We start from the raw sequence: 163,634 nt of genomic DNA, 5'->3' as shown, positions 1-163,634 counted from the left end.
CTCCCGGCTCCCGGCTCCCGGCTCCCGGCTCCCGGCTCCCGGCTCCCGGCTCCCGGCTCCCGGCTCCCGGCTCCCGGCTCCCGGCTCCCGGCTCCCGGCTCCCGGCTCCCGGCTCCCGGCTCCCGGCTCCCGGCCTTAGCATATTTCGTCCTTAATGGTCAACTACGGGCTGCTCCGCTGCGGGCTGCGCCTTCCTACGGTACGGCCGGCGCTTGGCAGCTCTGGGCCGAGGCGGCCCCTCTCGAGGGAATTCATCGAGTGCCGCCCGGTGTGCCGGTGAGGATGCGACTGCTGGCCGGGAGGAGCGATCTACCCGAGTAGCTGCTCATGGTGATCTTGGTGTGACGTTCTGTCGATAATTTTGTCGCTCGGGCTGGACACTTCCGGCTCACCGGACGGCATTACCCGATGAGAGCGTCGACGCTCTTCCGGGACCCCGCTGAGGGGGGCGGGACCCGGCGGCTTTTGGAAAGGACTTTAGACACATGTCCGAAGGTGCGGCGTCCTCCGTGATGCCACCTTGCCTCCGCGTGGGGGGAACCACCACCCGCTCCGGGAACGCCTCGCGAGTAACCCGGTGAGAACACGGGCCATGCACGGCATGGCAGACGATGAGCTGTACGAGTCGTTCGTCCTCGGTAAGCGTGACTCCTTCATCAGGTGGGCCCAGGCCAAGCTCGGGTCGCTGGACGACGCCAGGGATGTGGTCAACGAGGCGTTCTTCAAGCTCTTCCTGCGCTGGGACGACGCACTATCGAGCGCGAACATCGACGCCTTCGCCTTCACCATCCTCAAGGGCGCCATAGCCGACGCCCTGCGCAAGCGCGACCGCAGCCCCTGCACCCTGGCGGGCCTGGAGGTCCCGCCCTCCCACCAGGCGCTCACCGGCATCCCGGACGACGAGATCGAACAGATCACCACGCGGATGGAAGTCCACCAGGCCATTGCCGGCCTCCCCGCCCGCCAGCAGGTCTGCGCCACCCTGCGCTACCTGCTCGACATGACCACCGGCGAGATCGCCAGCGTCACCGGCATGTCTCCCTCCACCGTGCGCTCCCATCTCTCCGCAGCCCGCCCCCGCCTCGCCGAGGCATTCGCCGTTCCCCCGACCACCACGCCCGCAAACGAGAAAGGCAGCCAGAGTTGATCGAGGACATCCTGCGCCGGGCACAGGTCCGGCTCACTCCCTACACCACGGCGCAGGCCATGGGCGACCACGCCCGCCTGATGCGCCGTATCCGTGAGGTCAAGGAACGCCGCGCCGCGGCCCACCGCTCCGGCATTGGGGACTGGCTGGCCCCCACGTCTCCGGAACTGGCCGCGCTCATCCTCCAGGCTGCCGATGACTCGGCCATGCAGGAGGAACTCACCGAACGCATCGAACGGGACCTCATGTCCCTCTCCCGCGCGGTGATCACCGCTCCGGGCAACGCCACCAGGCTGGTGGAGTTCCTCGACGCCGACCGCCCGACCGACCCCGTCGGCGCCCGGGTCCTCGCCTGCCTCCTTTACCGCAGGGTCGACCTGGACAGCGCCCGCTTCTGGTGGCGGTTCGCCGCCGGTGCCGGCGACGCTACCGCCGCCTACTGCCTCTTCCTCGAAGCACTCCTGCGCGAGGAACTGGAGGAGGCCGTCCACTGCTACCGCAAGTACGGCGCCGACGCCTTCCTCGCCGACGACGACCCGCCCACCCGGACCCTTGCCCCACGCGCCTCGGAGGCCACGCTCCCCGACGTCGGCACCACCATCAGCGAGCTGGATACGGGCACCCACGATGGCCCCATCGCGATCCCTGCTTCCCACCCCGACCTCACTGAGACCGAACGCGCCCAGTTTCTGTGCCACCGTTGACGCCGAGGACAAGGCTGCCTGCGTCCCGCGCCTCCCGCACGAGGTGCAGGCGCCCGGGAGTCAGCGCGAGCCGTGGCTCTGCCCCTCCGGCGCCCCGAACCGCCGCGGCTGACGTTCTTCATCTGCTCCCGGTGTCCCGGGTGGGTGGGCCATCCGGCTGGCCGATGGCGTACCGCCCGTGCTGACCTCGTCCACCAACGCCCCGAGGCCGGCGCCGCCGTAGCCGATCCACCCGCCGCCCTGTTCGGCAGCGCCGATGCGCCTTCGCGCCGGGATTCGCCTGGCCCGGGAACAACCGCGTCACGCTGTGGCGTCACTGAGCCGACCGGAGTGTTGGCGTTGGTCGCGCCCGACCGGCGAGACTCCGGGCCGCTTACTGATACCGGGCTCTAGACGGGGTCCTGTTCGCCGCCAGCGGCTCGTCGTAGCGGCCGTCTTGGGGCAGGGAAGCCGAGGGCGCTTCGGGGCAGGGGGGCGGGCCGAGGATCGCTTCGGCGCCGGGGATCAGCCACAGCCCCGGATGCTGTGAGGTTGAGGCGCGGTCACTGCGGGTGGGGACAGCCCGCTGAGTCGCCGTCGCCTTTGCGCGGGGGGACACTGGCGTCCACGGCGCTGGGTGCGTTTTCGGGGAAGGCACCGGGACGCTCGCGGGTGCTGTGGCTGCCACGCGGCGCTGAGAGGGCCCTGAGGACCGGGGAGTCCGGGCGGTGGCGATGTCGGGGGAGGCGGTGGGCTTCTGCTCCGCTTGCTGGGCAGCGAGCCGTTTCCAGTAAGTAGGGCCCGGGCGGGTGCGATACCAGCGATTGCTGTCGACGAGCAGCCAGCCGGACTCGCCGAGCGCTGCCACGGCTCGGAGGATGTCGGCCTCGGGCCAAAAATTCTGAGGATCCTCGGCCTGGTGGGCGGTGATGAGGTCGCGGTTGGGCGGGCCGTGTCGGTGGCGCGCGACGTACGCGTCGACCCATGCGGCGATCTCCATTTCGCGAGCCCGCAAGTTGATAGGAACGGCCCGGGTGGGTGTGCCCGTTGCGACCCGGCCCTGGGGCTGGGCGCCGGGGATGAACGCGCGTGCGGCGGGCGCCAGGGTGAATGTGACCGGACGGTCGGGAGTGGTCCCGGATTCCACTTTTTCCAGCCAGCCGACCCTGGCGAGCGTATCCAGTACCGGCAGCACAGTGTAGCTGCAGGAGTAGCAGCACAGCCGTGCCATTGCTCGTGGCCCGACTACTCCGCGGCCGGTGGGCAGGCAGCGCGCGGTGACGTAGAGGGCGCCGAGACGCACTCCTGCTGGTTGCCCGGCCAGGAGGTGATGGCCGGCCAGGCGCTGGATCCATCCGTTGAACTGTTTGCGGGAGTCCTTGGAGAAGTTGAAGGGCTTCTGGTCGGTCGCCAGGTGCGGCATACGGCACACAGCGGGTGGCTTCCCGGGGACAGCGGCACGTACCTCAGTGAGGGAGGCTTCCAACCAGCCGATGGCAACCAGCTCCTCGAACGCGGCATCGCCAAGCCCCATCCAATCGGGATGGAGGTGTTCGCTGGTCGCGAGAAAGAAGTCGTCGCGGCGACGGCCCAGCGCACACAGCAGCGCGAGGAGGCGAGCTTCGGGAGTACGGCCGGCCTGCTGATCCGCCAGGTAGGCAAGTGCCGCTCCAGTACGGTCTCCGAAGTCTGTCGGGACCTGCCATTTCTGCGGTTCCAGCAAGGACGCCCCGGGGTTCGTGCTGGTTTCCTCAGTTTCGGTGATCCGGGCTTGGCGGATCGCTTCGGCCTCGGCGGCGCAGACTGGGCAAGAGCGAGCCCGGATCGCGTCGGGCAGCGTCGAGGTCCCCCTGCGCGAAGCGGGCGGCGCGATGGCCGGGGCAGGCCGGGGCACCCGGGGCTGGGGCCGGCCTCCAGCGAGGATCTTCGCCCGCGGAATGGCCGCGGCGCACGCTGCGCACATTTCGGCGAGCACCCACAGGCGCCCGACCAGATCGGGCACCAGGGTCAGCGCCGGTGGGCCGGCGCAACGCCGGAGACGCGGATGGCGCGTGCAATTGTCGCCCGCACAACGGCATGAGGCGTCGCAGTTCGGAGCGCCGGCATGCAGGATGTGCTCGCGGACGTGAGCGAGAGCGGCCATCCGCGCCAGCAGGGGGTCGCGGAACCGCCGGGGATCGGGGGCACAACGTGGGGAACTGCACACGATCTTCGAGATGCCCAGGGCGGGGCGGCCGTGCGGGTCGAGCCGTACCGTCCATTGCCGCCCCGGCCTGCGGATGGTGATTGCCGACTCCACGATGTTCCTGCTCCCGAAAGTCATGCCGCGCTGGAAGGAACACCATGGTCCTGGCAGGTGCCCAGCCCGGCTGTGACCGCGCCGCGCGTCGGGCACTTCCTCGCCCGGCTGGGGGAACCCCGTCTGCGCCAGGCCGTAGCGCGGGTATGGCGACAGCCGACGAATCCGAAGGCGGCCCAGACTGCCGAGCGCCGGGACGCGGGGGACCCTTTTCCGGCCTGCTTTTCCCGGAGACTACTGTAATCGCCGGATGACGGCCCAACTAGCTCCAGCAAATTTTTGATCATGCGACTTCCGCGGTCGGAGTCGTCGACCGGGCGCGCAGGCAGCCAGACATGCTCTTCGCCGACCGCAGCTACGACCACGAAAAGTACTGCCGACTCCTGCGACAGAGCGGAATCCGGCCTGCGATTCCCGAGCGTGGCCAGCCGCACGGCACTGGCTTGGCGCCTTCCGCTAGATCGTCAAGCAGACGATCGCCTGGGCGCCCGGCAAGCCTCGTAGGAGTTCCCGGCCAGGACGTCACGTGCATGCAGTTCGATGCGAGCATGAGTACCTGCACCGCACCCCGGCAGCAACTCCCCGTGACGAAAACGCCTTTCCCCGGTCAGTGCCTTCTGGCAGGCTGTGCCGCGTGACAGGCGAGGGCGATGCCAGCAAGCATGACGATGCGTGGGCGATGGAAATGCTCCATCGAATACAACGAGGCGCACAGGAGGCGCATGAGCGTCGCGACGCGCTCGCGGCAGCGGTCGACGCAATAGCTGACGGATTCAGACAGTTGGGCCTCAAGCCTTGGGTAACGGAGCGAAGGAGCCAAGCGCGAGAGGACGTGAATGCGCCCGATGTCCTGCTCGGCGACCGCGCCGAACCGGTCGCGAAGATTCTCAGATATGAATCAGCGGTCAACATCCTTAGCGCCGCCGATCAGCTTCGAGGTTTCGCCGTCCTGCTTCGCGCGGAGGCATCGTTGATGGGCGGGGTCTCGGTCGCGCGCGGCATCTTCGAGGCATGCCTATGGGCCACAGCAGTGATCGACCCGACTATCACCACTGACGAGCGTCTCCAACGCGCCCTAACGCGTCGTCTCGCACGGCTCTCGGCAGGTATCCGTCTAAAGGGCATGCTCGGTGATAACGTCACTGACGCCGAGCAGGTCATCGACAACGACGGCCACATCGATGACGCGCACGGGACCAACCGGGATCCTGCGAAGGACATCACCGACATCGTGAACTACGCCGAGGGCCGGGGCTGGCGCGTAAAGAAGGGCCGCCGCGCCTTCGAGATCACGCCCCTTTCGATTGACTGGCTCAGCGAAAACCTTGAGCGCCGAATCGGCATCGAGGAGTACGCCTGGACAAGCGGGTCGTCGATGGCGCACGGCGAGCATGCCGCCGACACGGCATCGTGGGTTGAACTGTCGCAAGACCTTGGCACGGCTCCGGCGTGGTTGATCCAATTGTGGTCGACCGGCGCTTGGGCGGGGCCACGTCTCTTCCTTGCAACGCTCGCTGGCTACACAGGGAGGCTGAGCCTAGGCCGCGAGTATCAGCGGTTCGAGAAGCTGTTCCGGAACGAGGAGGGCAAGAGCTAAAGTGAGCACTTGGTTCCGGCTTTCTGTTCATGGGGATTCCAAGGAGTCACCGATCGCGCAATGAAGCGATTCGCTGGGAACATCACTTCTGCGGAATTTGATAGAGGCATCGCGGGTCCGCCTCGAATTGGTTCCCTTGTGGCGCCGCTCGAACGGCAGGCGAGTTCCGCCGGTGGACACGCCGAGACCTTGCGGCTGTCGGCATCACGGCGCTGATGGGGTGGGTGGCGCGGAAGTTCCGAAGCCGCCGGGCCATTTACAGTAGCTGGCCACGGATTCTTCTGCGTGGTCGGCACGCTCATGCGGGCTGGTTCGGTGTCGGCGGCGGTGGTCGGGCCGCCTGGCGCGCATTATGGCGATGACCAGACAGGGGCGGCTATGAGAACCGATTTCATTGACCGGGCTGCGACGGTCCTGGGCCACAGCGCGGGTAGGGTCCGCTGGCCGTGCGGAGCAGCCTTGCCAGACCGCGCCGGGGGGTACCGGGATAACCCCCGGGCTTTCGACGAGGCGGTCAGCCAGGCGCGGGACCGGCAGGTGGAGCTGGTGTCCTGGGCTGAGCGGCACGGGCTGAAGCTGAGCGATGCTGGCTGCTGTCCGCGGTGGCTGCAACGGAACATCAGCCTACAGTGCCGTGCCACTGGTTCCTCGACCCCGTGTACGCACTATGGGCCGTTCGACCAGGCACCGGATCGCGCCTGGCTGGACCACACGACGAGCTGGCTGCGGAACGGCAGGCCCGCCGTCCTGGCATCGGCTCCCTACAGTGTCTCGGAGTGGGCCGAAGAGCGGCTCGTGTTCTGGACGAAGCGGGACTCCAGGCTGCGCTTCACCCGGGGCGGCGAGGGCTGGTACGGGTTGGGCACTACACAGCTGATCATGTGGCGCTGCGACCGGGTCGCGCACGTCAGCGCCGTCTGAGCCGCCCCGGGGCCCGGCGGCGCCGGGCGCGGACCCAGCCGTTCTCAGGTGCCGGGTTGCTGCCACCGGCGATGGGTGGCAGCCCGTTTCCTGCGGCGGCGGTCGCATTGCCAGCACGTCCAGTCCGGAGCCTGTGGGATCGCGGTGCCGTTGTAGCAGCCGGAGGTGGCGCATCGCTGCCGCGCCTTGCCGGCCGCGCTGGGGAAGAGGAGACGAGGATCCTCCCCGGGGTCGGGGCGTTCCGCCCATTCGGGCAGGACCCGGCGGATGTGGTCGGAGTGACGCAGGACGTTGAAGGCCTCCCACTCGGCGCCGACAGCGCTGGGCGCTGTGCTGTGGTCGGAGTGCGTGGGGCAGCGCTGCTGCTGCCAGCGGCCCGCTGTGGTGAGGTCGTGGAACACGTTGACTTGGTAGATCCACATGGTGTCGCCTGCGGCGAGCACGAGTTGCCCGGCGCGCCCGGGGGCGGTGGGCACACGCTCCTCGACCCAGCTGCCGTCTGCGTTGTCCGGATCAAGGACCGGGTTGGCGCAGCGGGAGCCTTTGCGGGTGAGGGCGACGCACTGCACCTCGTTCAGCTGGCCGCGCGCGAGCCACCCGATCGTGCTGGTGCACTTGATGATGTCGCGAATCGGGGCTGCATCCTGGGCCAGCTCGCACGGCAGCACGGGTTCGGTCTGGTCCGGGCCCGGGTCGTGGGGGACGAAGCGGCCTCTGTGCTGCCAAGTGCGAGTCTTGATCTTCATCGCTCGGCGGAGCTGCTCCAGCATCGGCGACCGTGCGGTAGAGGGCTCCTCGCCGCTGGCAGGGAAAGGGCACACCGCCGGGTGGGCAATCCAGCACCACTTTTCGCGGTCCTCGGGGTGCATGAGCCGGGCCACACCGTTCTCCACCGTCCACCGGAAGGATAGCGGGATGCCCTTGACCGGATATTCCCGCGGGACCAGGGGAACCCGCGGTTCCTGGAACCGGTCGAACCATTCGATCAGGTGGCCGCAGTAGCGGCATCGGCCCACCGAGGCGCGGCGCGGCGTCTTCGACGCGCTGGAGGGCTGGATCGACAGCGTCCGGCCCCATGGGTTGCCTCTTGTCACGGTTCCGTTCATAGCCGCCGCCAGCGGAATTCACGGTGACCGGCAGCTCTATGACGTGTGACGCGTCGCCGAAATTGACCCGGACTGCGCAATGCGGCGAGACGCTGTAAAGAGAATTTACACTCCGTCCGGGCTGTCAGGAGCTATTCTGCGTGGTGGTGGTATTCGGCCCTTTCATGACCCGTGGCAGTGCAGTTCCGGGCCTCCGGAGTTCCGCAAAGCCGATCTGCTCCCGCGGATCTTCCCAGGGCGTTGCTCCGTTCCTCTTCCGGGGAAATCGGCGGCTTCCATGGAACTCGTGTGTTCAGCGAGTGCTGCCCCTCAGCGGGGCCCCGGGCAGCGGGAACGGGCCGGAGTCGAAGACGGAGCCAGCCATCCCCGCACAGCTGAAGTACCTGGCCACCTTGGTGAGGAAGGCCGGCAGGGAGCGGTCCGACACCGAGCAGGCCAGGGTGGCCAAGCGCACCGGCATCGAGCCGCGCCGCCCCCCGGGGAGTCGGCCTCGCCGCCGCTGACGACATCGCCGCGCACAAGCTGATCACCGCCCTGGTCGGCTCCTAGCGCTGGGTGCGGGCCGCACGGAGGTCAGCCCGTGCTGCCAGCGACATGCGCGATGGCGCGATCGGCAGCGGTCGGCGGCGCGCTCTGCGGGGCGGCGGGCAGGCTGGTGGCGTCCTTGAGGTGGTCGCGGAACCGCGCGCGCAACCGGGCAAGAGGGGCGGTGGCGCCCAGGCGCCTGAGGAAGTCCTCGACGCCCCAGGTGACCAGCCCGCCCTGCCGGGAGAGGTAGAGCCCCACGCGGTCGATCCCGAGGACGTTGTCGTAGTCGAGCAGGAGGTAGCCGGCGAGCTGGTAGATCTCCTCCCGGCCCAGCCTTCGCGGCTCCCGGGCCGCCTTGCAGACCAGCAGGAGGCCGCCGAGGATGAAGTCGGCATCGGCGCCGCCCAGGTCGGCCGAGCCGGAGAACTCCGGTCCGCAGATCCGCGCTGCGGGCGGCAGTGCACGGAACGCGGCGAACGGTTCCTCGGCCAGCTGCATCTGCTGGGAGATGTCCTCGACCGCGTAGGCCGGGACGCGGGCGCTCAGATCGGCCAGCGTGGTTTCTTCCGAGGCGTCGGCCAGCATGCTGTGGCGGCGGAACGTGCCCGTACGGTAGACGTCCTCGAAGTAGGCGGCGACGAAGGCGAGCCGGATAAGGGTTTCCTCGCCCAGCGAGCCGGGCGTGGCCAGCCAGGAGTCGAAGGCCTTCAGCAGCTCGGCACCCGCGGCGCGCAGCGCGGCGCGGCCCTCGGGCGCCGGGGCCCCGCGCGGCGGCTCGCTGCTGCCCGCCAGCGCAATACCGGAGGTCAGCGCGTTCCCGGGCCCAGAGCCGAGAGAGAGCCGGAGCCGGTAGTCGATGGCGTGGCCCAGCGCCCACCACTGGGGGTACTGCACGTCGCTCGGCTGCACAGGGCGGGGCAGGGCACGGATGCGCTGCTGGAGGTCCTGGACCAGGGGGACGGTGCTGGGGAGATGCTCGGCCATGAAGTGACAGACCGGCGAAGCGGGGTGCTTCAGCTGGGCGGTCAAGGGCAGCTCGACCAGGCGAGGGTCAGCATCGTCGCCGCGCGCATCGCCGACGATGCTCTTCTCGTAGTCCTCGATCCAGGCCAGCTTCTCCACGTCCAGCAACTGCCGCGCGCGGGTGACGGCGACGTAGATGAGCCGGGCCTCGGCCGGGTCCAGGAGTCGCGGGCGGCCGTCCTCATCGACACCGGGAGCGACGAATCCGGCGCCGATCCGCACACTGGACCACTCGCGGCCCTTGGCCTTGTGCGCGGTGGAGACGGTGACCTGGGCCCGGTCCTCGGAGGACAGCCGGTTGACCGCGTCGATGATCTGGTGAGGGCCGTACTTGTCGACCAGGCTGACGATGGCCTTCAGGTCCTGCCCGGACTTGTCGCGCTCGACGTACTCCTGGACCTCTCCCCAACTGGCGAAGAGGAACAGCTCCGGGTGGCTGGTGCGCTTGCCCTCCTTGAGTTCCAGCGCCGCATTGGCAATGCGGTTCAGCGCTTCCCCGCCGCCCGTCAGCGCGACCGGCACCCCCAGGTCGAGGAACTTCAGGACCTCTGCCATGGCGTCGGCGTTGCTCCGGCACAGCACCGCGTCGGGCTGCGCCGCCGTCCCGACCCGGGAGCCTTCCGGACCGCAGCCGCTGAGCTGCATGTTGGAGTCGGCGTGCCGCAGCCAGCGGTTGGCCACCGCGGCGATCTGCGGACCGAAGCGGAAGGACTGCGTCAGCGGCAGCTGCTCGGCGGGGAAGCCGGTCATCACATCGCGTGCGCTGCGCCAGGCGTAGATCTGCTGGGCCGGGTCTCCCACGCAGACCCGCTGGGCGGGCTGGTTGAGGAAGATCTCCTCCAGCACGGGGTTGGTGTCCTGCGCCTCGTCCAGCAGGACGAAGTCGGCCGGCAGTACCGGGTTGCCCATCGCCCAGAGCTTCATGTAGTGATCGTGCTCGAAACGCAGCTGACCTTTCGGGGAGCTGATGTCCTCCCACGCCCGGACCGCGAAGGGCAGCAGTACACGGGCGACGAACTCCTGCTCCTCGTCCTCCAGGCCGTTGACGTACTCCATGTGCCGCGCCAGCACCTGCCGGTCAGCGGAATAGCAGAAACGGCGGATCATGCCCGTCACCAGACGCGCCTGGTGATTTACCGTCACCTTCCGGGCCCCGATGTCCAGTTGCCGGTTGATCCCCAGGATGCTGGCCGTCACCCAGGCGGGGACGCGGGCCGACGCATCCAGCCGGCCCTTGAACCTCCAGCCAACAGCCCGGAACGCCACGGCGTGCGCGGTGCGGCAGTCGACATTGCTGCCGAAGCGGCGGCGAGCGTCATCCGCGATGGCCCGGTTGAACGCGACGTACAGGCCCCGCTTCGGGGTGCCGGCTGCCATCAGCATGAGAGTGGAGGTCTTGCCGGTCCCGGCTCCCGCGATGAGAGCCAGATCCTGGTCGGCCCCGAAGACCTCGCAGGCAGCCTGCTGTTCCTGTGTCGGTTCGAGGGCCATCAGTTTCCTCTCGGGAGGCGCGGGTCCATCCGCCGCAGGGCAGAAGAATGCCCGCTTATCACTCTTGGTCAATTAGGCTCATCAGTGAGTGATTCACCTGGGAGTAACGGAGGGGTCGGCCGGTGTCGGCGCCGCATCAACCGCGCAACCACCAGGGCCACGGACATCCGGCATGCGACTAGCACGCTGCCCGGCCAGCCTGCGTCTCCGGGCTGGCGCGCAGAGCGCCACGCGGCTCCCCGAGCGCGCCGTCAGTCAGTCGTCGTCATCCTCCGGGGTCTGCGCGTCGTCCGAGCCGGAAACCGGCGTCTCGTGGACATCGAAGGGCCCCCCGCGCACCGACAGCAGGGTCGGCCGCCCTGTCGTGGCCAGGACCTGTGCGCGATAACGCGGCCCGGTGCCGAACTGGTGCGCCTGGACACCTTCCGGGTTGGATTGCCACTCATCCAGGTGCTGGGCGATCGCGTCCAGGAGCTGGAGCTCGACATCGGGAGCTGCTGTCGCTCCCGCGGGTGCGAGCGTGCAGTGCAGGACGGAGACGATGGTCGCGGCGGTGGGAGCGGCCAACCATGTCTCGGCCTTGTGCTCCATGACGCTGGTCGCCAGCCGGGCGAGCGTCGCATCGAGGGGGTCCCGCCGCCACGGTTCCGAAGCGGCAAACGCCGGGTCCTCCTCCAGCCATGGCAGGAGAACCCGGCACTCGTAGGCGTTGAGGTCGACCGCGCTGCCGGCGAAGAGGCGGTGGAACACACGTAGCAGCACGTCGCGGCGGCGCGGCCTTGCCCGCCGCTCGTACAGGCAGTGATGGCACAGCCAGCCCATCGCTGCATATGGCCAATCCGCGGCGGGCATCCGGCCGATGAGATCCCCCGCCTTGACCGGGTCAGCGCATAGCCCGCAGCCGATCTCCGCCGCGGCCGGCTTGACCACGCGAGGGCGGGGAAGGCGGCCGCTCCCCTCCGGCCGCCGCACCCGCGGCCGGACGGGCGGCCCGAAGGACCCGGGAGCCTCCCGCCACCCTCTCAGCACCCGCACACACTCCCGCAGGTCGTGGTCGTCCGCGGCCCGAAGATTCCTGAGTCCCACCGCCTTCAGCAGCCGCGGGCCCACCCATTCCGGCCGGCGCACCGCCACGCCGACAGCCTCGATGCCCGCCTCGACCAGAGCCCGCAACGAATCGCCTGCGCACCTCTCAAGATTAGGTACATCGAGAACAGCCGAATCGAGGGGCACCATGACGAACGCCACGTCGCAACACTCCCGCCTAGTGGAGATATCACCCTCACGATGACGCCAACCGCCCACGATGCCAGGCACCGGCAGCCTCGCACTCCCCGTGTTGGAGTAGCAGATCCCCACCCAGGAGGGGTAGCGCCGCCCGGGTTGACGGGGGATCCCGTCTGCACAAGCGCGCTGCGGACGCGTCCCTTTCCCATCCTCCGGGAAACCGGCGAGGGGTGGGCGCCGTCCATGCCTTTCCCGTCGCCGTCCTCGCTGAATCTCGTGAGCTGCGATCTCCCCGACCACCGGGGGGTCACGACCTACCTGGTCTCAAGCCTCGAACCCGCGCTGCGCGTGATGGTTCAGTCCGTCGGCGGCATGGGGCTTGAACTGGTCACGCTGCTGCGCCGCCTCGTCGGTCATGGTCGGCCGCCCACGCCCGAACCCGGCGGCGGACACACGGTGCACTGCTACGACCTGGCCCTGCGCGATGTGACGTTCCGCTACGGCCCGCACTCGGAACCCGTGCTCGACAGCGCGAACGTGCGTATCGACCACGGCGAGCACCTAGCCCTCGTCGGCACCAGCGGCATCGGTAAATCCACCCTGGCCGATGTCCTCTCCGGCCGCGAGGCCCCGGATCGCGGCACCGTCCTACTCAGCGGAGCCGCCCTATCGACCCTGCGCGCCGACTGGCTGCGCCGCACCGTCGTTCTGGCGCGCTGGCCCAGGCGCAGATCAGTGGTCGCCATCCCGGTCACCAACCCGGTGTGTTTTCCGTAGTATTGGCCCGTGACGAGCCCCGACGGAGTGTTGCCAGAGCCCGGCGGTAGTCGGCCGAAAATGGCAGGCATGTCCAACGTGATCAGAGATGCGACCATCGGCGGGCCGACGGTACAGGCAGGAAGCGTCAATGACATACATATCTGGGCGCGCACGCTTCTCTCTGAGCGGTACCAGGCGTATGAAGCATTCTGCACTGCTTGGGAAGAGCTGGAGTCCGAGATTCGCCCAAGCCGAATCCCGTTCGGAATCCCCACTGATTCACTCCCATCCGCGTTCGAGGTAGAAAATTCACAGCGGCTGTTGGAGAATCTGAAGCGGCGGCAGGTGAGGATTTCACTCCTTGACGGAGAGGAGTCCCCGTCGGCCGACGTGCTAGACGCAGCAACACGCGCCGTTGCGACCCTCGGCCACGCAGTCCTCCAGTTTCACGATCGCGGAGATCTGGACAAAGTAATCGCAGCGGGAGACGCGATGGCCGAGGCAGGGGATCTCCTCGACGTAGCCGCAGAGTCCTTCCAAACATTCCTCCGGCACGCGAGGACAATCTTGAGCTCGCCAGATAGCGATCCCCACCCGATAGCCACGGAAGCGAATAAGAGCATCGATATACGGCGCCACGAGTGAGCCGTTGTAGCGGCGGGGGTTCGCCGATGCGGTACCGGGGCCGGCCCGCTCGACGCGTACCCAGGGGCCGAAGGCGCGTCGCGGGCGATGATGCGGTAAGTGGTGTCGGGCGGCCTGGCTGGCGACGGGTTGGACCCGGCAGCGCACACGGACGGGAGTGCACGAGGGGCGCCAGCCGACGTTGCTGCGGTCGTCGGTGGTCCGCTCCTGGGGGTAGAGGAGGACGGTCTTGTTCCCGAAGTCGAGGAGGCTCACGGTTGCCATCACTCGTCATCGAGTGGCCGGTGGGGCAGGTCCCGCCCGGGTAGCGCAGCAGGTGCCACGGGCGTGAGTGACCGGGGGAGGTAGGGCACTGCGGTGAAGGCGCCGTGGGGGGCGTCGAGGAGTGCCCACTTCTCGTCGAGGATGGTCAGGAAGCTGGTGGCTGCGCGGGTGTCGATGGTGTACGAGTAGTTCCCATCCGTCTCGCAGCAGTATCCGCCCGGGTTGCGCAGAACGCGAACGGCGGCGGCAGCTTCGACGGAGACGACCCGGGCGCGGTAGTGCGCGTGATTGCGGCGGCCCGCTCGTCAAGGTCGGCGATGCGGGCGCGCAGGCGGTGCTCCACGTCTTTCAGGAGCACGGCGGCGAGGCGCTGCGCGCCGTCGTCCAGTTCGCGGCCGAGGCGGGCGGCGACATCATCGACGGTCGCGTAGGCCACGGCCCTCCCCATTCGGTCGTTCGACCGCGGCGTCAGGCGGCGAGTTCGGGGCGGGTCGAGTTCGGTGACCCGTTCCTGGGCGGCGGCGGAGGCCGGGAGCCAGCGGTCGGGAAGGCGAAGGCTGCGGATGGCCGACACCCGGCCGACGGTGGCATCGCCGGGGACGAACGCGCCCGCCGCCCAGGAGAGCGATTCGAGGAGCCCGAGCGTCGGGGCGGCGATCACCGGGATGCCGCCAAGGTCCGGTAAGCGGCGTGGTTGAGGCCGATCACATCGCGCACCTCCGCGCGGCCGGAGCGCTCGTGGCCCGTCAGCGGGTGACGAGCATCTCGACCAACGGCTGGCCGAGCCGGTGCACATCTTCCTCCGTGACCGTCCACCGTCCGCTGCGGCTGGCCCGTTCGAGGGCGACCGCACGGGCGGGCAGCGCGAACCAGCGCGGCCTGCCGGGCGCGGAGTTCGTCCGAGAGCGCGCAGGGCGGCGGTCACGCGGCGGGGGTAGGGGCGAAGTCGGCCGCAATGTACTGGGCGGGGCCCATCCGGATCACCGGCGGCGCCTCGCCGTCCCGGACCGAGATGACTATGGTGACGAACCCCCGGCCGTAGATCAGGGCGTCCAGATGGGCGAGCTGGGACTTCTCGTCCAGGTCGTTGGCCTGCCACCACTGCCACCGCCGGGTGTCGGCGACCGCCGCATCGCTAGCCGGAAGGCTTCGACGCCGAGCCTCTTCGAGTGCGTCGATGTACAGCGCTGGCTAGTTCACCACGGTGGACCGACGGCGCATCCCCGGCGGCAAGGACAGTCCGATCGAGGCGAGGGCCATCGGGAAGGTCTGGATGCGCTGGTCAAGCGGCCCGCTGGTGGACCTGGCAGGCGGGGACGGGAATGGGCTGACACCGGGGTGGTGCCAGCCCAGGCCGCGTGGGGGAGCTGCAAGACACCCCCAGCGCTTTGCGTGTTATATCCCCGTGATTCAGGTTGGAGCCCAAAAGTCCCGGGTTGGGTACGTCGTTCTTGCACCCGCACGTGCAAAGCCGTGCACTACGAGAGTCCCAGGTGCTGTCATTTGCAGCAACCGGAGAGGGACACGGCTGCATCAACGCCTGCGGAAGCCTGGCCCCGGCAGGGCCCTACCGCCACGAAATCGCGAGGTCGTTCCCCGCATAGCGGTCCTGTAAACCGTGTCAAGCTCACCCCTTTTTTGTAATCGGTAGCAGGGACAGAGCCGCATCAACCCGCCGGTTCGGATTACCCGCTGAACAGATCTGCTGCCAGCATGAAGCCAGCCGCACAGGTGTCTGCAAGCACCCGCGGCGTGGAGCCCAACAGTCTTCTGCCTGGCGGCGGTTAAGGCCGCCAGGCCCCTACAAGATGGGTTGAGTACTCGTGATTGAGCAGCCCGCCGGCGGCGCACCCGCCGGCAAGCCGCCCGGGCCGCGGCCCGCCAAGTACCGCACCGTGAAGGTCCTGCTGGTCGTCATCGTCTTCGTGGCCGTCCAGGAGATCTCCCGGATACCGCTCGTCCCCGCAGGACACCTCCTGCTCGCCCTGCTCCCCGCGGGGCTGGTGCTCGGGCGCCGCCCGGCCGCCCGGCCGCACACGGGGAGGTGGCGGCATGGGGCGGCCTGAGAAGCCGCTGCCCTCCACGGGCAGGGCCCTGCGCGAACTCGCCGCCTGGCTGCGGGCCCACCGCCGGGAAGCCGAGCTGACCTACGCCAAGCTGAGCAGGGTCGTCGGCTACCACCCCACCACTCTGCAGCGCGCGGCCTCGGGCACGTCCGTGCCCCGCATCGAGGTTGTGGAGGCGTACGCCCGCGCGTGCGGCGGCAACGTCGACCAGGCCCGCCGGCTGTGGCGGATGGCCCGCTACGAAGCCACCGCCGGCCGCCTGGGAACGAAGGAGGACGCCTACTACCGCCCCTCCCGGCCCGAGCTGATCCGCGACATGGCCGACCTGCTGCCCGCGATGGTCGACCTCTACGAACGGGCCGGGGCACCTCCGCTGCGCGCGATGGAGCAGCGCGCCGGCGGCCACGGCGAGTTGCCCCACAGCACCGTCCATCGCATCCTCCACGGCAAGGCCGTGCCCACCCGGCAGCAGTTCATCGCCTTCATCGAGGCGTGCGGCATCATCGCCGGCAAGGACCGCGTCGCCTGGCTGCGCGCCTGGGGACGCATCCAGGAAGCCACCCTGCACAAGAGCACCCGCCATCGCGCCTGGCACACCGCCACCTTCACCACCGGCCCCTCCGGCCACCGGCCCGACACCGGCACCGTCGCCAAGGCCGGGTAGCCCGCACCCCCGCGGCTCAGGCGCGAGCGGCGGCGATCGGGGCGGAGAAATGGCGTGGGGCCTTCGTTGGACAGCTAATCGAACATGTGGTCGAATTTGGGTATGAGGCTGCCTGACTTCCCTCACGATCTGATCCGCGACCAGCACGCCTGGAACGTCACGTACGCGGAGCTCGCTGTCGCGGGGCCGTCCACCTATGCGGCGTTGCGCCGGAGGCTGATCTGGCTGTCCTGCCGGATCGCCGTCCATCCGTTCTGGGCTGCAGACCAGAGCAGGGCGGCCTGGGGGGAACTGCGCCGCCGCGTTCGGGAAGCTGAGCGGCGCGAAGCCAGGCGGGCGGGTGAGGGCAGCGACTGAACGGCGGGAGCAGATCGTGCGGGCGATCCGGGCGAGCATCGCCGATCGCGGCGTTGCACCGACCATCCGGGAACTGGGGCAGGCTGTCGGGCTGTCCAGCCCGTCATCCGTGCTGTATCAGCTCCGGCGGCTGGAGGAGCAGGGGATCGTGCGCCGGACAGGTCGGCGGTGGCGTTCCTACGGCCTCTCTGCGTGAAGGGTCGATGGGATCGGGCGGCATCTCCTCCCGGGGGGAGCAAGTCGCGGCCCCCGGCGCCTTCTGTGTCCGCACAGCCGAGTGCGATCCATTCCCGCCATCATCTCCGTTGCGGTTGCTCTGTTGTGGCCGGTCGGGGGCGTCGGCCTTCGTTGATGTCTCGATGCGTGCGCTGGACAGCGGTACCGTCACGCGGCCATCTCCCTCCGCAGCCGGTCCAGGGCGTGCTCTGCGACCGCGTGGACATCGGGCAGTTGTCCGGCGGACGCCCGCAGGACGCGCTGCAGCTGGTGGGGCAGGCGCAGGCGGGAGGCTTCGCCGATGGCGAAGGTCAGCCTCTCGGCGGCGTCGGCGCGGTCCTGGGCCAGGAGCCGGACGCGGCCCGTTGTCACTGCGGCGATGACCCGCCACTGAGGGGCGGCGGTAGCGGCCGGCGGGGGGCCTGCTTCGGCCAGGCGGATGGCGGCGCCGAGGCGGTCAGTGGCGACCAGGCCGCGCAACTGGATCTCGTGCAGGGCGTAGGGGTTGAACAGCGAGGTGTGCTCCACCTCCGGCAGCAGGGCCTGGCTCTCGCGCATCACCGCGTCGAACAGCGAGGTCTGGCCGGCTTGGCCGGCCGCGCGGGCCAGGAGCGGCAGGGCGGCGGCGCGGTCGGTGCGGTCGGGTGCCAGCGCCGCTGCGCGGCGCAGCCGTTCGACGGCCGCGCCGCGCAGGCCGGCCTTGCGCAGTTCGTTGCCGTGCATCCGCAGCGCGTAGGAGGTGAAGCGGGGGTCGTCGAGGTGGGGGGCGATCCGCAGGGAGCCGGCGGTCCAGCGTGCGGCCGTGGCGAGGCGTTCTTCGGGCAGGACGTTGCCCAGGGCGACGCCGAGACCGACGCGGGCCCGGGCGAGCAGGCGCAGGGCGGAAGCTTCGGTGTGGCCGTCGTGGACGCGCGCTTCCAGGCGGGCGGCCAGTGGCCACAGTTCGGCGACGGCCTCGGCGGCGTGCCCGGACTGGCGGGCGATCTCGGCGAGGCGGACGGTGGAGTCGCCGAACTGGAGCATGGCGCGGTGGTCGGCGTCGGCTGGGTCGGTGACCCCGAGAACGTGGGCGGGCAGACGTAGCAGGGTGGCGATGCGGCGTCGGGAGGCGATGTCATTCACGGTGCGTTTGCCCAGTTCCAGGGCGGAGATGGTGGTCTTGTCGTAGCCGAGGAGATCGCCGAGCGCGGTCTGGTTGATGCGGTGGACAGCGCGGTAGAAGCGCAGGATCGCCCCGAGGCTGCCGCCGGCCAGCACCGCCTGCGCCGCGGGGGTGGCCCAGTGCCACTGAGCGAGCGGGATCAATGGCGGCGGCTCCAGCGGGCGTTGCTGCTCGGCCACAACCGGCCTACCCGGGCTTCGAGGCGAGGTGGGCGTACCAGAGGTGGATGGAGCGTTTGTACCCCTGGGGCATGTTGAGCGCGTCGATCTGGTCGGCGGAGAAGAGGCCGATCTGCTTGTGCTCGTGGCTCAGGACCGGCTCGGCCTCGGGGGTCAGTACGGTGCAGCCGTAGGTGACGATGAGCACCCGCCGCCCGGGGAGGGGTTCGTAGATCCACACCCCGCCGTCGATGAGCGGTCCGGCTTTGACCTCCCAGCCGGTCTCTTCGGCCAGCTCGCGTTCCACCGCCTGCTCGGGGCTGTCATCCCGGACGCCGCCGGGCCCTGCGTCTTTCTCCAGCCTGCCGCCGGGCAGTTCCCATTCCTGCCGTTCGTTCTTCAGCAGCAGCACCCGCTGGCGGGCCCCGATGGCGACGCCTTTGACGGATACGGGCCAGGTGGGCGGCGTGTACGTCATCGCGGTCCTCATGGGCAGCAGGCGGGCGGGGGCACAGCGCCGGAACGCGCAACCTCGGGTCGCAAGGGCCCGCTTTGTCCGAGTCGCCAATCCGTCGCTTTCCCAGGCTAGCCGCCTCTCCCGATAGTGAAAGCACCCCCACCTCCCGGAGGAGACGATGAGCCAGAGATCTCCGCGCGAGACGTTCGCGCGGCACTACGTGAATCCGGCGGCCGATGACGCTGCGGACGCTATCGCTGCGCGGATGCGCGAAACCGGCCTGGTCACGGTGGACGGCCTGACCAGCCGCCGGGCCGTTCTCGACCTGGCCGCGAAGTGCATGCAGCTCATCCCGCACCGCGACAGCGAGCCGCACGGGCTGACCGTCATCCAGGACTCCGGCCACCCGAGCCAGCCGTCAGGATTCGCCGGCTTCAGCAACCAGGCCCTGCCCGTCCACACCGAGCGCTCCGGAACTCCCGAACCGCCGCGCCTGATGCTGTTCGTCTGCGCCCGGCCCGCCGAGGTCGGCGGGGCCATCCGGTTGGCCGACGGCCGCGCAGTCCACACCGACCTCGCCCACCAGCGCCCCGATGCCGCCACTGCCCTGGCCGATCCCCGCGCCCGTCAGCATATGACGCGACGCCACAGACGGGCCCTCCGAGTAGTTGATCCGGAAGTCTGCCCGATGCACGCAACAGGCACTACTCGCTTGCGGCACCACCACCGTCGCCTGCTCCCACCGGATGCCAAGCCCGTGCAACGCCTCGCTCGCGCCGACATCTGGCTAGCGCGCTGCTGTCGCTAGTCGGCGCAGCGCGGTGGCGCTGTGCGTGGTGGATCGGTCGGCGCCGCCGGGTCGTGGCCGACCAGTTCCCGCGCGGCCCCAGCTGCGGGGCTAGCACAGCCGAGGTGGGGCTGCTCGCAGTGTGGGTACAGACCCGGCGCTGACCAGTACGCGGCCCAGAGAACGCAGCAGACCTGTGACGCCACCGTGTGAGCCGGATCCGGGCGGACCGCCGGTTTGCGCCGCCCGTCCGGATGCCGGCACGCGCACACCACCACGCTCCAGATGGATTCGCCTGCGAGATCATCCCGCAGGCGCCGGACCCCTGCCTACCCCGTCCTGTCGGAGACCCGAATTCCCCGGCAGGGCAGGCAGGGCGCCGCCAACCGCGAACGATGTTGGCCGGTGCTGGGCGCGCGCACCCTGCGAAGTACAACCCACGCGGAGTGTCGGTGCCGGGCAGGACAATGGGGCAGGGCCGAAGGTCGTGGGAGGCAGGATGGCCATTGAGTGGGATCACCTCGACCAGCCGAGGTTCGACCGTATCGTCGAGGCGCTGGTGCACCGGATGTACGACGGCAACGCAACGGTCGAGACTGTCAACGGGCGCGGCGGGGACGACGGGATAGACATCAAGGTCACCGTCGGCAGACGAGTGCGGATCTTCCAGCTGAAGTACTACCCGGACGGCTTCCCGAGCTCCTCGTTCAAGGGCCGCCAGAGGTCGATCAAGAAATCCTTCGAGCGGGCCATGCAGCACAGCCCGTACGAATGGATCCTGGCCGTGCCATGCACTCTGAGCCGTCAGGAGAGGGAGTTCGTGAACGCCCTTTCGGGCGGGCGAAGCGTCCGCGTGAGGGTGATGGACCGGGCGGAGCTGGACAGCCGACTGGCATTTCACTCCGACCTGGAGGCTTTTTTCAAGCGTGACCAGCTGTTCGAGGCCGCGAAGGTCTACAACCAGGAGAGGGCCGTTCTGGCCGACGGTATGCAGGATCTGGCGCAACGGGTATCCGCGCTGGGTGGCCAGGTCGACAACCTGGACCCGCACTGGACGGTGGACTTCGCCCGCCAGGGCGACCGGGTGGTCCATACGCTTCGGGGCAAGCATCCCCGCGCCCATGAGGTCAGCCCAGTCAGCATCACCGTGACCGGGCGTGCTGGCTCGGATGCCGAGCTGGATGAGACGGTGACGCGCGCCTTCGGGTTCGGCACATACGAGGAGGTGGTCCTTCCCCCCGAAGCTGTCGAAGCGCTCTCCATCACCGGGCCCGAATGGCTTGCGAAGACCCTCAGGAACGTGGAGGTCCAGTTGCGACCCAACGGCCCCGCACCACACGCCGGACTGGCAGCCGAGCTGCTGCTCCTCGGCCCAGACGAGAAGGTGACCGCCTCCTACAGCGGACAGGTCCACAGCCTGGGCCAAGGAGGCTTGGGCCGATCCGTCGACGTCGAACTGCCCGGCGGAGCGCTGCGGTTGCTCATACCGCATGACGGCGCCGTGCCCGCGACGATTCAGTTCACCGCATCGCTGAAAAACATCGAGCCCGCCGCCGCTGCGCGCATCTTCCGCCTGCCCCAGCAGCTCCTGGCCAGTGAGACCTTCGAAGTCAAGGTCGACGGCAAGACCGTCAGCGGCGGGAATATCCCGGACGTGCCGGGGGACGAGATGCAGCGCTGGGAGCAGATGAGGCTGTATGTCGAGGACCTCGCCATCCTTCAGCAGCACACCATGCAGTACTTCCCCATCCCCCTCGACATCACCGCCGAGGACCGCGTCTCGCTCCGGGTCGCACGGCTCCTCATCGACGGCCACACCGTCGCCTCGCCCCGACACCGCCTTCTGACCTGCACCCTCAACGGCAACGACTCCCCCAGCCTGCGCTCCGCGCTCACACCACAGACTCCTAGAGGACTCCGGGCCACAGTCGAGCAGCTGACGCTCACGCTGGCCGGACGAACCTTCGACCTCGGCCCCGCGCACTTCTCCCACCCCAGGGCGGCAGCAGTAAACAGCCGGCAGGCCCTCGCAGCCCTCGACACCGGCAACGCTGAAGGCCTCGGCGTCAAGTTCCGCCCCGTCGACGGCGAACACTTCCGCCTGCGTCTCGGCACCAGCCTCGAAGATCAGCCTCCCACCACGCTGGATCTGCCCGGCTACCCCGAACCCCGCTGAGTACGTCCTTCACGGTCCTACCCAGAGGCAGGGATGCCCTAATGGCACCCACAAGACACAGTGGCCCGCTCGGGGACACTCCCGCCTCATTGAGTATGCCCGGACCGGGGCGCAGACCCTGCTGCGCACCTACCTGCCCGCCGGCCTGATGGCCAACGCCACGCCTGGCGGCGGACGAGTGCGGCTGACGGCCGTCCGCGCCTCCCGCTCGCCGAGTGGCCTCGCGCCCGACGCGGCCTCCCGCGGGGGGCGTACCGCGCTGATGACCATCGGCGGACGCCTCCCTGCGCGTGGTGGGTCAGTCGGTGCGCGGGCTGACGTCGAAGCGCCGGAAGAGTTCGGTGAAGAACTGCTGGAGCAGAGAGCGGGCATCGTCCCGGCCGATGAGTTCGGTGGCGCCAAAGCGGAACACCTCGTAGCCGCTGAGCTTGAGGTCACGGTCAGCGCGCACGGTTGCCGCGTACTCGGCCGTGTTGGCCCGGCCATCGGGGGTGCTGTAGTGCTGGGCGCCGTCCACCTCCAGGACGATGCGCTGGCCGTGGGGAAGCAGCAGCAGGAAATCCATGCGCTGGTTGAACAGAGCGTCACGGCCGCGGGATCGGACCGTTTTCGGGTCCCAGTGCAGCCACACTTCGGGCAGGAGCGCGGGCAGGTCGGGAACGGCAGGGCCGTGGATGGCGTGGTAGAGCTCCCACAGGTTCCGCTGCGGGGGCGAACTCCTCGGCAGGCACTCGCCGAGCCGGTTATAGAGCGTGGCCTTCGCCTCGACGTCCGAGGGCAGCTGGTGGGTCTCGCGCCACCACGCCTGAAGGTCCCGCCACCGGATGCCATCCGCGCTGATGGGACGGTCGTAGACCAAGACCTTGTCCGCGTTGCCGACGATCTCGACGTCGTTGTCCACCGCGCTGCGGAACCGAAGGTCGGGCTTGGCCAGCGACGCGAAGATCAGGTTCTTCGGCCGTCGCGCGTGTGCGAGACCGCTGGCGACCACCCGGAACACCGGATAGCCATCCTCAGTCCCGGTCTCGCGCAGCTCGGCCGCCACCACCCGCAGGCACTCGTTGATGGTCTCCACGATCCGTCGCTGCGCCGGCTCGTCGGGCATCACCTCCGGCGAGACGAGTCCTTCGAGGAACCGAATGAACCGTGCGTCACCGGCCTCGATCGCCCCCAGCTGCTCGAAGAGGTACTCGGTTTCCCAGTCCCCCGGGTTGCGAAACACGTGCTGGTCGATACGCGCGCCCAGGCCCGCCGGCCTGCCGGTGAGCACAGAGGCGAAGGGGTCGTTGTCCAGGACCCACAGGCGGTCCAGGAGGGCGCGGAACCGGTCGGCACCGTGCACGAGATCCTGCAGGCCGAGGGACCGGGCGATCTCACGCCTGGTCCTCTTAGGAATCTCCCGACTCCCGCCCGCCCACAGCAGGTCCTGGATGACGTTGCGCGTCGCCGGGTCCGGTCGCAGGGCAAGGAGCACCCGCTCAGCCACAGCGGGCAGCTCGTCGTCCACCACAGCCGCGAAGCTCTCCCGCACCCGCTCGCGTTTCGTGCCCCCGGCGGCCGGTTGCGGCAGCCCCAGCCGCATGCAGGCATCCCCCAGAGCGTCGTGCGTGTGTTCTTCCACCAGGCCCTCGACAACACCGCCGACCAGCTGCCGAAGCGTCACCATGTCCCTGCCACCGGTCACCGCGCGATTCTGACAGACGCCACCGACACCGCACCGCGCCGAAAGGACCACGCACGCGAAACGGCACCCTGAAGCAGCGGCTCCGCTGCTTGGGCTCGCTGCAGGACTCGAACCTGCGGCCAAGTGCTTAGATGGCGCTTGGTCGATGCTGGGCCGGTGAGGCGCTGACCTGCGGCGACTCCGGCCCTCAGCCCCGCTTGTTGGGGAACCTCGACGCATATTTGTCGAACGGCTAGGAAACGGCTCGGCACTCACGCAGGAAGACCGCCGGATCCCGAGGCGGAGAGAGCCGCGGAACAGCACCGCGCAGGTGGGGAGGGCGCGAGCATGTCCGACGTCAGGCGGTGCGGTGGTCAGCGAGCACAGTGGTTAGGTGGCGTTGGATGTTCACGCAGCGCGGGAGCAGCGGCGTTACCGCCCGGGCCCCTCATCAATGGGAAGGAGAAGTCCCGCGAGGGGGGAAGTCCGCGATCCGGCGGTGAACCTGCTCCGCTTCCTCGGCACGCCCCAGCCCCTCCAGGATCGCTGCAAGCAGTCCCAGCCCGTCACGCAGCAGGCCGGAGAAGGCCGCCGGTCGCGTTTCCGTCAGCTGGTCCAACCGCTCTACCGCCTCCTCCGCTGCCGCCAAAGCTCCAGGGAGGACGCGCCCATTTTCCACATCGACCTTCAGCCAAGCTGAACGCAGAAGCGTACGAACCAATTCGGGCTCGCGACCGGATTCAGTGTTTGCGGCCAAGCCACGGTAGATCTTCACTGCTTGTTCCACCACAGCAACTGCATCACCACGCCGTCCCGCCTTAGCCAGGGCGAGAGCGAGGTTGTTCAGCGCTTGGCCTTCACGGTGGTGGTCATCGAGCTCGCGGAAGATGCCGACCGCACGGGTGTGGGCTTCGATCGCCTCCTCGAACCGTCGCACCTCCGCCAGCACGAGACCGAGATCGCTCAGCGCTTGGCCTTCACGGTGGTGGTCATCGAGCTCGCGGAAGATGCCGACCGCACGGGTGTGGGCTTCGATCGCCTCCTCGCACCGCCGGGCCTCCGCCAGGGCGAGAGCGAGGTTGTTCAGCGCTTGCCCTTCGCCGTGGCGGTCACCGAGCTCGCGGCAGATGGCCAGGTCCCGGGTGTGGGCTTCGATCGCTTCCTCGAACCGTCGCACCTCCGCCAGGGCGAGACCGAGATTGCTCAGCGCCCCTCCTTCACGGTGGTGGTCATCGAGCTCGCGGAAGATGCCGACCGCACGGGTGAGGGTCTCGATCGCTTCCTCGAACCGTCGCACCTCCGCCAGGGCGAGACCGAGATTGCTCAGCGCCCCTCCTTCACGGTGGCGGTCACCGAGCTCGCGGCAGATGGCCAGGGCGGTGGTGGTGAGAGTGATCCAGTCGTCGAAGTAGCGGCGGTGGTCGAGGTAGCCGGTGAGGCCAAAGGCGAGGGCGATGGTGGTGGCGGGGTGTCCGAGGCGGGGGGCGGCTGTGGCGGTGGCGATGAGGTTGGCGAGTTCTGCGTCCAGCCATTGGAGGGCCCGGCTCCGGTCGTGAAAGCCCGATGAGCGGGGGCCGGGCCAGAGCTCCAGATGGGTGGCGGCGTCGGCGGCAGTGTCCTGGTAGTGGGTGAACAGACGGGCCCGAGCCGTCTCACGCTGGTCTGCGGCGGCCTGGGACGGCTCACGGCCGCATGCGTAGGCGTACAGACGGACCAGGTCGTGCATGCCCCATCGCCGGCCATGCCTGCGTTCGACCAGGTGTGCGCGGGCCAGGCTTTCCAGGATCTCCTCGGCGCCCAGTTCTTCGACGGCGGCGAGGCGGGCGGCGGCTTCGGTGGACAGGTCCGGGCCCGGGTTGAGGGGAAGGAGCCGGAAGAGTCGGGCCTGCTGCTGATCGAGGCGTGCGTAGGACAGGTCGAAGGCAGCGCGAACCGCAAGTTCATCCCGGCGTAGCCGTCTGAGCCGTGTATGTTCGGCTTCCAGCGCGGTGGCCAGGTCGGCCGCGGTGCGTTGCTGGGTGTGGTCATCGGCCAGGAGGGCGGCGGCGATGTTCAGGGCCAGTGGCAGGCACGCGCACAGCTGGGCGATCTTCGCGGCTGCCTCGGGCTCGTCGCGGACGCGGGTGTCCCCGTCGCCCCGCAACATGCGCAGTTCTTCGCGCAGCATCTCGACGGCGTTGCGTTCGTCCAGGACGTCCAGGTCGTGCAGGCGGGCGTTGATGGCCAGAGTGTGGCGGGAGGTGACCAGGGCGGCGTTGACGCCGTCGGCGGGCAGTAGGGGACGGACCTGGTCGGCAGAGGAGGCGTCGTCGACCAAGACGAGGACGCGCTGTCCCTGCTCGGCATAGGCGGCCAGGATGCTGTGGTAGAGCCGTTGCCGATCCTGGAGGGTGCGCGGGAGGTGGTCGCCGGGTACAGCAAGCGCCCGCAGCAGCCCCTCCAGCGCCTGCTCGGGCGGGACGAGGCGCTCCGCGTCGTAGCCGTGCAGTTCCGTGAACAGCACACCACCGGGAAACCAGCCCCACACCTTCCACGCGAGGTTGCCGACCTTCACCGCGAGCTCGGTCTTGCCGACACCAGCCAATCCGGAGACCGCGCTGACCAGCACCGTCCGCGGCCCGCCCGCATCACTCCCGCCGGGGGCCAGAACCTTTTTGACCTCCTCGATGTCCTTCTCACGGCCGGTGAAGGCGGGCGAAGCCCCCGGCAGGCCGCCCAGGGCTGGGGTAATCTGCGGCGGCAACTGGACGGTGATGTCCCGGCCCTGGATGACCGGGCCGATGAAGACGCCGCTGCCGCTGATGGAGTTCACGACCCGGAAGTCAGACCCGCCCCTGTCCGCCATCCGCCCTTCCTCCCTTCTTCCTGTTCAGCTCTGTGCCGACGGGGTGCCGTCGCTGCCCGCGCCCGTCGGCGGCTGCCGTGGGGGCGCGGCCTGCTCATGGGGTGGGGTACCGAAGGAGAAGTCCCGCCCCTGATAGACCGGACCCGCCTGGATGCCGCCGCTGATGGTGTTGTGCAACTCACCTCCCACGCCGCCGGCCCGAGCCGGAGGCCGAGCAGTAACGGGACTGCCGGAGGAGCGCACGAGCGCTAGAACCGCGACGACGGTGGAGAACAGGGAGGCCGCCGTGCCGACGATCCCTCCGGCCAGTGCCGCCGTATCGAGATTGGCCACAACCACCAGTACCGCCAACCCGACGGTCAACGCCCCGCAGACCACTGCGGTCAGCCACACCACCACCCGGGATCGCCCGGACATCCCCTCCGTCACCGTCCCCTCCCCTCAAAGCAAACACCTGAGATGACGGCCTGTCAGCCAGCCCTGACAGTAACGGAATCGTCTGGCTGACCGCCCTTGTTTCTCCAAGTCCGAGACTTCAACCCTGGCGGAGCGGTCGGCATCTCGGGCCCGAAGCCGGGCAGGGCGAGTTGGAACTGTCCGCTCACAGGGCCTCCCTAGCGGGTTGGGGGCCGGGAATCCGGCCGCTGACGGGTCGTGGTTGCGGCTGTGGCCGCTTCGTTGCTGCCGCTTGGGGGTTGGTGAACTGGGGGGAGTGCGCGGCCTAGACGGCCGTGTGGGGCCGCGCCCGGGGTGGATTGCGGCCCCACACGGGGCGCTGCGGTCAGCCGGTGGGCAAGTCCATAGCGAACAGATCGGCCCGGCGGTCCACCAGCTTCCAGCCGTGGTCGGCGAAGACTGCTTCGTCCCGGCCCAAGGCAAGGACGTCGGTCAGATAGCACTGGACGCCGTGGGCGAACTCATCGAACGCGTCGCCGCTGGCTCGGCCCAGATGACGTTGCCGCCTTGGTGGACGGCGGTCAGGGCGACGTCGTCGGTCCGGATCGAGATGCCCTGGCCGAGGAGCACGCCCACCGGACCGAGGCCCCGATCATGGCCAGCCCGGCGCGAATGATGGGCTCCGCGCTGCTTGCGCGTTCTGGTAGGCGTGGTCGGAGATTCGGTGACCCGGCGGCGTGCTCTTGGTCCTCGTCCACCGGCGGGGTCGCGGTAGTCGTGGCGCATGGCCGCCAGGCCACCGCAGTCCGCCAGGCGTGGTCGATGGCGACGGGCTCGGGCGTCTTCGTCTGTACCCGGGGAGGCGGCGGGCACTTGAACGGCGGCCGGACCGGCCACCTCGGCCACGTGCCGCTACGTCGCCGAGTGGACCGTCGTGAAGACCCGGTGGCAACTGACGGCCGACGAAGCCGAGTCCGCTGCGCTCCGCCAGGCCGCCGCCGGCTGCGAGGACGTCGTCCTCGACGTCGAGGTCGCGCCGTAGCAGGCGCAGGGCCGGGCGTTCGGCGACGGTATCGGCGGCGCGCCCGGACTGGCGGGCGATCTCGGCGAGGCAGAGGGTGGAGTCGCCGAACTGGAGCATGGCGCGGTGGTTCGTCGCGGGCGGTGTCGAGGGTGAGGACGGGGGCGTAGGCGCCGACAGTCTGGAAGCCCCGGTGGTAGGCGGTGCGCTGAGCGACCTGGGCGACGCTGCGGTCGGACTCGATGGGAGAAGGACCTTGCGGCGGAACTCAGGTGGATGGCTGCAGGGCATGGGCTCGTCCTGCGGCCCAGATAGCTGAATGTCCGGCAACTCGTCTCACCGATCTCCAGGCTCATCACTGTCTGAGTTGTCAGAGCTGGGGTGTGGCTGGGTGCAGGAGGTGGCGGACGCGTTCGTCGAGTTGGGTGGTGTGGTGCAGGCGGCGGCTGCGGTAGGGGGTGAGGTGGCGGCGGATGTCGGCGAGGGCGGAGCGGGTGCGGGTGGAGGCGACGCCGTCCATGTGGTCGATCGCGCGGTGCCAGGTGGCGCAGGCTTGTTCGAGGTGGCCTTGGCGGAGGGCGGATTCGGCCTGGGCGGTCAGGTCGAGGGCGATGATGCGGGCGTAGGTGCCGGTGGGGCGTGAGGCGGCTGCGCGGGCGTAGTGCTGGGCGGCGCGGGGGTGGTCGCCGAGGGTTTCCAGGACCTTGGCGGTGCGGGAGAGGACGGTGGCTTGGGGTGGTCCCCAGGCCAGGGCCCAGAAGGGCACGTCGTCGCAGTAGCCGGTGTCCAGGGCGGCGCGGGCGCGCTCGATGCCGGTGACGGCGGCGGGCCGTTGGCCGGTCTTGGCCAGGGCGTGGGCGTGGGTGATGTGGAAGAGGGCCTCGACGGGGGCGGCGACCTGTCCGCGGGCGCGGGTGAGAGCGGTGTCGGCCAGGTCCAGGCAGTGCTGGGGCCGGTGGAGTTTCATGCCGTGCTGGGACATGGTGCGCAGGACGAAGGGGGCCTGCCCAGGTTCGCCTGATTCGGCGGCCAGGGCGTAGGACTGGAGGAAGTAGCGCTGCGCGAGGCCCTGTTCGCCGGAGTCGTAGGCTTTCCAGCCGGCGAGGTGGGCGGCGGCGGAGGCGACGGAGAGCATCCGGCGGCGGGTGGTGTCGGTACGGAAGCGTGCCCGGCACAGGGCGGCGATGTCGGTGATGAGGTACTGGGCGAAGGCTGAGCGGCCGTGTTGCCCGCCGTGGCGTTCGTCCATGTCGGCGAACAGGCGCACCATGTCGCGCACGGCGTTCACCTCGGCCGTGCCGGCGACGGCTCCGCCCCGGGCCGCGGCGGTGCGGCGGGCGGTCTCCTGGACGGTCTGCAGGGGGAGGGTGGCGGCGGCCATGGAGTAGGCGGAGGTGGTCAGGAACCGGCGTCGATGCACGTCTGCCTCTCCGATCATCTGCAGGACCTCGACCGGGTCGGGGCCGAGGGACAGTCCGATGCTGTCATCTTCTGCGGCAGAGGCGGCGGTTGGCAGGCCCAGGTCCGCGCGTGTGATGGGCCGGCCCAGGCGACGGGAGAGCGCTTCGGCGAGGCAGCGGGCGGTGGTCTCTTCCGGGACGGCCCCGCGGACCCAGTGATGGACGGCCGACTTGTTGGTGCGCAGGCCGTGGAGGCCGTTCTCGGCCGCGACGGCGCGGACGTGCTGGGCGGCGGCCTGATAGGTCAGGCGGGCCTCGGCGAGTAACTCCCGGAGCTGGGCGTTGAGTTGATGGGGCATGGGGTTCCCGCCTCGCCTCGTATACCGGATATACCGCTGCGCTGCCCGCACACCGTACCGCCCGCACGGCCCGGGCGGTTCACTGCTTGCTGAAGCTGAGTGACGCAGCGTGGCTGGAGATGGTGGTGGGCGGAGGAGTGGTGGCGATGTCGTTCCCCGAGGAGATCCGGGTCCTGGCGCCGGCGGCCAGAGCGGTCGACCGCGTCGCGGCCGAGCGGGACGCGGATGTGAAGCTGGGCCTGGAGCTGGCCGGTCAGGAGCTGGAGGGGCCGGTGGTCGACGTACTGAGGGTCCGCCTGCTCGGGCACATCGCCGATGTGCTGCCGGCGGCCCGGCGGTACGCCGCGGTGCAGTCGGCCGGACCGGCCCGCGAGGAGGCCGAGCGGGTGCTCGCCGGGGCCCAGGCCCTGCTCGGGGACACCGCCCTTGCTCGGGGAGCGGCTGGCCTGCGGAAGCTGGCCGGAACGGCTGGCTGGCTGGTGCAGGCCGCGGCCCTCGCGCCACCGCCCGCCGCCGGACAGCGCGCGGCGTAGCCGCCCTCGGCGCCCCGGCCCGTAGGCCCGGGCCGCGGTGGATCGCTCACGCACGCCGGAAGTCCCGCGAAGGAAGCCACCTCTGGCTTCGTCAGCATCCCCCTTTCCCTCCGCGCAGCCCTGGACCAGCGCGGATCCACGGAAGAAGGTCTCTCTCATGCTCATGCCCGACTCCACAGGTGCCCGCGCGCTGGAAGCTCTTCGCCTCGCCGGGGCCCACGGACTCGACCGGGCCGCACTCGCGCCCGCCTGGAGCGAACTGTCGGCGCTCCCTGACGAATTAGGCGCCGCCGTGGCCGAACGCGCTCCCGGGCGGGTGCTCGTACGCGGCACGCTGGAACGGCGACTGATGCTTCTCGAACGCCGCGACAGCCGTTGGGCGGCGGCGGACCTCTCGGGTCGGCCGCACGCAACCCGGCGCTGGCCCGGGTGGCTAAAGGGGCATCTGCGGCTGGACGCGCCGGAGGGCTGGCTGTCGCTCGCCTCGCTGGATGCGTTCGCCGCGGACCGGCTCAGCCGTCCCCGGGTGCTGCTGGCCGCGCTGTATCACCCCGAGTACTTCCCGCTGCCCCGGTTTCCCTTGGGGATCAGCGACGTGGCCCGAGCCGCCCGCTCCACGCTGAGGGGCTCGGTGGAGCTGGCCGATATGCAGCTGGGTGTGACGCTGGAGGACTTGATCAGGCGGGTGGCCGCGGACCGGCCCGACATCCTGGGGGTGTCGGCGACCTTCGGCCAGCACGACCTGCTCACCAGCCTGCTGGACGCGGCGTTCGCGTTGCCGGACCCGCCGATGGTCGTGGCCGGCGGGTCGCTGACGGCGCGGACCGAGGGCCTGCTGCTGGAACGCTACCCGCGGCTGCTCGTGGCCCGTGCCGCGGGCGAGGCCACGATGGAGGCGCTGTTGGCGCACTGGCACGGCGATCTGGGCCGTGACCAGGTCCCCGGCCTGGGCTACAACGGGGCCGCCCGGGGCGGCGGGCTGGCGATCGGCCGGCGCCGCACGGCCAAACCGGCCTCCCGGGACGCGGCGGGCGACATCCTGCCCGAGCTGGACCTGCTGCCGGCCACCTTCGAGTATCACGGCGTGGCCCAGCTGGAGACCAGCCGCGGGTGCACCAACTTCTGTTCCTTCTGCCCACGCGGCCACAAGGGCCTCTGGTCCGGCGCCGAGCCGGAGGGACTGCCCTGGCTCCTGGCGGAGTTACGCCGGATCTTCGACCGCTACCCCGGCGTCGCACGCACGCTGTACCTGGTGGACGAGGAATTCATCGGCCGCGGCCCCGGCGCGGCCGAACGGGCCCTGGAGGTTGCCCGGCTCGTGCACGGGGCCGGGTTCGCGTGGGAGTCGTCCTGCCGGATGGACCAGGTGGTCGATCCCGCCCGGGACGAGGCGTGGCACGCGGAGCGGGCCGTCATGTGGCGGGAACTGGTCGGCCGGGGGCTGCGGCGGATGCTGTTCGGGGTCGAATCCGGCGTGGACTCCATTCTCCGGCGCTTCAACAAGGAGACCACCGGCGAGCAGAACGCCCTGGCCATCCGCACCCTCTCCGCCCTGGGCGTGCCCACCCGCTTCACCTACATCACCTTCGACCCCCTCATGACGCTGGAGGAACTCAAGGCCAGCTACGCCTTCCAGGGACGGACGGACCTGCTGCTGCACCCGCAGCCGCGGATGCCGGCACAGGAGATCGTGCGCGGCGTGCGGGATGAAGCGTTCGTCGCCGAGCACGCCACCGGGCGGGCGCTGCACACCGGCATCTCCTACATGCTGGTGTCGATGGAGTGCCTGACCGGCGCCGCCTACACCCGCACCGTGCAGCAGGCCGGGCTCGCCGGTGCGCAGCGCCCGTCGATGGGCCGGGTGGACGCCACCTACGCGGACTGGCGCATCGGCGTGGCCAGCGACTGGGCCCAGCGCTGGGTGGACCGGAACTTCGCGCTGGACTACACGCTCAAGTCGCTGGAGAAGGTCCTGGACGGCCCCCCTCGGCGGGCGGTGCGCCAGACGCGGGTGGTGATGAAGGACGCGTCTTTCAGCGTCCTCGGCCAGATGATCACCGCGATCGACGCACACCCGGCCGCCGCCGGGCGGGTGGGCGGGGAGGAGGCGCTGTCGCAGCGGGTCCGCGCCGTGCTGGAGACGCAGATCGACCGGCTGCGTGAGCGCATGGCCGCCGCCCTGCCGCAGGTCGCCGGTGTCCTGGGGGCGGAGCACGCCCGGACACTGCGGCGCGAGCACCGACGGTGGGAGACCGCCACCGGGTGGCGGCTGATCAATGCGGCGGACCCCTGTGGCACCTGAACCGGCCCGGCCTGCGGCGGCCCGCCACCCCCGCGGGGGCGGCGGGCCGCCGCGCGGGCGATCAGGTCCCGGTCTTCTCCGGGATGGGAACCCAGTTGAACTCCGGGCAGAACCGGCGGTAGGTCACCAGCTTCCACGCCGCGTACTCCTCCAGCCGCCCGGAGATCCTCAGCAGATGCTTGACCCAGGTATGGCAGACCCGCTCCTCGAACGTCATGGACGCCGCGATCTGGTCGAGCATCCGGCCGGCCACCACGAAGTCCTCCACCGTCAGCGCGCTCAGATCGACCTCCACACCCTCCACACGGAAGGAGAACACCAGGCGCGTGGTGGAAAACCGGGTCGCGCGCTCGCCGAGGAACCGGGCGTGCCCCTCAAGGGCCTTCAGCAGGACCTCCCGCTCCGCCACCGGGTAGCCGATGCCCAGATCCAGGTCCGAGGTCTCCAGGTTCAGCCCGGTGCCGAAAGATCCGACATCGCGCGGCCGGTGCCCGGTCCACCCCTCGATCAGCGAGGAGGCGTCGGCGCGGACACGGGCGAGCCGCTCGTCATGGACACGCATAGCAGCGTAGAAGCGCTCCGCCCGCTCGAACTCGGCAGCGGTGAAGTCGCCGCGACCGGCCCAGCCCGTCGCCGTGATCGCGTCCAGATCCAGATCCGTAGTGAGGTGTGGGTTCGTCACGCCGCACGACCCTAGCCTCACCCGCCCCACCCTCGCGGAGTCTCTGACAGGAAAAGAGAAGAAAAGGAGGAAGTGTGTGAGTGGCATCCCCACCGGCACGCTGCCGCACCGCACCCTGACCGGCGGCCTGTCCGTGCACCCCATCGGCGTCGGCTGCTGGGCCATCGGCGGCCCCGACACGAATCTCGGCCTGCCCATGGGCTGGTCAACAGCCGATGACGCCGCTTCCCTGCGCGGCCTGGAGACCGCCTACCGCCTCGGCGCCAACCTCTTCGACACCGCCGACGTATACGGCCACGGCCACTCCGAACGCCTCCTCGGCCGCCTGGTGGCCGCCGTGCCCCGCGACAGCCTCGTGCTGTCCTCCAAGGTCGGCTACTTCGCCGGCACCGCCGCCCACCCCTACCTTCCCTCCCACATGCGCCGCCAGCTCGCCACCACGCTGGAGAACCTGAACACCGACCACCTGGACATCTACTTCCTGCACAACGCCAACTTCGGCCCCGACGACCGCTACCTCGACGGCGCGATCGAGCAGATGCGCGCCTTCCAGCGCGAAGGACTCATCCGCGCCGTCGGCATGCGCGGCCCGCACCGCTTCGCCACCGAACGCCTGAGAGTGCCCGCCGGACAGCGCGGAGACAAACACACCCGCTTCCGCCACCTCTTCGGAAAGGTACGGCCGGACTACCTCGCCGTACGCCACAACGCCCTCACCCCGCCCCCACCCCCCGGCCAGCAGGACATCTTCGCCTTCGCCGCCCAGCACAACGCCTCCGTCCTGATCAACAAACCCCTCGCCCAGGGCCTGCTCACCGGCAAATACACCCCCGGCAACCCCCCGGCCTTCACGCCCGGAGACCACCGCCTGCGCAAACGCTGGTTCACCCCCCAGACGCTGGCCACCATCCACGACGGCCTGGCACCCCTACGGGACCGATTCGGCCCCTCCACCGGCGACCTGGCCCGCGCCGCACTCCAGTACTGTCTCCACCACACCGACAACGCAGCCGTCCTCGTCGGGTTCACCACCCCCGAGCAGGTCACCCAGAACCTGACTGCCACCGGCACCCCGCTCACCCCGGAAGACCTCGCCTTCCTGCGCACCACCGCCCTGCGCCTCCAGCAGCGCCTCGACGCCACCGGCGAGGTCTTCCTCGACGAGAAAGAACCCCCCCACCGATGACCGCCGGCCAGCTCTCCCTCCTCACCCCCGAACCACCCCGGTACACCCCCTCCACCACCACCGCGCGGCTGATGGTCTTCAACGTCCAGCACGCCGCCCCCGAGCGAGCCCGCCGGCAAGCAGCCTGGCTCGCCGGCCAGGAGATGGCCGACCTGCTGATCCTCACCGAAGTGGGCACCAGCCCCGGCGCAGACGCCCTCATCACCGCCCTGGGCGACCACGGGTACGCCTCCGTCCTCGCCCCCCAGCCCGCCGACCGCGACTACCGCACCGTGCTCGCCTCCCGCTCCGCCGAACTGGAACCCCTCCCCAGCGGCATCACCGTCCTGCCCCACCGCGCCCCCTGCGCCACCGTCCGCATCGGCGACACCCCCTTCACCCTGCTCGGCCTGTACGTCCCCTCCCGCGGCCCCAAAGACCGCCGCAACGAGAACAAGCGCGCCTTCCAGCAGGCCGTCACCGCCGCCCTGCCCGCCCTGGCCGCCCGCAGCGACGGTCCGCTCATCGCCGCCGGCGACCTCAACGTCCTCGAACCCGGCCACACCCCCCACTACAGCGTCTTCGGCCCCTGGGAATACGACTTCTACCGCTCCTTCACCACTGCCGGCCTCACCGACGCCTTCCGCCACCTCCACCCCGACACCACCGAGCACTCCTGGCACGGCCGCAGCGGCAACGGCTACCGCTTTGACCACGCCTTCCTCACCACCCCCCACCGCACACAACTCCTCGCCTGCCACTACCTCCACCAGCCGCGCCAACTCGGCCTCACCGACCACTCCGCCCTCCTCCTCCACGTCAGCGGAGCAGAATCAGCCCCCTAGAACGACGCCACCGCCGCCCACGGGGTCCGTGTGCGCATCTCGTCCTACACGCGAGACGTCTATCCGCTCGGCCGAGAATCTCGGCCCGGCTGGAGAGTTTCGATCGCCTAGTGCGCGCCGCCTCCTCCCTGGATAGCGGGGATGCAGCCGTTGCCGAGTTGCGTCGGGCCGCGGGTCTTACCAGGGCAGGGGCTGCCGGTCGTAGAAGAGACCGCCGGTGGTGGTGGCGTCGTCAGGGAGGGTGGCGAGCCAGACAGGGGTGTCGGCGCCTTGTTCGGGAGTGCGGGGCGCCCCGGGGCCGCCCATGTCGGTTCTTACCCAGCCGGGGGATGCCGCGTTGACGAGGATGCCGGTGCCGGTGAGGTCTGCAGCCAGGACGCGTGTCATCGCGTTGAGCGCGGCTTTGGAGACGCGGTACGCGGGTTCGCTGCTGCTGGTCATCAGGCTGAGGGAGCCGAGGTTGCTGGAGACGTTGACGATGCGCCCGTAACCGACGCTCCTCATATGGGGAATCACCGCGTTGGCCAGGCGCCAGGCACCGAGGAGGTTGACTTCCAGGGTGGCGGTCAGAGTGTCCATGGGGAGTTCGCTGGCACGGCCCGCGCCGTCGGTGACACCGGCGTTGTTCACCAGGACATCGAGTCGGCCGTGCCGTCCGACGGCATGCTCGACGGCGGCCGTCACGCTGGCGGGTGAGGTGACGTCGAGTTGGAGCGGTTCGGCTCCGGCCCCGAGGACATCGTTCACTCGCTGGGCGCCGCCCGGGTTGCGGGCTGCGGCCAGGACGTGGAGGCCGCGGGCGATGAGCTGGCGGGCGATCTCCGCGCCCAGGCCGCGGTTGGCGCCGGTCACCACGGCGATGCGTGTCTGGGGCATGGGTCAGGCCGCCAGGGCGGCGATCCTCTCGTCGAGCGCGGTGACGGCGGGGCTGGAGCTGAACGGTTGCAGGGAGGTGCGGAGGGCAGAGACTTCCTGGCTCCCGCGGTTGGAACGGGCGCTGTGGGCCAGCTCGGCGGCCTGGGCGGCCAGATCGCATGCGTGGTCGAGGTGCCCGGCCTGGAGGCGGGCGCGGGCCAGGCGGATGGTGTAAATGGTGCGGTCCCGGACGTAGGAGGGGGCCTGGTCGGCCAGGGCGCGCATCAGTACGGGTTCGGCCTGCTCCGGCTGGCCCAGGTCGACGAAGCACGCCCCTGCCTGGGCGGCGAGTTCGGCTGAGTCGAAGTAGTACACCCACGCCGGGTCCTGCCACGCGGCGGTGTCAGCGGTGTCGAGGAGTTGTTCGGCTCGGTTCAACGCCCGGGCGCAGGCACGTTCGTCGCCGGCGACAGCATGAGCGCGGGCCTGGCGGCTGGCGAGGAAGGCCCGCACCCGGGGGCTCGTGTCGCCGGAGTGTTCCTCGGCAGTATCGGCGAGGCTGACGGCTTCGACGGGGGCGCCGGCGAGGGCGGCCTGGAAGGCCATGCCGGCCAGGACGTTGGCGCCCAGTGGCCGGTCGTCGGCGGCGTGCGCGGCATGCAGCGCGGTGAGGTAGTGCCGCTGGGCGGCGGAGTGCAGGCCGGAGTCGAAGGCAACCCATCCGGCGAGGTAGGCGAGTTCAGCAGCCGTTCGCAGCAGGCGTTGACCGAGGGCAGCCGAGTAGGAGGAGTGGCTGATCAGCTCGGTCACCATGTGCAAGTCAGCCAGGGCCAGGCGCAGGACGCTGTCGCCGCTGAGGCGATCATCCAGCTTGCGCAGGGCGGGAATGCGGTCCTCGACCCAGGCGACGGTCTCCTCGTCGAGACGGCCGCCGTGGGCGGAGGCGGTCAGCCGGTCGGGCTCGGCGCAGGCCCAGCCGGAAGCGGCTGCCGTTACTGCTACTCCGCTCACCGTCATGAACCCTCGGCGGTCGATCAACGCATCCTCCATGAGCGCTTCAAGGGCCTCCAGGGCCCCTTGAGTGGACCAAGGGAACGCAACCCGGGCCGTCTCGGCACCGGGCAGCCACTGGGGCCAGTGCAGTAGCCGCACCCGCTCCTCGGGCACCCCCATGGCGCGCGCCAGCGCGCGTTGGTTCGCCCCGTCCGGTCGTACCCCCCGGTTTTCCCAGCGCCACACCTTCTGAACGCCGTCGGCGGACAGGTTCAGCCCAATCTCCCGCCCTGCCTGAGCAATGCGGACGGCCGTGTTCTCCAAGCTCCAGCCGAACACCGCGCGTGCGTGAGTGAGGGGGTGACGGAGCAACGGTGGTACTCCCCGAGGTTGTTGAGCCACGCCGGACCCCTTCCTTCCGCTTCGGTCCGACTCTATGCGTTCCCGCTGGCTGACCACTGTGGCCTGCCGTAACCCCTCGGGCAAAGAGCCGCGCGACATCGTCCCAAGCCCGTCCCAAAGACACCCTCGCCGTCGGCGTGCTGTCGTGGACCCCTCCCGGCACCACCGTGCGTATCGGGCTAGCTACCCGGCCCGTCCCCCATCGAGCCAGACAGTGAGATGACGATGGTCCCAACTCAGATCCGTCCCGGGATGCGGCTCTTGCCGCATCCCGGGGCGCGTCCGCTCAGCCTCATCGTGACGTGCCCGTCCGCCCCCCGGTGCGTTCCTCAGATGCGCCACATCGGCGGCACCGCGCTCAGGGAATGGGGTCTGGAAGCCCTGCTGGGTACAGCTCTGCTGCTCATCAGCGAGTTGGTCACCAACGCTGTTCAGCACGCCGCGGCGGAAGAGATCAGGGTCTCGATCTCCTTCGGCGAGGACCTGCTGTGGCTGGCCGTGGACGACGGAAGCCCCGGACTGGCGCGAGTAGAGCACGCAGGCCCGGAGGCGGAATCCGGCCGAGGGATGGCCATCGTCGAGGAGCTGTCCGAGGAGTGGGGAACGGACGGGCCGCGCACCTGGTGCGTCGTCAGGGCGGCCGAGAGCGGGGCGTCGTGACCGGCTCGGGCGAAGGCGGGACCGCCTGCCGGCCCCACCGGAGTCTGTTCGGCGCCGGGGCGGTGTCCTTTTCGAACCTCTTCTTTGAACGAGTGATCACGATGACGGGTAATGCTGACGGAGCGACCTCGGGCTCGGCTTTCTGTCCGGCGGGGCGGGGGGCTTTCGGGTTGGGGGCCATGGGAGAGGCCGGGGTGCACTCGGCTTCGGGCTGGGGCGGTTCCGCGTCGGGGCGGCGTTTGGGCTTCGGGCCGTTGCTGGTGGGCCGGGAGGCGGATCTGGCGGGGCTGGAGGAAGTGCGCGGTCGTGGGGGAAGGGCTGGCGTGGGGGCGCTGGTGGCGGTGTGCGGGCCGGCAGGTGTGGGGAAGACGGCGCTGGTCACCGAGTGGCTGAGGGGGCTGGCGGCGGAAGGTGAGTTGCCGGGCGGGGTGCTGTTCGCGGACCTGTCCCGGCGCTCGGGTGTGGGGGATGTGCTGGGGAGGTGGCTGCGGGAGCTGGGCGGGTCGGTTCCGGATGCCCTTTCGGAGCGGATGGCGCGGTGGCGGGCGATAACCGCGGGCCGGGGGCTGGCGGTGTTCATCGACGCCGCGCAGCGCGGCGGGGAGGTGCGCGCGTTGCTGCCGGGTGCGGGCTGCCTGACGGTGGTCACCAGCCGCCGGGTGCTGCCGGAGCTGGCGGAGGACGCGGAGGTCTATCGGCTGGGCTGGTTGACGGACCGGGCGGTGGCGGACTGGTTGCGCCGGGCGCTGGCCCCGGGGAGTACCGCGGGTCTGGCTGCTTTGGCGGTGGCGTGCCGTGGCCTGCCCCTGGTGGCCGGGCTGGTGGCGGGCGTGCTGGAGGGCCGGCCGCAGTGGTCCGCGAGTGACCTGGCCGGTGAACTCCTTCCCCCCTGCGGAACCAGCGACGTGGGGGAGGAGCGGGTGGCGGTGCCGCCGCGGGAGACGATGCGGCTGGCGCTGGATGTCGCCTACCGAGCCCTCGCGCAGCAGGATGCCGGGGCCGCCGCCTGCTACCGGAGGCTGGGCGACCTGCCGCGAGGAGTTCTCGACGCGGGCCTCATCTCGGCCGTCACCGGGGCGGACGCCGAGCTCGCCGGGGGTTACCTCGACCTCTTGCACGATCGCGGCCTGGTCGACGCCGTGGGGGAGGATCTGTTCACCGTGGGCGAGAGCGTCCACCGGCACGCGGGCGAGGTGTCGCGGGCGGTCGACGGTGAGGGGACCCGCTCGGGAGCCGTGCGCCGCTACCTCGAAGGCGTCGGCGCCGGCTTGGAGCGCCTGGGCGGGGACCCCGCGGGCGAAGTGGAGTGGCTGGCGCCGCGCTGGGAAACGCTGGTGGGCGCCGTGCACGCCGTGCACGCCGGCGCGGCGGCGGGCCTGGACGCGCTGGTGGTGCGGCTGGCCGCGGGCCTGTGGCCGGGGTGGCGGCTGTTCGCCCCGTGGGCCGCGATGACCTCCTGCCAGCGGATGGCGCTGGACGCGGCTCGCCGCCTTGGTGACGCCGCGGCGGAGCTGGCCGCGCACCAGGCCCTGGCCGTCGGCCTGCACGGCCTGGGCGGCGGGGATGCCGCGCTCGCCGCGCTGTCCGCGACAGCGGGGCTGGCCGGACGGCACGGTGCCCGCGCCGCGCGGGCCCAGGCCCTGCACGACCTGGGCCGTATTCACGGCGAACGCGGTGAGACCGGGGAGGCCCGTGAAGTGCTGAATGAGGCACTGGAGTTGCGGCTGGGCCTAGGGGATGAGCGCGGCGCGGCGCTCACCCGCATCGAGCTGGCCCTGGCCGTCCTCGGCCCGGGCGGCGAGCCGGCCGAGGAGCAGGCCGTTCAGGCGGGCCGGTGGCTTCAGGAGGCCCGCGAAGTCCTGCTCGCGCACGGTGACTCATTCGGCGCCGCCCGCGCGCTGGCGGTGCTCGGCGAAGCCACCGCCCACTCCGCCGCACCCATGGCCGGCCTGCAGCTCCTGCGGCAGGCCGGCGAGGAGTTCGCCCGCCTGCGCTGCCCCGACTGGCAGGGCCGCTGCCTGCTGCGGGCCGCGGCCCTCGCGCAGCACCTCGGCCGGGCCGAGGAAGCCCGGCGCCTCTTTCTGCGGGCCCGGCAGTTCACTCCCGGCCTCCCCGCCGGGGATACTCCGGCCTGCCTCGCCCGGCTGGGAACGCCCGCCTCCTGACCACCCAACAGGCCGCCGGAGGGCGTTCCCCCCCGCTCGCGCCGATCCCCTTTCCTCATGCCGACCACCAGGACCTTCGTGCGATGACCTCCTTCCGCACCGCCGACCGGACTCCCCGCTCGTCGACCGCTTTTGCGCTGGGCGATCTGTTCGCCGAGGACGCGCTGGCCGACCCGTACCCCCTTTACGCCAGGCTGCGGGAGGCGGGGCCGGCGCTGCCGCTCGCAGGCTCGGCGACATGGCTGCTGCTGGGGCAGGACGCGGTGCGCGCCGCCCTGGGCAGGCCCCGGGCGTTCGTCCCGGGCGAGGGCGCGGCGCTCAACCCGGCCGGTGACGCGCTGCTGGCTCCGGCGCTGGCGGCGGGCGGCCCCCAGCGGGAGACGGTGCAGGCGGTGCTCGCCCACGCCCAGCCCGCGCGGGAGACCCGCGTGCTGCGGGAGGCTGTCGCCGCCTACGCCGACGCGGTTGTCGGCCAGGTGCTGGCGGGTGGCGGCGAACGCGAGGTGGACGGCGTGGAGTTAGCCCGGCGGTTCGTCTCGGCGGTGACGGTGCACGTGCTGGGCTTGCCGGCGGGCGAGGGTGTGCGGCTGGCGGACCTGGCCGTGCGCTGTCTTGATCTCCTCGGCCCGCTCGGTACCGCGCGGACGCGGGCGGCCGGCGCGGCGGCGGGGGAGCTGACGGAGTGCCTGACCCGCGTCCCGGGCCGGGGCGCGGTGCGTGCGGGTTCCTGGTTGGCGGCCGTCCACGCCGCGGCCGGCCGCGGTGAGGTCCGCTTCGAGGCGGCCGTCGAACTGACCGTGGTCTGGGCGCTGACGGGGATGGCCGTCGCGTTCAGCCTTCTCTCCTCCGCCCTGCACCTGCTCTCCCTCCGGCCGCGGCTGTGGGCGGAGTTGCACCGCGCCGCGGGAACGCCGCGCGGCCGGCTCCTGGTGACCCAGGTGGTGGCGGAGACAGCACGGCTGGAGCCGCCGGTGCAGTGGACGGCCCGCCGTCTTGCTGCTGCGCTCACCGTGAAGGGGGTGAGCGTCCCGGGCGACGCCCAGGTCGTGCTCCTGCACGGCGCCGCCGGCCGCGACCCGAAACACGTCAGCGAGCCGGGCCGGTTCCGGCCTGCCCGCCACACCCCGCCCGCCCCGCTCGCGTCCCTCCTGCCGCTGGCGCACCTGCCCAGCTTCGCGCTCCACCCCTGCCCGCCGGTGGACGACCTGGCCACGACGCAGGTCACCGTGCTCCTTCGCGCGCTGGCCCGCCGCTGCGGCGCCTTGCGGCCGGGCGCCGAGCCGCCCTTGAGGCGGGTCCACCAGGTACTGCGCGGCTGGCAGCACCTGCCGCTGCGCGCAACCGGCTGAACCGCCCGCGCCTCGGCCTATTTTCGCCTCTCACCCCGGAATGGTCATGCTTCTTCTTCAGGAACGTCCTCCGCTCGTTGATCCCGGCCCGGCGATACCCCCGTGCCGTGGGGATGCCGCCCCGCTGCGCCAGCTCCTGCGCGGCTTCGAAGCCGTCGGCGCAACACCGCGCGCGGGCCTGCGGGCTGTTCGCGGGATCGAGCACGCCCCGTGGCTGGGCTGGGTGATGGGAACGCCCGGCGCCTGGTGGTTCCTCCTTCCCCGCACGCCATCGGCCCCGCGGAACCCGCAACTCCGCGCGCCGGAAGCGCCGTTGCCTGCCGCTGTGACGCAGTGGCCCGACGGTGTCCGGCACCTGGGCACGGCGCACGAGGAGCTGGTGCTGCCGGACGTGCTGGGCCGCAAGTCGGATGAGGACCGGTGGTGGGTGCGCGGCCCGCACCAGACCGGCCGCTGCTTCAGCCACCCCCTCCTGCTCCAGCTCCTCCTGCACCGCGCCGCCGCCCGCCGAACGGAGCCGGCCGAGGCAGACGGAAGTTGACCCCCCGCCCCCGGTCCGCCCCTGCGCGAGCCGGCGGATACCCACCGACAACCGAGTCCGTAGAGAGAGGAACCTCATGCCGGGCCAGCGTTTCATCCGGATCGTCACCAGCAACTTCGAGCTCAACGGCGGCGGAGACATGGGCAAATGGGAGCGGATGCACGCTCTGCTGAAGTCGCTGAACCCGCAGATGCTGATGCGGCAGGAGCTGGTGGGGTGCAGCCGGAACACCCGGGCGGGCTCGCGGTTGTGGGAGGCGTCGTGCCGGGCGCTGGGCATGGCCGGGTGGCTGGCCCACGGCAAGGAAGCCACCGCCCTGTACGCGGACCCCACGGTGGTGGAGGGTCTGGAGCAGTGGCCGGACACCGGCCCCGACTGGTGGCTGGACCCGGCCGTGGTCACACTGCGGCTGACCGGCACGAAGATCCCGATCATCGCGGCCAGCGCGCACCTGCGCTACGACTCCCCCGCCAAGCGGGAGGCCGAGGCGGACTGGCTGACCCGGCTGAACGACCAGCACAGCACCCGAGTCGAGGGCCAGGAAGGCACCCCGACCGCGCTGCCGGCGGCCGTGGCGATGGACTCCAACTCCTACCCCGAGGAAGGGACGCCGGGCGACCTTCCGCTGCCGCAGCCGGCCCAGATCCCCAACGCCCCCCACCGCGCGCACCGCTTCCGCAAGCGCGGGGGCGTGTGGGTGCCAGACACCGTCCCCGACGAGAAGCTGCGCCTGGCCGAGCTTGAGGACGCCGCCCGCCACCTCGCCGAGGCGAAGGGAATGACCGAGGCCCTGGCGGCCACCATGCCCGCCAGCGAAACCCACGGCCCCGCGACCCGGATCGACCGGGTCTACCTCTCCTGCGTGCTGCTGCCCGCCGTGCACCAGATCGAGGTGATCGACGTCGGGGATCTCTCGGACCACCACACGGTCGTGCTGACCCTTGACCTCGGCGTGCTGCGGGACATCCTCAACGATCTCGCCCTGTTCACCCTGGCCGCCTAACCCGCCTCCTCCCTCCCGCTGCCGGGGCTGGAGTTCCCCGGCGGCCCCCATCTGTCCGTCTCGTCTTCCGGAGAAGAAAGTTGTCGAGTTCCGCGTTGGATCACGCCGAGTTGTGGCCCCATCAGCGTGCGGCGGTGGCCGCGGTCGCCGAGGGCCTGCAGGCCGGGCCGCGCGTGCAGGTGGTGATGGCCTGCGGCACCGGCAAGACCCGGGTGGGAGCCCATACCGCTGGCGGCGTCCCGGGAACGCGGCGGTTGATCGTCGCGCCGACGGTGGACCTGCTGGCCCAGGCCCTGGCGGAGTGGGGGGAGGTGCTGGGCGAGCACGGGCTGGGCCGGGTGATCGCGGTGTGCTCGGACACGGGCGTCATGGAGCGACAGGCCAGTTCCCGTCAGGCGGTGCGGGCGCACGTGACGACCGACCCGGCCCGAATCGCCGCGCTGGCCGGTGACGCCGGGGTGGTCACGGCCGCCAGCACCTACAGCAGCCTGCCGCAGATTGCCCAGGCCCACCTGCTGCACGGGCTGGCGGCGTGGGACGCGCTGATCGCGGATGAGGCCCATCGCACCGTCGGAGCGCAGGGCCGGCGCTGGTCCACCGTGCATGACGATGTGCGTGTGCCCGCCCGGCGGCGGCTGTACCTGACGGCCACCCCGCGGATCATCGACTCCCCGGACGGCGCCGCGGGCGAGATGGCCAGCATGCACGACCCGAAGGTGTTCGGGCCGGAGGTGTACCGCCTCACCTACGCCGCCGCGCGCGAGGACGGGCTGCTGGCCGACTACCGCGTCGTGGTCTCGGTGGTCCGGGACGAGGAGGTCCGCCGCCTGGCCGCTGAGGCCGCCGAGGGGCGCGGCGCGTTCTTCCGGGTCGGCCGCACCGCCATCGCCCCGAGCATGCTGGCCAGGCAGCTTGCGGTGCTGCGGGCCGCCGCCGAGTTCCGGCACCAGCGGCTGATCACCTACCACCACCGGGTCCGCGACGCCCACTGGGTGGCCAGGACGCTCCCGGCGGTCGCCGCGGAGGTGCCGGGCTTCGAGGGCAGGGTGTGGGCCGGGTGTGTCCACGGCTCGCAATCCAGCCGCCAGCGGCAGGAGGTCCTGGAGCGGCTGCGCGCGGACACGGGCGAGGAAGTGGTAGTGGTCACCAACGCCCGGGTGCTCTCCGAGGGCGTCGACGCCCCGGCGGTGGACGCGGTCGCCTTCCTTGACGGGCGCGACAGCGTGATCGACACCATCCAGGCCGTGGGGCGGGCCCTGCGGCTGGGCGGACGCAAGGAAAAGACCGCCTCCGTGATCATCCCGGTCATCCTCACCGAGGACCAGGACCCGCAGCAGGGGCTGGCCGGATCGCAGTGGGCCGGGGTGTGGCGGGTCCTGCGCGCGCTGCGCGCGCACGACGAACGCCTGGCCGAGTTCCTGGACCGCCAGCGGCAGGACGCCGGCTACTACGGTCCGGCCCTGGCGCCGGAGGCCCAGCTGCCCGACTGGCTGCATGTCACGGGCATCCCGCTGCCCGCGCACTTCGCCGCCGCCATCCGCACCCACGCCATCCAGGCCGCCACGGTGGCCTGGGAGGAGTTCTACGGCGCGGCCCGCGCCTGGCGCGAGAGCCACGGCGATCTCCTCATTCCCCTGGCCCACCACACGGGTGACGGGCTGGCCCTGGGCGCGTGGCTGGCGCGGCAGCGCCAGGTCTACCGGGAGGGCCGGCTGCTGCCCGAGCGGGTCCGGCTCCTGGAAGAGCTGGGCGTGGTGTGGAATCCGCTCCAGGCGGACCGGGAGCGGTACATGGCCGCTGCCCGTGCCTATGCCCGCCGCCGCGGCGACCTCGACGTCCGCACCGACTACACCGAGGGCGGGGTGAAGCTGGGGGCGTGGCTGCTGCGCGTCCGTACCGGCGGGGTGAAGATCAGCGACGAGCAGCGCGCGGAGCTGGACGGGCTGGGCATGGTTTGGGACCGGGCCGAGCGCCGCTGGCAGGAGATGCTGGCCGCCGCCCGCGCCTACCGCGAGCGCCACGGCAACCTGCTGGTCCCCGTTGACTTCGTCGTGCCGGGCGACCCGCCCCTGCGGCTGGGCGAGTGGATCGTCAACCGGCGTACCGAGGAGGCCACCCTGCCACCGCAGCGGCGGCAGGCCCTGGAGGAGCTGGGCATGGTCTGGGGCGTTCACCGGCAGCGATGGACGCGGATGCTCCGCGCGGCGGAAGCCTTCCGCGCCGAGCACGGACACCTCGACGTTCCCGCCGATCTCCTGGTCGATACCGGCTCGGGCGAGGCGGTGTCGTTGCGCGCCTGGCTGAAAAAGCAGCGCGATAAACACCACACCGGGCGCCTGGCCGAAGAACGCCATCAGGCGCTGACGAAACTGGGAATGGTGTGGAACCCGCACGATGAGCAGTGGGAACGCGGATTCCAGGCGGCCCGCGCCTACCGCAAGACGCATGGCCATCTCCTCATCCCGCACGACTACACCACCGGCGACCCGCCCTTCCCCCTGGGCGTCTGGCTGCACACCCAGCGCCAGGCGGCCGGCCGCAACCCCCAGCGCCGCCAGCGCCTGGAGGCTCTCGGCATGGTCTGGAACACCCTCGCCTACCGGTGGGAGCGCAACTTCCAGGCAGCTAGAGAGTTTTACGCCACCCACGGACACCTGCGCATCCCCGACCACCACGCGATCCAGGCAGAAGACGGGGAAACGGTGCGGCTGGGCGCCTGGATTCACACTCAGCGCACCGCCTTCCGGAAAGGGAAACTCGACCTGGAAAAGATCAACAAACTCACCGGCATCGGCATGCGGTGGCAGCGATGACCGGCCAGGAACCAACCAACTCCGTCAGCGGGCACGCACATCCCGCCGCCGTCATCCAGGCCAGCCAACTCCACGGAGGGGTCCACCTCCACCAGCCCGGGCCGCCGCCCTTGCCGGTTCCGCGGCAGCTTCTGCCGCGCCCGCCGCACTTCGTGGACCGCCAGGAGGCGCTGGCCGCGGTGCGTTCGCTGCGGGGGCCGGGCGCGGCGTTCCCCCTGGCCGCGCTGAACGTCTTCGGCCCCGGCGGGGTGGGGAAGACCGCGCTGGCCACGGTCCTGCTGCGCGATCTCGCCGAGGAAGGGGCCATCCCCGGCGGCCAGTTGTATGCCGACCTGCGCGGCGGCCCCGAGGCGCCCGGCCCGGGGCAGGCCACCGTCGTCGAGGTGCTCGGCCGGTTCCTGCGGGCCTTCGGGATCAGCGCCGGCCTGCCCTCGGATGTGGAGGAGCGGGCGGCGTTGTGGCGGTCGGTGACCGCCGAGCGCCGCGTCGCCGTGCAGGTGGACAACGCCGCCCGCGCGGAGGATGTCCGCCCGCTGCTGCCCGGCAGCGAGGGCAGCCTGCTCGTTGTCACCAGCCGCCACCGGCTGACCGGCCTGATGCGCGAAGGCGCCCTCTTCCACGCCCTGGCCCCGCTCCCGCAGGAAGCAGCCCGCCAGCTCCTGACGCGGCTCGCCGCCGGCCCGGCAACCGCACACCCCGTCCTGGACGAGAGGGCCGCCGGGCATCTGGTGGCGGTATGCGCCGGGATGCCCCTGGCCCTGGTCGTCGCGGGCGCTCACCTGGCCGCCGGCCAGCCCGCCACCCTTCCCTTCCACCACCCCAGTCCCTCGACTCCGCCCGAATCCGCCCAGGAGGCCGCCATCAACGCCGTGCTCGACCACACCCACGACCAGCTCCCGGCCCAGGCCGCCGCGGCCTACCGGACCCTGGGCGCCCTGCCCCACCTTCAGCGCTTCGGCGCCCACGACGTGGCCGCCGCCTGCGGCACCCCCCTGGACGCCGCCGCCCTCACCCTGGGAATCCTGGCCGCCCACCGGCTGGCCGAACCGCTCACCGGCCAGCCGCAGCCCGCCGCCGACCACGCGTCGGCCGCGGGATGGTGGCGGCTGCACGACGCCGTCCACCCGCACGCCGCCGCCAAGGCCCGCGAACAGGACGGCCCCCAGGCGCGCGCCGGAGCGCAGCGCCGCTGGAGCGAGTACCTGCTGCGCACCGCAACGGCGGCCGAGACCCTCATCAGCCCCAGCCACCGCACCCTGGAACGCACCTACCAGTACGAAAGCCAGCTCCCGCTGCCGTTCCCCGACCAGGACCAGGCGGCGGCCCTTGCCTGGCTGGAGGAGCGGCTGCCCGACCTGATGACGGGCGTGGAAACGGCGATGGCCGCCCAATGGTGGGACACCACCTGGCAGCTGGTCGACGCGCTGTGGCCGGTCTTCCTGCGGCGCCGCAACCACCAGCTCTGGGTCCGCGCGCACCTCGACCTGGGACTGCCGGCCGCGCGGCGGGCCCGGCACCGCGCGGCCGAACGCCGGATGCTCACCTCCGGCGCCTCCGGCCTGCGCCACCTCGCCCGCTACGACGAGGCCCTGGACTGCTTCGGCCAAGCCCTGGCCCTTGCCGAGGAGGACGGCGACCGGCGGGACGAGGCCCAGGCCCTCAACGGCACCGGCGACGTCCACCGCCTGCGCGGCCAGTACGACCAGGCCCGCGACCTGCTGCAGCAGGCCCTGAAAGTGCGCGAGCAGATCGGCTACTGGCGCGGCGCCGCGCTCACCCGCGTCCTGCTGGGCGATGTCGCCCTGGCCCAGGGCGACGCCCCCGGGGCGATCGGATACCTCACCTCCGCCCGCGCCACGCTGCTGGCCGAACGCGACTCCTACGACGCCGCCCGCGCCGCCGCGTTCCTCGCCCGGGCCCACGCCGCCCAGGGCGGGGACGCCCAGGCCGAACGCCTCTTCCACCAGGCCGTGGAAGAGTTCACGCAGGCCGGCTCCCCCCTCTGGCAGGCACGCGCGCTGGAATGGCTCGGCAAGCACCACCAGGAACGCGGCCGGGAGCAGGAGGCCCGCGGCTGCTACCAGGACTCCCTCCAGCTCTACGGGCAGGTCCACAGCCGCGACGCCGCCCGGCTGCGCACCCGCCTCGCCGCTCTCCCGCCCTCCCCGCCGCAGCAGGGAGAACCACAGTGAACATCCCCACGCCCACGCCGGCGCCCGCGTCCGGCCGCCGCGACCCGCGCACCGTGCCCGCCCCCACCCGGAGGGCCGGCCGGTGAACCTCGCCCGCTACGCCGTGCTCGGCGGCACCCTCGCCACGCTCCTGGGCGCCCTCGCCGAACGCGCCGTCCACCTCTGCGCGCCGCACGCACCGCGGCTGGGGGTGTGGCTGGCGGCCACCGCCCTGGCCACCCTGGAGATCGGCACAGCCCGGCGCCAGCACGGCGGTACCACCGACGCCCCCGAAACCGGCCCCGACCCAGCGGCAGGAGAAGAACGGTGAAATCCGCCGTCCCTTCAACCGGGCCCCGCATGCAGGGTCCGCCCGCGGCCGGCGAGCGGCGCGCCCAGCCCGGCACCACCCGCGGCCCCCGGCCTTCCGCCCCCGGCGCACCGTGCCCGTCCCCAGCCGGGCGCCCCCCACCCACCAGCCGCCGCGCCGCTCAACCCACCGGCCCCGCCCGGACCGCCCCCCACCCACCGAGAGAACGCGCATGACCTCAACCGCCTCCGCCTACACACCCCGGCCGCGCCCGCGTACCGCCCGGAGCGGCCGGTGACCCCCGAGATCACCGAAGGCGTCACCATCGACCCCACCAGCGTCCGCATCGGCGATCAACTCCTCATCGGCGGCCAGGTATTCACCATCCGCAACATGACCGCCCTCCCCTACGGAAGCCGGCGCCTCGACTTCCACGACGGCACCTCCTTCACCATGCGCCGCCACACCGTCCTATGGGCCGTCCGCCGACGCGCCCCCGGCACCCGCTGAACCCGACATCCCTCCAACCACCTTGACCTCCATCCCTTCAACGGAAGCGGAGAACACCATGACCACGGAAACATCCACCACCAGCACCACCACGACGCCCTTGCCGGCGCTGACCGCCCAGCGCGTCGCGCTGCTGCGGACCGCCCAGCACAGCCTCACCGAGCACCCCGCCACCGAAGGGCTGCGCGTACTGCTGCTCGCCGCCGAGCCGGAACTGGCGATGGCCGCCGACGAAGCGCTGATCCAGACTTCCCCCGCCGGTGAACGCCGCCTGCGGCTCCAGGTCTTCCGTATCGCCGACCACCACGCCGCGTTCCTGCGCCACCTCCAGCAGGCCACCGCCCAGCACGCCCTCGCGGCCGGCTACCGGCTCCTGCTGCTGCACGACCAGCCGTTCCCCATGGCCGCCGACGAGGTGCTGGTCCAGACCACCCACGCCCCGCAGCGCGCACTCGAACTCCGCCCCCGCCACGCCGCGGATTTGCAACCCGGCGACATCCTCCACGAGACCCGGGTCCTGGACCCGGAGGACCAGACGTTCACCGACTACGCCGCCGAGGGCGTGCTGTCGGGCTACATCATCGCCAGGCGGCCCGACGGCGTCACCCACCACATCTGCGAGATCTCGTAATGAGCGCCGCCCCTCCCACCGCGGCGGACACCGCATCGGCCTGCGTGAACGCCCTCTACGCCCTGCTCCTGAAGCACGCCACCGACAACCTCGCGCTGCGGCAGGTGGTCCACCGGCCCGCGCTCTTCGATGATGACTGGCTCGGCGCCGCCCAGCTGTCCCCCCAAGGCCCGCACGGCGACTGGCTGGTGACGCTCGCCGGCACCGCCGGCCTCCAGCGATCGCCCGACGAGCGCGACCTGGCCGACGCCTACCGCGCGCACGCCAGGACACGGGTGTACGAGAACATCCACACCCGCACCAGCGGTTGGGCCGCCCTGGTCGCCCTCCACCTCGCCCGCCTCACCCGCAGACAAATCCCCTGCACCCTCTACCACTCCGTCCACGGCGATGACTCCCTGGGCGCGCACGTCGACCACTGGGACGGCATCATCCTCCAACTCCACGGCGCGAAACGCTGGACCATCACCGACACCACCGCTACCAACCGGGACATCGTGACCGAGGCCGGGGACGTCCTGCTCCTGCCCGCAGACGTTCAGCACGAGGTGACCACCCCACGCGAATCCGCTCACCTCGTCTTCGCCCTCACCCGCTACCCGTTGCCGGCGCGGCCCGGCGACCCGCTCCCGCCGCCGTAGGTACTGCGAACCCGCCGCCGAGGCCGGCCCCGAGGGCGAGACGCCCGCGCCACAGCCACACCAACCGCCCGCCCCCGGGCTGGCCTTGTCGCATCGCGGAACCGGAACGTCACGACCAATCGACCTCCGCATAACGAGCAACCACATCGGGGAAGACCGGTTCATGCCCATCATCGGCCCCGGCCCCAACGAGCCCGAGTACGACAACTACGACCCCGCCTGGCGAACCCAGGACACTCCCTTCCGGTAGTGGGTGCTCGGAAAGCTCACGGCAGCAGGCTTTCCCTACGCCCAGGACATGGCCACCATGCTGGCGCCCGCCAACCGCTACCACGGCCTCAGCAACCTGCAGATGGACACCCTCGCCATCATCACCGACACCAGCATCGACGAGGTCCACGCAGCTCACAAAGCCGACATCGCCGCATGGATGCGCGAACAGCAACTACGGAACCACCCCGACCTGGCGGTCCTCGACGCCGATCTCGACCGGATAGCCGAACGCCACTGAACCGGCGAAGCCGCAACAGCCTGCCCGCCGGGCAAAAGGACCGGAACGGCTTCCGGGCGGAACTCCTCTATCACTCCGGCGTTCCTCACAGGGCGTCGTCGACGAGTCGGCTGACCAAGCGTTCCTGGGCCAGCGCACTGTCAAAGGAGTCGTACTGCTGCGTGGAGACGGAGATCACCCCGCTGCGGCTGCCGTCCTGCGTCACGGCCGTCCTGGTGCTGTAGCCGATCTCGTCGCCGCTGGGGATCCACGCCGTGCCACCGCAGGGCAGCGGGCGCGAGAAGAGGCCGAGCCCGTACTCCGCGCCCGGCCAGATCCGCTGGGTCAGCTCGTCCACCGGAACAGTCCGCCGCATCTCGGCCAGCCCGGCCTCGTCCATCAGGGCGCCGTCGAAGAGGGCCCGCAAGAAGCGGTTGAGGTCCGCGGTCGTGGAGAGGTAGCCGCCGGAGGCGTCAGCGTCGGCCAACTCGGTGGTGTTCACCAGCGGCCCGCCCGCGGCGAAGCGGGGGTACCCCTGGGCGTGCGGATGCGGCAGGCCGGGCCGGTCGCCCGGCCACACAGTGTGGCGCATGCCTGCCGGTCGCAGGGCGCGCGCGTGGACCTCCTCGTGACGGGCGTTGCCGGTGCCCCGCTCGATGATCACGCCCAGGAGGACGTAGCCGGTGTTGGAGGAGTGCCACTCCGCTCCCGGCGCGGACTCCGGCTCGGCGGCCATCGCCAGGGCGACGGTCTCCTCGGGGGTGCGGGCATCGTAGCGGCGTGCCAGGTATCGCTCCTGAGTACCCATCGGCGGCCAGTCGGCGTCCAAGATCCCGCTGGTGTGCTGGAGCCGGTGCCGGACGGTGATGTTCCGGCCTTCGTCCCCGTTCCCCGCACCAGGCCCGGCAGCCGCCGCTCGGCCGTGTCCTCCAGCGTCATCCCGCCCTCGGCGACGAGCTGGAGCACGACGGCGGCCACGAGCACCTTGTTTACGCTCCCGACACAGAAGTGCCCGCGGGGGGAGACCCCTTCGCCCTCTTAATTCGCCGGAGCGGCCCGATAGACGTTGATCGGTTGCTACTGCGTGAGGGGGCGGTGCGCCGCGGTGAGGGCGGCGGTGCCGGGGGTGCAGGCGTGTTCGAGGGCGGCGCGTTCTGCGGGTTGCAGTCGGGCGGCGCTGCCGCGGTGGGCCGGGCTGAGGAGGGCCGCGGCGTGGTCGAGCCAGTCGCGAGTGGGCTCGGAGCCCGCGAAGTGGGCGAGGGCGGCGAGTTCGCGGTGGGGGTGGTCGAGGAGATCTTCGTAGGCGAGGGTGGCCCACTGGTCCACGGGGAGTGCGTTGAGGTGGGCGGTGCCGTCGGTGATGATCTCGGACCACAGGGCGCCGAAGTCGGGCAGAGGGATGGCGCGGTCCCGGATCAGGGACGGGTCGAAGCGGTCAGCGAGCAGCGCGGTGAGGTCGGGCGGGAGGCTGGCGATGTGCTGGGGGGTGAGGTCGGCGAGGGTTTCGACGTGGGCTCGTTGGAGGATCTCGCGCAGGGGCAGGATGGTGCGGTAGCCGGGGTGGCGGCTCATGGACAGGGCGCAGTCGGGGCCGTTGCGGTGGAGGTGGACGAAGCGCGCGTGGGGGAACGCCCGGTGCAGGGCGGGGACCCAGGGCAGGGAGTACCCAGAGCGTTCGACCACGGCGGTGCCGCCGAAGCGGCGCGCGAGCAGGTCGAAGAGGGCCAGGTGGTGGCCGGGCGCGGGGCGGACGGGCCAGGCGGTGACCTCCGCGGCGAGGGCGTCGAGGGCGGCGTCGGGGTCGTCGGTGAGGTGGGGGAGGACCATCAGGCACAGGGCGGGGATGCCGCCGGTTTCGGCGGAGTGGCGGCCGGGGCTGCGGGTGTAGAGGAACTCCGGGAGGGGGATGCCGCTGCGGGTCATGGTGTCAAAGACGGCATTCGGGGCGGCGAGGATCCGCCAGAACTCCTCGCCGGTCAGCGGCCGGTCGGGCAGGGCGCGTGCCGGGTCCTGGAGAGAGGCGAGGAGTTCGTTCAGGCTGAGGATGCCGGGGTGGGCGTTGAGGATGGTGGACAGGGCGGTGGAGCCGCTGCGGCCGGTGCCGACGACAAAGGTCAGGGGACGCATAGGGGTTCCTCCTGCGTGCCGCGTCCGCGTGTTTCCCCGGGCAGGGTAGCGGCCCGGTTCGTCGGCCGTTGACGGGCTGTCGGGAATGCGCCACGACCAGGCGTTGCGGAGGGCGCGGGGGGCCTCGTGTGGTGTTTCGCTGCGGTGTCGGGCAGTTGTCGCGGAATCACATCTCTGTCATTCGGCTGCGGGCCGTGCTGGCGCAGTCATATGCTGTAGTCACATGTGGGCGGGTGCCGCGGCCAGCGGCTGAGTTCGCCGCGGATTCGCCCCGGATTCCCGGTTGCTGATGGCGACCCTTTGGATGGCGAGGGCGGGCGGAGCATGGCGCAGGTGGGGGAGAACAGGGCGTTCGGCAAGGCGCTGCGACAGCGCAGAGAGGAACGGGGGCTTTCGCTGCGGCGGTTAGGGGCCGCGATCTCCTACAGCCCCGGCTGGCTGAGCCGGGTGGAGACGGGTGCGGCAGAGCCCACGCTGCAGTTGGCGCAGGCATGCGACGCCGAACTCCAGGCAGAGGGAAAACTGCTGGCGCTGGCGCGGGCCGCCCTGGCCGGGAGGGAAGGGTGGCCTAGGCCCGCGCAACTGCCCGCCGGCGCGGCGGCGACGTTCGTCGGGCGCCAGGAGCAACTCGACGCGCTGGACCGGCTGTGGGAGCAGGCGCAGGCGGCCTCGTCGGTGATGACAGCCGTGATCGACGGCCCCCCAGGGGCGGGCAAGTCCGCGCTGGCCATCCACTGGGGGCACCGCATGGCCAGCGCCTTCCCCGACGGCGTCCTCTTCACCGACCTGCGAGGCTACGGCCCCGATGACCACGCGGGCGCCGGGCCGCTCGATCCGGAGCCGGTGCTTGAAGGGTTCCTGACCGCCTTGGGAGTTCCGGCAGACTCCGTGCCGACGGGGCTGGAAGAGCGGTCGGGAATGCTGCGCAGCGTCGTGCAGGGGCGCCGAGTGCTCCTCGTGCTGGACAACGCCGCCGACTCGCGGCAAGTGGAACCGCTGCTGCTGGGCGCGCCCGGCTGCGCGGTGCTGGTCACCAGCCGGCGCCGCCTCACCGGCGTGGCGGTGCGCTCCGGTGCCCAGCACCTGGCTCTGGGCGCCATGCCGCCGGAGGAATCCCAGGCTCTGCTGGCCGCCGCGATCGGCCCGCGGGCGCACGCGGACCCCCAGGCACTGCGCACCCTGGCTCAGCGCTGCGCCCACCTCCCGCTGGCCCTGCGGATCGCCGCCGAGCGCGTGGCCGTCCGGGGGGAGGCCGGAGTGGCCGAACTGGCCGCGCAGCTGTCCGCCGAGCCCCGCCGACTGGACCTGCTGACGGCCACCGGCGACGAGGCCGCAGTGCAGGCCGCGTTCTCCTGGTCCTACCGCACCCTCCCGCCCCCGCACGCGAAGCTCTTCCGACTCCTCGGGCTCCACCCCGCCCGGCGGATCAGCATCCCGGCCGCCGCCGCCCTGGCGGACGCGGAACCGGAGGAAACACGCCGCCGGATCGAGCACCTGGCGGATGCCCACCTCCTGGAGGAAGCCGAGCACGGCGGGTACGCACTGCACGACCTGCTGCGTGTCTACGCCGCCTCGCGGGCCGCGGCCGAGGACAGCCAGCAGGAACGCGACGCCGCCCGGCAGCGGCTCGTCGACTGGTACCTGCTCGCCGCTGACGCGGCGGGACGCGCCCTCGCCCCGCAGCGGCCCGTGCCCGCCGCGACCACCGCCAGCGCCGTCCGTCCGCCCGCCTTCCGGTCCCGCCAAGAGGCATACCGCTGGTTCGAAACCGAGGCAGCGGCGTTCACCGCGATCACACGCCTAGCAGCCGACCAACACGAGAGCGCCGCCTGGCAACTGCCGGTGCGCCTGTGGACCTGGCTCCAGTTACGCAAGCCGTGGACGCTGTGGAAGGACACCCACGAAACCGGGCTGGAAGCCGCCCGATCCGCGGGTGACGCAGCCGGAGAAGCCTGGATCGCCACCAACCTCGCCGAAGCCTGGCGGCAGACCGGACAGACCGAGCGCGCGGAGGAGCTCTATACCCGGGCCCTGGCTATCCGTGAACGGCTGGACAGCCCTCACGACCTCGCCTGGACCCTGGCCGGCCGGGGCTACCTCGCCATCGACCAAGGTGACTCCGCGCAAGCCGCCCGCACCTTCACCCGGGCCCTGCACCTCTTCACGGACATCGCCGACCGCCACGGACAGGCTGCGATGCACGCCGCTCTGGGCGAAGTCCACAGCCTCCAAGCGGACCAACCCCGGGCATCGGCCTGCCTGGAGGAGGCCCTGAGCCTCTTCGCCCGCCTCCATGACGGCTTCGGCATCGGCTGGACCCTCATGCGCTTCGCCGATCTTTATCGTCGCCACGGCCGATGGGACGACGCCGAAGCCGTCCTCGCGCGCTGCATCTCCGTCCGCCGGGACGCGGGCGACCGGTGGGGAGAAGCCGAAGCCCTCGCCCGCCGCGGAGACCTCGCCGCCGAACGCGGCCTTCACGACCAGGCCACCCAGGCATGGCGCGCTGCGCGCGACCTGTTCGACGACCTGGCAGATCCCCGTGCGGATGACCTGCGCGCCAGGCTGAGCACTCAGCACCGGCCCTAGCGGGTGACGAGTCGTCCCCGGCGCCTGCCCATCGCGCTCCGAGGAGGTGTTGCCCGTGTTGCGCGACAGGACAACTCTGGACCCCGGGCACCGGTACGCCAAGAGTGCTGCATGTGACGACGACGCGATACATCATCCGCCGGGCCCGTAGCCGGGCCCGGTTAACCCACGCCGTCCGCTGGGGAGTTGCGGCTGCCGTGCTCCTCCTGGCCGCGGCATGCAGTGACCCGTCCTCCGCGCCTTCTGCCTCGGAGGGGACCGCCGAGGAGCAGCCGGGCGACTCTCCTTCGCCGGGCGAGGCTACCCCCACAACGCCGTCCCAGGCTGAGGAAGCCGAAGGGGCCGCGGTGGAAGCCTACGTGGGGATGTGGGGGGCGATGGCCGAGGCCGGAGAGACCTCCGACTGGCGCTCGCCCGAGCTGGCCCGTTACGCGTCCGGGGACGCCCTGACCACGATCTCGGGGAGCCTGTACGCGGATGCCCGCAACGGGGTGATCACCCTCGGGCGGCCGGTGAACGATCCGCAGGTCGTCTCGGCGGAGCCTCCGGAGGAGCCGACGACCGTGCTGATCGAGGACTGCGGGGATTCTTCGGACTGGTTGCGGTACTTCGAGGACACCCGCGAGCCGGTGGATGACGAACCGGGCGGGCGCCGGGCCATCAGGGCCGAAGTCGGCGTGCAGTCCGACGGGGTGTGGCGGGTGACCCGGTTCGCGGTACAGGAGCTGGGGTCGTGCTGAGGCGCATCCTTGCCCGGGCGGCGGCGGGAACGGTCGGCGCGGCGGCCGTGGTGGCGGGTGCTGTCGCCCCGGCCGTGGCCGACGACGGCTGGGGGTCGGTGGACTGCGAGCAAAATCCTCGCCCGGGCTGCGAGCTCGGGGCCGGCGAGGGGCAGCCGCAGGTCCCGGCGCCCGGGGGAGGAGGCGGTGGCGCCCCGGCGCCTGCTCCTGAAGACGGCGGTGGCCGTGGTGAGGCGGAGGAGCCGGAGTACGCCAACGACGACTTGAACCTGGCTGACTGCGCCTACGAGCCGGCACCGGATTTCCGGCCTCCGGCCGAGGCGACGGCGACGGCCTTCTCCCCGGCCTTGCCGCACCGGGAGGTTGCCCGGGCGGCGCTCGCCGACCTGGTGACCCCCGCGGCCGAGGAAGAGACGGACGAGGACGAGCCGGGGCAGGGGGAGGGCGCCTGGTATGTCTACCGCTGCTCGGGGGAGGGTGTGCGGGATGCGCTGTACCGGCCGCCGGTGTGGATCCCGGACGCGCAGGATGCGGAAGAGGCCGCGGGTCCCTCGCCCGCCCAGCTGGCTGAGCAGGCGCGGGAGCAACTGCGGCTGCCGGCCCCGGAGATCGCGGCGAGTCCGGCGGGGGATCAGCTGGTGAGGGTGCCGACGTGGCTGTGGCTGGAGCCGGGGAGCTGGGAGGAGATCTCGGCCACGGCTTCGGTGCCCGGGGTGAGCGTGACGGCCGTCGCGACCCCGCGGTCGGTGACCTGGTCGATGGGGGATGGCAGCGAGGTGGTCTGCTCCAGTCCCGGCACCCCCTACGAGGCGGGCGGGGCGCCGGGGCGGTCCTCACCTGACTGCGGCCACACCTACACCGACTCCTCGGCCGGCCAGCCCGGCGATTCCTACCCGGTGTCCGCGGAGGTGACCTGGACGGTGACGTGGTCCGGCGCGGGTGAATCCGGGGAGTTCCCGGGCCTGACCACGTCGAGCAGTACCTCGTTCCGGGTCCTGGAGAGCCAGGCCCTGACCCAGTGACCCGCCCTTCTCCCTGATCGAGCGCTCTTCGAGGAAGTGAACGCCCTGATGACTTCGACGATGTCCGCACCGCGCCGCTCGGCGCCTCCCGCCGGGGGCAGCGGGAGGGGCGAGGGGGCGCGGCTGGCGGGGGTGGCGCGGCGCCGGCGGGTGCCCCATCTGCTGGCCGGGGTGCTGCTGGTGGCCGGCTGCACCGCGAGCGGCGTGCTCGTGGCGGCCCAACTCGGGCAGCGGGAGGCGGTGCTGGTGCTGGCGGAGCCGGTGACGGTCGGGCAAGAGATCTCGGCCGGGGATGTGCGCGAGGTGAGCATGGCCGTCGATCCGGGGGTGGAGGTGATCGGCGCGGGGGCGCTGGAGGAGGTGGAGGGCCGGACGGCCGCCTACAGCCTCCCGGCCGGCACGGTCCTGACCTCCGAAGTCCTGGGCGAGCCGCGGGTCCCTCCGGCCGGGCAGGCGGTGAGCGCGATCCCCCTGGCGCGGGGCCAGTTCCCGCCAGGCCTGCAGCCCGGGAACACCGTGCGGGTCGTCGCCGCCCCGGCCGAAGGCGAGGGCTCGGAGGCCGGGGCGCCGGTGGCGCCGTCCTGGACGGCGGTGGTCACGGCGGTGGAGGGGGCGGACGAGCGCGGCGAAGCGGTCGCCACGCTGCAGATGGACGCCGACCAGGCGCAGGCGATGGCCGGCTGGCCGGCCGGGGAACTGCGGCTGGTCATCGTTGCCGGAGGTGGGTCGTGACCGTGGTGGCGTTGTGCAGTCTGAAGGGTTCGCCGGGGGTGACGACGACGGCGGTGGCGCTGGCGGCCAGCTGGCCGGCGGGCGGGCAGCCGGTCGTCGTGGAAGCTGACCCCGCCGGTGGCGATTTGGTGGCCCGCTACCGCCTGGAGCTGACCCCGGGCCTGGTGACCCTGGCGGCTGCGGGCCGGCGCTCGGGGGAGGATCCGGGGCTGATCTGGCAGCACACCCAGCGCCTGCCCGGTGGGCTTCCGGTCGTAGCCGGCCCGCCCGCGCCCGGGCAGGCCCGCGCCGCCCTGACCGAGCTGACCGACGGCCCGGCCAGGCCGCTGCTGCGGCGGGCGGCCTCCCGCCCCGGCGTGGTGGTCATCGCGGACTGCGGCCGGGTGGAGGCCGATTCCCCGGCGCTGGAGGTCGTGCGGGCGGCGGATGTGATGCTGCTGGTCGCCGGCGCGCAGGACGACGCCCTGGCCCACCTGGCCGTGATGGTGCGCCCGGCCGCCGCGTGGTCGCCGCGCCCGCGGCTGGTGCTGGTGGGCGAGGGATACCCCACCGCGGAGGTGACCCAGGCACTGGGCACAGCCGAACTCGGGCTGGAGGTGGCTGCCCGCCTCCCGCACGACCCCGCGGGGGCGGGGGCGTTCGCCGGCCGTCCCGCCCCGCGCGCCGCGCCGGGCCGCTCCCGGCTGGGGCAGGCCGCCGCCGAGCTGGCCACCCGCACAGCGCGGGACGTGCTGACCGCCCCGCCGCCCTGGCGCCGCACCCAGGACACCGAGCCCCCACGGGAGCCAGTGACCGACAGCAGCGAGTTCACCGTTCCTGCGACCTACCGGATCCTGCGATGAATCAACCTGCCTATTCCGCCGATTCCGGTCAGCCCCGCCGCGATCCTCGCGTCCTGCCTCCGGACGGCGTCATCAGCGCCCCCGCACCCGGGCCGCCGCCACCGCAGCAGCCGGGGGTGCGCATCCCCGACACGACCACGCTGGTGGGCAGCTGGATGTCCCTGGAGGACGCGGTCGAGGGCCTGCGCCGCTACCTTCGGCACGAGCTGGCCACCCAGCTCTCGGAGCGTATCCGGGCGGATGAGCAGGCGGGCCGCCCGCAGCCGGGACCTGAGGAGCGCCGCGCGCAGGCCGAGTCCATCCTGCGGGAGGCCGCCGAGGACTACGCCGGTGCGCTTCTGAACCGCGGCCGGCGCATTGTGTCCGAGGAGAATGAGAGCGCGGCCATCGCGCAGGTGCTGGATGAGTTCTTCGGGATGGGCGGGCTGGAGCCGCTGCTGCGCAACCCGCAGGTGGAGAACATCAACGTCAACGGCGCGGACCGGGTCTTCGTGCGCTATGCCGATGGCCGGCGTGAGCAGGTGGCGCCGGTGGCTGCCACGGACGAGGACCTGGTGCGTCTGGTGCGTGACCTCGCCGGCCGCGGCGGGGCGCAGGAGCGGCACTTCGACCGTGCCACTCCCGGTGTGAGCTTCGAACTCCCGGGCGGGGAGCGGGCGTTCGCCGTGATGGCGGTCAGCAGGCGTCCGGCGCTGGCGATCCGCCGCCACCGCCACCCGCGCGTCACCCTCGCCCGGCTCAAGCAGCTGGGGACGATTGATGACCGGCTGGAATCCCTCCTGACCGCGATGGTCCGCGCGCGGAAGAACATCCTCGTCTCCGGCGGGACGGGGATGGGCAAGACCACGCTGCTGCGGGCGCTGGCCGCCGAAATCCCCGCGCAGGAGCGGCTGATCACGATCGAGGACACCTTCGAGCTCGGCCTGGATACCGATCGCCGCGCGCACCCGGATGTCGTCGCCCTCCAGGCCCGGGAGCCCAACACCGAGGGCGAGGGCGCCATCGAGCTGGGGGAGCTGGTGCGGTGGGCGCTGCGGATGTCGCCGGACCGCGTCATCGTCGGCGAGGTCCGCGGGCCGGAGGTCGTGCCGATGTGCAACGCCATGAGCCAGGGCAACGACGGCTCCCTGGGCACCCTCCACGCCAGCAGCAGTGCGGGGGCGTTCACCAAGCTCGCCGCCTACGCCGCCCAGTCCGCGGAGCGGCTGCCGATGGAAGCCACCAACCTCCTGATCGCCGGCGCGATCCACTTCGTCGTGCACCTGGACCGGCCCCGCGGCGCGGAGCACCAGCGGGTCGTCGCTTCCGTCCGCGAAGTCGTCGGCGCGGACGAACGGCAGGTCATCTCCAACGAGATCTTCCGGCCCGGCCATGACCGGCGCGCGGTCACCGGTGTCCCGATGAGGGCAGAGACCCTGGACGAGCTGCGCGCGGCCGGGTTCTCCCCGGGGCTGATGGAAAGGCGCCGGGCGTGAGCGCCGCCCTGTTGGGCCTGCTCGGCTTCGGTATGGGCCTGGGCGTCCTGCTGGTGGTGGCCGGCTGGCGCCGCCCCGGCGCGGGGGAAGGCGAAGGGTCATCGCGCCGCCGTCTGGCGCGATCCGGCGCGCGGCGGGCGCACGCCGGCCGGTGGGCGCTGGCCGCTACGGCCGCCGGCCTGGCGGCGCTGGTGCTGACCCGCTGGCCGGTGGCCGGACCCCTGGCCGCCGCCGCGGTCTGGTTCGCACCACGCCTGACCAGCGGCGGGGGAGGGCAGCGGGAGACAGAGCTGATCGAGGCGATCGCCGGATGGGCGGAGATGCTGCAAGGCACCCTCGCCGCCGGAGCCGGTCTGGAACAGACCATCACCGCCACCGCCGGCACCGCGCCGGACGCGATCCGGCCGCACGTTCAGGCGCTGGCCGAAGCCATCGCCGAGGGAGAAGAGCTGGCGCCCGCGCTGCGGCGTCTAGCCGAAGCCCTGGCGGACGCGACGGCGGACCTGGTGATCAGCGTGCTAATCCTCTCCGCCCAGCATCAGGCCCGCCAGCTCGCCCCGCGCCTGGCCGCGCTGGCCGAGACGGCCCGCTCGCAGGTGGAGATGCGCCGCCGGGTCGCCGCCGCCCAGGCGAGGGTGCGCACCACCGTCCGCATCGTCGCGGGAACGACCGCCGTCTTCGTGGGCGGCATGGTGTTGTTCAACCGCGCCTTCCTCACCCCGTACGACTCGCCCGGCGGGCAGGTGATGCTGCTGGTCATCGCCGCCATCATCGCCGTTGCCCTGGTCTGGCTGGCCCGGCTGACCCGCATCGAGCAGCCCGCCCGCTTCCTCACCCCGTCCACGATCAAGGGAGGCGAGGAGAGGTGACGCTGATCGTCGTCCTGTCGGCCGGCGTCGGCCTGGGGGCGTGGGCGCTGACGGTCTGGCTGTGGCCGCCCCGGCCCGCCCTGGCGCCCCTCATCGACACGGTCCGTGCGGACGCCGGGCCGCGCCGCCCTGCGCTCCTGCCCGCCGAAGCCAGCCCGGAGGCCCCGGGCGGGGGATGGGCGGCCCGCCTGGGCCGCCCGCTGGTCCCGCTGCTGCGCGCCGCAGGTCTCCCGCGGCCCGGCCTGACCCGCGACCTGACGGCGCTCGGCCGAACCGTCGAGCGCCACCTGGCCGACCAGGCCGCGCTCGCGCTGGCCGGGCTGCTGCTGCCCACCGCCCTCGCCGCGCTGGCGGCCCTGGGCGGCGGCACGCCCGGCTGGGTGATGCCCGCCGGCGGCTCCCTGGCCCTGGCCGCAGGCGGATTTTTGCTGCCCGAGGTCTCGGTGCGCGGCGAAGCAGCCCGGGCGCGCGCGGCGTTCCGCCACGCCCTGGGCGGCTACCTCGACCTCGTCCACGTCCTCCTCGCGGGAGGCTCCGGCGTCACCGGCGCCCTCCACGACGCCGCGCACATCGGCGACGGCTGGGCCTTCGCCCAGCTGCGCCGCGCCTTGCGCACGGCCGAGGCCACCCGCACCTCCCCCTGGGAGACCCTCGGCCGCCTCGGCGACGAACTCGCCGTGCCGGAACTGACCGACCTGGCCGCGGCCCTGACGCTGGCCGGCACTGAAGGCGCCAAGGTGCGCGCCTCCCTCGCGGCCAAAGCCGCGGCCCTCCGCGCGCGGGCGACCACCGAGGCCGAAGCCGCCGCCACCGCCGCCAACGAACGCACCGCGTTCCCCACCTCGCTGATGGCGATGGCGTTCGTGCTGTTCATCGTCTACGCCGCCATGTCCCACGTCACCGCATCCCTATGACCCGACCAACCACCCCCGATTCAAGGAGCAACTCCCCATGAAGAAGCAGCTACTGCGGCTCCGGGCGCGCCTGGTCCTCCTCCTGGCCCGCCTCACCGCCGACGACCGCGGCTACAGCGCCGAGGCCACCATCCTCACCGGCCTGCTGACCGGCGTCGCCGCCGGCGTCGGCTTCGTCTTCGGTGACGACATCGTCGCCGCGGCCGAGAACATCAACTTCACCAACCCGCCCCGCCCCTGACAGCCGCCGCCATGCCCACCCACCGGCAACCCGAACCCGGCTGGCGAAACCGCGGCCGGTGGCGGCAGATCCTGCGCGAGGACCGGGGCGCAGCCGCCATCGCCGAGACCGTGGTCGTCTTCCCCCTGCTGATGACGGTGATCCTGCTCATCGCGCACGTCGCGGTGTGGGCGCAGGCCGTCCACACCGCCCAGGCCGCCGCCTCCCAGGGACTCTCAGCCGCCCGAGCCCAGGACGCCACCGCCACCGACGGCCGCACCCACGCCCGCACCGTCCTGGGCCAGCTCGGCGGCCCGCTGCGGAACGTCACCATCACCGCCGACCGCGACGGCGAGCGCACCGAAGTGCGGGTCGACGGGAGCGCGCTGCCCGTCCTGCCGTGGCTGCACCTGCCCGTGCACGCCCAAGCCGCCGGCCCCACCGAAGAGTTCCAGCCCCCCACCGAAACCGGGGCCGCGCCGTGAGGGGCCCCAGGGCGGCCACCCGCCGCGAGCGCGCCCCCCGGACCCAGCGGCGCAGCCGGTCCGGGGACCGCGGATCGGCCTCGGCGGAGCTGGTGCTGCTCCTCCCCGTGCTGATCCTGGTCCTGTACGTCGTCGTCTACGCCGAACGCGGATCGGATGCCCGCATGCGGCTGGACGACGCCGCGCACCAGGCCGCCCGCGCCGCCAGCCAGGCCCGCACCCCCGGCCAGGCGGCGGACGCCGCCCGCGCCACCGCGGACGCCGCGCTGGCGGAGGCGGGCATCGCCTGCCAGACCATCACCGTCCAGCTCGACGGCACCCTGGAGCCCGGCTCCACCGTGACCGCCACCCTCACCTGCACGGTCGGCCTGCAGGACCTGGCGATGATCCCGCTGCCCGGCACCACCACCCTGGACGCGAACTTCACCGCCCCCGTCGATCTCTACCGCGGCTCCACCCTCACGCCCGCCGCGACGGGAGGCGAACGCCCGTGAGGCGGCCGATCCTTCCCCTCCGACGGCGCCTGTGGGCGGACCGGGGGCAGATCACCGCGTTCGTCGTGCCGCTGATGGTCACCCTCATGGCCATGGCCGGCCTGGCGCTGGACGGCGGGCTCGCCCTGGCCGCCCGCGTCCGTGCCCTCGGCGAAGCCCAAGAAGCCGCGCGCGCCGGCGCCCAGGCCATCGACCTGGCCGTCTACCGCGCCGACGGCACCCTGCGCCTGGACCCGGCCCAGGCCCGCCGCCTCGCCGTCACCTACCTGACCGGCGCTGGCACCCAGGGGATGGTCAGCGCGACCGAGGAAGAGGTCACGGTCACCGTGACGGCCGTCCAGGACACCCAGCTTCTGCACCTGGTCGGCGTCGACACCCTCACCGTCACCGCCTCCGGCGCCGCCCAGCCCCAGCCCGGCATCACCGGCCCGCAACCGTAGAAGAGGGAGAAGCCCGCGATGCCCGGCCCGATGCCGCCCCGCGCCCGCCCGCCCCACGACCACGGGGCCGGCGTCCGGCTGGCGTGGCTGTCCGTCCGGCTGCTGCGTGCCGTCCTCGCCGCCTTCGTCCTGGCCGTCCTGCTGGCCGGCATCCCCTGGGGCCTGGCCCACTACATCGGCCAGCCCCTGCCCACCCGCATCCCCAGCGGCGACGAACTCCTCACCACCCTCTCCACCCCGCTCAGCACCCGCGACACCCTCCGCGTTCTCGCCTGCGTGCTGTGGCCCACCTGGGCGTGGTTCGTCCTCGACGTCGCCCGCACCGCCCGCGACGCCGCCACCGGCCTCCCCCGCCCCCACCTCACCTCCCGGTCCCCAACCCACGCCCTGGCCGCCGCCCTCATCGGCATGCTCACCCTCGGCCCCCTCACCTCCCGCACCAGCCCACCAGCAGCACCCGCACCCGCCGTCCTCCTCCACCTGCCCGACACCACCGCCGAGAACAACCAACGGCACACCGCCCCGGCCGACTTCGCGCCCCTCCCCCCGCACACCCTGCTCGTCACCGCGCCGCAGAACGACCCACCGGAGGTGACGGACGCGCCCGGCACGGTCACCGTCCGCCTACCGAGCGACGGCGTGTACGACAGCCTGTGGCGCATCGCCGACCGCGCCCTCGGCGACGGCAACCGGTGGCCCGAGATCTTCCGCCTCAACGAAGGCGTCAGCCAGGCCGACGGCCGCGCCCTGACGCATCCCGGCCTCATCCGGCCCGGCTGGATCCTCCACCTTCCCGAATCCGCCCCCTCCCCACCCGGCGAAAGGCCGGGCGAGGACCACGGCGACGAACAGGCAGATCCCCCAGCCGGGCCGGCTCCGTCCCCCAGCCCGCCCGAACCGCCGCAGGAGACCACCCCGGCCCCCGAACCACCGACACCCACCCCCTCCGTACCCCAGGACTCCACGCCGGCGCCCGAGCAGCAACCGGCGACCCCGGCCCCCGACGTCGGCGAACCCGACGGCGACCAAGGGGTCGTGACGCCGACGGGGGCGTTCGTCGGCCTCGGCCTCGCCGCCCTGATCACCGCCGCCTGGGCAACTCTCCTGCTGCGCCGCCGCATCCACTACCGCCCCGGCCACGGGCAGCGTGAGGAACTGTCCATGGCCCCGGTCGTGCGCACCCTCCGCCTCGCCCATGACCGCGCCCACCCACCCGCACCAGACGGCGGCCTCGTCGAGCTGGAACCGGCGACACCGCGGGCGGTGCCCGTTCCCGAGGCCGCTCTGCGCGACCGCGCCCGCCAACTCGCCCAGGCGCAAGCCGTCGAGGACCGCCCCGCCGTAGGGATCGCGGACGGCCGCGCCATCGCGCTCGACCTTGCACGCACCCGCGGCCTCGGCCTGACCGGGCCCGGAGCGCATGATGCAGCGCGCGCCCTGCTGGTGGCCATGCTGGCCGACCACCACCGCCCCGGTTCCCGCCAGACGCGGCTCCTCATCCCCGCCCCCGACGCGGCACTGCTCCTGGGACCCGAAATTGCGGCGGTTCCCCATGCGCTGCGGCTGCGCGTCACCGGCGACCTGGACGAGGCCCTGGAGGTGATGGAGCGCGAACTCCTCACCCGAAGCCGTGGCGCCGTCAGCGCTGATCCGGCGGATGAACTCGGTCTCGTCGCCACGTCCCAGCCGCACTCAGACCGCCGCCTGCAGGCCATCCTCGACAACGGCTCGTCCCTCGGCCTGAGCGGTCTGCTGCTGGGGCCGTGGCACCCCGGCACCACCCTCCGCGTCCGCCAGGACGGCACCATCGCCGCCACCAGTCCCTCGGCCCCCGTGGCGCCTGGCGTGAGGCTGTTCACCCTGCCGGCAGACGAAGCCGATGAGCTCGTAGGCCTGTTGAGGGAAGAAGCGGCTGCCCGGCCAGCGCCCCGCCGCAGCCCCGTCGGCACCGCTGAGCGGGCAGAAGAGCGGCACCGGAGGGTGAGCGGCACCGCCGGGCCCGCGAAGGGCAGCACGACACACCTCGCCAAACCGCCGTCCGAAGCCGCCCATCAACCGCCAGAGGGCGAAGCCAGCCAGCCGCAGGAGGCCGGGGAAGCGGCACGCCTCGTCGTCCTGGGCCGGCTCCGTCTCGCCCTGCAGCCACTCGACGCTACCGACCCCGAGATCTCCCTCGCCCCGCGCCACCGCGACCTGTTCGCCTTCCTGGCTCTCCACCGCGCAGGAACGCACCGTGACGTCCTGTGCGCCGCACTGTGGCCCGAGGCCCGCCGCCCGCACAACGCCTTCCACGCCACCGCCAGCCAGCTGCGCAAGACACTGGCCGCCGAAGCGCCCGCGCTTGAACACCTCGTCCTCCACCATGAAGGCCACTACCGCCTGGACGCCGGACGCTTGTCGGTGGACTTGTGGCAACTCCAGGCCGAACTTGCCGACTTCGCCTCCCGCCCGGCCGAGCAGCAGGAGAGGGCGCTGCACCGGATCGACGAGCTGTACCAGGGCGAGCTGGCGGCCGACCTGGCCGGCGACTGGCTCGACGCACCGCGGGAGGCTCTGCGGCGCGACGTCCTGAACGCCCACAGCCTGCTTGTACGGTCTCTGCGTTCCTCCGCCCCGGAAAAGGCCCTGCATTTCCTGGAAATCTCCCGTCGGCTGGACCCTCACAACGAGACCATCTACTGTGAAATAGCCAGGCTCCAGGTTCGTCTCGGGCAACCGGACGGAGTGCCGCGGACGCTGGCACTCCTCACCACTGCCCTGGCGGAGATAGATGAAGAGCCCTCGGCTGAAACTATCAGATTCTTCGACACGGCCCGGAGGCCAGCCACCCGCCGCCCCGGTGAGCGCCCGCGATAAGGCGGCCGGTCCCGGCGGTTTCCGCAGTCCGGTATTGCGGGTATTGTGTTAGTTGGAAGTCGGGGGAAACGCTGCCGCCCTGTTCCGCAGCGCAGTGCTTAATTCGTTGCCATTATCCTTCCCTGTGAGTGCAGGTATGCCATCCGCGCTAGGTCGGGAGCGGCTGTATAAGGCGCATCACGCCGACACGTCTGGCAGTCTGGGAAAGGGGCTGTGATCGGCGTTTCTTTGCTGGCCTATCGGGGTTCCGATCTGCGGGCCGATCTGCGGGCCGATCGGGGGGCCTCTCAGGCAGGAACCCCCCTCGTGCCGTATTGTCGCAGGTCGGGCGCTATTTGTCCTGTTCCGATGCGGCATCCGACTCACTACCCCCACGGGTGTGAAAAATAGTGTCGGCGCGGGGCTGTGCAGCAAGTGAGGGTAAGTGCATCCTTTTTATTGTCTGCGCCATCGGCATTTCAATTCCCCCTATTGTTTTTGGGTACTGATTGGCCGGCTGGCTGTCCCTTCGCTTCCCCTGCTTCTCTCGGCTTTCCTCGGTTCTCCTTGCTCCGCCTGCTGCGCCCACCCTCTCATTGCCCCGCCGACCGCTAAAGAATCTTGGAGTTATTGCGTCAAGGGCGTTTCCGTGCGGCTGAATGCGGTAGAAATAGAGGTATCGAGGCGTAACGCAAAGGGCGGCGCCGCGAATGATCGGAGTCGGTAGCATGGCGGAGCAGATTTCCGCAACGGCGCGCAGGGAAGCCGCTGAAAACTGGGACGGAATCAGCCCGGAAGACATGGCGCGGGTCACTGAGGACGACTTCCGCACCCTTCAGGACCTGGCGCAGCGATACTGCCGGGTGGTGGACTCGACCCGTTCGCGCAAGCGGATGGACGGCAGCGCAACGGCGGCGCCGGGTGGGCGCGCGCTGTACGGCACGGACGACGTGAGCGCGGACGTGACCCAGGACTCGGTGCTGATCTTCACCAAGCGTCTGGCCAAGATCATCGCCACGTGCGAGCCTGCCGCCCTGTGGGTGGACACCCGGGAAGTGTCCGCGTGGCAGTATGTCCGCAGGGACGAAACGACCATGATCATCACCCGGTCCACCCTGCACCGCTGGGCCGTCCGCGACGCCGCCGCCCGCAACGGCTACCGGCTGGACGTGGCGCCGGAAGAGATCGACACCATTCCCGGAGCGCAGATCATGCGCGGGGTCCCCCACGCCGACACCCTGACCGTGCTGGCCGTGATTCCCTACCTGTCCGGCCAGAGTGACGCGATCTTCCGCGCCGCTTGGCGGGACGGTGCCGAGTTCCCCACGCTGGGGGTCATGCTGCGCCTCGCGGGCAACGCCGATGACCTCGGCCGGGCAGGGGTGATGAGTGGCGCCGCGCAGGAACTCTACGGCGGAGTACGTCACTCCAGCTACAACCTCAAGCGCACCCGCGAGCGCGCCCGGGAGGAGTGGCAGACCCTGCGCGCCGCCCTGGACTCCGTCCGGGAAGACATGATTTACGAGTCCACGCGCCGCCGGTAGAACGCGCCGTGCCGCAAGGGACAGCCCGGGTGCCCCAGTTCGGCACCCGGGCTACACCCCTGCCCGGAAACCGGGCCGAAAAGCAACCGGGCCAGCGTCGGCGATCGGGCCCTTCCGACCGCCGTATTTGAGGTGAGAACGCCTTACAGACGCTCACGGGCACCCGGACCTACCGGCGCCCGTATGAACGCCTGGGGGAGTCCCCCCGGGTGTTTTCCCGCGTGCGCAGGGATTCCGCCCGGACGGTTGTCCGGACGGCGTGCCAGCGTGCGCCGGAAAGAATCTTGAAAGAACTCCGGAAGCGCTCGGCGATCGGGCGCTTCCGGCCGCCGTATTCAGGTGAGGGCATCCTACGGCCCGCCAACGCGGCGCGCCGCGCCGGTCATTACCGGCTGACACGCCGCGCCTGCCCTGCCCCATCGCGGGCAGGGTAATTGACGGCCCGTAGGTATGGCGTCCGCCGTTGGGCGCGCGGGAAGAATCTTGCAGATTCGTTCCCCGCGCTCGGCGATCGGGCGCAGTGCCGTCCCGTATTCAGGTGCGGACGCCACTTGGGCGCGACACGCGGAGACCTGGGCAGCGCAGCATGAGCCTAGTTCGGCGTGGTGCCGTGCTTGAGCGGGCGTGCGGCTGATGCGTGCCGGATTCACCGAATGGCGTGTCAGTAGCGCCATGTTCGGCTTTTCCCGCGCGATGCGGCGCCCTTCGAGGAACCGGCGCTCCCCCGCAATCGCGGGCGCCGCGCTCCTGTGTGGCGCGGCGGAAGGGTTCCGGATGGAATCCGGGAAAACTTCGGGCGCGTTCGGCGATCGGGCGCTTCCCGCCGCCGTATTTAAGTGAGGCCAGCACAACGCTGGCACAGGTCAGCAGCGCCCACAGGGGCGGCGGGGGAATGGAGGACTTCGCGCCGGAGGGAGGACCATGAACATTCGCGGAGTTTCCCTCAGTACTTTCTACGACATCGTGGATGACATCTCGCGATCGGAATACGCGGGCAACGTCGCCGTCAACCGTGACGCACGTTGGTCGGGCCGCAGCTCGATTACCGCCCGCCTGCGCGTCACGGACTCCCGGGGCCTTGGCGCGCGAACGGCCGCGTCGGGGCGCCACGGCCCCTATGCCTGCTGGCACGCCCACCGGGACGTGCTGCGGCAGGTGTTCGCCGTCGCGCCGGACGCCACGGTCCGCACCGTGCTGGAGACATACCGGGGAGAGCCCGGCTTCCGGCAGAACTACCCGGCCACGGCCTACCGGAACGTCGGCAGCCTCGACTACCCGGCGTACATGCCTGAGCTGTGCTTGCACGCCGGATGCGGGGCGGAGTCGGCGCCGGTTGAGTGGCCGCAGCCGCAGCCGCAGCCGCCCGCCCCGGCCGGGGACGGCGGCGACGTGCTGGAGCGCATCCACCGCGAGCTTCGGCAAGCGGACCGGATGCGCCCGCAGCCGCTGTTCTTCGAGGGGCCGCAGTCCCTGCTGGACGCCCCGGACCTGGCTTACAGCGGCCGGTGACCGGCCCCCAAGTCGCCCCGCCCGGCCCCCGTTTCCCCACCCCGGGGCCGGGCGGGGTCCCCTCCCTCCGTGCTCCCCCGCGCTGGGGGCACGGGGCGGCGCGGCGGCTCTGAACGGCTCTGCCGTGCGCCTCGGCCTGGCCGGGCGTACCCACGGCTGTTCAGCGGCGAACGGCCGAACCATATGGACCAGTGCGAGGGAGAGCACGATGTGTGACATGTGCAGGCTGCTCGACGGCCGCAGCGGCGGCGCGGCCGGTCCGGCCAAGCCGGAGTCGGCAGCGGCGCCGGAGCGGACGGCCGTTGCGGCCGTCGAGAACGCGGACGGCAGCGTGACGCTGACGCTCCCGCCGGGCGCCTACGACGCGCTCCAGCTCCAGCTGGCGATCGGTGCGGCCGTCATGGGCCCGGACGCGCCGTTCCTCCCCTGACACCCGGCCCTGCCGCCGCCCCCGGGGTCCGCGTCCCGGGGGCGGCGCCGATCCGCAAATGGCGAGGGAGAGATGACGGACCTGTCAGAGCTGAAGGTGGCCCGGTTCGGCGGGCAGTGGCACGCGTGGAGCGAACAGCTCAGCGAGTGGCTGCCGCTGCCCCTGACGCCCGAGGCCAGCGCGGGCGACGTGAAGCACTTCTACGCCCACCGGGGCATGAGCGTGAGGATCGTCGCCGGCCGCTAGGCCGCGCCACACCGCACGCGAGCAGGGCACGGTGCGCCGGGCCGATACCACCACCGCGCGGGCCCGGGAGCAGCTTCCCGGGCCCGCGCCCGTGTCCGGTGACCGTGGAAGGGAGTCGCGGACATGACCGACACCAGCAACACCTGGGACGCCGAACCGCAGGGCGCGCTCTGGTACGGAGAGATCATCTACGGCCGGGACGTCACCGACGATGAGGGCGTGGCGATCGGCCCCGAGACCGACTACGCCTACGGGTACAGCACCGACCCGCTGCCCGACCCGGGGCTGATGTGCCCGCCGGGGGCGACGGTGCTGGAGGAGACGCTGACCCATCTGGCGTCGAAGACCACCCTGACCCGGCAGGAGGAAGACGGCGCGCCCGAGCGGGAGTTCCGGGTGTGGTGCGAGAACGGCGACCTGATCGCCGCCACGGACACCTACGAGGACGCCGCCGACGCGCTGCGCGAAGCCGTGCGCGCCGACATCGCCCGGCACAGCGAGGAGGACGCCGCGTGCGGGGTGCTGTCCACCTACGGCTACTCGGTCCAGGTGACCGAGGACGGCGCGGACATCACCCAGGACTTCGCGAACAACAACCCCGACCGGCCGCTGGACGACGGGGTCATCGCCGGGGAAGGGGAGTAGCCGTGCACCTGCACGTGGGCAGCAACACCCCCGGCTACCTGCCGGACTCGGTGCCGGAGTGCTTCGGCGACCTCGCCAGCGCCCTGGACGCGCTGCGCACCGAACTGCGCTTCCTGCAAAGCGACTTCTACGAGCGCTGCAACGGGGACTGCCCCGACGGCTCGGGTGAGGCGTGCGCGTGGTGCGAGGCGGCCGGGGCCGTGGAAGCCGCACTGTCGGCCATCGCCGACGGAGACGCCGCCCGGCACCTGGACCAGGAGCCGGAGTTGGGCTGGACGTTCCGCCCGCCGGAAGGCCCGGACATCCACCACTGGTGCGCCCGCCCCGGCACGACGGCCGACGCCTGCGCACCAGCCGGAGCCTTGACCACCTGAAACCCGCCCCGCCGCTCGGCGCCAGGAGGACGGACGTGGTGCGCCTGCCCCCTGGACACGGCGCAGCCGGCCGACCCCGCCCCCCGGGGCGGAGCCGGGGGGCACCTCACCGACCCGAACGGAGAGTCCCGTCATGCCCATTTCCGCACCGAAGAGCGATCTGCTCACCGTGGCCGAGCTGATCCGCCTGCTGCGGACCTGGCCGGGCGATCACGTCGTCACCCTGGCCAGCGACCCGGAAGGCAACCGGGTATCGGCCCTCTCCCGTGCCCTGGGAGACGGCATGTACCACCAGGACAGCGGCCCGGGCACGGCGCTGTACCCGATGCCCGAGGAACTGCTCGACGACGCCTCGCTGCGCAGGCTCTTCCCCCGCGGCGTGCCCGAAGGCGCCCGCGCTGCCGTCGTCCTCTACCCCACCGCCTGAGCACGGGCCGAGGCAAGCACCACAGGACGAAAGGGGGGAGGGGGCCGCTATGGAGGACATCGCTCAGGACGCCGGGTTGTCGGTGGCCGACCGCGCACGGCGCGTCGCTCCACTGTGGACGGCCTACCGAAGCCGCTACCCCGACAGCCTGATCCGCGACATGGTCGCCGACCTAATGCACCTGATCACGGCGGAAGGCGGCGATCCCGACCGCGAGATCGACGCGGCGATCCAGACCCACGACGCCGAACGCGACACCTGACCCGAGCGCCGCGCCCCGGCACCGGCCGCCCGCCCGGGACGCGCCGCCCGCGCCCGGCGCGAAGGCACCGTTGCGAGAGAGAGGAGACGTCATGCACGAAAGCCGGGACGGCCAGCCGTGCGATGTCGAAATCTACCGGCGCTGGCAGGGCCCAGTCATCGCGGACGGCGGCGACGGACAGGAGCCCCTCTCCGCGCTGCTGGTGGACCTGCTGACCCAGCGCGGCTTCGTCGAGCGCACCACCGGGCCGTTCTACCGCTGGTACGAACTTCCCCCCGGACTCGGGGAGGCCGCAGAGAACGCTCACGCCACCCGGGCGCTGGTGGCGCTGGACGCGGCTGGCTACCGGGTGGCGTTCGACCCCGAGCTTTACGACCGCGCCAGCGACACCCGCACCATGCCCCCGCCCGGCCCGGGCGGCGAGCCCGGCCCCGGTGACGGCTGACGGACACGGCGCCTGCGCAGCTCCGGCTCGGACCCGTCCGGCCGACCCGCCCGGCGCCGCTGGCGCGGAGCGCGCCGCGCGCCCTCGTCGGGCGGCGGCCACCCCACATCCACGAGGAGGAGGACCTTCGTATGGCCAACGCTGACCTGCTGCGCGCCACCTTGCAGCACATCGAGGAACATTCCGAGCAGTGGGACCAGCGGTCGTTCCGCTACGGCGACCAGGGCTGCTTCGCGTTCCACGCGGCGCGGCTGGCCGGAGCAGAACTGACCAGCCCGGATCCGGAAGTTACGCACGACGGCCTCACGGGCGCGAACTGCGACGTTGGCGTCGCCCTCAACGACGCCGCGCGGGGACTCGGCTTCACCGGGGACGAAGAACAGCTCGACATCGAGCAGTTCGCCACCCGTGCCCTGGGCCTGACCCCCGCCCAGGACACCGAGCTCTTCCATCCCGAGAACACCCTGGAGGACCTGGCCGTTCTCGTCCAGCGATACGCAGACGCCTGACGAGACGGGCATGGTCCGCCCCGCCCGCCACGGCGGGCGGGGCGGACCGATCCTCCGGGAGTCCTGCTGCCCACCGTTGCGCGAGTCTCCCGTCGCTGCGCGGCACGCCCGCACGCCCGCCCGCTGGCGCCCCCTCCCTCGCCCAGCTGCGGCTGGCGTGCGGGTCTGCTGTGCCGCGGGGTTGTCCTGGCCCGCAGCACCGACCGCGCCGGAAGGTATCCGCCGGGCGGCGCTCGCCCGGCCTGTCCCCGAACGGAAGGAAGGAGTCCATGACATCGCACCACCCGGTCCCCGAGTCCGGGATCCTCACGCCCGAGCGATTCGCCGGGCCGCTCTACGACCTACCCGAGGAACGGCCGAGTCCCGAGCCGAAGGACTATACGGTCGCGGTGGCCGACTCCGCACGGCACGACGGGGAGGCGCCCTACGTCTACGTGCTGCGCGCCCCAACCGCCAAGCAGGCGTGGGCGCTTGCGCTGGCCTGGCACCTCGTCACGTGTGACGAGCTGGACGCCTACGTCGTCGCCAGCCTCTCGTACGAGGGCACGCCGGGAGAGCACCCCGGGTATACGTGGAACGACCTGCGGCCCCAGCAGGACCGGGACCGTCAGCGCCGGGAACTCCTGGACCGGGCGCGGAAGCTGGAGCGGCAATTCGAGAATGGCTCTGCCCGCTACCGCGGCCCGGACGGCGAGGTGACCGACGAGAACACCAGCCGTTTCGACGAGTTGCGCTCGGCTCTTGGCGAAGAAGCCCTCGACCTCGTCCACGCCCTGGCCGGATTCGCCGAGGACGCCGGCGGCCACGCGAGCCACGATCAGCCGCATTCCACCTGCACCCGGCGCCCGGAACCGCCCGGGCGGCATACCGGGGCCGCCACACCGGCCCCCAGGCACGCGCCCGCCTCGCTCACCGGGAGGCCGGCGATGGGTGACAAGATCGTTTCGTGGAAGACCGTCGGTGAACTGGACATCGCCGGACACCGCATCGAGATCGTACGCCTCACCTGGCGGTATGCCGCCGGGGTCAGCTACGACATCATCGACGCCGCCACCGGGGACGTTCTGACCGAGGACGCGTCCTTCGATTCCTACCCGACCGAGGACCAGGTCCGCAGCCTCCTGGACCAGCGCCCCGGCCGTGCCGGGAACGGCGCCCCGCCCGGGCCGCGCCGGGGCGGGCCGGGTGCTCACCCGAAGTGCGAGCTGTGCGGCGGGCGGACGTACCCCGGCGTCAGCCTGGGGGACGGCTTCGCCTGCTTCGTCTGCACCCCGCAGTCGTACACCGATGTCCGAGCGGCCCTGGACGCGGCGGGCTTCGCCACGCGCCTGCGCTCCCAGGACCGGTTCACGGTCGTCTACGAGGTTTCCCAGCCGGGCAGCCCGGTGGTGCTGACCGTGCGCAACGACGGCCCTCTCGGGGACAACGCGTCGGCCTGGTGGGACGTGCACGACGCGCACGGCGAGCGCCACTTCGCCTGCCCGTACATCAGCGAGGCGACGGTCGCCACGCTGCATCGCCTTCTGGACGACCCGGGCACCTGAGACTCCGCGGCCGGAGTTCCGTTCGCGTCCGCCCCATGTCACCGCCGCGCCCGGCCGGAGGCCCCGCTCGGAAAGCGTCGTTCACCCCGCGTGGCCGCCACGAGCCCCCCAACCCGCTCCCGGTCCGGCCCTGTCCGGGCCGGGAGCGGTTACCGCTGCGCGCAGCGCGGCACGCCCGCACGCCCGCTCTTCCTTCCCCCCTCCCGGGGCGGGCGTGCGGGTCTGCGGCGCCGCGACCGCGGCGTCCGATCCCCGCTCTGATTGCCGATGGAAGGAGAAACGATCCCTCATGGCCAATACCGAACTGCTGCGAGCCACCCTGCGGCACATCCGCGCTCATCCCGACGCCTGGATCCAGATCGACTACCGCCGCGGCAGGGCAGGCTGCTTCGCCTACCACGCCGCCATGCTGGCCGGCGGGCAGCTCGCCCACCCCGCTGCCTCGATCGACCGGCCCTCCGGCGACGGGTCGTGGCCCAACCACGACCCGTACCTGGTCTGCAACCGCGCTGCACGCGACCTGGGGTTCGCTAGGGACGAGGTGGTCCACATCGCAGACTTTGCGCGCCGGGCCCTGGATCTGGATGACGCCTCGGCCCGCAGCCTCTTCAGCGCGGACAACACGCTCGACGATCTGGAACGGCTCGTCCAGATCCACGATGCCCGCCGCCCCGGGTCCTCCCCGGAGAGTCGGTGACCCCGCGCGCCCGGCGCCGCGTCCGGCAGGCCGGGCCCGGGCCCCATGGGCTTCGCGCGAATCTCCCGCCGCAACGGAGGAGGCATGGGTGAACGCGAGTTCTTCCAGTTCCTCGCATTCCGCTGGGATGTGACCCGGGCTAAGGAAATCGCTGCCGGAATTCCTCCGGGGCGGATGAATCCCGCGCCGTTCTTCGGATGGCTGAGCGCGATCAGCATCGATGAGGAACACGTTGCCCGTGTCGATACCGGCCGTCCCCTCCTCGCGGTGAGAATCCGCGAACTCGACGGCGCCGTGCTGATCATCGACGGCTGGCACCGCCTGGCCCGCGCCCAGCGCGACGGCCTCACACAGCTTCCCGTCGTCATTCTCCACGAATCCCAGGAGTGGGAGGTCCGCATCTTCGGCGGCACCAAGACCCGCCCGGAAGATCCCCGCACGTGACCGGGCCGCCGCGGGCCAACCGCCACACCCGGCCTCATTCTTGGGCTTCCGGGCGCACCACGCGGCGCCGCGGTCGGAGTTCCCATCGTCCTGACCCGGCGCCGGTCACCGCGACGACACGAGATGAGGTTGCACAGATGGGATACACCCACTACTTCGGCTACGCGCCGCTCACGGAGGACTTCGGCGATGCCTGGCCCGACATGGTGGTCGATGCCTGGCTCATCGTGGACCACCTCACCGCCCGGGGGATCCGGATCGCCGGGCCCGACGGCGAGGGAGGACCGATTATCGAGCCCGGGCACATCGCGCTCAACGGGGCAGGAGATGAGGCGCACGAGCCGCTGATCATCTTGCCCCGGCCGCCGACAGCGGCCGAGGACCCCTTCCTGGCCCGGGAGTACACCCGGCAGCGCTTCGTCCGGGACTTCTGCAAAACGAGCCGGAAGCCGTACGACGTGGCCGTGGCCGCCGTGCTGCTGCGCTGCCACCAGCGTGCCCCCGGCGCCTTCGCCATCGGCAGCGACGGCGGGTGGGACCAGGAATGGCGGCGCGGCGCGTTCCCCGCATCCCCAGCCGGGAACCTGTCGGCGCGCGGCGTGGTGGAGGACGTGTTCGGCCCCACCCCCACCGACTCGCCCCTGCTGCGCGGCGACGAAGCCGTCTCGGCCCTCCTCGACCCGCCGCAGGGCCAGCCGCCGGCGTTCGGGGGGAGGAGGCCATGACGGTAGCGGACACCTACGTGCACGAGGACTATCCGGGGGATGAGGACCGGGAGTTCTGGGCCCAGGTCTCCGGACCGGTGGCGCACACCCTGGAGTTCGAGGAACGCGACCTGGGCGTCGCGGTTCACTTCTGGTCGGAGTCCGCCGGACTGGACGCCCCTGAGTGGGAGAGCCGGGCGGTGCTGGAGGTCACCTACCGCGACCTGGACCGGATGATCGACCGGCTCACCCGCCTGCGCGAGCGGCACCGCCTGCGCACGCGGTGCGACTTCTGCGGCTCACCCCACCGGGCATGGGTCTTCGAGGTGCCGACCGGTCTTCTCCCCGATCCCGGCCGGGAACGCCGGGATGCCGTCGGGCGCCTGGACGACGGGCTGTTGAACGCCTGCGCCCGGTGCGCGGGACACGTCGAGCGCAAGAACGCCCGGGCCCTGGCTCGCCGCGCCGTCCGCGCCCGCGCCCGCAAAGACCGCAGGGAACTGTCCGCGCACTACGCCGAGCAGTACGCCGTGCTGCTCAACCGCCCGCTGCACAAGCACCGCGCACCTGAGCCTGCCTGAATCCTGCCCCTCAGTTATCGGCGCTCGCCAGGCTGAGTGCCCGGGAAAAGCGCAGAAGATTTCTACCGCGCGGTCGGCGATCGGGTGCTTCGGCACCCCGTATTTAAGCGAAAGGCAGTTGGCCGTTCCGCTGCTGCTCCCGCGCGGCCCTTCCTGAGAATCATCCCCTGGAAGCATGGAGAGGAGTCATTCGGCATGTCCCGTGAAACCCTGGACTGGCTGAACAAGAACACCCTGATCGGCTTCACGGAAAAGCGTGGCACTGCCTGGCATTACCACCGTGGTATGCAGGGCACCGAGTCCAACCACTACCGCGGCGCGATCCCTGTTCAGGACGTGCAGCGCCGCCTGTTCGACTGGGAGGCCGTGCCCGGGGAGGTGTTCGTGACCAGCCCGCTGACCGGCCGCCCGGAGCGCGACCTGGAGCGGGTGGCGTTCTCCCGCAGCGACACCGGCCGCGTCCTGGGCTACTTCGGACCGGGCTACCAGCCGCACCCCTACGGCGAGTGGCTGCTGAACAAGGTCGCCAACCTGCTCGACGACGACCTCGCGGTCGGCTCGGCCGGTCTGCTCAAGGGCGGCGCGGTCGCCTGGGTGTCCGTGGAGGTCCCCGAGACGATCACCACCCCGGAGGGGGTGGCGTTCCGGCCGCACCTGCTGGCCACCACCTCTTTCGACGGGTCGCTGGCGACCACGTACAAGCCGGTGGTCACGAACGTGGTCTGCGACAACACCATGAACGCCGCGCTGAACGAGTCCGGCCGGACCGTGAGGGTCAAGCACTCGCGGAAGTCGGAGCTGAAGCTGGCCGCCGCCCGCGACGCGCTGGGCATGGTCCACCGCGTCGCCGACTCCTTCACGCAGGAGGTCACGCGCCTGTGCCGGACGGACGTCTCCGAGCGGCAGTGGCAGCGCTTCCTGGACGCGCACGTCGAGCTGCCCGCCAAGCCGGGCCGAGGGCGGACACTGGCAGCGCGCAAGCGCGAGGCGCTGACCAGCCTGTGGACGGACGACGCGCGGGTGGCCCCCTGGCGCGGAACCGCCTTCGGCGTGGTACAGGCAGTAAACACTCACGCCCACCACGGGCAGACCGTACGCGGCGCCACCCGGCCCGAGCGCAACGCCCTGCGGGCCGTCACCGGCGACTTCGACACCCTCGACCGCTCCACCCTGGCCACCCTGGCCGGGGTGCTGGAGCGCACCGAACTGGTCCGCGCCGCCTGAACGCCCCCCGGGGCGGGGGCACTGCCCACGCGCCTCCGCCCCGGCCACGGTGCCACCCACCTACCCGCATGCACGAGAGGAGTTGCATCAGCATGCTGGCCCACAACGGCCCGCTCCCGCGCCACCCCCACCTCGACGGCTCCGACATTTTTCAGACCACTGGAGAAGAGCGGGGGTTCTACCACTTGCTCGAAGCAGCCCACTGGATCGGCGACGCCGAGGACTACTCCGGCCCGGACGGCTGGCAGCGCTTCGACAGGGAACTGGCCCCCAGCCTCGCGGGTTCCATCGTCGCGGACCTGCTGACTTACGTCTACGACGCCGCAGGCCCCCTCGGGCTCGCCCGATGCCTCGCAGACGCGCTGGACAACATCACCGCCGAGCTGGGACACAGCGACCCCGACCCGGACGACCCGCGGAAGAACCCGGCAGCCAGCCTGGCGATTACCGAGGCGCTAACGGTGGCCCTGGTGGATGTGCTGGCCAGCCTCTGGGTCCGGGCCACCGATCCTGACGGCCGCGCGGTCGAGGGGGAGGTGAGGGGGCTGCGTCCGACGCTGACCTTGCGCCGGGACGACGGCGAGTTGGTCACGGACATCCGGCCGGAGCGCGTGCAGAACATCGAGGTGATGTCCCTGTGAAGCCCCGCTGCGAGGGGCACTTCATCCGGCGCTACGAGTACCTGGAAGAAGAAACGATCCGCTGCCTGCACGATGCGGTCTATCGCGTGGAGTGGATCGCGCTCCCGGTCTACGACCCGGGCGTCGCGGAACTGGTCCGCAAGGTGGCCTGCGGCACGCACCTGGCGAAGATCGTCCGGCAGGGCCTGGAACACCGCGCGCAGGAGGTCCACGTCCTGCCGATCGGCTCCCCTTGGGAGTGGTGGACGCCGTGACCAGCAAGCCCAGGCTGATCCGGGTGCATTTGACCGCGCACTTCGCCACCCGCGAGGAAGCCCTGGCCTGGTTCGACGAGCTGCGCCGGCAAGGAGCAGTCCCCGCCACGGCGGAGCTGTACGTGCCGGACGCCCTCGACAAGGACGGGCACGGCCTCACCGGCCAGGACCTCATCGTCCGCCCCGGCGGCGACCGGCCCTGGGGCCGGGTGCGCGACCAGCGCCCGCCGCGCCGCCGACGGCGAACCACCGACTGAACAACAACCGTCCGCCCTCCGGCCTCGGTTTCCGCCGCTGCCCCGGCAGCCGGACCGGGGCCGGACGGCGTTCCGGGCAGCCCCGGTCCCGACGCGCCGCACCCCTGGTTCCCTGCGAGCGCTTCCCTGGAGGGAGGAAGCCGTGGTCCCCATCGACGTATCCGCGCGGACCCGTCGGCGGTACGTGCGCAACATCCTCAACGTGTGGCGCTCCGCCACCACCGAGCAGCAGCAGCGCGGGCGCGCCTGGTACCGCACCGCCCACGACCTCGCGGCGGCCCTCACCGGCGGCGACGCCCGCACCGGCGCGGGCGTGATCGCCGCGCTGTCCGCCAACAAGTCCTGGGAGGCGAACGTGGAGCTGGCGCGCGCCGCCTGCGACACGGGTCTGGAAGGCGGGCACTTCGCCGACGCGCTCGCCAAGGCCGCCGCGATCCTCGCCGGAGCCGACCCGGCGGACGTACTGCCGACGGAGCGCAAGACCGGGCAGTTCTTCCGCTGCATCGCCGACCCCGACGACCCCGACGTGGTCGTCATCGACCGTCACGCCCACGACATCGCAGTCGGCCGCACCTACGGCCAGCGCGACCGGGGCCTGTCCAGCGCCCGCCGGTACGCCCTGCTGGCCGACTGCTACCGCGAAGCCGCCCGGCAGCTGGGCGAACTGCCCAGCACCGTGCAGGCCGTCACCTGGGTCGTCCACACCGACCGCATCGCCGGCACCGGCACCCGCCCCCAGCGCCACCACCCCGTGGCACCGATCGCGACCCAGGCCCGCCCCGCCGCGCTGGTGCGCGCGGCCTGACGACAACCCCCGCGGACTCGCCACGACTCCCGCCGCTGACCAGCAGCACGCCCCGGGCCCGTAGCTCAGTGGCAGAGCAGGCGCCTTAAAAACGCCCCTGGTCGCCGGTTCGAATCCGGCCGGGTCCACACCATCCGGGGTTTCCGGCGGCCGTCCCCGTGGCCGCTGCCGGGATTCCGCTGCCGCGGCAATCCGCGCCGCGCGCGGGCGGACTGACCCATTCATGCCAGCAGAAAGTGAGGAGCAGCACGGTGAGACAAGTCTGCCCGCCGGGGTCCCTGGCCTGCCTGGACATCGCCGCCTCGGCCTACGAGGAGATACGCGGCGGCCCCCGCTCGGCTCCCGGGAAGGTGATCGAGGGCGGCGACGCGCTGCGTGCCCGTATCGCTGCGGAACTCGCAAGCGGAGCCTATGCCTACGCTGCGCAGAACGGCCCGGTGATCCTGTTGCGCACCCGCACGAACGCGGCCCGAGCAGACGTGGAGTTCGCGGCGCTCAGCTATGGCTATTCCTTCGAGGACCACGCCCACCAGCTCGTCCGCGCCGTGGTGACCGCCTTGCGGGAGAGCGGACTCCAGCCGCAACTCCAGCGAGGTGTTCAGCCCGTCGGAGACGGCTTCCTCGTCCGCCCGGGCGCGAGCCCGGACACCGTCCACGTCGTCGTCCACGAGGGCACCGAGGCGGACTTCTACAGGTCCGCGGCGGTGCTGCACACCGCAGGATACCGGGTCGCAGGCGAACACGAGGGCACTGGCGTACTCGACGTCACGGAGGTGCACTGACGTGGCGCACCCCCCGATCCCCGTCCGTTGCGCCGCCCGCCCGCTGGCCGGCGGACTGGTCGTCCCGTGGATCACCCTCATCCACAACGGCATCCCCGCCTTCGGCGCCATCGACGCGGCCAGGCGGCACGCGGCGTTCGTCCACCGGCTCTGCCAGATCTGCGGACAGCAGCTGGAGGAGCGGATCTACCTGCTCGTGCGGCCCATGGACGTGCACGCCGGCTACGCCCCCGAACCCGCGGTCCACCCCGAATGCCTCGGCTACGCCAGGCAGCACTGCCCCCACCTCAACGGTCAGGCGACGCACTACCGGCGCACGCCCGTGAGCAGCGCTCATCCGGCGGGGCGCCCGTGCGAAGACCCGAACTGCCCCTGCCGGAAAACGGATTCGTCTGCCGATCACGCGGTCCGGGCGGGAGCGCCGGCCGATGACTGGGACGCCTGGCTCATCGCGCCGGACAGCTACCGCCTCAAGCGCGCGGCCCGGGACGAAGTCCTCGGCATGGACCTGGCCGTTCCCGTGCTGAGGAAGCGGACCATCCGCCGCAACGACCGGGACCACGCCGAACTGGACCAAGCCCTCAGCCTGCTGCGGCAGTTGCTCGACCTCCCCGGCGAGGACGGCCCGTAGCAGCAAGGACTGCAACAGGCTGCGCCCGACCACGGGAGCACGCGCGCATGCCGCCATGCCCCGCGCGGCACCGCCGCCGACCGAACCCACCAACTCCGCACCGATACGCACCGAAAGGAGGAACCCGCGCTCATGAACCCCCACTGCCCGTCGCCGGGCCCCAGGCTCGCGGACGCATGCCTCGCCCAGCTCCTGACCGTACTCGGGCCCGGTCGCCATAGCATCGTCGTCGCCGTCGCCCCGCCCCCGCAGATCGAGTCCCTGGACGCGACCGTCCAGCGCCGACAGCCGGCGGCCTACGACGAGTTCGAGGCGATCGCCCTGTGCCTGCTGCTCGACGCCGCCCTCGCACCGGCTGGCGAGGGCGGCATCATCACCCGCTCGTACGCCGAGACCGCCGGGTACCACGTCGTCCGCGGCTGGAGGATTAGGGACGGCTGGCCACGTCCGCTGAGCGCGGCACAAGTGCGCCTTGCGGCGACCACCGAGGTGGAAACCGGCCGTCGGCTGCCGCCGGAGCCCGGCGTCCTCTACCGGCCGGGCCTGCCGATCCCTCCGCTCACCGAGTAGCCGCCGCGCGCCGCTCCCGCCCCGCCGCTGACGAGCAGAAGAAACCCCGGCCGACGGGGCCGGACCTCCAGCAGGGAATCAGAGAGGAGGCTCAACCATGCCGTTCGCCGTGAGGGAAGACACTCTCCGCATCTGGCTGACCGAACTCATCGTGTGCCGGGAGCTGCAAGAAGCCTTCGCGGATTCGGGAGCGTCGCTGTCGGCTGCCAGCCCGCCCATCGACATGGCCTGGCGCCCGGCGAAGGTCGGAGAGGAGGACACGGCAGTCCTGCTGATCCGCGCCGCGCAGGCCGAAGGAGTCCTCTGCGGCCCGCACGGCGAGGTGCTGGACGCGGAGTTCGTTGACGACGGCGACCTGGGCTACTTCCGCTTCTTTCTCCACGTCGCCTCCCCCGTGCCCCTGACCCTGGCCTCGCCCCCCTGCCCGGTGCCGCGCATGGCGGACCCCGCAGCCACGGGAATCGAGGCCGGCGTGGCGACATTGCTGACGGCCGCGGACCACGGACGGCGCCTGCACTACGAATTCACCGCCGCTATCACGGCGGCAGGGGGAGACCGTTAGCTACCGCCCGCCCGGCTCCGGGTACCCCGAGCCTGTGCGGGGGAAGGGCGGGCATTTCTTTCCGCGGAGTCGGCGATCGGGGCTTTCGCAGCCCCGTATTAAGGCGAAAGCGCATCATCCACTGACGGTAGCCGCCATGAATCGAGGTGAGTGATGGCGGAAATCCGGAACCGTAGCATCTGGACCAAATCGGAAGATCCCGAATGGCTTGCTCGCAACGCCGGATTTCCGGATGTCCTGATCATGCATGGCGTCACGGAACAGCAGGCCGTATACGCGCTGGAGCGACTGCGGATGCTGTACGGCGATGAGCACCTGGAGATCAGGTGACGTCTCGTGACCCGCACTGTGCCGAACCGTGCACACGAATTCCCGCGCATCCGCCGTTATCGGTCCGGCGGGCGGAACGGCTACTGGCGGCCCGGTGAGAGACCGCCTTACCGCAGCAGTACTTGTCTATGCAGTCCCAGAGAAGGGAGGAGGAAAGTGGCGAAGAAGGTGGGACGGCGGGGCTGGTTCTTTCTGGACTGCGGATGCGTCGCCTACATGGTTGCGGACTGGCGTCTCCACACGCAGACCCCCACCACGGTGGAGTGCCCGGAGTCGAAGCGGCTGCACGACGCCTACGCTAAGGCCGTAAGGGAAGGCGGTATCGGCGACGGGTTGCCGCAACTGCGGGCTATAAACGAGCACTACGGGATACCCGAGGAGATCACCGCGGCATTCGAGGCCCGGTTCGCCGACCGGCCGCCGTCCCGTCCCCGGACCTTGGTGGACGCGATTGGCACGCAGACCGGCTGGTACGACCTGCGGTGCGGCTGCCGCGTCTTCGTGAAGTACCCCGGCTGCTACGTGCACGTCGTCGACGCGGTCAAGTCCTGCGAGGAACTGGACCGGTTGCAGCGCTCCTACCGGGCGAAGGTGCATGGTGCCCTCCCGATCCCGGCGGGGGCGTGGGCCGACTTCATCGCGATGTACCGCCATGTCGGCGCCCCCGCCGAGGCGATCGCGGACCTGGAATCCGCGTCGGGCGTGCGCCCGGCGGCCGGGAAGGGGCGGTGACCGTGCACAAGAAGCCGCCCGCCGGCGACCGCGAATCGGTAAGGCTCTCCTACGGCCCCGAGGAGAAGCGGAAGGAGGACCGGGACCGCGCCGTTCACGCCGAGGGCGTCGGACAGCGTGGCGTGACTGGCATCCGCCCGCCCGACCGCACCTTCCCCGGCGAGAAGGAGTGCGAGCAGGCCAACCGCACCGCGGTCTTCCACCCGATGGTCGAGGACGAAGGAGTCCCGTGCATTGAGGTCGGCGGCGTCCTGGTGTTCACCTGCCTGGACCACCTGAGCGGCGCGTTCCTGGTCCACATCGACCTCGACACGGCCGATGACCGCCTCGTCCGGCCCGACGCGACGGTGCCGCTTCGCATCGAGGTCCAAGGCGACACGGTGCTGGACGACAGCGCGGAAGGCACTCCCCGTCGTGGCGTGCTGCGCGAACTGCTGGAGGCTGCTGACGACGGTCAGCAGGACGCAATCCGCGACGCCGCGCTCGCCGCCGGCCTTCTGTGGCGCTGCCCTGCATGCCAGTGGGACAACCCTCGCGAGGCCGCCCATTGCCAAGCCGGAGACCCCTGCCGTGCCCCGAGACCGGCACAGACACGTTGACGAAGGTCCCGGGCCGCCCACGGGACACGTCGGCCTGGCACACCAGGGCTGGCCGCACGGTCCCGCGCGGGCGGAGCTGACCCGCAAGAGGAACGTCCGCGCCTACCGCGCGGCCAGTGGCCGGCGCCCCGGGCATCCGGCCAGCGGCCGACCGGGAACAGTCTCTTCCTGGGGCAATCCGCCCGCTACCAGGTCTTTCGACGCGCCGCCGATATTTCCCAGCCTTGCGGTCGCTGGCTGGCGGCCTTCGGACGGTCACGGGCGGGTGGTCGCGCCGGGCACGCACCAGCGGATACCGGCAGATTCCCTGACGAGACAGGAAAGGAAGGAAGAACGTGACCTCGATACGGCGAAGCGATTATCTGGCGGCGCCGGAGATCTGGGGCGATCAGGAGTACGAAAGCCGCGATGTGCTCGCCGAAGAAGTGAAACCCGGCGACCTGATCGTCTTCGAGAGCGACCTCGGCAACGCCTACCGGGTGGTGTCGATCGACGCGCTGGACTCGCGCCCGAACGACGAGCGCATCCTCTACCGCTACAACTGCGTCGGCGGCGCGACGGCCGGCCGCTACGAGGGCACCACGATCCCGGTGGTCGTCACGGTGGCGGGACGGAAGGTCAGCCGGGCGGACGACCCGGTGATCACCCTGTCCGCCCTGTGGGCTTTGCAGAACGGCCTTGGCCCCGATCAGCAGGTGCGGCTGCGCGTCATCACCGCCTACGGCCACGCCCACGCGGGCGTCGTCACCGGCCTGGGCGCCACGCTGACCCTGCGCCTGGACGACGGGGAACTCCTGCGAGGGGTCCGGCCGGAGTGGGTGCAGGCGATCGAGGTGGTGGGTCGGTGACCCGGCGCTGCGACGGCCGTTCCGCCCGGCGCGGGGCGCCTGCGTGCGCGCGGGAGGCGATCGTGCGCGTCGAGTGGTTCGCCAACCCCTCGGCGCTGCCCGGCCTGGGGCGGCTGGTGCGCAAGGCGGCCTGCGGCCAGCATCTTGCCCAGCTCGCCCGGCAAGGACTGCGTGATCACCCCCGGCACGTCCACATCCTCCCGATCGACACGGCCACCCGCTGGTGGCGCACCTGAGCACCGCGCCACCAGGCCGCCCGCGCGGTCCGGCCGACCAGCGCACCGCATGCAGTCCGCGGAGAAAGGAGAAAGAAGCGCATGGCCAGCCCGGAGTCGCCGGGAACCTACGGCGACTACACCATCATCGAACGCTACCGAGTGCCCGAGGCTGACACCCAGTTCGTGCTCGCCCAGGCGCCCGGCCGGACCCAGCCTTGGGCCGTGGGCGGCGGCAGCCGCCAGGGCCGCTACTTCGAGGACGAGCAGCGGGCGCGGACTGAGTACGCCGACCGCATCGCCGATTCCCTTGGCCTGGTGGTCGGCCCGCCCGGAGCGGTGATGATCCCGGCGGACGAGCGGCATCTGCTCACCCGGCGTGCCACCGCGTACCGGGACGCGGCCCGGGCCTTCGAGCAATCCGAGCCCGGCCCGGACGGAGACGAGAGCGAGACCGCGGTGGCCCTGCGAGATGCCGCCGATGCCCTGGCCGGCCAGCTCCAGCACCTCGGCATCATCGCCGCAGTCTTCGAAAGCTGGGAGATCTGACCCCGGAGCCCACGCTGGTCACCGTGCGGCGCAACCGGGAGCTGGCGGCCTACCAGTCCACCCCCCGCGCACTGGTCAACGACTACCACGACCAGGGGCGGGAGCTCCAGCGGCCCGTCACCGCCGAGGAAGCCGCCCGCGTCCGGCCCGGCTTCGACCTGTACGCGGCCTACCTGTCCGCCGCTGACCCGGACGGCTGCACCGCTTGGCGTCGCGCCTACGACACGTGGCAGGAGGGCGACCTGCGCTGGCCGCTGCCCCGCCAAGAGGGCTATGCCGTCGCCGACGCCTTCCTGCGCTTCGCCGGGCACCGGCTCTGCAACACCGGCACGGCCACCCACGTCAGCTTGCTGCCCTGCGATACGGCCCACGTCTCCCGCTGGGCGCGCCCTGCGACCGGGAGGGGCATATGGCGGCCTTCCGCGACCTGGACCGTGCGCCCCCGCAGGCCGCCCGTGCGCCCACCCCTGACTCCTGAAGGAAGGAGAAGCTCGTCATGCGCTGTTCCACTACCCGGCCCGACCGCACCTGCACGCGCACGGCCACGCACGTGCTTCTGTCGGCCGCCGACGGCAACGAGAAGCCTGCCGGCCCGGTGTGTGAGCCCTGCGGCACCCGCCGGGCCCGCGCACCCGGGGCCCGGACGCGCCTGGTGCCGCTGGCCGTCATCGAACCTCCACCCGGCTTCATCCCTTCCCACGGGCACCGGCTGATCCGCGCGCCGCGCCGCGGGGAGCCAGCCGCGATGCGGTGCCTGGACTGCCAGGCCACCGCCCCGCACGCCGCCTTCTGCACCGGATGGGAGGGCTGCCCCGGGCGGCCGGAGTCGCTGAACTACCTGAGCATCGCCCTGCTGCCCGGCGTGGAGGAGATGGACGCCTCCTCCCGCGCTCAGGCCATGGCCGGGCACTACCGCACCGTGGCCGGACGGATCGGGCTGCCCCTGGAGGACTGGCAGACCGTCCTGAACGACCCGGCATACTGCGCCTTCTTCACCTTCCGCGACCGGGCCTACGGCCTGCGCTACGGCGTCGGCTGGCACGGATGCGCCGCCGAGCCGCTGCCCAACGGCGGAGCGCCGGCCCCCGGCTATCTCGATGCGCAGTTCGCCGAAACCTTCCGCCAGGTCGTCTTCGGCTTCCGCGACCTGGACACCGGCTCCGGCTTCTTCGCCTGCCACCAGCCCGGCGAGCCGGACATCGTCCGGTACACGCCGGAAGGCCGGATCGAGGCCGTTCTGCGGCTGGCCGACGGCCGCCCCCGAACGGTCGAGGAGATCACCGAAGCCGTCGCCGCGACCTGGGGCCCGGTGGCCACCGTCCGCTACAGCACCCGCGTCTACCCGGGGGAGGCGTGATGGGCACCCGCTACGGCCTGCTGACCTTCATCCCCGGCACCCAGCGCGGGCTCGTCGGCTACCACGTGCATCCGAAGGCGCGCGGGCAGCGGCTCGGCTTCGTCTACGACACCGCCGCGGCCGGGTGGGTGGCCGAACACGACGGCAACGAGGACATCATCGCCATCCCGGGGTTCCGCTCCCGCGAGTTCGCCGGCGAGTACCTCCACGACACCCAGCCCCCCGTGCCCGCCCTGCGTCCGGTGCCGGACCCGGGCGTGTGCACCTGCCCGCCCCGGCCGGGCGTGCGACTTCGAGGAGCACGGTGGCCAGCGGTTCGCCATCGAACCCGACGCGAACGGCGGCCAGCCGGGCTGGCATGGCCTACTGGACCGCGCGGACGGTCGGCACGTCCTGGCCGGTGAGCCGGAACTGCTCGCCGGCCTTCTGCCCTCAGTCCGTGCACTCGCCGGGCACCACTGACCGGCCAACCGACCCCCGACCGACCCCGGCGTCCTCTACCGGCTCCGCTCCCACCTCGACCCCGACAGCCCGTTCCCCGACTGGCTCAAGCACCGCGATACCTGACACCAGGCCCCGCAGCACGCCGGCACGTCCCGCGCATTCGCGTCAGCGGGGCCTCCTTGCTATGGACGGAGGGACTTCGCCCATGCCACTCAGCCTCGCAGAATTCAAGCGCCGCGCCCGCGCGTGCAGCGAGTTCCGCTGCATCAACCACCGCTCCCCAGAACGCTCCGGACCCCGAAGGATCACCTCCATCGGCCCTCGCGTAATCACCTACGACGACGGCTCTCTCCATGGCGGCCGGGCCGCCTGGCCGCAGGCCGGCGCTTGCCGTATCGACGGCAACGCGATCACCTGGCTCCACGACCGGGACGGCAGCGACGCCTTCACCTTCGTCTTCCCCTTCAACCCCGCCCTCAACGACTCCTCCGGCACCGAACAGCCCGACTGGGACACCACCCTGCGGCTCAACGACGCCGCACGTAGTCTCGGCTTCCGCATGGCCGACGCCCTCCACATCCGGACCTTCGCCCAGCGCGCCCTGACGGTGGGCCCCCTGCCCGCCCTCGAACGGCTGATCGCCGACCTGACCCCGCACGGGGAGGCCACCGGGTGAGCGACAGCCAGCACGCGCCGCAGGTGTGGCTGCGGCCGGAGTACCGGGGCCGCGAGGGGGAACTGATCACCCTCGGCCAAGCCGCCGATGCCGCCGGCCTCACTCGCTCCTCCATCTCCAACTGGATCAGCCGCTACGCCGACTTCCCGCGCGTCGCGATGCAGGTCGAACGCGGGCGCGGCATGCCCACCAAGTACATCCCGCGCGTGGAGTTCCTCGCCTTCGCCGCCCGGCGTCTGGCCTCACCGGGCAGCCTGAGCCGCCGCACCCGGCCCCGCAAGCTCTCCGCGCCCTCGGGAGGGAAGAAGGCGGACCGCGACGAGGACCTCGAACGGCACTTGGCCGCCGAGGAACGGCGCCTGGCTGCCGAGCTGAAGGGAGTGCGGGCCGAGCTGCGTACGGTCCGCAACCGGCTCGCGATGGAGGGCGCCGCGGCCAGTCCGCCGGAGGCACCGCAGAGCAGGGCCGAGCCGGAGACTGGCTGCTGAGCGAGCTCCGTGTCCGGCGTCACGCGGCGGAATCTGCGGCAGCGACCGTGATGCCCTCCCAACCCGGGGCGCCCGATCCGGATGCCTCAGCAACCTCGGGCGGCAGCGCTCACGGGTGCACCGGCTTGTCCCGCTCCGCAGATGCGGCAGACTGCCGGTAAGCCGAAGGGAGAAGCCGCGTGAGGATCGACTTGGACCGGGCCGTGCAGACCGCCGAGGAACTGCTCGCCGAGCTGAGGGAACTCAATGGCGCCGAGCCGGACGATGCGCCCACCAGGGTCGCGCGTCGGCAGCGAGGCGAGATCACGCGGCAGCTGCTGTACCTGGCCCACCTCGGGGACCGCGCCCGGGTGGAAATCATGGATGCCTACCACGACTACAAGAATCAGGACGTCCGGACGGGAGGTGAACCGGCGAGTGAATGAGCCCACGCTCGACGCGCTCGACGATGTCGTCGGCCGGCTGGAGCGAGCCATCCACGCCCGCGACAGTCCCGCGATCGTCGTCGTGCAAGGGGAACGGACGCTCACCCTCTCCGACTTCGACTACCTTCGCGACCAGGAGACGGCCGAAGCCTTCGAACGCCGGGTCGCCGACCACGCCCGCCGCATCCGCGCTACTCGCTGGGTCTTCGCCGTGCCCCAGGTCTGGCTGCGCACCCCGGAGGGCGTGGCCTCCCGCGCGGTCTCCAACCACCCGCTGCGGGAGGGCGAACAGGAGGCCATCACCTGGACGGCCTTCGACCTCACCGACGGCGTGGACTACGGCCTGGTGCCCTACACCCGCCGCCCCAACGGCGAGCCCGTCTTCGGCAACCCGGAAGTCTTCACCGGCAACCTCATCCCCGGCGAACGAGCACCCGGCTACACCCTGCTGCGCATCCTGATGAGCGACGAGGACGACGGCCTGCCCCCCGCCTGATCCACCGGCCCGGGAGCAGCAAGGCACCCTCAGCGAAAGTCCGCTGAGGACTCGGTGCAGGTCACCCTCCGCGCGCGGGAACCTCGCCGGTGGCAAGGTCCGCGCAGTACATGGCGAACTTGCCGCTGTAGTCGGAGTGACCCACCGCTTGTTCCTCGGCTGCTGCGACGGCCTCCAGGCTCACTGCGGGCAGGGCGAGTTCAGCGCGAACGCGGTTGACCTCCTGGTGCATCACCGAACGCTCGTGGGCCACCCACGCGCTCTCGGTCCGCCCGCTCTCCAGGACAACAAGGCCGGGCCGGGTGGGCCGCTCGCCCTGCGCTGCGGTGAGAACCGAACGGAACCGTCGCACGAGTTCCCGCCGGTGCTCCTGCGTGACTGCCACGCAGACAGCATAGAACCAACGCCTCTTCGGAGGCGGACGGCTCGGTGACCCGCCCCGGCCGCTGCTGTCGCGTACGAGCCGCGGCCTGCCACGGCCGGCGCCATCCCACATGTCCAGCGCCCCGCCGAGAGGGGCCCGGAACCGGCCGCCCACCGGGCCGGCCGCGTGGCGTTGCCGGCCGACTCCCGGGACCAAATTCCGTCCGGAGTCCCGGCCCGCGCGCCGCGGCCCGCGGACAGCTCTTCACCACCCCCGAGAAGCCCTCCGGCCCGGCGCCGCCCGACAGTCCGAGCCCCCGGCACCCCAGCGCACGACGAAGGAGAACTGCGGCATGCCCGAACCCCCTCTCAGCGGCTGTGTCCCGGCCTTCGGCCGGCACGGCTCCTACCCCATCCGGCTGGGCTGGCTTGCGAAGGTCTACTCCGCCCTGCGGGAAGACCCGCTGGCCTTCTCCCGTCCCCAGGCGCCCGTCGTGCTGGGCGTGGGCGCCTCCATGGTCCGCGCCATGCGGTTCTGGTCCCGCGCCGCCGGTCTGATCCGCGACGGCAAGCGCACCGCCGCAGGCCGCCCGGCCATCCTGACCCGCCGCGGCACCTGGCTCCTGGACGACGAGCACGGCGCCGACCCCTACCTCGACGACCCCGCCACCCTGTGGCTGCTGCACTGGTGGCTGCTCAGCGCCCGGCCCTGCCACCTGCCCACCGCCCGCTTCCTCTTCGGCCACTGGTGGAAGAGCCGCTTCACCCGCGCCGATCTGCGCGCCGCCGTCCAGCGCGCCGCACGCCTCAGCGGCTGGCGCGAACCCTCCCCGAGACTGGTCGGCCGGGACATCACGGCCCTGACCGCCAGGTACGCCGCGCCCCGCCCGCCGGTCCCGGCGGCGGCCCTGGAGGAGCTGCTGACGAGCCCGTTCCGGCAACTGGGCCTCCTCGCCGCCGATCCCAGCGCCACAGGCCAGGACCGGGCACCCGGCGAACACCTCATTCTCCACCGGCACCGGGGCAACACCGCTCCGCGGGCCATTCTGGCCTGCGCCTGTCTGGAGTACGCCCATACCGCCGCCACCCAGCAGCACGGCAGCATCACCCTCGGACGCCTGCTCACCGACCCCGCCGGCCCCGGACGACTCCTGCTGGCCGACCGTGCCGCCCTGCGCGCCGCCCTCACCTGGGCCGCCGAGGAGCCCCTGGCCGGCCGTATCGCGCTCACCGAGTCGGCAGCCGCGGACGACCTGCTCACGTTCACGGCGCCGCCGCTCCCGCTCGCCGGACACCTGCTCGCCCACCGCTACCACCGCCCGGACGGACCAGGCGACCCCCGCTGACTAGCCCGGACGAACGGCAACCGCGCCGTTTCCACGCAGATCGGCCACGGTCACACCGCGTCGGGCGCCGCCCTCCGCCCTCCAGGACCCGCCGCCCCGTCGATCCAGCGAAAGGAGAACAAGCCCATGCCCGCAGCTTCCGACTACTGGCCCACCGTCGGCACCGCCGCCGTCGTCTACGCCGATGCCGTCATCCACCACGACGACGGCTCCACCGGCCTGGGCGCGCTCAACGCGCTGGTCACCCGCTATGGCCCGCACAGCCTGCTCGACCTCGCAGCCGTCCTGCTGCTGGCCGCCGCCCACAACTGCCCCACCGATCGCTATCGCACCCCCGACGGACGCCCCGACGCTGCCGCGCTCACCGACGACCGCGCCGTGGACGCGCTGCGAGTCCTGGACGCCGCAGCACTTGTCAGCCGCTTCCACCAACGACCCGTCACTGCCCAGGACATCGCCGCCGCCGAGCGGCAGGCGGACGCCATCGACCGGGCACGCCCCCTGATCCAGCCCGCTCTGGATGCCGCACCCCGCCTGGCTGGCATCGCCGCCGTTCTCCGGCCCGCCGGCGACTCCCTTCCCGTTATCTCGGCTGTCGTCAGCCTGGCCACCTTGGCCTTGAGGAACGCCACCCGTCCGCCGGAGTGACCGCGCGGCCCTCCGCTGAGCCCGCGCCCTGACACCGACCGCGCCGACGGAGCACCACCCGGGAGGAACGTAGGCGTGTCAGCTAAGTGCCCTGGTCCGGGCGGCTCGTTGAGGGCCATCTATACCTGCTGCGCTGATGCGGAGGGCCGGGTGGCGCCCGCAAAGTCGTCCCCGGCGTACCGGTAGGGGGCGAGCTGTATCAGTTCACCTGTTCGGGGTGCGTGGATCATCTGTCCGCCTCCGATGTAGAGGCCGACGTGGTGGATGTTGTCGGGGGTGCCGTAGAAGACGAGGTCGCCGGGCTGGAGTTGGTCTTCGGGGACGTGGGGTCCGGCGTTGTACTGGTCCTGGGCGACGCGGGGGATGGGGATGCCGGCGGCTTCGTAGGCGGCGCGGGTCAGGCCGGAGCAGTCGAAGCCGTCCTCGCCTGCGGCCGGTCCGTCGCCGCCCCACAGGTAGGGCAGGCCGAGTTGGCCTTCGGCGTAGTTGATGGCCTGGAGGGCGGCGGGGGCGGCGTCGTTCTCCCCGCCGAGGGTGGTGGGGCTTTGGTACTGGGTGGCTTGGGCGAGGACGTCGGCGACGTACCAGTGGGCGTGGTTGTAGGTGAAGATCGCTGCGTTGAGGTCCTGGCCGTTGCGGGCGCCGGAGTCGCACAGGTAGGCGGCTGCCGCGTACGTCGCGTCGTGAAGGTTGTAGGGGGAGGGCGGAGTGGCGCCGCCGGGGGGCGGGGGGTGCTCGGCGACGACGGCATCGAACGTGGACTGGAGAAACTGCATCGGCCCCATGGCTCCGGCGTAGTTGGTGCCGCTGGCCACGCCGGGGAGGGTGGATCGGCCGTGGTCGGTCTCGATTTTCCCGATGGCGGCCAGCACGGTCCAGTCCAGGCCGGGGCAGGTCTGGGCGGCGGCGGTGTAGAGGGCGTAGTTCTCCGGCGGGATGTCTTCCATCGCGGTGCGGCTGGGGGTGGCCGTGCCCTGGCCGGTGAGGGTGGAAAGCATCCCGGCTGAGCCAGCCGCGCCGAGGGCGACGAGGAGCAGCAGGCCGGCGAGGAACGCGGCTGCGGTTTTGAGCATGACGGGTCACCACCTTCGACGGCGCGTTGGCGGTCAGCCGGGCGGCATGGGGGAGGCCGGGCGCAGGTCGGTCTCGGAGCCGTCCGGGCCGGGGTCGGGGGCGGAGGTGGGGGAGACGGGGGGCAGGTGGGGCCACGCACGGGTGAGGTGGGCCAGGGGCAGGCGTCCGCCGCGGGCGGCGAGCGGGAGCCAGCGGGCGGCGGCCGGGTCGTTCCCCGGGACGACCGCCGCGGTGCTCGTGGTGGCGACAGGGACGAGGTCGGGCTCGTCGAGCGCCCGGTGAACGGCGGCCAGCGCGGTGCGGGCGCCGGCTTCCCGCTGGGCGCTGGGGAGCCAGATGAGCACGGGGGTGGTGACGCCGGTTGCGCGGGCGAGCTGGTGGTAGTGGCGGAGCTTGTTCGCCAGCTTCTCCAGGGTTTCGGTGCCGCGGTCGTACTCCAGGAACCATTCGGTGGTGCCGGTGCGCTGGTCGTGCCAGCGGCCGTAGGCGTCGGGGCGGACGATGTCGCCGAAGTGCCGCGCGCAGCGGGTTTCCGACCACCAGGCGGTCAGGCGCTCGGGGGAACCGGGGCGGCGGGCGCGGGCGATCAGCGTGGTGAACAGGCCGTTGATGCCGGTGGTGTGGGGCAGGTGCAGGGAGTGGGCGATGCCCAGGGCGGTGTGGTGGCGCCAGGGCAGGGCGCGGGGGTTGAGGCCGTCTTCGGCGGCGAGGATGGCGGCGCCGGCGATGTCGAGGACGTAGTGCAGCGGGGCCGATCCGGTGGCGGTGAAGGGCTGGAAGCGGTCGGCCACCCGCCAGCGGTAGAGCTGGATGAGGCGCTTGTTGGCCGCGCGGACGGAGGGCCAGCCGATCCGGGCGATCTGGTGGGCGGTGAGGACCTTGTGTTCGTACAGGATGCGGGCCAGCCAGCGGTCGCGGGCGGTGAGCCGGCCGGCGAGCTGGGCCAGGTGCGGGCCGCTGACCGCGATCCGTGAGGCGGCGCGTGCGGGCTGATGGCTGCGGGAGGGGCGGCGGAAGGGGTACTCGTCCGTCACGGAAGGAACCTCCAGTCGAAGACAGGGGAGGGCCGGGGCTCGCCGGTCGGCGACGGCGGCACCGGACCGGCGCGAGGGTCAGGGCGCGCGGCGGGGGTCGGCGGCCGGCCGCGGGGGCTGCCCGGAGGACGGCGGTGCGGTGGGCCGCGTGCGCGCCGAGCGCGCGGCGGCGGCCCGGATGGCCCGGGCCCGGCCGTCGATGGCGGGCGGCAGCTTCTCGGTGACCGCGGTGAACGCCCCGGTCTCCGCCCCGCGCAGCACGGGACGGACGGCGATGGTGAAGGCGCCGAGATGGGCCAGGTCGTGCTCGGCCAGCTGCGGCGCGGTATGCCGGGCCAGCAGCCGCGCGTCCTCCGGCGAGGCGGTGAAGAAGACCTTGGTACGGGCGTTCGCGGAGATACCCTCTTCCAACTCACGGGGAAGCTGGCGCAGGTACTGGTGGGCCAGGGTGATGGACAGCCGGTAGCCGCGGGCTTCGGCGAGCATGTCCTCCAGCGGGTAGGGCAAGTTGAGGAAGTTGTGCGCCTCGTCCAGATACAGGCTGGCGTCCGGGCGGCGCTGCTGGGGGAGGCGGGCGCGGGCGGTGGCGGCCTGCCAGGTGCGGGCTACGACCAGCGACCCGAACAGGCGCGAGGTGTCCATCCCCAGCGCGTCGCGCCCGATGCGCACCAGGCAGATCCCGCCCTCATTCAGGATCTGGTTCATGTCCACCGTCGAGGTGCCGCCGGACAGCGCGTTGCGGACGAACGGCCTCAACAAGAGTCCCCGCAGCTTGTTCATCAGCGGGGCGGTGATCTGCGCGCGGGCCGGGTCGGACAGCTTCCCGTACCAGGCCCAGAAACCCTTCAGCAGGTCGTCATCGAGCTGGGCGACGGCGCGCTGGCGGGCGGCCGGGTCGGTAAGCAGCGCAGGAAGACCGGACAGCAGCGGCGTCTCCTTCCCCCGGCGGGCGCGCAGGGTCAGCAGCCCGGCGCGCAGGATGTCGTCCGTCCGCGGTCCCCAGGAGGAGGCGTAGACCCGGGAGAAGACCGACAGCAGGTTGTCCACGATCCGCGCCGTGTCCGCCTCGGGCCCTTCCAGGGGGTTGAGGACCGGCGGGCGGGCGGAGCTGTCGGCGTCGAAGAGGACCACCCGCGGCCCCAGTTCCTCCGGGAGCCGAGCCAGTACGTCCTGGATCATGTCGCCCTTCGGGTCGACGGCGACCACGCCGCGCCCGGCCTGGGCGTCATCCAGGATCATGCGAGCCATCAGCTCGGACTTGCCCGAGCCGGTGGCGCCGAGGATGTGGAGGTGGTGGCGGGCGTCCGCCACGTGCAGGCCCACCGGGCGTGAGCGTCCCGCCTCGGTCCGGCCCAGCGGCTTCACCGCCGGTCCCGGGGCCGGGATGCCCGGGGGCGGGGCGACGGCACGTGCTCCGGCCCGCCGAAGCTGGGGGATGTCCGTATCCCACGGCAGATGCGCCAGCGTTGCGACCTCGCCGACCGACATCAAGTCGCCCCTGTCCAGCCGCCGCTGCTCCAGCCGGGGCAGCGCCCGGGAGGCACGCAGCCGGGCACGGCGGTAGTAGTTGTGCTCGCTGAACGCCGCGAACGCCGCGGCCACAGCATGGGCGCGGCCCGTGAGCCGTTCACGCACCTCGCGCCGTTGCATGCTGTCGGCCGACCGGGGAAGCAGGCTGGAGACCGCGAAGTGGATACCCACCTCGTAGTGAGCCCCGCGGGCCTTGGCGACGATCGCCCGGTCCTCAGCCGCCGTCTCCAGCGCCGTGTGCCGGTCGCGGACCGCCGCCGTCCTCGGCGAGCGCCGCCCGGACGGCCCCGGGCCGGGCAGCAGCATCTCCAGAAGCCGGCCGATCAGGTGCGGCGAGTGACCCGAGCGCAGCCGCCGCGCGGCCCGCCGGGCGACGCGCACCCGACCTCCGGCCACCGGCCGCGCCAGAATCTGAACCACCGCACGTTCTCCCGGCCCCAGCCCGACCGGCGCTCCCAGCAGCGCCCTGATCGGGTCGGTGTCGAAATCGGTGCGGATGGGCAGGGCCTCGCTGCGGGCCAGCCGCACCCGGCCGGCCACCAGGTCGAACTCACCGTCCTTGACCAGCGGACCGGGAAGCGGCGCGGTAGCCGGCGTGGTGCGGGTGTGGGCGCCGGGCCATGCCGACTCAATGGCGCGTTCCACCAGGTCCGGAGGCACGACGCCCGGCACCCACATCTGCAGGGAGAGCGTTTCCCGGTCGGTGACGTACTCGAAGACCACATGCGGCTGCCCCGCCAGCCGCTTGAAGGCCGGCCGAAGCAGCCCCACCAGGTTGGCCCACAGGGCGGCGGCTCCGGCCGGATCGGCCTGCGGAGGCGGAAGGATTCGCACGATCCGCGCGTCGGCGGCGATCCGCATCCGGCAGCGCCGGCGCCACCACATCCACCCGCCGGCCAGTCCTGCGGCGACGACCACCGCGGCGGTGCCGGTCAGCAGGCCCCAGGCGGCGGCCCACTCCCGGAAGCCGTCCACCAGGCGGTGAACGGCTCCGGCCGGGTCGCGCAAATACGCCCTCAGCGGGGATTCCGCAGCGCCGGTGCCATCCGGAGAAGGCGAGGAGAGGGAAAAGAAGAAGAGGTTCACAACGGGCCTCCTCAAGGGCGAGTAGTCGAGTCGTCGTGGCGGGCGGCGTCCGGACGCCCACCCCGGGGCGGGAGCACCGGCGTCCGCTACGCCGCAGCCTCGTCCGGCCGATCGGCGACGGACGGGCTGCCGACCGGGGCCGTCCCCTGTCCTCCAGGCAGGAGGCGGAGGTGACCGCGCCGCGCGGCGCGTTCGGCGTCGACTTCGGCCTGCCAGGAGCGGAACGTCCGGCCGGCGAGGCGTTTGAGGTAGTGGGGGATGCGGTTGGCCGGGATGCCGACAAGCCGGGGCCCGAGCACGGCCAGGAGGTCGCTGGCTTCCTGGGAGTGCCAGCCGGCCTCGCTGATGGCGTCCTCGTCGGGGAAGACGTCCGCCACCCGGTCGACTGCCGGGTCGAGGGAGGTGTCCTGGGTGCCGCCGTAGCTGTAGACCCACAGGAAGTTGTCCGGAGGATCGGGCTCGATCAGGGTCCGGAATCGGCTGATCTCCTTGGTGTAGGCGTAGAAGGCCACCTCCGGCCGGGCGCGGATGATCCGCAGCCAGGCGAGGGTGTAGGCGTCGGAGAAGAAGTCGCCGGAGTCGTGGATGCGCACCCAGGCGCCGCGGAAGCGGCGCGCTCCGAGCTCGGCGGTCATCGCGTGTTCCCAGCCGGGCAGGTCGTCCAGGACGAACGCGAGGTTGGCCTGGTGCTTGGCGCGGACCTGGGGCCAGGTGTAGGTGCCGTGGCGGGCGTAGCAGACCGTCCGGCAAATCCCGGCCGAGGGGGAGGTGTTGTAGGCGCGGCCGTCGGGGAGGCGGCCGGCCCAGGCGGGGAGGGTCCAGTTCCACACCCCGATCGCGCGCAGCTCGCGGTTCTGGGTCAGCAGCCGCTTCGGCCGGGCCGGGGCGCCGGCGACCGTGGACGTCGGAGGGGTTTCCGGGTGAGGCATGGGAGATCACCTCGGGCAAGAGAATGGAAAGCGAGGCAGCCGACGGCGGGCCGGGAAGACGACGTAGGAAGCGTTAGAGGCCGGTGTCGTCGGCGGGGCCGAGGTCGAAGAACGGGTCCTCCTCCGCTACCTGGGTGTCCGCGGGTTCTTCGTCGGCGGCCATCTCGGCGAGTTCGGCGGGGTTGGTGGTGATCAGCCGGTGCTCGGCCGGGGAGGCGATGGCCTCGAACGCCACCCGTTGGGTGCCGGCAGACAGCAGGCCCTGACCGCGTTCGGCGGACAGGAGGAACTGCCGCTCGCCGTCGCTCAGGTTGAAGGTGGCGGCGATCTCGTCGATGGCCTGCGGCGCCTGCTTGAGCAGGATCTGGGTGGCGGCGTTGGCGACGACGGCCTTGCCCAGTTCGGTGCCCAGGACGTCGGCGGCGTCCTGGGTGGCGAGCGTGAGCCCGGCCCACTGCTTGCGGGATGCCTTGGCCATGCGGAAGAGGAAGTCGGCGCCGGCCGGGTCCTGCATCAGCAGCCACGCCTCGTCGACCACCACCAGGCGGGGGCGGCGGATAGCGGGGTTGGAGACCCGCCGCCACACGGCGTCCAGCGTCAGCAGGGTGCCGACGGGTTTGAGTTCGTCGGGCAGGTCGCGCAGGGAGAACACGACCAGGTGGCCCTCGGGCCTGGACGTGGTGGGCCCGTCGAACAGGCCGGAGAACGCCCCGTTCACGTAGGGGTGGAGGCGCGCGGCCAGGTCGGCGGCCTCGGTGTCGCCGGACGTGCTGAGGGTGTGGGCGAGGTCGGCCAGCAGCGGCGCGGGCCGGGTCCAGGTGCGGGGGTCGGCGGTGATCCCGGCGCTCTGGTAGGTGGCGGTGATCGCGCGGTCGAGGGTGGCGCGCTCCCCGGGGGTGGGCTGGGCGCCCAGCAGGACGCCGATGACGGTGTGCAGGAACAGCGAGCGGCGCACCAGGGCGTCGCGGGGGGCGGTGCGGCGGCCGTCCGGGCGGGTGTGGATGGGCAGGTCGAAGGGGTTGAGCCGTACCCCGTCGGCGCCGAGGTGGACGTAGGTGCCGCCCACGGCCTGGGCCAGGCGGGCGTATTCGTCCTCGGGGTCGATGACGTGGATCTCGATGCCCCGGTAGAGACTGCGCAGAAGTTCGAGCTTGACGAGGTAGGACTTGCCCGCGCCCGAGCGACCGAGGACGACGGAGTTGTGGTTGTCCAGGGCGAAGCGGTCCCAGTGCACGAGCCCCTGGGAGCCGATGTTGTAGCCGTAGAGGACGCCGGTGGGCGCGGCGACCGAGGTGGGGTCGGCCGGCGGCAGGTCCGGGCTGGTGAACGGAAAGCTCGCGGCCAGGGCCTGGGTGTCGAAGGTGCGGCGCATGCCCAGGAGGTCCAGGCCCATGGGCAGACAGGTCACCCAGCCCTGCAACGCCCGGTAGCTCGCTGGTTTGGCGTCCATCAGCAGGGACGCGGCCAGGGACCGCACCGCCCCGACCTCGGTGGCCAGTTCGTGCCGGCTGGCGGCGTGCACCGTCAGATACAGACCCAGGCGGAACAACCTGCCCTCTCCGCGGGCGACGCGCGAGCTCAGGTCGTAGGCGTCTTCGGTGGCGGCTTCGACGTGCGGGTCGGGCAGGCGGCCGTGCTCGTCGTTGGAGCGGCGGCCGGACTCGAAGCGGGCGAGCTGCTTCTTGAGCCTGGTCGCGGCGGTGACCGGGTCGATCGGCTCGATGTGGACGGCGACGTCGACCCGGCCGGGGTAGGTCAGCAGGGGCTGGAGCCAGCCGGGGTGCACCTCGCGCGGGTAGCCGATGACCGCGAAGGACGCGACCCAGTTGCTGCCGACCTCCAGGTGGCGGGCGCCGACGGCGAGGGAGTCCGGGGCGAATACCCCTGCCTCCCCGCCGCCGGGTGCCGTCCGGTCACGGCCGGCCCCGGCGGGGGCGGGGCGGCGGGGCAGGAGGCGGCGGATCACAGCTCCTCACCACCCTCAGCCCACGGGTTGGCCTGGGAGGCCCACCTGCGGTCATCCCCGCCCGGGGGCTCCTCGGCGGAGGGATGCGGGCCGGTGTCCTCCTCGTAGGCGGGGGCGGTGGTGGTGATGACGTCGTGGGCGCCGGCCAGACCGGAGGAGGGCGGCAGGAGGCTGTCGGGGTTGCAGGCGGCGGCCAGGACGGCCGTGGCCTGCCCGGCGTCCAGCGCGGTGACCGTGATCCCGACCGGCCCGAGCAGTTCGGAGGCTTCCTCGACGCGGCGGGCGAGCCGGGCTTCGGCCGCGCGCCGCGCGGCGTCCCCGGCCTGGTCCTGCCGGTTCCGGCCGCCGCGCCGGGTGCGGCGCGGGCCGCCGAAGTCCAGCTCGGCCGGAGCAGTGGTGCGCAGCGGCTCACGGATGACCAGCAGGACCTGGCGCCGTAGCAGATTGCTCGTCTGGCGCAACTGCTCCAGGTAGTCGGCGTGTTCCAGGGCGGCGTGCTCCAGTGCCGGGTGCGGCAGGTGCGGGGCGCTCTCCTGCAGCTCGGCGATCTGGGCGGAGACATCCAGCCGCTCGGCGCGCACCACGATCTGGACCGGGGCGGTGAGGGAGTGGAGGTAGCGTCCGAACGCCGCGGTCAGCGCCTCCTGCTCCTCCGGAGTGCGCAGCGCGAAGTTGACGGTGGAGCACACGGCGATGACGGCCATGCCCTCGCGGCCCAGGTCGATCACGCCCGCCTCGGTGACGGACTCGGCCGGCAGGTTCAACGGCGCGGGCGAAACCTGGCCCGTCGGCTGCCCGGGCTCGTCGGCCGGGCGGGCGCGGGCGGCCAGCCAGGCCGGCGCGGGCCGGATGCCGTCGGGCGCGGCGATGCGGTACCGGGGGGCCAGGTGCTGGCGGAGGGCGGCCAGCACGAGGCGGTCCAGCGGCAGACCGTCCCTGCGGCCCAGCGCCAGCAGCGCCGCGATCCCGGCCAGCGGCACAGCCGCGATGAGGAAGACGGCGACGGGCAGGAAGGGCCGGGTGGCGGTGAATGCGCCGTAGAGGATGGTGCCGGCGCCGGAGAGCAGCAGGAGCTGGCGCGCGGTCAGCCCGGCCAGGATGGTGTCCTCCCGCTCGACGTCGGCGGGGATACGGACCGGGGTACTCATCTGGGGTTCCTCCTACCGGTTTCCCGAGGGCCGCCCGGGCCGCGGCGGGGGCGGGGGTGCGGAGCTGAACGCGGGGCGAGGGGGCGGCTGCCGGCGGTGCGGTGCCGGGACGTTCCCGGCCTGGGGGGCCGGGGAGCGGAAGGTTGCTGCCGCGGGTGGCCGGGTGGCCTTGCGCGGTGGCTGGGCGGGCTGGTTGGTGGGCTGCTGGAAGCGCGGCCGGCCGGGGGCGGCGGGCCGTGGCCCGGGCCGCGGGGCCGGGCGGCCCTGGCCCGGGGCGCGGAAGACCGGCTGCCCGGGCGGAGCGGCCGGCCGGGCCCCAGGGCGGGCTGGCCCGCCCTGGCCGGGGGCGTTCGGGGCCTGGAAGTGGGCCATCGCCGGGGCGCGGGTGGCGCGGTAGGGCGGGGGCGTGAACTGCTGATGGGGCGCGCGGAAGAGGGGGCGGCCGGGTGGACGCCGCGGCGGTCCCGGCAGGCGTGCGGGCATGTTCGGACCTCCAGCACGAGGACCCCGGCGGCGCGCGGCAGCGGCCGGGCCAGGAGAGGGCCCGCCCCTTCGCCCGCCGCGACCTGGACCGGGGCCCGGGCCGGGGCCGCGGCGGCCGGGGGCCAGGCGGGGCGGGGCGCCCCCGCGGCCGGCGCCGCGCAGCAGACCGAACGTCTTGTACGTCAGGTAGGCGCGCACCAGCCGGCCCGCGATCGAACCGCCGCCGGAGCTCAGACGCGTGGCCGACAGGATCCAGAACGGGATCTTGAACAGGATGTAGAACAGCGCCAACGCCACGAGCATGTTGGCCAGGCCCGTCGGGTTGGACCCGATAAAGGTGAACCCATCCGAGCTGAGGAAGACATTCAGGGCGGCGACAAGCGTCAGCGACTGGGCGACCTGGATGCCCAGCAGCCCGGCGAACGCCTTCCACCACCACCGGGCGATCGCCTCGGTCTGCGGAAGCGCATGGCACATCAAAGCCAGCGGCGCACCGGCCAGCAGAATGGTGATCAGCGCGACCCGGATGACGTAGGTGACCAGCACCGCCACCAGGAACCCGGCCACCGCCAGGCCCAGCAGGACGGTGAACATCCCCGCGTCCCCCAACGACGAGAGGACCATGTCGGTCAGCGCCACGCTGGGGGCGTCGGGGTCGATGCCCTGCCCCATCACCGCTCCCGACAACGCGTTCGCGATGACGATCATCCGCGTCGCGAAGTACAGCGACAGCGCGGAGGCCAGGAACCCCACCGCCAGCCGCGGAGCAACCTCCCGGACCGAGTACTGGGTCTGGAGGGTCTGGTAGGACATCACGATGACCCCGCCGGCCATCACCAGGACCGTGTAGGCGGACAGCGCGATGTACCAGGAGTTCGACCACAGCCGGTCCACCTGCGGCAGCTCATCCGGCGTCGGCGTGGTCAGCAGCGTCTCGCCCAGCAGCTCCAGCAGCGGGTTCAGCGCGGCCGTGGCCAGCTCGGTGAAGAACGCGTTGATCGCGCTCGTGATGCCGTCGAAGACCCAGCCCGCCATCCCGCCCGGACCATCCGGCGTATCCGGCTCCTCCGCCTCCTCCCCGTCATCCGGCTCCTGCGGGGCGGGCGCCGGGTCGCGCGGCAGCGGCTCGGGGATGCAGTCCCACTCCTCCACCGGGTCGCACGGCTCCGCCGGGGCCGCGGGCGCTGCCGCCGCGCCCGCCGCCACCGGCGGAGCCGGATCGGCGGACGCGGCAGCGGGGACGGGCGCGGCGGGTTGGGTCTGCGGGCTGCCGCCCAGCGCCCCCAGCAGCGCCACGGCCGCCACCGCGCCCCACACCCACGGCGCGCGGGAACGCCGCCCCGGCCGCCTGGTGGGGCGGCGCAGCCGGGGCAGGGCGCGGGGCGCAGTGGCCAGGGGCATCGGCTACTCCCCGACAATCCCCTGCAGCAGGGACACGATCAGGGGCGCCAGCGCGGCGATCCCATAGCCCCAGCCGGCCGACTTGAAGGCGCGGTTGGAACGCTCGATCTCACCCGGGTCGCCGGTGGCCATCATGCGGATCACGGCGCCCACGGAAAGCATCACCGTCGCCAGACCCGCGGCGACGCCCATGATCAGGTTGCGGATGTTGTTCAGCACTCCGTCGATGGAGTCCTCCGCCGCCACCTGCACGGGCTCGGCTGCCGCGGGGGCAGCGGACACCAGGATGACGGCGGCCAGCGTGGCGGCGAGGGCGAGCGGGCGCCGACTGCGCCGCAGCACGCGGCCCGCCCGGCCTGCGGTGCGGGTTGTTGCCGGTGCCGGTGCCGGTGCCGGGCCGGGGGTGGGGTGCGGTGCCGGGCGGCGTGGGGTGAGGGGCGGGGGTATCAGGCGCATCGGGGCACCTCCGGGGTCGGAGCTTCCGGTCGGTGGGGCGTGCTTCGCCCGCACTGGAAAAGGCCGGAATCCGGGCCCTTTTTGGACACCGCACCCGCAACTTTCTTCCTTTGCTCGCTCGTTGCCCTGCTCGGGAGCGCTGTCACGTTGCGTGAAACGGGGGAGTGCGCGGCGGTCAGGCTGGTCGTGACGTGATCGGCGACCGGGTCGGCGGAGTCGGCCGCGACCCCGCTGTGGCGCAGGTAGTCGGTCAGGCGGTGCTCGGCGCGGCGGCGGGTCTTGTAGGCCGACTGGAGCGTGATCTGGTGGTCGGCCGCCCACTGGCTGACCGGGATCTCCTCCAGCCGGGTGGTGCCGATCAGGTCGGCCTCGGTCCGGGTCAGGACTCCTTCGCGCACCGCGCGGGCCAGCACCAGGTCCGGGTGACCGACCGGTGGTGTGGGCGGGGCCGAGCGGTACCCGGGCGGCATCGGCGTGGGCGCGTCCAGCGCCTCGGACAGGGCGGCGAGCCCGGAGCGGTAGGCCGCCCATCGCAAGCGGGCCAGCACCTGCGGGCGTTCCAGGTCCACGGTGGCCACGGCGTTGAGGAAGCCGGAGAGCACTTCGGCCTGGATGTCGAACGGGTCGCCGGGGTAGCGGGCTGCCAGCCAGCTCACGGTGGAGGCCAGCGAGGGCAGCGCCATGCCGGCACAGGCCAGGGTCCAGGTCGCCCCCTCCCGGCGGGCCCGGGTGACGAGTTCGGCCCACACCGCGTCGCGGGCGGCCTGCGGGCAGCAGCGGCGCAGCAGCCGGTCACGCAGCTCATCCAGCGGCAGCTCCCGGTCCGGCAGCCCGGGGATGGCCCGCCCGTCCAGCGCAAGCGGCGCAGGGCCGGTCACCAGCCATCCGAAGCACTCCCGCGCGGTGTCCAGCGGCAGTTGACGCATCTGCGGCCCCGCCGGGCCGACGGTCGGTGTTGCGGTCATCGCAAGCGTCTCCTTCTCGAAGCTGAGAAATGACGCCCACTACGAATGCACTCACGCGACAAGAAAAAGACAAGAAAACGACAGCAAGCGACAAGAAGATCACCTCGGCGCCCGGCCGGGCACTTAAGGACCGCTTAAAACAGGGGTTCCTCCCGGCCATGCCGAACAAGCGGTGCCGGTGCCGGAAAGTGGCCTCCCGGGCAGGCTTCAACAGCATCTGATCTGCGGTTTTAAGCGATCCGTCACCGTTCTTTAAGCGGCATCGCGGTGCTGCGTTGCGATGTTCCGGTTCTTATTCGGCAGCGCCGGCATGTGCAGGAAGGGCCGCTGCCGTCTCGGGGCTGCCGGAATGTCATCCGGGCGGCGGGCCAGGCCGCGGGGGAAACCGGCCTCCACCCCGTCCGGCGGACGAGGACAAGGCGAACAAGCGCCTCCGGCGCGCGGCAGCGAGCCCCGTGCGACACCAGGCCGGCGGAAGAAAGTTGGCAGGCCCGTGTCCAAAACCGGCCCGGATTCCGGCCTTTTGAGTGTCAGGACTCTCCCGCACTCGACACCCGGAGGGGCGCATGACCGAAGGCGCTGAGCACCCCCGCCCGCCCGCCCACGCCCACACCCCCGTCGGCGCGGTCCGGCGCCGGCGGATCCGCCGACGCGCGGCCACCGTGTGGACCCTGCCCCAGCCGCCCGCCACAGCGCCCTCGGCGTCCCTGCCGGGCTGGCTGGAGGCGGCCGTGCGCCGCATCGCCACCACCTACACCCGCCGCGGCGACCGCATCCTCCTCCTCGCGCCGCCCGAGCCCGACACCCGGCACGCGCACACCGGCCACGCCCCGGAGGCGGCACTGCCGCGCCTGGCGTCTGCGGCCCGGGCCCTGGCCCGGCAGGACCGCCAGGCCCAGGTGCGCACCCTCGCCGCCGCCACCCCGCCGGCCGACTCCACCACGCCGGAACCCGCACAGGAGTCCGGACCCCGACTCCTCCTCCCGCCTCCGCCGGAGACCGGCCCGGACCGGTCCGGACCGGCCGACCGGCGATCGGGACGGGCCCGACACCGACCCCAGTCGGCCGACCGGACCGCAGGCGTCGGCCGACCGGTCGGGACCGACGGCTACGACCTGGTGATCATCTGCCTGCCCCCGGACGCGGCCGGCTGGACGGCCTCCGCGCCCTGGTCCCGCCTGCTGTCCCCGCACGGCACCCTCACCATCGTTACTCAGAGTGGCGAAATGCAGGGGCTGCACGACGGCAATCTTCATTTGCTGGAGCACATGGCCGGGCTGGGTGGGCTGGCGCTGCTCGACCGGATTGCCCTGCTGGCCGCTCCCGTCACGGCGGCCTCCAGCGCGCTCGGCCCACCGCCGGGCGCGGCCCGCGGACACACCGAGCTCCTCGTCCTGGCCCGCCCCGGCGCGGCCGGCGAGCCCGGCGCCGCGGCGGCGGGTACGGGGGTGAGCCAGTGACGGCCTGGCAGCCACTGCCCGAACTCCCCGCCGGCACGGGCGAGGTACCGCACCTCGGGATGGTGCCCGTGGTGTGGCCCACCGGCCAGCGCGGCGAACACCTGGCCGAGCACGGCTACACCCCCGGCACCGAACGGGATCACCTGCGGGTGGCCCCAGCCACCGCCGCGTACGCCATCCGCACCTTCACCCGGCCCGGCGCCACCGTGATCGATCCGGACTGCGGAGCCGGCACGGTGCTGGTCGAGGCCCTGCACTGCGGCCGGCACGCCGTCGGCGTCGCCCGTGGCCGCCGCTGGTGGACGCTGGCCCGCGCCAACCTCACCGCGGCGAAACGCCAGGGCGCAGCCGCGGACGGGATGGTGCTGCCCACCAGCCGGGCCGGGGACCTGACCGCCAGCGCCGACCTCATCCTGACCGCCTGGCGCCCCAGCGCCGACACGACCACGCCGAGCGACGCCGCGGACGGCACCCGCCCGGGCAGCGTGGAATGGCTGGCCGGGATGCTCACCTGGTCCCGCAGTCTCCTGCGGCCCGGCGGCCACCTGGTCGTGGCCGCCCGCCCGCAGCGCCGCCACGGCTACCTGCTCGATGGCCCCGGCCACATCCAGCGCGCCGCCCTGGCCGCCCGGCTGCTACCGGTCGCCCGCTGCATCGCCCTGCAGGTCCCGCTGCGCGAGAGCGAACTCAACCTGCAGCCCAGCCTCGCGCAGCAGCGCGCGGTGGCTCGCTGCGAGCGCCTGACCGGCCACCCCATCACCGTGACGGCCCACCACGACATCCTGGTCTTCCGCGCCCCGGACACCGCCGCCCAGGCCGCTGCCGCCGAGGTGCCGGCTCCCTCCCGGATTCCGCCCCGGCTGCGGGAGCGGGCCGATGCAGGCCTGCGGGAACTGGTCGGAGGCGCCGCGTGATCACCCCCTATTTCGACAGCCAGGGAATCACCCTCTACACCGGCGACGCCCTGGACGTCCTCGCCCAGCTCCCCGACGGCCACGCGGACTGCGTGGTCACCTCGCCCCCGTACTGGGGCCTGCGCGACTACGGCACCGGCACCTGGAACGGCGGCGACCCGGCCTGCACCCACTCCGTGGGCCGCAGCACCAACCGCCCCCAGGCTCCGCGTTCCGCGGTGCCCCACCCGGCGTCGCCCGCGCACCGCGGCGGCAGCCCGCGGACGTGCCGGCGCTGCGGGGCCGTGCGTCACGACCGGCAGTACGGTCTGGAACCCACCCTGGGCGAGTACATCGACACCCTGCGGCGAGTCTTCGCCCAGCTTCACCGCGTCCTGGCCGACACCGGCACGGTCTGGCTCAACCTCGGCGACTCCTACGCGGCCACACCCCCGGGGCGGGCCGTCAACCCGATGCGCACCAGCACCCTCACCTCCCCGGCCGCCAGCAGCCACCTCCGGGAGAGCGTGCAGCGAGCCGGCGTCGACCGCACCGGGGAGCTGCCACCGAAGAATCTCTTGGGCGTGCCGTGGAGGGTGGCCTTCGCGCTTCAGGCAGACGGGTGGATCCTGCGCAACGCCGTGGTGTGGCACAAGCCCAACGCGATGCCCGAATCGGTGACCGACAGGCTGTCGTGCCGGTATGAGCTGCTGTTCCTCCTGGTCAAGCAGCGCCGGTACTTCTTCAACCTCGACGCCATCCGCGAACCGCTCACCCGCCCCGAAGCGCTGGGCGAAGGCATCGTCGTCGGCGGAGTGAACAAGGGCCGCCGGGCCGGCGTCGATGCCACCGCCCGCCGCCGCGGCTCCAGCGTCTACGGCGCCGCGAAGTACGCCGATGCCGCTCCCTTCCCCGAGGAGCCGGGCGCCGCGCTGCGTCCCACCGGGCGCAAGCACACGGCCGCCCACCCCCGCGGCAAGAACCCCGGCGACGTGTGGTCGCTGCCGACCCGCCCGCTGAAGGCCGCGCACTTCGCCGCCTTCCCCCTCGACATCCCCCTGCGGTGCATCGCCGCCTCCTGCCCGGAGGACGGTGTCGTGCTCGACCCGTTCTCCGGGGCCGGCACCACGGGGCTGGCCGCCCGCCAGCTCGGCCGCTCCTACACCGGGATCGACCTGCGCGACGACTTCCACGATCTCGCCCTTCACCGTCTCGGTCTGGACACGCCCGGCACGGCAGGCCAGCGGAAGGAGCGGACAGCATGACCCCACCCCCAAATTCCCACCCGCCGCGGCGAGCCGCCCGCCCGCCCCTCCACCGCAACCAGCCGGAGACCACCGCCGCCGCTGACGACCTCGCCCGCCGCCACGCTCGTCCGGAGGCCACCTCCGGCGTGCCGGAACCGGCGGCGGGCCGGGAGTATTACGCCGACGGGCGGGTCAGGCTGCTGCTCGGTGACGCGCTGGCCGTGCTCCGCGAGCTGCCCGACGGCCTAGCCGACACCGTTGTCACCTCCCCGCCCTACTTCTGGACCCGCGACTACGGCGCGGCCGGGCAGTACGGACTGGAAGCCACCCCGCAGGACTACCTCGACACCCTCCGGGCCGTCATGGCCCAGGCCCACCGGGTGCTGGCACCGCACGGCGTGCTGTGGCTCAACCTGGCCGACAGCCACTCCCAGCGCACCGCCATCCGCGCCTCCTCCCACCAGGAGGGCCTCCACGGGGCGCGCGGCGCCCGCCCGGCCTGGCGCGAGCTGACCCGGGCCGGCCGCACCCGCCTGCCGGCCCACAACCTCATCAACCACCGGCCCGTCCCGGAAAAGAGCCTCCTGCTGCTGCCCGAGCGGCTTCTGGTGGCGCTGGCCGAGGACGGCTGGCTGATCCGGTCCAAGATCGTGTGGGCGAAGACCACATGCCTGCCCGACCCGGCGGCCGACCGGCCCGCCCGCCGCTGGGAACCGCTCTTCCTCCTCACGAAGAGCCGCCACTACTCCTACAACCGGGCCGCCGCGCCGCGCGGGGACGTATGGAGCCTGCCGGCCAGCCGCGGGACTGGCGCCCACTTCGCCAGCTACCCCGTGGACCTGCCGCAACGCTGCATCGCCGCCTCCTGCCCCGAAGACGGACTCGTCCTCGACCCCTTCTCCGGCAGCGGCACCACCGCCCTGGCCGCCCACCGCCAGAACCGCCGCTACCTCGGCATCGACCTGCGCGCCGATTACCACGACCTCGCACTCGACCGGCTGGGCCTGTCCCGCACCCCGGCCGTGCTCCGGCAGGGGGGTGGAGCCGCATGACAGGCCGCAACCCCACCGCCGCCCCGGGGACGGTCCGGCCCCCGTTCGCCTACTTCGGCGGCAAAACCCGCCTTGCCGGCCGGATCGCCGCCCTCCTGCCGGACCACGATCACTACATCGAACCGTTCGGCGGCTCGCTGGCCGTCCTGCTGGCCAAGCACCCGGCCCGGGCCGAGACCGTCAACGACCTCGACCGGCGCCTGGTCACCTTCTGGCGCATCCTGCGCGACCACCCCGACGAACTGGCGCGGGTCTGCGCACTGACCCCGCACTCCCGCGCCGAACACCACGACGCCCGCCAGCCCGCCGAGAGCGATCTCGAACAGGCCCGGCGCGTATGGGTCGAGCTGACCCAGGGCCGCTCCGGCGGCCTGAAACCCACCGGCTGGAAGCGGTTCACCACCGCACGCGGCCCCAACTCGACGATGCCCGGCTACCTCGCCGGCTACCGCCGCCGCATCCCGGCCTGCGCCGAACGCCTCGCCCGCGTCACCCTCGAATGCCGCCCCGCCCTCGAACTCATCCGCGACTACGGGCAGTCCACCCGCGCGCTGCTCTACCTCGACCCGCCCTACCTCGCCACCACCCGGCACGCCACTGCCTACCCCCACGACATGCCCGGCGAAGAGGAACACCGCGCCCTCGCCGCGGCCGTACACGACTGCCGCGCCCACGTCGTCATCTCCGGCTACGCCTGCGCCCTCTACGAGGAGCTGTACGCCGACTGGCACCGCACCACCCTGACCGCCACCACCCACCGTCACTCGGGCGGAGGCCACCAGCGCACCGAAGTCCTGTGGAGCAACGTCCCCTTCCCCGCCCAGCCGCCGCCCCGAACTGCCTCCCGCCCGCACCACCACGGCCCGTCGGCCGAAGCAACCAAGCGGAGAGGAACATGAAAGGGAAGCCTCCCACGCTGCGCGCGCGGACAGCCGCCCGGCGCGAGCGCTGCCACGGACCGGCCACCCTGCTGACCGGCGACGCCCTCCAGACATTGCAGGCCCTCCCGGCCGGCACGGTCGACTGCGTAGTCACCTCCCCGCCCTACTGGCGGCTGCGCGACTACGCCACCGGCTCCTGGACCGGCGGAGCCCCGGACTGCCCCCACCCGGCCACCGCCACCACCGAGCGGGACGGGCACCGGCGCTGCGCCCGATGCGAGGCGAGGTGGAGCGACGCCCAGGTAGGCCGGGAAGCCACCCTGAACGAGTACACCGATCACCTGCGGCGGGTCTTCGCCGAACTCCACCGTGTCCTCGTCCCTGCGGGGACGGTATGGCTCAACCTCGGCGACAGCTACGCCGCCAACAGCGACGGCTACCCCAACTCCCGGCCCGGCCAGTACCGCCAGCCCGCCTACCGGCCCCGCGCCGGCCTGCCCGACAAGAACCTCCTCGGCCTGCCCTGGAAGGTCGCCCTTGCCCTCCAGGCCGACGGCTGGCTCATCCGCAACGCCATCATCTGGCACAAGACCAACGCCGCCCCCTTCCCCGTCCGCGACCGCCTCGCCAACCGACACGAGACCGTCTTCCTCCTGACCAAACAGGAGCACCACTACCTCGACCGCACCCCACGCGAGCCCGGCACCTCCACCACTGACGCCGAACCCCTCGGGAAAACCGCGGGGGGCTCAGGAGACGTGTGGTCCATCCCCGTCACCCCGCGCCGCCGCCCGCACCACCCAGCCACCTCACCGCTCCAGATCCCCCTGCGGTGCATCCAACTCGGCAGCCCACCCGGCGGTCTGGTGTGCGACCCGTTCAGCGGCACTGGCACCACCGGACTCGCCGCGCTCAGCCTCGGACGGGCCTATCTCGGCATCGACCTCAACCCCGCCTACACCGAGCTTGCCGCCAGCCGCCTGAACACCGTCAGCACGACCCACTCCTCCCGGGCTGGTCAGGCCCCCGCCCAGGGGGAGGCGAGATGAACACCCAGCGCCGACGCACGCACGCTCTGCGTTCCGGGCGGCCGTGCGCCGACTCCGCAACGCGAACTTCTCAGGCCGAAAACTGCCCCGGGGTCGCGGTCGTCGGTCGTCCGGTCGCCCGCCTCCTGGATGACGGCCGTACCGCTGAGGTGACGCGCACCCGCAACGCCAACTCCGCGCTGTACGGGGCGGCCTGGCGCGCTGCCCTGGGCCATGGGGTATCGGCGGCTGATCACCTACACCCAGGACGGCGAGAGCGGAGTCAGCCTCCGTGCGGCCGGCTTCCGCCCAGCCGCGCACCTGCCGCCCCACCAGGGCTGGGACCGACCCAGCCGCCACCGGCCACACCGGACTCAACCAACAGGCCGGACCCGCTGGGAAGTGACGCTCGGCAGACCCACCGAGTGCCACAGCGCGCCGCGCCCCCGCCAGGCACGACCTCACTGCCAAAGCAGAACCAAACACATAATTCATGACATTCAACACTTATACATGTGATCCGCTCGGGACCTCCTTTGCCACCTGGCCCGCTGTAGGATCCCAGGCCCGCTCCAGGGGGCCTGACCTGCGGTTTATGTGGGTGCCGGTCGAGTGGAGCTCCGAGGAAGCAGGAAAGGAGCAGCGATGACGGATCGGTCCAGCACGATCAAGGAGCAGCGGCACCCTGTGCCTCCCGCTGGCGGAGGCACCGAAGCGCTCCCGCTGCGGGCGGCGTTCTACGGCAGCCTCGGCGGGAACGGGGATGCCGGCGCCCTCGCCCAGCAGTTCCGCTGCTGCCAGCAGATCTGCGCGGGGCGAGCGGCGATCACCCGGTACTTCTACGACATCGCCTCTCCCGTCGGCTGGGCCGCCGAGGAGCGGATCCGCGAATGCTTCGGTCCGCCGCGGCGTCACGGCGGCTGGCCGGAACTCGCGGAGTTGCTCGCGGAGCAGCCGAAGCCGGTCGACATTGTCGTGTGCTACTCGCTGGACCGGATCGCCCGGCCGCTGGCCCGGCTGAGGGAGCGCGGCAGGCAACTCGCCCGCTATAGCGTGCCCGTGGTGATCGCCCAAGACGGCTGGGAGGAGATCCCGCCGTCCGCGTGGACTACCGGACGCCATGAGGCCCTCATGCCGCTCACCGCGTGGGCCTCGCCCGGGGGCGACCCCCGAGGCATACGGGGGCGGGGGACAGGTGCCTGACCGGAAGCCCCGACGCCGGACGCGCCCCCGGCCGTTCCAGCCCGACGAGGCACCTGAGATGACCTTTGAGATCCGCAGCGTCGAAGGGGCGGAAGCCGAGCGGCTGGAGCTGGAGCAGGCCCGGGTGATCCGGGAGGTGGTGGAATGGCTAGCCCAGAGGCGATCCGCAAATGGGCAGGACAACGCCGCATAACGGGTTCCCCCAGCCCCTATGGCTCTTCCGGGGCCGTACGTGACCGCCACGAACCCCGCGTGATCCGGCTTGCGTTCGCCGGGCGGACCTCCACCTACGACCAGCAGGACCCCACCCTGTCGATCCCGCGCCAGTTGCGGTCGTGCCAGCAGGTACTGCCCGAGGATGCGTTCATCGTCGTCCACTTCTACGACGTGGAATCCGGCCGTATGGACCTGGCCGACCGCGGACGTGGTCGCGCTCATGAACTGTTCCAGATCCCCATTCCACGCGATGGCGGTATCCAGGAGCTGCTGGAGGAAGCCGAACGGCCCGACCGCCGGTTCGACGCGGTGATCTGTGAATCCATCGACCGCATTTCCCGTCGCACCTACATCGGCACCGAGATCGAGCACCGGCTCGAACAACTCGGCGTGAAACTGCTGGCCGCCGACGAGCCCATCAACCTCGGCGGCACCGGCCGGGTCAAGACCGCCACGCAGGTTCTGACCCGGCGCATGAAACAGGGCGTGGCCGAGTGGTATGTCACCGAAATGCTGGAGAAGTCCTGGGACGGATTCCAGGTTCATGCCGAGCACGGCTACAACGTCGGCATGCCGTGCTACGGCTACCAGGCCAAACGTATCCCGCACCCCGTGCCGGCCAAGCGCGCCAAGGGCCTGAAGAAGACACTTCTCGAAGTCCACCCGATCCAGGGCCCCGTGGTCCGCAAGGCATTCGCCTGGCGGGTCACCGAACGCCTTGGCTACCAGGCCATCGCCGACCGCCTCAACCTCGACCTGATCGCCCATCCGCCCCCCACCCCAGTGGAGCCGGAGCGCGCCGTCGGCAGGTGGACGGCGTCGAACGTCCGCGACATGCTGACGAACCCCAAGCACACCGGCCACATGGTCTGGAACCGCAGAGCCCGCAAGGGCAAGGGGAAGAACCGCGCCAACCCGGTCGAGGAATGGGTGTGGTCCCCCGAGCCGACCCACGAGGCGCTGGTCGACCTGGAGACCTTCGTCCAGGCCCAGCAGGTGGGCGAGCGACGCGAGCGCACCCGCACCGCCGCGGGCTCCAACAAGCACCCGGACACCAAGCGGATCTACCCCCTGCGCGGCTTCATGTTCTGCACCGTGTGCGGAAGGCGCTACTTCGGCAAGACCCCACACCCACACGTGGGCACGGCGTACATGGTCTGCAATCCGAAGAAGCAATACCGGCCCGAGGACCACCCGACCAGCTTCTGGGTCCGCGAGGACAGCATCATGACCGGACTGAACGACTTCCTCGCCACCCAGGTCTTCGGCGAAGCGCGCCATCATCTCCTCGACCGAAGCCTCCGCATGCTCGACACCACCCAGCGGCAGGAACGGGAGGAACGCCTGACCTCCCTACGGCGGGCCATTCGCGAAACGGAGACCAAGAGCAAGCGGTTGCTGCGCAACATGGAACTCGTCGACGAACCCGATCAGGAGTTCATCCGCGACATCAACGAACGCCGAGCGGAACTGCGCGCTCAGCGGGAGGCCCTTAGAGAGGAACTCGTCGCACTGGAAGACGAAGCGCACCGAGTGCCGAACCCCGACCTGCTCAACCGCCTGCCCGTGACCCCGGTCGACCTCGCGGTGCTCCCGGACGACCTGTCCCGTCGGCTCTTCGAGGTGCTGCGGCTGGAGATCCACTACGACGGAAAGACCAACCAGGCCCTGTGCCGCATCACGCTCACCGCCGACACTATCGAGGCCGTGTCCCGAACGACACGCGAGACAGCGACGGCCGCCCCCGTAGGCTGGAAGAACGGGGCCGACCATCGACACAACATGAAGGGAAAGCGCACCATGAACGGTCGCAATGATCATGCGACCATCTGTGTGGTGCCCCCGGCAGGATTCGAACCTGCGCACACGGCTCCGGAGGGCATGCCTCGTCAGGGCGACAACATGGCGGTGACCTGGGCTTACTCCGGCCCAAGATCAAGTCGGGTGAGTCCTCACGCGTCGCTCACGCGTATGGGGGCGTCCGTCATGGCTCACGCCTGAGGTCATTCAGTCGTCGAGAGCTTGCTTGAACGTCGATGCCCCGCCTTCCTGCGGCTGGCCCCGGAGCCGCCGCGTGGCCACCGGGCCTCTCATTTGCGCAGGTGAGGGGCCCGACCGGGCAGCCCAGGGAGTGGGACACTGGTTGCTTGCATGCATGCCAGCAAGCCAGCATGCATGCATGCACCCCGAAGTCGGGTTGCCGCGTAGGAGGACTGTTGAAGGAGGTTGCGTGCCGCAGGCCAGTCCCCGAGGTACCTATGCCCAGATCGCGGATTCGTTGCGACGGAAGATCGAGAAGCGCGCGATCACCGAGTCCCTGCCCTCCGAAGCAGAGTTGATGACCACCTACGGCGTTGGCCGCAGCACGGTCGGCCGGGCCCTGAAGGTGCTGAAGGCCGATGGTGTCATCGAGTCAGTTCAGGGCGCTGGCTGGTACGTGGCCGGGACGGGCGACCGCCGTCCCCTCTCGGAGAAGGTGACGGACCTCCTGCGCGACGACGAGGTGAAGGTAGGCGACCCCTTCCCCTCGGAGAACGACCTGTGCAAGCGGTTCGGAGTCTCCCGGACGGCCGTCCGTTCCGCGATCGCGCAGCTAGAAGGACGTGGCCTCATTGCAGTGGGCGCAGACCGCCGGCGGCGCGTTCGTGCCCTACCAGCCCAACAGGAGGACTCCTAGCCAATGGCCACCATGGACCTCACGGCGCGGGCTTACAGCCTTGCCGAGAACCTGCTCGCCGAGCCGCTGCCGCGGCGCTGGTCTCACTCTCTGGGAGTCGCCGACCGCGCCCGATACCTCAGGCCGATCCTGGGACGCGACGCGGAACTGATGGAGGCTGCGGCGGTCTTGCACGATGTGGGGTACTCCCCGAGCATCGCGGCCACTGGCTTCCACCCTCTCGACGGAGCCCGCTTCCTGCGCGACCAGGAGGGCATGGCCGACCGCGTTGTGCGACTCGTTGCCCACCACTCTTGCGCCCTGCTGGAAGCTGAGGAACGTGGACTCCGCGAGGAACTGGAGGCGGAATTCCCGCTGGAACACCCGCACCTCGTTGACGCCCTGATCTTCTGCGACATGACGACGACGCCGGACGGAGTTCCCACGGCATCGCGCGACCGGATCGCCGAAATCGTCGCCCGCTACGGCCCCGACACGATCGTGGGCCGCTTCATTCAGCGCGCCGCCCCAGAGATTCACGCTGCCGTGCAACGGGTTAAGGACCGTCTTATCGCGGCCCAAGGGGCGATTTAGCCGATGTAAGGCTTGGGGCGAGAGGTATCCAAGCCATGCTCGATGCGAAGCCGCATAGACGGATGAATATTCAGCTTTCCGAGGTCTGTGGGGGATACCCAGCGAACCGCCTTTGATTCGGAACTGGTGCGCAAGGAACCGCCCGTGGGCCGTGCGCGGAAGCAGATGGAGAACTGCTGCCGGACTTCTCCGTCATCGTATGCCATGACGTGCTCGGGGTCGGTGTAGACGCCTACGATGTCTTCGACGACAACCGAGATTCCGGTTTCCTCGCTCACTTCGCGGATTACTGTCTGTGTGATGCTCTCGCCGACATCGTGGCCGCCACCGGGTAGGGCCCATAGGTCGTTGTCGGTCTTGTGGATGAGGAGGACGCGGCCCTCGGTGTCCCTGACCACGGCAGTCACCGAGGGCACCACCGAATTCGCTGCGGGGGCGTTGGGGTCGCGGAAGTAGTCAGTGCGGCTCATGGGTTCGCGCTTTCTTAGTCGGTGGGCGAGGTGATGGGGCGGGCGCCTTCCCAGATGCGTTCGACGCTTTCCACGTATGTGTCGAACAGTTCGCCGCCCGGTACCCGCTGAAAATGAAGTACGGGGGCGAGGTAGGCGCCGACGCCGTATACGTGGCCGTTCACGAGGATTTCGTTGTCTGCTCGGTAGATCGAGTTATACAGGGTCGTGTCGTGGAGGCGGAATTCCACTCCGGGGAGCCTGAAGAGCGGCGCATAGTTCATAAGCGCATTCCGGATCTTGGCTGCCATGGACGCCCCGATTCCCTCATCGGCGCCGCGCACCGCAACGGCTGCGCAGCTCGGGTCACCAAGCATGAATCGCACGGGGACGCCGGCCGCTGACTTCTCGCGGACCAGGCGATGGAACCGGGGGTCCTCGGTGAGCCAGAAGCCGGAGTAGACGAGGACATCGAAGTGCGTGGTGGCGTTGGCGTACAGCTTTGTCCACGCGTCTTGCGGCACCACGGACCGGTGGGGGTAGAGCTTCACAAGCTCCGAGTCGCTGGACGCCGTGACCTCTTCTGCCGTCCGCTCATCGGGCCACAGGTACGACATCTCGCGTCGAAGCATCGCCGCCACGGCGTACTGGAACCGCCGATATGGTTTGCGGTTCGGCTCGGAGATCCAGCGTTCCACTGTCTTCGGTGACACCCCGAGTCGCTCCGCGACCTGATCGAGCGTCAGGCCGCTCTCCACGATGGCGCCCCGCAGGCGCTCGTTGGCCAACAGTCCTCCTTGGCGCGGGACGTCCTGGGACGACTTCGACTGTAGCGAGTCGGCCCAGAGTCGGCCATGTGCGGGGTGCAACGTCTCTTTTCCCGCCTCCATGCTGGTCATGTCGCTGGTCGACGGCAACGGGTCCACAGGCCCCGCACCTTGGGGCTTGACGGACCGGAAGTCGGTCCGCCATGATGCGAGTCATGTACTACATGCATCGCATGTGGTGCAGCGTCACCACCCGCACGTCGGGAGGGTCCGCGAAGGGGCCCGAAGGCGAAGCGATCGGTCCTTGACAACTCCATAAGGGGCAAACCGCCTCCCCGACAAAAGGCGATAGACCGACCTCTGTCCGAGGCGTCACGTCGGTCGGCGCGGCTGCGTGCCGCGACCTGAGCAGGCACAACACCGGCCGACCTGGCCGGGGAGGACTTGCCATGCATCAACGAGAGCTTGGGCGCCGCCGTGATCCCGGACCGGCCGGCGGCGCCAGTGACTAGCGCGGTCCGGTTCTTCCTGGCATCGCAGCGACGCTGCGGCCGGTTGCCTCTCCCCGCCCGTGCGGATCCGCTGTCGCGGCACCTGTACGGGCGGGGTGGGGGGAGTCGGAGTCCGGTTCCATCGCCACGAAAACGGCTCTGACCAGCGGTGCAACGCTGGTCAGAGCCTCGAATCAGCACCTACTGCAACTAGGAGTGATCCGGAGTGGATCGTAACGCCACGACGTGGCTCACCGAGCGGGAGCGCGAGGAGCTGTCCCGCAAGGTGGCCGAGGCCAACCGGCGCAGCCGCCAGAACGCTCAGACGAAGGGCGGGCGTTGACATGGGCAGCCTGATCGCCGTGCTCGCCACCCTGGCGGGCGCGGTCACGGCCGGATTGATGCAGCACCTCAGCACCGCTAGCGCCGCTCGCAGGCAGCGGGCGGAGCAGCAGCAGCGGGCCCTTGCCGAAGCCATCCCCGCGCTGCTGGCGGCGGTGGTGGAGCACCGGGAACACCAGTACCTGAAGGTGGCGGCTCGCCGCGACGGCTGGTCGGACACCCCGGAGTCACGGGCGGCCCGGTACGCGGCCAGGTCGAGGATGACGCAGGCCATGGACCGGCTGTACATGGCGACCGACGACGCAGAGCTTCTGTCCACGGCGCAGGCAGCGGTGGACGCCGCTACCGCCGTGGGTGACGCCCCGCAGGACCAGTTCGACGCCGCCGGCGTGCGGGCCCGGGAGACGCACACCACGTTGCGCACCGCCGCCGCCCGCCACCTGCACCACCGCTGACTGCGGCTGCTTGCTCAACCAACTGCCCGGGGGTGGTGGACCTCCTCGCAAAGGTCATCCACCGCCCCCGGGTCTACCCCTGCTTGTGAGAAACAGGAGAGAAGACCCGATGATGAGGAGCTTCATCGGCGCCCATGAGGCGCTGGATGGGAACGACTTCATCGAGCTGGCGTTGGGGACGCCCCTGGCGCTGTGGCTCGGTGTGGAGGGGGAGAGCGAGGAGGAGCGGGCGGCGCGTGTGGACGCGGCCCGCGACATCCTGGCGGAGGACCCCGAGCTGTTCGACCGCGTCTCGCGCCTGGCGGTGCTGGCCGTCGAGGAGCACGCGCCCGCACTGCTGCACGTGCTGACCCCGCCCCGCCGCCCGCGCCGGCCGCGGAAGGCGGTGGCGGCATGAGCCTGTCGCCTGAGGCAGCCGAGTTCCTGGCCGCGGTCGGTGAGGTGATGGACCTGCCCTTCCCTGCCGGGGTGGAGGGCTGGGCGGCGCGAGACGCGTTGCTGCGCCGCCGCGCCAACCTCGTCAAGGCGGCCATCGACGCCGCCCTGGGCCCCGCACCGGGGTGTGAGGGGCTGGGCCTGGCGGAGCAGGCCGAGATCCTGAGGGAGACGGCCGCCCGGCACTTCCCCCTAACCTACGCCTCGCGCCCCCCGGCCCAGCCGGAAGGCGGTGATCGGCCGTGAGTGAGCTGCTGACGGCTGCTGCGGCGGCGGCCCCGCTGGCGGGCGGCTGGACCGTGTATTCCCTGCGGATGCGCCGCCGCCTTCAGGCCGCCGCGCGTGACCCGCTCTCGGGCCTGCTGCGGCGGGAGGGCTTCGAGGGGGCCGCTGTCCGTCTGCTGGCCGGCGGGGACTGCTCCGTGCTGTTCATCGACCTGGACGGCTTCAAGACGGTCAACGACCGTTTCGGGCATGCGACCGGGAACGCCATTATCCGGGACACCGGGGCCCGCCTGGAGGTGTGGGCCGCCGGGCAGCACGGGGCGGCCGGACGCCTGGGCGGGGATGAGTTCGCCGCCGTCATCCCCGGCTCCCGGCACGGCAACGGCCTCGTCTTCCACCTGACCCTTCTGCACGAGGTCATCACGGCCCCGGTGGACCACGACGGCACCACGCTGACCGTGGGCGCCTCCATCGGCGCCGCATGGTCCGCCGACCACCCGGGCGCGGACTTTTCCGGGCTGCTGCGGGCGGCGGATGAGGCGATGTACGCGGCCAAGGCCGCCGGCGGCGGCTGGCGCCTGGCTCCGCCCTGCGCCCCGCCCTGCGAGTCGGTCAACGGCCGCCGTGCCGGGAGGCCCGGTGCTCACCGCGAGGCGGCGGGGGGCGGGTCGTGAGCGCGGCTGATGTGGCCCGGCTGCGGCGGGTGCAGCGGGTTCTGACCAGGGTGTTGGTGCTGGTCGCGGTGGTGGCGCTGGTGTTCACCGCAACGTCGGTGACGCTGTTCGCAATCCGGCACGGCGTGCATCCAGGTATCGCCTGGCTGCTGGACCCCATGGTTGCCCTCGCGCTGGGCGCGGTGCTGATCACGGATGGGGTGCTGGCGGAGTACGGCATCCGGCCCGGCGGTTGGGCGACGTGCCTGCGCTGGTTCACCGGCCTGGCCACGTGGGTGATGAACTGCTGGGACGCCCTGTGGCCCGAGGGCACGCCGTTCGGCGTGCCACGGCAGGTCGACCCCGCCGGGCTGGTCCTGCACTCCATCCCGCCCGTGCTGCTGATCGTGCTCGCCGAGGCGATCACCCACTACCGCCGAGACATCCTCGCCGCCGTCCGGCACATCGAGACAGGCACCGAGGCCCCTGCTGCGGGCCGCCCGGTCATCTGCGGGCGCTTCCTGCCTCTGCCGGCCGTCCCCGCCAAGCCCCGCCCGGCCGCTGAACGCTCGCGCAAGCCTGCCAGGCCGGCCGCCAAGGGCCGCGGGAAGTCTGCGGCGCCTGCGCGGCGCTCGGACGCCGAACTCCTCGCCGAAGCACGGAAGGTGACGGCCGAATGGCCGGTGGAAGGGCTGACTGCGGACGCCTTGATGACCGCGCTGCGGATCGGTCCGCCGCGGGCCCGGGCGCTGCGCGACACCCTCCGCGCCGAGCGTCTCGCCGAGGCGGCGCCTGAGCCGGTGGTGGAGCTGGAGCGGCAGGGGGTGGCGGCGTGAGTATCACGTTCACCGACATCTTCTGCGGCGCGGGCGGGTCCTCGACGGGTCTTGTGGCCGCTGGTCTGGAGTTGCGGCTGGCGGCGAATCACTGGGCGAGGGCGATCGAGACGCACGCGGCGAACCATCCGGGCGCGGATCACGTGTGCGCGGATGTCTCCAACTACGATATGCGTCGCTTGCCCGCCACGGACGTACTGTGGGCGTCGCCGATCTGCACGGAGATCAGCCCGGCCGGCGGGCGCAGGCGCACAGCGAAGAAGCAGGCCCGGGGCCAGTTGGCGCTGGGGCTTGAGGAGTTCGGCCCGGTGCCGCAGGCGGCGTTCGACCGCACGAGGGCGACCGCCTACGACGTGCTGCGGGCCACGGAGGTCCACCGCTACAAGGTGGTGCTGATCGAGAACGTCATCGAATTCGCGGTGGACTGGGAACTGTTCGACTGGTGGCGGCAGGGGATGGAGCTGCTGGGCTATGAGTCCCGCTTCATCTCCGTGTCCTCCGCGCACATCGGAGGTGACGGCAACGCCCCGGCGCCGCAGTGGCGGGACCGCATCTACGGCTGGTTCTCCCGCAGGGGCATCCCCGTGCCGGACCTGCGGCCACGTCCGCAGGCGTGGTGCGTCGAGTGTGGGGAGGACGTCCGGGCGGTGCAGTCCTGGCGCAATCCGCGCGGCCCGAGGCTGGGGAAGTACCGGCAGCAGTACGACTACCGCTGCCCGAACACCCGGTGTCGCAACGCCCTTGTCGAACCGTACGTCCGCCCGGCGGCGGACATCATCGACTGGTCCGACCCCGGGGTGCGCATCGCCGACCGCGACCAGCACGGGAAGCGGCCCCTGGCCCCCTCCACCCTGGCCCGCATCCGGGCCGGGCTTCAGATGCTGGGGGAGCGCCGGATGGTCGTCACGGTTAACCACGGCGGGCACGACGGGCGCGCGTTCCCCGCCGACGCCGGGCCGCTCCCGGCGCGGACGGTGAAGATCGGGGAAGCGGTGCTCACCCCCTGCGGCGGCACCTGGAACACCACTCCCTACACGGCTGACCAGCCGCTACGCACGCGTACCACACGGGAGATGGAAGGCGTTGCCTTCCCGCCTGGCGCGCACCAGGAGGGCGGGGCCGAGGGGGCGTTCGTGGTGGAGTACCGCAACCACGCCACCCCCTCCCCGGTCGACCGCCCGGTGGGCACGGTGACCGCACAGGGCAACCACCACGCCCTGGTCATCCCCTACCGCAACGCCGCCACCAAGACCGCCGCAGAACCGCTCCACACCCTGTCCACCCGCGACTCCGCCGGGCTCGCGCTGCCCGCCCCCGTGGTTGAGGACTGCTTCTACCGCATGCTCCAGCCCCGCGAACAGCTCCTCGCGCAGCGCTTCCCGCCGGGCTACATCGTCCACGGCAACCGGGGCGAGCAGACCATGCAGGCCGGGAACGCCGTCTCCGCCAACGTCGCCCAGTGGCTCGGTCGGCACGTTGCGGAAGTCCTGGGATGAGCGAGCCGATCGCCTACGCCGACCTCTGGCGGGCGGTGATGGCCGCCGCCGGGTGGCGCTGCCAGTGCCGAGGCGAATGCGGCAACCCCCACAAGTCCGGACAGGGCCGCTGCCCGAAGGAGCACGACAAGCACGCATCCAAACACCGCGGCCCCGTGCGGCTGATCGCCGCCCCGGCCGACCCCGGGGTGACCGGCCTGGCCGCCGCCCGCCTGCCGCGCGGCGAGCTGCGGGCGTGGTGCACCGACTGCCACGACCACACCCGCCGCGCCGGCCGCAAGGCGGCTGCGGCCGTGCCCGACACCAACCAGACCAGCCTGTTCGACTCGGGAGAGGAGTCTTGATGACGATCCAGTGGGGTGCCGCATCCCGACGCGGGGTGCGCGAGGTGAACGCCGACGCATCTGCTGTGCATCAGGTGCCGGGTACCGGCGTGGTCGCCGCGGCGATCGTCGACGGTATCGGCAGCAGCCCGGCCGTCGCGCGGATGGCCGCCGTCGCTGCGGAGGTCGCCGCGCGGGTGGGCGCCCGCCGCACGCCGACGATCGGCATCCTCGCCGCCGCCGAACTCGTCGCGGCCACCGACGCCGCCACGATTGACCCCGAGGCGGAGATCCCGGACGGGGTGGCCGTCCTCGCGGTGGCCGAGCCCGGCCACCCCACGGCGATCGCGTGGACAGGGGATGCCCGCGCCTGGGGCTGGGACGGCCGCGACCTGCGGCAACTGACCACCGATCACACCGTGGGCGAGTACCTGCGGCACAACAGCGGCGGCGGGCCGATCGAACTCCTGGCCGCCGTGCACGACAACTGGGTCAGGGCCAGCCTGGGCCAGTCCTCGATCGCGACCGTCCACGCGGCGGACGCCACCGACCCCGTGGTCCTGCTGACCAGCGACGGCGTACACGACAGCCTGACCCACGCCGACCTCACCGCCTTGGTCCGCGACAACGAGTCCGACCCCGACGCGCTCACCGCCGCCATCGTCGCGGCCGTCAGCGCCGACCCCGACGGCTACCGCGACGACGCAACCGCCATCGCCCTCCGACACACCACCTGACCCCAACCCCTCCGGGGCCCGGCCGCATTGCTTGGCGGCCTGAGGCCGGGCCCCGGGTCCCTCATCAGAGAGGATCTTCAGTGAACCACGGACAAGGCGATGACCAGGAGCGCGAGCTGTTCGCGCGCCTGGAAGCCGACTTGAACAACTCCCCGCCACGGCCGGAACCGGCCGACCCGATCGGGGACGTGATCGGCATCGGATCGGCACCCTCCGCCCGCCCGGACCGGGAGGACGGATCGGCCGATCGGGACCCGACCGGATCGGCCGACTCCCACCCGACCGAATCGGGTGGGGAGTCGGCGGATCGGCTGGCCGATCCGGATGCGGTGGTGTTGGTTGACCAGCCGACCCCGAAGGGCTCCGCGCCGGGGTACTGGGATGCGGCGCGGCGTGCGCGGCGGCGGGCGATCATCCCCGGGTGGGTGCGCTCGGGTGAGGAGCTGCGGGCGGCCGTTGGGTGGGCGGCGGGGTACGCCGGTCACGTCGCGGCGTTCCACGCGGTTCGCACGCCGCTGTATGCGGTGCGGCTGGCGGCGCGTTCCCCGCAGGGCGCGGTCAAGGCCGTTTCGACGACGGGGCGTTGGCTGGCGGATGCGGAGGGGGCGCCGCTGCGCAGGTGGGCGGTGGCCGAGGCGAACGCCGCCGAGTACTTCCGTCTGGCGCGGATGCGGGATCGGCGGGTGAAGCTGCGGGCGGTGCTGTTCGGCCTGGGGTCCCTTATCGGTCTCACCGTCGCCCTGGCCCTGTATGTGCTGGCTCCGACGTGGGTGACGGTCGCGGCCGGCGCCGCGGCGGTGTTCGCGCTGGGCTGGCTGGGGGCGCCTGCGGACGCCCCGGTGATCCACCGCGCGGTGGAGCGTCCGAAGGCGGACAAGCTCACCTCGGACATGGTGCTGCGCGCCTTGGGTGCGCTGGGGATCACGGGCATCAACCAGGCGCAGTCCAAGGGCGGTCCGGGGCTGGCCTTCACTGCCCCCATCACCCGGGACGGCCCCGGCTGGCGGGCGGAGGGCGACCTCCCTCACGGGGTGACGGTCACGGACGTGATCGACCGCCGCGAGCGTCTGGCGTCCGCGCTGCGCCGCCCGCTGGGCTGCGTGTGGCCGGAGGCCGTTCCCGAGGAGCACACCGGGCACCTCGTGCTGTGGGTGGGCGATCAGGACATGTCCAAGGCCACCGCCCCCGCCTGGCCGCTGGCCAGGACCGGGGCGGTGAACCTCTTCCGCCCGGTGCCGTGGGGCACTGACCAGCGCGGCCGGTGGGTGAACCTCACCCTGATGTACCTGGCCGGGATCATCGGCGCCATTCCCCGCATGGGCAAGACGTTCCTCCTGCGCCTGCTGCTGCTGATCGCCGCCCTTGACCCGCGGGCGGAGCTGCACACCTACGACCTCAAGGGCACCGGCGACCTGGACCCCGTGGGGGATCGCGTCTCCCACCGCCACCGCGCCGGGGATGAGGAAGAGGACATCGAGTACATCCTCGCCGGACTGCGCGAGGTGCGGGCGGAGATGCGGCGGCGCACCAAGGTCATCCGGTCCCTGCCGCGGGACATCTGCCCCGAGTCCAAGGTCACGTCCGAGCTTGCCGACCGGAAGGACCTCGGGCTGCACCCGATCGTGATCGGGGTGGATGAATGCCAGGTCCTCTTCGAACACGCCAAGCACGGGGCGGAGTTCGAGGAGATCTGCACCGACCTGGTCAAGCGCGGGCCCGCCACCGGCATCGTGCTGCTGCTGGCGACACAGCGCCCCGACGCCAAGTCCCTGCCCACCGGCATCTCCGCGAACGCCGGCGCCCGGTGGTGCCTGAAGGTGATGTCCCAGGTCGAGAACGACATGGTCCTGGGCACGTCCTCCTATAAGCGGGGCATCCGCGCGACCATGTTCGCCTGGGGCGACAAGGGCATCTGCTACTTCGTCGGCGAAGGCGCGGACGCCCGCATCGTGCGCGGGGTGTTCGCCGACGCGGTGGCGGCCGACACGATCGCGCTGCGGGCCCGCGCCACCCGCCTCCTCGCCGGGACCCTCACCGGCCACGCCGCCGGCGAGGAGATGGAGACCACGGCCGGGCCGGGCTACGACCTCCTTGCCGACATCCTGGCCGTGATGCCCGAGCCGAAGGCGTGGAACGAAACGGTCGCCGGGCGCCTCGCCTCCCTGCGGCCCGAGGTCTACTCCGGCTGGGGCCCGGAACAGCTCACCGCCGCGCTGAAGCCGTTCGGCATCGCCACGGGGCAGGTGTGGGGCCGCACCGAGGGCGGCAAGGGCGCCAACCGGCGCGGCATCGAACGCGCCCACATCACCGCAGCCATCACCAAGCGTGACGAAGGTCGGGGCGCGGCCTAGGCCAGCGCAGCCGCTAGACCTAGCGGGGATGCCTGCTAGGTCTAGCGGCCCTCCTAGCGCCCCACACCCCACCCCACCAGCGATCTAACTCCTAGCGGCCCACCTGCGGAAACACCGCACGGCCGCCCCCAACCCACCCTGGAGCCCCCCATGGCCGGTGCTATACCCATCCTCATCGTCGTCACGTTCGGTTACATCGCTCTGTGTGCGGTCAGCCCGTTCGGACGCTGCCGCGCCTGCGACGGCATCGGCTTTCAGCTGACCACCCGCCGCACCCTCACCGGCAACACCCGCCCCCACCGCGGCCCCGACTGCCGCCGCTGCGAGGGCACCGGCCGCCGCCTGCGCACCGGGCGCCGCATCCACAACGCATGGACCCGACTCCACCACGACGGCACCCGCTGACCCGTCCGGAAGGAGAACCCCCGCCGTGACCGTGACCCTCTCCCTCGCCCTCGTCTTCGGCGTCCTCGTCGCCGGCCTGCTGCGCTTCCGCGCCGTGGGACTCGGTGCCGCCGCCGCATGCGGCCTCTTCGGCTTCTACCTCGCCGACACAGGGGCCGCCACCACCATCAACCAGACCGTTGACGCCCTCGCGGGCGCCCTCTCCGGCCTCGGATGACACGCCCCGCCACCGGCCCAGGCCGCATCACCCTCATGGCAGCCGGAGAACTCCGCGACGCCATACACGCCGCCCAGCGGGGCGACACCGCCACCGCGACCGCGGCCCTGATGTCCATCGACCCCGAGTCCTGGCACGCCATCGAAACCCGCCTGAACAGCCTGGGCGGCAGCATCGCAGAACTCTTCCCCCAGCCGGACCCACCGAACGGCTGAACGCGCCCGGCGGGCGGCCCTCCTCGCAAAGGTCAGCCGCCCGCCGGGCTCTACCCCGCTCCTAGGAACGGAGAACCTCCACTATGACGTATGCCTCCCGCTCCGCGCTGCTGCGCGTGGCGGTGGACCTGGCGGCGGGCGGTGTGCCCGTGCTGCCGCTGAGCGCGGGTAAGCGGCCCGTGCCCAACTGCCCCGCCTGCGCCGGGCCGACGCCCGGTGCGTGCGGTGGACGGCCGACCATGCTCGCCGCCGGGCCCTGCTGCTGCCCGGCGCCGTGCCACGGCTGGGCCGCCGCCACCACCGACCCCGCCGTCCTCACCTCCCGCGCGTGGGCGCGGGCCTGGCAGACGGCTGGGGCGGTCGCCTACCACCCCGGCGGCGCCGGGCTGACCGTGGTGGACCTGGACAACCCGGCCGCCGTCGCCTGGGCCCGCGCGACGCTCCCCCCCACCCGGAGGGTGTCCACCTCCCGGGGCGAGCACTGGATCTACCGGGGCGCCACCCGCTCCGCCAACGCGGTCCGCCCCGGCGTGGACATCAAGTCCGCGATGGCCTACGCCCGTTGGCTGGGGCCCGGTACGGGCACGATGACCGTTCTGCCGCCTGCGGTCCCGGAGCTGGCGAGGAAGGAAGAGCCCGCCCCGGGCGGAAGCGACGGGGCGGGCTCTCCGGCCTTTCGCGCCGCGTGGAACCGCTCGGTGGCCACCGGCTGCCGCCACACCGAACGCTACGTCCGCACGGGCCTTGCACGCGGCCTGGCGATGGTCCGCGCCCGCACCGAACAGGGCGCCGGCAGCCAGGCGTTCGGCGTCGCGCGCTTCCTCGCTGCCCAGCATCGGGACTGCCCCGGGCCGTGTGACCTGGCGGGTATGGGCGGGGACATCGTTCGCGCGGCGGTGGCGGTGGGGGTTCCTGCGGCGTACGCGGTGCGGGCGGTGGAGCGGGGGTTCGCCACGGCCGGTGTTCAGGCGGAGGTCCTCTAATGAGCGAGCACGACGAGAAGTCGGCCGTTCGCGAGGTCATCGCGAAGTACGCCATGGAGCACTTCGCCTACTTCCGCACCCCGGACGGCACCCCCTACGCCCAGCGCATCGGGCACCCCATCGCCCGCCCCCTGAAGAGCCAGGGCGTGGCGGGCAGCCACCGCCAAGAACTCATGCTCGACATGTTCAACGAGGGCCTGGGCCTGTTCAGCGGCACCGCGATGAAGGAAGCTCTCGACCTGATCGAGGCCCTGACGATCAGCGGCAGCGTGCGGCAGGTCAACATCAGGGTCGCTCCCTGCCAGACGGCCGTCGGGGTGACCTGGCTCGATCTCGGGCGCGACGACGGGCAGTCGGTGCGCATCGCGCCCGGCGGGTGGCAGGTGCGCAAGCCGTCCGCCGACGAGGTGGTCTGGCGCCGTACTCAGCTCACCGGAGAACTCCCCAGCCCGCAGCCGGGGCAGGGCATGGCGGGCATTGACCGGCTGTGGGAGCTTTGCAACTTCTCCGACGCGGAGTCCTCCGCCCTGGCCATCGCCTGGCTGCTGGGCTGTCTCGATCCGGCGGTGCCGGTCCCGGCGCCGTTCCTGACCGGGCCGCAGGGCGCAGGGAAGTCCACCACGGCCCGGATGCTCACCCGCGTCATCGAGGGCATGAGCGCGGACCTGCGGCGAGCGCCGAAGGATGAGGACGGCCTGATCACCGCCGTGGCGGCCGGGTGGGTCACCCCCCTGGACAACCTCTCTCACCTCTCCGCGGACATGTCCGACCTGATGTGTTGCATCGTCACCGGAGCCGAGACCATCAAGCGCGCCCTGTACACCGATGGCGACGTGCACCGCGCCCGCTACCGCCGCCCCCTGCTGCTGACCGGAATCGACGTCGGGGTGATCCGGCCCGACCTCGGGGAGAGGCTGCTGCACCTGAAGCTTGAACGCCCCGCCCGGCGCCGGTCCGAAGCGGAGCTGTGGGCCGAGTTCTCCGACGCCCTGCCGGCGATCCTCGGCGGTCTGCTCGACCTGGCCGTCGAAGTCCGCGCCCAACAGGTCGACGTGCCCGCCGATCTGCGCATGGCCGACTTCGCCCGCCTGTGCGCGCAGTTCGACCACGTGCATCACCTCGGGTCGCTGCCCGCCTACCGGGCCAGCCTGGATGACCTCACGGATGACGTGATCGAGGGCGATGTCCTGGCGCAGACCGTGCTTCGGCACGCCGCCACCATGGGCCAGGGCCCGGCCCGGCAGTCCTCCTCATCCTGGCTCGACACGCTCACCCGGCTCTACAGCGGCAGCGCTGAGGACGCTCCTTACCGGCCCCTCCCGAAGGGATGGCCCACCACCGGAAAGGTCCTCTCCGACCGCCTCAAGCGCCTCCAGCCGACCCTTGCCGCCCGAGGCGTCATCGTCGAATGGGGCCGCCACTCGCGACAGGAAGACCCCGCTCGCTCCCGGTACATCGAGATCACCCCCGGCCGGGGTCCCTGATCGCCGGTCGGCGTCCAGCCGCTCTCTGTAGTTCTTCTTGAAGCGGCCTTCTGTCCTAGGTAGGGAAACCCTGCGTCCCCCTGTGGGACAGGGCCCTTGAAACACCCTCCGACCTGCGGAGACCAGGGGGGACGCAGAGCCCGAACCGTGCGTCCCCCCTGCGTCCCCCTGTGGGACAACACCCCGGTTCTGCGTCCCCCTCTGTGGTCCAGCGTCCCCCCTGCGTCCCCCCAATTCCCGCAGGTCACGGGCCCTGTGGACCACAGGACCGCAGGGGGACGCAGAAATCCGGACCTAAGACATTCACGGGGTGCCCCCTCCACACCCGCAGACCGGGTTGCCCGAAGAAGAGGCCACCCCCGCGCGGGCGTGGCCTCTTCCCCACCGACCACACCACCGGCCGCCCATCCAACGCCGGGCGTCGGCGGTCGCCTGAGATCAGGGCCGGAGCGCCCATCGCGAAGATGCACACATGAAGGAGGCGGACACGTGGCCGAGGTCCGCGACGAATGGCTGACCATTCCCGAAGTGATCGAAGAAATCGGTGTCCCGCGAGCGACGTTCTACCGCTGGCGGCAGTGCAGGAAAGGACCGAAGTCCATCAAGCTGCCGAACGGCGCGGTGCGCATCCGCCGGTCGGAACTGGACCGTTGGCTTGCCGCAATGGAGGACGCGGCGTGAGTCACCGCAACTCGCAGGAGTCCCCGGGCGCCCGTGATAACGGGCGCCCGGCCGGGCCCGACGAGACGAAGCTTTCCACCGATGTGCGCGTATGGAAAATCAGCAAGGTCAACAGCAAGAGCGCCCCCTATCAGCTCCGGTGGGTCGTTGCCGGAAAGGTGAAGACTGCCAGCTTCGCCACCGTGCCACTCGCTGAAAGCCGCCGGGCAGATCTGTGGAAGGCCATGAGGCGGGGTGAGGCGTTCGACACGGAAACGGGACTCCCGGAGTCGGAACTGCGCGCCGCAGCGGCGAAGGCCAACGCCAGACCCGACCCGAGGTGGTGGGACTTCTCTCGCGAATACATGGCGGCCCGGTGGCGTACTGCGGCGGCCAAAACCCGCGAAGGCATTGCCGACAGCCTGGCCACGGTCGCGGTTGCCATGATGGGGGACGGCACCAAGGCGCCTACTCCGGAAGAAGTGCGGCGCGCTGTCCGCTGGGCCGTTGTTCCGGCCCACAAGGATGACGAACCCCCGGAGGACATCGCCGCCGCCTGCGCTTGGCTTGCCACTCACTCCCTGCGCCTTTCGTCCCTCTCGGACCCGAAGGTCGTGCGGGAGGTTCATTACCGGTTGTCGTTCAAACTGGATGACGCGCCTGCCGCCGGAGACACATACAAGCGGCGGCGGCGCGGGTTCAACACCGCTATGCAGTACGCCATTGAGGCCGGGTATATCGAGGAAAACCCGCTCGCCAGGATCAAGCGAAACACGGCCCAAGGCGATGACCGGGTGGACCCCCGAGTTCTCGTGAACGCGACGCAGGGCGGCAGTCTCCTGACGGCCGTCTCGTACGTCGGGTCGATCAACCGCAACCGGGGGCGCCGCCTGGTCGCGTTCTTCGCGTGCCAGCTCTACGCCGGACTTCGGCCGGCGGAAGCGGTCGGGCTCCGTCGTGCTGACTGCTCCCTCCCCGCCAAGGGATGGGGCACGTTGACGCTGCGCGAGACCCGTCCGGTGTCCGGCCGGAGGTGGACCGACTCCGGGCAGCGGCACGACAAGCGCGGGCTCAAGTCCCGCGAGAGCGGGGCCGACCGGCCCGTGCCGATCCCGCCGCTGCTGGTGGCCCTGCTCCAAGCGCACATCGAGGAATTCGGGACGGCTGCGGACGGCAGGCTTTTCCCCAACGAGCGGGGCGGCGTGCTGGGGACATCGAGCTACTGGCGCGTGTGGCAGGAAGCGCGGCCCTTCGCCCTGCCGCCTGACAAGGCGGGCTCGCTGCTGGCCCGGCGGCCGTACGACCTGCGGCACACCTGCATAACCAACTGGCTCAACGCCGGCGTCCCACCGGCCGAGGTTGCCCGCCGGGCGGGAAACTCCCCGGAGGTCATCCACCGGCGCTACGAGGGCTGCATCGACGGACACGAGGAGCTGAACAACAGGAAGATCGAGCAGGCGATGGGTTGGATTGACTAAGCCATGACCTAGATACCGGCACTCAGCAAGAGAGGGCCCCAGCTTACGGCCGGGGCCCTCCTCCGCAGGTACTGGAGACTACTCTTTGGTGCAGAACTGCACCTACGGAAGGGCTTGCGCGATCGGCCCAGGAAGGGAAAAGCGTTTCAAATAGGGCTTCACGAAATGCGCCGCGAACGTATCGCTGCGCAAGAGCGACGCGGCGTAAAATATATCCTCTGGGCTTTTTAGGCCTGCGACTGCTCGGGCAAACACCTCGCCTACGTAGAAGCGGTTGTGTGTGCTCCCGACAATGAGTATGCGTCGAAGGCTTAGATGCCGAAGGGGAAGCGAGGCATTGTCGGCGACTTGCAGGACGTTGAAGAAGAAACTCGCTATCTGATCCGTGTAATCGAACGGATGTCCACCGTCGGCGTAAGCATCAAACGATCGGACCATGTGATCAAAGGCGATGGGGTCGCCCTCGATCATCTCGCGCAGTAGCTCCTGCGGCAATGAAGGGATGAAGTCCTTGAAAAAAACCTCATCTTCGGAAGAGTCAAGCAACAGCCGCAGCAAGGCTGCCGTAGCTGTCGCATCGCCGTCTAGCGCTTGCGCTTTGAGTGCGTTGGCGCGCGCGGTGGGTGGGGCTACTTCACTGCCTGAGGCGGTGAGTAGTTCCAGCTCTCTCCTCACTTCGGCAACTGATTGAAACCGCTGGTCCGGCTCCTCTGCGACGCAACGGCTAATAAAGTAGCGGTATTTTGCCTCTAGCCTTCTAATGCGAGGGCGAGGGAAAGGGATCTCGCCGGTCAGGCAATGATAGAGGATCTGTCCCACTGCGTAGATGTCGGCCGTTGCTGTTGCCGTATGTGCATTGTCGAACTGTTCGGGTGCCATATAGGCCGCAGAGCCCACGGCGCTATTCACGCGGGTGATCGTCGTGCTATCCGATTGGACTTGACGGCATAGGCCAAAATCGGAGATCACCCATCGATTATCGAGGAGCAGTAGATTTGCTGGCTTCAGGTCTCGATGTAGCACGCCTTGGTTGTGGGCGTATTCGAGCGCATGCAATACGTCTATGATGATCGATGTGGCGTGCTCTTCGTCGAGAGGTCCCAATTCCAACCTGTCCTCAAGGGACCCTGCGGCGATAGGCATCACGTAGAACGGCTTTTCCTGCTTCAGGCCCATGGCTATTATGGGCATGATGCCCGAGTGGCGCAGCGATGACTGATAACGGGCTTCTCGCTCGAAGCGTCGACGCTCGCTAGCGTCCTTAAGGAACTTAATTGCGACTTGATCGCCAGTTTCTATTTCCTCGGCGCGCCATACTGTTCCTTGGCCGCCGCCGTGCAATCGCTCTAGTTTCCTGAACCTCGCCACAGGTCCTCCACCGTCAGGTGCCATGGCGGCAGTGTAGGCACTAGGGCGCCGCGCGGCGGTTCACTTGCGTTCCCAAGTGATGGGTGAGGGGCGGTCCTTGCCTGCGTGGCGCGGGTGGGCTCTCACTCGCCACTCACGCGCGGGCCGTGCGCAACAGTAGCGAAGGGCTGGACCCAATGAGACTGGGTCCAGCCCTCAGATCAGTGCACTTACGCAGGTCAACGGCACTGAGGCAGACGCTGTGGCGCTGTGCCCCCGGCAGGATTCGAACCTGCGCACACGGCTCCGGAGGCCGTTGCTCTATCCCCTGAGCTACGGGGGCGCGACGGGTAGAACCCTACCAGGGCGGGGAGGGTGGGGCGCACCGCGGTTTCCGTACGGGGGTGCGGGGGGCCGTACGGGAGGGTGTTGTTTCGGGAAAGAGGGGGACGTGGGGGGAGGGGGCTGCCTACTCTGGGGGTGTGCCAGGCGTTTTGGGCCGGGTCCTTGTCGTGGACGACAGCCAGGTCATCCGGCAGTTGATCAGGCTGAACCTCGAGCTCGACGGCTTCGAGGTCGCTACCGCCTCGGACGGCGAGGAGTGCCTGGAGGCCGTGCGGAGGGTCCGGCCCGATGTGATCACGCTGGACCTGGCGATGCCGCGGCTGGACGGGGCCAGGACCGTGCGGCGGCTGCGGGGGGACGAGGGGACGCGGCGGATTCCGCTCGTCGTGGTCAGCGCGGACGTCGTGGGGCGGCGGGAGCTGCCGCCCGGGGTGGACGCGGTGGTGCCCAAGCCCTTCGAGCCGGCCGAGCTGGTCGGCGTCGTGCGCAGGCTGTGGCGGGAGGGGCGCAGGCCCGCTGTCCATCTGGCAAAACCGCTGGCGGGCCGACGGGAAAGCTCTCGTACGCTGGCCCCGTGACTCCCGCCCAGCTCTCCGAGGCCGTGCTGCGCTCCGTGCGCGAGGCGGCCGAACGCGGTGAGCTGGGCGCCGTGCGCGAGGTGCCCGAGCGGGTGGGGCTGCGCGCGCGGGGAGCGCGCGCCTGGGGCACGGGGATCGCGCTCGGCCTGGCCGCGAGGGGCGGGGTGCCGGCCGGCGAGGTGGCGCGGGCGGTGCGGGCCCGGCTGGACGGCCTGCCCGGGGTCGCGGACGTCGAGGTGACGGCGGGCGGCTTCCTCACGGTGCGGCTGGGGGAGGACGCGGACGCCGCGCTGCTGCGGGAGATCCTGCAACGGCCGAACGCGCCCACTTCCGAGGAGGACCCCGCCCGGGACGCGGCCCGCTGGGCGGCGGCGGCCGGGGGCGACCCCGGGGGCGCCCTGCTGGTGCAGCGCGAGGAGAACCCCCTCTTCCGCGCGCGGTACGCGCACGCGCGCGCCCGGGGCGTGGCCCGCGGGGCGCGCGCCCTGGGGGTGCGCCCGGAGCCGGCGGGGGCCGCGTTCGCGGGGCGCGAGGAGCGGGCGTTGCTCGAAGCGCTCGGAGAGGACGGCCTCGGGCCGGTGCGCCAACTCCTGGCCGTGGCGGGGGCGTTCCTGGAGACCGAGCGGGCCAGGCCCGCGCTGCCGGTGGGGGACGAGCCGGCCGGGGCGGCGCACGGCGCGCGGGTGGCGCTCGCGCTGGCGGCGGGGGCGGTGCTCGCCCGCCGCCTGGGGGAGCTGGGCATCAGCGCCCCCGAGCACGCGTAGGAAATGAAGCAGGAAAGACAGAGAGCAAGAGAGCACGAGGTCAGGGAAGACGATGAGCCGTTCTGCGCACCCCGCGGGGCCCCGGCATGGCGATGTGCTGCCCGAGGGGCACTACCTCGCGCCGCCCGCCGATCTGAACGCGATCGAGGGCAAGGTGTGGGCCGCGAACGTCCGGCGCGGCGCCGAGGGGGCCGTGACCGTCGCCGGGCTCGATGTGCGGGAGGTCGCGCGGGAGTTCGGCACGCCGGCCTACGTGCTGGACGAGGCGGACTTCCGGGCGCGCTGCCGCGCCTGGCGGGAGGCGTTCGGGCCGGGGGCCGACGTGTTCTACGCCGGGAAGGCGTTCCTGTCGCGGGCCGTGGTGCGGTGGCTGCGCGAGGAGGGACTGAACCTCGACGTTTGCTCCCCCGGGGAGCTGGCCACCGCGCTGAGCGCCGGGATGCCGCCCGAGCGGATCGCCATGCACGGCAACAACAAGTCCGTCCCCGAGATCGAGCGGGGCGTGGCCGCGGGCGTGGGCCGGATCGTGCTGGACTCCTTCGAGGAGATCGGGCGGGTGGCCGCCGCGGCGGCCCGGCACGGGGTGCGGCAGCGGGTGCTGGTGCGGGTGACGGTGGGCGTGGAGGCGCACACCCACGAGTTCATCGCGACGGCGCACGAGGACCAGAAGTTCGGCCTGGCGCTGAGCGACGGAACGGCCGCCGAGGCGGTACGCCGCGTGCTGGCCGAGGGCGCGCACCTGGAGCTGGCGGGGCTGCACAGCCACATCGGCTCGCAGATCTTCGACATGGCAGGCTTCGAGGTCTCCGCGCGGCGGGTGGTCGGGCTGCTGTCGGCGATCCGCGACGAGCACGGCGTCGAGCTCCCGGAGATCGACCTGGGCGGCGGCCTGGGCATCGCCTACACGCCGGAGGACGACCCGCGCGAGCCGCACGAGATCGCCAAGGCGCTGGCGGAGATCGTCGCCAAGGAGTGCGAGGCGGCGGGCCTGGCGGTGCCGCGGCTGGCGGTGGAGCCGGGGCGCGCGATCGCGGGACCGAGCGCGTTCACCCTGTACGAGGTGGGCACGGTCAAGCCGCTGGCCGGGCTGCGGACGTACGTGAGCGTCGACGGCGGGATGTCGGACAATATCCGTACGGCCCTCTACGACGCCGAGTACTCGGTGGCGCTGGTCTCGCGGGCCTCGCGGGCCGCCCCGATGCTGGTGCGGGTGGTCGGCAGGCACTGCGAGAGCGGGGACATCGTCGTCCGCGACGCCTACCTGCCGGCCGACCTGGCGCCGGGGGACCTGGTGGCCGTGCCCGCCACGGGCGCGTACTGCCGTTCCATGGCCTCCAACTACAACCACACCCCCCGGCCGCCCGTGATCGCGGTCGCCGCGGGGGCGGCGCGGGAGATCGTCCGGCGGGAGAGTGAGGAGGATCTCCTCCGGCTGGACGTCGGGTGAGGTGTCGGCCGGGTCCGCATAGTGAACGATGGGCCGTGATCGGTCTCCGGTGCGTGAGACTGATGGTCCGAGCGTGATGGGAAAGGCGAGGTCGAGTCGAATGGTGCGCACTCGTCCGTTGAAGGTGGCGCTGCTTGGCTGCGGAGTCGTCGGCTCGCAGGTGGCCCGCCTGATGACGACGCACGCGCACGACCTCGCCGCCCGCATCGGCGCCCCCGTCGAGCTGGCCGGGGTGGCCGTTCGGCGCCCGGCCCGGGACCGGGACGGCGTGGACGAGGCGCTGGTCACCACCGACGCGGCCGGGCTGGTCTCCCGCGGCGACATCGACGTCGTGGTGGAGCTGATCGGCGGGATCGAGCCGGCCAGGACGCTGATCCAGGCGGCCTTCGAGAGCGGCGCGAGCGTGGTGACGGCGAACAAGGCGCTGCTGGCCCAGGACGGCCCGGCCCTGCACGCCGCCGCGGAGAAACACGGCGCCGACCTGTACTTCGAGGCCGCGGTGGCCGGGGCGATCCCGCTGCTGCGGCCGTTGCGCGAGTCCCTGGCCGGGGACAAGGTCAACCGGGTCCTGGGCATCGTCAACGGCACGACGAACTTCGTCCTGGACCGGATGGAGTCCACCGGCGCCGGGTACGGCGAGGCGCTGGCCGAGGCCACCGCGCTGGGGTACGCGGAGGCCGATCCGACCGCCGATGTCGAGGGCTTCGACGCGGCGGCGAAGGCGGCCATCCTGGCCGGGATCGCGTTCCACAGCCGGGTGCGGCTGGACGACGTGCACCGCGAGGGCATCACCGAGGTGACGGCCGCGGACATCGCGGGCGCGCGGAAGCTGGGCTGCACCGTCAAGCTGCTGGCCGTCTGCGAACGCGCGGAGGACGGCCGTTCCGTCACCGCCCGCGTGCACCCGGCGATGATCCCGCTCAGCCATCCGCTGGCCGGGGTGCGGGAGGCGTACAACGCGGTCTTCGTGGAGGCGGAGGCCGCCGGGCAGCTCATGTTCTACGGTCCCGGCGCGGGCGGGGCCCCGACGGCCTCGGCGGTGCTGGGCGACCTGGTCGCCGCCTGCCGCAACCGGGTCACCGGCGGGCTCGGCCCCGGCGAGTCCGCCTACGCGCAGCTCCCGGTCTCGCCGATGGGCGAGGTGGTCACGCGGTACCACGTCAGCCTCGACGTGGTGGACCGGCCGGGCGTGCTGGCGCAGTGCGCGACCGTCTTCGCCGACCACGGGGTGTCCATCGAGACGGTGCGCCAGACCAGCAGCGGCAAGGAGGACGGCGGCGCGCAGGTCGTCGTCGTGACGCACCGGGCGACCGACGCGGCGCTCGGGGCGACCGTCGAGGCGCTGCGGCGGCTCGACACCGTGCACGGCGTGGCGAGCACCATGCGCGTCGAAGGCGATCAGGGAACGGGGAGCAGGTAGAGGACGGTGGCCATGCAGGCACAGGACCAGCCGGGCACCAGCCGCCAGTGGCGCGGTGTCATCGAGGAGTACCGGGACCGGCTCCCGGTCACGGCCGAAACGCCGGTGGTGACGCTGCGCGAGGGGGGAACGCCCCTGGTGCCGGCGCAGACGCTGTCGGAACGCACGGGGTGTGACGTATATCTCAAGGTCGAGGGCGCCAATCCGACGGGCTCCTTCAAGGACCGCGGCATGACGATGGCCATCTCGCACGCCAAGCAGGAGGGCGCGCAGGCCGTCATCTGCGCCTCGACGGGGAACACCTCGGCCTCCGCCGCCGCCTACGCGGTGCGCGCCGGGATGGTGTGCGCGGTGCTGGTGCCGCAGGGGAAGATCGCGCTGGGGAAGATGGGCCAGGCGCTGGTGCACGGCTCCCGCATCCTCCAGGTCGACGGCAACTTCGACGACTGCCTCACGCTGGCGCGCGGCCTGGCGGAGAAGTACCCGGTGGCGCTGGTCAATTCGGTGAACCCGGTGCGGATCGAGGGCCAGAAGACGGCCGCCTTCGAGATCGTGGACATGCTGGGCGACGCCCCCGACATCCACGTGCTGCCGGTCGGCAACGCGGGCAACATCACGGCCTACTGGAAGGGTTACCGCGAGTACGCCGCGGACGGCCCGGCCACGCGCACCCCGCGGATGTGGGGGTTCCAGGCCGCGGGCGCGGCGCCGATCGTGCGCGGCGAGCCGGTGAAGGACCCGACGACGATCGCGACCGCGATCCGCATCGGCAACCCGGCCTCGTGGACGTTCGCCGAGCGCGCGCGGGACGAGTCCGGCGGCCGGATCGACGCCGTGACGGACCGTCAGATCCTCGCGGCCTACCGGCTGTTGGCCGCACGCGAGGGCGTGTTCGTCGAGCCCGCCTCGGCGGCCTCGGTGGCCGGGCTGCTCGCCGCCGCGGAGGCCGGCGAGGTCGACCCGGGCCAGCGGATCGTCTGCACGGTCACCGGCAACGGCCTCAAGGACCCCGACTGGGCGGTCTCCGGCGCGCCCCGGCCGGTGACGGTCCCGGTGGACGCCGAGGCGGCGGCCGGGCACCTCGGCCTGGCCTGAGGAACGCGCGCCGCGGGCCGTCCCGGGGCGGCCCGCGGCGAACGCCCGGGCGCGCACGTCCGGGCCCGCGGCGTACGCCGGGGCCCGCGCAGGTGCGCGGCGCGCGGCCGGACGTTTCCGTGAACGGCCGGGCCGGTCGACGTCCCCGGTGCCCCGCCCGGCCCCCGCGTCCCGCCGGCCCCGCAAGGCTCCCGGCGCGCGCCCGGAGCCCCGCTCCGCGGCGCGTCGGGGGCGGGCGACACCTGTCCGCCCTGTATCGCGTCTGAACCTTCCTTCGATAGGCTGGTATTCGTCCCGGAGTGCGGTACCGCTCGCCACTGCGTCCGCGAGGCAGCGGCGGGGTGGACACGCACCGCTGAATCCACGCCGCGCCGCCCCGTGAGGACCCTGCCGCACATCTCACCAAGGAGAGTCATCGAGCGATGGCCCATCCCGCCTTCCGCGCCGCCGCCGTACGGGTGCGTACGCCCGCGACCAGCGCCAACCTCGGTCCCGGCTTCGACGCGCTCGGCCTGGCCCTCGGGCTCTACGACGACGTGGTGGTCCGCGTGGCGGAGTCGGGCCTGCACGTGGACATCGCCGGGGAGGGAGCCGCCGACCTGCCGCGCGACGAGCGGAACCTCCTGGTCAGGACGCTGCGCACGGCGTTCGACGCGCTGGGCGGGCAGCCCCGCGGCCTGGAGGTCGTCTGCGCCAACCGCATCCCGCACGGGCGGGGCCTGGGCTCCTCCTCGGCCGCCATCTGCGCCGGCCTCGTCGCGGCCCGCGCCGTGACCACGGGCGGCGAGGCCCGGATGGACGACGCGCTGATGCTGGAGCTGGCCACCGAGATCGAGGGGCACCCGGACAACGTCGCCGCCTGCCTGCTCGGCGGCTTCACGCTGGCCTGGGGCGAGGGCGGGGCGGTGCGCGCGATCCGGATGGAGCCGGCGGCCACGGTCGTTCCCGTCGTCTTCGTGCCGGCCACGCCCCTGGCCACGCACACCGCCCGCGGCCTGCTGCCGCAGTCCGTCCCGCACGTCGACGCCGCCGCCAACGCCGGGCGGGCCGCGCTGCTGGTGGAGGCGCTGACCCGGCGCCCCGACCTGCTGTTCCCGGCCACCGAGGACCGGCTGCACCAGGAGTACCGCGCCCCGGCCATGCCCGGGAGCGTCGACCTGGTAGCGCGGCTGCGCGCGGACGGCGTGCCCGCCGTCATCTCCGGCGCGGGACCGACCGTGCTGGCCTTCGCCGAGGACGGCGAGGCCGAGAAGATCGCCCGGCTGGCGGGAGAGGGCTGGACGGCGAACCGGCTGGCCCTCGACCTGGCCGGAACGTCCGTGCTGCCGCTGGCCGGGGCGGACGAGGCCGGCCGGTGACGCGCCCTCGCGCCGGACGACGCGCGAGCGACGCGGAACCGGAAACAGCCGGTCGCGGAAGATCGCAGAAGAACAGCGAGAGGGGGAATGAAGGCGAGATCCGGTAGTGTTAACCTCAAGTCTGCACGTACCGCCCCGCTGGGCGACGTGCGCAATTCCGGAGTCCCACCTCATGGGACCACCTCTTTTTTCCGGGAGCCTCCACTCATCTGCCTGAGCAGCCTGCCTGGTAGCGCCGAGCACGCTCCGGAACCCTTTGAAACGATCTTCCGCCGCGCGAGCAGGCGGATTTACCGCACCGGCCGGTCCACCGCACGGGGCCGCAGCCGGACAGCACGACCGGTCGCCGAGCCAGTAGGGCCGACGTCCGCTCCAGGGAAGGACCCTTCGTGAGCGACACCACCGATCTGATGGGCGTGAGTGCCGACACCGCCGACAAGACTGCCGGTGCTGCCACCGCGCCCGCCACGGACGCTCCTGCCGCCGCGCCGCGGCGCCGGCGCTCGGGTACCGGCCTCGACGGCATGGTTCTCGCCGAGCTTCAGCAGGTCGCGTCCGGGCTGGGGATCAGGGGCACCGCGCGGATGCGCAAGAGCCAGCTGATCGAGGTCATCAAGGAGAAGCAGGCCGCCGGCGCCGGAAGCGCCGGAGCGGCGGTCAACGGGGACGGCAAGGCGGCCGACGCCGCGGAGAAGCCCAAGCGCCGCACCACCTCCCGCGCCCGCACCGGCGAGGAGGGCGGGGACCGGCAGATCGAGATCCCGGGCCAGGGCGGCGAGGGCAAGGCGCCCGCGGCCGAGGCGGCCGACCGGGACGGCGCGAAGGGCGACCGGGACGGGGCCAGGGACGACGCCGCGGGCGTGACCGAGGCCGCCAGGTCCGGCGAGGGCGCCGAGCGGCCCGCCAAGCGCGACCGCGACCGCCGCGGCGGCAAGAACGGCGGCGGCAAGGGCGAGGGCCAGGCCCAGGGACAGGGCGGCGGCCAGGGTGCTCCCTCCGGCAAGGGCGAGGGCCAGGGCGGCCAGGGCCAGGCCGGCAAGGGCGGCCGGGACCGCGACAGGGACCGCGACCGGGACCGCGACCGCGACCGGGACCGCGACGACGACTTCGACGGCGGGCGCCGCGGGCGCCGGGGCCGGTACCGCGACCGCCGCGGGCGCCGGGGCCGCGACGAGGTCGTCGAGCCGCAGGTGGCCGACGACGACGTGCTGATCCCCGTCGCCGGCATCCTCGACATCCTCGACAACTACGCCTTCGTGCGCACCTCCGGCTATCTGGCCGGTCCCAACGACGTGTACGTCTCCCTCGCCCAGGTCCGCAAGAACGGCCTGCGCAAGGGCGACCACGTCACCGGCGCCGTCCGGCAGCCGCGCGAGGGCGAGCGGCGGGAGAAGTTCAACGCCCTGGTCCGCCTCGACTCGGTCAACGGCATGGCGCCCGAATCCGGGCGCGGGCGGCCGGAGTTCAACAAGCTGACCCCGCTCTACCCGCAGGAGCGGCTGCGCCTTGAGGGCGACCCGGGCGTCCTCTCGACGCGGATCATCGACCTCGTCTCGCCCATCGGCAAGGGGCAGCGCGGCCTGATCGTGGCCCCGCCCAAGACGGGCAAGACCATGATCATGCAGGCGGTGGCCAACGCCATCACCCGCAACAACCCCGAGTGCCACCTCATGGTCGTCCTCGTCGACGAGCGGCCCGAGGAGGTCACGGACATGCAGCGCTCGGTGAAGGGCGAGGTCATCTCCTCGACCTTCGACCGGCCCGCCGACGACCACACCACGGTCGCGGAGCTGGCCATCGAGCGCGCCAAGCGGCTGGTGGAGCTGGGCCACGACGTGGTCGTGCTGCTGGACTCCATCACCCGCCTGGGCCGGGCCTACAACCTCGCCGCCCCCGCCTCCGGCCGCATCCTCTCCGGCGGTGTGGACTCCGCGGCGCTCTACCCGCCGAAGAAGTTCTTCGGCGCCGCGCGCAACATCGAGGACGGCGGCTCGCTGACCATCCTCGCCACCGCGCTGGTGGAGACCGGCTCCCGGATGGACGAGGTGATCTTCGAGGAGTTCAAGGGCACCGGCAACATGGAGCTGAAGCTCGACCGGAAGCTCGCCGACAAGCGCATCTTCCCGGCCGTGGACGTCGACGCCTCCAGCACCCGCAAGGAGGAGATCCTGATGGGCAGCGACGAGCTGGCCATCGTCTGGAAGCTCCGCCGGGTCCTGCACGCGCTGGACCAGCAGCAGGCCATCGAGCTGCTGCTGGACCGGATGAAGCAGTCGAAGTCGAACGCCGAGTTCCTGCTGCAGATCCAGAAGACGACCCCCGCGCCGGGCAACTCCGACTGACCCCGCGCACGCGTCCCACGGGGGCGGCACCGCACTCCGCGGCGCCGCCCCCGCCGCGTTTCCCGGACGTTTGCGCAGGTCAGGACGGCTCGCGGGTGGGCGTTCCGGGTGCTGGGCCGTTCGGGAAGCGTCACCCGGCATATCGGGGCACAATGGGTGAATGGCCCACCAATCGGACGGCGAACGACCGGCGGAGCGACCCGGGGGAACGGGGCGCCGCCGCGGCCGGCGCGCGTGGTGGATGCGCACCACCGCCGTCGCCCTGGGCCTCGCGCTGCTGCTGGCGGGCGGGGGCCTGACGGCCCTCTACCTCAAGCTCGACGGCAACATCGACCACGTCGACATCGACGGCGCCCTCGGCCCCGACCGGCCTGCCAACGGCCCCGGCGGCTCGCTCGACATCCTCGTCCTCGGCTCCGACTCCCGCTCCGGCGGGAACGGCGCCTTCGGGGCGGACGACGCCCAGGACGGGGCCCGCGCCGACACGGCGATGGTCGTCCACGTCAACGCCGCGCACGACGCCGCCACGGTGGTCTCCATACCGCGCGACACCCTCGTCGACCGGCCCTCCTGCGAGCGGGCGGACGGCTCGACCGCCCCGGCTCGGGAGCGTGCGATGTTCAACGAGGCGTACACCGTGGGCGGCCCGGTGTGCGCGGTCAAGACGGTCGAGTCCGTCACCGGGCTGCGCATGGACCACTACATCGAGGTCGACTTCCAGGGCTTCGCCGAGCTGATCGACACCCTCGGTGGCGTCGAGGTCACCACCACCCGCGCCATCGACGACAAGGACAGCCACCTGCGCCTGCCCGCCGGAACGCACACCCTCGACGGGGAGCAGGCCCTGGCCCTGGTGCGCACCCGGAAGGCCGTGGGCGACGGCAGCGACCTGTCCCGGATCGCGCTCCAGCAGGCGTTCCTCAAGGCCCTGGCCGGGCAGGTCGGCGAGGTCGGGCCGGCGAGCAACCCCAAGCGTCTGTACGACCTCGCGGACGCCGCCACCTCGGCCGTCACCACCGACTCCTCGCTGGCCTCCGTGACCGACCTGATCGCCCTGGGCCGCACCCTCCAGGGCATCGGGCCCGGCGACATGGACCTGCTGACCCTGCCCGTCGGCCCCGACCACGCCGACCCCAACCGGGTCGCGCCCCTGCCCGGCGAGTCCCGGCAGGTCTGGTCGGCGCTGCGCCACGACCAGCCGGTGCCGCCCTCGGTGGGCCGCGGCCGGGCGGGGGAGGGCGACGGCGTCCTCGCCGGGGACGGCACGCAGGCAGGGGACGGCGGGGAATAGGGGGCGGCCGGGGGCCGTTTTGGCGGGCACGCCCGGTCCTGGCAGACTGGAGCGTCGGCCCCGGTTCACGGCGCGCAAGCCCGCGCGCCGACCCGGAGCCTGCCACGAGCCAAGGAGACCCCGTGAAGCGCGACATCCACCCGGAGTACGTCGAGACGAAGGTCAGCTGCACCTGCGGCGCCTCGTTCACCACCCGCAGCACCGTCGGCGAGGGCAGCATCCGCGCCGACATCTGCTCCGAGTGCCACCCCTTCTACACCGGCAAGCAGAAGATCCTCGACACCGGTGGCCGGGTGGCCCGCTTCGAGGCGCGCTTCGGCAAGAACGCCGGGTCCGCCCGCAAGTAGCGACCCCGCCGGCGCCGGGCCGGCCGTTCCCCCGTACGAGCGGGAGCGGCCCGGGCCCGGCGCCTTTCGCGTCCCTCCCCCGCAGGGCACCCGCGGACCCCGTCACCGGCAGACCCCGCCACGTGCAAGATCAGGAGCGCAGAAGGATGTTCGAGGCGGTCGAGGACCTCGCCGCGGAGCACGCCGACCTGGAGCGGCGGCTGGCCGACCCCGCCGTCCACGCCGACCAGGCCACCGCCCGCCGGCTCGGCAAGCGCTACGCCGAGCTGACGCCCGTCATCGCCACCTGGCGGGAGTGGCGGCAGTGCGGCGAGGACATCGAGGTCGCCCGTCAACTCGCCGCGGAGGACCCGGAGTTCGCCGCCGAGGTGAAGGACCTGGCGGCCCGCAGGGAGGAGCTGACGGACCGGCTGCGGCTGCTGCTCGTCCCGCGCGACCCCAGCGACGACAAGGACGTCATCCTGGAGATCAAGGCCGGCGAGGGCGGCGACGAGTCCGCGCTGTTCGCCGGCGACCTGCTGCGGATGTACCTGCGCTACGCCGAGCGCGTCGGCTGGCAGACCCAGATCCTGGACGGCAACGAGTCCGACCTCGGCGGGTACAAGGACGTCTCCGTGGCCGTCAAGAGCCGCGGCACCCCCGCCCCCGGCCAGGGTGTGTGGGCCAGGCTGAAGTACGAGGGCGGAGTCCACCGGGTGCAGCGCGTGCCGGCCACCGAGTCGCAGGGGCGCATCCACACCTCGGCCGCGGGCGTCCTCGTGCTCCCCGAGGCCGAGGACGTCGAGGTCGAGATCAACGCCGCCGACCTGCGCGTGGACGTCTACCGCTCCTCAGGGCCCGGCGGCCAGTCGGTCAACACCACCGACTCCGCGGTGCGCATCACCCACCTGCCCACCGGGATCGTCGTCTCCTGCCAGAACGAGAAGAGCCAGCTCCAGAACAAGGAGCAGGCCCTGCGCATCCTGCGCGCCCGGCTGCTGGCCGCCGCCCGGGAGGAGGCCGACCGCGAGGCCTCCGACGCCCGCCGCAGCCAGGTGCGCACCGTGGACCGCTCCGAGCGGGTGCGCACGTACAACTACCCGGAGAACCGCATCTCCGACCACCGCGTCGGCTTCAAGGCGTACAACCTCGACCAGGTGCTCGACGGCGACCTGGAGGCGGTCATCCAGGCCTGCGTCGACGCCGACGCGGAGGCCAGGCTGGCGGCGGCGCAGTGAGCGCGGGTTGCGTAGGCTGGGCCGCGTGAGTGCTTCGTCCCGCTCGCTGCTGCTCGCGGAGGTGGCGCGGGCGACCCAGCGACTGGCCGACGCCGGGGTGCCCTCGCCGCGCTTCGACGCCGAGGAGCTGGCCGCGTTCGTCCACAACACCGAACGCACCCGGCTGCACGCCGTCCCCGACGCCGAGTTCGACGCCCGCTACTGGGAGGCGGTGGCCCGCCGCGAGGCGCGCGAGCCGCTGCAGCACATCACCGGGCGGGCGTTCTTCCGCTACCTCGAACTCCAGGTCGGCCCCGGGGTGTTCGTGCCCCGGCCCGAGACCGAGTCGGTCGTGGGCTGGGCGATAGACGCGGTCCGCGCGATGGACGTGGCCGAGCCGCTGGTCGTGGACCTGTGCACCGGCTCCGGCGCCATCGCCCTGGCCCTCGCGCAGGAGGTGCCCCGCTCGCGGGTGCACGCGGTGGAGCTGGACGAGACGGCCCTGGAGTGGGCCAGGAAGAACACCGAGGGCAGCCGCGTGGTCCTGCACCACGGGGACGCCCGCACCGCGCTCCCCGAACTGGCCGGGCAGGTGGACCTGGTGATCTCCAACCCGCCCTACATCCCGCTCACCGAGTGGGAGTACGTCGCGCCCGAGGCCCGCGACCACGATCCGCAGCTCGCCCTCTTCGCGGGGGAGGACGGCCTCGAGGTCATCCGCGGCCTGGAGCGGGCCGCCCACCGGCTGCTGCGCCCGGGCGGCATGGTGGTCATCGAGCACGCCGACACCCAGGGCGGCCAGGTGCCCTGGATCTTCACCGAGGACCGCGGCTGGGCGGACGCCGCGGACCACCCCGACCTGAACAACCGACCACGGTTCGCCACCGCCCGCCGCGTGGCGCGCTGAGCCGCCCGGCCCCGTTCACCCGCCGCCGCGCACCGGCGGCGGTGCCGGCGGCGAAGCGGCCCCACCGGCAGCCACCAACGTCAGCAAGAGCCAGCAAGAGGAGGACGTATCGTCATGGCACGGCGCTACGACTGCGCGGACCCGGCCGACCGCGGGCACGGCCTGCGGGAGGCCGCCTCGGCCGTGCGGCGGGGGGACCTGGTCGTCCTGCCCACCGACACGGTCTACGGCATCGGCGCGGACGCCTTCAGCGCCGCGGCCGTCGCCGACCTGCTGGAGGCCAAGGGCCGCGGGCGGGGCGTTCCCTCGCCGGTGCTGGTGGGCTCGCCCACCACGCTGCACGGCCTGGTCACCGACTTCTCCGAGCGGGCCTGGGAGCTGGTCGACGCCTTCTGGCCCGGCGCGCTGACCCTCGTCGCCCGCCATCAGCCCTCCCTGACCTGGGACCTGGGGGAGACCCGCGGCACCGTCGCCGTCCGGATGCCCCTGCACCCCGTCGCCCTCGAACTCCTCAAGGACGTCGGCCCGATGGCGGTCTCCAGCGCCAACCTCACCGGGCACCCGGCACCCCAGGACTGCGACGGCGCCCAGGAGATGCTCGGCGACTCGGTCGCCGTCTACCTCGACGGCGGGCCCACCCCGGACACCGTCCCCTCCTCGATCGTGGACGTCACCGGTCCCGTTCCGCGGCTGCTGCGGGCCGGGGCGGTGAGCGCGGAGGAGCTGCGGAAGGTCGTGCCCGATCTGGAGACCGCGCATTGACGCCGCCCGCCATACCGCCTCCCCAGGTGCCCCCGCCCGCCGCGCCTCCGCCCGCGCCGCGGCCGGTCTTCCGCATCCTGCACGTGAGCACGGGGAACGTCTGCCGCTCGCCGATCACCGAGCGGCTGACCCGGCACGCCCTGGTCGAGCGCCTGGGCGGCCGGGCCGTCGGCGTGGTCGTGGAGAGCGCCGGCACCTGGGGGCACGAGGGCGCGCCGATGGAGACGCACGCCGCGCAGCTCCTGGACGAGTACGGGGCCGACCCCGCCGGGTTCGCGGGCCGGGAGCTGCTGGACGAGCACGTGGTCGAGGCCGACCTGGTGCTCACCGCGACCCGCGACCACCGGGCGCAGGTCATCTCCATGGGGCACTCCGCGGGGCTGCGGACGTTCACCCTCAAGGAGTTCACCCGCCTGGTGCGGGCCATCGACACCGCGACGCTGCCCGACGCCCGCACGCCCGAGGAGCTGGTGGACCGGGCCCGCGCGCTGGCCAGCGCCGCCGCCGCCCTGCGCGGCTGGCTGCTGGCACCCACCGCCGAGGCGGACGAGGTGCCCGACCCCTACGGCGCGCCCCTGGCGTTCTTCCGTTCGGTGGGCGAGGAGATCCGGGCCGCGCTCGATCCGGTGGTGACCGCGCTGACCGGCGTGGACGCCCGCCAGGCCCGCGGCGGGCGGCGGGGCTCCGGCCTGGATTCGAGGCGGTAACGAGGCTGCACCGGCGCGGCACCGGCGCGGCCCGGGGGGCCGCGGACATGAGAGGGTGGTGCGCGGTAGCCGGTCCGGCGAGAACTCTGGGGAGCCGAGTGCGCGAGTATCTCCTGACGCTGTGCGTCACCGCGGCGGTCACCTTCCTGCTGACGGGACCGGTGCGGAAGTTCGCCATCGCGTGGGGCGCGATGCCGCCCATCAGGGCGCGCGACGTGCACCGCGAGCCCACGCCCCGGCTCGGCGGGATCGCGATGTTCGGCGGTCTGTGCGCCGGGCTGCTCGCGGCCTCCCAGCTGACCAACGTCGGGGAGGTCTTCCGCACCTCGGACGAGCCCCGCGCCCTGCTGTCGGGCGCCGTGCTGATCTGGCTGGTCGGCGTGCTGGACGACAAGTACGGCGTGGACGCCCTGGTCAAGCTCGGCCTGCAGATGATCGCCGCGGGCGTCATGGTGCTCCAGGGCCTGACCATCCTGTGGCTGCCCGTGCCCACCGTGGGCATGGTCGCGGTCACCCCGATGCAGGGCACGCTGCTGACAGTGGCCATCGTCGTGATCACCGTCAACGCGGTGAACTTCGTGGACGGGCTCGACGGCCTCGCCGCGGGCATGGTCGGCATCGCGTCCGCCGCGTTCTTCCTCTACGCCTACCGGATCTGGTACGGCTACGGCATCCAGAACGCCGCCCCCGCCACGCTGATCGCCGCCGTGCTGATGGGCATGTGCCTGGGCTTCCTGCCGCACAACCTGCACCCGGCGCGGATCTTCATGGGCGACTCCGGGTCGATGCTGCTCGGCCTGGTCCTGGCCGCCGGCGCGGTGTCGATGACCGGGCAGGTGGACCCGGACGCGATGAGCCTCTTCTCCGGCTCGGAGCGCAACGCCGTGCTGGAGACCGTCCCCGTCTACATGCCGCTGCTGCTCCCGCTCATGATCATCGCCGTGCCGTTCGTGGACCTGGTGATGGCCATCGTCCGCCGCACCTGGAACGGGCGCTCCCCGTTCTCCGCCGACCGCGGGCACCTGCACCACCGGCTGCTGGAGATCGGGCACTCGCAGAGCCGGGCCGTGCTGATCATGTACTTCTGGGCCGCGCTGATCTCCTTCGGCGCGGTGGCCTTCTCGGTGCAGTCGGCCAACGCCCTGCTCGTCCCGGCCGTGATGGCGCTCAGCGCCGTGGGTCTGGCGGTCCTGCTGATGCCGCGCTTCCGGCCGAGGGCCCCGCACTGGGCCCGGCGCGTGGTCCCGCCGCGGTACCGGGGCGGCCCGCGGGACGGGGCGGCGAGCGCCCCGGGCGTTCCGGGAAAGGGTTCGGGCGAGCCGGCGGACGGCCTGAGCGCGACGGCCGAGGGTCCGGGGGAAACGGCCGGCGCGGACCCGGCCGACGGGGCGGGCGCGACGGCCGCCTCCGCGCACCCCGTGGCCCCCGCCCACCGGCCCGCCGGGCTGCACGGGGCCACCGCGGTGGGTGACCGGCAGCGTTTCCCCACCCGGCGCCGGATCGACACCCGCTCCTAACAGATCCGGCCCGCCGCGTCAGCCGCGCAACGCGGGAACTACCGCGTAGGTGTGAGTTCCTGCACACGAACTGGGTAAAGACCTCATCAAATAGTTTGTGATAGCGTTCACGAGACCTACCAGTCCAGTAACCCCGGACACACGGTCCCCGCTCATCCCGCTCGTCCCCGCTCGTCAACGATGACACGTCCCCCAGCCCGCCGGAGAAGCACTTCCATGCAGTCCAACGACGCCCGGATCATCCGCGGCGCCGCGATCCCCACTGCCGCGACTGGTGTGCTCGCCATGGCCATCGGCGCCGCGACGGCGGGGCTGGACGGCGCCATCGGCGCCGGCCTCGGCGTGCTCGTCGCCGGCTCCTTCTTCGCCTTGGGCCTGATGTCCCTGGGGTATGTGGGCCGGCGCTGGCCCGAGCTGTTCTTCGGCGCCGCGTTCCTGATCTACACCACGCAGATGGGCATCCTGCTCGTCCTCCTCCTGCTGCTGCGCGACGCCGAGTTCCTGCACGGCCGCGCCTTCGCGGCCGGCGTCCTGGCCGGGCTCGCGGTCTGGCTGGCGGGCCAGGTCCGCGCCCACGTCAAGGTCCGTACGCCCTACGTCGAGCCCGTCGCGGACTCCGCGTCGGTGCCCTCCGGATCCGCCTCCCCGGGCGGCCGGCCATGACCGGGACCGGCGAGTGCGGGGCCCGGATAAGGGCCGTCTCCGCCTCCTGCTATCGTCCGTCGCCGGAAGGCATCACAGGTGCAAGCCGCGGGCTGTGCGGGACAGCGTCGCGGGCGACGGCCGGCTCTTCCTCCCGCCACACCAGTCCAGTGCCGCTCCGTGGCCTGCCGCCACGCCGACACATCGAGGTAGCCGTTTCCATGCGTCATGCCGAGGGAGCTCACGGTGAGTAACGACGAGGTGCTCGCCTTCGAGACCGACTGCCATCTCTTCGACGGCTGCGGCTTCCCCGCCCCGTCCGAGTGGTCGTTCATCTTCGAGCCGCTGTTCACCATCGGGTCCTTCGAGGTGGACAAGCCGATGGCGCTGGTGGTCCTCAGCACCGCGATCATCTGCGCGTTCTTCTGGCGGGCGTTCTCGAAGCCGAAGGTCGTCCCGGGCAAGTTCCAGCTGGTCGCCGAGATCCTCTACGACTTCGTGCGCCGCGGCATCGGCCGTGAGGTGATGGGCAAGAAGGCCGAGCAGTACGTCCCGCTGCTGGTCTCCCTGTTCTTCTTCGTCTGGCTGATGAACCTCTGGGCGATCATCCCCTTCGCGCAGTTCCCCGCGACCTCGATCATCGCCTACCCGGCCGCGCTGGCCCTCGTCGTCTGGGCCACCTACATGACCCTGACGTTCAAGCACAACGGCTTCGTCGGCGGCATCCGCAACCTCTGCGTGCCCAGCGGCCTGCCCAAGGGGATCTACGTGATCCTCACGCCGATCGAGTTCGTCTCCAACGTGGTGCTGCGGCCGGTCACGCTCACCGTCCGGCTCTTCGCCAACATGTTCGCCGGCCACCTGCTGATCCTCGTCTTCACGATCGGCACCTGGTACACCCTCGGGTCCCTGGTCGGCAGCGTCTACGCCGGCACCTCGATGATCGTGACGCTGATGCTGACGGTCTTCGAGATGTTCATCCAGGCCCTCCAGGCGTACGTGTTCACCATGCTGACCGCGACCTACATCTCGCAGGCCCTCGAAGAGCCGCACTGACCCGCGGCTCCCGGCCCGCAGAACCGCACCATCGCTCGCAGACCGCAAGACAACCGGTGGCCATCCCCCACCGGCTCGCCACAGAGAAGGAATACAACGGACATGTCCGCAGCTCTCGCCGTCGTTGAAGGCAGCGTCAACACCATCGGTTTCGGCCTCGCCGCGATCGGCCCCGGTGTCGGCATCGGCATCATTTTCGGTAACGGCGTCCAGGCCATGGCCCGTCAGCCCGAGGCCGCCGGTCTGATCCGTCAGAACATGCTCCTCGGCTTCGCCGTCATCGAGGCCCTCGCGCTGATGGGCTTCGTGCTCGCGTTCGCCATCTGACGCGCGCGCAGGCGCCCCAACCGATGAAAGGTCCACCATGCTGATCGAACTGCTCGCGGCGGCGGAACACCACGAGGAGCCGCAGAGCCCCGTTGTGCCGGTGGTGCCCGAGATCGTCATCGGCCTGATCTGCTTCGGCGTCGTCTTCTTCATCTTCTGGAAGAAGCTCCTGCCGAGCATCAACCGGGCGCTCGAGGAGCGGCGCGAGGCGATCGAGGGCGGCATCGAGAAGGCCGAGGCCACCCAGGCCGAGGCCAGGCAGACCCTCGACAGCTACAAGGAGCAGCTCGCCGAGGCCCGTCACGAGGCGGCCCGGCTGCGCGAGGAGGCGCGGGAGCAGGGCGCCGCCCTCATCGCGGAGATGCGCGAGGAGGGGCAGCGCCAGCGCGAGGAGATCATCTCCGCGGGCCACGCCCAGATCGAGGCCGACCGCAGGCAGGCCGCCGAGCTGCTGCGGCAGGACGTCGGCCGGCTCGCGATCGAGCTGGCCGGCCGCCTGGTGGGGGAGTCCCTGGAGGACCACGCCCGCCAGTCCCGCACCATCGACCGCTTCCTCGACGAGCTGGAGTCCAAGGCCGGCGCGTCCGTCCCGCAGCAGTCCACTGAGGCGGGGCGATGAGCGGAGCGAGCCGCGACGCGCTCGAAGCGGCGCGTGAGCGCCTGGACGCGCTGGCCGACAACACCGGCGTGGACGCGGCGGCGCTGGCCGCCGACCTGGCGGCCGTCACCGCACTGCTCGACCGCGAGGCGTCGCTGCGGCGGGTCCTGACCGACCCGGCGCAGGACGGCGAGCGCAAGGCGGGGCTGATTCGCGGCCTGCTCGGCGGGCAGGCCGGCGGCGAGGCCGTCGACCTCGTCTCCGGCATGGTCCGCTCCCGCTGGTCCTCCGGCCGCGACCTGGTCGACGCGGTCGAGGAGCTGGCCGACGAGAGCGAGCTGATCGCCGCGGAGCGGGCCGGCGCGCTGGACGCGGTGGAGGACGAGCTGTTCCGGTTCGGCCGGATCGTCTCCACCTCGCCCGAGCTGCGCGCCGCGCTCACCTTCCGCGACGAGAGCGCCGCGGCGGCCGTCGCCAAGGCGGAGCTGATCCGCCGCCTCCTCGGCGGCCGGACCCAGCAGGTCACGGAGCGGCTGATCACGCGCCTCGTGGAACGCCCGCGGGGACGTAGCCTGGAAGCGGGGCTCGACGCCCTCAGCTCCCTGGCGGCGGCGCGGCGCGGCCGTTCCGTGGCGGTCGTCACCTCGGCGGTGCCGCTCACCGACCAGCAGCGGCAGCGCCTCGGCGACGCCCTCACGCGGCTCTACGGCCGCGAGATCCAACTGAACCTCGACGTCGACCCGGCGGTCCTGGGCGGGATCTCGGTGCGGATCGGCGACGAGGTGATCCACGGCACGGTCGCGGACCGCCTCGACGAGATCGGCCGGCGGCTGGCCGGCTGACCCGGCGCCGGCGTCCCGGCGCCGGCCACCACGGGGACACCCCGCTCCGCGGGCCGGAAGGCCCACGGAGCGCAGACAGCAACGAAAGCGGCCCGGGTTGGGCCGTAGTGGACGTACTTACGGGCCCAACAAGGAGAGCAGGGAACCCAGATGTCGGAGCTCACGATCCGGCCGGATGAGATCCGGGACGCACTGGAGGACTTCGTCCAGTCGTACCAGCCGGACGCGGCCTCGCGGGAAGAGGTCGGGACGGTCAGCGTTGCCGGCGACGGCATCGCGCAGGTCGAGGGTCTGCCCTCGGCGATGGTGAACGAGCTGCTGCGGTTCGAGGACGGCACCCTCGGCCTCGCCCTCAACCTGGAGGAGCGGGAGATCGGCGTCGTCGTCCTCGGCGACTTCAGCGGCATCGAGGAGGGCCAGTCGGTGCGGCGCACCGGCGAGGTGCTCTCCGTCGGCGTCGGCGAGGGCTACCTGGGCCGGGTCGTGGACCCGCTGGGCAACCCCATCGACGGCCTGGGCGACATCGAGACCACGGGCCGCCGCGCCCTGGAGCTCCAGGCGCCCTCGGTGATGCAGCGCAAGTCCGTGCACGAGCCCATGGAGACCGGCTACAAGGCCGTGGACACCATGACGCCGATCGGCCGCGGCCAGCGTCAGCTCATCATCGGCGACCGCCAGACCGGCAAGACCGCCCTCGCGGTCGACACCATCATCAACCAGCGCGACAACTGGCGTTCCGGCGACCCGAAGAAGCAGGTCCGCTGCATCTACGTCGCGATCGGCCAGAAGGGCTCCACCATCGCCTCCGTGCGCGCGGCGCTGGAGGAGGCCGGCGCGCTGGAGTACACCACCATCGTGGCGGCCCCCGCCTCCGACCCGGCGGGCTTCAAGTACCTGGCCCCCTACACCGGTTCGGCCATCGGCCAGCACTGGATGTACGACGGCAAGCACGTCCTCATCGTCTTCGACGACCTCTCCAAGCAGGCCGACGCCTACCGCGCCGTCTCCCTGCTGCTGCGCCGCCCGCCGGGCCGCGAGGCGTACCCCGGCGACGTCTTCTACCTGCACTCCCGGCTGCTGGAGCGCTGCGCCAAGCTCTCCGACGAGATGGGCGCGGGTTCGATGACCGGCCTGCCGATCGTGGAGACCAAGGCCAACGACGTCTCGGCGTTCATCCCGACCAACGTCATCTCCATCACCGACGGGCAGTGCTTCCTGGAGTCCGACCTGTTCAACGCGGGCCAGCGCCCGGCGCTGAACGTCGGCATCTCCGTCTCCCGCGTCGGCGGCTCGGCCCAGCACAAGGCGATCCGGCAGATCACCGGCTCGCTGCGCGTGGACCTGGCCCAGTACCGCGAGCTGGAGGCGTTCGCCGCCTTCGGCTCCGACCTGGACGCCGCCTCCAAGTCCGCCCTGGCCCGTGGCCAGCGGATGGTGGAGCTGCTGAAGCAGGAGCAGTACAACCCCTTCCCGACCGAGAACCAGGTCGTCTCCATCTGGTCCGGCACCTCCGGCCTGATGGACGACGTTCCCGTGCCGGACATCCGGCGCTTCGAGCGGGAGCTGCTGGACCACCTGCACCGGGAGCGGAAGGACCTGATGACCTCCATCCGCGAGGGCGGCAAGATGTCCGACGACACCCTGGAGGCCGTGAAGTCCGCGGTGAACGCGTTCAAGCGGCAGTTCCAGACCTCCGACGGCAAGCTGCTGGGCGAGGGCTGATCCATGGGCGCTCAGCTCCGCACGTACAAGCGCCGGATCAAGACCGTCACCGCCACCAAGAAGATCACGCGTGCGATGGAGATGATCGCCGCCTCGCGCATCATCAAGGCGCAGCGCAAGGTGACGGCCTCCAAGCCGTACGCGGACGAGCTGACCGCCGCGGTCACCGCCGTGGCGGCGGGCTCCGAGGTCAGGCACCCGCTGACGACCGAGGCGGAACGCCCCCGGCGGGCCGCCGTGCTGCTGATCACCTCCGACCGCGGCCTCGCGGGCGGGTACAACAGCGGCGCGATCAAGGCCGGCGAGCACCTGACCAGCGAGCTGGTCGCGGCCGGCCGTGAGGTCGACACCTACGTCGTCGGCCGCAAGGGCGTGGCGTACTACGCCTTCCGGGAGCGGTCGATCACCCAGTCCTGGACCGGGTTCACCGACAACCCCACGTACGCCGACGCCAAGGCCGTGGCGGCACCGCTGATCGAGGCCGTCAGCCGCGACGCGGCGGAGGGCGGCGTGGACGAGATCCACATCGCGTACACCGAGTTCGTCTCGATGATGACGCAGACCCCGGTGGAGCAGCGGCTGCTGCCGCTGACGCTGGGCTCGTCCGCGGAGGAGTCCGCCGAGGTCCTCGCCAAGGGGGCCCAGGCGCACGCCCTGTACGAATTCGAGCCCTCGGCCGAGCAGGTGCTGGACGCCCTGCTGCCGCGGTACGTGGAGAGCCGCATCTACAACGCGCTGCTCCAGGCGGCGGCCTCCAAGCACGCGGCGACCCGGCGGGCCATGAAGTCCGCCACGGACAACGCCGAGGACCTCATCAGGTCGCTCACGCGGCTTGCGAACGCGGCCCGGCAGGCCGAAATCACCCAGGAAATCACCGAGATCGTCGGTGGCGCGAGCGCCTTGGCCGACGCGACCGCGGGAAGTGAACGCTGATCATGACCACTGCTGCTGAGACGGCCTCGAAGCAGGCCGCGGCGACCGGCCGCATCGCGCGCGTCCGGGGGCCGGTCGTCGACGTGGAGTTCCCCGTCGACGCGATGCCCGAGATCTACAACGCCCTCACCGTCGAGATCGCCGACCCGGCCCAGGACGGCGCGAAGAAGACGCTGACCCTGGAGGTCGCGCAGCACCTCGGCGACGGCCTGGTGCGCACGATCGCCCTGGAGCCCAACGACGGCCTGGTCCGCCAGGCGCCGGTCACGGACACCGGGCACGGCATCACCGTGCCGGTGGGCGACGTCACCAAGGGCCGGGTCTTCAACACCCTGGGCCGCATCCTGAACGAGCCCGAGGCCGAGAAGGACATCACCACCCGGTGGGAGATCCACCGCAAGGCCCCGGCGTTCGACCAGCTCGAGTCCAAGACCGAGATGTTCGAGACCGGCCTGAAGGTCATCGACCTGCTGACCCCGTACGTCAAGGGCGGCAAGATCGGCCTGTTCGGCGGCGCCGGCGTGGGCAAGACCGTGCTCATCCAGGAGATGATCATCCGGGTGGCGCGGCTGCACGAGGGCGTGTCCGTCTTCGCGGGCGTGGGCGAGCGCACCCGTGAGGGCAACGACCTCATCGAGGAGATGGCCGAGTCGGGCGTGCTCCCGCAGACCGCCCTCGTCTTCGGCCAGATGGACGAGCCGCCGGGCACCCGCCTGCGGGTCGCGCTGGCCGGCCTGACCATGGCGGAGTACTTCCGCGACGTGCAGAACCAGGACGTTCTGTTCTTCGTGGACAACATCTTCCGCTTCACGCAGGCGGGCTCCGAGGTCTCCACCCTGCTGGGCCGCATGCCCTCCGCGGTGGGGTACCAGCCGAACCTCGCGGACGAGATGGGCATCCTCCAGGAGCGCATCACCTCCACGCGCGGCCACTCGATCACCTCCATGCAGGCGATCTACGTGCCGGCGGACGACCTCACCGACCCGGCGCCGGCCACGACGTTCGCCCACCTGGATGCGACCACGGTGCTCTCCCGGCCCATCTCCGAGAAGGGCATCTACCCGGCGGTGGACCCGCTGGACTCCACCTCGCGCATCCTTGACCCGCGGTACGTCTCCAAGGACCACTACGACTGCGCCTCGCGGGTCAAGGGAATCCTGCAGAAGTACAAGGACCTCCAGGACATCATCGCCATCCTCGGCATGGACGAGCTGAGCGAGGAGGACAAGCTCACCGTCAGCCGGGCCCGCCGGATCGAGCGCTTCCTGTCGCAGAACACGCACGCGGCGAAGCAGTTCACGGGCCTGGACGGCTCGGACGTTCCGCTGGACGAGTCGATCGCGGCGTTCAACGCCATCGCGGACGGCGAGTTCGACCACTTCCCGGAGCAGGCGTTCTTCATGTGCGGCGGCCTGGACGACCTCAAGGCCAAGGCCAAGCAGCTGGGCGTCTCCTGATCGGACGCGACGGCACCGACGCACCCGCGGTGCCTTCCCGGGGCGGGGCCGGGTCGTTGACTGGCTCAGTGTCAACGAACCCGACCCCGCCCCACGGGCGCTCCAGGGCGCCAACTATTCTTCGAGAAGCCGGATACTCAGGATGAGGAGCCAACGTGGCTGAGCTGCACGTCGAGCTGGTCGCCGCCGACCGTCAGGTCTGGTCGGGCAAGGCGAGCCTGGTCGTGGCCCGCACCACCGCGGGCGACATCGGCATCATGCCCGGGCACCAGCCGCTGCTCGCGGTGCTCCAGCCCGGCCCCGTGACCATCCGCACCACCGGCGAGACCGGCGAGGGCGCGGTGGTGGCCGCGGTGCACGGCGGCTTCCTGTCGTACACGGACGGTAAGCTGTCGCTGCTCGCGGAGATCGCCGAGCTGTCCGAGGAGATCGACGTGGAGCGCGCGGAGCGGGCCCTGGAGCAGGCGCGGTCGGAGCAGGACGCCGCCGCGGAGCGGCGCGCGGACGTCCGGCTGCGGGCCGCGACGGCGGAGCGCTGAGGCCCCCGCACCACCCGAGCGCACCGCGCGCGGCCGGGGGATCCGGCACCAGGCGGCACTGAGCACATCACGAGGCGAGGAGGTCTTTCAGGCGATGGTCCTCGCGATGCTTGTGGTGGCAGGAGCGCTGGTGGCCGTGGTGGCCCTGGCGCTCTTCGGCTTCGGTGCCCGCCGGCGGCTGATCCAGCGGCCGGGAGGGACGTTCGACTGCAGCGCCCGCTTCGGGCCGCCGCGGGCCGGGCAGTCGCCGGGGAAGGGCTGGCTGTACGGCGTGGCCCGGTACAACGGGGACCACGTCGAGTGGTTCCGCGTCTTCTCGTACGCGCCCCGGCCGCGGCGGACGCTGCAGCGGGACCGCATCCAAGTGCGGGAGCGGCGGCACCCGGGCGGGGACGAGGAGCTGGCGCTGCTGCCGGGGGCGGTGGTGCTCAGCTGTTCGCACGACGGCTCGGACATCGAGCTTGCGATGAGCGAGGACGCGCTGACCGGCTTCCTCGCCTGGCTGGAGGCCGCCCCTCCGGGACAGCGCGTGAACGTGGCCTGAGGCTTGATGCCCGGGCCTTTTTCGTTCCCCCCGAGCGGTCAGTCCACCGGGAGCGGGGAGCCGAGCGGGTCGAGGTGGAGGCGGGCGGAGGGGCGCGGGCGGGCCGGGGATCGGCCCGTCAGCGGGGGGCATGCGGGCCGAGTCTCAACTCCTGGGCGAGGACGGCCGCTTGGACGCGGCTGCGCAGGCCGAGCTTGTGCAGGACGCGGCTGACGTGGGTCTTGACAGTGGCCTCGGCCATGCGCAGCCGGGCCGCGATCTGGGCGTTGGACAGGCCCTCTCCGATGTGCGCCAGCACCTCCCGCTCGCGGGGGGTGAGGGCGGCCAGGGCGGAGTCCGCGTCCGTGCGCGGCGCGGGGGCGCTGCGCGCGAACTCGGCGATCAGCCGCCGGGTGACCGCGGAGGCGATGGTCCCCTCCCCGGCCGCGACCGTGCGGACGGCGGTGACCAGCTCGTCGGCGTCGCTGTCCTTGAGCAGGAAGCCGCCCGCGCCGGCCCTCAGCGCGCCGAAGAGGTACTCGTCGAAGTCGAAGGTGGTCAGGATCAGCACCTCAGCCAGCCGCTCCGAGGTGATCCTGGCGGTGGCCGCCACGCCGTCCAGGCGCGGCATCTGCACGTCCATCAGCACCAGGTCGGGGCGCAGCTCGCGGGCCAGCCGGACGGCCTGCTCCCCGTCTGCCGCCTCCCCGGCCACCTCGATGTCCGGCGCCCCGCGCAGGATGAGCACCAGGCCCATCCGCACGGACGCCTGGTCCTCGGCGACGAGCACCCGGATCGTCATGGCCTCGCCGTCCTCTCCGGGGTCCGTGCCGGGTCGGCCAGGGGCAGCTCTGCCCGCACCTGCCAGGTGGTGGGGGAGGCGGGCCCGGCCGAGAAGGCGCCTTCCAGCAGCTCGGCCCGCTCCCGCATGCCTATCAGCCCGGCCCGCGCGCCCGGCGCCGTGGCCTCGGCGCGGCCGGGGCGGCGGTACGGGCTGGTGACGGTGATCGAGAGGGTCCCCTCCTCCTGGCGCAGCACGACCGTCACCTCGCCCTCGGCGGCGTGCTTGGCGGCGTTCGTCAGGGACTCCTGGACGATGCGGTAGGCGGCCAGCTCGACGGGGGCGCTCAGGCGCGGGGCGTCCGGGGGCCGGTGATCCAGGCCGGTGAAGCGCAGCCGCCCTCCCGCGCCGGCGGCGTTCCGCCCGGCCTGGGCGAGCAGCGCGTCCAGCCCGCCGGGGCCGGTGAGGCTGGGCGTGGCCTCGACCTCCCGGCCGGCGCCCGTGGCGCGGAGCAGCCCGATGAGGCCGCGCATCTCGGCCAGGCCCTGCGTGCTGTTCTCCCGGATGACGGCCAGGGCCTCGCGGGTGGTGCCCGGCTCGTCCAGGGTGAGGGCGGCGGTGGAGTGCAGGGCGATGGCGGAGAGGTGGTTGGCCACGCGGTCGTGCAACTCGCGGGCCATCCGGGAGCGCTCGGCGGCCACCGCCTGTACCCGGTCCCGCTCGGCGAGCAGCGCCGTCTGCTCGGCGCGCAGCCGCTCGGCCGCCGCGGTCTCCCGGTGCTCGCGGATCATCAGGCCGGTCCAGGCGGGGCCCGCCGTGACGGTGGTGAACAGGGCGCCCAGGACCAGGGCGTCGGCGTCCCGCAGCAGCGCGAGGCTGCCGACAGTCACGGCGACGCAGAGGGCCCCGCTGCCGGTGACGACACCGCGGGAGAAGCGGGCGCGGCCGTAGAGGGCGGCGGCGTAGACCACGTCCGAGAACATCAGTATGACCGCGAGCAGGCCGCCGGTGACGCAGTCCGTCACGAACGCGACCGCGGCCAGGGACAGCGCCCAGCCGGGCGCCGTGCGGCGCATCAGCTCGGCGCCGCACATCAGGAGCAGGCCGGCCAGGACCTGGGGGCCGTGCTCCCGGTCCGGGATGATGGTGAAGAGGCCGAACGCGATGCCGATCAGGCCGCCGGCCAGCCCCGTCGCCGCTATGGCGACGTCCAGGGGCCGGGGCCTGAGGGACCGTGCGCTGAGGTGCATGGCTCCATGACAGCACGCGGCGGCGGCCGGTTCGACCCTCGAAAGAGGTACATCGAACGATGCAGGCGGGCGCCTCGGGAATCATCAGAAGCGCGGACGACAGGGGGGTGGGCGGCCGGTCACGCTGGGAGCACGGGAGGGAGTCCAACGTGATCGTCACCTTGATCGTCGCCGCCGAGTTCGGGTTCTGGGCCGTGCTGGCCGCCGGCCTTGCGACGCGCTATCTGCTGCGCAGGCCGCGCCTGGGCGCGGGTCTGCTGCTGCTTCTTCCGGTCATCGACGTGCTGCTGCTCACGGCCACGGCCGTGGACCTGCGGCGCGGCGCGGACCCGTCGGCGGCGCACGGCATCGCCGCGCTCTACCTCGGCTTCACCGTCGCCTACGGGCACTACACGGTGCGGTGGGCGGACGGGCACGCCGCCCACCGGCTCGCCGGGGCGCCGCGCCCCGCCAAGCCCCCGCGCTACGGAGCGGCCCGCGCCCGGCACGAGTGGCGCATCTGGTCGATGACGCTGCTCGCGGTGGCCATAGCCCTGGGCGTGCTGGAGGCGATGATCCAGTACGTGGACGACGCCGACCGCACCGAGTCGCTGCGCGGGACGCAGCAGACGGCTCTGCGCGCCCTGGGCATCCACGCGATCGTCGCGGCGACCTATTCGATCTGGCCCCGGCGCGCGCCGGCCCCCGGCACGGAATCACCCTCCGCGCCCGCGGAGACGCGGGAGATATCCGGCCGGGGCCGCTAGCGGTTCTCCCCGGGCACCCACAGGACGTCGCCGGTCTCCTTGTTGGCGGTCCTGGCCAGGATGAACAGCAGGTCGGAGAGGCGGTTGAGGTAGGTGGCGGTGAGCTGGTTCATGGAGTCGCCGTGACGCTCCAGGGCCGCCCAGGTGGAGCGCTCCGCGCGGCGGACCACGGTGCACGCCTGGTGCAGCAGGGCGGCGCCGGGGGTGCCGCCGGGCAGGATGAAGCTGCGCAGCTTCTCCAGGCCGGCCAGGTAGTGGTCGCAGTCGGCCTCAAGGCGGTCGATGTAGGTCTGTTCCACGCGCAGCGGCGGGTGTTCGGGGTCGGGCACGACGGGCGTGGCCAGGTCGGCTCCGACGTCGAAGAGGTCGTTCTGCACGCGCACCAGCACCGCGCGGACGTCGTCCGGCAGCCGGCCGAGGGCCAACGCCGTGCCGATGACGGCGTTGGCCTCGTTCGCGTCGGCGTAGGCCGCGATCCGCAGGTCCGTCTTCGCGGTGCGGCTCATGTCGCCCAGGGCCGTGGTGCCGGAGTCTCCGGTGCGGGTGTAGATCCGCGTCAGGTTGACCATGACCCGAGGGTAGTGGTCAGGCTCCGGCCTTCCGGAAGAGCTGGGTGCCCAGGGTGACGGAGACCACCGTCAGCGCCGCGGTCACCGCGGCGCCCAGGGCGAGGGAGCCGTCGCCGTAGTCGCCGACGAAGGCGGCCCGCACCCCGTCCACCAGGTAGCGCAGGGGCACGAAGTGGGAGACGACGTCCAGCCAGGTCGGGGCCAGGGCCATCGGCAGCAGGATGCCGGAGAGCAGCATCGCGGGGAGGTTGATGGAGTTCACGACGGGGGCGAATTCCTGGATGGTGTTCACCCGCATCGCGAAGGCGCAGGAGAGGGAGGCCAGGGAGATCGCCAGCGCGGCCACCAGCACGAAGCTGATGAGCACGCCCAGCACCGGGGCCCGCAGCCCGAAGGCGGTGCCGGCCAGGACCACGATGAGGGACTGGACGAGCAGGACCGTGGCGTCCCGCAGCACGCGGCCCAGCAGCAGCGCCAGGCGGCTGAGCGGGGTCACCCGCATGCGTTCGACGATGCCGAGCTGCTTCTCCATGATGATGCCGAAGCCGGCGAAGGCAGCGCCGAAGAGGCCGAGCTGGACCAGCAGGCCGGGCACCAGGGTCTGCCAGGAGTCGCCCTCGCCGCCCAGCGGCACGTCCTCGAGCAGCGGCCCGAAGAAGGCGAGGAAGAGCATCGGCTGGAGCAGGCCGAAGAGCATGCTGATGCGGGAGCGGAGGGTCTGCCGCAGGTAGCGGGAGTAGACCAGGCCGGTGTCCGAGAGCACGGAGGACAGGGAGGACATGACGGGGCGCGTTCCTTCAGGGTGAATGGGGCCTTCAGGGTGAATGGGGCCTTCGGGAGGAGGCGGGGCCTGCGGGACGGGTGGGGGCGGAGCCTGTCGGGCGCTCACCGTGTCTCCTTGTTCTCCCCCAGGCTCCGCGTGGGGGGGACCCCCGTCTCCGCCCGCGCGGCACGGCGCGGCTGTCGTCGTCGCCACCGACCCGGCAGCCGCGCTGGGGGCACCTCCCGATTGCGGGGGAGCGTCGCTCACAGGGCGACGGGCGCGAGGTCGTCGTGCCGCGGGCCGCGGCCGGTGATGGCGATGAAGGTGTCCTGGAGGGTGGCCTCGGGGGACCCGCCGTACCGCTCCTTCAGCGCCTGAGGCGTGCCCTCGGCCACCACGCGGCCGTCGTCCACGATGATCAGCCGGTCGGAGAGGGCGTCCGCCTCGTCCAGGTAGTGGGTGGTGAGGAAGACCGTCGTGCCGTGCTCGGAGCGGACGCGGCGGATGAGGTCCCACAGGTCGGCCCGGCTGCCGGGGTCCAGGCCGGTCGTCGGCTCGTCCAGGAAGAGGATCTCGGGCCGGTGGGTGAGGGCCATGGCTATGTCGACCCGCCGCTTCTGCCCCCCCGAGAGGGCCGAGCACTTGCGGTCGAGCAGCTCGGTCAGGTCCAGGGCCTTGGCCAGCTCCTGGGTGCGGGACTCGGCCTCCGCCTTCGGCAGCCGGTAGAAGCGGCCCTGGCTCGTCAGCTCGCCGGCGACCGTCTCGTTCGGGTCCACGCCGCTGGACTGGGCGACGTAGCCGATGCGCCGGCGCACGGCGGTGGGTTCGCGGGCCAGGTCGTGGCCGGCCACCGTCGCCGTGCCCCGGGTGGGCGTGAGCAGGGTCGTCAGCATCCGCAGGGTGGTGCTCTTGCCTGCGCCGTTCGGGCCGAGGAAGCCGAGGATCTCACCGGGCTCGACGCTCATGTCGATGCCGCGGACGGCCTCCACCGTCCCGCGCTTGGTCTTGAAGGTACGGGCGAGGTCGTGAGTGGTCAGGATCGGAGCCATGTCCCCTAGAAAAGCAGGCAGGGTTGAATTTTGCAACGCCACCAAGTTTTGATTCGGTCAAGGATGGCTACCATGACGACATGGCCGGGCTGAGAGAACGCAAGAAGCGCCAGACCAGACAGCACCTCGCCGACGTGGCGATGGGGCTGTTCCTGGAGCGCGGATTCGACGCCGTGACGGTGGCCGAGGTCGCGGAGGCGGCCGAGGTCTCGGTCAACACGGTCTACAACTACTTCCCGGCCAAGGAGGACCTCTTCCTCCAGGAGGAGGAGGAGTTCGTCGAGCGCCCCTCCGCCCGGGTCCGCCGCCGCAGGCCGGGGGAGTCCGCGGCCGAGGCCATCCTGCGCGGCCTGCGCCAGGACATCGCCGACCGCAGCCCCTGGACCGGCCTCGCGGAGAACTACCACCGCTTCGTCCGCGTCGCCTTCGGCTCCTCCACTCTCATGGCCCGCCTGATGCGGATGCAGCACCAGACCTCCCAGCGCCTGGCCGAGACCCTCCGCGAGGAGGCCCACGCCAAGCCCGACGACCACGTCCCCGACCTCATCGCCTCGCACCTGATGCTGCTCCAGGGCGAGATCTTCCGCACCGCCGGCGTCTGCGCCATGGACGGCGCCCCCCTCGCCACGACGGCCCGCCTGATGCTGGAGAAACTCGACACCGCGGAAATGCTCATGAGCGCGCGCGTTCTCAACTACGCCCGCCGACCCGAGGGCTGAGGACCCGCGCCGGGGTCCGTGACGCGTGTCTCTTCTCCCCCCACGGCCCCCCGCGGGCCGCTAGGGTCGGGACTCCTCCGGGCAGGCCCATGGAACGAGGGAGTACACGTGGCCACCAAGCTCGCCGTCATCGGGGCCGGACTCATGGGAGCCGGCATCGCCCAGGTCGCCGCCCAGGCCGGCTGGGAGGTCACCCTCCGGGACGTCACGGACGAGGCCCTGGCCCGCGGCCGGGCGCGCATCGAGGAGTCCCTGACCCGGTTCGCCGCCAAGGGCCGCATCACCGAGGCCGACGCCGCCGCCGCTCTGGAGCGCGTCACTCCCACCACCGACCTGGACGCCGCCTCCGAGGCCGATGTCGTCGTGGAGGCCGTCCCGGAGCTGTTCGACGTCAAGAGCGAGCTGCTGGCCACCCTCGACGGCCTGGTCAAGGACAGCGCCGTGCTGGCCTCCAACACCTCGGCCCTCCCCATCACCAAGCTCGCCGCCGCCACCCGGCACCCCGAGCGCGTGGTGGGCACCCACTTCTTCTCCCCTGTCCCCGTCATGGCCCTGTGCGAGCTGGTCCGCGGCCACCGCACCAGCGACGAAACGCTCGCCGCGGCCCGGTCGTTCGCCGAGTCCCTTGGCAAGACCTGCATCGTGGTCGAGCGCGACGTCGCCGGGTTCGTCACCACCCGGCTCATCTCCGCCCTGGTGATGGAGGCCGCAGCCCTCTACGAGTCGGGCGTCGCCACCGCCGAGGACATCGACACCGCCTGCCGCCTCGGCTTCGGCCACGCCATGGGCCCCCTGGCCACCGCCGACCTCACCGGCGTCGACATCATGCTCCACGCCTCGGAGAACATCTACCGCGAGTCGCGGGACGGGAAGTTCGCCCCGCCCGAGATCATGCGGCGCATGGTGGACGCTGGCGACCTCGGCCGGAAGACCGGCCGCGGCTTCCACCGCCACCCGCAGAACCCGGCCGCCTCCTGATCACCCTCATGGGTGATTTCGGTTTCGGTTTGAGCAAGGACGGCGATCCCGGTCCCCGGGAGCTGTCACATTTATCAGTCATTGACAAGCGCCACCAGCAGGTGCCACCAGTCCCAGGGGAGCGGGGTACGCGCATGAACATCAAGGGCGACCACGCCGAGCTGACCGTGGGCGGGTGCCTCGACGTGCGCAGCGCCGCCGACGCCCGGATGGCATTGCACCGCGCCGTCGACTCCGGGCAGGGCGACCTCGTCCTCGACCTCAAGCACCTCGACTCCTGGGACGCCACCGGCCTCGGCGTCATCATGGGCGCCCACCGCCGCGCCGGCCGCTGCGGCCGGCGCCTGGTCCTCCGCGACGTCCCCCCGCGCATGCACCGGGTCCTGGTCGCCACCCGGCTCCACCGCATCCTCACCATCGCCTCCTGACGCCCCCACGCGCCCCCGCACCACCCCCCTCCGCGCCCCCGCGCTTCCTCCCGAACCCACCGCCCGGCGGGCCTGTCGGACCCTCCGGGTAGCGTGTATGTATAGGGGAGCCACCGAGAC

Annotated in this window: 170 protein-coding genes, 3 tRNA genes and 1 pseudogene; 136 read left to right on the top strand and 38 right to left on the bottom strand. The window is 71.9% G+C overall.

The window, feature by feature from the left end; translation table 11 throughout:
* Nucleotides 1-601: 601 nt before the first annotated feature.
* Both RM780_RS10135 and RM780_RS10130 read left to right on the top strand, forming a co-directional pair.
* Nucleotides 602-1,147, top strand: coding sequence for an RNA polymerase sigma factor (locus RM780_RS10135; protein WP_311630264.1), 546 nt, complete (start codon nt 602-604; stop codon nt 1,145-1,147).
* Nucleotides 1,144-1,851 carry a hypothetical protein gene (locus tag RM780_RS10130; RefSeq protein WP_311630263.1) on the top strand — a complete coding sequence of 236 codons (708 nt, stop codon included), beginning with the start codon at nt 1,144-1,146 and terminating at the stop codon, nt 1,849-1,851. The genes RM780_RS10135 and RM780_RS10130 overlap by 4 nt, the downstream gene beginning before the upstream one ends.
* Nucleotides 1,852-2,224: 373 nt before the next feature.
* Here the strand turns inward: RM780_RS10130 and RM780_RS10125 are convergent, their stop codons facing one another.
* Nucleotides 2,225-4,129 (bottom strand): hypothetical protein, encoded by a 1,905-nt coding sequence (locus RM780_RS10125; protein WP_311630262.1) that lies wholly within the window; start codon nt 4,127-4,129, stop codon nt 2,225-2,227.
* Nucleotides 4,130-4,763: 634 nt separating this feature from the next.
* Between RM780_RS10125 and RM780_RS10120 the strand changes: the two genes are divergently transcribed.
* Both RM780_RS10120 and RM780_RS10115 read left to right on the top strand, forming a co-directional pair.
* Complete coding sequence (locus RM780_RS10120; RefSeq protein ID WP_311630261.1) at nt 4,764-5,726, top strand: hypothetical protein; 963 nt, start codon at nt 4,764-4,766, stop codon at nt 5,724-5,726.
* Nucleotides 5,727-6,521: 795 nt separating this feature from the next.
* On the top strand, nt 6,522-6,647 hold the full coding sequence (locus tag RM780_RS10115; protein ID WP_311630260.1) for a hypothetical protein: 126 nt from the start codon (nt 6,522-6,524) through the stop codon (nt 6,645-6,647).
* A gap of 44 nt (nt 6,648-6,691) precedes the next feature.
* On the opposite strand, the gene RM780_RS10110 is transcribed toward RM780_RS10115, so the two are convergent.
* From RM780_RS10110 to RM780_RS10095, 4 genes are all read right to left on the bottom strand, one after another.
* The gene (locus RM780_RS10110; RefSeq protein WP_311630259.1) at nt 6,692-7,741 is read right to left on the bottom strand and encodes a DUF6083 domain-containing protein; all 1,050 of its coding nucleotides are present in this window, start codon (nt 7,739-7,741) and stop codon (nt 6,692-6,694) included.
* Nucleotides 7,742-8,045: 304 nt separating this feature from the next.
* Nucleotides 8,046-8,213, bottom strand: a complete 168-nt coding sequence (locus tag RM780_RS10105) for a hypothetical protein (RefSeq protein ID WP_311630258.1) — start codon at nt 8,211-8,213, stop codon at nt 8,046-8,048.
* A gap of 113 nt (nt 8,214-8,326) precedes the next feature.
* Nucleotides 8,327-10,795 carry a UvrD-helicase domain-containing protein gene (locus RM780_RS10100; protein ID WP_311630257.1) on the bottom strand — a complete coding sequence of 823 codons (2,469 nt, stop codon included), beginning with the start codon at nt 10,793-10,795 and terminating at the stop codon, nt 8,327-8,329.
* A gap of 255 nt (nt 10,796-11,050) precedes the next feature.
* Nucleotides 11,051-12,043 (bottom strand): hypothetical protein, encoded by a 993-nt coding sequence (locus RM780_RS10095; protein ID WP_311630256.1) that lies wholly within the window; start codon nt 12,041-12,043, stop codon nt 11,051-11,053.
* Nucleotides 12,044-12,298: 255 nt separating this feature from the next.
* Here RM780_RS10095 and RM780_RS10090 point away from each other — a divergent pair, with 255 nt between their 5' ends.
* Complete coding sequence (locus RM780_RS10090; protein ID WP_311630255.1) at nt 12,299-12,799, top strand: ATP-binding cassette domain-containing protein; 501 nt, start codon at nt 12,299-12,301, stop codon at nt 12,797-12,799.
* Between the two features lie 69 nt (nt 12,800-12,868).
* On the top strand, nt 12,869-13,426 hold the full coding sequence (locus RM780_RS10085) for a hypothetical protein (protein WP_311630254.1): 558 nt from the start codon (nt 12,869-12,871) through the stop codon (nt 13,424-13,426).
* Between the two features lie 263 nt (nt 13,427-13,689).
* Here RM780_RS10085 and RM780_RS27825 read toward each other — a convergent pair whose 3' ends face one another.
* Nucleotides 13,690-13,920, bottom strand: coding sequence for a hypothetical protein (locus RM780_RS27825; protein ID WP_394812928.1), 231 nt, complete (start codon nt 13,918-13,920; stop codon nt 13,690-13,692).
* Entirely contained in the window at nt 13,836-14,351 is a 516-nt protein-coding gene (locus RM780_RS10080; protein WP_311630253.1) for a hypothetical protein, read from the bottom strand. The genes RM780_RS27825 and RM780_RS10080 overlap by 85 nt, the downstream gene beginning before the upstream one ends.
* A gap of 1,162 nt (nt 14,352-15,513) precedes the next feature.
* Here RM780_RS10080 and RM780_RS10075 point away from each other — a divergent pair.
* The 4 genes from RM780_RS10075 (at nt 15,514) to RM780_RS10060 (ending at nt 16,973) form a co-directional block, all read left to right on the top strand.
* Nucleotides 15,514-15,756: a hypothetical protein gene (locus RM780_RS10075; RefSeq protein WP_311630252.1), complete on the top strand. Its 243-nt coding sequence runs from the start codon at nt 15,514-15,516 to the stop codon at nt 15,754-15,756.
* Complete coding sequence (locus tag RM780_RS10070) at nt 15,743-16,420, top strand: helix-turn-helix domain-containing protein (RefSeq protein WP_311630251.1); 678 nt, start codon at nt 15,743-15,745, stop codon at nt 16,418-16,420. The genes RM780_RS10075 and RM780_RS10070 overlap by 14 nt, the downstream gene beginning before the upstream one ends.
* Nucleotides 16,421-16,522: 102 nt before the next feature.
* Nucleotides 16,523-16,777: a hypothetical protein gene (locus RM780_RS10065; RefSeq protein WP_311630250.1), complete on the top strand. Its 255-nt coding sequence runs from the start codon at nt 16,523-16,525 to the stop codon at nt 16,775-16,777.
* Nucleotides 16,761-16,973 (top strand): LexA family protein, encoded by a 213-nt coding sequence (locus tag RM780_RS10060; protein WP_311630249.1) that lies wholly within the window; start codon nt 16,761-16,763, stop codon nt 16,971-16,973. The genes RM780_RS10065 and RM780_RS10060 overlap by 17 nt, the downstream gene beginning before the upstream one ends.
* 188 nt (nt 16,974-17,161) lie before the next feature.
* On the opposite strand, the gene RM780_RS10055 is transcribed toward RM780_RS10060, so the two are convergent.
* A complete protein-coding gene (locus RM780_RS10055) occupies nt 17,162-18,334 on the bottom strand; it encodes a helix-turn-helix transcriptional regulator (protein WP_311630248.1) in 1,173 nt (390 codons plus the stop codon).
* A gap of 7 nt (nt 18,335-18,341) precedes the next feature.
* Complete coding sequence (locus tag RM780_RS10050; protein ID WP_311630247.1) at nt 18,342-18,803, bottom strand: NUDIX hydrolase; 462 nt, start codon at nt 18,801-18,803, stop codon at nt 18,342-18,344.
* Nucleotides 18,804-18,948: 145 nt separating this feature from the next.
* Between RM780_RS10050 and RM780_RS10045 the strand changes: the two genes are divergently transcribed.
* Together RM780_RS10045 and RM780_RS10040 are read left to right on the top strand one after the other, a co-directional pair.
* Entirely contained in the window at nt 18,949-19,578 is a 630-nt protein-coding gene (locus tag RM780_RS10045) for a TauD/TfdA family dioxygenase (protein WP_311630246.1), read from the top strand.
* Nucleotides 19,579-20,056: 478 nt separating this feature from the next.
* Nucleotides 20,057-21,733 (top strand): hypothetical protein, encoded by a 1,677-nt coding sequence (locus RM780_RS10040; protein WP_311630245.1) that lies wholly within the window; start codon nt 20,057-20,059, stop codon nt 21,731-21,733.
* 298 nt (nt 21,734-22,031) lie between these two features.
* Here the strand turns inward: RM780_RS10040 and RM780_RS10035 are convergent, their stop codons facing one another.
* From RM780_RS10035 to RM780_RS10015, 5 genes are all read right to left on the bottom strand, one after another.
* Nucleotides 22,032-23,417: an AbiJ-related protein gene (locus RM780_RS10035; protein WP_311630244.1), complete on the bottom strand. Its 1,386-nt coding sequence runs from the start codon at nt 23,415-23,417 to the stop codon at nt 22,032-22,034.
* 95 nt (nt 23,418-23,512) lie between these two features.
* A tRNA-Arg gene (locus RM780_RS10030) sits at nt 23,513-23,591 on the bottom strand.
* A gap of 256 nt (nt 23,592-23,847) precedes the next feature.
* Nucleotides 23,848-26,208 carry a tetratricopeptide repeat protein gene (locus RM780_RS10025; protein ID WP_311630243.1) on the bottom strand — a complete coding sequence of 787 codons (2,361 nt, stop codon included), beginning with the start codon at nt 26,206-26,208 and terminating at the stop codon, nt 23,848-23,850.
* Between the two features lie 57 nt (nt 26,209-26,265).
* The gene (locus tag RM780_RS10020; protein WP_311630242.1) at nt 26,266-26,670 is read right to left on the bottom strand and encodes a hypothetical protein; all 405 of its coding nucleotides are present in this window, start codon (nt 26,668-26,670) and stop codon (nt 26,266-26,268) included.
* A gap of 1,358 nt (nt 26,671-28,028) precedes the next feature.
* Complete coding sequence (locus RM780_RS10015; RefSeq protein WP_311630241.1) at nt 28,029-29,417, bottom strand: hypothetical protein; 1,389 nt, start codon at nt 29,415-29,417, stop codon at nt 28,029-28,031.
* 86 nt (nt 29,418-29,503) lie between these two features.
* Between RM780_RS10015 and RM780_RS10010 the strand changes: the two genes are divergently transcribed.
* Nucleotides 29,504-29,950, top strand: a complete 447-nt coding sequence (locus RM780_RS10010) for a hypothetical protein (RefSeq protein WP_311630240.1) — start codon at nt 29,504-29,506, stop codon at nt 29,948-29,950.
* 163 nt (nt 29,951-30,113) lie between these two features.
* Nucleotides 30,114-32,252: a B12-binding domain-containing radical SAM protein gene (locus RM780_RS10005; RefSeq protein WP_311630239.1), complete on the top strand. Its 2,139-nt coding sequence runs from the start codon at nt 30,114-30,116 to the stop codon at nt 32,250-32,252.
* 61 nt (nt 32,253-32,313) lie between these two features.
* On the opposite strand, the gene RM780_RS10000 is transcribed toward RM780_RS10005, so the two are convergent.
* Nucleotides 32,314-32,934: a nucleotidyltransferase family protein gene (locus RM780_RS10000; protein ID WP_311630238.1), complete on the bottom strand. Its 621-nt coding sequence runs from the start codon at nt 32,932-32,934 to the stop codon at nt 32,314-32,316.
* Between the two features lie 76 nt (nt 32,935-33,010).
* On the opposite strand from RM780_RS10000, the gene RM780_RS09995 reads away from it, so the two are divergent.
* A complete protein-coding gene (locus tag RM780_RS09995) occupies nt 33,011-34,120 on the top strand; it encodes an aldo/keto reductase (RefSeq protein WP_311630237.1) in 1,110 nt (369 codons plus the stop codon).
* Nucleotides 34,117-34,944, top strand: coding sequence for an endonuclease/exonuclease/phosphatase family protein (locus RM780_RS09990; RefSeq protein WP_311630236.1), 828 nt, complete (start codon nt 34,117-34,119; stop codon nt 34,942-34,944). The genes RM780_RS09995 and RM780_RS09990 overlap by 4 nt, the downstream gene beginning before the upstream one ends.
* A 177-nt stretch (nt 34,945-35,121) precedes the next feature.
* Here the strand turns inward: RM780_RS09990 and RM780_RS09985 are convergent, their stop codons facing one another.
* Nucleotides 35,122-35,820, bottom strand: coding sequence for an SDR family oxidoreductase (locus RM780_RS09985; RefSeq protein WP_311630235.1), 699 nt, complete (start codon nt 35,818-35,820; stop codon nt 35,122-35,124).
* Between the two features lie 3 nt (nt 35,821-35,823).
* Entirely contained in the window at nt 35,824-36,849 is a 1,026-nt protein-coding gene (locus tag RM780_RS09980; RefSeq protein ID WP_311630234.1) for a tetratricopeptide repeat protein, read from the bottom strand.
* Nucleotides 36,850-37,413: 564 nt separating this feature from the next.
* On the opposite strand from RM780_RS09980, the gene RM780_RS09975 reads away from it, so the two are divergent.
* The 12 genes from RM780_RS09975 (at nt 37,414) to RM780_RS09920 (ending at nt 50,499) form a co-directional block, all read left to right on the top strand.
* Complete coding sequence (locus tag RM780_RS09975) at nt 37,414-37,854, top strand: ATP-binding protein (RefSeq protein WP_311630233.1); 441 nt, start codon at nt 37,414-37,416, stop codon at nt 37,852-37,854.
* 323 nt (nt 37,855-38,177) lie between these two features.
* Nucleotides 38,178-40,019, top strand: a complete 1,842-nt coding sequence (locus RM780_RS09970) for a hypothetical protein (protein ID WP_311630232.1) — start codon at nt 38,178-38,180, stop codon at nt 40,017-40,019.
* A gap of 83 nt (nt 40,020-40,102) precedes the next feature.
* A complete protein-coding gene (locus tag RM780_RS09965; protein WP_311630231.1) occupies nt 40,103-41,368 on the top strand; it encodes a cytochrome P450 in 1,266 nt (421 codons plus the stop codon).
* 325 nt (nt 41,369-41,693) lie between these two features.
* Nucleotides 41,694-41,909 (top strand): hypothetical protein, encoded by a 216-nt coding sequence (locus RM780_RS09960; RefSeq protein WP_311630230.1) that lies wholly within the window; start codon nt 41,694-41,696, stop codon nt 41,907-41,909.
* Between the two features lie 76 nt (nt 41,910-41,985).
* Nucleotides 41,986-42,912: a hypothetical protein gene (locus RM780_RS09955; protein ID WP_311630229.1), complete on the top strand. Its 927-nt coding sequence runs from the start codon at nt 41,986-41,988 to the stop codon at nt 42,910-42,912.
* Between the two features lie 80 nt (nt 42,913-42,992).
* Nucleotides 42,993-45,725: a DEAD/DEAH box helicase gene (locus tag RM780_RS09950; RefSeq protein ID WP_311630228.1), complete on the top strand. Its 2,733-nt coding sequence runs from the start codon at nt 42,993-42,995 to the stop codon at nt 45,723-45,725.
* The gene (locus tag RM780_RS09945; protein ID WP_311630227.1) at nt 45,722-47,917 is read left to right on the top strand and encodes a tetratricopeptide repeat protein; all 2,196 of its coding nucleotides are present in this window, start codon (nt 45,722-45,724) and stop codon (nt 47,915-47,917) included. The genes RM780_RS09950 and RM780_RS09945 overlap by 4 nt, the downstream gene beginning before the upstream one ends.
* Nucleotides 47,918-47,999: 82 nt before the next feature.
* Complete coding sequence (locus RM780_RS09940) at nt 48,000-48,227, top strand: hypothetical protein (protein ID WP_311630226.1); 228 nt, start codon at nt 48,000-48,002, stop codon at nt 48,225-48,227.
* A 273-nt stretch (nt 48,228-48,500) separates the two neighbouring features.
* Nucleotides 48,501-48,716 (top strand): hypothetical protein, encoded by a 216-nt coding sequence (locus RM780_RS09935; protein WP_311630224.1) that lies wholly within the window; start codon nt 48,501-48,503, stop codon nt 48,714-48,716.
* 58 nt (nt 48,717-48,774) lie between these two features.
* The gene (locus tag RM780_RS09930) at nt 48,775-49,347 is read left to right on the top strand and encodes a hypothetical protein (protein ID WP_311630223.1); all 573 of its coding nucleotides are present in this window, start codon (nt 48,775-48,777) and stop codon (nt 49,345-49,347) included.
* Nucleotides 49,347-49,988, top strand: coding sequence for a JmjC domain-containing protein (locus RM780_RS09925; RefSeq protein ID WP_311630222.1), 642 nt, complete (start codon nt 49,347-49,349; stop codon nt 49,986-49,988). The genes RM780_RS09930 and RM780_RS09925 overlap by 1 nt, the downstream gene beginning before the upstream one ends.
* A gap of 298 nt (nt 49,989-50,286) precedes the next feature.
* The gene (locus RM780_RS09920) at nt 50,287-50,499 is read left to right on the top strand and encodes a hypothetical protein (RefSeq protein WP_311630221.1); all 213 of its coding nucleotides are present in this window, start codon (nt 50,287-50,289) and stop codon (nt 50,497-50,499) included.
* 85 nt (nt 50,500-50,584) lie between these two features.
* Here RM780_RS09920 and RM780_RS09915 read toward each other — a convergent pair.
* Nucleotides 50,585-51,456 (bottom strand): annotated as a pseudogene (locus RM780_RS09915) (serine hydrolase domain-containing protein).
* Between the two features lie 99 nt (nt 51,457-51,555).
* Nucleotides 51,556-52,605, bottom strand: a complete 1,050-nt coding sequence (locus RM780_RS09910) for a sulfotransferase (protein WP_311630220.1) — start codon at nt 52,603-52,605, stop codon at nt 51,556-51,558.
* A 333-nt stretch (nt 52,606-52,938) separates the two neighbouring features.
* Here RM780_RS09910 and RM780_RS09905 point away from each other — a divergent pair, with 333 nt between their 5' ends.
* From RM780_RS09905 to RM780_RS09660, 50 genes are all read left to right on the top strand, one after another.
* Entirely contained in the window at nt 52,939-55,194 is a 2,256-nt protein-coding gene (locus tag RM780_RS09905) for an ATP-binding protein (RefSeq protein ID WP_311630219.1), read from the top strand.
* 347 nt (nt 55,195-55,541) lie between these two features.
* Nucleotides 55,542-55,934: a hypothetical protein gene (locus RM780_RS09900; protein WP_311630218.1), complete on the top strand. Its 393-nt coding sequence runs from the start codon at nt 55,542-55,544 to the stop codon at nt 55,932-55,934.
* A complete protein-coding gene (locus RM780_RS09895) occupies nt 55,928-56,956 on the top strand; it encodes a hypothetical protein (RefSeq protein ID WP_311630217.1) in 1,029 nt (342 codons plus the stop codon). The genes RM780_RS09900 and RM780_RS09895 overlap by 7 nt, the downstream gene beginning before the upstream one ends.
* Nucleotides 56,957-57,004: 48 nt before the next feature.
* Nucleotides 57,005-57,688, top strand: coding sequence for an SAF domain-containing protein (locus RM780_RS09890; protein ID WP_311630216.1), 684 nt, complete (start codon nt 57,005-57,007; stop codon nt 57,686-57,688).
* 38 nt (nt 57,689-57,726) lie between these two features.
* A complete protein-coding gene (locus tag RM780_RS09885; protein ID WP_311630215.1) occupies nt 57,727-58,530 on the top strand; it encodes a MinD/ParA family ATP-binding protein in 804 nt (267 codons plus the stop codon).
* Between the two features lie 116 nt (nt 58,531-58,646).
* On the top strand, nt 58,647-60,005 hold the full coding sequence (locus RM780_RS09880) for a CpaF family protein (RefSeq protein ID WP_311630214.1): 1,359 nt from the start codon (nt 58,647-58,649) through the stop codon (nt 60,003-60,005).
* The gene (locus tag RM780_RS09875) at nt 60,002-60,874 is read left to right on the top strand and encodes a type II secretion system F family protein (RefSeq protein WP_311630213.1); all 873 of its coding nucleotides are present in this window, start codon (nt 60,002-60,004) and stop codon (nt 60,872-60,874) included. Before RM780_RS09880 ends, RM780_RS09875 begins: the two co-directional genes overlap by 4 nt.
* Nucleotides 60,871-61,788 carry a type II secretion system F family protein gene (locus RM780_RS09870; RefSeq protein WP_311630212.1) on the top strand — a complete coding sequence of 306 codons (918 nt, stop codon included), beginning with the start codon at nt 60,871-60,873 and terminating at the stop codon, nt 61,786-61,788. The genes RM780_RS09875 and RM780_RS09870 overlap by 4 nt, the downstream gene beginning before the upstream one ends.
* Before the next feature lie 37 nt (nt 61,789-61,825).
* A complete protein-coding gene (locus tag RM780_RS09865; RefSeq protein ID WP_311630211.1) occupies nt 61,826-62,029 on the top strand; it encodes a hypothetical protein in 204 nt (67 codons plus the stop codon).
* Nucleotides 62,030-62,040: 11 nt separating this feature from the next.
* Complete coding sequence (locus tag RM780_RS09860; protein WP_311630210.1) at nt 62,041-62,493, top strand: TadE/TadG family type IV pilus assembly protein; 453 nt, start codon at nt 62,041-62,043, stop codon at nt 62,491-62,493.
* Nucleotides 62,490-62,987 (top strand): TadE/TadG family type IV pilus assembly protein, encoded by a 498-nt coding sequence (locus tag RM780_RS09855; RefSeq protein ID WP_311630209.1) that lies wholly within the window; start codon nt 62,490-62,492, stop codon nt 62,985-62,987. The genes RM780_RS09860 and RM780_RS09855 overlap by 4 nt, the downstream gene beginning before the upstream one ends.
* On the top strand, nt 62,984-63,427 hold the full coding sequence (locus tag RM780_RS09850; protein ID WP_311630208.1) for a pilus assembly protein TadG-related protein: 444 nt from the start codon (nt 62,984-62,986) through the stop codon (nt 63,425-63,427). The genes RM780_RS09855 and RM780_RS09850 overlap by 4 nt, the downstream gene beginning before the upstream one ends.
* Nucleotides 63,428-63,445: 18 nt before the next feature.
* Nucleotides 63,446-66,283 (top strand): hypothetical protein, encoded by a 2,838-nt coding sequence (locus tag RM780_RS09845; protein ID WP_311630207.1) that lies wholly within the window; start codon nt 63,446-63,448, stop codon nt 66,281-66,283.
* A 707-nt stretch (nt 66,284-66,990) separates the two neighbouring features.
* Complete coding sequence (locus RM780_RS09840) at nt 66,991-67,806, top strand: hypothetical protein (RefSeq protein ID WP_311630206.1); 816 nt, start codon at nt 66,991-66,993, stop codon at nt 67,804-67,806.
* A 921-nt stretch (nt 67,807-68,727) separates the two neighbouring features.
* Nucleotides 68,728-69,315 (top strand): hypothetical protein, encoded by a 588-nt coding sequence (locus tag RM780_RS09835; protein ID WP_311630205.1) that lies wholly within the window; start codon nt 68,728-68,730, stop codon nt 69,313-69,315.
* Between the two features lie 217 nt (nt 69,316-69,532).
* On the top strand, nt 69,533-69,745 hold the full coding sequence (locus RM780_RS09830; protein ID WP_311630204.1) for a hypothetical protein: 213 nt from the start codon (nt 69,533-69,535) through the stop codon (nt 69,743-69,745).
* Nucleotides 69,746-69,817: 72 nt separating this feature from the next.
* Nucleotides 69,818-69,991: a hypothetical protein gene (locus RM780_RS09825; protein ID WP_311630203.1), complete on the top strand. Its 174-nt coding sequence runs from the start codon at nt 69,818-69,820 to the stop codon at nt 69,989-69,991.
* 123 nt (nt 69,992-70,114) lie between these two features.
* The gene (locus RM780_RS09820) at nt 70,115-70,636 is read left to right on the top strand and encodes a hypothetical protein (protein WP_311630202.1); all 522 of its coding nucleotides are present in this window, start codon (nt 70,115-70,117) and stop codon (nt 70,634-70,636) included.
* Between the two features lie 2 nt (nt 70,637-70,638).
* Nucleotides 70,639-71,010 (top strand): hypothetical protein, encoded by a 372-nt coding sequence (locus tag RM780_RS09815; protein ID WP_311630200.1) that lies wholly within the window; start codon nt 70,639-70,641, stop codon nt 71,008-71,010.
* A gap of 133 nt (nt 71,011-71,143) precedes the next feature.
* Nucleotides 71,144-71,437 carry a hypothetical protein gene (locus RM780_RS09810; RefSeq protein ID WP_311630199.1) on the top strand — a complete coding sequence of 98 codons (294 nt, stop codon included), beginning with the start codon at nt 71,144-71,146 and terminating at the stop codon, nt 71,435-71,437.
* A 49-nt stretch (nt 71,438-71,486) separates the two neighbouring features.
* Complete coding sequence (locus RM780_RS09805) at nt 71,487-71,699, top strand: hypothetical protein (protein WP_311630198.1); 213 nt, start codon at nt 71,487-71,489, stop codon at nt 71,697-71,699.
* A gap of 91 nt (nt 71,700-71,790) precedes the next feature.
* Complete coding sequence (locus RM780_RS09800; protein ID WP_311630197.1) at nt 71,791-72,144, top strand: hypothetical protein; 354 nt, start codon at nt 71,791-71,793, stop codon at nt 72,142-72,144.
* A gap of 131 nt (nt 72,145-72,275) precedes the next feature.
* Nucleotides 72,276-72,653 carry a hypothetical protein gene (locus RM780_RS09795; RefSeq protein WP_311630196.1) on the top strand — a complete coding sequence of 126 codons (378 nt, stop codon included), beginning with the start codon at nt 72,276-72,278 and terminating at the stop codon, nt 72,651-72,653.
* A gap of 269 nt (nt 72,654-72,922) precedes the next feature.
* Nucleotides 72,923-74,197, top strand: coding sequence for a hypothetical protein (locus tag RM780_RS09790; RefSeq protein ID WP_311630195.1), 1,275 nt, complete (start codon nt 72,923-72,925; stop codon nt 74,195-74,197).
* A 289-nt stretch (nt 74,198-74,486) separates the two neighbouring features.
* Nucleotides 74,487-74,894, top strand: a complete 408-nt coding sequence (locus RM780_RS09785) for a hypothetical protein (RefSeq protein ID WP_311630194.1) — start codon at nt 74,487-74,489, stop codon at nt 74,892-74,894.
* Nucleotides 74,895-74,978: 84 nt separating this feature from the next.
* The gene (locus RM780_RS09780) at nt 74,979-75,338 is read left to right on the top strand and encodes a ParB N-terminal domain-containing protein (protein WP_311630193.1); all 360 of its coding nucleotides are present in this window, start codon (nt 74,979-74,981) and stop codon (nt 75,336-75,338) included.
* 137 nt (nt 75,339-75,475) lie between these two features.
* Nucleotides 75,476-76,063 (top strand): hypothetical protein, encoded by a 588-nt coding sequence (locus RM780_RS09775; protein ID WP_311630192.1) that lies wholly within the window; start codon nt 75,476-75,478, stop codon nt 76,061-76,063.
* Nucleotides 76,060-76,623, top strand: a complete 564-nt coding sequence (locus tag RM780_RS09770) for a hypothetical protein (protein ID WP_311630191.1) — start codon at nt 76,060-76,062, stop codon at nt 76,621-76,623. The genes RM780_RS09775 and RM780_RS09770 overlap by 4 nt, the downstream gene beginning before the upstream one ends.
* A gap of 195 nt (nt 76,624-76,818) precedes the next feature.
* On the top strand, nt 76,819-77,847 hold the full coding sequence (locus RM780_RS09765; protein ID WP_311630190.1) for a DUF932 domain-containing protein: 1,029 nt from the start codon (nt 76,819-76,821) through the stop codon (nt 77,845-77,847).
* Nucleotides 77,848-77,939: 92 nt separating this feature from the next.
* Nucleotides 77,940-78,488, top strand: coding sequence for a hypothetical protein (locus tag RM780_RS09760; protein WP_311630189.1), 549 nt, complete (start codon nt 77,940-77,942; stop codon nt 78,486-78,488).
* Nucleotides 78,485-78,742, top strand: a complete 258-nt coding sequence (locus RM780_RS09755; RefSeq protein WP_311630188.1) for a hypothetical protein — start codon at nt 78,485-78,487, stop codon at nt 78,740-78,742. Before RM780_RS09760 ends, RM780_RS09755 begins: the two co-directional genes overlap by 4 nt.
* Complete coding sequence (locus tag RM780_RS09750) at nt 78,739-78,999, top strand: hypothetical protein (RefSeq protein WP_311630187.1); 261 nt, start codon at nt 78,739-78,741, stop codon at nt 78,997-78,999. Before RM780_RS09755 ends, RM780_RS09750 begins: the two co-directional genes overlap by 4 nt.
* 142 nt (nt 79,000-79,141) lie before the next feature.
* Nucleotides 79,142-79,804: a DUF7178 family protein gene (locus tag RM780_RS09745; protein ID WP_311630186.1), complete on the top strand. Its 663-nt coding sequence runs from the start codon at nt 79,142-79,144 to the stop codon at nt 79,802-79,804.
* 54 nt (nt 79,805-79,858) lie between these two features.
* Nucleotides 79,859-79,932: transfer RNA gene (locus tag RM780_RS09740), tRNA-Phe, on the top strand.
* A gap of 123 nt (nt 79,933-80,055) precedes the next feature.
* The gene (locus RM780_RS09735) at nt 80,056-80,586 is read left to right on the top strand and encodes a hypothetical protein (RefSeq protein WP_311630185.1); all 531 of its coding nucleotides are present in this window, start codon (nt 80,056-80,058) and stop codon (nt 80,584-80,586) included.
* A 1-nt stretch (nt 80,587) separates the two neighbouring features.
* Nucleotides 80,588-81,217 carry a cell envelope biogenesis protein OmpA gene (locus RM780_RS09730; protein WP_311630184.1) on the top strand — a complete coding sequence of 210 codons (630 nt, stop codon included), beginning with the start codon at nt 80,588-80,590 and terminating at the stop codon, nt 81,215-81,217.
* 132 nt (nt 81,218-81,349) lie between these two features.
* Complete coding sequence (locus RM780_RS09725; protein ID WP_311630183.1) at nt 81,350-81,787, top strand: hypothetical protein; 438 nt, start codon at nt 81,350-81,352, stop codon at nt 81,785-81,787.
* A 97-nt stretch (nt 81,788-81,884) separates the two neighbouring features.
* A complete protein-coding gene (locus RM780_RS09720) occupies nt 81,885-82,349 on the top strand; it encodes a hypothetical protein (RefSeq protein ID WP_311630182.1) in 465 nt (154 codons plus the stop codon).
* A gap of 153 nt (nt 82,350-82,502) precedes the next feature.
* Nucleotides 82,503-82,679 carry a hypothetical protein gene (locus RM780_RS09715; RefSeq protein ID WP_311630181.1) on the top strand — a complete coding sequence of 59 codons (177 nt, stop codon included), beginning with the start codon at nt 82,503-82,505 and terminating at the stop codon, nt 82,677-82,679.
* Between the two features lie 156 nt (nt 82,680-82,835).
* Nucleotides 82,836-83,411 (top strand): hypothetical protein, encoded by a 576-nt coding sequence (locus tag RM780_RS09710; protein ID WP_311630180.1) that lies wholly within the window; start codon nt 82,836-82,838, stop codon nt 83,409-83,411.
* Nucleotides 83,408-84,010, top strand: coding sequence for a hypothetical protein (locus RM780_RS09705; protein WP_311630179.1), 603 nt, complete (start codon nt 83,408-83,410; stop codon nt 84,008-84,010). Before RM780_RS09710 ends, RM780_RS09705 begins: the two co-directional genes overlap by 4 nt.
* Before the next feature lie 335 nt (nt 84,011-84,345).
* A complete protein-coding gene (locus RM780_RS09700; RefSeq protein WP_311630178.1) occupies nt 84,346-84,858 on the top strand; it encodes a hypothetical protein in 513 nt (170 codons plus the stop codon).
* Between the two features lie 62 nt (nt 84,859-84,920).
* A complete protein-coding gene (locus RM780_RS09695; protein WP_311630177.1) occupies nt 84,921-85,094 on the top strand; it encodes a hypothetical protein in 174 nt (57 codons plus the stop codon).
* An 81-nt stretch (nt 85,095-85,175) separates the two neighbouring features.
* On the top strand, nt 85,176-85,622 hold the full coding sequence (locus RM780_RS09690; protein WP_311630176.1) for a hypothetical protein: 447 nt from the start codon (nt 85,176-85,178) through the stop codon (nt 85,620-85,622).
* A gap of 496 nt (nt 85,623-86,118) precedes the next feature.
* Entirely contained in the window at nt 86,119-86,979 is an 861-nt protein-coding gene (locus RM780_RS09685) for a hypothetical protein (protein WP_311630175.1), read from the top strand.
* Nucleotides 86,979-87,383 (top strand): hypothetical protein, encoded by a 405-nt coding sequence (locus RM780_RS09680; protein WP_311630174.1) that lies wholly within the window; start codon nt 86,979-86,981, stop codon nt 87,381-87,383. Before RM780_RS09685 ends, RM780_RS09680 begins: the two co-directional genes overlap by 1 nt.
* A gap of 245 nt (nt 87,384-87,628) precedes the next feature.
* Nucleotides 87,629-88,099 (top strand): hypothetical protein, encoded by a 471-nt coding sequence (locus RM780_RS09675; RefSeq protein WP_311630173.1) that lies wholly within the window; start codon nt 87,629-87,631, stop codon nt 88,097-88,099.
* Complete coding sequence (locus RM780_RS09670; RefSeq protein ID WP_311630172.1) at nt 88,096-88,587, top strand: hypothetical protein; 492 nt, start codon at nt 88,096-88,098, stop codon at nt 88,585-88,587. The genes RM780_RS09675 and RM780_RS09670 overlap by 4 nt, the downstream gene beginning before the upstream one ends.
* Before the next feature lie 179 nt (nt 88,588-88,766).
* A complete protein-coding gene (locus RM780_RS09665; RefSeq protein ID WP_311630171.1) occupies nt 88,767-89,012 on the top strand; it encodes a hypothetical protein in 246 nt (81 codons plus the stop codon).
* Nucleotides 89,005-89,508: a hypothetical protein gene (locus RM780_RS09660; RefSeq protein ID WP_311630170.1), complete on the top strand. Its 504-nt coding sequence runs from the start codon at nt 89,005-89,007 to the stop codon at nt 89,506-89,508. Before RM780_RS09665 ends, RM780_RS09660 begins: the two co-directional genes overlap by 8 nt.
* A gap of 61 nt (nt 89,509-89,569) precedes the next feature.
* Here RM780_RS09660 and RM780_RS09655 read toward each other — a convergent pair whose 3' ends face one another.
* Nucleotides 89,570-89,893, bottom strand: coding sequence for a hypothetical protein (locus RM780_RS09655; protein ID WP_311630169.1), 324 nt, complete (start codon nt 89,891-89,893; stop codon nt 89,570-89,572).
* A 331-nt stretch (nt 89,894-90,224) separates the two neighbouring features.
* Here RM780_RS09655 and RM780_RS09650 point away from each other — a divergent pair, with 331 nt between their 5' ends.
* Together RM780_RS09650 and RM780_RS09645 are read left to right on the top strand one after the other, a co-directional pair.
* Nucleotides 90,225-91,217 (top strand): DUF4007 family protein, encoded by a 993-nt coding sequence (locus RM780_RS09650; RefSeq protein ID WP_311630168.1) that lies wholly within the window; start codon nt 90,225-90,227, stop codon nt 91,215-91,217.
* 126 nt (nt 91,218-91,343) lie between these two features.
* Entirely contained in the window at nt 91,344-91,865 is a 522-nt protein-coding gene (locus RM780_RS09645; RefSeq protein ID WP_311630167.1) for a hypothetical protein, read from the top strand.
* Nucleotides 91,866-91,984: 119 nt separating this feature from the next.
* On the opposite strand, the gene RM780_RS09640 is transcribed toward RM780_RS09645, so the two are convergent.
* The 9 genes from RM780_RS09640 to RM780_RS09600 form a co-directional block, all read right to left on the bottom strand.
* Nucleotides 91,985-92,938: a C40 family peptidase gene (locus RM780_RS09640; protein ID WP_311630166.1), complete on the bottom strand. Its 954-nt coding sequence runs from the start codon at nt 92,936-92,938 to the stop codon at nt 91,985-91,987.
* 33 nt (nt 92,939-92,971) lie between these two features.
* Nucleotides 92,972-93,973 carry a replication-relaxation family protein gene (locus RM780_RS09635; protein WP_311630165.1) on the bottom strand — a complete coding sequence of 334 codons (1,002 nt, stop codon included), beginning with the start codon at nt 93,971-93,973 and terminating at the stop codon, nt 92,972-92,974.
* A gap of 78 nt (nt 93,974-94,051) precedes the next feature.
* Nucleotides 94,052-96,589 carry a type IV secretory system conjugative DNA transfer family protein gene (locus tag RM780_RS09630; protein WP_311630164.1) on the bottom strand — a complete coding sequence of 846 codons (2,538 nt, stop codon included), beginning with the start codon at nt 96,587-96,589 and terminating at the stop codon, nt 94,052-94,054.
* Nucleotides 96,590-96,675: 86 nt separating this feature from the next.
* The gene (locus RM780_RS09625; protein WP_311630163.1) at nt 96,676-97,518 is read right to left on the bottom strand and encodes a GP88 family protein; all 843 of its coding nucleotides are present in this window, start codon (nt 97,516-97,518) and stop codon (nt 96,676-96,678) included.
* A 73-nt stretch (nt 97,519-97,591) separates the two neighbouring features.
* The gene (locus RM780_RS09620; protein ID WP_311630162.1) at nt 97,592-99,484 is read right to left on the bottom strand and encodes a VirB4 family type IV secretion system protein; all 1,893 of its coding nucleotides are present in this window, start codon (nt 99,482-99,484) and stop codon (nt 97,592-97,594) included.
* The gene (locus RM780_RS09615; RefSeq protein WP_311630161.1) at nt 99,481-100,632 is read right to left on the bottom strand and encodes a PrgI family protein; all 1,152 of its coding nucleotides are present in this window, start codon (nt 100,630-100,632) and stop codon (nt 99,481-99,483) included. Before RM780_RS09615 ends, RM780_RS09620 begins: the two co-directional genes overlap by 4 nt.
* A gap of 12 nt (nt 100,633-100,644) precedes the next feature.
* Entirely contained in the window at nt 100,645-102,516 is a 1,872-nt protein-coding gene (locus tag RM780_RS09610) for a hypothetical protein (protein ID WP_311630160.1), read from the bottom strand.
* Between the two features lie 3 nt (nt 102,517-102,519).
* Nucleotides 102,520-102,858, bottom strand: a complete 339-nt coding sequence (locus RM780_RS09605; RefSeq protein WP_311630159.1) for a pilin — start codon at nt 102,856-102,858, stop codon at nt 102,520-102,522.
* 104 nt (nt 102,859-102,962) lie between these two features.
* Nucleotides 102,963-103,937 carry a hypothetical protein gene (locus tag RM780_RS09600; RefSeq protein WP_311630158.1) on the bottom strand — a complete coding sequence of 325 codons (975 nt, stop codon included), beginning with the start codon at nt 103,935-103,937 and terminating at the stop codon, nt 102,963-102,965.
* Between the two features lie 566 nt (nt 103,938-104,503).
* On the opposite strand from RM780_RS09600, the gene RM780_RS09595 reads away from it, so the two are divergent.
* The 12 genes from RM780_RS09595 (at nt 104,504) to RM780_RS09545 (ending at nt 115,167) form a co-directional block, all read left to right on the top strand.
* Nucleotides 104,504-105,397, top strand: a complete 894-nt coding sequence (locus tag RM780_RS09595; RefSeq protein ID WP_311630157.1) for a hypothetical protein — start codon at nt 104,504-104,506, stop codon at nt 105,395-105,397.
* On the top strand, nt 105,394-106,311 hold the full coding sequence (locus RM780_RS09590; RefSeq protein ID WP_311630156.1) for a TRM11 family methyltransferase: 918 nt from the start codon (nt 105,394-105,396) through the stop codon (nt 106,309-106,311). The genes RM780_RS09595 and RM780_RS09590 overlap by 4 nt, the downstream gene beginning before the upstream one ends.
* A complete protein-coding gene (locus RM780_RS09585; protein WP_311630155.1) occupies nt 106,308-107,555 on the top strand; it encodes a DNA-methyltransferase in 1,248 nt (415 codons plus the stop codon). The genes RM780_RS09590 and RM780_RS09585 overlap by 4 nt, the downstream gene beginning before the upstream one ends.
* Nucleotides 107,552-108,589 carry a DNA-methyltransferase gene (locus RM780_RS09580; RefSeq protein ID WP_311630154.1) on the top strand — a complete coding sequence of 346 codons (1,038 nt, stop codon included), beginning with the start codon at nt 107,552-107,554 and terminating at the stop codon, nt 108,587-108,589. The genes RM780_RS09585 and RM780_RS09580 overlap by 4 nt, the downstream gene beginning before the upstream one ends.
* Nucleotides 108,586-109,488, top strand: coding sequence for a DNA adenine methylase (locus RM780_RS09575; protein ID WP_311630153.1), 903 nt, complete (start codon nt 108,586-108,588; stop codon nt 109,486-109,488). Before RM780_RS09580 ends, RM780_RS09575 begins: the two co-directional genes overlap by 4 nt.
* Nucleotides 109,485-110,519, top strand: coding sequence for a DNA-methyltransferase (locus RM780_RS09570; protein WP_311630152.1), 1,035 nt, complete (start codon nt 109,485-109,487; stop codon nt 110,517-110,519). Before RM780_RS09575 ends, RM780_RS09570 begins: the two co-directional genes overlap by 4 nt.
* A gap of 213 nt (nt 110,520-110,732) precedes the next feature.
* Nucleotides 110,733-111,017, top strand: a complete 285-nt coding sequence (locus tag RM780_RS27820; protein ID WP_394812926.1) for an XF1762 family protein — start codon at nt 110,733-110,735, stop codon at nt 111,015-111,017.
* Between the two features lie 126 nt (nt 111,018-111,143).
* On the top strand, nt 111,144-111,701 hold the full coding sequence (locus RM780_RS09565; RefSeq protein WP_311630151.1) for a recombinase family protein: 558 nt from the start codon (nt 111,144-111,146) through the stop codon (nt 111,699-111,701).
* A gap of 58 nt (nt 111,702-111,759) precedes the next feature.
* Nucleotides 111,760-111,894: a hypothetical protein gene (locus RM780_RS09560; RefSeq protein ID WP_311630150.1), complete on the top strand. Its 135-nt coding sequence runs from the start codon at nt 111,760-111,762 to the stop codon at nt 111,892-111,894.
* Between the two features lie 59 nt (nt 111,895-111,953).
* The gene (locus RM780_RS09555; RefSeq protein ID WP_311630149.1) at nt 111,954-113,918 is read left to right on the top strand and encodes a recombinase family protein; all 1,965 of its coding nucleotides are present in this window, start codon (nt 111,954-111,956) and stop codon (nt 113,916-113,918) included.
* A 229-nt stretch (nt 113,919-114,147) separates the two neighbouring features.
* Complete coding sequence (locus RM780_RS09550) at nt 114,148-114,594, top strand: GntR family transcriptional regulator (RefSeq protein ID WP_311630148.1); 447 nt, start codon at nt 114,148-114,150, stop codon at nt 114,592-114,594.
* Nucleotides 114,595-114,606: 12 nt separating this feature from the next.
* Nucleotides 114,607-115,167: an HD domain-containing protein gene (locus RM780_RS09545; protein ID WP_394812927.1), complete on the top strand. Its 561-nt coding sequence runs from the start codon at nt 114,607-114,609 to the stop codon at nt 115,165-115,167.
* Here the strand turns inward: RM780_RS09545 and RM780_RS09540 are convergent.
* Both RM780_RS09540 and RM780_RS09535 read right to left on the bottom strand, forming a co-directional pair.
* Nucleotides 115,164-115,637: an NUDIX hydrolase gene (locus tag RM780_RS09540; RefSeq protein ID WP_311630146.1), complete on the bottom strand. Its 474-nt coding sequence runs from the start codon at nt 115,635-115,637 to the stop codon at nt 115,164-115,166. The genes RM780_RS09545 and RM780_RS09540 overlap by 4 nt on opposite strands.
* A 14-nt stretch (nt 115,638-115,651) precedes the next feature.
* The gene (locus RM780_RS09535; RefSeq protein WP_311630145.1) at nt 115,652-116,404 is read right to left on the bottom strand and encodes a helix-turn-helix domain-containing protein; all 753 of its coding nucleotides are present in this window, start codon (nt 116,402-116,404) and stop codon (nt 115,652-115,654) included.
* Nucleotides 116,405-117,218: 814 nt separating this feature from the next.
* Here RM780_RS09535 and RM780_RS09530 point away from each other — a divergent pair.
* The 16 genes from RM780_RS09530 to RM780_RS09455 all read left to right on the top strand — a co-directional run bounded on the left by RM780_RS09530 (nt 117,219) and on the right by RM780_RS09455 (nt 130,169).
* A complete protein-coding gene (locus tag RM780_RS09530) occupies nt 117,219-117,671 on the top strand; it encodes a hypothetical protein (protein ID WP_311630144.1) in 453 nt (150 codons plus the stop codon).
* 109 nt (nt 117,672-117,780) lie between these two features.
* Nucleotides 117,781-118,068: a hypothetical protein gene (locus RM780_RS09525; RefSeq protein ID WP_311630143.1), complete on the top strand. Its 288-nt coding sequence runs from the start codon at nt 117,781-117,783 to the stop codon at nt 118,066-118,068.
* Nucleotides 118,065-118,352 (top strand): hypothetical protein, encoded by a 288-nt coding sequence (locus tag RM780_RS09520; protein WP_311630142.1) that lies wholly within the window; start codon nt 118,065-118,067, stop codon nt 118,350-118,352. The genes RM780_RS09525 and RM780_RS09520 overlap by 4 nt, the downstream gene beginning before the upstream one ends.
* Complete coding sequence (locus RM780_RS09515; protein WP_311630141.1) at nt 118,349-119,005, top strand: GGDEF domain-containing protein; 657 nt, start codon at nt 118,349-118,351, stop codon at nt 119,003-119,005. Before RM780_RS09520 ends, RM780_RS09515 begins: the two co-directional genes overlap by 4 nt.
* A complete protein-coding gene (locus RM780_RS09510) occupies nt 119,002-119,820 on the top strand; it encodes a hypothetical protein (protein ID WP_311630140.1) in 819 nt (272 codons plus the stop codon). Before RM780_RS09515 ends, RM780_RS09510 begins: the two co-directional genes overlap by 4 nt.
* Nucleotides 119,817-121,316: a DNA cytosine methyltransferase gene (locus tag RM780_RS09505; protein WP_311630139.1), complete on the top strand. Its 1,500-nt coding sequence runs from the start codon at nt 119,817-119,819 to the stop codon at nt 121,314-121,316. Before RM780_RS09510 ends, RM780_RS09505 begins: the two co-directional genes overlap by 4 nt.
* Nucleotides 121,313-121,660 carry a hypothetical protein gene (locus RM780_RS09500; RefSeq protein WP_311630138.1) on the top strand — a complete coding sequence of 116 codons (348 nt, stop codon included), beginning with the start codon at nt 121,313-121,315 and terminating at the stop codon, nt 121,658-121,660. Before RM780_RS09505 ends, RM780_RS09500 begins: the two co-directional genes overlap by 4 nt.
* Nucleotides 121,660-122,376 (top strand): PP2C family protein-serine/threonine phosphatase, encoded by a 717-nt coding sequence (locus RM780_RS09495; protein WP_311630137.1) that lies wholly within the window; start codon nt 121,660-121,662, stop codon nt 122,374-122,376. The genes RM780_RS09500 and RM780_RS09495 overlap by 1 nt, the downstream gene beginning before the upstream one ends.
* 80 nt (nt 122,377-122,456) lie before the next feature.
* Nucleotides 122,457-124,727, top strand: coding sequence for a cell division protein FtsK (locus RM780_RS09490; protein WP_311630136.1), 2,271 nt, complete (start codon nt 122,457-122,459; stop codon nt 124,725-124,727).
* 150 nt (nt 124,728-124,877) lie between these two features.
* A complete protein-coding gene (locus RM780_RS09485) occupies nt 124,878-125,132 on the top strand; it encodes a hypothetical protein (RefSeq protein WP_311630135.1) in 255 nt (84 codons plus the stop codon).
* Between the two features lie 25 nt (nt 125,133-125,157).
* A complete protein-coding gene (locus tag RM780_RS09480; RefSeq protein WP_311630134.1) occupies nt 125,158-125,349 on the top strand; it encodes a hypothetical protein in 192 nt (63 codons plus the stop codon).
* 35 nt (nt 125,350-125,384) lie between these two features.
* Complete coding sequence (locus RM780_RS09475; protein WP_311630133.1) at nt 125,385-125,564, top strand: hypothetical protein; 180 nt, start codon at nt 125,385-125,387, stop codon at nt 125,562-125,564.
* Nucleotides 125,565-125,647: 83 nt separating this feature from the next.
* Complete coding sequence (locus RM780_RS09470) at nt 125,648-126,547, top strand: bifunctional DNA primase/polymerase (RefSeq protein WP_311630132.1); 900 nt, start codon at nt 125,648-125,650, stop codon at nt 126,545-126,547.
* Entirely contained in the window at nt 126,547-128,031 is a 1,485-nt protein-coding gene (locus RM780_RS09465) for an ATP-binding protein (protein ID WP_311630131.1), read from the top strand. Before RM780_RS09470 ends, RM780_RS09465 begins: the two co-directional genes overlap by 1 nt.
* 489 nt (nt 128,032-128,520) lie before the next feature.
* Nucleotides 128,521-128,712, top strand: coding sequence for a helix-turn-helix transcriptional regulator (locus RM780_RS09460; RefSeq protein ID WP_311630130.1), 192 nt, complete (start codon nt 128,521-128,523; stop codon nt 128,710-128,712).
* The gene (locus tag RM780_RS09455; protein ID WP_311630129.1) at nt 128,709-130,169 is read left to right on the top strand and encodes a tyrosine-type recombinase/integrase; all 1,461 of its coding nucleotides are present in this window, start codon (nt 128,709-128,711) and stop codon (nt 130,167-130,169) included. The genes RM780_RS09460 and RM780_RS09455 overlap by 4 nt, the downstream gene beginning before the upstream one ends.
* A 102-nt stretch (nt 130,170-130,271) precedes the next feature.
* Here the strand turns inward: RM780_RS09455 and RM780_RS09450 are convergent, their stop codons facing one another.
* Nucleotides 130,272-131,561, bottom strand: coding sequence for a serine/threonine-protein kinase (locus RM780_RS09450; RefSeq protein WP_311630128.1), 1,290 nt, complete (start codon nt 131,559-131,561; stop codon nt 130,272-130,274).
* 226 nt (nt 131,562-131,787) lie between these two features.
* Nucleotides 131,788-131,859, bottom strand: a tRNA-Arg gene (locus tag RM780_RS09445).
* Nucleotides 131,860-131,998: 139 nt separating this feature from the next.
* On the opposite strand from RM780_RS09445, the gene RM780_RS09440 reads away from it, so the two are divergent.
* The 24 genes from RM780_RS09440 to RM780_RS09325 all read left to right on the top strand — a co-directional run bounded on the left by RM780_RS09440 (nt 131,999) and on the right by RM780_RS09325 (nt 156,252).
* Entirely contained in the window at nt 131,999-132,439 is a 441-nt protein-coding gene (locus RM780_RS09440) for a response regulator (protein ID WP_311630127.1), read from the top strand.
* Nucleotides 132,436-133,203 (top strand): arginine--tRNA ligase, encoded by a 768-nt coding sequence (locus tag RM780_RS09435; protein ID WP_311630126.1) that lies wholly within the window; start codon nt 132,436-132,438, stop codon nt 133,201-133,203. Before RM780_RS09440 ends, RM780_RS09435 begins: the two co-directional genes overlap by 4 nt.
* Before the next feature lie 52 nt (nt 133,204-133,255).
* Entirely contained in the window at nt 133,256-134,650 is a 1,395-nt protein-coding gene (gene lysA, locus RM780_RS09430) for a diaminopimelate decarboxylase (RefSeq protein ID WP_311630125.1), read from the top strand.
* Between the two features lie 100 nt (nt 134,651-134,750).
* The gene (locus RM780_RS09425; protein ID WP_311630124.1) at nt 134,751-136,070 is read left to right on the top strand and encodes a homoserine dehydrogenase; all 1,320 of its coding nucleotides are present in this window, start codon (nt 134,751-134,753) and stop codon (nt 136,068-136,070) included.
* 12 nt (nt 136,071-136,082) lie between these two features.
* The gene (thrC, locus tag RM780_RS09420) at nt 136,083-137,165 is read left to right on the top strand and encodes a threonine synthase (RefSeq protein ID WP_311630123.1); all 1,083 of its coding nucleotides are present in this window, start codon (nt 136,083-136,085) and stop codon (nt 137,163-137,165) included.
* A 422-nt stretch (nt 137,166-137,587) separates the two neighbouring features.
* Nucleotides 137,588-138,523, top strand: coding sequence for a homoserine kinase (gene thrB, locus RM780_RS09415; protein WP_311630122.1), 936 nt, complete (start codon nt 137,588-137,590; stop codon nt 138,521-138,523).
* Between the two features lie 389 nt (nt 138,524-138,912).
* Nucleotides 138,913-140,865 (top strand): transcription termination factor Rho, encoded by a 1,953-nt coding sequence (gene rho / locus RM780_RS09410; RefSeq protein WP_311630121.1) that lies wholly within the window; start codon nt 138,913-138,915, stop codon nt 140,863-140,865.
* A gap of 160 nt (nt 140,866-141,025) precedes the next feature.
* On the top strand, nt 141,026-142,156 hold the full coding sequence (locus tag RM780_RS09405) for an LCP family protein (RefSeq protein WP_394812925.1): 1,131 nt from the start codon (nt 141,026-141,028) through the stop codon (nt 142,154-142,156).
* A gap of 122 nt (nt 142,157-142,278) precedes the next feature.
* Nucleotides 142,279-142,503: a 50S ribosomal protein L31 gene (gene rpmE, locus RM780_RS09400; RefSeq protein WP_311630120.1), complete on the top strand. Its 225-nt coding sequence runs from the start codon at nt 142,279-142,281 to the stop codon at nt 142,501-142,503.
* Nucleotides 142,504-142,649: 146 nt separating this feature from the next.
* Complete coding sequence (gene prfA, locus RM780_RS09395) at nt 142,650-143,720, top strand: peptide chain release factor 1 (RefSeq protein ID WP_311630119.1); 1,071 nt, start codon at nt 142,650-142,652, stop codon at nt 143,718-143,720.
* 25 nt (nt 143,721-143,745) lie between these two features.
* Complete coding sequence (gene prmC / locus RM780_RS09390; RefSeq protein ID WP_311630118.1) at nt 143,746-144,606, top strand: peptide chain release factor N(5)-glutamine methyltransferase; 861 nt, start codon at nt 143,746-143,748, stop codon at nt 144,604-144,606.
* A gap of 114 nt (nt 144,607-144,720) precedes the next feature.
* The gene (locus RM780_RS09385; protein WP_311630116.1) at nt 144,721-145,368 is read left to right on the top strand and encodes an L-threonylcarbamoyladenylate synthase; all 648 of its coding nucleotides are present in this window, start codon (nt 144,721-144,723) and stop codon (nt 145,366-145,368) included.
* An 11-nt stretch (nt 145,369-145,379) separates the two neighbouring features.
* On the top strand, nt 145,380-146,075 hold the full coding sequence (locus RM780_RS09380; RefSeq protein WP_311630265.1) for an arsenate reductase/protein-tyrosine-phosphatase family protein: 696 nt from the start codon (nt 145,380-145,382) through the stop codon (nt 146,073-146,075).
* Between the two features lie 98 nt (nt 146,076-146,173).
* Nucleotides 146,174-147,592 (top strand): MraY family glycosyltransferase, encoded by a 1,419-nt coding sequence (locus RM780_RS09375; protein ID WP_311630115.1) that lies wholly within the window; start codon nt 146,174-146,176, stop codon nt 147,590-147,592.
* 216 nt (nt 147,593-147,808) lie between these two features.
* Nucleotides 147,809-148,255 (top strand): hypothetical protein, encoded by a 447-nt coding sequence (locus tag RM780_RS09370; RefSeq protein ID WP_311630114.1) that lies wholly within the window; start codon nt 147,809-147,811, stop codon nt 148,253-148,255.
* A 207-nt stretch (nt 148,256-148,462) separates the two neighbouring features.
* Nucleotides 148,463-149,290 carry a F0F1 ATP synthase subunit A gene (gene atpB, locus RM780_RS09365; protein WP_311630113.1) on the top strand — a complete coding sequence of 276 codons (828 nt, stop codon included), beginning with the start codon at nt 148,463-148,465 and terminating at the stop codon, nt 149,288-149,290.
* Nucleotides 149,291-149,392: 102 nt separating this feature from the next.
* Nucleotides 149,393-149,617, top strand: a complete 225-nt coding sequence (gene atpE / locus RM780_RS09360; protein ID WP_311630112.1) for an ATP synthase F0 subunit C — start codon at nt 149,393-149,395, stop codon at nt 149,615-149,617.
* Between the two features lie 37 nt (nt 149,618-149,654).
* Entirely contained in the window at nt 149,655-150,236 is a 582-nt protein-coding gene (locus RM780_RS09355; protein ID WP_311630111.1) for a F0F1 ATP synthase subunit B, read from the top strand.
* The gene (locus RM780_RS09350) at nt 150,233-151,057 is read left to right on the top strand and encodes a F0F1 ATP synthase subunit delta (protein ID WP_311630110.1); all 825 of its coding nucleotides are present in this window, start codon (nt 150,233-150,235) and stop codon (nt 151,055-151,057) included. Before RM780_RS09355 ends, RM780_RS09350 begins: the two co-directional genes overlap by 4 nt.
* A gap of 150 nt (nt 151,058-151,207) precedes the next feature.
* Nucleotides 151,208-152,779 (top strand): F0F1 ATP synthase subunit alpha, encoded by a 1,572-nt coding sequence (gene atpA, locus RM780_RS09345; RefSeq protein WP_311630109.1) that lies wholly within the window; start codon nt 151,208-151,210, stop codon nt 152,777-152,779.
* A gap of 3 nt (nt 152,780-152,782) precedes the next feature.
* Nucleotides 152,783-153,712 carry a F0F1 ATP synthase subunit gamma gene (locus tag RM780_RS09340; protein ID WP_311630108.1) on the top strand — a complete coding sequence of 310 codons (930 nt, stop codon included), beginning with the start codon at nt 152,783-152,785 and terminating at the stop codon, nt 153,710-153,712.
* A 2-nt stretch (nt 153,713-153,714) separates the two neighbouring features.
* Entirely contained in the window at nt 153,715-155,169 is a 1,455-nt protein-coding gene (gene atpD, locus RM780_RS09335) for a F0F1 ATP synthase subunit beta (protein ID WP_311630107.1), read from the top strand.
* Nucleotides 155,170-155,324: 155 nt separating this feature from the next.
* Complete coding sequence (locus tag RM780_RS09330) at nt 155,325-155,708, top strand: F0F1 ATP synthase subunit epsilon (RefSeq protein ID WP_311630106.1); 384 nt, start codon at nt 155,325-155,327, stop codon at nt 155,706-155,708.
* Between the two features lie 94 nt (nt 155,709-155,802).
* Complete coding sequence (locus RM780_RS09325) at nt 155,803-156,252, top strand: DUF2550 domain-containing protein (RefSeq protein ID WP_311630105.1); 450 nt, start codon at nt 155,803-155,805, stop codon at nt 156,250-156,252.
* A gap of 118 nt (nt 156,253-156,370) precedes the next feature.
* On the opposite strand, the gene RM780_RS09320 is transcribed toward RM780_RS09325, so the two are convergent.
* The gene (locus tag RM780_RS09320; protein ID WP_311630104.1) at nt 156,371-157,033 is read right to left on the bottom strand and encodes a response regulator transcription factor; all 663 of its coding nucleotides are present in this window, start codon (nt 157,031-157,033) and stop codon (nt 156,371-156,373) included.
* Entirely contained in the window at nt 157,030-158,262 is a 1,233-nt protein-coding gene (locus RM780_RS09315) for a sensor histidine kinase (protein ID WP_311630103.1), read from the bottom strand. Before RM780_RS09315 ends, RM780_RS09320 begins: the two co-directional genes overlap by 4 nt.
* Nucleotides 158,263-158,411: 149 nt before the next feature.
* Between RM780_RS09315 and RM780_RS09310 the strand changes: the two genes are divergently transcribed.
* Nucleotides 158,412-159,008, top strand: coding sequence for a hypothetical protein (locus RM780_RS09310; RefSeq protein ID WP_311630102.1), 597 nt, complete (start codon nt 158,412-158,414; stop codon nt 159,006-159,008).
* Here RM780_RS09310 and RM780_RS09305 read toward each other — a convergent pair.
* The 3 genes from RM780_RS09305 to RM780_RS09295 all read right to left on the bottom strand — a co-directional run bounded on the left by RM780_RS09305 (nt 159,005) and on the right by RM780_RS09295 (nt 161,389).
* Nucleotides 159,005-159,577, bottom strand: a complete 573-nt coding sequence (locus RM780_RS09305; protein WP_311630101.1) for a cob(I)yrinic acid a,c-diamide adenosyltransferase — start codon at nt 159,575-159,577, stop codon at nt 159,005-159,007. The two genes, RM780_RS09310 and RM780_RS09305, sit on opposite strands and share 4 nt — an antisense overlap.
* A gap of 16 nt (nt 159,578-159,593) precedes the next feature.
* Nucleotides 159,594-160,358: an ABC transporter permease gene (locus RM780_RS09300; RefSeq protein WP_311630100.1), complete on the bottom strand. Its 765-nt coding sequence runs from the start codon at nt 160,356-160,358 to the stop codon at nt 159,594-159,596.
* Nucleotides 160,359-160,603: 245 nt separating this feature from the next.
* Complete coding sequence (locus RM780_RS09295; RefSeq protein ID WP_311630099.1) at nt 160,604-161,389, bottom strand: ABC transporter ATP-binding protein; 786 nt, start codon at nt 161,387-161,389, stop codon at nt 160,604-160,606.
* Between the two features lie 80 nt (nt 161,390-161,469).
* On the opposite strand from RM780_RS09295, the gene RM780_RS09290 reads away from it, so the two are divergent.
* From RM780_RS09290 to RM780_RS09280, 3 genes are all read left to right on the top strand, one after another.
* Nucleotides 161,470-162,108: a TetR/AcrR family transcriptional regulator gene (locus tag RM780_RS09290; protein ID WP_311630098.1), complete on the top strand. Its 639-nt coding sequence runs from the start codon at nt 161,470-161,472 to the stop codon at nt 162,106-162,108.
* Nucleotides 162,109-162,216: 108 nt separating this feature from the next.
* The gene (locus RM780_RS09285; protein WP_311630097.1) at nt 162,217-163,086 is read left to right on the top strand and encodes a 3-hydroxyacyl-CoA dehydrogenase family protein; all 870 of its coding nucleotides are present in this window, start codon (nt 162,217-162,219) and stop codon (nt 163,084-163,086) included.
* Between the two features lie 134 nt (nt 163,087-163,220).
* On the top strand, nt 163,221-163,514 hold the full coding sequence (locus tag RM780_RS09280; protein ID WP_311630096.1) for an STAS domain-containing protein: 294 nt from the start codon (nt 163,221-163,223) through the stop codon (nt 163,512-163,514).
* The last annotated feature ends 120 nt before the right edge of the window (nt 163,515-163,634 follow it).

Origin of the sequence: Streptomyces boetiae (assembly GCF_031845405.1) — a bacterium.
Lineage (GTDB): Bacteria > Actinomycetota > Actinomycetes > Streptomycetales > Streptomycetaceae > Streptomyces > Streptomyces boetiae.
The sequence above is the reverse complement of the archived record's forward strand: the minus strand, read 5'-3'. Positions and strand labels throughout refer to the sequence as shown.

Coding starts and splice junctions, on each gene's coding strand:
- RM780_RS09495 (WP_311630137.1), top strand. CDS start 121,660: ATGACGATCCAGTGGGGTGCCGCATCCCGACGCGGGGTGCGCGAGGTG.
- RM780_RS09865 (WP_311630211.1), top strand. CDS start 61,826: ATGAAGAAGCAGCTACTGCGGCTCCGGGCGCGCCTGGTCCTCCTCCTG.
- RM780_RS09520 (WP_311630142.1), top strand. CDS start 118,065: ATGAGCCTGTCGCCTGAGGCAGCCGAGTTCCTGGCCGCGGTCGGTGAG.
- RM780_RS10100 (WP_311630257.1), bottom strand. CDS start 10,795: ATGGCCCTCGAACCGACACAGGAACAGCAGGCTGCCTGCGAGGTCTTC.
- RM780_RS09315 (WP_311630103.1), bottom strand. CDS start 158,262: ATGCACCTCAGCGCACGGTCCCTCAGGCCCCGGCCCCTGGACGTCGCC.
- RM780_RS09955 (WP_311630229.1), top strand. CDS start 41,986: ATGCCGGGCCAGCGTTTCATCCGGATCGTCACCAGCAACTTCGAGCTC.
- RM780_RS09930 (WP_311630223.1), top strand. CDS start 48,775: ATGACCACGGAAACATCCACCACCAGCACCACCACGACGCCCTTGCCG.
- RM780_RS09775 (WP_311630192.1), top strand. CDS start 75,476: ATGGGATACACCCACTACTTCGGCTACGCGCCGCTCACGGAGGACTTC.
- RM780_RS09500 (WP_311630138.1), top strand. CDS start 121,313: ATGAGCGAGCCGATCGCCTACGCCGACCTCTGGCGGGCGGTGATGGCC.
- RM780_RS10050 (WP_311630247.1), bottom strand. CDS start 18,803: ATGAGGACCGCGATGACGTACACGCCGCCCACCTGGCCCGTATCCGTC.
- RM780_RS09615 (WP_311630161.1), bottom strand. CDS start 100,632: ATGAGTACCCCGGTCCGTATCCCCGCCGACGTCGAGCGGGAGGACACC.
- RM780_RS09975 (WP_311630233.1), top strand. CDS start 37,414: ATGACGATGGTCCCAACTCAGATCCGTCCCGGGATGCGGCTCTTGCCG.
- RM780_RS09575 (WP_311630153.1), top strand. CDS start 108,586: ATGACAGGCCGCAACCCCACCGCCGCCCCGGGGACGGTCCGGCCCCCG.
- RM780_RS09675 (WP_311630173.1), top strand. CDS start 87,629: ATGCCACTCAGCCTCGCAGAATTCAAGCGCCGCGCCCGCGCGTGCAGC.
- RM780_RS09645 (WP_311630167.1), top strand. CDS start 91,344: ATGCCCGCAGCTTCCGACTACTGGCCCACCGTCGGCACCGCCGCCGTC.
- RM780_RS09715 (WP_311630181.1), top strand. CDS start 82,503: ATGGCGGAAATCCGGAACCGTAGCATCTGGACCAAATCGGAAGATCCC.
- RM780_RS09685 (WP_311630175.1), top strand. CDS start 86,119: ATGCGCTGTTCCACTACCCGGCCCGACCGCACCTGCACGCGCACGGCC.
- RM780_RS09540 (WP_311630146.1), bottom strand. CDS start 115,637: ATGAGCCGCACTGACTACTTCCGCGACCCCAACGCCCCCGCAGCGAAT.
- RM780_RS09805 (WP_311630198.1), top strand. CDS start 71,487: ATGGAGGACATCGCTCAGGACGCCGGGTTGTCGGTGGCCGACCGCGCA.
- RM780_RS09295 (WP_311630099.1), bottom strand. CDS start 161,389: ATGGCTCCGATCCTGACCACTCACGACCTCGCCCGTACCTTCAAGACC.
- RM780_RS09765 (WP_311630190.1), top strand. CDS start 76,819: ATGTCCCGTGAAACCCTGGACTGGCTGAACAAGAACACCCTGATCGGC.
- RM780_RS09290 (WP_311630098.1), top strand. CDS start 161,470: ATGGCCGGGCTGAGAGAACGCAAGAAGCGCCAGACCAGACAGCACCTC.
- RM780_RS10065 (WP_311630250.1), top strand. CDS start 16,523: ATGAGGCTGCCTGACTTCCCTCACGATCTGATCCGCGACCAGCACGCC.
- RM780_RS09325 (WP_311630105.1), top strand. CDS start 155,803: ATGGTCCTCGCGATGCTTGTGGTGGCAGGAGCGCTGGTGGCCGTGGTG.
- RM780_RS09280 (WP_311630096.1), top strand. CDS start 163,221: ATGAACATCAAGGGCGACCACGCCGAGCTGACCGTGGGCGGGTGCCTC.
- RM780_RS27820 (WP_394812926.1), top strand. CDS start 110,733: ATGGGGTATCGGCGGCTGATCACCTACACCCAGGACGGCGAGAGCGGA.
- RM780_RS09780 (WP_311630193.1), top strand. CDS start 74,979: ATGGGTGAACGCGAGTTCTTCCAGTTCCTCGCATTCCGCTGGGATGTG.
- thrB (WP_311630122.1), top strand. CDS start 137,588: ATGGCCCATCCCGCCTTCCGCGCCGCCGCCGTACGGGTGCGTACGCCC.
- RM780_RS09425 (WP_311630124.1), top strand. CDS start 134,751: ATGGTGCGCACTCGTCCGTTGAAGGTGGCGCTGCTTGGCTGCGGAGTC.
- RM780_RS10085 (WP_311630254.1), top strand. CDS start 12,869: ATGTCCAACGTGATCAGAGATGCGACCATCGGCGGGCCGACGGTACAG.
- RM780_RS09350 (WP_311630110.1), top strand. CDS start 150,233: ATGAGCGGAGCGAGCCGCGACGCGCTCGAAGCGGCGCGTGAGCGCCTG.
- RM780_RS09405 (WP_394812925.1), top strand. CDS start 141,026: ATGGCCCACCAATCGGACGGCGAACGACCGGCGGAGCGACCCGGGGGA.
- RM780_RS09825 (WP_311630203.1), top strand. CDS start 69,818: ATGACGGACCTGTCAGAGCTGAAGGTGGCCCGGTTCGGCGGGCAGTGG.
- RM780_RS09355 (WP_311630111.1), top strand. CDS start 149,655: ATGCTGATCGAACTGCTCGCGGCGGCGGAACACCACGAGGAGCCGCAG.
- RM780_RS09565 (WP_311630151.1), top strand. CDS start 111,144: ATGACGGATCGGTCCAGCACGATCAAGGAGCAGCGGCACCCTGTGCCT.
- RM780_RS09785 (WP_311630194.1), top strand. CDS start 74,487: ATGGCCAATACCGAACTGCTGCGAGCCACCCTGCGGCACATCCGCGCT.
- RM780_RS09830 (WP_311630204.1), top strand. CDS start 69,533: ATGTGCAGGCTGCTCGACGGCCGCAGCGGCGGCGCGGCCGGTCCGGCC.
- RM780_RS09595 (WP_311630157.1), top strand. CDS start 104,504: ATGACCGAAGGCGCTGAGCACCCCCGCCCGCCCGCCCACGCCCACACC.
- RM780_RS09580 (WP_311630154.1), top strand. CDS start 107,552: ATGACCCCACCCCCAAATTCCCACCCGCCGCGGCGAGCCGCCCGCCCG.
- RM780_RS09725 (WP_311630183.1), top strand. CDS start 81,350: ATGAACCCCCACTGCCCGTCGCCGGGCCCCAGGCTCGCGGACGCATGC.
- RM780_RS09680 (WP_311630174.1), top strand. CDS start 86,979: ATGGGCACCCGCTACGGCCTGCTGACCTTCATCCCCGGCACCCAGCGC.
- RM780_RS09720 (WP_311630182.1), top strand. CDS start 81,885: ATGCCGTTCGCCGTGAGGGAAGACACTCTCCGCATCTGGCTGACCGAA.
- RM780_RS09800 (WP_311630197.1), top strand. CDS start 71,791: ATGCACGAAAGCCGGGACGGCCAGCCGTGCGATGTCGAAATCTACCGG.
- RM780_RS09690 (WP_311630176.1), top strand. CDS start 85,176: ATGGCCAGCCCGGAGTCGCCGGGAACCTACGGCGACTACACCATCATC.
- RM780_RS09340 (WP_311630108.1), top strand. CDS start 152,783: ATGGGCGCTCAGCTCCGCACGTACAAGCGCCGGATCAAGACCGTCACC.
- RM780_RS09760 (WP_311630189.1), top strand. CDS start 77,940: ATGCTGGCCCACAACGGCCCGCTCCCGCGCCACCCCCACCTCGACGGC.
- RM780_RS09385 (WP_311630116.1), top strand. CDS start 144,721: ATGGCACGGCGCTACGACTGCGCGGACCCGGCCGACCGCGGGCACGGC.
- RM780_RS09485 (WP_311630135.1), top strand. CDS start 124,878: ATGGCCGGTGCTATACCCATCCTCATCGTCGTCACGTTCGGTTACATC.
- RM780_RS10045 (WP_311630246.1), top strand. CDS start 18,949: ATGAGCCAGAGATCTCCGCGCGAGACGTTCGCGCGGCACTACGTGAAT.
- atpA (WP_311630109.1), top strand. CDS start 151,208: ATGTCGGAGCTCACGATCCGGCCGGATGAGATCCGGGACGCACTGGAG.
- RM780_RS09845 (WP_311630207.1), top strand. CDS start 63,446: ATGCCCGGCCCGATGCCGCCCCGCGCCCGCCCGCCCCACGACCACGGG.
- RM780_RS09625 (WP_311630163.1), bottom strand. CDS start 97,518: ATGCCTCACCCGGAAACCCCTCCGACGTCCACGGTCGCCGGCGCCCCG.
- RM780_RS09320 (WP_311630104.1), bottom strand. CDS start 157,033: ATGACGATCCGGGTGCTCGTCGCCGAGGACCAGGCGTCCGTGCGGATG.
- thrC (WP_311630123.1), top strand. CDS start 136,083: ATGCAGGCACAGGACCAGCCGGGCACCAGCCGCCAGTGGCGCGGTGTC.
- RM780_RS10040 (WP_311630245.1), top strand. CDS start 20,057: ATGGCCATTGAGTGGGATCACCTCGACCAGCCGAGGTTCGACCGTATC.
- atpB (WP_311630113.1), top strand. CDS start 148,463: ATGCCGAGGGAGCTCACGGTGAGTAACGACGAGGTGCTCGCCTTCGAG.
- lysA (WP_311630125.1), top strand. CDS start 133,256: ATGAGCCGTTCTGCGCACCCCGCGGGGCCCCGGCATGGCGATGTGCTG.
- RM780_RS09530 (WP_311630144.1), top strand. CDS start 117,219: ATGGGCAGCCTGATCGCCGTGCTCGCCACCCTGGCGGGCGCGGTCACG.
- RM780_RS09465 (WP_311630131.1), top strand. CDS start 126,547: ATGAGCGAGCACGACGAGAAGTCGGCCGTTCGCGAGGTCATCGCGAAG.
- RM780_RS09470 (WP_311630132.1), top strand. CDS start 125,648: ATGACGTATGCCTCCCGCTCCGCGCTGCTGCGCGTGGCGGTGGACCTG.
- RM780_RS09835 (WP_311630205.1), top strand. CDS start 68,728: ATGAACATTCGCGGAGTTTCCCTCAGTACTTTCTACGACATCGTGGAT.
- RM780_RS09920 (WP_311630221.1), top strand. CDS start 50,287: ATGGCCACCATGCTGGCGCCCGCCAACCGCTACCACGGCCTCAGCAAC.
- RM780_RS09795 (WP_311630196.1), top strand. CDS start 72,276: ATGGCCAACGCTGACCTGCTGCGCGCCACCTTGCAGCACATCGAGGAA.
- prfA (WP_311630119.1), top strand. CDS start 142,650: ATGTTCGAGGCGGTCGAGGACCTCGCCGCGGAGCACGCCGACCTGGAG.
- RM780_RS09860 (WP_311630210.1), top strand. CDS start 62,041: ATGCCCACCCACCGGCAACCCGAACCCGGCTGGCGAAACCGCGGCCGG.
- RM780_RS10005 (WP_311630239.1), top strand. CDS start 30,114: ATGCCCGACTCCACAGGTGCCCGCGCGCTGGAAGCTCTTCGCCTCGCC.
- RM780_RS09370 (WP_311630114.1), top strand. CDS start 147,809: ATGCAGTCCAACGACGCCCGGATCATCCGCGGCGCCGCGATCCCCACT.
- RM780_RS10105 (WP_311630258.1), bottom strand. CDS start 8,213: ATGCCGGTGCGCTTGGCCACCCTGGCCTGCTCGGTGTCGGACCGCTCC.
- RM780_RS09965 (WP_311630231.1), top strand. CDS start 40,103: ATGACCTCCTTCCGCACCGCCGACCGGACTCCCCGCTCGTCGACCGCT.
- RM780_RS09840 (WP_311630206.1), top strand. CDS start 66,991: ATGGCGGAGCAGATTTCCGCAACGGCGCGCAGGGAAGCCGCTGAAAAC.
- RM780_RS09990 (WP_311630236.1), top strand. CDS start 34,117: ATGACCGCCGGCCAGCTCTCCCTCCTCACCCCCGAACCACCCCGGTAC.
- RM780_RS09305 (WP_311630101.1), bottom strand. CDS start 159,577: ATGGTCAACCTGACGCGGATCTACACCCGCACCGGAGACTCCGGCACC.
- RM780_RS10015 (WP_311630241.1), bottom strand. CDS start 29,417: ATGCCCCATCAACTCAACGCCCAGCTCCGGGAGTTACTCGCCGAGGCC.
- RM780_RS09770 (WP_311630191.1), top strand. CDS start 76,060: ATGACGGTAGCGGACACCTACGTGCACGAGGACTATCCGGGGGATGAG.
- RM780_RS09810 (WP_311630199.1), top strand. CDS start 71,144: ATGCCCATTTCCGCACCGAAGAGCGATCTGCTCACCGTGGCCGAGCTG.
- RM780_RS09790 (WP_311630195.1), top strand. CDS start 72,923: ATGACATCGCACCACCCGGTCCCCGAGTCCGGGATCCTCACGCCCGAG.
- RM780_RS09610 (WP_311630160.1), bottom strand. CDS start 102,516: ATGCCCCTGGCCACTGCGCCCCGCGCCCTGCCCCGGCTGCGCCGCCCC.
- RM780_RS09985 (WP_311630235.1), bottom strand. CDS start 35,820: ATGCCCCAGACACGCATCGCCGTGGTGACCGGCGCCAACCGCGGCCTG.
- RM780_RS09545 (WP_394812927.1), top strand. CDS start 114,607: ATGGACCTCACGGCGCGGGCTTACAGCCTTGCCGAGAACCTGCTCGCC.
- RM780_RS10135 (WP_311630264.1), top strand. CDS start 602: ATGGCAGACGATGAGCTGTACGAGTCGTTCGTCCTCGGTAAGCGTGAC.
- RM780_RS09475 (WP_311630133.1), top strand. CDS start 125,385: ATGGCAGCCGGAGAACTCCGCGACGCCATACACGCCGCCCAGCGGGGC.
- atpE (WP_311630112.1), top strand. CDS start 149,393: ATGTCCGCAGCTCTCGCCGTCGTTGAAGGCAGCGTCAACACCATCGGT.
- RM780_RS09570 (WP_311630152.1), top strand. CDS start 109,485: ATGAAAGGGAAGCCTCCCACGCTGCGCGCGCGGACAGCCGCCCGGCGC.
- RM780_RS09910 (WP_311630220.1), bottom strand. CDS start 52,605: ATGCGTCCCCTGACCTTTGTCGTCGGCACCGGCCGCAGCGGCTCCACC.
- atpD (WP_311630107.1), top strand. CDS start 153,715: ATGACCACTGCTGCTGAGACGGCCTCGAAGCAGGCCGCGGCGACCGGC.
- RM780_RS10070 (WP_311630251.1), top strand. CDS start 15,743: ATGGGGCGGCCTGAGAAGCCGCTGCCCTCCACGGGCAGGGCCCTGCGC.
- RM780_RS09525 (WP_311630143.1), top strand. CDS start 117,781: ATGATGAGGAGCTTCATCGGCGCCCATGAGGCGCTGGATGGGAACGAC.
- RM780_RS09980 (WP_311630234.1), bottom strand. CDS start 36,849: ATGGAGGATGCGTTGATCGACCGCCGAGGGTTCATGACGGTGAGCGGA.
- RM780_RS09650 (WP_311630168.1), top strand. CDS start 90,225: ATGCCCGAACCCCCTCTCAGCGGCTGTGTCCCGGCCTTCGGCCGGCAC.
- RM780_RS09945 (WP_311630227.1), top strand. CDS start 45,722: ATGACCGGCCAGGAACCAACCAACTCCGTCAGCGGGCACGCACATCCC.
- RM780_RS09890 (WP_311630216.1), top strand. CDS start 57,005: ATGACTTCGACGATGTCCGCACCGCGCCGCTCGGCGCCTCCCGCCGGG.
- RM780_RS09640 (WP_311630166.1), bottom strand. CDS start 92,938: ATGCTCAAAACCGCAGCCGCGTTCCTCGCCGGCCTGCTGCTCCTCGTC.
- RM780_RS09600 (WP_311630158.1), bottom strand. CDS start 103,937: ATGACCGCAACACCGACCGTCGGCCCGGCGGGGCCGCAGATGCGTCAA.
- RM780_RS09450 (WP_311630128.1), bottom strand. CDS start 131,561: ATGGCACCTGACGGTGGAGGACCTGTGGCGAGGTTCAGGAAACTAGAG.
- RM780_RS09820 (WP_311630202.1), top strand. CDS start 70,115: ATGACCGACACCAGCAACACCTGGGACGCCGAACCGCAGGGCGCGCTC.
- RM780_RS09560 (WP_311630150.1), top strand. CDS start 111,760: ATGACCTTTGAGATCCGCAGCGTCGAAGGGGCGGAAGCCGAGCGGCTG.
- RM780_RS09925 (WP_311630222.1), top strand. CDS start 49,347: ATGAGCGCCGCCCCTCCCACCGCGGCGGACACCGCATCGGCCTGCGTG.
- RM780_RS09300 (WP_311630100.1), bottom strand. CDS start 160,358: ATGTCCTCCCTGTCCTCCGTGCTCTCGGACACCGGCCTGGTCTACTCC.